Consider the following 230,686-nt stretch of genomic DNA (forward strand, 5'->3'; position numbering starts at 1 on the left):
GTCGCGCTGTCCGTCGCCGTCGGGGAGGGCGCCGAGGCGGTGGTGTGCGCCTCGACCGGCAACACCTCCGCGTCCATGGCGGCGTACGCCGCACGGGCCGGCATCAAGCCGCTCGTGCTGGTGCCGCAGGGCAAGATCTCGGCCGGCAAGCTCGCGCAGGCCATCGTGCACGGCGCCCAGGTGATCATGGTCCGCGGCAACTTCGACGACTGCCTGCGGCTCTCCCGCGGGCTGGCCGACCACTACCCGGTCGCGCTGGTCAACTCGGTCAACCCGATGCGGCTGCAGGGGCAGAAGACGGCCTCCTTCGAGGTCGTCGACGTCCTCGGGGACGCCCCCGACGTGCACGTGCTCCCGACGGGCAACGCGGGCAACGTCTCGGCGTACTGGCTGGGCTACACCGAGGCCCACCGGGCCGGCGAGACCCTCAAGCTGCCGGTGATGCGGGGCTGGCAGGCGGCGGGTGCCGCCCCGCTCGTCCACGGCGCGCCGGTGGCCGACCCCGAGACGGTGGCCTCGGCCATCCGCATCGGCAACCCCGCCTCCTGGGACCTGGCCGTCGACGCGGCCCGCTCCTCGGGTGGCCGCTTCCGCGACGTCACCGACGAGCAGATCCTCCACGCCCAGCGCGAGCTGGCCCGGCGCGAGGGCGTCTTCGTCGAGCCGGCCTCGGCCGCCGGCGTGGCGGGACTGCTCCTCGAGGCCTCCGAGGGCGTGCGCTACGACGACCAGCGGGTCGTGGTCACGGTGACCGGCCACGGGCTGAAGGACATCGACACCGCGCTGTCGACCTTCACCGACCTCGTCGACACCGTGTGCGACGCCGACGTCGAGTCGGCCGCCGGTGCGGCGGGCCTCGCCTGAGGTGGCGACCGCCGACCAGCTCGTGAGCGGCTGGGTGACGGGTCCCGTCACCGTCGAGGTGCCCGCCACCAGCGCCAACCTGGGTCCCGGCTACGACTGCCTCGGCCTGGCCCTGGAGCTGGTCGACACCCTGGAGGCCGAGGTGCGGCCCGCGGGCCTCGCGATCGAGGTCGCGGGCGAGGGGGCCGAGGAGGTCCCGCGCGACGAGCGGCACCTCGTGGTGCGCTCGATGCAGGTCGCGTTCAGCGCGCTCGACGGCCCGCCGCCGGGGCTGTGGCTGCGCTGCACCAACCGGATCCCGCACAGCCGCGGCATGGGGTCGTCCTCGGCCGCCATCGTCGGGGGCCTCGTGCTCGCTCGGGCGCTCGTCGCCGACGGCGCGGCCCGGCTCGACGACGCCGCCCTGCTGGCGCTGGCCAACCGCATCGAGGGCCACCCCGACAACGTCGCCCCCGCCCTGCTCGGCGGCTTCGTGGTCTCCGGCCAGGCCGGCGAGGTCGTCTGGGCGCAGCGTGTCGACCTCGACCCGCGGGTGCGGGCGGTGGTCGCCGTCCCGCCGTACGCTGTCGCGACCGCGGTCGCCCGGGGCCTCCTGCCCGAGGTGGTGCCGCACGCCGACGCCGCGGCCAACGCCGGGCGGGCGGCGCTGCTCGTCGCGGCCCTGGCGGGGGAGCCGTCGCTGCTGCTCCGCGCCACCGAGGACTTCCTGCACCAGCAGCAGCGGACCCCGGCGATGCCGGAGACGCTCGCGGTCGTCGGCGCGCTGCGCGGCGCCGGGGTCCCGGCGGTCGTCTCGGGCGCCGGCCCCACGGTGCTGGCCTTCGTGGTCGACCAGGACGGGGTGCCTGACGCCGTCGCCGCGCACCTGCCCACGGGCTGGCGGGTGCTCCCGCAGGCCGTCGGTGGCCCCGGAGCCCGCGTGCTAGCGTGACGCCGCGTCACGGCCGGCCCCCGTGGTGAGCCCTCCGGCCACCGCGAGCCGACGCACCGCGACGTCTCACCGTCCCCCCGATCGGCCTCGTCCCGAGGCCTCGGGCGCGTGCCCCGGCACACGCCGTGGTCGGTGACCCACCACACCAGCCGCACCACGCGGGCAGCGATGCTGCCGCGTCGCACAGGGGGAGGACCCCACCCATGACCGAGACCACCGACACCTCCGGGGCCTCCCAGCCGTCCGAGCCCGCGCCCTCCTCGGCGCGCGGTCGCAAGGACGGCATCGAGGGCATGCTGCTCCCGCAGCTCAAGCAGCTGGCCGGCGGGCTGGGCATCAAGACCACCGGGATGCGCAAGGGCGCCGTCATCGAGGCCATCAAGGCCCACCAGCAGCAGGGCGGGGGCGCCCGCGAGCCGCGGCGCGCGACCGCGTCGCAGCAGCCGGCCCAGCCGGCCCAGGCGACCCAGGCGACCCAGGCGACCCAGCTCACCCAGCCGGCCGCCGAGAAGCCGCAGGAGCGCGAGCGGGCCGCCGAGCCCACGCGCGACCAGGGCAACCAGGGCAACCAGGGCAACCAGGGCGACCGGCGCGACCGGCGCGACCAGGGCGACCGGGGCGACCAGCGCGACCGAGGCGACCGGGGCACGCAGGCCACGAAGGGCCAGGACGACGGCGCCGGCCAGGGCACGCAGGCGGACCAGGGCGAGGCCCGGGCCGAGGGGTCGCGGCGCAACCGCACCCAGGGCCGCAAGCAGGACCAGCCCGAGAAGCAGGACGACAAGCAGCAGGACAAGCAGCAGGGTCGCCAGAAGGACCAGCAGAAGGACCAGCCGGACGACAAGCAGCAGGACGGCCGCCAGCAGGACCGCCAGAACGACCGGCAGCAGGGTCGCCAGCAGAACGACCGGCAGCAGGACAAGCAGAACGACCGGAACGACCGCCAGCAGAACCGGCAGCAGAACGACCGCAACGACGGCCGGAACGACCGCAACGACGGCCGGAACGACGGCAGGGACGACCAGGACGACGACGAGGGCGGCAGCCGTCGCAACCGTCGCCGCCGGGGACGCGACCGGCAGCAGGGCCCGGCCGCCCCCGCGGCGACCGGCCGCGGCCACCGCAACGAGCCCGACCTGCAGATCCTCGAGGACGACGTGCTCACGTCGTGCGCGGGCATCCTGGACCTGATGGACAACTACGCGTTCGTCCGGACCAGCGGCTACCTCCCCGGCGTCGACGACGTCTACGTCTCGATGTCGATGGTGCGGCGCTTCGGTCTGCGCCGCGGGGACGCGGTCACCGGCCAGGTGCGTCAGCCCCGCGAGGGGGAGCGCAAGGAGAAGTTCAACCCGCTCGTGCGCCTCGACAGCGTCAACGGCGCCGACCCGGAGACCGCGCGCTCCCGGGTGGAGTTCGCCAAGCTGACCCCGCTGTACCCCTCGGAGCGGCTGCGCCTGGAGACCGGACCGACCGACCTGATCGGCCGCGTCATGGACATCGCCGCCCCCATCGGCAAGGGCCAGCGCGGGCTGGTCGTCTCGCCCGCCAAGGCCGGCAAGACCATGGTCCTGCAGGCCCTCGCGCACTCGATCACCACCAACAACCCCGAGTGCCACCTGATGGTGGTGCTGGTGGACGAGCGCCCCGAGGAGGTCACCGACTTCCAGCGGTCCGTCAAGGGCGAGGTCGTCGCCTCGACCTTCGACCGGCCGCCGGGCGACCACACGATCGTGGCGGAGCTCTCGATCGAGCGGGCCAAGCGCCTGGTGGAGCTCGGCCACGACGTCGTGGTGCTGCTCGACGGGATCACCCGGCTGGGCCGCGCGTACAACCTTGCGACCCCGGCCAGCGGCCGCACCCTGGCGGGCGGCGTCGACTCGGCGGCGCTCTACCCGCCCAAGCGGTTCTTCGGCGCGGCCCGCAACATCGAGAACGGCGGCTCGCTGACCATCATCGCCACCGCCCTCGTGGAGAGCGGCTCGACGGTCGACGAGGTGATCTTCGAGGAGTTCACGGGCACCGGCAACATGGAGGTGCGGCTGCGCCGCGACGTCGCCGACAAGCGGATCTTCCCCGCGATCGACGTCGTGCAGTCGGGCACGCGCCGTGAGGAGCAGCTGCTGGAGCCGGCGGAGCTGGCGACCGTGTGGCAGCTGCGCCGGGAGCTCGCGGGCCTGGAGGGCCAGGAGGCCGTCGAGCTGCTGCTCGGTCGGCTGCGGTCCTCGCAGTCCAACCTGGAGCTCCTCGGCGAGGTACGGCGGCGTACGCCCGCAGCGGGCTCCTCGCAGCACGACTGACCTGGCTCGGCGGGAGCCGTTCTGCCCGCATGTGTCCGAAGGTGTGGCTATGCTCACCGACGACAACGTTCGGACTTCGAGGGGATTCCATGGCTCGCATCGTGATTGCCGACGACGACGCGGACATCCGCGAGCTCGTGGTCTTCAAGCTGCGACACGGTGGTCACGACGTGGTGCCGGTGGGTGACGGCGCCGCTGCCGTCGAGGCGTGCAGCGCCGAGAAGCCCGACCTCGTCATCCTCGACGTCATGATGCCCGGCATGAGCGGGCTCGACGCCGCCCGCGCCCTGCGCCAGGACTCCACCATGGACGGCCTGCCGATCATCATGCTCACCGCCCGGGCCCAGGAGTCCGACATCGAGCAGGGCTTCGAGGCCGGCGCCGACGACTACATCGTCAAGCCGTTCAGCCCCCGCGAGCTCGCCTCGCGGGTCTCCGCGGTGCTCGCCCGCAGTCGCTGACATGACCTCGCGCACGATCGCGCGCCACTGATGGGCTCCCCTCTCGGGGACGTGGGCGGCTACCTGTGGTTCAGCTGGGTGCTGCTGGTCGGGTTCGCCGTCACCTCGGTCCTGCTCTTCGTCGTGCTCGTGGTGGTGCGGGCGCTCCGTGACCTCTTCGCCCGTCGGCGGGCGCGGGCGGCCGACGAGGTCCGGTCCCACATCTTCGAGGTCGTCATGGGCGAGGACGGCGACGCCGGGCGCGGTCGCACCGCGCTCGCCGCGGCCCGCGGACGCGCCGCCGACCGGGTCGAGCGCCAGGTCTTCGAGATGCTGCCCAAGCTCCGTGGCGAGTCGCGCGCCGAGCTGGTGCGCCTGCTCATCGACAGCGGGGCCGAGCAGCACGCCCTCGCCCTGGTCGGGTCGCGCTCGTCCGTACGCCGCTGCCGGGGCGCCTTCCAGCTCGGCATGCTCGGCCTCACCCGGCACGTCGACCGGCTCGTGGGGCTGCTCCACGACCCGCACTTCCTCGTGCGCCGCGTGGCGGTGCGGGCGCTGGGCACCATGGGCGACCCGCGCGCCGTACGACCGTTGCTGGAGCTGGGCGAGCACGACCCCCGGCTGACCCGCGACCTCGTCTTCGCCCTCGACCGCCTCGGCCCCGACTCCGCCCCCGAGCTGCGCTCGGTGCTGCGCGAGGAGATGGACCGTGGGGAGCACCTCCACCTCGACCCGGCTGCCGTGGTGCTCGGGCTGCTGGCCGACCGACCCAGCGTGGAGGTGCTGTCAGAGGGGATGCGCTCGCCGAACCCCTCCTTCGCCGGCGCCTGCGCCGAGGCCCTGGGCCGCATCGGTGCGCCCGAGGCCATCCCCGCCCTCGTCGAGGCGCTGCTCGACCTGCGGCCCAACGTCCGGGCGGGCGCCGCGCACGCGCTGGGCTCGATCGGCTCCTCGGTCGCGGCGGCCAGCCTGCTCGACGTCGTCGACGAGCAGGAGCCGCAGGTCTCGCGCCAGGCCGCCCAGGCGCTCGTCGAGCTCGGGCCCGGGGGCCGCCGGATGCTCGCGACCAGCTCCTCGCCGTACGCCGTGGAGGCGCTGGCGCTCGAGGCCATCCGCGGAGGCCGCTCGTGAACCTCCTGCTGACGGTGCTGGGCTGGTTCTTCGTCGCCTACTCGGTGGCGATCAACCTCAGCTTCGTGGTGCTGACGGTGCTGGCGATGCTCGACTTCGTGCGCTACCGCCGCCGCAGCCAGTTCGCGGCGTACGACGAGAGCTTCGCCGAGCCCCTCGCACGCGGCGTCTCGGTGCTGATGCCGGCCTACAACGAGGAGCTGACCATCGTGGCGTCGGTGGAGGCGATGTCCTCGCTGCGCTACCCCGACTTCGAGGTCGTCGTCATCGACGACGGGTCCAAGGACGCGACCGTCACGACCATGGTCGAGGCCTTCGACATGGTCGAGCTGCCGCTGGCCCAGGCCCCGATGGTCCCCACCAAGGGGGAGGTGCAGCGCTGCTTCGTCAGCACCCGCGGCGCGATGAACCTGCTGCTGGTGTGCAAGACCAACGGGGGCAAGGCCGACGCCCTCAACGTCGGCATCAACGTGGCCCGCAAGGAGCTCGTCTGCATGGTCGACGCGGACTCCCTGCTCGACCCCGACGCCCTGCTGCACGTCTCCCGACCGTTCGCCGACGACCCCGAGCGGGTGATCGCCTCGGGCGGGGTGGTGCGGGTGGCCAACGGGTCGACCATCGCGCGCGGCCGCGTGCTCGACGTGCAGATGCCCCGGAAGTGGCTGCCACGCGTCCAGGTCGTGGAGTACCTCCGCGCCTTCCTCATCGGCCGGGCCGGCTGGTCCGCCGCGGGCGGGCTGCTGATCATCTCCGGCGCGTTCGGGATGTTCCGCCGCGACATCCTCTTCGAGGTCGGGGGCGTGGCCACCGACTGCATCGGCGAGGACGCCGAGCTGGTGGTGCGCCTCTACCGCTGGATGGGCGACAACGACGTCGACGGCCGGATCGTCTTCGTCTCCGAGCCGGTCGCCTGGACCGAGGCCCCGGAGACCCTCAAGGTGCTGCGCAGCCAGCGGCGGCGCTGGCACCGCGGGCTGGCCGAGATCTTCTCGCGCCACCGCGGCATGGTGCTCCGGCCCCGCTACGGCTTCATCGGCATGATCACGATGCCCTGGTTCCTGCTCTTCGAGCTGGCCGCGCCCTTCATCGAGGTCTTCGGGCTGCTCTACTTCGCCGTCGCTATGGTGCTGCTGGGCCTCGGCGGGATGGGGATCGTGCCCTCGGACTGGGTCGACCTGCCCGTGGTGGTGCTGCTGCTGTCCACCTCGGTCGCCTTCGCGATCCTGGTCAGCCTGGTCGCGCTGCTGGCCGAGGAGATGTCCTACCGCCGCTACCGGGGCGTGCCCGGGCTGCTCGTCGCTGCCTGGTCGGCGGTCGAGGAGAACTTCGGCTACCGCCAGCTCACCGCCTGGTGGCGGATGTGGGGGGCGATCGACGCGTGGCGCGGGTCGCGCCACCAGTGGGGCGAGATGACGCGCAAGGGCTTCGGCACCGACGCCACGACCAAGGCCAAGGCGGGTGCCAAGCCCGGCGCCACGTCCGGCGCCGAGCCCGGACCCTGAGCCGGCACCCCGGCCGGGAACACCGGGCCGGGGTGCGCTGTTGAGCCGGTGTCGCCCGATTGGCCCCCCGGGGCCGCGGGTGGCAGAATCACCCGCTGGTCCGGTTCACGTCCCCCGTTGGGGGGCGACCCGGCGCCGTACACGCGAGAGGAACGCCCATGCAGAAGGACATCCACCCGAACTACGTGACCACCGAGGTGCGCTGCACCTGTGGCAACACGTTCACCACGCGCAGCACCAAGGCCGGCGGCTCGATCCGCTCCGAGGTCTGCTCCAACTGCCACCCCTTCTACACGGGCAAGCAGAAGATCCTCGACACCGGTGGCCGCGTGGCCCGCTTCGAGGCGCGCTACGCCAAGAAGACCGCCGACAAGAAGTAGCCTCCACGGCTCCTCACGGGTCTCCCGCCGCACGGCGGGGGACCCGTGCTCGTCGTCCACCCGGCCATCCCCAGGAGTCCCCCAGGAGTCATCGTGTTCGAGGCCGTCGAGTCGCTCGCGGACGAGCACGCCGAGCTGGAGACCCGGCTCGCCGACCCGGCCGTGCACGCCGAGCCGTCGCTCGCGCGCCGGCTCTCGCAGCGCTACGCCGAGCTGAGCGCCGTGCTCCGGGCCCACGCCGAGTGGCTCGCCCTGGGGGAGGACCTCCAGGCCGCGCGGGAGCTCTCCGGCGAGGACGAGTCGTTCGCCGCCGAGGCGCTCGAGCTCGAGCCCCGGCTGGCCCAGGCCGAGGAGCGGCTGCGCCACCTGCTGGTGCCGCGCGACGCCGCCGACGGCAAGGACGTGATCCTCGAGGTCAAGTCCGGCGAGGGCGGTGAGGAGTCGGCGTTGTTCGCCGGTGACCTGCTCCGCATGTACACCCGGTACGCCGAGCAGCGGGGCTGGTCGACCGAGGTGATCGACGCCACCGAGTCCGACCTGGGCGGCTACAAGTCGGTGACCGTGGCGGTCAAGGCCAAGGGCACCCCCGAGCCGGGGGAGGCGCCCCACGCGCTGCTGAAGTTCGAGGGCGGCGTCCACCGCGTCCAGCGGGTGCCCGTGACCGAGAGCCAGGGGCGGGTCCACACCAGCGCCGCCGGCGTCCTGGTGCTGCCCGAGGCCGAGCAGGTCGACGTCGAGATCCACGACGGCGACCTCCGCATCGACGTCTACCGCTCCAGCGGCCCCGGCGGCCAGAGCGTGAACACCACCGACTCGGCCGTCCGGATCACCCACCTGCCGACCGGCGTGGTGGCCAGCTGCCAGAACGAGAAGTCGCAGCTGCAGAACAAGGAGCAGGCGATGCGCATCCTGCGTGCCCGGCTGCTCGCCGCCGCCCAGGAGGCCGCGGACGCCGAGGCCAGCGACGTGCGCCGCTCGCAGATCCGCACCGTCGACCGCTCCGAGCGGATCCGGACCTACAACTACCCGGAGAACCGGATCTCCGACCACCGCACGGGCTACAAGTCCTACGACCTCGACCGGGTGCTGGACGGCGACCTGGGCGGGGTGATCGGCTCCTGCGTCGAGGCCGACATGGCGGCCCGGCTCGACGCCCTGGCCCCGTGAGCGCCGCCCCGTGACCACCCGGCCCCGCGACCTGGTGCGGGCGGCGGCCGGCGTCCTGGCCGACGCGGGCGTGGCCAGCCCGGAGCACGACGCGGCCGAGCTGCTGGCCCACGTCGCGGGCACCACCCGCTCGCGGCTGCCGCTGCTCGACGAGGTCACCCCCGAGGTGGCCGGACGGTTCGAGGCCCTCGTCGGTCGTCGCGCGGCCCGCGAGCCGTTGCAGCACCTCACCGGCACCGCGGCCTTCCGGCACGTCGAGCTGGCCGTCGGGCCCGGCGTGTTCGTGCCGCGTCCCGAGACCGAGCTGCTGGCCGGCTGGGCGCTCGACCGGGCCCGCGAGGTGACCGGGCGGGCCCCCGTCGTGGTCGACCTGTGCACCGGGTCGGGCGCCATCGCACGCAGCCTGGTCGACGAGCTGCCCGGGGCGCAGGTCCACGCCGTCGAGCTGGACGGGCCGGCGCACGCCTGGGCGTCACGCAACCTCGAGGGCACCGGGGTCGACCTGCGGCGCGGCGACATGGCCGAGGCGTTTGGCGACCTCGACGGCACCGTCGACGTGGTGGTCTGCAACCCGCCGTACATCCCGCTGGACGCCTGGGAGAGCGTCGCCCCCGAGGCGCGTGACCACGACCCCGCGCTGGCGCTGTGGTCGGGCGACGACGGCCTCGACGCGCTGCGCGTGCTGGCCCGGACCGCCGCCCGGCTGCTCGTCCCGGGCGGGTGGCTGGGCTCCGAGCACGCCGACGTGCAGGGGGAGTCGGCCGTCGAGGTACTGAGCGGCACGGGTCGCTTCGTCGAGGTGCGCGACCACGCTGACCTGGCAGGTCGTCCGCGCTTCGTGACGGCCCGGCTGGCACGATGAGCGCCGTGACCCAGCGCTACGACCTCTCCGACGACGAGGCCCGCGAGGAGGGCCTCGCCGCCGCCACCGGTGCCGTACGCCGCGGCCAGCTGGTCGTGCTGCCCACCGACACCGTCTACGGCCTCGGCGTCGACGCCTTCGACCCCGACGGCGTGCAGCGCCTGCTCGACGCCAAGGGCCGCGGTCGCGACATGCCGCCGCCCGTGCTGATCTCGACCGCCACCACCCTGGACGCGCTGGCCACCGACGTGCCCGGCTGGGCCCGCGGCCTGATGGAGCGCTACTGGCCCGGGCCGCTGACGCTCGTGTGCCGCCAGCAGTCCTCGCTGCGCTGGGACCTCGGCGAGACCCGCGGCACGGTCGCCGTCCGGATGCCCGACGACCGCGGCGCGCTCGACCTGCTGGGCCGCACCGGCCCGCTCGCGGTGTCCTCGGCGAACCTGTCCGGGCAGCCGGCCGCCACCACCGCCGACGAGGCGGTGACGATGCTGGGGGAGGAGGTAGAGGTGGTCCTCGACGGCGGCCCGAGCCGGAGCTCGCTGGCCTCGACCATCGTGGACTGCACCGGCACCGTCCCGCGCGTGCTGCGGGAGGGCGCGATCGCGCGCGAGGAGCTCGACGAGGCGCTGCGCGAGCTCGGCAGCGGCCTGGAGGACCCGGACCACGACGGCCCGGAGCCGCGCGAGGACGAGGGGGCCGGCTCGGGTGCGTGAGTACCTCGTGGTCTTCCTCGTGGCCGGGGTCGTGAGCTACCTGCTCTGCGTCTTCGCCCGCGAGGCGGCCATCAGGTCGGGCGCGGTGGCCCGGGTGCGTGACCGCGACGTCCACGCCACCCCGATCCCCTACTTCGGCGGCGTCGCCATGCTGGGCGGCCTCGGGGCGGGCCTGCTCATGGCCCACCGGCTGCCGTTCCTGTCCACCTCGCAGCCCTTCGTGTTCCACGACTCGGGCTACGTGCTGCTGGCCGGGGCGATGATCTGCGCGGTCGGGGTGCTCGACGACCTCATCGAGCTCGACGCCCTGACCAAGCTCGGCGGCCAGGTCGTGGCCGCCGGCTTCCTCGTCCTCAACGACGTCAAGCTCTGGTCGCTGCAGCTCCCCGGGGTGGGGCAGCTGGTGCTCGACCCGACCCAGGCCGGCCTGCTGACCGTGCTCCTGGTCGTCGGCACGATGAACGCCGTCAACTTCGTCGACGGCCTCGACGGCCTGGCCGGGGGAGTGGTGCTGATCGGGGCGGTGGCCTTCTTCCTGTTCTCCTACCAGCTCTCGGCCACCAACGGCGAGACCCTGGCCATCACCGCGGCGCTGCTCTGCGCGGCCCTGGGCGGGGCGTGCGCGGGCTTCCTGCCCCACAACTTCTTCCCCGCGCGCATCTTCATGGGCGACTCCGGGTCGATGCTGCTCGGCCTGGTGCTCTCCGGGTCCTCGCTCACGCTGACCGGCCAGTTCGCCACGGTCTCGGTCGAGCGCGACGGCGGGACGACCTCCTCGATCCTGGTCATGCTGCTGCCGATCCTGCTGCCGATCATCATCCTGATCGTGCCGATGGTCGACCTCGTCCTGGCCGTCGTGCGCCGCACCCGGCGCGGCCAGGCGTTCTACCAGCCCGACAAGGAGCACCTGCACCACCGGCTCCTCGAGATCGGCCACAGCCAGCGCCGGGCCGTGCTGATCATGTGGCTCTGGGCCGGGCTGGTCGCCTTCGGCGGTGTCCTCGTGGGGCTCTACTCCGGTCCGCTCACCTGGGTGCTGCTCGGCGTCGGGACGCTGCTGACCGCGACGCTGACCTTCGTGCTGCCACGCCTCCAGCGACCGGCCGTGGTGGGCGGCTGAGCAGGCGTGCGCCCGCCGGGTTCGACCGTCGACCCGACCTTGTGCTAATTTTCACAAGCACCGCCACCGCCCTGGTGACAGCCCCGTCGAGCACGTGGGAGAGTCGCCTGACGACGACGATGAGGCTGCCCATGACGACGACCGCCGGAACCACGCGTTCCCCGCACCCGGGGCCTCCCGGGGTGCGCCCGGTCGTGGTCCCCGTGCGCGTGGCCGTGCGGTCGCTCGTGTGGGGCCCGCCCGGCCTGGTCGTCGCCGGGCTGCTGACCTGGCTCGTGGTCGGCGCCCCCGCCGCGCTGGGCCTCGTGGCGGGTGGCGCGCTCGCCCTGCTGCTGCTGGTCAGCGGGACGCTCGTGGTGGCCGTGGCCGCCCGGGTCGACCCGCGCCTGTCCCTGCTCGTCGCGGTGACCACCTTCGCGCTGCACGCCGTGCTCGCCGGCGTGGTCTTCTACGCCGTGACCGGCGCCGACGGGGCCGACCGGACGTTCTCGGTCCGCGCCCTCGCCGTGGGCCTGCTGCTGGTCGCCGCCGCCTGGACCCTCGTGCAGGTGGTGGCGCTGACCCGCGCCCGCATCCCCGTCTACGACCTGCCCGCCGCCGCCGCCGACGTGCGGTCCGAGCGACAGGAGGCGGGTGCCCCGTGAGCCGCTCCGACTGTTACTCTCACGCCGCGATGTCCTCACCAGGTGCCGAACGAGACGAGGCACCCAGGGGCGACCCGTGGCACGCCTTCGGCTACATCGTCGCGGGAGTCCTGTTCTACGGACTGCTGGGATGGCTGGCCGACCAGTGGCTGGGTACGTCGTTCGTCGTGGCCCTGGGCATCCTCATCGGTGCCGGCCTCGGCATCTACATGACCATCGCCCGTTTCGATGCGCTGCCCCGGCAGCACGGAAAGAACTAGGGGAATCGCTTTGAACGTGACCGGACTTGTCCTCCGCGCCGCCGAGGGCGGCGAGGGTGGATTCGAGGCCCCCGGCCCGGCCAGCTTCGACCTGCCCCCCGTGTTCAGCGTCGCGGGCGTCGGCGTCACCAAGCCGATGCTGCAGCTGGTCCTCGGCGCGGTCCTCGTCTTCGGCTTCCTCTACCTCGCGGCCCGCAAGCGCGCGATGGTCCCCGGGCGGCTCCAGTTCGCCGGCGAGCAGGCCTACAGCGGCGTCCGCAACGGCGTGGGCCGCGACATCATCGGCTCGCGCGACTTCATGCCCTACGTGCCCTACCTGGTCGCGATGTTCTTCTTCATCCTGATCAACAACTGGTTCGCCGCGATCCCGTTCATCCAGTTCCCGACCTTCAGCCGGGCCTCCATGGCCTACGCCCTGGCCGGTCTGAGCTGGCTGGTCTACAACGCCGTCGGCATCCGCAAGCACGGCTTCCTGGGCTACCTCAAGCTCCAGTGCGTGCCCTCGGGCGTCGGGGTGGCGCTGCTGCCCCTGCTGATCCCGCTGGAGTTCTTCTCCAACCTCATCGTCCGACCGGTCACGCTGGCGCTGCGACTCTTCGCCAACATGTTCGCCGGCCACCTGCTGCTGATCCTGTTCGCGGTCGGTGGCGAGTACCTCGTGCTGCACTCGGACAACTGGTTCTACCCGGTCGCCGGCGTCGCCGCCTGGATCATGGCCATCGCGGTCAGCTTCCTGGAGCTGCTGGTGCAGTTCCTCCAGGCCTACGTCTTCGTGCTGCTCAACGCGACCTACATCGCCGGCGCCCTCGCCGACGAGCACTGATCTCCCCGGCCTCGGCCGGGACCCACAACTGAATACATCCGCACAACACGACAGCGCAGCAGTGCTGCCAACTCGAGAGGAGAGCCGTCATGGGTGGCTCGCTTAACATGGTCGGCTACGGTCTGGCCGCTATCGGCCCCGGCATCGGCATCGGCCTGATCTTCGCCGCCTACATCAACGGCGTCGCCCGTCAGCCCGAGGCCCAGGGCCGGCTGCAGAGCATCGCGATCCTGGGCTTCGCGCTCGCCGAGGCGCTCGCGATCATCGGTATCGCGCTCGCGTTCGTGATCCAGTAGTCCACTCTCCAACGACCGAGGAGAGCGACACATGTCGTACCCCATCCCAATGTCGGCGGAGCCGAGCCCGCTCGCGGTAGAGCCCGTCGAGGTCATCGTCGCGCTCGTCGTCTTCGCGATCCTGTTCTTCCTGATCCGCAAGTTCGTCGTGCCCACGTTCGAGAAGACGTTCGCGGAGCGGACGTCGGCGATCGAGGGCGGGCTCAAGGCGGCCGAGACCAAGCAGGCCGAGGCCGACGCCAAGCTCCACGAGCTCGAGCAGCAGCTCGCGGACGCCCGCCACGAGGCGGCGCGCATCCGTGAGGAGGCGCGCGAGCAGGGCGCCCAGATCGTGGCCGAGATGCGCGACCAGGCCCAGTCCGAGTCGACCCGCATCGTCGAGCACGGCAAGTCCCAGATCGAGGCGGAGCGCCAGCAGGCGCTGACGTCGCTGCGGGCCGAGGTGGGCGCGCTCGCCACCTCGCTCGCCGGTCGCATCGTGGGCGAGAGCCTGGAGGACGACGACCGCTCCTCGCGGGTCGTCGACCGCTTCCTGGCCGACCTCGAGCTGCACGAGGGCGCCCGCTCCGCGGGTGACACCACGGGCGGCAGCACCACCTCCGGAGGTTCCGTCTGATGGCACGTTCCGATCTGCGCGGGCCGTCGGCGGACGCCCTGGCCGACCTGACCCAGAAGCTGGGCCAGGGCGGCACGGACGCGGCCGGCCTCTCGCAGGTGGGCGACGACCTCTTCGCGGTGGCCGGCGTGCTGCGGCGCGAGGCCTCGGTGCGCCGCATGGTCACCGACGTCTCCACCGAGTCCCGGGCCAAGTCCGGCCTGGTGCGTCAACTGCTCGACGGCAAGGTCGGCGCCCCGGCGCTCGACCTGGTCGCCGACGCGGTGGAGCGTCGCTGGACGCGCCCCCGCGACCTGGCGGACGCGCTGGAGCACCTCGGGGTGGTCGCGGTCGTGGACTCGGCCGGGGACGACGCCGAGCGTCTCTCCGACGAGCTCTTCACCGTCGGCCGGCTGCTGGAGCAGGAGCCGGACCTCCGGTCGGCGCTGTCCGACCCGGCCCGTTCGACGCAGGACAAGGCCGCGCTGCTGCGGTCCCTGCTCGAGGGCCGGACCCTCCCGGCGACCCTGCGCCTGACCGAGCAGGCCCTCGCGGGCACCGAGCGCACCGTCTCGATCGCCATCGAGGAGTACCAGAAGATCGCGGCCGACGCCCACGGGGCGCGGGTCGCGACCGTCCGCGTCGCCAAGGAGCTCACCGCCGGCGACGAGGAGCGGCTCGCGGCCGCTCTCGGCCGTCAGTACGACCGTCCGGTGCACCTCAACGTCATCGTCGAGCCCGGCCTGATCGGCGGGATGCGCGTGGAGATCGGTGACGACGTCATCGACGGCACCGTGGCCAGCCGCCTCGACGACGCCCGTCGTCGGCTCGCCGGCTGAGGCCTGCGACCGCTCCACCACTTCACACTTCGCTTCACGCACCAGAGAGTAGGGATGAGAAATGACGGACCTTTCGATCCGTCCGGAGGAGATCCGGGACGCACTGCAGCGCTTCGTCTCGGACTACCAGCCGGAGGCGGCCAGCAAGGAAGAGGTCGGCATCGTGGCGGAGGCCGGCGACGGCATCGCCCGTGTCTCGGGCCTGCCCTCGTGCATGGCCAACGAGCTGCTGGAGTTCGAGAACGGCACCCTGGGCCTCGCCCTCAACCTGGACACCCGGGAGATCGGCGTCGTCATCCTCGGTGAGTTCGACGGCATCGAGGAGGGCCAGAAGGTCAGCCGGACCGGCGAGATCCTCTCGGTCCCCGTCGGCGACAACTTCCTGGGCCGCGTGGTGGACCCGCTCGGCAAGCCCATCGACGGCCTCGGCGAGATCGAGACCACCGACCGGCGTGCGCTCGAGCTGCAGGCCCCCGGCGTGATGGCCCGCAAGTCGGTCCACGAGCCGCTGGCCACCGGCATCAAGGCGATCGACGCCCTGACCCCGATCGGCCGCGGTCAGCGCCAGCTCATCATCGGCGACCGCTCGACGGGCAAGACGACGATCGCGATCGACACGATCATCAACCAGAAGCAGAACTGGGACTCCGGTGACCCGGACAAGCAGGTCCGCTGCATCTACGTCGCGATCGGCCAGAAGGGCTCGACCATCGCCTCGGTGCGTGGCGCCCTCGAGGAGTCCGGCGCGCTGGAGTACACCACCATCGTGGCCGCTCCCGCCTCCGACTCCGCCGGCTTCAAGTACCTCGCCCCCTACACCGGCTCGGCCATCGGCCAGCACTGGATGTACGACGGCAAGCACGTCCTGATCATCTTCGACGACCTGAGCAAGCAGGCCGACGCCTACCGCGCCGTGTCGCTGCTGCTGCGCCGCCCGCCGGGCCGCGAGGCGTTCCCCGGCGACGTGTTCTACCTGCACAGCCGGCTGCTCGAGCGTTGCGCCAAGCTCTCCGACGACCTCGGCCACGGGTCCATGACCGGGCTGCCGATCGTGGAGACCAAGGCCAACGACGTCTCGGCGTTCATCCCGACCAACGTCATCTCGATCACCGACGGGCAGATCTTCCTGCAGTCCGACCTGTTCGCGTCCAACCAGCGCCCCGCCATCGACGTGGGCGTCTCGGTCTCGCGCGTGGGTGGTGCCGCCATGACGAAGGCGATGAAGGCCGTCACCGGCTCGCTCAAGGTCGACCTGGCGCAGTTCCGCGCGATGGAGGCGTTCGCGATGTTCGCCTCCGACCTCGACGCGGCCTCGCGCCAGCAGCTCGACCGTGGTCAGCGCCTGATGGCCCTGCTCAAGCAGCCCGCCTACTCGCCGTACCCGCTGGAGAACATGGTCGTCTCGCTGTGGCTCGGCACCTCGGGCAGCCTGGACCGGGTCCCCACCGAGGACGTGCTCCGCTTCGAGCAGGAGTTCCTCGACTACCTCCACCGCTCGCACGACGGCATCCTCTCGGGCATCCGCGAGAGCCAGAAGTTCGAGGACGAGGACGGCGTGAAGAGCGCCTACGACTCCTTCCTGGACCAGTTCGAGACCTCCGACGGAGGCTCGATCAAGCCCGGCAAGGAAGCCGAGGCCGAGGCCCTGGAGGACGAGGACGTCGAGCAGGAGCAGATCGTCAAGCAGAAGCGGAGCTGATCCACCATGGCTCTCTCGCTGCGTGAGTACCGCGCGCGGATCAAGTCGACCGAGTCGATGAAGAAGATCACGCGTGCCATGGAGCTCATTGCTGCGTCCCGCATCATCAAGGCGCAGCAGCGGGCGCAGGCGGCAGCGCCGTACGCCCGTGAGCTGACGCGGGCGGTCTCGGCCGTCGCGACGTTCTCCAACGTCGACCACCCGCTGACCACGGAGCCCGAGGACCCCAAGCGGGTCGCCGTGCTGATCGTGACCAGCGACCGTGGTCTGGCGGGGGCCTACTCCTCGAGCGTGCTCAAGGAGGCCGAGCGACTGTCCTCCAAGCTGCGCGAGGAGGGCAAGGAGGTCGAGCTCTACGTCTCCGGACGCAAGGGCGAGGGCTACCTGCGGTTCCGCAACCGCCCGGTCGTCAAGACCTGGACCGGTCACTCCGACCAGCCCAGCTACGAGGTGGCCCGCGAGATCGGCGAGGCGCTGATCGGCGCCTTCCTGCACGACCCGGAGAACCCCGAGGAGAGCAAGGCGCTCGAGGGCTCCGAGGGCGTCGACGAGGTGCACGTGGTCTACACGCGCTTCCGGTCGATGCTCGTGCAGGAGCCCACCGCGGTGCGGCTGCTGCCGCTCGAGGTGGTCGAGGGCGAGGAGAAGCCCGCGGAGGCCGACGTGCTGCCGCTCTACGAGTTCGAGCCGTCCCCGGCCGAGGTCCTCGACGGGCTGCTGCCGCGCTACGTCCAGAGCCGGATCTTCTTCGCCCTGCTGCAGGCGGCCGCCTCCGAGCTCGCCGCCCGCCAGAAGGCGATGAAGTCGGCCACGGACAACGCCGACGAGCTGATCAAGAAGTACACCCGAATCGCCAACCAGGCCCGCCAGGCCGGCATTACCCAGGAAATCAGCGAGATCGTCGGTGGCGTCAACGCGCTGGCCGACGCGAACGCCGGGAGTGAGTGAGAGAGCCATGACTGCCACTGTTGATGAGCACAAGACCCAGAAGGACCAGGGCGGGGTGGGCCGCATCGCCCGCGTCACCGGTCCGGTCGTCGACGTCGAGTTCGCCAGCGACGCGATGCCCGAGATGTACAACAAGCTCGAGGTCGAGCTCGACCTGAGCGGCGAGAAGCGGATCCTCTCCATGGAGGTCGCGCTCCACATCGGTGACGGCATGGTCCGCGCCGTCTCGCTGCAGCCCACCGACGGCCTCGTGCGCGGTGCCCAGGTGCGCGACACCGGCAACCCGATCTCGGTGCCGGTCGGCGACGTCACCAAGGGCCACGTCTTCAACGCCCTCGGCGAGTGCCTCAACCTCGAGGAGGGCGAGGAGCTCGACGTCACGGAGCGGTGGGGCATCCACCGCCAGGCCCCGGCGTTCGACCAGCTGGAGTCCAAGACCCAGATGTTCGAGACCGGCATCAAGGTCATCGACCTGCTCACGCCCTACGTCCAGGGCGGCAAGATCGGCCTGTTCGGTGGAGCCGGCGTCGGCAAGACCGTGCTGATCCAGGAGATGATCGCCCGCGTCGCCAAGGACCACGGTGGCGTCTCGGTGTTCGCCGGTGTCGGCGAGCGCACCCGTGAGGGCAACGACCTCATCGTCGAGATGGAGGAGGCCGGCGTCATCGGCCAGACCGCCCTCGTCTTCGGCCAGATGGACGAGCCGCCGGGCACCCGCCTGCGGGTCGCGCTGTCCGCGCTGACGATGGCGGAGTACTTCCGCGACGTGCAGAACCAGGACGTGCTGCTCTTCATCGACAACATCTTCCGGTTCACCCAGGCCGGTTCGGAGGTCTCGACCCTGCTGGGTCGGATGCCCTCCGCCGTGGGCTACCAGCCCAACCTGGCCGACGAGATGGGTCAGCTCCAGGAGCGCATCACCTCCACGCGCGGTCACTCGATCACCTCGATGCAGGCGATCTACGTCCCCGCCGACGACTACACCGACCCGGCGCCGGCCACGACGTTCGCGCACCTCGACGCCACGACCGAGCTGTCCCGCGAGATCGCGTCGCTGGGCATCTACCCGGCCGTGGACCCGCTGACCTCGACCTCGCGGATCCTCGACGCGCAGTACATCGGTCAGGCGCACTACGACTGCGCCATCCGGATCAAGCAGATCCTGCAGCGCAACAAGGAGCTCCAGGACATCATCGCGATCCTCGGCGTCGACGAGCTGTCGGAGGAGGACAAGGTCATCGTCTCGCGGGCCCGTCGCATCCAGCGGTTCCTCTCGCAGAACACCTACGTCGCCAAGCAGTTCACCGGCATCGAGGGCTCGACGGTCCCCGTGGCCGACACGATCGAGGCCTTCAACAAGATCGCCGACGGCGAGTACGACCACGTCGCCGAGCAGGCCTTCTTCATGTGTGGTGGCCTGGACGACGTCGAGAAGAAGTGGGCGGAGATCCAGGGCAAGACCGGGGAGTCCTCGTGACCGACGACGCGATCCGCGTCGAGCTCGTCGCGGCGGACCGCCTGGTGTGGTCCGGCGACGCGACGCGCGTCATCGCCCGCACCACCGAGGGCGACGTCGGCATCCTGCCGCACCACGCGCCGCTGCTCTCGCTGATGGTGGACGGTGTCGTCGACATCCAGACCACCGACGGCGAGACCTGGGTCGCGGCGGTGGACGCGGGCTTCCTCTCGGTCGCCCACAACCGCGTCTCGATCCTGTCCGAGCGCGCGGAGATGTCGCACGAGATCGACCTGGAGCAGGCCCGCAGCGACCTCGAGCGGGCGAAGCAGTCCGGCGAGAACGAGGACGACGCGCAGGCCGAGGTACGCCGCCTCGAGGCCCGGATCCGGGCCGTGGAGCAGGCGTCCTGACCAGGTAGCCAGCACGCACGCGACGAGGGGTCGCCCCGGGAGACCGGGGCGGCCCCTCGTCGTTTCCCGCCGTCTCCTACGCTGAGCGCCACAACCGACGGCGGCGGAACGAGGATCGGATGGCGTGGTGGCTCGTGCTGCTCGACGTCGTCGGCGCACTGCTGCTGCTCGTCCTCGTGCTGGGCGTCGTGCTCGTCGTACGCCGGCGGGTGCTGGCCCGCCACGGCGGCACCTTCGAGCTCAGCGTCCGTGACCCCCGCCAGCCGGCCGGCCGGGGCTGGGCGCTCGGCCTGGGCCGCTACCGCGACGACCACCTCGAGTGGTTCCGCATCTTCTCGCCGCTGCCGCGGCCGCGCCGCACGTGGGGCCGCAACGACCTGACGTTGGAGTCCCAGCGTGCGACCGACGAGGAGGAGGGCTACGCCCTCTACTCCGGCCACCTCGTCGTGCACTGCTCCACCCCGGCGGGGGAGGTGGAGCTCGCGATGAGCCCGCAGTCGCTCACCGGCCTGCAGTCCTGGCTCGAGGCCGGTCCGCCGGGCTCGCGCCCCTCGCGCTAGCCCTGGTCCGGCGCGGCGCTGCCGCGCTCGACCCCGCGCTCGCCTCCGGGCACCCACAGCACGTCGCCCAGGTCGCGGTTGGCGTGGCGGGCGAGGATGAACAGCAGGTCCGAGAGCCGGTTGAGGTAGCGGATCGCCAGGACGTTCATCGAGTCGGCGTGGTGCTCCCACGCCGCCCAGGCGGAGCGCTCCGCCCGGCGGCACACGGTCCGCGCGACGTGGAGGTGGGCCGCCCCCGGCGTACCCCCGTTGAGGATGAAGGACCGCAGCTTGGGCAGGTGCTCGTTGTACTCGTCGCACCACGCCTCGAGGCGGTCGACGTAGTCGGGCTCGATGCGCAGCGGGGGGTACTCCGGGTCCGGCACGACCGGCGTGCAGAAGTCGGCGCCGACGTCGAACAGGTCGTTCTGCACGTGGGTCAGGACGCGCACGACGTCCTCCTCGAGACCGCCCGCGCTCAGCGCGACACCGAGGTGGGCGTTGGCCTCGTCGACGTCGGCGTAGGCCTGCAGCCGGGCGTCGGTCTTGCTCGTCTCGCTCATGTCCCCCAGTCGCGTGCTGCCGTCGTCCCCGGTCCGGGTGTAGATGCGCGTGAGGTTCACCATGGGGCCCACCCTAGAGAGGGGCGGTGACCGCCCGCTCCGTTAGCCTCCCGGTATGGGGAGCTTCCGGGTCGTGTCCGAGGGTCCCTTCACCCGACCCCTGGCCGGTGCGGTCGAGGTCGGGGGCGCCAAGAACTCCGCGCTCAAGCTGCTCGCCGCGACCCTGCTCGCGCCCGGCCGCTCGGTGGTCCACAACGTCCCGCGCATCCTCGACGTCGCCGTGATGGGCGACCTGCTGGAGCGGCTGGGCTGCACCGTCGAGATCACCTACCCCGAGCCCTCCGACCCCGCCGCCTCGACCGCCGGTCGCGCCGTGGTCGACGTGCCGGAGAAGCTGCAGCCCGAGGCCCCCTACGAGCTCGTACGCCGGCTCCGGGCCTCGATCGCGGTCCTCGGTCCGCTGACCGCCCGGTGCCACCGCGCCAGCGTCGCCCTGCCCGGCGGTGACGCGATCGGCTCGCGCGGTCTCGACATGCACATCCAGGGCCTCGAGGCGCTCGGCGCGTCGGTCCGCATCGAGCACGGCCAGGTCGTCGCCGAGGTGGCCGGTCGCCGGCTCGTCGGCGCCGAGATCGCGCTGGACTTCCCCTCGGTCGGGGCCACCGAGAACCTGCTGATGGCCGCGGTGCTGGCGCAGGGCCGCACCGTGATCGACAACGTCGCCCGCGAGCCCGAGATCGTCGACCTGTGCCGGATGCTCCAGGCGATGGGGGCACGCATCGACGGGGTCGGCAGCCCGACGCTCGAGGTGGAGGGCGTGGACCGGCTCGCGCCGGTGGAGCACCGCACCGTCACCGACCGGATCGTCACCGGCACCTGGGTCTTCGCGACGGCGATCGCCGGCGGGGAGCTGCACGTCGGCGCCGGCGTGGCCGAGCACCTCGACCTCGTGCTCGACAAGCTGGTGGCCGCCGGGTTGGAGCTCGACGTCGACCCGGACGGGTTCACGGTCCGCTGCGAGCGCCGGCTGCGGGCCTTCGACGTGGTGACGCTGCCCTACCCGGGGTTCCCCACCGACCTGCAGCCGTTCGCGATGGCCCTGGCCGCGGTCTCCGAGGGCACCGCGATGATCACCGAGAACGTCTTCGAGGCGCGCTTCATGTTCGCCCAGGAGCTGGCCCGGCTCGGGGCGGACCTGCGCACCGACGGCCACCACGCCGTGGTCCGGGGCACGCCGCTGCTCTCGGGCGCCCCCGTGGAGGCGCACGACATCCGCGCCGGCGCGGCGCTGGTGCTCGCCGGCCTGGCCTCGCAGGGCACCACCCTGGTGGCCGAGGGCCACCACGTCGACCGCGGCTACCCGCGGTTCGCCGAGACGCTGGCCGCGGTCGGCGCCGACGTCAGCCGCGTCGACGACTGAGGTCGGGCGGATCCCCGCCAGCCGGGCCTCCCGGGCGCGTCACGGAACCCCCGAGGTGTGTCGGGCGTCGAGGATGGGCAGGGGTAGGCAGGGGGTGGTGCTCGTGGAGCACTCCACGAACGGGAGCACGATCGTGCTGGGCGGCACGCTCGACGTGCGCTGCACGGCCACGCTGCGCGCCCTGGTGTACGACGCCCTGGCGGAGGGCCACGGCACGGTGGTCGTCGACCTCGGCGGCGTCGACTCGGTCGACCTGACCACGCTCAAGCTGCTGGCGGTGGCCAGCCGGAGCGCGCAGCGCCAGGGGCGCCGGGTGGTGCTGCGGGGCTGCACGAGCGGCGTACGACGGCTGCTGCACCTCTCGCACCTGCGGGGGCTGCTGGCCGTGGAGCCGGCGCACCGCTCCGACACCTCGGTCCGAGGCGTGTGAGATGTCCCGCGTGTGACGCAGTGCACATCCCTTACCCGGCGGTAGCCATCGGGCCTAACCTCAGCCCCATGAGCCAGACGCCGCCTCCGCCGTCCCCCCGGCCCGAGAAGGACCGCCCCTGGGTGATGCGGACCTACGCCGGCCACAGCTCGGCCGCGGAGTCCAACAAGCTCTACCGCAACAACCTCTCCAAGGGGCAGACCGGCCTCTCGGTGGCCTTCGACCTCCCGACGCAGACCGGCTACGACCCCGACAGCCCGCTGGCCCGCGGCGAGGTCGGCAAGGTCGGCGTGCCGGTGCCGCACCTCGGTGAGATGCGACGGCTGTTCGAGGACATCCCGCTGACCGGGATGAACACCTCGATGACCATCAACGCCACCGCGATGTGGCTGCTCGCGCTCTACCAGGTGGTCGCCGAGGAGCAGAACCCCGATCTCGACCCGACCGAGGTCGCGGCGCAGCTCGCGGGCACCACCCAGAACGACATCATCAAGGAGTACCTCTCCCGCGGGACCTACGTGTTCCCGCCCGAGCACTCGCTGCGGCTGATCGCCGACGTCATCGCCTACACCGTCCACGAGATCCCGAAGTGGAACCCGATCAACATCTGCAGCTACCACCTGCAGGAGGCCGGGGCGACGCCGACGCAGGAGCTGGCCTACGCGTTGTGCACCGCCATCGCCGTCCTCGACGCCGTGCGCGACTCCGGGCAGGTCTCGGAGGAGGACTTCGGCAGGGTCGTGGGCCGCATCTCCTTCTTCGTCAACGCCGGCGTGCGGTTCGTCGAGGAGATGTGCAAGATGCGCGCCTTCGTGCAGCTGTGGGACGAGATCACCCGCGAGCGCTACGGCGTCACCGACGAGAAGATGCGTCGGTTCCGCTACGGCGTGCAGGTCAACTCGCTGGGGCTGACCGAGGCGCAGCCGGAGAACAACGTGCAGCGCATCGTGCTGGAGATGCTCGGCGTCACGCTGTCCAAGCAGGCCCGGGCCCGCGCGGTGCAGCTGCCCGCCTGGAACGAGGCGCTCGGACTGCCCCGCCCGTGGGACCAGCAGTGGTCGCTGCGGCTGCAGCAGGTGCTCGCCTTCGAGTCCGACCTGCTGGAGTACGACGACCTCTTCGAGGGCAGCCACGTCGTCGAGGCCAAGGTCGCCCAGCTGGTGGCCGACGCCCGCGCCGAGATGGACCGCGTGCAGGCCCTCGGCGGAGCCGTCGCCGCCGTCGAGTCCGGCTACATGAAGCAGGCGCTGGTCAGCAGCCACGCCGCCCGCCGGGGCCGCATCGAGAGCGGCGAGGAGGTCGTGGTCGGGGTCAACCGCTTCGAGACCACCGCCGAGTCGCCGCTGACGGCCGACCTCGACGGCGCGATCCAGGCCGCCGACCCCGAGGCCGAGCGCTCGGCCCTCGCCGGGCTCGAGCAGTGGCGGGCCGGGCGCGACCAGGGCGCCGTCGACCGGGCGTTGGCCGAGCTGGCCGCCGCCGCCAAGACCGACACGAACCTGATGGCCGCCACGCTCGTCGCGGCGCGCGCCGGGGCGACGACGGGGGAGTGGGCCGGCACGCTGCGCGAGGTGTTCGGCGAGTTCCGCGCCCCCACCGGGGTGTCCGGCGCGGTCGGCGTGGCCGACGCCGGCGCCGAGCTGACCGCGGTGCGCGAGCGGGTGCGGGCGACCTCGGAGGAGCTCGGCGGGCGGCTGCGGCTGCTGGTCGGGAAGCCCGGTCTCGACGGCCACTCCAACGGCGCGGAGCAGGTCGCGGTCCGGGCACGTGACGCCGGCTTCGAGGTCGTCTACCAGGGCATCCGGCTCACCCCGGCCCAGATCGTGGCCGCGGCCGTGGCCGAGGACGTCCACTGCGTCGGCCTGTCGATCCTGTCCGGGTCGCACATGGAGCTGGTGCCGGACGTGCTCGACCAGATGCGGGACGCCGGTCTGGACGACGTGCCGGTGATCGTGGGCGGGATCATCCCCGACCGTGACGCCCGTGCCCTCAAGGAGCTGGGGGTCGCCGCGGTGTTCACGCCCAAGGACTTCAGCCTGACCCAGGCGATGGGCGGCATCGTCGACGCGATCCGGGTGGCCCACCAACTGGTCTAGTTCGAGCGGCTCAAATTGTCGCCCGACGAGTCGTACCCCGTCACACGCGTCCCACGACGTCGTACTGTGCGAGGCGGACGGATGGAGCGACCAGGAGGCCGGTCGCCCACGCTTGAGACCGAGGCGGATCGCCCCCCATGCAGCAGCTGCACGAGCAGGAGCCCTGGCACTACGGCCTGCTCACCGACACCCTGCTCAAGGCCGACGAGGCCACCGTGCTCGTCGACGCCGGCGGGGTCGTCGTGGTGGCCAACGGGCACGCCGGCGACCTGCTGGCGCTGCCGGCCGAGGCCCTCGTGGGCCGTCGGGTGCAGGACTTCGGACGGGACTCGATGCACCTGTTCCAGGGGGCGGCGGTCCAGGCGGTCGTCGACAACGGCGTCGAGGTGACGGTCCGGTCCTGCCAGGTCGCCGACGCCATGGGCGGCACCCATCGCGTCGACCTCGCGCTGGCCCCCGTGCAGACCGACCGCGGGCCCTACGTCTCCATCGGGATGCGCGACTCCACCGACAAGTACCAGCAGACCAAGCTCTTCCGCGGTCTCCTCGAGGCGGCGCCGGACGGCATGGTCATCGTCAACCGCGACGGCATCATCACCCTCGTCAACGCCCAGGTGGAGCAGATGTTCGGCTACCACCGCGCCGAGCTGGTGGGCGAGCCCGTGGAGATCCTCGTCCCGGACCGCTACTCCGGGATGCACATGGCCTTCCGCAACGGCTACGTGAGCGAGCCGCGGACCCGTCCGATGGGCCTGGCCGGCGACCTGCACGCCCGCCGCAAGGACGGCACCGAGTTCCCCGTCGAGGTGACCCTCTCGCCGCTGGAGACCGAGGACGGGCTGCTGGTCTCGGCCGCGGTCCGCGACATCTCCGAGCGCCGTCGGCTCCAGGAGGAGAACGACCGGGTCAAGGACGAGTTCTTCGCGACCGTCTCGCACGAGCTGCGGACCCCGCTGACCTCGATGATCGGCTACGGCGAGCTGATGACCGACCTGGAGGACCTCAGCCCGCAGGGGCAACGGTTCCTGTCGGTGATCATGCGCAGCGCCGAGCGTGAGCTCCGGCTGGTGGACGACCTGCTGACCCTGGTCGCGATCGAGGAGTCGGGCCTGGCCATCCGCACGGCCGAGATCGACCTCGAGCGGGTCGTGCGCGAGGCCGTCGAGGCCGGGCGTCCGCGCGCCGAGGAGGCGCAGCTCCACCTGTCGCTGGAGACCCCCGGCGCGGCGGTGGCGATGTACGGCGACCGCGACCGCCTCGGGCAGGCGATGGACAACCTGCTCTCCAACGCCATCAAGTTCACCCCCGCCGGCGGCTCGGTCCGCGTCGTGCTGCGACCCGGGCGCGGTCAGGCCGAGATCGACGTCGTCGACACCGGCGTCGGCATCGGCGACGAGGACCCCGACCAGCTCTTCGAGCGCCTCTTCCGCGCCCCGACCGCGGTGGCCCAGCAGACCCCGGGCGCCGGCCTCGGCCTCACCATCGCGCTGGCGATCGTGGAGGCCCACGCCGGCACCATCGAGGTCGTGCGCAGCGGTGCCGGGGGCACGACGTTCCGGATGACGTTCCCGCTCCGGCGGGCGGAGGACTGACGGGTCCCGACGGGCTCGACCCGACCGGACCGGCGGGACGAGGCCCCGGCTAGAAGAGGCGCTCGCTCGGGTCGTCCATGCCGCGCAGGGCGTCGTAGTCGACGACCCGGCAGGCGATGCCGCGGTCGGTGGCGAGCACGCGGGCCTGGGGCTTGATCTCCTGGGCGGCGAAGATGCCGCGCACGGCCCCGAGGCGCGTCAGGGCCGGGTCGCGGTTGAGCAGCTCGAGGTAGCGCGTCAGCTGCTCGACCCCGTCGATCTCGCCGCGGCGCTTGATCTCGACGGCCACCGAGAGGCCGCCGGCGTCGCGGCACATCAGGTCGACCGGGCCGATGGCGGTGGGGAACTCGCGGCGGACGAGGGTCAGGCCCTCGTGCAGCGTGGCGGGGTGGTCGGCGAGCAGCTCCTGGAGGTGCTTCTCGACCCCGTCCTTCTGCAGGCCGGGGTCGACGCCGAGGTCGTGGGTGGAGTCCGCGACGATCTCCTCGACGAGGATCCGCAGCGAGTCGCCGCTCTTCGCCTCGACCAGCCACTCGACCTGGCCGTCCTCGGAGAGGCCCTCCCTGACGGTGCACGGCGGGCTCATCCAGTTCAGCGGCTTGTAGGAGCCGCCGTCGGAGTGCACCAGCACCGATCCGTCGGACTTGAGCATCAGCACCCGCGTCGCCATCGGCAGGTGGGCGGTGAGCCGTCCCGCGTAGTCGACCTGGCACCTCGCGACGACGATCCTCACGGCCGGTGAATCTACCTGCGATGCTGGGCCCATGGGGACACCGGTCGCACGGGTGGTGGTCGTGGGCACCGGCGTGGTCGGCCTGACCACCGCCGTCCGGCTCCTCGAGGCGGGCCACCGCGTCGACGTGCTGGCCCGTGACCTGCCCCGCGAGACCACCTCGGTGGTCGCGGCCGCGCTCTGGTACCCCTACCGCGCGCTGCCGCAGGAGCGCGTCACGGCCTGGGGCGCCACGACGTACGCCGCGCTGGCGGCGCTCGTCGACGAGCCGGGCAGCGGCGTGCGCGTGCTGCCGGGCACGGAGGTGCACGCCGCGGCCGTGGCCGACCCCTGGTGGGTGGACGCCGTGCCGCGGCTGGACCGCGTCGCCGCGCCGCAGGGGTACGCCGACGCGTGGTCCTTCGCCGCTCCGGTGGTCGACATGCCGGTGCACCTGGACTGGCTCCGCGCGCGGGTCGAGCGGCTGGGCGGCACCGTGACCCGGATGAGCCTGAGTGCGCTGCCGCCCCCGGCCGACGACGAGGTGGTCGTCAACTGCGCCGGGATGGGCGCCCGGCTGCTGGCCGCCGACCGCAGCGTCGGCCCGGTCCGCGGGCAGGTGGTGCACCTCGCGGGGGTGGAGCTGGACCGCTGGTGGCTCGACGCCGCCGGTCCGACGTACGTCGTGCCACGGGGTGAGGTGGTCGTCGTCGGCGGCACCGCCGACGAGGGCGAGTGGAGCCGTACGCCGGACCTCGGGACCGCGACCGCCGTGCTGCAGCGCGCGACCCGGCTGGTGCCCGGGCTGGCCGCCGGGCGCGTGGTCGCCCACCGGGTCGGGCTGCGCCCCGCACGCCCCTCGGTGCGCCTGGAGGCCGCGGGCCGCGTGGTGCACAACTACGGCCACGGCGGCGCCGGCGTCACCCTGTCGTGGGGCTGCGCGGACGAGGTCACCGGCCTGGTCGCCGGCCTCGTCGGGTGACCCACCGCGCGTGATCGGTCACACACCTGACCCGTCGGTAACCCGTGGCAGGATGCCCGGCATGAGCACCGGGACACGCGAGTTCAAGACCATCGGCGTCATCGGCCTGGGCACCATGGGGGCCGGCATCGCCGAGGTCTTCGCCCGGCACGGCTACGACGTCGTCGGGGTCGAGGTCGACGAGGACGGGATCACCAAGGGCCGCCAGCACCTGGAGGGCTCCACCGCCCGCGCGGTCAAGCGCGGCAAGCTCACCGAGGAGGAGCAGACCGAGCTGCTGGGCCGGGTCAGCTTCGCGACCTCGCTGTCCGGGCTCGCCGACGCCGACCTCGTGGTCGAGGCGGTCGTGGAGTCGCTGGCGGTGAAGAAGCAGATCTTCGCCGACCTCGAGGCGGTCGTGAAGCCCACCGCGGTGCTCGCCACCAACACCTCCTCGCTCTCGGTCACCGAGATCTCGACCGCCAACGCCAGCCCGGGCCGGGTCGTGGGCGTCCACTTCTTCAACCCCGCCCCGGTGCAGGGCTTCGTCGAGGTGGTCCGCACGGTCGTCACCGAGCCGTCGGTGGTCGAGGACGTCTCGGCGCTGGTGCGCACGCTGGGCAAGAACCCCGTGGTGTGCGGCGACAAGGCCGGCTTCATCGCCAACACCCTGCTCTTCGGCTACCTCAACCACGCGGTGTCGATGTACGAGAACCGCTACGCCTCCCGCGAGGACATCGACGCGGCGATGCGCTTCGGCTGCGGCTACCCGATGGGGCCGCTGGCCCTGCTCGACCTGATCGGCCTCGACACGGCCTACGAGATCCTGGAGACGATGTACCGCCAGGGCCGCGACCGCCTCCACGCCCCCGCCCCGATCCTCAAGCAGATGGTCACCGCGGGCCTGCTGGGCCGCAAGTCCGGTCGAGGCTTCTACTCCTACGAGGCCGCCGACAGCCCCGTGGTGGTCCCCGACGACCGCACCCCGTCGGCCGACGACGCCCCCGAGCTCAAGCACGACATCCAGCGCGTCGGCGTGGTCGGCACCGGCACGATGGCCACCGGCATCGTCGAGGTGATGGCCAAGGCGGGGTACGCCGTGACCTACGTCGGCCGCAGCCAGGACAAGGTCGCCGGCGTCTCGGCCACCATCGAGCGCTCGCTCGACAAGGCGATCCAGCGCGGCAAGCTCGAGGAGTCGGCCAAGGCCGAGGTGCTGGGTCGGCTGACCGGCTCGACCTCGCTCGACGACCTCGGTGACGTCGACATCGTGATCGAGGCGATCGCGGAGGACCTCAAGGTCAAGACGACGTTGTTCGAGAACCTCGACGAGATCTGCAAGCCCGGCGCGATCCTGGCCACCACGACCTCCTCGCTGCCGATCATCGAGTGCGCCTCGGCCACCGACCGGCCGCAGGACGTCATCGGCATGCACTTCTTCAACCCGGCGCCGATCATGAAGCTGGTCGAGGTGGTCTCCACCGTCGCCACCAGCGACGACGTCGCCGAGACCGTCAGCGCGCTGTGCGCCAAGGTCGGCAAGGTGGCCGTGTCCTGCGGCGACCGCGCGGGCTTTATCGTCAACGCGCTGCTCTTCCCCTACCTCAACGACGCGATCCGGATGCTCGAGGCGCACTACGCCACGGCCGACGACATCGACACGGCGATGAAGCAGGGCTGTGCGCTGCCGATGGGGCCCTTCGAGCTGCTCGACGTGGTCGGCAACGACGTGTCGCTGGCGATCCAGCGCGAGCTCTACCTGGAGTTCCGCGAGCCGGGCTTCGCCCCGGCTCCGCTCCTGGAGCACCTCGTCACGGCCGGCTACCTCGGTCGCAAGACCAAGCGCGGCTTCCGGGACTACAGCAACCGCTGACCCCGCTCAGCCCGCGTGCGGGCGTGGTGGAGGTCGCGCAGCAGGCAGACCTCGGCACCGTGGTGCACCACCTCGCGGTGGACGTGCAGCACCAGCGCGGCCATGGGGTCGTGCTCGAAACCCTCCTCCCCGCAGGGCTGCGCCAGCGCCTGGGCGTCGAGGGTGCGTACGCCGCGCACCCACCGGTCGTGGGCGTCGTCGAGCTGCTCCAGCGCCTCGGTGGCGGTGCCGGCGTACTCCCAGGAGGCGTAGTCGGCGGGCGCGCCGCCGAAGTGGGCGGCGTTGCGGACGGCCAGCGCGCCGACCACGACGTGGCCCAGGCGCCAGGCGATCGTGGTGACCGGGCTCGGTTCGGGCTCGGGGAAGGCGAAGTCGATGGTGAACGCCCCGGAGCCCGCCTGCACCGGGGCCGAGGAACGGCCGCGCGGGCGGACGCTCCAGCAGCCCGGCACCGGCTCCCAGGTGTACTCCTCGTCGGACAGCCCCTCCAGCCGTGGTCGCAGCTGGTGCGCCCAGTGCCACTCCAGCTGCTCGAGCAGGAGACGGGTCCAGTCGGTGGTCGGGGCGGTGGGGGTGCTCATGGGTCCACCCTGCCTCGCGGCGCACCCTGCCTCGCGCAGCGGACAGGTCCTGTCCGGCGGCGCTGCGAGAGTGGGGCCGTGAACACCACCGCGCGCGTGCTGACGCTGCTGGCGCTGCTGCAGTCGCGGCCGGTGTGGTCGGGCGGGGAGCTGGCCGACCGGCTCGGCGTCACCACCCGGAGCATCCGGCGCGACGTGGAGCGGCTGCGCGAGCTCGGCTACCCCGTGGGGTCCGCGCACGGGGCCGGCGGCGGCTACCAGCTCGGGGCGGGCCGGGCGCTGCCGCCGCTGCTGCTGGCCGACGAGGAGGCCGTGGCCGTCGCGGTCTCGCTCCGGCTGGCCGCCGGGGGCACCGTGGCGGGGGCCAGCGAGGCGGCCGTGCGCACGCTGGCCAAGCTCGACCAGGTGATGCCGCCGCGGCTGCGCAGCGAGGTGCGGGCCATCCACGACGCCACCGAGACGCTCACCGGCGGCGGGGTGCAGGTCGACGGCGAGCTGCTGCTGCGCACCGCCCGGGCCTGCCGCGACACGGTGCGGCTGCGGTTCGGCTACCGCTCCCACGACGGCACCGAGAGCCGGCGGCTGGTCGAGCCGGTCCGGCTCGTGGCCACCAGCCGTCGGTGGTACCTCATGGCGTTCGACCTCGACCGCGACGACTGGCGCACCTTCCGGCTCGACCGCGTCGAGGACCTCGAGGTGACCACCTGGCGGTTCACCCCGCGCGAGCACCCGGACCCCGCGGGGTTCGTGCAGCGTGCGGTCTCCGCCTCGCCCTACCGCTACGTCGCCCGGGTGCGGGTCCAGGCCCCGATCGAGGAGCTCGCCGAGCAGGTCAGCCCGTCGACGGGCCGCCTGGAGCAGGACGGGCCCGGCGCGTGCGTGCTGACCGCGGGCGGCGAGGACCTGCTGTGGTTCGTCGGCTTCCTGCTGAGCCTGGGCCACGAGCTCGAGGTGCTCGAGCCCGCCGAGCTGCGGGACTCCTTGCGCGAGACCGCCGCCCGGCTGCTGCGGGCCGCGGGCGAGGACCCGGCGGCGGGCTGAGCCGGGTCGGCGGCTCCGCGCCCGACGTACGCTGGCGGCATGCAGACCCTCGTGTTCCTCGTCGTGCTCGCGCTCGCCGCCGGTGCCCTGTGGTGGGTGCTGCAGCGCAACAAGCGGCGCGAGCTGGAGCGCAAGGAGGCCGAGCTGGCCCCCGTGCGCCAGCTCGCCTTCGAGGACGTGACGGCGCTGGGGGTGGAGCTGCAGGACCTCGACCTCGACCTGGCGGGGGCGCCGCTCGACCCCGGTGCCAGCTCCGACTACCAGCGGGCGCTGGACGCCTACGAGGCGGCCAAGAAGGCCGCGGACACGATCACCGCCCCCGAGCAGGTCAAGCACGTCACCGAGATCCTCGAGGACGGCCGCTACGCCATGGCGTGCGTCCGGGCCCGGGTCGCGGGGGAGCCGTTGCCCACCCGCCGTCCGCCGTGCTTCTTCGACCCCCGCCACGGCCTCTCGGTCGAGGACGTCCCCTACGCCCCGCCGGGCGGCGCGCTGCGCGACGTGCCGGCCTGCGCCCTGGACGCCGAGCGCGTCAAGGTCGGCGCCGAGCCCGACATCCGCAAGGTCATGGTCGGCTCGCAGCGGGTGCCCTACTGGCAGGGGGGTCGCGCCTACCAGCCCTACGCCGCGGGCTACTTCGGTGGCTTCAGCCCGATGAACTTCATGTTCATGGGGATGATGTTCGGCGGCGGCTTCGACGGTCTGGGCGACGGCATCGGGGCCATCGGCGAGGGCCTGGGGGAGGGCATCGGCTCGATCGGCGACGGGATCGGCGGGATGTTCGACGGCGTCGGCGACATGTTCGACGGCTTCGACTTCTGAGCGGCGTACATTTGCACGATCCAATCTGGTGACGCAGCCGTAACGGAGCGTCAACCTCCCGGTGACCTGCCTCGGTCACGCTGAGCCCATGACCATCGCCCTGAACCGTCCGCACCGCCACGACCTGGCTGTCCCGACGTCCGCCGGCACCACCCCCGAGCAGCGTCGCCGCGAGGGGGCCACCCGCGACCTCGCCGTGCGCCACCTGCAGGGCGTCAGCACCCTGCTCTCCCACCGCACCGACCTCCGGGGCGTGCACGCCTTCGCCGACGTGGTCGAGGAGTCCGTGCGCTGGTCGGCCTGACCCTGGGCTGCGGCAGGATGGGCCCATGGCCCTGCACACCACCACGGTCGGTGGCGACCACAGTGGCTCCCTGCTCGTCTTCTGCCACGGCCTGTTCGGCCAGGGGCGCAACTGGACCGGGGTCGCGAAGGCCCTGTCCGACGAGCACCGGTCGCTGCTCGTCGACCTGCCCCACCACGGCCGGTCGTCGTGGCCCGAGCGGGTGGACTACCTCGACCTGGCCGACCAGGTCGCCGCGGCGCTGCCGACCGACGAGCCGGTGACGTTGGTCGGCCACTCGATGGGCGGCAAGGTCGCGATGGTGCTCGCGGTGCGCCACCCCGAGCTGGTCGCGCGGCTGGTCGTCGTCGACGTCGCGCCGGTCGACTACGGCGGGAGCACCGAGTTCGCGGCGTACGTCGAGGCGATGCGGGGTCTCGACCTCGCCGCGGTGCATCGCCGCAGCGACGCCGAGGAGGCGCTGTCGGACGCCGTCCCGTCGCGGACCGTGCGCGACTTCCTGCTGCAGAACCTGCGCCGCGACGGCGAGTCGTGGCGCTGGCAGGTCGACCTCGAGGGCCTGGGCTCCAGCCTCGCCACCATCAGCGGGTGGCCCGGGGACCGTCTCGCCGGGCTGACCTACGACGGCCCGGTGCTGTGGGTCGCGGGTGCGGAGTCGCGCTACGTGCAGCCCGCGCACGTCGAGGCCATGGCGGCGCTGTTCCCGCACCACCGCCGGCTGACCGTCAAGGGCGCCGGCCATTGGGTGCACTCGGAGAAGCCCGAGGTGTTCGTCGAGGTGCTGCGACGGTTCACCGCCCCCTGAACGGACGCGACGAGGGCCCGCACACCGTGAGGTGTGCGGGCCCTCGTCGTGGGCGGGGCGCCTCAGTCGTCGGAGCCGAACCCGGCCACCACGTCGCGCAGCTGCGCGAGCTGGGAGGTGATCGAGTCGCGACGCCGGGCCAGGCGGTCGACCTCGGCCTGCAGCGCCTGCAGCTCCCGCTCGGAGTCGGCGTGGCCACTGTTGCGCAGCGCCTCGGCCTGCTTCTTGGCGGCGTTGACGATCTGCTCGGCCTCGCGGCGCGACCGGCTGACGTGCTGCTCGGCCTCGAGGGCGGCCTGCTCGCGCGCGGCCTCGGCGGCCTCGGTGGCCTCGCGGGCCCGCTTCTGCGCGGCGTCGGCGGCGTCCTGCGCGTCGGTGACCAGGCGCTGGGTCTCGGCCCGGGCGAGGTCGTGGTTGTCCGCGGCCTCGCGGGTCAGCCGCTCCTGCTCGACGGCCAGGGTGCGGCGCGCCTCCTGCACCTCGCGCTCGGCGGCGGCACGGGCGGCCTCCGCGTCGCGGGCGGCGCTGATGCGCAGCGCGTTGGTCTCCTGCTCGGCGGCGAGGCGGTGCTGCTCGGCCTCACGCTTGGCCCCGGAGAGGCGCTCGTCGGCCTCGGCGAGCGCGCGGGCGCGGTGGGCCTCGATGTCGGCGGTGGCGCGGTTGCGGGTCTCCTCGAGCTCGCGCGTCTGCACCAGGCGCATGTCCTCGGCGTCGGCCTCGGCCTCGGACTTCACCGCCGCGGCGTCGCGCTGGGCCTGCTGGCGGATCTGCTGGGCCTGCGCGTTGGCCTCGTCGAGCACCTCAGCGGCCTGCTCCTCGGCGAGGCGCAGCATCTCGTTGGCGCGGGCACCGAGACCGGCGTACGTCGGGTTCTCGTTCTCCTCGACCCGGGTGCGCAGCGAGTCGAGCTCGGAGGTCAGCGACTGCAGCCGGTCCTGGGCCTCGGACAGGCTGGCGGCGAGGCCGGCCTTCTCGGCGGTGGCGGTGCGCACGAAGCTGTCGACGGCCGCGGTGTCGTAGCCACCACGACGCACGGTCGGCAGCTGCGGGGCCTGGGTGCTCGTCTGCGGCCGGGCGGCCGCGGGACGTGCGGGGGCCGACGGGCGGTCCTCGGAGCGCGGCTGCTCGGTGCGCTCGGGACGCTGCTGGCCCTGGCCGCCCTGGGCCCGCGGGGCCTGCTCGCGCGGCTGCTGGCGCTGCGTCGGGGCCTGCGGTCGGGACTGGGTGCGGGTGGCCGACGTGCTGCCCGTGGCGCCGCTGCCGGAGCCCGTGGCGGGGGCCTCGGAGGGGGCCTCGTCGACGACCGGCACGACCTGGGTCGCCTCGTCGTCCCGCTCGCCGGGCTCGGGGTCGCGGTCGAAGATGGACAGGCCCTGGTTGCTCATGGAAGTTCCTCTATCCCCTGTGTGGTGACCGACGGCGACGGTGCGACCGGGGGGACCGGTGTCCGCCGTACGCCGCCCAGTGTCACCCACCACGTGCCGCGAAGCACGTGGGCCACGCGCCGACGCGCCGGAGAAACGCACATCGGGGACACGACTGGGGCTGGTGGGTCCCCTGGGGAACCCACCAGCCCCGGTCGGGGTCGCGGGGGCGCTGTGGTCAGACCCCGCGGAAGGCGTTGATCTGGGTGAGGTGCTTCGCGCGCAGCTCCTCGTCGCGGACGCCGAGGCCCTCCTCGGGCGCGAGGCACAGCACGCCGACCTTGCCCTGGTGCTTGTTGTGGTGCACGTCGAGCGCGGCCTGGCCGACGTCGTCGAGACCGTAGGTGCGCGAGAGCGTCGGGTGGATCATGCCCTTGGCGATGAGGCGGTTGGCCTCCCACGACTCGCGGTAGTTGGCGAAGTGGGAGCCGATGATGCGCTTGAGGTTCATCCACAGGTAGCGGTTGTCGTACTGGTGCATGTAGCCGCTGGTGGAGGCGCAGGTGACGATGGTGCCGCCCTTGCGAGCGGCGTACACGCTGGCACCGAAGGTCTCGCGACCCGGGTGCTCGAAGACGATGTCGACGTCCTCGCCGCCGGTCAGGGCCCGGATGTCGCCGCCGAAGCGGCGCCACTCCTTCTGGTCCTGGGTGTGCTCGTCCTTCCAGAAGGCATAGCCCGCCTCGGAGCGGTTGATGATCAGCTCCGCGCCCATCTTGCGGCAGATCTCGGCCTTCTCGTCGCTGGAGACCACGCAGACGGGGACGGCGCCGCCGTTGAGGGCGTACTGCGTCGCGAAGCCGCCCAGGCCGCCGCTGGCGCCCCAGATCAGCACGTTGTCGCCCTGCTTCATGCCGGCGCCGTTGCGGCTCACCAGCTGGCGGTACGCCGTGGAGTTGACCAGGCCGGGGGAGGCGGCCTCCTCCCAGGTGAGGTGGTCGGGCTTGGGCATCAGCTGGTTGGACTTCACCAGCGCGAGCTCGGCCAGGCCGCCGAAGTTGGTCTCGAAGCCCCAGATCCGCTGCTCGGGGTCCATCATCGTGTCGCCGTGGCCGTCGGGGCTCTCCAGCTCGACCGAGAGGCAGTGGGCCACGACCTCGTCACCGGGCTTCCAGGAGTGGACGCCGAGGCCGGTCTTGAGCACGACGCCGGCGAGGTCGGAGCCGACCACGTGGTAGGGCAGGTCGTGGCGCTTGGACAGCGGCGAGACGCGGCCGTAGCGCTCCAGGAAGCCGAAGGTCGAGACGGGCTCGAAGATCGAGGTCCAGACGGTGTTGTAGTTGATGGCGCTGGCCATCACCGCGACGATCGCCTCGCCCGGGCCGAGCTCGGGGAGGTCCACCTCGTCGATGTGCAGCGACTTGCGGGGGTCCTTGTCCCGGCTGGCCACGCCCTCGAACATCTCGACCTCGTCCTTGCGCACGGTGGCGCCGCGGTAGGAGGCAGGGAGTTCCAGGGCGGCGTAGTCCTCCGGGGAGGTGTCACCGGCCAGGATGGCGTCGAGGATCTGCTGCACGGTCGTCGGCTCCTAGGGGCTGGGCGATCGGGGCGTTGGGTCGATCAGGTGGCCCGACATTAACGACCGGTAACCTCGGTGTCCCCCGACTGTGGCACTCGTCTCAGTCCCCCCGGAACGGTGCCGCTCCGCGACGGACCGGCTAGGGGAAGCGCGCGAACCAGCGCAGCGACAGCCCCGCCGCCACCAGCCCGAGCAGCAGCCCCAGGACCGCCAGCCAGCGGGTCAGCTCGACGTCCTCGGCGCGGAAGCCGATCGAGGAGCGGATGTCGTCGTAGACCTCGGCCAGCTCGTCCCCGGAGCGTGCGGTGTACGCCGTCCCACCGGTGTCGGTGGCGAGCGTGGCGAGCGTGGCCTCGTCGACCGGCACCGGCACCAGCTGGCCCTCGGCCATGACCGTGCCCTCGGCGGTGCCGTAGGCGATGGTGGAGACGGGCACCCCGGCCGCGGTGGCGGCCTCGGCGGCCTGCGCGGGGGTGCGGCCGACGGTGTTGGTGCCGTCTGAGAGCAGCACGACGTGGGCCGGGACCTGCTCCTCGCCGTTGCGCTCGGCCATCCGCGCGACCTGGTCGAGGGAGGTGAACACGCCTTCGCCGATCGCGGTGCGGGTGTCCAGGTCGAGGTCCTCCAGGGCCTCGACGGCCGCCGCGCGGTCGGCGGTCGGCGGTGCCGCGACCGTGACGTTGCCGGAGAACGTCACGACGCCCACGTTGAAGCCCTCGGGCAGCCCCTCGACGAACTCCACCGCGGCGTCCTGGGCCGCCTCGAGCCGGTTGGGCTCGACGTCGGTGGCCTCCATGGACAGCGAGACGTCCACGGTCACGATCACGGTGGCGTTCTCCCGGGGCACCTGCAGCTCGGCCTGCGGGCGGCCCGCGGCGAGGCCCAGGGAGGCCAGCGCGAGCAGCAGCAGCGCGGCCGGCAGGTGGCGCCGCCAGCGGGGTCGGCGGGGGACCAGCCGCTCCAGCATCGGCAGCGAGGCGAACCGCACGGCGTACGACGACTGCCGCCGGCGCTGCAGCACGTAGACGACGGCGAGGGCGACGACCGGCAGCAGCGTGAGCAGCCACCACGGGCTCAGGAAGGTCATCGGGGGCTCCTCGCGGCGCGGCGCCCCGCGCGCTGCGGGGTGCGGCGGCCCACGACGTGGCGGGCGAGGTCGTCGACCCAGTCGCGGTCGGTGCGCAGCACCAGGTGGCCGGCCCCGGCGGCGCGGACGGCCGCGGCGACGCCCGCGCGGTGGGCGGCGGCCAGCTCGGCGTACTCGTGGCGCAGGCGGGCCGAGGAGGTCCACACCTCGCAGCGGTGCCCGGTCTCGGGATCGACGAGCACGACCGGCCCGACGTCGGGGAGCGTCAGCTCGCGGGGGTCGACGACCTCGACCACCAGGACCTCGTGGCGCTGCGCCAGCCGGCGCATCGGCCGCTCCCAGGGGTAGGGCCGCTCGGTGCGGCCGTCGGGCTCGACGAAGTCGGTGACCACCACGCGGACCCCGGGTCGGCGGTGCCGCGCGCCGAGCGCGTCCAGGGCGCCGGCCAGGTCGAGGGTCGAGGGGAGCGCCGCGTCGGTGGGGGTGCGTCCCGTCGAGGACCCGGCCTGCCCGGGCGAGGCGGGCAACCGGGACAGGGCCTGCATCGCGGCGGTGCGCGGGGGCAGCGGTGCCGTCCAGGCCATCCCCTCGGGACGCAGGTGGGCGACGCCGAGCCGGTTGCCCGGACCGGCGCTGAGCAGCCCCAGCGCGCCGGTGACCCAGGTGGCGAGGTCGCCCTTCTCCAGGTCGGTGGTGCCGAAGTCCATGCTCGCGGTCTCGTCGACGAGCACCCAGGTCTCGCGCTCGTGCTCGGCCACGGTGCGCCACACGTGGGGCTCGGAGCTGCGGGCGGTGACGTTCCAGTCGATCCGGCGCACGTCGTCCTCACCGGGGCGGTAGCGCGTCACCTCCTCGGGCTCGCTGCCCGGGCCCAGTCGCAGCCCGGCCTCGTCGCCGTGCAGCAGACCGCCGAGGCGACGCCGGACGCGCAGGTCCAGCGAGGCGAAGGCGCGGGCGGTCTCCGAGAGCGGCGCGGAGGCGCGACGGCTCCCGCCACCCGGGGGGGCGCCGGTCGGCGGCCTCACGCCACCCCGGTCGCGCTCGGGGCGTCGTGGGGCGCCACCTGGGGCGCCGGCACGACCGACAGGACGTGCTCGACGATGCGCCGCGGGTCGGCGCCGTCGGCGACGGCGTCGAAGGTCAGGACGAGGCGGTGGGCGAGCACGTCGGGCGCGACGTCGGCCACGTCGCGGGGCAGCACGTAGTCGCGGCCGCGCATCAGCGCCAGGGCGCGGGCCGCCGCGACCAGGCCGAGCGTCGCCCGGGGGCTGACGCCGAACTCCACGTGGGGCGCGATCGCGTGCAGCCCGTGGCGCTCGGGGTGCCGGGTCGAGACGACCAGGCGCACGACGTACTGCGCAACGGCGTGGTGCACGAACACCCGGTCGGCCGCGGCCTGCAGGCCGAGGACCTGCTCGGCGCTGAGCACCTGGCGCGAGCGCGGCGGGTCGACGCTCATCCGCTGCAGGATCGTCAGCTCCTCGGCCTCGTCGGGGTAGTCCACGACGACCTTCATCAGGAAGCGGTCGCGCTGCGCCTCGGGCAGCTGGTAGACGCCCTCGGACTCGATCGGGTTCTGGGTGGCCATCACCAGGAACGGCTGGGGGAGGGCGTACGTCGTGCGCCCGATGCTCACCTGGCCCTCGGCCATGGCCTCCAGCAGCGCCGACTGCACCTTGGCCGGTGCCCGGTTGATCTCGTCGGCCAGCACCAGGTTGGCGAACACCGGTCCGAGCTCGGTGTCGAAGGCCTCGCTCGAGGGCCGCCAGACGCGGGTGCCCACGATGTCGCCGGGCATCAGGTCGGGGGTGAACTGCAGCCGGTGGAAGGAGCCGCCGACCACGTCGGCCAGCGTGCGCACCGCCAGCGTCTTGGCCACGCCCGGCACGCCCTCCAGGAGCAGGTGGCCGCGGGCCAGCAGCCCGACCATCATCCGCTCGACCAGCGCGTCCTGCCCGACCATGACCCGCTTGACCTCGAACAGCGCCTGCTCGAGCAGGGCGGCGTCCTCGGCGGCCGAGCGGTGGTCGGTGGTCGGGTCCGGGCGTTGGTCGCTCACCGGCCCATCATGGCGCGGCGGCGGTGAGGGCGTCGCCGACCGGGCTAGTGCGTCCCGGCCGCGGGCTCGACCAGCTCGACCAGGACGCCGCCCGCGTCCTTGGGGTGGACGAAGTTGATGCGCGACCCGGCGGTGCCGCGACGGGGGGCGTCGTACAGCAGACGCAGGCCGCGCTCGCGCAGCACCGCGGAGACCTGCTCGACGTCGTCGACGCGGTAGGCGAGCTGCTGCAGGCCCGGCCCGGACCGGTCGAGGAACTTCGCGATCGTCGACTCCGGCGACAGCGGCGCCAGCAGCTGGATGCAGGAGCCGGAGTCGCCGACGCCGACCATCGCCTCGCGCACGCCCTGCTCCTCGTTGGTCTCCTCGTGCAGCACGACCATGCCGAACTTGTCGCGGTACTCCGCGATCGCGACGTCGAGGTCGGGCACCGCGATGCCCACGTGGTCGATCGCGGTGAACAGGTGGGTCGGCAGGGCGGGTGCGTCGGTCATGCCGGTCAGTGTGGGACGCCGCCGCGCGGGGCGTCGACCCGGTGTGACGTGTCCGACATCCGTGGTCCGCATCCACCCCTGCTGCTCGTCGGTGATCGCGGTTACGGTGGCCAGCAGTCGCAGTCCCGTTCCTCCAGGAGGCCCCGCCATGTCCGCATCCGTCATCGTCGCCGGTGCTCGCACCCCGATCGGACGCCTGCTCGGCGGGCTCAAGGGCCTCTCGGCGGCCGAGCTCGGCGGCGTCGCCATCAAGGGCGCGCTCGAGAAGGCCGGCGTCTCCGGCGACCAGGTCGACTACCTGATCATGGGCCAGGTCATCCAGGCCGGCGCGGGCCAGAACCCCGCCCGCACCGCGGGCATCGCGGCGGGCCTGCCGATGTCGCTGCCCTCCATCACCATCAACAAGGTCTGCCTCTCCGGCGTCAACGCCATCGCCACGGCCGACGCGCTGATCCGCTCCGGCCAGCACGAGATCGTCGTGGCCGGCGGCATGGAGTCGATGACCAACGCCCCGCACCTGCTGCCCAAGTCCCGCGAGGGCTTCAAGTACGGCGACGTCGCGCTGGTCGACTCGATGGCCTACGACGCGCTCTACGACCAGACCACCCAGCAGGCGATGGGACTGCTCACCGAGGAGTGCAACGGCGCCGACGCCAACCTGACCCGCGAGGAGCAGGACGAGTTCGCGGCCCAGAGCCACCAGAAGGCGGCCGCGGCCTGGAAGAACGGCCTCTTCGACGACGAGGTCGTCCCCGTGGAGATCCCCCAGCGCAAGGGCGACCCCGTCGTGGTCAGCCAGGACGAGGGCGTGCGCGGCGACACCACCGCGGAGTCGCTCGGCCGGCTGCGCCCCGCCTTCCGCAAGGACGGCACCATCACCGCCGGCTCGGCCTCGCAGATCTCCGACGGCGCCTGCGCCGTGGTCGTGATGAGCAAGGCCAAGGCCGAGGAGCTGGGCCTGTCGTGGATCGCGGAGATCGGCGCCCACGCCGAGGTCGCCGGCCCCGACTCCACGCTGCAGCTGCAGCCCGCCAACGCCACCGCCAAGGCGCTGGCCAAGGAGGGCCTCTCGGTCGAGGACGTCGACCTCGTGGAGTTCAACGAGGCCTTCGCGGCCGTCGGCATCGCCTCGGCCCGCGAGCTCGGGATCCCCGACGAGAAGGTCAACGTCAACGGCGGCGCCATCGCGCTCGGCCACCCGGTCGGCATGTCCGGCGCCCGGATCGTGCTCCACCTCGCCCACGAGCTGCGTCGTCGCGGCGGCGGCACCGGTGTCGCGGCGCTGTGCGGCGGCGGTGGCCAGGGCGACGCCCTGGTCGTGAAGGTCCCCGCGTCCTGACGTGGGCAGGCGATCGAGCGGCGACGTCCCGACCCTCGTCGAGAAGGCGAGGTCCGGCGACGCCCGCTCGGTCGCCCGGCTGATCTCGCTCGTCGAGGACGCCTCGCCGCTGCTGCGCGAGGTGATGGCCGGCCTGGCGCCGTACTCCGGGTCGGCCCGCGGTGACGACGAGCGGCGCTCCGGCGCCCAGGTGGTCGGCCTGACCGGCTCGCCCGGGGTCGGCAAGTCGACCTCCACCTCCGCCCTGGTCGGCGTGCTGCGCGAGCAGGGCAAGCGGGTGGGGGTGCTCGCGGTCGACCCCTCCTCGCCGTTCTCCGGTGGCGCCCTCCTGGGCGACCGGGTCCGGATGCAGGACCACGCCCTCGACGGCGGCGTCTACATCCGCTCGATGGCCTCGCGCGGCCACCTCGGCGGCCTGTCCTGGGCGACGCCGCAGGCGCTGCGGGTGCTCGACGCGGCCGGCTGCGACGTGATCCTCGTCGAGACCGTCGGCGTCGGGCAGAGCGAGGTCGAGGTCGCCGCGATGGCCGACACCACGCTGGTGCTGCTCTCCCCGGGCATGGGCGACGGCGTCCAGGCGGCCAAGGCCGGCATCCTCGAGGTGGGCGACGTCTTCGTGATCAACAAGGCCGACCGTGACGGGGCCGACCAGGTGCGTCGCGAGCTGCGCTCGATGATCGCGCTCGGCGACCGGCCCGAGGGCGCCTGGCGCCCCCCGATCGTCAAGACCGTGGCGAGCAAGGGCGTCGGCGTCGACGAGGTCGCCGAGGCGATCGAGCAGCACCGGGTCCACCTCGTGGAGTCCGGCGAGCTGGAGCGCCGCCGGCTGCGTCGGGCCCGCGACGAGATCGAGAGCATCGCGCTGACCGCGCTGCGCCAGCAGTGGCGCGGCGTCCACGAGAACGCCGCGCTCGACGACCTCGCCGAGGAGGTCGTGCACGGCCGCAGCGACCCCTACGCCGCCGCCGACCTGCTCCTGGAGAGCCTCGAGGCGGGCGGCTCGTAGGAGGGGGCTCCTCAGCCGGTGACGGCGGCCACGACGCGCTCGACGGCCCTCGGGTCGAACAGGATCGTGTAGTGGTTGACGTCCTCGACGGTCTCCACCGTCAGGTCGTCCAGCGCGGCGTCGTACAGCTCGACGGCGGCCGCCGGCAACAGGCCCGGGGCCTCGCCGAACATGCCGAGCGGGGCCACCAGCAGGGTGGTGGGCACCCGCAGCCGGCCCAGGGCGTCGTCGAGCTCCTCGCCCAGCACGAGCAGGTCGCGCCCGTCGGAGCGCACCGCGTCCTCGACGGCGCGCGAGCGCACGCCGTCGGCGGTCTCGAGGGCGTCGTAGCGGACGTAGGTCTCGATGTCGGGGCTCCAGTGCGGGCCCAGCGCCGGGTGCGCCCGGAAGAGGTCGACGTAGGCCTCGGCGTCCTCGTAGGTCTGGCTCAGCCGCGCCAGGGCCGGGCCGAGCGTGGCCGCGAGCAGCTCGTCGTGGTCGACGCCCTCGGGGACGGGCAGCGGGATGCCGCCGTCGACCAGCACGAGCCGGCGGAAGGGGGTGGGGTCGTCGTCGACGGTCAGCAGCGCGGCGTACGCCCCCATGGAGTGGCCGAGCAGCACGAGGTCGCCGGTCTCCTCCGGGTCGATCGCCGCGGCGACGTGGGTGAGGTCGTCGGCGTGACGGGTCAGCCCGGTCGGGCCGGGCAGGTCACGCGACGCGCCGCGGCCGCGCAGGTCGGGCGCGACCAGGGCCCAGTCGTCGGGCAGGGCGCGGGCCACGGCCGGCCAGGCCCGTGAGGAGGCGGTGATGCCGTGCAGCGCCACCACCGTGCGGTGCGGGGGCGCGTCGGGGTCGCCGTACCGGAACGTCGCCAGGGTGCCGCCCTCGACCTCGACGGGGAAGGGGACGGGGACGAGGGGGGCGGGGCTCATGCCCGCATCATGCCGTGCGCCGGGTGAGCGCGCCTGCGCCGGTCCGGCCGCCGACGTTGGTAGAAAGGTCGGGTCCCGCGTGCTCGCGCGGAGACCAGTCCAGCGAGGAGCGGCGAGATGACAGGCGTGCTGAAGAAGGGCGTGGGCATCGTCGTCGTCCTGTTCCTGCTGTGGTTCCTCTTCACCGACCCCAACGGCGCGGGCTCGATGGTGCGTGACATCGGCACCGCGATCTGGGACCTCCTGATGCGGCTCTTCGACGCCCTCAGCCGGTTCCTCACCACCGTCACGGGCTGACCTCGTGGGCGGGCTGTGACGTGGGCAGGGTCTGGCGCTGGCTGACCGACCCCGACATCGGTGAGCGACTGCTGCGCGACGGCGTCGACGACGAGGACATCGCCGACGTCGTGACCAAGCACTGGGTGGTCTACGTCGTCCCCGCGCTCGTGGGGGCCGCAGGGCTCGCCATCTGGGCGCTGTTCCTCTTCACCCGCCCGAGCGGCGCGTGGTTCCCCTTCCTCGCCGGGCTGCTGGTGATGGCGTGGGGCGGGGTGATGGCGCTGCAGCGCAACATCGACCGGTTCGTGGTCACCAGCGACAAGGTGTTCCGCGTCCACGGCCTGCTCAACCGGCGCGAGGCCTCGATGCCGCTGCAGCGCATCCTCGACATCACGGTCTACAAGCCGCTCCACGGCCGCATCCTCGGCTTCGGCCACTTCACCTTCGAGTCGGCCGCCCAGGAGCAGGGGCTGCGCGAGATCCGCTACGTGCCGCGGATCGACCAGCGCAACCTCAAGATCCAGGAGGTCCAGAAGCGCGTGGGCCTGCGCAGCAAGCGCGCCGCGCGACCCCAGGCGTGACCTCGGGGGCTCAGAGCCCCGCGGCCGCGGCCAGGTCGGCGCGGATCGCGTCCAGCCGTCCCGCCGCGGAGATCCGGGCCGCGTCGACCCCGCCGGCGTCCACGGGCACGACCACCTCGAGGTAGCACTTGAGCTTGGGCTCGGTGCCCGAGGGGCGTACGACGACCCGACCGCCCTCGGCCAGCCGCAGCCGCAGCCCGTTGGTGGGCGGGAGACCCGGTCCGGCCCCCTGCGCGAGGTCGTCGACCTGCTCGACGGCCAGGCCCCCCAGCGTCGCGGGCGGGGCCGAGCGCAGCCGGTCGACCGCCGCCGGGATGGCCGCCAGGTCGTCCATCCGCACCGAGAGCTGGTCGGTCGCGTGCAGGCCGTGCTCGCGGGCGAGGTCGTCGAGCCGGTCGAGCAGGGTGCGGCCCTCGGCCTTGAGCCGGGCGGCGAGGTCGCAGACCAGCAGCAGGGCCGAGACGCCGTCCTTGTCGCGCACGTGGGCAGGGTCGACGCAGTAGCCGAGCGCCTCCTCGTAGCCGAAGGCCAGGTCGGGCACCCGACCGATCCACTTGAAGCCGGTCAGCGTCTCGGCGTACGCCTGGTCGTGCGCGGCGGCGAGCTTGCCGAGCAGCGAGGACGACACGATCGAGGTGGCCCAGGTGCCGCGGGCACCACGGTCGAGGAGGTGGGAGGCCAGCAGCGCGCCCACCTCGTCGCCCCGCAGCAGCTGCCAGCCGTGCGGGCCCGGGACGGCGACGGCGCAGCGGTCGGCGTCGGGGTCGTTGGCCACCACGAGGTCGGCGCCGACCTCGGCGGCGCGGGCCAGCGCGAGGTCCATCGCCCCCGGCTCCTCGGGGTTGGGGAAGGCCACGGTCGGGAAGTCGGGGTCGGGCTCGGCCTGCTCGGCCACCACGTGGGGCGCCGGGAAGCCGGCCTGGCGCAGCACGGTGGCGACGGTGTCGCCGCCGACCCCGTGCAGCGGGGTGTAGACGGTGACCAGGTCGCGGGGACCGTCGCTGCCGACCAGCCCGACCACGTCGTCGAGGTAGCGGTCGAGCACGTCGTCGCCGAGCACCTCGATGCGCTCGTCGGGTCCGCGGGGCACCTCGGCCAGCGGGCCGACGGCCTCGATGCGGGCGGCGATCTGCTCGTCGGCGGGCGGCACGATCTGGCTGCCGTCGCCGAGGTAGACCTTGTAGCCGTTGTCCTGCGGTGGGTTGTGGCTGGCGGTCACCATCACGCCGGCCACGCAGCCCAGGTCGCGGATCGCGTGGGCGAGCAGCGGGGTCGGGAGCGGGCGGGGGAGCAGCAGGGCCCGCATCCCGGCCCCGGCGACGACCTCGGCGGTGTCACGGGCGAAGACGTCGGAGAGGTGGCGGGCGTCGTACCCGATGACGACGGAGTCGGCCTCGCCCGCGCCCTTCTCGCGGAGGTGGGCCGCGAGGCCGGCCGCGGCACGCAGCACCACGACCCGGTTCATCCGCCGCGGCCCCGCGCCGAGCGCGCCGCGCAGCCCGGCGGTGCCGAACTCCAGCACGCCGGCGAAGCGGTCGGCGAGCTCCTCGGCCGCACCGGCCTCGAGCAGCGCCTCGAGCTCGGTCCGGGTGCCGGGGTCGGGGTCCTCGGAGATCCAGGCCAGGACGCGCTGCCGCAGGTCCTCCGGGATCACCCCAGCTGCTCCAGCCGGGGCAGCACCTCGGTGCAGAGCCGCTCCACGCTGCCCACCGGGTCGTCGGACGAGGGTCCGACCCAGACCATGTCCAGGCCCAGCGAGGCCCAGACCTCGGCCTGGCGCAGGAAGCCGTCGACGTCGCCCAGCACGTCACCGCCGTAGATGTTGGTGCGCTGGACCTCGGACGGGTCGCGGCCCAGGTCGGCGCAGTGCCGGTCGAGCACCTCGAGCTTGTGGGCCAGCTCGTCGCGGTCGGTGGCGAAGAGGTTGCAGGCGTCGGCGTACTGCGCCACCATCCGCAGCGTCTTGCGCTCCCCGGACCCGCCCACGAGCACCCGCGGACCGCCCTCGCGCAGCGGCGCAGGACGGCAGACGGTCTCGGCGAGCTGGTAGTGGGTGCCCTCGTAGGCGCCCTCCTCGGGTCCCCACATCTGCGCGCAGACCTGGATCGCCTCCTCGAGCCGCTCGAAGCGCTCCTTCATCGGGGGGAACGGCACGCCGAGGCCGTGGTGCTCGCGGTCGTACCACGCCGCGCCGATCCCGAAGAGCGCCCGGCCGCCCGAGAGCACGTCGAGGGTCGCGACGGTCTTGGCCAGCAGGCCGGGGTGGCGGTAGGTCACGCCGGTGACCAGCAGGCCGAGCTCGACGCGCTCGGTCACCCCGGCCAGGAAGCCCAGCGAGGTGTAGCCCTCGAGCATGGGCTCGGCGGGGCCGCCCATCTGCTCCATCTGGAACCAGTGGTCCATCATCGTCAGGGTGGTCACACCGCCCTGGTCGGCGGCGCGGGCGACCCCGGCGAGGGTGGGGGCGAGCTCGCCGGCCCCACCGGGCCAGGTCAGGTTCGCGGCGTGGACGGCGAGCTTCATCGACCCGGACCCGTCAGGAGAGCGCCGCGACGGCGGCGTCGTAGTCGGGCTCCTGGCCGATCTGCGGCACCAGCTCGGAGTGCACCACGGTGCCGTCGGCGTCGACGACGACCACGGCGCGGGCGAGCAGGCCCTCGAACTTGGTGTCGAGCAGGCGCACGCCGTAGTCCTCGCCGAAGCTGGACCGGAAGGCCGAGCCCACCTTGACCGCGTCGAGGCCCTCGGCGGCGCAGAAGCCGGTGAGCGCGAACGGCAGGTCGACCGAGACGTTGAGGACGGTGGTGTCCTCCAGGCCCGCGGCCAGCTCGTTGAACTTCCGCACGCTGGCCTGGCAGACGCCGGTGCCGATGCTGGGGAAGATGCTGATCACCCGGCGGCCGGGCAGGTCGGAGAGGGAGAACTCCGCCAGGTCGGTGTCGACGAGGGTGAAGTCGGGGGCCTGCGAGCCGGGGGCGGGCAGGTCGCCGGAGGTCTGGGCGGGGTCGGGACCGAGTGCGGTGGTAGCCATGCCGGTCAATCTAGACCCGACTCCTCACCGCCGGGTGCGGGGACCGAACCGGGCGGGGGCCGACCCGAAGGCGGCCTCGCGGGCGGCCCGGGCGTTGGCCCCGAACAGGAGCAGCAGCTGTTCGGCGCGCTCGCGGGCGAAGGTACGCCGCACCGAGGCCGTCCAGGTGTCGTCGAAGAGCCGCTTGGCGCCCGCCAGCGCGTCGGGGGAGCGCTCGGCCAGCTCGCGGGCCAGGTCGTGGGCCGCGGCGACGGGGTCGGCGGCCAGCTCGGTCACCAGCCCGAGGTCGTGGGCCTCCTTGCCCGAGACCTTGCGCGCGGTCATCGTCAGCAGCTTGGCGGTGTCGGCGCCGACGAGCTGCTTGAGCGTCACCACCCCGCTCATGTCGGGGATGATCCCCCACCTGCCCTCGAGCACCGACCACTGCGAGTCGGGCGCCGCGACCCGGAAGTCGGCGGCCAGCGCGAGCTGCACGCCGCCGCCGTAGCAGTGGCCGTCGACCGCCGCGATCACCGGCACCGGCAGCCGGCGCCAGGCCCAGCAGGCCTCCTGGAAGACGTTGGTGCCGCGCCAGGGACGCGGCACGAACGCCGTCACGATCCCCGCCGGCTGCCGCAGCACCGCGCCGAAGTCGAGGCCGGCGCAGAACGAGGTGCCCTCGCCGGTCAGCACGACCGCGCGCAGCGACCGGTCGCGGCGCAGCCGGCGTGCGACGGCCACCAGCTCGTGGAGCGTCTGGAGCGTGAGCGCGTTGAGCTTCTCGGGCCGGTCGAGGCGCACCTCGGCGACGCCGTCGGCGACGGAGCAGGAGACCAGGGGGGCGGGGGAGCGCATGCGCCGAAGGCTAGTCCTCGGCGTCCTCGTCCTCGGCGGCGCTGCTCTCCGGGTCCTGCTCGTCGGCGTACGGCGCGGGGTCGCTCTCGTCGTAGTCGTCGCGGTCGGTGAACTTGCCCCGGTCGACGTCGAAGTCGCGCTGGGTGTTGTCGATCTCCGCGTTGTCGGGACGGTTCTCGGGGTCGAGGCGGCGCTCGCGCTCCTCCTCCATCTCCTGCTTGGTGTCCTCGTCGGGCTCGGACTCGGTGTCGATGCCCTGGCTGCGGCCGGCGCGCTCGTCGGTGTCGACGCCGCCGTCGTCGAGGATGGTGCCCTCCTCGGAGTGGCCGTCGCCGTCGAAGTCGGGCGACTCGCCCTGGTCGTGCGTGGCCTGCTGGTCCTGCTGGGCCTTGTCCTCGCTCATGCCTGCCCCTCCCGGTGGCTCGGCCGCCGCCCCCGGACGGGAGCGCGCGGCCGGGGTCCTGGTTATCGGTGCGGGGGCGACGCTGTCAACGGTGCGGGCGCGGGCGCGGACACCGCGGCGGCGTCCTCACAGGTGGGGTACGACGCCCCCGAGCAGCTCGCCCATCCGGCTGGCCGCGGCGCGACCCGCGGCGAGCACCTCCTGGTGGTCCAGCGGCTCACCGGTGATGCCGGCGGCGAGGTTGGTGACCAGGCTGATGCCGAGCACCTCCATCCCCGCCTCGCGGGCGGCGATGGCCTCGAGCGTGGTGCTCATCCCGACCAGGGTGCCGCCGATGGCGCGGATCATCCGGATCTCGGCGGGGGTCTCGTAGTGGGGACCGGGCAGCTGCACGTAGACGCCCTCGTCCAGCGTCGGGTCGGCGTCGCGGCACAGCGCGCGCAGCCGGGGGCTGTAGAGGTCGGTGAGGTCGACGAAGGTGGCGCCCTCGAGGGGGGAGGTGGCGGTCAGGTTGACGTGGTCGGAGATCAGCACGGGCGTGCCGGGCGCCCAGGACTCGTCGAGACCGCCGCAGCCGTTGGTCAGCACGACGGTGCGGCAGCCCGCCGCCGCGGCGGTGCGGACGCCGTGCACGACGGCGCGCGTGCCCAGGCCCTCGTAGAGGTGGGTGCGCCCGAGGAAGACCAGCAGGTTCGTGTCCCCGGCGCGGACCGAGCGGATCCGGCCGGCGTGACCCGCCACGGCCGGCGGGGCGAAGCCCGGGAGGTCGGTGGCGCTGATCTCGGCGGTGGCCTCGCCGAGGGCGTCGACGGCCGGGAGCCAGCCCGAGCCCATCACCAGGGCGACGTCGTGGCGCTCGACGCCGGTCCTCTCGGCCAGGACCGCGGCGGCCTCGGCGGCCTGCGCGGCGTACGACGGGGGCGTGGTCTGCTCGTTCACGGCCCCGACCCTATGTCGTCGCCTCAGCCGCCGAAGTTGGACCGGCAGGGCCGGGAGCGCAGCGCCGCGAGGTAGTCGTCGGGCGCGTCGGCGGCCTCCGCGGCGTCGGCGAGGGTGCCGAGGTAGGTCGCCGAGGGCAGCCCGCCCTCGAAGGCGTCGAGCACGTAGGCCCACGCGACCTCCTCCGAGGCCAGCAGCGAGACCCGGACCTTGACCTTGCGGAACAGCCCGGTGTCGGCCGACTCCCAGCCGTCGAGCGCGGCGACGTCCTCGTCGGTGACGTCGTAGATCGCCACGAACACCCGCTCGAAGGTGTCCTGCACGATCGTGGCGAGGGCGCCGTCGATGCCGTGCTCCTCGCCGCCGAAGGTGAGGCGCCAGCCCTCGAGCCAGCCGGTGCCCCGCAGCGGGGAGTGGGGACACCGCTCTCCCATGCGGGCGGGATCGAGGTTGGTCCCGTAGGCGGCGTACAGCGTCACGGCGTCACACTAAGCCGCGGCGGGCGCCGGCCCGGCATGCGACACAATGAGGGCGTGACGACACCAGACTTCGGGCAGGCCCAGCGCGTGGTGGTCATCGGCGGCGGCCCCGGCGGCTACGAGGCGGCGCTGGTCGCCGTGCAGATCGGCGCCGAGGTGACCGTGGTCGACAGCGACGGCCTCGGCGGCTCGGCCGTGGTGACCGACTGCGTGCCCAGCAAGACCCTGATCGCCACCGCCGAGCTGATGACGGAGTTCTCCGGCGCGCCCGAGCTCGGGGTGCAGTTCGAGGACCACGAGGGCGACCCCGCCCACCAGCTCACCGTCGACCTGGGCCGCGTCAACGCCCGGGTCAAGCGGCTCGCGCGCGACCAGTCCGACGACATCGGCGAGCGCCTCGAGACCGAGGGGGTCCGGGTCGTCACCGGCTTCGGTCGCCTCGACGGGCCGGGGGCCGTGGAGGTCACGCTGCCCGACGGCGGCACCGAGCGGCTCGAGGCCGACGCCGTGCTGCTCGCGACGGGTGCCGCCCCGCGCACGCTGCGCACCGCCGAGCCCGACGGCGAGCGCATCCTGACCTGGGAGCAGGTCTACGACCTCACCGAGACGCCCTCGCACATGATCGTCGTCGGCTCCGGCGTCACGGGTGCGGAGTTCGCCAACGCCTACCTCGCGCTCGGCGTCGAGGTCACCCTGGTCTCCTCGCGCGACCGCGTGCTGCCCGGCGAGGACGCCGACGCCGCCGAGGTGCTCGAGCAGGTGCTGACCCGGCGCGGCATGAACGTGCTCTCGCGCTCGCGGATGGAGTCGGTCACCCGCGACGGCGACGAGGTCACCGTGACCCTGACCGACGGCCGCACCGTGACCGGCTCGCACTGCCTGCTCGCGCTGGGCTCGGTGCCCAAGACCCAGGGCCTGGGCCTGGAGGAGGCCGGCGTCGCGCTGGACGACGGCGGCTTCGTCAAGGTCGACCGCGTCTCGCGCACCTCCGCCCGGGGCGTGTACGCCGCGGGCGACTGCACCGGTGTGCTGATGCTCGCCAGCGTCGCCGCCATGCAGGGCCGGATCGCGATGTGGCACTTCCTCGGCGACGCCGTCACCCCGCTCGACCTGGGCCAGGTGTCCTCCAACGTCTTCACCGCGCCCGAGATCGCCACCGTGGGCTGCTCGCAGCGCGCCGTGGACGCCGGCGAGATCCCGGCCGAGACGGTGCGCCTGGAGCTGGCCGGCAACGCCCGGGCCAAGATGCAGGGCGTGCGGGACGGGTTCGTGAAGCTCTTCGCCCGCCCCGGCACCGGCGCCGTGATCGGCGGGGTGGTGGTGGGGCCTCGGGCCAGCGAGCTGATCCACCCCATCTCGATCGCCGTGGCCGAGTCGCTCACCGTCGACCAGCTGGCCCACGTCTTCACCGTCTACCCCTCGATGAGCGGGTCGGTCGCCGAGGCGGCGCGCCGGCTGCACCACTCGCCGCAGCGCTGAATACCGGCGTCGAATGACGCTGTTGTAATTAGCGCTGCATTAGTGCTAATCCTCCGGAATGCCTTTCAGTGCATTCTGGAGGAGCGCATACTCAGGATCGGTTCACTCCCTCCCCACCGGTCACTGAGGTCACAGATGTCCCGCACCCCCGGCGTTCTCGGCGCCGTCCGCACCACCCTCGCGCTGCTCGTCGCCACCGCGGCGGTGACGACCGGCGCGGTGTCGCCGGCCGCCGCCGACGCGTCGTACGCCGTGCCCTCCGACGGGGTGCTCAAGCTGACCGGCCACGGCTACGGTCACGGCCACGGCATGTCGCAGTACGGCGCCCGCGGTGCCGCGCAGGCGGGGCTCAAGCAGGGCCAGATCATGTCGTTCTACTACCCCGGCACGGCCGCGGGCACGGTCCGCGGCAACATCTGGGTGCGGATCAGCGCCGACACCGACGGCATGCTCTCGGTCGCCCCCGCGTCGGGGCTCCAGGTGCGCCAGGTGGGTGGTCCGTCGTACGCCCTCCCGACGACGGTGGGCTCGCTGCGCCCCTCCTCGTGGCGGCTGCGCACCTCCGGTGACCGCAACGTGCTCGAGTTCTACGCCGGGGGAGCCTGGCGGGGCCACCGGCCGGGCTCGGTGCCGATGACCGGCGCCGCCGCGTTCTTCCGCGACACCGGGCCCACCACGCTGCGGATCGGGTCGGTCGACCGGCCCTACCGCGGCGCGCTGCGCTACGTGCAGCGCACGACCGTGAACATCGTCGGCATGGACGACTTCGTGCGCGGGGTCGTGGCCCGGGAGATGCCGGCGTCGTGGGAGCCGGCCGCCGTGCAGTCGCAGGCCGTCGCCGCGCGCACGTACGCCGCGTTCGAGCGCGCCGCCAACGCCGGTCGCGCCTGGCAGACCTGCGACACCACGTCCTGCCAGGTCTACGGCGGCGTGAACGCCGAGCACCCGTCCGCCGACGCCGCCGTGCGGGCCACCGCCCGGCAGGTCCGGACCTACGACGGCAAGCCGGCCTTCACCCAGTTCTCCTCCAGCAGCGGCGGCTGGACCAAGGCGGGCAGCCGGCCCTACCTCGTGGCCAAGGCCGACCGCTACGACGCGACCTCGAGCAACCCGAACCACACCTGGCGCACCACGCTGACCCGTGCCCGCGTGCAGTCGAGCTATCCGGCGCTCGGCACGCTGCGGGCGGTGCGCGTGACCAGGCGCGACGGCAACGGCGACCAGGGCGGGCGGGTGCTGTCGGTCGTGCTCGACGGCTCCAGGAGCGACGTCACGCTGACCGGCACGGCCTTCCGCAGCCGGTTCGGGCTGAAGTCGGACTGGTTCCGCTTCGGCGGCTGAGACGGACCTCCGGAGGAGCCGATATCGGAGGCTACCCTCGCGTACGCTGCCGCCATGAGCATGCAGACGGCTGACCCCGCGGAGTTCCTGCCGCGCCGCCGGCCCTCGCAGGAGCGCAGTCGTCGACGCTTCGACGACATCCTCCGCGCCGCCCGTGCGCTGCTGGTCGAGGTCGGCTTCGAGGCCTTCACCTCCGAGCAGGTGGCGCTGCGGGCGGGGGTGCCGATCGGGTCGCTCTACCAGTTCTTCGGCAACAAGTACGCCATCATCTGCGAGCTCGACCGGCTCGACACCGCCAACGTCGAGAAGGCGCTGGAGGACTTCGGCTCGGAGATCCCCACCCTCGACTGGGCGCAGCTGCTCGAGAAGCTGCTCGACCACCTCGCCACGCTGTGGCGCACCGACCCCTCACGCCGCGCCGTGTGGCTGGCGATGCAGGCCACCCCGCCGACCCGCGCCATCGCCGCCGGTCACGAGCGGCAGCTCGCCTCGCAGGTCACCCGCATCCTGGCGCCGCTGACGCCCGGCTCCGCGACCGGTCATCGCCAGACGCTCGCCGAGGTGATCGTGCACGTGACCTACTCGATGCTGAACTTCTCGATCCGGGACGGCCAGTCCCACCCCGACGCGGTGGTGCAGCTGAAGTCGATGCTGACCCACTACCTGCTCGCCGCCGAGGCCGAGGCGGCGCGCCGACGGATGTGACTCGCCCGTAACCCCGAAGTCGTGGGACGGTGGTTCCAATGCGAGACCAGCCTCGCATTTCCAGCGTCCAACCCGAGGGGTCCTTCGTGTCTTTCCGTCGCATCGCGATCGTCAACCGTGGCGAGTCCGCCATGCGGCTGCTGCACGCCGTGCGCGAGCTCAACGCCGCCCGCCACCCGGACGAGCACCTCCAGACCGTGGCGCTGCACACCACGGGGGAGGCCAACGCGATGTTCGTGCGCGAGGCCGACCTCGCCCACGACCTCGGGCCCGCGAGCCAGCGGCCCTACGTCGACCTGGCGGTCCTCGAGCGGGCGCTGCTCGAGACCGGGGCCGACGCCGTGTGGCCCGGCTGGGGCTTCGTGGCCGAGGACCCCTCCTTCGTCGACCTGTGCGACAAGCACGGCGTCACCTTCGTCGGGCCGAGCGCCGAGGCGATGCGTCGCCTGGGCGACAAGATCGGCTCCAAGCTGATCGCCGAGGAGGTCGGCGTCCCGGTCGCCCCGTGGAGCCGCGGCGCCGTCGACACCCTCGAGGACGCCCTCGCGTCCGCCGAGCAGGTCGGCTACCCGTTGATGCTCAAGGCCACCGCCGGCGGCGGCGGGCGCGGCATCCGGATGGTCGCCTCGGCCGCCGACCTCGAGGACGCCTACCAGCGCACCAGCGACGAGGCGCTGCGCGCCTTCGGCAACGGGACGGTGTTCCTGGAGCGCCTGGTCACCGGCGCCCGCCACGTCGAGGTCCAGCTGATCGCCGACAGCCACGGCACCGCCTGGGCGCTCGGCGTGCGCGACTGCTCCATCCAGCGCCGCAACCAGAAGGTCATCGAGGAGTCGGCCTCGCCGCTGCTGAGCCCCGCGCAGGTCGAGGAGCTGAAGTCCTCGGCCGAGCAGCTGGCGCTGGCCGTGGGCTACGTCGGCGCGGGCACCGTGGAGTTCCTCTACCACCCGCAGCTGCAGACCTTCGCCTTCCTGGAGGTCAACACCCGGCTCCAGGTCGAGCACTCGATCACCGAGGCCACCACCGGCGTCGACCTGGTGCGGGCCCAGCTCCACGTCGCGCAGGGCGGCCGCCTCGAGGGCGAGAAGCCCGCCGAGGTGGGGCACGCCGTCGAGGCCCGGCTCAACGCCGAGGACCCCGACCGCGACTTCGCCCCCGCCCCCGGCCGCATCGAGCACCTCGAGCTGCCCTCGGGGCCCGGCATCCGCGTCGACACCGGCGTCGCCGAGGGCGACACCATCCCGCCCGACTTCGACTCGATGATCGCCAAGATCATCGCCTACGGCCGCACCCGCGACGAGGCGCTCGCCCGGCTGCGCCGCGCGATGACCTCGACCACCGTGGTGATCGAGGGCGGCGCCTGCAACAAGAGCTTCGTGCTCGACCTGCTGGCCCAGCCCGAGGTCGTCAGCGGCGACCCCGACGGCGGCGTCCCGTGGGCCGACACCGGCTGGATCGACCGCGTCCGCGCCGAGGGTCGGCTGGCCTCCCACGCCCACGCGGGCATCGCAGTGGTCGCGGCCGGCATCGAGGCCTACCTCGAGCGCGTCCGGCTCGAGACGGCGCGGCTCATCGAGACCGCCCACGGCGGCCGTCCCTCGGCCGCCCACGAGGTGGGCCGGCCCGTCGAGCTGAAGCTCCGCGGCGTGCCCTACCAGGTCTCGACGATCAACACCGGGCCCGGACGGTTCCGCGTCGGGGTCGCCTCCGGCGCGACCTCGCAGACCGTGGACGTCCAGCTGGCGCACGTCGACGACGTACGCCGCCGGCTCACCGTCGGCGGCCGGCGCTACCACGTCGTCACCGCCACCCACGGCCCGACCACGCTGGTCGAGGTCGACGGCGTGGCCCACCGCGTCAGCCGCGACGAGGGTGGCGTGCTGCGCTCGCCCGCGCCGGCCCTGGTCGTGGCCACCCCGGTCGCCGTGGGCGACGAGGTCGAGGCGGGAGCGACGGTCGTCGTGCTCGAGTCGATGAAGATGGAGACGGCGCTGCACGCGCCCTTCCCGGCCCGCGTCAAGGAGCTGCACGTCATCACCGGCAGCCAGGTCGAGACCGGCGCGGCGCTGATCAAGCTCGAGCAGCTGGGGGAGGGGACCGAGGAGACCGTCGACGCCGGCGCGGTCGTCGACCTGCCCGCCGACGCCGGGGTCGACCCGGCCACCCAGCGGGAGCGGGCCCGTGCGGCTCTCAGCGCCGTCGTGCTCGGCTACGACGTGCCGCCGGAGGACCAGGACGCGGCGCTCTCGGAGTACCTCACCGTGCGCGACCTCGCCGAGCCCGACGACGGCTCCGTGCTCGCCGACGAGGTGACCCTGCTCGAGACCTTCGTCGACCTCGCCGAGCTGAGCCGCAACCGCCCGGCCGACGAGGACCGCCACACCGCGCTGCGCGTGCACAGCTCGCGCGAGCACTTCCACACCTACCTGCTCAGCCTCGACGTGGACCGCGGCGGGCTCCCGGAGCAGTTCCGCGAGCGGCTGGAGCGGGTGCTGCGCCACTACGGCCTGACCTCCCTCGACCGCACCCCCGAGCTGGAGGCGGCGGTCTTCCGCATCTTCCTGGCCCAGCAGCGCACCACCCCCGAGGTCGCGCTCGTCGCGGCGCTGCTCGGCGCGTGGAGCCGCGAGGCCCCGCCGGTCGGCGACCTCGCCGCCCGGTCGCGCGAGGTGCTGGAGCGGCTCGGCCGCGTCCCGCAGGCGCGCTACCCCGCGGTGGGCGACCTCGCCCGCAGCGTCCGGTTCCGCTGGTTCGACCAGCCGGCCGTGGACGCCGACCGCAGCGGCGTGCTGCTCGGGATGCGGGACGAGGTGGAGGCGCTCGCCGCGTCCGCCGACGCCCCCGACCGCGCCCGTCGCATCGAGGCGCTGGCCTCGATCCCCGAGCAGACCGTCGGGTTCCTGTGCGACCGACTCGAGCACGGACTGCCCGAGCGTGAGCCGATGCTCGAGGTGCTGGCCCGCCGGCACTACCGCGAGTACGACCTGCACGACGTGCGGTCGCTCGACGCCCCGCGCCCCGTCGTCGTCGCCGCCTACACCCTCGACGAGCGGCGGACCCGGCTGGTCTCCTCGATCGGCTCGGTGGCCGAGCTGGAGCCCGGGTCGGACCTCGTCGCCGCGCTGGAGCCCCACCTCGCCGACCGTGCACCCGGCGAGGACGCCGTCGTCGACCTCTACCTCTCCTGGGCCGACGCCCCCGCGTCCGCCGACGAGGCGAGCGAGGCGCTGCGCTCCCTGCTCGCCGAGCTGCCGCTCACCCGGGGCGTACGCCGCGTCTGCGTCGCCGTCTGCGCCGGCGGCGGCGACCGCCACGTCGGCTACTTCACCTTCCGTCCCGCCGACGAGGGCGCCGCTCCCGCGATCGAGGAGGACGACCTCACCCGGGGCGTGCACCCGATGGTCGGTCGGCGCCTGGACCTGTGGCGGCTGCGCAACTTCGACATCACCCGGATCGAGGCGCCCGAGGACGTGCTGCTCTACGAGTGCGTTGCCCGGGAGAACCCGTCCGACCGTCGGCTCGTGGCGCTGGCCCAGGTGCGCCAGATGTCCGTCGTACGCGACGAGGACGGCACCATCACGGCCCTGCCGCACGCCGAGCGTGCCGTCGAGAGCTGCCTGGAGTCGATCCGTCGCGAGCGGGTGGCCCGCGGCTCCGCCGGAGCCAAGCTCGACCTCAACCACGTCTGGGTGCACGTGTGGCCCGTGGTCGACCTGGACCTCGAGGCCCTCGGCGCGCTCGGGTCCAAGATCAGCCCGCTGACCGACGGTGCCGGCGTCGAGGAGGTCGTGGCCCAGGGCCGCCTCGCCGTCCCGGGGGCCGAGCCGGTCGCGATGGCGGTGCGCTTCAGCGCCCGCCCCGGTGCGGGCGTGACGACCACCGTCGAGGAGCCGCCGACCGAGCTGCTGCAGCCGCTCGACGACTACACCTCCAAGGTGGTGCGCTCGCGCCGCCGCGGCCTGGTCTACCCCTACGAGCTCAGCGGCGTCCTCGCCGGCGCCGGTGGCTCGCTCGTCGAGCACGACCTCGACGAGACCGGCCGGCTCGTCCCCGTGGACCGGCCCTACGGCCTCAACGAGTCCGGCATCCTCGCGGCCGTCGTCACCACCCCGACGGCGCTGCACCCGCAGGGCGTCACCCGCGTGGTGCTGTGCGGTGACCCGACCAAGTCGCTCGGCTCGGTCGCGGAGCAGGAGTGCCTGCGCGTGATCGCGGCGCTCGACCTGGCCGAGCAGATGCAGGTGCCGGTGGAGTGGTTCGCCCTCTCCGCGGGTGCGCGGATCTCGATGGACTCCGGCACCGAGAACATGGACTGGGTGGCCAAGGCGCTGCGCCGGATCGTGGAGTTCACCCAGGACGGCGGCGAGATCAACGTCGTGGTCGCGGGCATCAACGTCGGCGCCCAGCCCTACTGGAACGCCGAGGCCACGATGCTGATGCACACCAAGGGCATCCTGGTGATGACGCCGGAGAGCGCCATGGTGCTCACCGGCAAGCAGTCGCTCGACTTCTCCGGCGGCGTCTCGGCCGAGGACAACTACGGCATCGGCGGCTACGACCGCGTGATGGGCCCCAACGGTCAGGCGCAGTACTGGGCGCCCGACCTGGCCGGCGCGTTCGGTGTGCTGATGGCCCACTACGAGCACACCTACGTCGCGCCGGGCGAGTCCGCGCCGCGTCGTACGGAGTCCTCGGACCCGGTCGACCGTGACATCTCCTCCTTCCCCCACGCGATCGAGGGCAGCGACTTCGCGACCGTCGGCGAGATCTTCTCGGCCACGGCGAACCCCGACCGCAAGAAGGCCTTCGACATCCGCACCGTGATGCGAGCGGTCGCCGACCAGGACCACGACGTGCTCGAGCGCTGGGCCGGCATGGCCGACGCCGACACGGCCGTCGTGCAGGACGTGCACGTCGGCGGCTACCCGGTGTGCCTGATGGGCATCGAGAGCCAGTCCGTACGCCGCTCCGGCTTCCCGCCCACCGACGGCCCGAGCACCTACACCTCCGGCACGCTGTTCCCGAAGTCGTCGAAGAAGGCGGCCCGGGCGATCAACTCCGCCAGCGGCAACCGGCCGCTGGTCGTGCTCGCGAACCTGTCGGGCTTCGACGGCTCCCCGGAGTCGATGCGCAACCTCCAGCTGGAGTACGGCGCCGAGATCGGCCGCGCGATCGTCAACTTCCGCGGCCCGATCGTCTTCTGCGTCATCTCCCGCTACCACGGGGGTGCGTTCGTGGTGTTCTCCAAGGCGCTGAACCCGAGCATGACGGTGCTCGCCGTCGAGGGCTCGTTCGCCTCGGTCATCGGCGGCGCCCCCGCCGCGGCGGTGGTGTTCACCGGCGAGGTCGAGAAGCGCACCGCGGCCACGCCGGCCATCAGGGCGCTGGACGAGCGCATCGCCTCGGCGCGCGGCGCCGAGCGGATCGGGCTCCAGGTCGAGCGGGCGCAGCTGCGGACCGCCGTACGGGCCGAGAAGATCAGCGAGGTCGCCGCCGAGTTCGACGGCATCCACGACATCCACCGCGCCGTCGAGGTCGGGTCCGTGGACGCGGTCATCCCCGCGGCCCGGTTGCGGCCCGAGATCGTGGAGGCCATCGAGCGTCACGCCACGGGTGGCTGAGGCGGCGGGCGCGTAGCCTGCAGCGCATGTGCCGCGTCCTTGCCTACATCGGTCCCGAGCTCCCCCTCGAGGACCTCCTGCTCACCCCGCGCAACAGCCTGGTCAACCAGACCCTCGACCCCGAGCGGCACCCCCAGCTGCAGCTGGCCGGGTGGGGGTTCGGGATCTGGAGCGAGCACCTGCTCAAGCCGGACGTGCCCCTGATCTACCGGCGGCCCATGGCCGCCTTCTACGACGACAACGTCGAGGGGATCGTCCCGCACCTGCAGGTCAGCACGCTGCTCGCCCACGTGCGGGCCGCGGCGTACGACGCGGGGGCGGTGCTCGCCGACGAGAACTGCCACCCGTTCTGCTACTCCGGCACGCCCTGGATCGTCGCCCAGAACGGCGACCTGCCGCACTGGAAGGTGCTGCAGCGCGAGCTGCTGCAGCACTGCAAGGACGAGTTCCTCGAGCAGATGACCGGCACCACCGACACCGAGTTCCTCTACGTGCTGCTGCTCTCGGTGCTGGAGGGCGACAGCAACGACGACGTCCAGCGCGGGTTCGAGCGGGTGCTGGAGCTCATCGTCGCGGCGATGAAGGCCCTCGACCTCCCCGGGCTCGCCAAGCTCAAGATGGCCCTGGTCTCCCCGCGGCGCATCATCGGCGTCAACTGCGGCACGGGTCACCAGGGCGAGCCCCAGCCGGAGGGGGACTGGCGCGAGCTGCGAAAGTCCGGCCCGGGCACCGACGACTACGCGCTGTCGATGCTGCTCGAGCCGATGTACTACCTGATGGGTCGCGACTTCACGCACGACGACGCGACGTACGGCTTCGACGACTGCGGTGAGGAGGACGCCTCCGCGGTCATCTTCGCCTCCGAGCCGCTCACCGAGGAGGCCGACGACTGGCTGCCCCTGGAGTTCGGCGAGATCGTGTTCCTCGAGCGGACGGGTGACAACGTGACCCGCGAGGTCCGCACGCTCGCGACATGAGCCCCGGGGCGCCTCCCGAGCTGCCCCGGCCGGTCCGGGTCTTCACACCGGACGACCTGGTCGCCGCCGACCCGACCGCGGGCATGAGCCGTGCGCGGGCCTTCGAGCTGCCGCTGCTGTGGTCCGGACAGGTCGTGACCGAGCCCGGCGCGGTCTCGGGGTGGCACCACCACGAGCGCAACGAGTCGAGCCTGTACGTCGTACGCGGGGTGCTGCGGCTGGAGTTCGACGGCCACGACGGCTACCTCGACGCCGGCCCGGGCGACTTCGTGCACGTGCCCGCGTGGACCGTCCACCGGGAGTCGAACCCCTCGCGCGAGCCGTCGTTGGCCGTGATCGCCCGGGTGGGCGGTGGGGTCCCGACCGTCAACGTCGAGGGGCCGGGCAGCATCCAGAGTCTGCTGGGCTGAGGGTTCTCGGGTGGGATGCTCGGGTTGGGTCTGCGTCAGACGCGGCGCTGTGTCCCACCAGCCGAGCCGGCAGTCTCACGCCAGCATCGGGTTGACGTGTGGCAGGCAGTCCCGAGGTGAGCGGTAGCAGTGCTCGATGTCTCCGACGTCGGACTCGTGCGGTGGCAGCCACCACCCCGGTGGGTCGGGCGCGGTGGAGACGTGGGTGTGCCCGGTGGGGGTCGTGACGAGCACCTGGTGGCGGTCGCCGGGCAGGTGATGGGACTGCCAGCCGGGTGCCTGCTTGGCGTAGTTGCAGGACTCGCACAGTCCCTGGCCGTTGGCCAGGGAGGTCGGGCCGCCGTCGGCTGCGGGGGTGACGTGGTCGGCGTGGCGGACGGGGGCGTCGCACCAGGGGGTGCGGCAGACCTGGTCGCGGACGACGAGGAGCTCGCGGAGCTCGCCGGTGAAGGTGCGGCGGCGTGAGTCCGTGGCGACGAGGTCGCCGGCGCCGGGGCGGGTGAACAGGCGCCGCAGGTAGGCGCGGGGTGCGTCGCGGACGACCTGGCGGGCGAGGGCGGCGTGGAGGGGGCCGTGGCCGACGACGTGAGCAGGAGTGGGGTCGTCGGTGAGCAGGGTGCTGTCGGTCATCACGACGTGGACCTCGACGTCGACGTCGGCCGCGTGGGTCTGCCCGGTGAGGCGTTCGACGAGGGTGTCGGCCATGACCTGGCCGCGCGAGCGGGGCTGGCCCTGGACCCGGGCGGTGTCGGCCGCCTGTCGGAGGGCGGCGAGGCAGGCGACGCCCTGCTCGACGGGCAGGAAGGCCGTCAGGTAGCTCATCGTGTCGGGCGCGGGGCGGAGGCTGACGTGGCGGTCGGCGCGGGCCCCGCGGTTGCGTCGGATCGCGGACCCGGGGTCGAGGCGGTAGCCGATGGCGCGGGCCTTCGCCGCGGCCTCGCGGTCGCCGAGGGAGGCGAGCCGGTCGGCGATCTCGGTGTCGACCTGGCCGCGGTGCTCGGGAGTGAGGACGGCGGTCTCGCGGACCACGACCGTGGCGCGCCACTCGCTGATCTGTCCACGGGCCAGGAGGTCGAGGGTGCGCGGCATCTCGCGGACGAGCGCCCGGGCCATGCCGAGGTCGCGGGACCCTCGGTGGGGGCTGCTGCGTCGGGCCAGGGCGATCTCGGCGGCCAGGCCCTGGCCGCGCTTGGCGGCGGGGATCCCGCGCTCGGCCTCGTGGCGGGTGCGGGCCCGGGCCAGGGCGTCGGTGACGCGGGCCTGGGCGGCGGCGATCGCGCCCTTGAGCCGCTCGAGGGACGCGATCAGGGCGATCTGGTCGGCCTCGCCGCCGCCGGCTCCGTCGAGGGTGGCGAGGTGCTCGAGCGCGCGGTCGAGGTCGGCGGCGGTGGGGGCCGTCGGACTCGGGTGCGGCATGTCGAACACGTGTTCGATTTTACCTTCGACCACTGACACGATCCAGGGGTCAGCAGGACCTGTGGACGGAGGTCGCAGAGCGACCGCCTCGACCACCGGCCTCTGTCCGGGCGGCCCCCCGACTGCCCGGACAGAGGCGCAGCGACCCGAGGCTCAGGCCTCCTGCAGCACCACGAACGCGATCGCCACGTCGGCGTCGGGGTCGTGGGAGAGCGAGAGCAGGACCTCGTGGTCCTGCAGGGCATCGGCGATCGCGCCGTGCAGCCGGACGGCGGGGCGTCCCCAGGCATCGGTCACGACCTCGATCTGGCGGAGGTCGACGGCGGCCGGGTCGATCACCTCGGGGGCGCCGTACCGGGTGCTCGACCACGCCTTGAGCACCGCCTCCTTGGCCGCCCAGCGGGCGGCCAGGCTCTGGGCCTCGCGGGAGGCGGAGCGCCCCCCACCTCGTGCCGTACGCCGCTCGCCGGGTGTGAAGACCCGGGCGAACCGGGTCCCCGGCTCGCCGAGCTGGGCGGCGAAGGCGGTCACGCCGACGACGTCGACGCCCACCCCCGCCGCCCTCTCGAGCGGGACGGGACCCGGGTCAGCGAGCGGCTCGGGCATACACCCCGTCCTCGCCCAGACGCGCCTGCGGGTCGACGAGCATCGCGCTCTCGTCGGCCTTGGTCTCGGCGAGGTCGGAGGAGGCGAAGCGGCGCTTCTCGGCCTTCTCGAACAGCGGCGCCCCACCGTGCATCGCGTCGAGACGACGGGTCTCGCCGGCGACGAGCCGGGCGCTGGCCTTCTCGATCCACGCGGCGCGCTGCGACTCCGGGAGGGCCGCGACGAACGCACCGGGGTGCGCCACCACGATCATCGCCGAGACGTGGCCGAAGCCCAGGCTGGTGAGGACACCGGCCTTGAGCGGACCGGTCTCCAGCGCCTGCCGCAGCCAGACGAGGTGCGCGTTCTCGGCGAGCGCCTCGTCGACGCAGTCCAGGGCCCGGTTGGGGGCGACGGTGCCGGCGACCAGCGTCTGGCACAGACCGTTGAGCTGGAACGCCGCGGCACCGCCCTTGGAGTGACCGGTGAGCGACTTCTGGCTGACGACGTAGAGCGGCGCGCCGTCGGTGCGGCCCAGGGCGGCGGCCAGCTTCTCGTGCAGCTGCGACTCGTTGGGGTCGTTGGCGGCGGTCGAGGTGTCGTGCTTGTAGACCACGGCCAGGTCGTCCGCGCCGAGACCCACGGTGCGCAGGCCCTTCGCGAGCGGCGAGCTCGCCCCGCCGACGCCGGCGCCGAGGGCGCCGATGCCGGGAGCCGGGATCGAGGTGTGGATGCCGTCGGCGAAGGAGCCGGCGTACGCCACGACCCCGAGGACCGGGAGGCCCAGCTCGGCCGCGACGTCGCCCCGGGCCAGCACGGCGGTGCCACCGCCCTGGCCCTCCACGAAGCCGCCACGACGGCGGTCGTTGGGACGCGAGACGTAGCGCTCGTCGATGCCCTTGCCGAGCATCTGGGCGGTGTCGGCGGTCGCGCTCATGTTGCCGAAGCCGAGGATGCCCTCGATGCCGAGGTCGTCGAACCCGCCGGCCACGACCACGCTGGCCTTGCCCAGCTTGATCTTGTCCACGGCCTCCTCGACCGAGACGGCCGCGGTGGCGCAGGCGGCGACCGGGTGGACCATCGCGCCGTAGCCGCCGAGGTAGGACTGCACGGTGTGGGCGGCCACCACGTTGGGCAGCGCCTCCTGGAGGACGTCGTTGGGCGGCTGCTCACCGAGCAGCGCGTCGACGTACATCTTCCGGGTGGACTGCATGCCGCCGATGCCGGTGCCCTGGGTGTTGGCGAACTGCGTGGGGTGGACCCAGCGCAGCAGCTCGGCGGGCGTGACGCCGCTGGAGACGAAGGCGTCGACGGTGGCCACGAGGTTCCAGGCGGCCAGCCGGTCAGCGGACTCCACCATGGAGCCGAGGCCCCACACGGCGGGGTCGAACCCGTCGGGCACCTGGCCACCGACGAAGCGGGTCAGCTTGAAGCGGCGCGGGACGCGCATCTCGCTGCCGGCCAGCCGGGTGACCAGCCAGTCGCCGTCCTCGGTGGGGGTGAGACGGGTGCGGGCCGGGTCGGCCGCCACGAAGGCGTCGGCCTCGTCGCGGGTGCGGACCACGAAGGAGGTGTCCTGCTCGAGGAACACCGAGACCATCAGCGGCGCGGTGTTGTCGAGCATCTGGCCGTCGTCGCGGTAGCGGCGGATGCCGACCCCGGCCTCGATCTGCTCGCGGAAGCGCTCCACGACCTCGGCCTCGGTGAGCGGGTCGCCGGACGCGGCGTCGTGCCAGCCCGCCTTGGGCTGCGTCTCCCACACGATCTTGCCGGTGGTCCACGCCAGCTCCAGCACGCCGGCGGGGGACAGGGAGTCCTCCACCTCGAGCTCGAAGCGGGTGCGGTGCGAGCCGACCGGGCCGACCTCGCCGGTGCCCACGATGACCACGAGGTCCTCCGGGCGGGTGTCGATGCTCGTCCAGTCCATCGTCGGCTGCGCGGTGCCCCAGCCGGCGGGGTGGGTGAGCGCCGGCACGGTGTCGGTCTCGGCCCCGTCGACGTCGGCCGCGGCCGCGGCCTGCTCCCGGGCCTGGCGGGCCAGGGCGGCGAGGTCGAGGTCGGCCTCGCCCAGGCCGCCGGTGAGGTCGGTGACCACCGGGGTGGTCGCGGCCTCCTCGCGAGCGGAGTCGGTGCAGAGCGCGAGCAGCTCGGCGGCCATCTCCTCGGGCGCCCAGGTGCGTACGCCGGCGGCCTCGACGGCGCCGACCAGCGGGTCGTTGCCGCCCATCAGGCCGGTGCCGCGGACCCACCCGATGTGGGCGTGGGCGAAGGAGACGCGCGCGGCCCAGTCGGACTCGGCGTGCCAGCGCTGCACGAACGCGTCGAACGCCGCCTTGGCCTCGCCGTAGGCGCCGTCGCCGCCGAAGCGGCCGCGGTTGGGCGAGCCCGGGAGCACGACGTGAACTCGGCGACCGAGGCGGTGGTCGGCGCCCTGGGCGGCCAGGCCGGTGACCAGGCGCTCCACGCCCCACACGAGGACGCGGAACTCGACCTCGGCACGCGGGCCGGCGTCGGCGGCCGTGCCCTGCACCGACGGGGCGGCGAAGGGGAAGACCAGCGTCGGTGCGAGGCCCGGGCGCAGCTCGGTGCGCTGGCCGCCGGCCTCCTCCACCACGGGGGAGGAGATCCACTCGACCAGCGCGTCCACGTCGGCGTACGACGCGAGGTTGGCCGGCAGCACCCACAGCGCCGCGCCGGCGGAGGCGTGGTCGCGGTAGAGCTGCTTGAAGAAGGCGAGCCGCTCGGGCGAGAGCCGTGAGGTGGTGGCCACGACCGTGGCCCCGCCCCGCAGCAGGTCGCCGACGACCGCGCCGGCGATGGATCCGGGTGCGGCACCGGTGACGACGGCGACGTCGTCGGCCCAGTCGCCCTGCGAGCCGCTGGCGAGGGCGCCCTCGTAGAAGTCGACCAGGTCGGTGCGCTGCTCGCGACGGGCACGGTCCAGCCACCACTGCGCCTGTGCGAGGGCGGCCTGGTCGAGGCCGGCGAAGCTGCGCGTGCGCACGGCGTCGTCACCGGTCCAGATCCGGGCGAGGTCCTCGCGGACCGAGGCCCAGCGGTCGTCCAGGAGCACGGCGCGCTTGGCGTCGAAGCTCGGGGAGACCTTCTTGGCCCAGTCGGCACCGAGCTCGGCCTCGACGAGCCGCACGAGCTCGGCGTCGAGGTCCTCGGTCTGCTCGCCGACACCCTCGTCGGCCAGGCCCAGCTGGCCGAGCAGGTGGCGCGCCGTGGAGGCGAGCACCCCGTCGGGGCCGGTGATGGAGGCGGTGATCTCGCCGAGCGCGGCCGCGTCGACGGTCGCGCCCTCGCCGCCGCCGCCGGCGGCGGGCATGCCCACCGTGACGCCGTGGGCGGAGGCGACCTGCTGCACCGCGTGGTCGACGGCCGAGGCCAGGTCGGAGGTGTCGACGTCGAAGCCGAGCGAGCCGCCGCGGGTCGAGGACCCGTCGCGCAGGCCCAGGGCCAGCGCGGACTGCACGTGGCTGACCCAGCCGGGGCCGAGCTGCCAGGTCTCGGTGACGCGGTCGGTGATGGCGGCGGGCTTGGCGCCCACGGAGCCGGCGAACTTGCGCAGCTGCTCGCTGACGGCCTCGGTCAGGACCGGGCCGAAGGCGGAGTAGGAGCGCGCCAGCTTGGTGACGGTGCCGCCCAGGGCGGTCCAGGCCGCCTCGGCGGCGCCGTCGATGGCGCCCAGGCCCAGCTCGGCGCCGAGGTCGACGAGGAGCTGGTTGCGGCGCGAGGAGACGCCGTCGCACAGCGCCTCGATGGTGTCGGCGGAGCCGATCTGGTCGACGCGCACCTTGGTCCGCAGCGCGGCCAGGGTGGTGGTCGCGGCGGCGGCGTCGTAGGTCAGGTCGGCGGGACGCTCGGCCCCGGCGGCGGCCGTCGGGGCGGCGGCGGCCTGCGGCTTGGCCTCAGCGGCGGCGTCGGCGGCGGGGGCCGCCGTGGTCTCGACGGGCTCGACCTCCTCCTCGTCCTCCACCACCGGGGTGTCGGTGGCGAACACGACGGCGGCGTCACGCGAGGAGTTCACGATCCGCGGGGCGACGCCGGTGTAGGAGGGGAGCTTGGTGGTCTGCGCCGCCAGGTTGGCGATCGTCGGCGCGTTGCCGACGCCGACCTCGACGAACTGCTCGATGCCCAGGCCCGCCCCCATCGGGGTCTGCTCGGCCGGGTCGGCGAAGAGCAGGTCCTGGGTCTCGATCCAGCGCACCGGGCTGGCGAACTGCCAGGCGAGCAGCTCGATGAGCAGGGCGCGACCCAGCCGCGACGGGTCGGCCGACCAGGTCGCCCAGTCCTCGAGAGCGGGCGTGAGGAGCGGGGAGTCGACGTAGGCGGCGACCTCCTCGACGTAGGCCTTGTCCAGGCTGAACAGCCGCGGCACCAGGTTGGGGATGTAGCGGCCGATGAGCAGCGACGGGTCGATGGTCTCGGGCAGCAGGTCGTCAAGGCGGGCGCGGAAGTCGTCCACGCCGGCGTGCAGCTCCGAGGAGTGGAACGGCACGTCGATGCCCGGGACCAGGATGAACGCGGCCTTGCCGTTGAAGCGGGCGCGGCGCTCGGCCACGACCTCCTCGAGGGCCTCCAGACCGCGGACGGTGCCGGCGATGGCGTACTGCGAGCCCTTGAGGTTGTAGTTGACGATCTGGATGAACTCGCCGGACTCGGCGGCCACCTGCGCCACGAAGTCGGCGACGTCGTCGTCGGCCAGCCGGATCTGCGAGGGGCGGATCGCGGCCAGGCGGTAGTTGCTGCGGCCCTGCGCGTCGCGGGGGACGAGGTGGTGCATCGCCATGCCGCGGCGGAACACGATCTCCAGCAGCGCCTCGAGGGGCAGGATGCCGGTGACCGCGGCGAGGGCGTTGTACTCGCCCACGGAGTGGCCGCAGGTGATGGCGCCCTCGACGAAGACGCCGGCCTCGCGCATCTCGGCGACCTGGGCCACGGCCAGCGTCGCCATGGCGACCTGGGTGAACTGGGTCAGGAAGAGCACACCGTCGGGGTGGCGGTGCAGCTCGCCGTCGGCCCACAGGTCGGTCGGGTTGTCGCGGACGACGGCCAGGATCGAGAAGCCGAGGGCCTCACGGGTGTGGCGGTCGGCGCGGTCCCAGACCTCACGGGCGGCGGTGGAGCGGGAGCGGGCGTCCAGGCCCATGCCCTGGCTCTGGATGCCCTGGCCCGGGAAGGCGTACGCCGTCCGCGGGGCCGCCACGACGGCTTTGGCCACCATGGCCAGCTCGCCGTCGGCCTTGGCGCTGACCTCGACGACGAGGTCGCCGTCGACGACGCCGGTGCGCTCGACGGTGATCTCCACCGTCGCGCCCGGCTGGACCGGGGCGACCCAGCGGGCCAGCCACGAGCGGAGCCGGCGCGGGTGGTGCGTGGCACCGACCGAGGCGGCGGCGCGCTGGGCGACCGCGGAGGTCCACATGCCGTGGACGATCGGGCCGTCGAACCCGGCGAGGCGGGCGGCGGGGACGTCGGTGTGCAGCGGGTTGTGGTCGCCGCTGACGGCCGCGAAGGCACCCATGAAGTGGGGGGCGGTCACGGTGAAGCGGTCGAGGCGGGCGCGGGGCTTCTCCTCGGCGTGCTCCACCACCGACTCCGGGGCGGCCAGGGAGGCGGAGCCGGTGCGGCCCCGGACCATGAAGCGCTCGGTCAGGGTGGCGACCTCGGTCGCGCCGTCGCGGACGACGACGTCGACGGTGACCACGCGGCCGGCAGTGGCGTCGACGACGCCCGCGCGGGTGGCGGCCAGGGTCAGCCCGGTGCCGTCGGCGAGGGCGGCGAGGTCCCCGGTGACCACGAGGCGGTGGTCGAGGTGGACCAGGTCGAGCAGGCCCTCGACCGGGCCGATGCAGGCGAAGACCGCCGGCCAGGCGAGGCCCACGAGCGTGTCGGGGACGGCGCCCTGCTGGGGGTCGGCCACGGCGTCGCCGCGTCGGGTGCGGTCGGGGTCGGTGACGCCGACGTGGTCGGCGACGAGGTCGGCCGACCAGGTCGCGGTGACGGTCGCGGTGCCACCGTCCGGGTCGTCCACGACCTCGGGCAGCGTGCCCCCGGCGGTGACGGCCAGCAGGTCGGACATGGCGGTGGTGACGGCGTCCTCGGTGATCACCGGGAGGCCGCCGGCCGGCACAGCCGAGAGGTCGAGGGCGAGCGCGAGCTCGCCGTTCAGCAGCGGCACGCGCAGCACCGCGCTGCGGCTGGTGGCGACGTCGCCGACCGGCTCGAGCGTGGCGGCGGTGCCCTCGAGGCGGTGCAGCGGGTTGCCGACCACGCGGCTCGCCCAGACGACGTCGCGCGAGGTGCGCGCGGCGTCGAGGAGGGTCACGTCGGCGCCGACGGTGGTGCGGGCGACGGCGGGGGTCACCGGGGCGCCCTCGGCGGTCAGGTCGGCGACCACGGCCGCCTCGAAGCGGTCGAGCAGGTCGGCGACCGGCTCGTCCTTGACGGTGATGCCGGCGACGGCCACGGGGCCGGGGATGACGATGACCTGGTCCGCGTCGTACGCCGCGTCGTGGGCCTGCCACAGCGAGTCCGAGCGCCACCAGCGGCGCACGTCGGCGTCGATGACGGGCACGAAGGTGACCGGCTTGCCCGGACGGCGGCAGACCTCGACGAAGAAGTGCACGTCGGCGGGGTGCAGCACGCAGGAGACGCCCTGGGGGTACGCCGCGACCAGCGCGTCGAGGGCGGCGGCCGGGTCGCTGGCGGGGAGCTCGGCGGCGTACGGGCGCTCCACGGTGCCGGAGGTCTCCGGGTGGACGCGGCCCAGCGCGCGGTCGAGCAGCTCCTCGAAGCGGGTGCGCAGCGTGACGTCGAGCCACGCGCCGCTGCCCGAGGTGGTGCCGTCCGCGGCGGCGGCGCGCGGACCGGCGAGCTCGAGGTAGCGGCGCAGCACCTGCTCGTAGGTCATCTCCGCGACGTCGCCGAAGTAGGGCTTGCAGGTCGCGGCCATGGCGGCCACCAGCTCGTCCTTGCGGGCGAGCGCGGCGTCGGCGTCACCGGCGACCTGGTCGAGCAGGGCGCCGCAGCGCGAGGCGGCGTTGTCGATCTCGTGGATGTCGGCGCCGAGCTGGCTGCGACCCGAGGTCACGTCGCCGGCGGCCTGGTTGACGCCCACCCAGCCGCCGTTCTCGGCGGGGCTGAGGCCGGGGGTGCTGACGAGCAGCTCCTTGACGGCGTCGGAGGTGGTGGCCTCCTTGGCGGCCATGGCGGCGGTGCCGATCAGGACGCCGTCGACCGGCATCGCGGCCTCGCCGTGGGCGGTGGCCCAGGTGCCGCGCAGGTAGTCGACCGCGCGGTCCGGCGTACCGATGCCGCCGCCGACGCAGACGACGAGGTTCTCGGTGGCGCGCAGGTCGGGGTAGGTCGCGAGCAGCAGCTCGTCGAGGTCCTCCCACGAGTGGTGACCGCCGGCGACGCCGCCCTCGATGTGGGCGATGACGGGGGTGTCCACGGCCTTGGCGATGGCCAGGACCTGGCGGATCTGCTTGACCGTGCCGGGCTTGAAGACGACGTAGCCGATGCCGGCCGCGTGGAGGTCCTCGATGATGGCCGTGGCCTCGTCGGTCTCGGGGATCCCGGCGCTGATCACCAGGCCGTCGAGCGGGGCGCCGGCGAGGCGGGCCTTCTGGACGAGGCGCTGGCCGCCGACCTGCATCTTCCACAGGTAGGGGTCCAGGAAGAGGGTGTTGAACTGCGCCGTGGCGCCCTCGTCGAGCAGGTCGGTCAGCCGCGCGACGTTGGCCGCGAAGATCTCCTCGGTGACCTGGCCACCGCCGGCGAGCTCGGCCCAGTGGCCGCGGTTGGCGGCGGCGGCGACGATCTCGGGGTCGACCGTCGTCGGCGTCATGCCGGCGAGCAGCACGGGGGACTTGCCGGTGAGGCGGGTGAATGCGGTGTCGACGACGGGGACGCCGTCGCCGCGGTCGACCAGGCGGGGGGCGAAGGTCGACCAGTCGGCGGCGCGGGTGACGCGCGCGCCGGGGGTGAAGAGCAGGTCGCGTCCGGCGGTGGTGGCCGCGGGCACGACGGTGACGCCGCGACCGCGCAGGGCGCGACCGGTCATGTTGGCCGACAGCTGGGCCGGGCCGAGGTCGATGACGTAGTCGGTCGTGCTCGCGACGGCGTCGGCGAGCTCGCGCGGCCAGTCGACGGTCTCCACGCAGATCGCCTGCGCGAGGTGCTCGGCGAGGGCGGCGTCCAGGCCGCACTCCTGGGCCCACTCGCGCACCAGGGCGACGGCGGGGGACAGGGCGGGGTGGTGGAAGCCGAGCGCGACGGGCACCGGCTCGAGCACGGGCGCGAAGGCGCGGCCACCACGGGACTTGGCCTCGATCTCGGCCGCCTCGCGGGCCGAGCGCGCCTCGACGGCGGCGCGGAAGGCGCGCAGCGCGGCGGGCGACCCGCTCACGACCAGGCGGCGGGGGCCGTTGACGGCGGCGACGACGGCGACGTCGTCGGTCGCGCCGGTGTCGAGCAGCTCCTGGACCTCGGCGACCGAGGCGCCGGCGACCGAGAGCATCGGGGTGTCCTCGCCGTGGGCCACGAGGCCGGTACGGCGGCCCACGATGGCCGCCGCGGCGCCGATCAGGCGGGCGATGGCGAGCAGCTCGACGTCGCTGCGGACGTCGCCCTCGCGGCGGCCGGCGAAGGCCGCGACGCCGAGGATGCCCTGCGAGTGGCCGACCGAGGCGACCGGGGCGACCCGGGTGAGGTCGAGGCCCTCGGCGGCGAGCAGGTCGAGCGTGGCCAGCTGGGTCAGCAGCACGCCGGGCAGCGCCAGCCCGGTGGCGAGGGTCTCGGTGCGGGCCGGGTCGGCCTCGTCCTGCAGCCACTCCTGCGGGGCGAAGGGGCGGGGTAGCGCCGGGGCCAGGCGGGCCGCGATCGGGGCGACCATGCGGCCCGACTCCTCGACCAGCGCGGTCAGCCGCGCCAGGTCGGGGTCCTCCCCGAACAGCTCGCGCAGGGTGGCGAACCAGTCGGCGCCCTGCCCCCCGAAGGTCACCGCGAACTCGTCCCCGTCGTGGAGCCGGTCGGCCAGGCTGCTGCCGCTCGCGGGGGTGGCGTGGTCGTGGCTGAGGGTGCTCGGAGGAAGCTGAGTCATGTGAGGAGTGTGTCATGTTCGAGCGCAGAACACGAAATCCTCCTCACGTTTTTCCCGAGGGTGGCCTCGGCTCCGGGCGTACCCGCCGGTAGACCCCGCACCCGGCCGGCCCCGGCCTGCGTAGCCTGCCCGCATGAGCCTCCCCGCCCCCGCCGCAGCCCACGTCGCCCTCGTCACCGGGGCCTCCAGCGGCATCGGCGAGGAGATCGCCCGCGACCTCGCCGAGCGGGGTCACGAGCTCGTGCTGGTGGCGCGCTCGCGAGGGCGGCTCGAGGCGCTGGCCGCGTCGCTGCCCGGGACCGCGCACGTCGTGCCGGTCGACCTCTCCGAGGACGCCGAGCGGGCCCGGCTGGGCGACGAGCTGGCCGCGCGCGGCCTGGTCGTCGACGTGCTGGTCAACAACGCCGGCTTCTCCACGCTGGGCCCGGTCGCGCGCAGCGAGGCCGTCGCCGAGCTGCGGATGGTGGCCGTCGACGTGGGGGCGGTGGTCGACCTGTGCAGCCGGTTCGTGCCGGGCATGGTCGAGCGGGGTGCGGGCGCGGTGCTCAACGTGGCCTCGACGGCGGCCTTCCAGCCGCTGCCCGGCCAGGCGGCGTACGGCGGGTCGAAGGCCTTCGTGCTGTCCTACACCCGCAGCCTGGCCGCCGAGCTGCGCGGCACCGGCGTCACCGCGACGGTGCTGTGCCCGGGGCCGGTGGACACCGGGTTCGGGGAGGCGGCCGGCTTCGACCGCGAGGACTTCGAGAAGGCGCTGCCCCGGCCGATGTGGGTCGCGGCCCGCGACGTGGCGCGCGCCGGGGTCGCCGGGCTCGACGCCGGCCGGGCCGTCGTCATCCCGGGTGCGGTCAACCGCGTGGGAGCCGTGCTCGCCGCCCGGGCCCCGCAGGGGCTGCTCGCCCGGGTGCTGGCCAAGGCGCACCCCGGCCTGCGGTAGCGGTCCCGGCCCGGGTCAGCCGGCGTCCTTGATCTCGCAGATCACCGCGCCGTTGGTGACGGTGGCGCCGACCTCGGCCTGCAGCCCGGTCACCACGCCGGCGCGGTGGGCCTTGAGCGGCTGCTCCATCTTCATCGCCTCGAGCACCACGATGGCGTCGCCCTCGGCGACCTCGTCGCCCTCGGCGACCGAGACCTTGACGATCGTGCCCTGCATCGGGGAGGTGACCGCGTCGCCGGAGACCGCGGCGCCCGCCTTGGCCCCGGCCTTGCGCTTCGGCTTCTTGGCGCCGCCCGCGGCACCGCCGCCGACGGCGGCCAGGCCACCGGGGAGGACCACCTCGAGACGGCGGCCGCCGACCTCGACGGTCACCCGCTGGCGCTCCTCGGCCTCCGGCGCCTCGGCGCTCGGGCCGGCGTACGGCGTGAGCTGGTTGTCGTAGTCGGTCTCGATCCACTGCGTGTAGACCGTGAAGGTCGACCCGTCACCGACGTACGCCGGGTCGCGGACCACCGAGGCGTGGAAGGGGATGACCGTCGGCATGCCCTCGACCACGAACTCGTCGAGCGCGCGGCGCGAGCGCTCCAGCGCCTGGGTGCGGTCGCGCCCGCTGACGATCAGCTTGGCGACGAGGGAGTCGAAGGCGCCCGGGATGGTCTCGCCCTCCTCGTAGCCGCCGTCGAGGCGGACGCCGGGGCCGCTGGGGGGCGACCAGCGGGTGAGCGTGCCGGGGGCGGGCATGAAGTTGGCCCCGCCGTCCTCGGCGTTGATGCGGAACTCGATGGAGTGGCCGCGGATGTCCGGGTCGTCGTACCCCAGCTCCTCGCCGGCGGCGATCCGGAACATCTCGCGCACCAGGTCGATGCCGGTGACCTCCTCGGAGACGCAGTGCTCCACCTGGAGGCGGGTGTTGACCTCGAGGAAGGAGATGGTGCCGTCGGCGGCGACGAGGAACTCGCAGGTGCCGGCGCCGACGTAGCCCGCCTCGCGCAGGATCGCCTTGGAGGAGGTGTAGAGCTCCTCGACCTGGGCGTCGGTGAGGAACGGCGCGGGCGCCTCCTCGACGAGCTTCTGGTTGCGGCGCTGCAGCGAGCAGTCGCGGGTGGAGATCACCACGACGTTGCCGTGCTGGTCGGCCAGGCACTGGGTCTCCACGTGGCGGGGCTTGTCGAGGAACTTCTCCACCAGGCACTCGCCGCGGCCGAACGCGCCGACCGCCTCGCGGGTGGCGGCCTCGAAGGCGTCGGGGATCTCCTCGATGGTGCGGGCGACCTTGAGGCCGCGACCACCGCCGCCGTAGACGGCCTTGATGGCCACGGGCAGGCCGTGCTCCTCGGCGAAGGCGACGATCTCGTCGGCATCGGCGACGGGGTCCTTGGTGCCGGGGGCCAGCGGCGCGTTCGCGCGCTCGGCGATGTGCTTGGCCTTGGCCTTGTCGCCCAGCGCGTCGATGGCCGCGGGCGTGGGGCCGATCCAGACCAGGCCGGCGTCGATCACGGCCTGCGCGAAGTCGGCGTTCTCGGCCAGGAAGCCGTAGCCGGGGTGCACCGAGTCCGCGCCCGACTTCTCGGCCACCGCGATGATCTTGGCGATGTCGAGGTAGGACTCGGCCGGCGTGCTGCCGTCCAGGGAGTGGGCCTCGTCGGCGACGCGCACGAACAGCGCGTCGCGGTCCGGCTCGGCGTACACCGCCACGCTGCCGATGCCCGCGTCCTTGCAGGCGCGGATGACGCGGACGGCGATCTCGCCCCGGTTGGCGACCAGGACCTTCTGCAGCGGCTTGACCTCGGGCACGGTGCTCCTTCGTGGGGCTGAGACGAATCCTCGCCGGAGACTACTGCGGTGAGCGCTCGTTCACCCCCGCACCTACCATCGGGTCATGACCGACGTGACCGGGGACACAGCACGACAGCGCTGGCAGCAGCGGTACGACGCGGCGCTCACGGGCGGCAAGGTCCGCGACGCCGACTGGACGACGCTCTCGGGCGTCGAGGTCGAGCCGGCGTACGGCACCGAGGACTCGGAGTGGCCCGGGGAGTTCCCCTTCACCCGCGGCCTCTACGCCACCGGCTACCGCGGCCGGGCGTGGACGATCCGGCAGTTCGCCGGCTTCGGCAACGCCCAGCAGACCAACGAGCGCTACCGGATGATCCTGGGCCGGGGCGGTGGCGGCCTCAGCGTCGCCTTCGACATGCCGACCCTGATGGGCCGCGACTCCGACGACCCCAAGAGCCTCGGCGAGGTCGGCCACTGCGGCGTGGCGATCGACTCGGCCGCCGACATGGACGTGCTCTTCGACTCCATCCCGCTCGAGCAGGTCACCACGTCGATGACCATCAGCGGTCCGGCGGTGCCGGTGTTCTGCATGATGCTGGTCGCCGCCGAGCGGCAGGGCGCCGACCTGTCCAAGCTCAACGGCACGCTGCAGACCGACATCTTCAAGGAGTACATCGCCCAGAAGGAGTGGCTCTTCGGTCCCGAGCCGCACCTGAAGCTGATCGGCGACCTGATGGAGTACTGCGCCGAGGAGATCCCGGCCTACAAGCCGCTGAGCGTCTCGGGCTACCACATCCGCGAGGCCGGCTCCACGGCCGCGCAGGAGCTGGCGTTCACGCTCGCCGACGGCTTCGGCTACGTCGAGCTCGGGCTCTCCCGAGGCCTCGACGTGGACGTCTTCGCCCCCGGCCTGAGCTTCTTCTTCGACAGCCACCTCGACTTCTTCGAGGAGATCGCGAAGTTCCGTGCCGGTCGCCGGATCTGGGCCCGCTGGCTGCGCGACGTCTACGGCGCGAAGACCGACAAGGCCCAGTGGATGCGCTTCCACACCCAGACCGCCGGCGTCTCCCTCACCGCCCAGCAGCCCTACAACAACGTCGTCCGCACCGGCGTCGAGGCGCTCGCCGCGGTGCTCGGCGGCACCAACAGCCTGCACACCAACGCCCTCGACGAGACCCTGGCGCTGCCCAGCGAGCACGCCGCCGAGGTCGCGCTGCGCACCCAGCAGGTGATCATGGAGGAGACCGGCGTGCTCAACGTCGCGGACCCCCTGGGCGGCAGCTGGTACGTCGAGGCGCTGACCGACCGCATCGAGGCCGAGGCCAACGCGATCTTCGACAAGATCCTCGAGATGGGGGGCTCGGACCTGCGCCACGACCACGTCGAGGCGCTCGCGGAGTCCGCCCGCAACGGCGAGGACCCGATCACCCAGGGCCTGCTGCGCGGCATCGAGGACGGCTGGTTCATGTCCGAGATCGCCGAGGCCGCCTTCGTCTACCAGGTCGCGCTGGAGAAGAAGGAGAAGAAGGTCGTCGGGGTGAACTGCCACACCGAGTCGGTCAGCCGCGAGCTGGAGATCATGCGGGTCTCCCACGAGGTCGAGACCGAGCAGGTCCGTGAGCTCGCCGAGCGCCGCGCCGGACGCGACGACGACGCCGTGAAGCGGGCGCTCGAGGAGATGCTGGCCGCGGCCCGCGAGGACCGCAACATGGTGCCGCCGATGCTGGAGGCCTGCCGCGTCGAGGCGACGCTGGGCGAGATCTGCGACGCGCTGCGCGCCGAGTGGGGCGAGTACCGGGAGCCGGCCCGCTTCTAGGCGGTCGGCTCGGGCGACACGGCCACCTGCTGCCGCTCGACGGGCGGGAGACCCGGCAGCCGTGCGCCGGCGCGGGGGAGCGTGAACACGAAGGTGCTGCCGACCCCCTCGGCGCCCTCCTCGACCCGGATGTCGCCGCCGTGGCGGACCACCACGCGGCGGCAGATGTCCAGGCCGAGGCCGGTGCCGCCGTAGCCGTCGGTCTGCACCCGCACGAAGGTCTCGAAGACCCGCTGGCGCATCGACTCGGGGATGCCGATGCCGTTGTCGGTCAGCCGCAGCTCGACCATGTCGCCGGCGGGACGACAGGTCAGCGTGACGTGGGGCCGGGTGTGCGGAGCGACGTACTTGACCGCGTTGCCGACCAGGTTGTCCAGCAGCTGCCGCAGGAGCACCACGTCGGCGCGCACCCGGATGCCGGGCTCGATCTCGATGTGCGGGTGGGTGGCGCCGTCGCGCCGGAGCCGGGCGACCTCCTCGGCGACGGCGGAGAGGTCGAGGTCCTCCGGGGACAGCGGGCGGTCGCGGGCCACGGTGTAGCCGAGCAGGTCGTCGATGAAGCGGCGCATGTGGGTCGCGGCGCCCTGGATCCTGCCGATCATCGCCTGGCCGTCCTCGGCGCTGACGTCGCCCAGGGCGAAGAAGTCGGCCAGCGAGTCGGCCCACCCGCTGACCACGGTCAGCGGGTTGTTGAGGTCGTGGGCGACCACCCCGGCGAAGGCGGCGAGGTCGCCCTCGTGCTCGCGCACGGTCGTGACGTCGCGGAAGTTGACCACCGCGGCCCGGGGCGACTCCTCGGTCTCCGCCACGGGGCTGGCGCTGACCTCGATCACCCGGCCGTCGGGGGAGGAGTCGCTGCGCAGCACCAGGTCCTCGCGGAGCACCTCCTCGCCGGCCAGGGCGCGGCGGAAGGGGAGCTCGGCCTCGTCGAGCGCGGTGCCGTCGGGGTGGAACAGCCGACCCCGGGTGGCGTCGGGGAGGGTCGTGAGCATCACCGAGGAGCGCAGCAGGGCGTCGCCCGCGGCGTTGCGGACCAGCACCTCGCCGTCCTCGCGGGCCACGACGATGCCCTCGTTCATGTTGTGCAGCACCGCCCCCAGCAGGGCGGCCCGGCCCAGCGAGGCGGCCTCGGAGACCCGGGCGCGGCGGATGGCCGCGTCGCGCTCGCTCATCACGCACGAGATCACCAGCGTCTTGAGCACCAGCACCGCGAGCAGCGCCTGGGCCAGCGCGGCCCCGACCCGGGGGTCGTCCATGGAGGCGAAGACGCCGTTGCCGCTCAGCGTCATCACGATGGCGAAGGTGCCCGAGGCCACCGCGTGGACGGCGGCGCGCAGCGCGTCGAGCCGCATCGCCGCCCACAGGCTCGGCACCGTCAGCAGGAAGGTCAGCGGGAGCGGCTGCTCCCGGGTGAACACCGCGCCGTACACCGCCAGGGTCACCACGGCCAGGGCCAGCAGCTCCAGCGGGCCGCCGCGCCAGGTCCGGTCGGTCGGTGCGGCGCGCGGGCCCGGCTCGGGGCGGGTCCGCGCCGGGCGGGGTCCCCCCGGGGCGAGCCGCGGGCCGAGCTGCAGCGCGACCCCGCCCACGGCGATCATCCAGCTCAGGTTGCGGGCGAGCACGAGCGAGGCGTCCTGGAGGTCGGAGGTGGGGACCAGTCCCAGCCCCGCGGCGCGGACCCCCGAGGCCACGGCGGAGCCGACGGTCACGGCGAGGAGGAACACCCACAGGTCCGCCGTACGACGCAGCGGGCGGGTGCCGCCGCTGCCCCAGAGCGCGGGTGCCCAGCGCACCATGACGGCCTGGTAGACCGTGGCCTGGAGGACGACCTGCAGCGCGCCCATGGCGGCCTGGCCCGTCGTCGAGCCCGCGACCACGAGGGCGGCCGAGCTCACGGCGGTCAGCAGGACGGCGTCCAGCGGCCAGGTGCGCCGGTCGCCCGTGGCGGCCCACAGCAGCCCGACGCCGGACAGCGGCCAGATCAGGCTGACCCCGAACTCCGGCCGGTAGCTCGCGAACCCGATGTCGGTCGCGATCCAGGTGGCGCACACGAAGGCGACCAGCCGCAGCCCCTCGGGCACGAGGGCCCGCCCCGGCCCGGCTGCGGGCGTGCGCCAGCCCGCCGCCTGCACCTCCATGTCCGCAGTATCGGGGAACGGGGGGTCCTCCCGCAGCGTTTCGACACCCCTCAGGCCAAGGTGGTCCGGAGGTGCGAGGCGAGCAGGTCGAGCTCGGCGGCGACGTTGGTGGGGTCGAGGAAGTAGTGGTCGCGACCCTCCACCCGGTGCAGGCGGACCGCGACCCCGGACTCGTCGAGCCGGGCGGCGAACCGCTCGCCCTCCTCGCGCAGCAGGTCCAGGCCCGCGGTGACCACCAGTGTCGGCGGCAGCCGGGACAGCGACGGCGCCAGCAACGGCGACCCGTAGGGCTGGCGACGGGCGTCCGGGTCGCGGAAGTACGTCGCCCGCACCAGCTCGAGCACCGACGCCCCGAGCATCGGCTGCGCCCCGGCCGGCAGCGAGACCGCCTTCTGCGCCCACGTCGAGGCGACGTCGAGCGACGGGACGCCGAGGGTGAGGGCGCGCAGCCGCGGGCCGCCGGAGTCCCGCGCCAGCAGCGCTGCGGCCGCCGCGAGGTTGCCCCCGGAGCTGAAGCCGCCCACCGAGACCCGGGTCGGGTCCAGCCCCCAGTGCGGGCCCTGCTCGGAGAGCCGCAGCAGCACGTCGTGCACCTGCTCGTGCGCCACCGGGTAGCGGACCTGCGGCGCCACGGCGTAGTCGGGCAGTAGCACCGCGATGCCGAGCCGGTCCACGAGGTGCTGCGCCACGAACTCGTCCATCCGCGGACGACGCATCACGAACGCCCCGCCGTGCAGGTGCACGTGCACCGGCAGGTCGCAGCGCTGCTCCTCCGGGGCGTAGAGCAGCGCGTCGACCCGGCCGTGACGGGTCTGCAGCCGCACCTTGGTCGGGCGGACCGGACGGTCACCCGGTCGACGCAGCGCGGCGACCAGCTCCCGGTCGTAGCGGACCAGCAGCGGCGCGAGCCGCTGCTGCCACCAGGCGCGTCGGTCGGCGCGGGAGGAGAGCAGGCTCACGACGGCTGTTCGGAGCGGAGGGGCCGGCGGATGGGGGACCTGCACGTCCTTCGTGCCGTGTTCACCGGGTGTGCCCGTGGTGTTGGTGGTCACGCGGTGGGCTGGGAGCCGTGCCCGCGAGGCGGGCGACCACCCCTCGAAAAGGATCTCGATGAACCCCTCTCTCTCCCGACGCGGACTCCTCGGCGGCGCCACGGCCGGCGGCCTGGGCATCGCCCTCAGCGGCAGCGTCGAGGCCGTCGCCGGACCGCGCCGCCCGGCGGTCGGCTACGGCGAGCTCGTGGCGGACCCTCGTGGACTGCTCGCCCTGCCCCCGGGCTTCTCCTACGAGATCGTGGCCCAGGCCGGCGTCACCCAGCTCGCGAACGGCGAGGGCCCCACGCCGACGGACCAGGACGCCAACGGCGTCTTCGGGCGTGCGAGCGGAGGAGCCGCCATCGTGTGCAACCACGAGATCGGGGGGTCCGAGTCGCCCGGCGTGCCACCGCTGCCGGGTCTCACCTACGACCCCGGCGCCCGGGGCGGCACCACGACGATCGAGGTCGACCCCCGCGGACGGCGGCTGAGCGAGTACGTCTCCGTGGCCGGCACCCACAACAACTGCGCGGGCGGCGAGACGCCGTGGAACACCTGGCTCACCTGCGAGGAGACGGAGGCGCGCCGGAGCGCCACCCTCCAGAAGGACCACGGCTACGTCTTCGAGGTCGACCCGTCCAGCCAGCTGGCCAACGTCAACAAGGCGGCGGTGCCGCTGAGGTTCCTGGGCCGCTACGCCCACGAGGCCGTGGCCGTCGACCCGGCGACGTCGACGATCTGCGAGACCGAGGACGCCGGCAACCCCAACGGCCTCTACTACCGCTGGACCCCGCCGCAGGGCTTCCGGGGCGGGCTCGGCGCACTGCGCAAGCTGGCCGAGAGCCCCGGGGGAGACACCGCCGGGACGCTGGAGGCGATGAGCTGCTGGCAGGGCGACCGGCACGTCCCCGACCTGTCCCTCGCGACGCGGGCGGGCACCCGCTACCAGGTCCGGTGGGTCGAGGTCCCCGACCGCGACGCCCGGACGGTCTCGGTGCGCAAGCAGCTCACCGACCAGCAGGTCACCCGCAGCCGCAAGCTCGAGGGCGCCTGGTGGGGCGACGGCGGCGCCTACTTCGTGGCCAGCTTCGCCCGCCGCAGCGACGGCAGCGCCAACGAGCACGACGGCCAGGTCTGGTTCTACGACCCGCGGTCCCGGACGGTGACGTTGCGGACCATCTTCAGCGTCAACCCCGACCCCGAGGTCGACGCCGAGAACTACGACGGGCCCGACAACATGACGCTCTCGCCCCACGGCGGACTGATCCTCGCCGAGGACGGCAACGGGGTGCAGCACCTGGTCGGCGTCACCGACCAGGGCAAGACCTTCCCGATGGCGCGCAACGACCTCAACGGCAGCGAGTTCGCCGGGCCGGCCTTCAGCCCCGACGGCACCGTGCTGTTCGCCAACATCCAGTCGCCGGGCTACGTGCTCGCGATCACCGGTCCGTGGGGGCGGCCGAGCAACGCGGCGCGGTAGGCGTGCACCGGTGGGGGCGGACGCTGGTGTGACCGCGTCCGGGGTCTCGGGGACAATGGCGTCATGACGCAGCAACCCTTCTCGCGACCCGGTGCGGTGGACCTCTCCGGGCTCCAGCCCAGCACCGCCCCCGCCGGCACCCCTGCTGGCGCACCTGCCGGCACCCCTGCTGGCGCGCCCGCCGGCGGTGGCGCGGCGTACGCCCTGCAGGTGACCGAGCAGAACTTCCAGGACGTCCTGGAGGCGTCCCGCAACGCGCCGGTGCTGCTGGCCTTCGAGAGCCCGCAGCGCTCCCCGGAGAGCACCCGGCTCGCCGACGACGTGCAGACGCTGTCCTCCGAGCTCGAGGGCCGCGTGCTGCTCGGGCGGGTCGACATCGACCAGGTGCCGCAGATCGCGCAGGCGATGCAGATCCCGTCGGTGCCGCTCGTCGTGCTCGTGGCCCAGGGCCGCCCGATGCCGCTGTTCCAGGACGCCGCCCCGATCGAGGACCTGCGTGCGGCGCTGACGCAGGTGCTGCAGCAGCTGACCGCCAGCGGCGTCACGGGCCGCCACCAGCCCCGCACCGGTGGCGCCGAGGTGGACGAGGAGACCGGCGAGGAGCTCGTCGACCCGCGCTACGCCCCCGCCCAGGACGCGCTCGAGCGAGGGGACATCGATGCCGCGGTCGCGGAGTACCAGAAGCTGGTCGCCGCCAACCCCGCCGACACCGAGGCGGCCGCGGGCCTGGCGATGGCCCAGGTGCTGCAGCGCACCGACGGGGTCGACCTCCAGCAGGCGCGCAGCGCCGCGGCGGCGGCGCCCGACGACGTCGAGGCGCAGACCCTGGTGGCCGACCTCGACCTGCTCGGCGGTCACGTGGACGACGCCTTCCGTCGGCTGGTCGAGCTGGTGCGCCGGACGTCCGACGCCGACCGCGACCGGGCCCGGACGCACCTGATCGGCCTGTTCGGTGCCGTGGGCAACGACGACCCGCGGGTGCAGCGCGCCCGGCGGGACCTCGCCTCCGCGCTGTTCTGAGCCTGCGGGTCCCCCGACAGCGGGGCGCGAGCTCCTAGGCGTGCGTCGGGCCTGAGTGGATACTGCGCACCTGACGTCACCGTCGACGTCCGCTCCGGGGAGGCCCTCATGTCCGTCGCACCTGCCCGTCGTGGGACGCGGGGTCGCCGCCGCCGGCGACCGGTCGCGCTCCTGGCCACCGCCGCGCTGGCCGGCCTGGTCTCCCTGACTGCCTGCGCGGGCGGGGGACCGCAGCCGCAGCCGCCGAACAGCATCACGGTCTGGATCCAGGAGGACCTGCCGGAGCGGGTCGCGGCGACCCAGGCGATCGTCGACGACTTCACCGCCGAGACCGGGGTGGAGGTCGAGCTGGTCGCCGTGGCCGAGGACCAGTTCACCCAGCTGCTGGTCTCCTCGGCGGCGGCCGGCGACCTGCCCGACGTCATCGGCGCCCTGCCGCTGGCGGCCGTGCGGACGCTGTCGGGCAACGAGCTGATCGACACCGACGCCGTCGCCGCGGTGGTGGAGCGGCTCGACCGCTCGACCTTCGTCGACCGGGCCGTCGAGCTGACCCGCGAGGGCGACGCGCAGCTGGCGGTGCCCAGCGAGTCGTGGTCGCAGCTGCTCTTCTACCGTAAGGACCTCTTCGAGGAGGCCGGGCTCGAGCCCCCCACGACGTACGACGCGACGCTGACCGCGGCGAAGGAGCTCGACGGCGACGACCTGGCCGGCTTCGTCGGCGGCACCGCCCCGGGGGACGCCTTCACCGAGCAGACCTTCGAGCAGGTGGCGCTGGGCAACGACTGCCAGCTGGTCGAGGACGACGGCGCGATCGGGCTGGACAGCCAGCGGTGCGTCGACGCGCTCGACTTCTACGGCACCCTCGTGGAGGACTACTCGGTGCCGGGGGCGCAGGACGTCGACACCACGCGGGCCTCCTACTTCGCCGGGCAGGCCGCGATGTTCGTCTGGTCGACCTTCGTGCTCGACGAGATGGCCGGGCTGCGCCCCGACGCGAAGCCCACCTGTCCGCAGTGCGAGGACGACCCGGCCTTCCTGGCGCGCAACACCGGGGTGGTCACCACCCTCGCGGGCCCGGCGAACGCGGGACCGGCCTCGTTCGGCGAGGTGACGTCGTGGACGATCACGGCCGAGTCCTCGACCCGGGCCTCGACCGACTTCGTGGCCCACATGTTCGGCGACGGCTACGTGCCGTGGCTGCAGATCGCGCCCGAGGGCAAGGTGCCGGTCCGCACCGGCACCCCCGAGGCGCCGCAGCGGTTCTCCCGCACCTGGTCGACGCTGCCGGTCGGCGAGGGCGTCCCGCAGGAGGAGAAGCGGCCGCTCTCGGACTTCTACGACGACGACGTGCTGGCCGCGCTGGCCGCCGGCCCCGAGGAGTTCTCCCGCTGGGGCATCCCGCAGGGCCAGGGCGAGCTGCTGGGCGCCCTGCAGGGGGAGCAGCCGGTGGCCGCGGCCGTCGACGAGGTGGCCTCCGGCGAGGACGCCGAGGAGGTCGCCGACCAGGCGGCCGAGGACGTCCGCTCGATCCAGGAGTCGCTGTCGTGAGCACCTCGACCGAACCGGCCCGCCCCGCCCGCCCGAGCCGGCCGGCCCGACCGACCCGGCGGCGTACGCCCTCCACGCGGGCCCGGCAGGACGCCCGCACCGGCCTGGCGCTGATCTCGCCCACCTTCGTGGTGGTCGTGGTGGTGGTCGTGCTCCCGATCCTGTGGACGGTCTCGCTGGCCTTCCAGGAGGTGCGGCTGCTCGACCTGCGCACCACCGGCGTGATCGGCGACTACACGCTCGAGAACTTCCGTGACGTGCTCACCTCCGACGGGTTCCTCACCGCCCTGCTGACCACGCTCTTCTACGCCGTGGGCGGCACCGGCCTCGCGATCCTGGTCGGGCTGGTCGCCGCGCTCGCGCTGCGGCGGCCGTTCCGGGGCCGTGGGCTGGTCCGCGCCGCCCTGCTGCTGCCGTACGTCGCCCCGGTGGTCGCGGCGGCCTTCGTCTGGTCGACCGCGCTCAACCCGCAGTACGGCGTGGTCAACGCCTGGGGCACCGGCGCGCTGGGCTGGGAGGACCCGATCGCGTTCCTCAGCTCCCGCTCCGACGACGTGTCGGTGCTGGGCCTGCAGCTGGAGGTGCCGACCGCCCTGCTCACGGTGATCGCGTTCGAGGCCTGGCGCTCCTTCCCGTTCGCCTTCCTCTTCCTCACCGCCCGCCTGGAGGCGGTGCCGGACACCTACGAGGAGGCGGCGCGCATCGACGGGGCCACGCCGACGCAGCGGTTCCGCCACATCGTGCTGCCGCAGCTGGGGCCGACGATCGCGGTGCTGTGCGTGCTGCGGTTCATCTGGACCTTCAACAACTTCGACGACATCTACCTGCTGACCGGCGGGGGGGCCGGCACCGAGGTGGTCGCCGTCCGGGTCTTCAACTACCTCACCGCCCGCAGCGACATCGGCGCCGCGGCCGCCCAGGCGCTGGTGCTCGCCGCGATCCTGGCGGTGCTCGTCACGGCGTACCTCACGCTCTTCGGCCGGCGGGAGGAGCGGGCATGAGCACGACCAACCTGCGCAACACGATCGAGGAGCGTTCGCTGGCGGTGCTCCGCCCGGTGGTCATCGGGCTGCTGCTGCTGGTGGCGCTCGTGCCGTTCTACTACATGGTGGTGCTCTCGTTCCGGCCGCTCGACAGCCTGGTGCAGGACCCCGGTCGGATGTGGGTGGGGCTCTCGGAGGTCGACCCGGCGACCTACGCCGACGTGCTGCGCTCGGTCGACGCCGGCGGGCAGGGCTTCGCCTCGTTCATCCGCAACAGCCTGCTGGTGGCCGGCGGCACCGTGGTGCTCTCGCTGCTGGTTGCCGTGCCGGGGGCGTACGCCGTCAGCCGGCTCGACTTCTTCGGCCGGCGTCAGGTCTCGGCGCTGTTCCTGACCGTCTACTTCTTCCCCAGCATCCTGCTGGCCGTGCCGCTGTTCGTCTTCTACACCCGCATCGGGCTGCGCGGCTCCCTCGTCGGGCTGCTGATCGTCTACCTCGCCCAGGTGGCAGCGGTGACGATCTACATGCTGCGCAACTACTTCGACACGATCCCGGTCAGCCTGGAGGAGGCCGCGGCGATCGACGGCTGCTCGCGGCTGCAGGTGCTGCGCCGGATCAGCCTGCCGCTGGCGCTGCCCGCGGTGGCCTCCAACGCGCTCTTCGTGTTCATGATCGCCTGGAACGAGTTCCTCTTCGCGCTGCTGTTCCTCGTCGAGGACCGCGACTCGTGGACCGTCTCGCTGGGCCTGTCGCAGCTGGCGGGGAGCATCGAGGTGCCCACGACGACGCTGATGGCGGGCTCGGTGATCCTGACGCTGCCGATCGTGGTGCTGTTCTTCCTGGCCGAGCGGTTCCTCGTGGGCGGGTTGACGGCCGGGGCCGAGAAGGGCTGACCCTAGGGTGGGGCTCGGGCCGGAGCGTCCGGTCCCGTGGGGAGGTAGGCACATGAGCACGGTCAAGGTGGCCACCGAGGTCGACGCACGTGGCGGGATCCTGGTGGGCGACGACGGCTCGCCGGCCTCCCAGGAGGGGGTCCGCTGGGCGGCGGACCTGGCGGGACGGCTCGGGGAGACGCTGCACGTCGTACGCGCCTGGTCGATCTCCTCGGCCCCGCGGCCGGCGAGTGCGACCGGCGGCTACGTGCCGCCGCTGACCGACTTCGAGCAGGCCGTCCTGGACCGGCTCCGTGAGGACGTCGCCGCCGCCGGGGTGTCCGAGGGCGACGCCGTGCAGCTGCACGTCGTCCACGGCGCGGCCGGCCGCCGGCTGCTGGAGGCCGCGGCCCACGCCGACATGCTCGTGGTCGGCACCCGCGGTGCGGGCGGGTTCCTGGGCCTGCGGATGGGCTCGACGGCCGACCAGGTGATGCGCCACGCGCCGTGCCCGGTGGTGGTCGTCCCGGTGCACGGTGACGACGACCCGGACGACCTCGACACCCAGGTGCTCGCGGCCGACTGACCCACCCTCGGGGTCCATGCCCCACCATGGACCCATGGAGCAGACCGCCGCGGCCCCGGTGCGCCTCTCGCTGCGCGGGCAGACCTACGTCGCCGCCGTGGCGGTCGCTGCGACGGTGGCCTTCGTCGTGGACTCCCCGGTGGCCTGGGTGGTGCTGATGCTGCTCACGCTGCCGCTCAGCCTGCTGGCGATGTGGGTCGGCTTCTACGCCGCCCTGGCCGTCGGCGCGCTGGCGGGCCACGGCCCCGAGGCGGTGTCCTGGCCGGTCGGCGTGGCCTGGGTCGCGGTGTGGACCACGACGGCGTGGATCAACGCGCGGCTGGCCGAGAAGGTGCTCCGCCGGGGCTGGGACGCGCTGCGCACCGGCCCGCGCAACGAGGACGACGACGACTGGAGCGAGGACTGGTACGGCGACGCGGACGAGCGCCCGCGTCCCTGATCCTCAGCCCCGCCCGCTCTCGGTGTAGGCCGCCGGCCCGGGCTCGGCGGCCGGGGGAGCGGCCCGGAGCGCGGCCAGCGCCGCCTCGACGCGACGGGCGGTGAAGTCGGCGCAGCGCTCGCGCACCTCCGCGGGCGTGTGGAAGGCGACCGAGCGGATCTCGCGCTCCTGCCGCACCACCTCGTCGAGCACCGAGGCGTCCACGACGCCCCCGTCGAAGACCAGGCACAGCGCGTCGTCCCAGCCGCCCCACGGCGGCAGCCAGTCGGTGAGCAGCAGCCGGCCCGGCTCGAGGTCCAGCGCCAGCTCCTCGCGGACCTCGCGGGCCACGGCGAGCTGGGGCGACTCGCCGACCTCGACGACGCCGCCGGGCAGGTCGTGGTCGCGCTTGTAGGTCAGCTGGCACAGCAGCACCCGGTCGTCGCGGTCGCGGACCAGCAGCTGGCTGATGGCGCGCTTGCGCGGCAGGAACGAGTTGAGCAGCGTCCGGAACCCGTCGGGGTCCTCCAGCGGGGTGTCGTCGACCAGCCGGGCGTAGACGACCCGGTCGGTCGCGGGCCGGTCGACCTCGCCGTCGGCGTCCGCGACGCCGCGGGCGACACCCTCGCGCATCAGGCCCGAGAAGGTCGCCACGCGCTGGGCCTGGTCGTCGTCGGGGTCGACGTGGGTCTCGACCCGGGTGGCGCCGCCCTTGAAGGCCGACTCCACGACGCGTCGCACCTCCTCGGAGCAGACCTGCAGGCCCTGCTCCTGCAGCGCCGGGGGCCAGGACACCCGGACCACGCCGGGGGCGACGGAGGTCAGCTCGGCACGCACGACGCCCACCCTAGTGACCGGCGGGGGGAGGGGGTCAGAGCAGCCAGATCGCGAGCACGCCGGCGGCGACGGCGGCCGGGGCGACCAGCAGCCCCTCCAGGCCGAAGCGCAGCGCGCTGACGGGCAGCCCGCGCCGGCGGCAGCTGCGCAGCCACAGCAGGTTGGCCAGCGACCCCCAGGCGAGCACGACCGGGCCGACGTTGACGGCGACCAGCGCCGTCAGCAGCCGGTCGGTGCTGCCGGCGAACGGCTCCACCACGAGGTACGCCGGCAGGTTGTTGACCACGTTGGCCAGCACCGTGGTGACGCCCGCCAGCTGGGCCACCGACCCCGGCGAGGACCCCTGGCCCAGCGCCGCGGTGAGCACCGGCGCCCCGACGTCGACCACGACGTCGGTGACCGCGAACAGCACCACGGCCAGCACGATGACCGACCAGGGCAGCAGCGCGAGCAGCCGGCGCGGGGCGACGACCGCGGGACGGCGTACGGCGAAACCGGCGACGAGCACCACCGCGGCGACCAGGGCCGTGAGCCAGGGCGGTGTGCCGAGGACGACCGCCGGGGCCACCAGGGCCACCACCACCGCCGCCAGCACGACCAGCGTGCGGTCGGCGGGCGGGAGCCCCCGCGGCACGTCGTAGCGACCGACCAGGGCCCGTCGGTGGCGCAGCAGCAGCACCGCGACCACCACGACGAGCACGGCGAGCTGGGGCGCCCAGGTCTGCGCCAGGAACTCCAGCGGGTGCAGGTCGAGCCGCTCCTGGGCCAGCAGGTTGGTCAGGTTGGACACGGGCAGCAGCAGCGAGGCGGCGTTGGCCAGCCAGATCGCGGCGAAGGCGAACGGCAGCGGGCTCAGCCGGAGCTCCTGGGCCAGCGCCAGGCCGATCGGGGCGAGCAGCACGGCCGTGGTGTCGATGCTGAGCACCCAGGTGCACACCGTGGCCAGCACCACGAAGAGGCCGAACAGCAGCAGCCGGCTGCCGCCCGCGGCGCGGGCCGCGAGGTGCGCGCCGACGTCGAACAGGCCGGCCTCGTCGCACAGGTCGGCCACCACCTGGATCAGCGCCAGGAACAGCAGCACCGGCCAGACGCGGTCGGCGACCTCGAGCAGCGAGGAGGCGACCGCGCCGAGCCCGCCGGTCACCGCCGGGCGGAGAGCCAGACGGTGCCGAGCGGGGGCACGCGCAGCGACGCCGAGGCGGGCTGGCCGTGGTGCGGCTCGGCGTGGGCGGTGACGGTGCCGAGGTTGCCGACGCCGGAGCCGCCGTAGGCCTCGGCGTCGGTGTTGATGACCTCGCTCCACTCCCCGGCGAAGGGCAGCCCGAGTCGGTACGACTCGCGCGGCTGCCCCGAGAAGTTGGTGACCGAGACCAGCGCGCTGCCGTCGTTGCCCCAGCGCACGAAGGCGACGGTGTTGCCGCCGGAGTCGTCGGCCTCGAGCCAGGTGAAGCCCGCGGGGTCGGAGTCCTGCGACCACAGCGCCGGGCTGTCGAGGTAGACGCTGTTGAGGTCGCGCACCAGCCGGCGCACGCCCTCGTGGTCGGCGTCGCCCAGCAGCCACCAGTCGAGCTCGCGCTGCTCGGCCCACTCCTGGTCCTGGGCGAACTCGGTGCCCATGAACAGCAGCTGCTTGCCCGGGTGGGCCCACTGCCAGGACAGGAACGCGCGCACGTTGGCCAGCTGCTGCCAGCGGTCGCCGGGCATCTTGCGCAGCAGCGACCCCTTGCCGTGCACGACCTCGTCGTGGCTGATCGGCAGCACGAAGTGCTCGGAGTAGGCGTAGACCATCGAGAAGGTGACCTCGTGGTGGTGGTAGCCGCGGTGCACCGGCTCGCGGGCGACGTAGCTCAACGAGTCGTGCATCCAGCCCATGTTCCACTTCAGCCCGAAGCCGAGCCCGCCCTCGCTGGTGGGACGGGTGACGCCCGGCCAGGAGGTCGACTCCTCGGCGATGGTCACCGCGCCGGGGACGTTCTTGTAGACGGTGCCGTTGAGCTCCTGCAGGAAGTGCACCGCCTCGAGGTTCTCGCGCCCGCCGTGCACGTTGGGCTCCCACTCGCCGGGCTCGCGGGAGTAGTCGAGGTAGAGCATCGAGGCCACCGCGTCGACGCGGATCCCGTCGACGTGGAACTCCTGGAGCCAGTAGAGCGCGTTGGCGACGAGGAAGTTGCGGATCTCCCGGCGGCCGAAGTTGAAGACGTAGGTGCCCCAGTCGGGGTGCTCGCCGCGGCTGGGGTTGGGGTCCTCGTAGAGCGGCGTGCCGTCGAAGCGGGCCAGCGCGAACTCGTCCTTGGGGAAGTGGGCGGGGACCCAGTCGACGATGACGCCGATCCCGGCCTGGTGGAGCGCGTCGACGAGGCGCCGGAAGCCGTCGGGGTCGCCGAACCGGGAGGTGGGGGCGTAGTAGGAGGTCACCTGGTAGCCCCACGACCCACCGAAGGGGTGCTCCATCACCGGCAGCAGCTCGACGTGGGTGAAGCCCATCTCCACGACGTACGCCGTGAGGTGCTCGGCCAGGTCGTCGTAGGTGTAGGTCGACTCGCCCGGCCCGCGGGGGTGGTGCCGCCAGGAGCCCAGGTGGACCTCGTAGACCGACATCGGCTGCTGGTCGTGCCGGGTGTTCTCGGCGCGCTCGGCCATCCAGGCGTCGTCGGACCAGCTGTGGGTGCTCTCGAAGGTCACCGAGGCCGTGTGCGGCGGCACCTCGGTGTGGAAGGCCATCGGGTCGGCCTTGTCGCGCCAGTGCCCGTCGGCGCCGCGGACGTGGAACTTGTAGGCCTCGCCCGACCCGGCGCCGGCCACGAAGCACTCCCACACGCCCGAGTCGCCGCTCTGCACCAGGGGGCTGCGGCTGCCGTCCCAGTCGTTGAAGCCGCCGCGCACCTGCACCTCCTGGGCGTGCGGCGCCCAGACCCGGAAGGTGGTGCCCTCGGTGCCGACGTGGGCACCCAGCGCCTCCCACAGCCGCTCGTGGCGGCCCTCGTTGATCAGGTGCAGGTCGATCTCACCCAGGATGTGGTCGTCGGTCATGCGTGGTCTCCGATGCGTGAGATGGCGGCGAGCGGGATGTCGACCCAGGTCGGGCGGTTGCGGGCCTCGTAGCCCACCTCGTAGACGGCCTTGTCGGCCTCGTAGGCGTCGACGAGGGCGCGCTCGGCGTCGGTCATCGCCGACCCGCCCGCCTCGACCCGACGCTCGACGTAGCCGTGGAGGAACGCGGCGCGGTTGCGCTCGCGCCACTCCTGGGCGCGGTACTCCACCTGGGGGCCGGGGTCACCGACCTCGTGGAGGTCCTTGACCACCGACTCGACGGCGTAGTCGAAGGAGCGGAGCATGCCCGCGACGTCGCGCCAGGGCGAGTCGGGCAGCCGGCGCTCGGCCAGCGGCTTGGCCGGCTCGCCCTCGAAGTCGACCAGCTTCCAGCCGCGCGCGGTGCGCAGCGTCTGGCCGAGGTGCAGGTCGCCGTGGACGCGGTGCACCTCCTGGCGACCGAGGTCGCCCAGGTCGGCGAAGACCCGGCGCAGCGCGTCGGCGTGCGGCGCGAGCGGGGGTACGCCGGCCAGCTGGGCCTCCAGCCGCACCCGCATCTGCTCGGCCAGCGACGCGCCGTCGACGGTGTCGTGGCCGAAGTGCTCGCGCAGCACGACGTGGACGTCGGCGACCGCGGCGCCGAGCCGCTCGGACTCGCCGGCGAAGTCGCCGCCCACCTCGTCGGCGTGCAGGTCGGCCTCGCTGAACAGGTTGCGCACGCTCGACAGCGCGAGGTCCCAGCCGTCGGCGGCCGTGCGCAGGAACTGCTGCAGCATGGCGAGGTCGTCCTCGCCGGCCTGCACCCAGCCGTAGAGCGCGGCGACGTTGGGGTTCTCGGCCTCGGTGAGGACCTCGTGGATCTCGATGTCGGGGTTGCGGCCGCTGGTGACCTTGCGGAACACCTTGAGCAGGCTGTCGTCGCCGAAGGCCACCGAGGAGTTGCTCTGCTCGCCGCTGAAGAGCGTGGAGTGCACGTCGGTGGCCAGCTCGTGGTCGCCGACCCGGTGGAAGGTGGCGCCGCCGTACGCCTGCTCGCCGCCGCTCGGGGTGGAGCAGAAGGTCTGCAGGTAGACCGCCATCGCCTCGCGGTCGTGCACCGCGTCGTAGGTCCAGCGCTCGCCGGCGTCGGGGTCGAGCTCGTCGGTGCCGTGGCCGACCAGCGCGTGGCCGATGCGGTGCTGCTCCTCGACGTGGTGCACCAGCGGCATCTGGTAGCGCTCGGTGCTGCCGTCGGGGTAGGTGACGTCGACGACGTCGATGGTCACGGTCGGCGGGCCGGGCAGCGTGGCGACCCGGGTGACGTCGGTGACGACGTGGTCGCGGCCCTTGCCGGCGAACCAGCGTGCGTGGGCGAGGTAGGCGGTCATCTGCGGGTGGCTGCTCGTCGAGGTCATCGGGGCACTCCTGTCGAGTCGTCGGTGCCGACGTCGGGCAGCCGCATCCAGTAGAAGCCGTAGCCGCCGAGGGTCAGCAGGTAGGACATCTCCCCGATGCGCGGGAACCGGACCCCGCCGAGCAGCTCGACCGGGGTCAGGCCCTCCCAGCGTCGCAGGTCCAGCTCCACCGGCTGCGGGAAGCGCGAGAGGTTGTTGACGCACAGCACGGTGTCGGTGCGCCCGGTGACGGGGTCGGTGTGCTGTCGGACGTAGGAGAGCACCGAGGGGTTGGACCCGCCGAGGTCGGAGAAGTCGCCGAGGCCGAAGCACGGGTGCTGCTTGCGGGCCTGGATCATCCGGCGCGTCCAGTGCAGCAGCGAGGACTGGTCGTCCAGCTCGGTCTCGACATTGACGCGTTGGTACCCGAAAACGGGGTCCTGGATCGTCGGCAGGTGCAGCCGGCCGGGGTTGGCGCGGGAGAAGCCGGCGTTGCGGTCGGGCGTCCACTGCATCGGGGTGCGCACGCCGTCGCGGTCGCCCAGCCAGATGTTGTCGCCCATCCCGATCTCGTCGCCGTAGTAGAGCACCGGCGACCCAGGGAGCGAGAGCAGCAGCGCGGTGAACAGCTCCATCCGGTCGACGTCGTTGTCCAGGAGCGGGGCGAGCCGGCGGCGGATGCCGATGTTGGCCTTCATCCGGGGGTCGCCGGCGTACTCGGACCACATGTAGTCGCGGTCCTCGTCGGTGACCATCTCCAGGGTCAGCTCGTCGTGGTTGCGCAGGAAGATGCCCCACTGGCAGCCCGCGGGGATCGCCGGCGTCTCCTCGAGGATCTCCGAGATCGGGAACCGGTTCTCCCGGCGCACCGCCATGAAGATGCGCGGCATCACCGGGAAGTGGAAGGCCATGTGGCACTCGTCGCCGCCGACGGAGGCGTCCCCGAAGTACTCCACGACGTCGGTCGGCCACTGGTTGGCCTCGCAGAGCAGCACCCGGCCGGGGTAGTGCTCGTCGACGAAGCGGCGTACGGCCTTGAGGGTCTCGTGGGTCTCGGGCAGGTTCTCGCCGTTGGTGCCGGGCCGCTCGAACAGGTAGGGCACGGCGTCGAGCCGGAAGCCGTCCAGGCCCATGTCGAGCCAGAACGCCATCGCCTCGAGCATCGCCTCCAGCACGGCCGGGTTGTCGAAGTTGAGGTCGGGCTGGTGGGAGAAGAACCGGTGCCAGAAGTACTGCTGGCGCACCGGGTCCCAGGTCCAGTTCGACGGCTCGGTGTCGACGAAGATGACGCGAGCGTCGCCGTAGAGGTCGTCGTCGTCGGACCAGACGTAGAAGTCGCCGTAGGGGCCCTCGGGGTCGGCGCGGCTGGCCTGGAACCACGGGTGCTGGTCGCTGGTGTGGTTCATCACGAAGTCGATGATCACGCGGATCCCGCGCTGGTGGGCCTCGGCGACGAAGACCTGGAAGTCCTCGACCGTGCCGACCTCGGGCTGCACGCCGGTGTAGTCGGCGACGTCGTAGCCGCCGTCGCGCAGCGGCGAGGTGAAGAACGGCGGCACCCACAGGCAGTCGACGCCGAGCCACTCCAGGTAGTCGAGCTTGTCGGTCAGGCCGCGGAAGTCGCCGACGCCGTCGCCGTCGGAGTCGTTGAACGAGCGGACCAGGACCTCGTAGAAGACGGCCGTCTTGAACCAGTCGGGGGTCTCGCCCTCGACGACCTGGGGCGACTCGTCGGCGTGCGGGGCGTGCGGGGCGTGGGGGGCGTGGGTCACGCGGTCGCCGCCGGGGGGCGCCGCACGGCCAGCACGTGGGCGGGCTCCACCCACGGGTCGAGGTGGACGTAGTTGTGCGCGCCCCAGGTCCAGTCCTGGTGGGTGATCTCGTCGTGGACGACGTAGCTGTCGTGCCACTCCAGGCCCAGGGCGGGCAGGTCGAGGTGGACGGTGGTGGTGTGGGCGGCGTACGGGTCGAGGTTGAGCACCACGATCACGGTGTCGGTGCTGCCGTCCTCGAGCTGCTCGGACTTGGAGAAGACCAGCACGGCCTCGTCGTCGCTGCTGTGCAGGGTCAGGTCGCGCAGCTGCTGCAGCGCCGGGTGGGCGGCGCGGATCTCGTTGAGCCGGGTGAGGTACGGCGCGAGGGTCTCGCCGCGCTCGGCGGCACCCTCCCAGTCGCGGACCTTGAGCTGGAACTTCTCCGAGTCGAGGTAGTCCTCGGTGCCCGGGCGCAGCGCCACGTGCTCGTAGAGCTCGTAGCCGGCGTAGACGCCCCAGGCGGGCGAGCTGGTGGCGGCCAGGGCGGCGCGGATCCGGAAGGCCGGCGGGCCGCCGTACTGCAGGAACGCGGGGAGGATGTCGGGGGTGTTGACGAAGAAGTTGGGGCGCAGCACCGCCGAGGTCTCGTGGGCGACCTCCTGGAGGTACTCCGCGATCTCCCAGCGGGCGTTGCGCCAGGTGAAGTAGGTGTAGCTCTGGTGGTAGCCCACCGTGGCCAGCGCCTGCATCATCGGCGGCTTGGTGAACGCCTCGGAGAGGAACAGCACGTCGGGGTCGGTGGCGCGGACGCGGCCGAGCAGCCACTCCCAGAACGCCACCGGCTTGGTGTGCGGGTTGTCGACCCGGAAGATCCGCACGCCGCGGTCCATCCAGAAGCGCAGCACCCGCTCGCACTCGGCGTAGATGCCCTCGGGGTCGCGGTCGAAGTTGATCGGGTAGATGTCCTGGTACTTCTTGGGCGGGTTCTCGGCGTAGGCGATGGTGCCGTCGACGCGGACGGTGAACCACTCGGGGTGCTCGCGGGCCCAGGGGTGGTCCGGTGCCGCCTGGAGGGCGTAGTCGAGCGCGACCTCGAGCCCGACTCGCCGCGCCTCGGCGAGGAACGCGTCGAAGTCCTCGAGCGTGCCGAGGTCGGGGTGGACGGCGTCGTGGCCGCCGTGGCGGCTGCCGATGGCCCACGGCGAGCCGACGTCGTCGGCGCTCGGGGTGAGCGTGTTGTTGGCGCCCTTGCGGTTGACCTCGCCGATCGGGTGGATCGGGGGGAGGTAGAGCACGTGGAAGCCCATGTCGGCGATGGCCTGCAACCGGGCGGTGGCGGTGCGGAAGGTGCCGGAGACGAGCTTCCCGGTGGTCGCGTCGACGTGCGCGCCCTCGGAGCGGGGGAAGAACTCGTACCAGCTGGAGTAGAGCGCGCGCTCGCGGTCGGCGAAGAACGGGTAGGGGCCCTCGGTGCTGAGCAGCTCGCGCAGCGGGTGGGCGGCGAAGACCGCCGCCAGCTCCGTCGTGGTGGTGGCGGCCAGCCGGGCCTCGACCGGGCGCGTGGTGTCCTGGACCGCTCGCCTGGTGTCGGCCAGCACCTGCGCCTCGGCGCCGTCGACGTCGGGCTCGGCGCCGACGCGGTCCAGCAGCAGCACCAGCTCGGCGAACATCACCTCGACGTCGACGCCGGCCTCGATCTTGATCGGGCCGTCGTGGAGCCAGGTGCCGAGCGGGTCGCCCCAGGCCTGCACCTCGAAGCTCCACGGACCCTCGGTGTCGGGCCGCACCGTGGCGGTCATCCGGGACACCTCGTCGGGGACGGCCACCATCCGCTGCGGCGCGCGACGGGTGCCGGAGGGATCGGTGAGGACCACCTCGGCGCCGAGCTGGTCGTGGCCCTCGCGGAAGACCAGGGCGGTCACGTCGAAGCGCTCACCGACCGTCGCCTTCGCGGGGTTGCGTCCGAGGTTGACCACCGGGGTCACGTCCATGACGGGAATGCGTCCGACCATGGCACCACACTCGCGGAGCGCGGGGCCGCACGCAAACCTCGGGCCCGGCTCGCGGCCGACTCGCGCGAAGCCGTTGGATCGATCCAAGACTTCGGTTACGGTGCTGCCCGTGCGTGCCATCCGACGATTCACCGTCCGCCCCGTCCTGCCCGCCAAGCTCGCCGCGCTGAGCGACCTGGCGCTCAACCTGCGCTGGTCGTGGAGCCCCGAGACGCAGGACGTCTTCGCCGCCGTCGACCCCGAGGTGTGGCGCGCCAGCGGCCACGACCCGGTCAAGCTGCTCGGCAACGTCTCCCCGGACCGCCTCGAGGAGCTCGCCGGCGACCGCCGCTTCCTCAAGCGCCTCCAGCTCGCCCAGTCCGACCTCGACGACTACCTGGGCGCCGACCGGTGGTTCCAGAAGCAGGCCGCGGGACGTGGCCGCAAGGACGAGGGCGACCCGGACCTGCCGCGCGCCGTGGCCTACTTCAGCTCCGAGTACGGCATCACCTCGGTGCTGCCGCAGTACTCCGGTGGCCTCGGCATCCTCGCCGGCGACCACCTCAAGACCGCCAGCGACCTCGGCATCCCGCTGATCGGCGTCGGGCTGCTCTACCAGATGGGCTACTTCCGCCAGTCGCTCTCGCGTGAGGGCTGGCAGCAGGAGAGCTATCCCGTGCTCGACCCCGACGGCCTGCCGATCGTGCCGCTGCGCGAGGGCGACGGCGCCCAGGCGACCGTCGAGATCGCCGTGCCCGGCGAGCAGGTCATGGTCGCCCGGGTCTGGATCGCCCAGGTGGGCCGCGTGCCCCTGCTGCTGCTCGACACCGACGTGGAGGAGAACCCGCAGCACCTGCGCGAGGTCACCGACCGCCTCTACGGCGGCACCACCGAGCACCGGCTGCAGCAGGAGCTGCTGCTCGGCATCGGTGGCGTGCGCGCCGTCCGGGCCTACTGCCGCCTCACCGGCCACCCGGAGCCCGAGGTCTTCCACTGCAACGAGGGCCACGCGGGCTTCCTCGGCGTCGAGCGGATCCGCGAGCTCACCGTCGCCGAGGGCGGCCCGGCGCTGGACCTCGACACCGCGCTCGAGGTCACCCGCGCCGGCAGCGTCTTCACCACCCACACCCCGGTGCCCGCCGGCATCGACCGCTTCCCGCGCCAGCTGGTCGAGCAGTACTTCGGCGGCCACGGCGCCGCGCCCGGCGTACCCGTGGAGGCGATCCTGGCCCTGGGGGCCGAGGACTACCAGGGCGGCGACCCCGGCGTGTTCAACATGGCCGTGATGGGCTTCCGCCTCGCGCAGCGCGCCAACGGCGTCTCGCAGCTCCACGGCGAGGTCAGCCGCGGCATGTTCAACGGCCTGTGGCCCGCGTTCGACGAGGCCGAGGTGCCGATCACCTCCATCACCAACGGCGTCCACGCCCCGACCTGGGTCGGCCGCGAGGTGCTCGAGCTCGCCGACAAGCACGGCGACGACGTCTGGGCCGCGGTCGACAAGGTCTCCGGCAAGGACCTCTGGGCCACCAAGCGGGTGCTGCGCCAGAAGCTCATCGACGACGCCCGTGCCCGGATCCGCGGCTCGTGGCTGGAGCGGGGTGCGGCCCCGGCCGAGCTCGGCTGGACCGACTCCGCGCTCGACCCCGACGTGCTCACCATCGGCTTCGCCCGCCGGGTTCCCTCCTACAAGCGGCTCACGCTGATGCTGCGCGACCCCGCCCGCCTCAAGCGGCTGCTGCTCGACCCCGAGCGTCCCGTGCAGCTGGTCATCGCCGGCAAGTCCCACCCGGCCGACGACGGCGGCAAGCAGCTGATCCAGCAGATCGTGCGCTTCGCCGACGACCCCGAGGTCCGCCACCGGATCGCCTTCCTGCCCAACTACGACATCGCGATGGCGCAGCCGCTCTACCCCGGCTGCGACGTGTGGCTGAACAACCCGCTGCGCCCCTACGAGGCCTGCGGCACGTCGGGCATGAAGGCCGCCCTCAACGGCGGGCTCAACCTCTCCATCCTCGACGGCTGGTGGGACGAGTGGTACGACGGCAGCAACGGCTGGGCCATCCCCTCGGCCGACGACGGCAGCGGCGCGGGCGCCGAGCTCGACAACGGCCGGCGTGACGACCTCGAGGCCGCGGCGCTCTACGACCTGCTCGAGAACGAGGTCGCGCCCCGCTTCTACGACCTCGACGGCGACGGCGTGCCGCTGCGCTGGATCGAGATGGTGCGCCACACCCTGAAGTCGCTCGGCCCCAAGGTGCTCTCCACCCGCATGCTCAAGGAGTACGTCGAGAAGCTCTACTCGCCCTCCGCCGTGGCCTCCCGTGCCCTCAACGACTCCTACGACGGCGCCCGTGCGCTGGCGACCTGGAAGTCGCGGGTGCGCCAGGGCTGGAGCGAGGTCCGGGTCGACCACGTCGAGAGCGGCGGCCTGCCCGACGTGCCCGAGATCGGTGCCTCGCTCGAGGTGCACGCCTTCGTCTCGCTCGGTGCGCTCGCGCCCGAGGACGTCCGGGTCGAGGTGGTCCACGGTCGCGTCGGCGCCGACGACTCGCTGGCCGACACCTCCGCGGCCCCGCTGGCGCTGGGGGAGTCCTACGAGGGCGGCCGCCACCGCTTCGACGGCCACGTCCCGCTGTCCCGCGCCGGCTCCTTCGGCTACACCGTCCGCATCCTGCCCGGCAACCCCGACCTCGCCACCCCGGCCGAGCTCGGGCTGGTCGCGCTGGCCTAGGACCCGCGGTCTCCCGAGGTCGCTCGGGAGACCGTCGCTGCGCCGGCCGAGACCGGGGTGGACGCGGCCCGTCGGTCCGACCCGGCCCGCGGTGACCTCGCGGCGATGCCCGTCGCGCCGCGCACGGGCCGCACTCCGTAGGCTCGTCGGCATGATCGAGCTGCGCAGCCCCGCCGAGATCGAGCAGATGCGGCCCGCCGGGCGCTTCGTGGCCGAGGTGCTGACCGCGCTGGTCGAGAAGGCCGACGTGGGCGTCAACCTGCTCGAGCTCGACGCCCTGGCGCACCGGATGATCCGCGAGCGCGGGGCGGAGTCCTGCTACATCGACTACCACCCCTCGTTCGGGGCGATGCCGTTCGGCAAGGTGCTGTGCACGAGCGTCAACGACGCGGTGCTGCACGGCCTGCCGCACGACTACACCCTGGCCGACGGCGACCTGCTCTCCGTCGACTTCGCGGCCTCGGTCGACGGGTGGGTGGCCGACTCCGCGGTCAGTGTCGTGGTCGGTACGCCGGACCCCGCCGACCTCGCCCTCGTCGACACCACCCAGCGGGCGCTCGCCGCCGCCATCGAGGTGGCCCGGCCGGGCAAGCGGCTCGGCGACATCGGCGCGGCGATCGGTGACGTGGCCCGCGGCGAGGGCCTGAAGATCAACCTGCAGTTCGGCGGCCACGGGGTCGGCCGGACGATGCACGGCGACCCGCACGTCGCCAACGACGGCCGGCCCGGACGCGGCTTCAAGCTGCGGCCCGGTCTGGTGATCGCCATCGAGCCGTGGTTCCTGCAGACCACCGACGAGCTGCGCACCGACCCGGACGGCTGGACGCTGCGCAGCGCCGACGGCTCCCGGGGCGCCCACTCCGAGCACACCATCGCGATCACCCTGGACGAGCCGGTCGTGCTGACCGCCCGCGGCTGACGCCGCGTCGGCCACGCACCTGGGCTCCCCGGGCTCCCCCTACCCCTCCTGCAGCAGCACCAGCGCGCGCGGGGCGAGCGCGAGCGCGTCGCCCGCGGCGACCGTGGTCCCGACCGGGTGGGCGGGGTCGGTGGAGAGCACGACGCGCCCCGACTGCACCCAGTCGTTGACCGGCAGCGTGACCTCGCAGGCGGCGGGGGAGGCGTTGACCCAGAGCATGAAGCTGGTGTCGCGCTGCTGCTCCCCGCGCGGACCGGGGGCGCGCAGCGGGTCGCCGGAGACGAACATGCCGAGCGCGTGCAGGTGGGGGTCGAGCCAGTCGTCGCCGGTCATCTCGCGGCCCGAGGGGTGGATCCAGGCGAGGTCCTTGGGGCCGCCCCGGATGGTGGGCCGCCCCTCGAACCAGTGGCGCTGGCGCAGCGCGGGGTGCTCGCGCCGCAGCCGCAGCGCCGTACGCGTGATCTCGAACTGGCCCAGCCACGCGTCGTCCGCGCGCCAGTCGACCCACGAGACCGGGTTGTCCTGGCAGTAGGCGTTGTTGTTGCCGCCCTGGGTGCGGCCCCGCTCGTCACCGGCGGTGATCATCGGGACGCCGGCGGACAGGCACAGCGTCGCCATCAGGTTGGCCGCCTGCCGCTGCCGCAGCGCGAGCACCTCGGCGTCGTCGGTCTCGCCCTCGACGCCGCAGTTCCACGACCGGTTGTTGTCGCTGCCGTCGCGGTTGCCCTCGCCGTTGGCCTCGTTGTGCTTGTGGTCGTAGGAGACCAGGTCGCGCAGCGTGAAGCCGTCGTGGGCGGTGACGAGGTTGATCGAGGCGTACGGCGACCGCCCGTCGTCGAGGTAGAGGTCGCTCGACCCGGCCAGGCGGGTCGCCACGGTGCGCACGCCGTCGGTGCTCGCGCGCCAGAAGTCGCGCAGCGTGTCGCGGTACTGGTCGTTCCACTCGGTGAACGGAGGCGGGAACTCCCCGACGCGGTAGCCCTCGCCGGTGACGTCCCACGGCTCGGCGATCAGCTTCACGTGCCGCAGCACGGGGTCCTGGCCGATGCAGGTCAGCAGCGCGCCGGCCATGTCGACGTCGTGGCCGGTGCGGGTCAGCGCCGACATCAGGTCGAAGCGGAAGCCGTCGACGTGCATCTCGGTGACCCAGTAGCGCAGCGAGTCCAGGATCATCCGCAGCATCGCGGGGTTCTCGGCGTTGACGGTGTTGCCGCAGCCGGTGACGTCCCAGTAGGCGTCGGGCTGGCGGTGGTCCTGCGACCTGGCGTGCACCCGCTTGTAGGCACCGCGGTCGTCGAGGCCGCGGAAGCACAGCGTCGGCCCGTCGGGACCGGCCTCGGCGGTGTGGTTGTAGACGACGTCGAGCAGCACCTCGATGCCGGCGGCGTGGAAGCTCTTCACCATCTGCTGGAACTCCGCGACCTGCTCGCCGCGGTCGCCGGCGGCGGCGTAGGCCCCGTGCGGGGCGAAGAAGCCGATCGAGTTGTAGCCCCAGTAGTTGGCCAGGCCGTGCGGGGCGAGGTGGGCCTCGGAGGCGAACTGGTGGATGGGCAGCAGCTCGACCGCGGTGACGCCGAGGTCGTTGAGGTAGTCGGTGACGACGTGGTGGCCCAGCCCGGCGTAGGTCCCCCGGAGCTCCTCGGGCACCCGGTCGTGCAGCGCGGTGAAGCCCTTGACGTGCAGCTCGTAGATCGCGGTGTCGCGCCAGCGGGCGCGGATCGGGCGGTCCTCGCCCCAGTCGAAGTCGTCGCGGACGACGACGCTGCGCGCGACGTACGGCGCGGAGTCGCGCTCGTCGCGCCGCAGCGGCTGGACCGGACGACCGCTGCGGTCGGACTCGTGGCCGTGCACCGCCGGGTGGGTGAGGAACTCGCCCGCGACCGCGCGGGCGTAGGGGTCGAGCAGCAGCTTGTGGGGGTTGAAGCGCATCCCGCTGTCGGGCGCCCAGGGGCCGTCGGCGCGGAAGCCGTAGCGCTGGCCGTGCTGCACCCCGGGGACGGCGCCGTGCCAGATGCCGAGGCTGTGCTCGGTCAGGGTGTGGCGGGTCTCGACCTCGCCGCCGGCCCCGTCGTCGTCGAAGAGGCACAGCCACACCTCGGTGGCGTCGGGTGCGTGCACCGCGAAGTTGGTCGACTCCTCGCCCCACGTGGCTCCCAGGGGCCAGTTGCGGCCCGGCCACACCGCCACGCGCTCGTCGGCGGCCGACCACTGTCCTGGAGTCACAGGGGCGATTATGAGGCAGGGGTCGCGTTCGGCGCCGCCGGACGCCGAAACCGCCGCTCCTCTAGGGTCGGGGCGGACCGGCCGGCGGTCGACGACGAGGAGGTACTGGCATGGGTGAGTTCGTGCGGCTCGAGGTGGCCGACGGGGTGGCGACGCTGCGGCTGGACCGGCCGAAGATGAACGCCCTGAGCGTCCAGGTCCAGGAGGAGATCCGGGCCGCGGCGACCGAGGCGACCGAGCGCGACGACGTCAAGGCGGTCGTGGTCTACGGCGGCGAGCGGCTCTTCGCGGCCGGTGCCGACGTCAAGGAGATGGCCGACATGTCGCACACCGACATGGTCAAGCGCTCCGGTGCCCTGATCTCCTCGCTGTCCACGGTGGCCCGCATCCCCAAGCCCGTCGTCGCCGCGATCACCGGCTACGCGCTGGGCGGCGGCTGCGAGCTCGCGCTGTGCGCGGACGTGCGCTTCGCCGCCGACGACGCCGTGCTCGGCCAGCCCGAGGTGCTGCTCGGCATCATCCCGGGCGCCGGCGGCACCCAGCGGCTGAGCCGCCTGGTCGGCCCGAGCAAGGCCAAGGACATCATCTTCACCGGCCGCTTCGTGAAGGCCGACGAGGCGCTGGCGATCGGCCTGGTGGACCGGCTCCTCCCGAAGGAGAAGGTCTACGAGGAGGCCCACGCCTGGGCCGCGCAGTTCGCGAACGCCGCGTCGTACGCCCTGCGTGCGGCCAAGGAGGCGATCGACCGCGGTCTCGAGGTCGACCTCGAGACGGGGCTGGAGATCGAGCGCCAGCAGTTCGCCGCACTCTTCGCCACCGAGGACCGTGCCCTCGGCATGGGGTCGTTCGTTGAGAACGGGCCGGGCAAGGCCCGGTTCGTGGGACGCTGACCCGTCCGGCCCCCCGGGGCCGCGCCGACGCCGTTCCCGCCACCACGCCCACCACCGCAGGAGCCCCCGTGTCACCGAAGGCCAGGACCGACGAGTCCACCCCCCGCCGCACCTCCACGCTCAGCCAGCACGCCGTGAGGACCCAGGTCGCCCGGGTCGTGCGGATCGTGTTCATCGTGCTCGCGGTCGTGCTCGCGCTCGGCGCGCTGCTCGTGGTGCTGCGCGACAGCGTCAACGAGCAGAACACCATCGTGAAGCTGGTCACCGACGTGGCCGAGGCCGTGTCGGGCCCGTTCAGCCGTCAGGACGGCATCTTCGACTTCTCGGGCAAGAACGCCGAGGCCAAGAACGCCCTGGTCAACTGGGGCATCGCCGCGATCGTCTACCTGGTCCTGGGCCGGGTCCTCGCGGGCGTGATCGCGCCCAAGGGCAAGGCCTGAGCCACGTCGCCGGGGTCGTCGTCGCTGTGACTGACCACACCCGAGTGACCCCTCACCGCTCTCGCGACCGGTGGGTAACATCGAGTCACACGTCCACCTGAGGAGGGGCCCCCACGGGCCGTTGCCACCATGAACATCATCGTCTGTGTGAAGTACGTCCCCGACGCGACCGCCGACCGCCACTTCGAGTCCGACCACACGGTCGACCGCGCCGGCGTCCCGGGCCTGCTCTCCGAGCTCGACGAGTACGCCGTGGAGCAGGCGCTGCAGCTCAAGGAGAAGGCCGACGGCGAGGAGGTCACCGTGACCGCCCTGACCGTCGGTCCCGACGAGGCCGCCGACGCGATCAAGAAGGCGCTGCAGATGGGTGCCGACAAGGGCGTCCACGTCGTCGACGACGCGATCGCCGGGTCCGACTACGTCTCCACCTCGCTCGTCCTGGCCAAGGCCGTGGAGAAGCTGGGTGCGGAGACCCCCGTCGACCTGGTGATGTGCGGCATGGCCTCGACCGACGCCTCCGGCTCGGTCGTCCCGGCCATGCTCGCCGAGCATCTCGACCTGCCCCAGGTCACCCTCGGCTCGGTCATCGAGCGCCAGGGCGACCAGGTCCGGATCAAGCGCGACGGCGACACCTCCACCGAGGTCATCGGCGCCACCACCCCGCTCGTGCTCTCGGTCACCGACCAGTCGGGCGAGGCCCGCTACCCCTCCTTCAAGGGGATCATGGCCGCGAAGAAGAAGCCGCTCGAGAGCTGGTCGCTCGCCGACATCGGCGTCGACGCCAGCGAGGTCGGCATCGAGGCCTCCTGGACGCTCGTGGAGAGCACCGAGGAGCGCCCGCCGCGCACCGCCGGCGAGATCGTGGCCGACGAGGACGGGTCGGGCGCCAAGGCGCTCGTCGACTTCCTCGCGTCCAAGAAGTTCATCTGAGCAGGAGATAGGGACATGTCTGAAGTTCTGGTGCTCGTCGACCACGTCGACGGCAAGGTCCGCAAGCCCACCCTCGAGCTGCTCACCATCGCGCGTCGCCTCGGTGAGCCCTCCGCGGTCTTCATCGGTGACGCCGGTGCGGCCGACGGGGTCGCCGAGACCGTGAAGAAGTACGGCGCCGAGAAGGTCTACGTCGTCGACGACGCCGAGATCAAGGGCTACCTCGTGGCACCCAAGGCCGAGGTGCTGCAGCAGCTGGTCGAGAAGACCTCCGCCGCCGCGGTGCTGATCCCCTCCTCCGCCGAGGGCAAGGAGGTCGGCGCGCGCCTGGCCGTCAAGACGAAGTCGGGCCTGATCACCGACGCCGTCGACGTGCAGGAGGGTCCGGTCACCACGCAGTCGGTCTTCGCCGGCAACTACACCGTGCAGGCCAAGATCACCCAGGGCACGCCGATCATCACCGTGAAGCCCAACTCGGCCGCCCCCGAGGAGGCCGCGGGTGCCGGCACCGTCGAGCAGTTCTCGCCGTCGATCTCGGACTCGGCCAAGAAGGCCAAGATCGTCGCCTCCCAGGCCCGCAAGGCCTCGGGCCGTCCCGAGCTGACCGAGGCCGCCATCGTGGTCTCCGGCGGTCGCGGCACCGGCGGCAACTTCGAGGAGGTCGAGGGCTTCGCCGACTCGCTGGGTGCCGCCGTCGGCGCCTCGCGTGCCGCCGTCGACTCCGGCTGGAAGCCCCACGCCTTCCAGGTCGGCCAGACCGGCAAGGTCGTCAGCCCGCAGCTCTACGTCGCCAACGGCATCTCCGGGGCGATCCAGCACCGCGCCGGCATGCAGACCTCGAAGACGATCATCGCGGTCAACAAGGACGACGAGGCGCCGATCTTCGAGCTCGTCGACTTCGGCGTGGTGGGCGACCTCCACACCGTGCTCCCGGCCGCGACCGAGGAGATCACCAAGCGCAAGGGCTGAGCCCTCCCGCTCGACGTCACGGGACGTCGTACGACCTGCTCGTCTCGACGACCGGTCCGTACGGCGTCCCGTCGGCGTTCGCGCGGCAGGTGATCAGGACGGTCAGGACCAGGACGCCCGGGCGGCCAGGGCCACCGCCTCGCGCTGCGAGGACACGTCGAGCTTGCGCAGGATCGCTCGCACCTGGGAGCGCACCGTCGCCTCCGAGACGTGGCCGGCGACCGCGATCTCCCGGACCGAGCTGCCGGCGAGCAGGGACCGCAGCACGTGGGCCTCGCGCGTGGACAGGTCCTCGAGCGGGGCGAGTGTCGCCCGGCGCCGGCGCTCGGCCGTGCGGGCCAGCGCGATCAGCCGGTCGCGGTCCTGGGGCGTCATCAGCGACCCGCCCCGCGCGACGACGAGCACGCCCTCGACCAGCTCGTCCAGCGGACGCTCCTTGGCGATGAACCCGGAGGCTCCGCGTGCCAGGGCCGTGCCGATCTTCTCCTCCTCGCGCGTCGCCGAGACGACCACGACGGTGGCGCCGAGGGCCACCAGGGGCGGCACCAGGTCGGCCCAGTCGCCCAGGGCGCCGAGGTCGAGGTCGAGCAGCACCACGTCGGGACCGAGCGCCCGGACGTCGTCCAGCAGGCGAGCCGGGTCGCGCAGCGTGGGCACCGTGCAGGCCACTCCACGTGAGCGGAGGGCGAAGGCGAGGGCGTGGGTGAGCAGGGGGTGGTCGTCGATCATGACGACCTGGGTGGGCGCCCACCCTTCGCTCACCGGCCCGCCCGGGTGGCCGCGACGTGCTGCTGGCCCGAGGACGCCGTGCGCTGTCGCGGGATGCGGTGGGTGTCCGTGGTCGCACCGGGTGCGCGCAGGGCGGGCGGCGGCGGGCACATCGGGATGAGGAGGTGCACGACGCCGGCACCCTCGTCGTGCTCCAGCGAGCCGCTCTGGCGTTGCATCAGGCCGGCCGCCCGCAGGTGGGGCGCGACGGCGACGGCGCCCGTCGACCGCTCGTGGCGCGCGCGTGCGGACCCGCGCACGGTGACCGAGATGCGGGCCACCGCACGGTCGTGGGTCGCCGTCACCTCGACGCGTCCGCCGGCGGCCCGGCGATGGCTGGCCTGGAGCACGTCGCGCAGCGCCGACTCGAGGTCGACGAGCTGGCCCAGGACGACGAGCGGAGGGACGTCCACCACGACGTCCGCGCCGCGCGAGCGGGCGGCGCGGGCGGCGCGGCCGACGACGAGGTCGAGGGCGACCGGGCCGCCCCCCAGCGCGACGCGGTGCCGACGCAACGTGTCGTCCAGCGAGGAGATCTCGGCCAGTGCTGCCCGCCGGAGGTCGGCCGAGGGGTCCCGGTCCTCTGCCGCGTCCCGGGTGGGCACGCTGGCCCAGATGTGGACCGCCGCCCGCAACCCCGCGAGCGTCCCCCGGGCGTGGTGGGACAGGCTGCGCTCCTGCTGCTGCAGCAGGGCGAGGTCGTCCCGGGTCCGCAGCAGGTCGGTCTCGAGCTGGGCGGCCCGGTGCACCTCGGCCCGGACCGACGAACGCAGGTCGCCGTGCGCCATCAGCGCTGCGGTCGCGGCAAGGGCCGCGATCACCAGCAGGGCGGCGGTGGCCCCGGGACCGGGCACCCGCGGGTCCGCGACGACCAGCACCTCGGTCACCCCCATCAGGAGCAGCGAGGGCGTCAGCGCCCCGGCCCAGGGATGACTGCGGGATCGGCGGGCGGCGTACCACGCGCAGGCGGCCCAGACCGCGGCCATCAGGACACCGACGCCGCGCAGGAGGGCCGGCACGGCACCCGGCCACCAGGCGGCGGTGGAGGCGAGCACGACGGGGACCAGCAGCAGGACGGACGCAGCGCCGACCGTCGCCGGCGTGCCGTTCGGGCGCGCGAGCGCGCGCACGAGCAGGACGACGACGCTCAGCGCGACGCAGGCACGGCCGAGACCGACGGCGGTCAGCGCCACCGGTGAGGAGCTCGCGGTGTCCAGCGAGGTGTGGCTCCCGAGGTGGAGCGGCATCAGCACCAGGCCGAACAGGGCGGTGACGCGGGCCCGGGCCCGGACCTCCGGCAGTCGGGTGAGCAGGTGCTGGGCGTGACGCAGGCACGCGGCCACCAGGAGCAGGCCGGCGGCCGCGACGATGGCCACCGTGTTGTGGGAGCGGACCACCTCCACCGGCACGAGGGCGTGGATGGCGAGGGCCAGTCCCACGGCGAGGGCCGTGGCCGGGACCACGAGCAGGTCGCGGCGCCAGGAGTGCCCGCGGGCAGCAGCTCCGGGCGCCCGAGTCGTGTCCACCAGGGGAATATGTGTCACCCCGGAGCGCCGCGCAAGGAGGTCCGTCGAACGTGTCGCACCCTGGCGGAGGGCGTCTCGACAGGCGGTCAGCGGGATCGCGGAGAAGCCTGGGATGTCGGAAAGGTCCGCCGGAAATGCATGGTCCGGGGTGCTTTGTCCGGGCCCGTCGGCGGCGGGATCGCTCCAACGAACAGGCTGTCGTGCCGGCGAGCTGTCTAGTCCGGTCGCACCACCGACACGGGTCAGCCCCTCAGCGCACGGCGCACCAGCGCCAGCACCTCGTCGTCGCCCAGGCCCAGTCCACGGGCCTGGCCGACGTACGTCGTGGCGGCCTCCCGCGCCGCCCGCTCCACCCCGCCGCCGGTGACGACGCTCCCGGCGCGGCCGCGGGTCTCGATGACCCCGGCGGCCTCGAGCTCCTTGTAGGCCCGAGCCACGGTGCCCGCCGCCAGGCCCAGGGTCTCCGCCAGCCGCCGCACGGGCGGCAGCCGCGTGCCCGGCCGCAGCGTGCCGTCGTCGACCTGCGCCCGGATCGCCTCGCGGACCTGCTCGTACGGCGGCTCGGGCGCCCCGGGGTCGAGGTCGAGCACGAGGTCGGGGTCGGTCACGGGGCTGCTCCTCGGACGGGCGGACGGCCCACGGGGACGCCTGGACCGGCGCGTAGGCTTGACCGGCGATGACCGTATACCTCGACCACGCGGCGACGACGCCGATCCTCCCCGAAGCCGCAGCCGCGATGGTCGCGGAGCTGACGCGGGTCGGCAACGCCTCCTCGCTGCACGCCTCGGGCCGGGCCGCCCGCCGGGTCGTCGAGGAGTCGCGGGAGCGGGTCGCCCGCGCGCTGGGGTGCCGCCCCGGCGAGGTGGTCTTCACCTCCGGCGGCACCGAGTCGGACAACCTCGCCGTCAAGGGCCTCTACTGGGCCCGCCGGGCCGAGGACCCCCGCCGGGTGCGGATCCTCTCCACCCCCGTCGAGCACCACGCGGTGCTCGACCCGCTGCACTGGCTGGCCGGCGAGGGCGCGCAGGTCGAGCACGTCGCCGTCGACCGCCTCGGCCGGCTCGACCTCGACGCCTTCCGGGCGGCCGTCGAGTCCGACCCCGGCAGCGTCGCCCTGGTCAGCGTGATGTGGGCCAACAACGAGGTCGGCACCGTGCAGCCCGTGGCCGAGGTCGCCGAGATCGCCCACGCCCACGGCATCCCGGTCCACACCGACGCGGTCCAGGCCCTCGGCCAGCTCCCGGTCGACTTCGCCACCAGCGGGGTCGACGCGCTGACGGTCACCGGGCACAAGGCCGGCGGCCCCTACGGCGTCGGCGCCCTCGTCGTACGCCGTGAGCTGGAGCCGACCGCGCTGCTCCACGGCGGCGGCCAGGAGCGCGACATCCGCTCCGGCACCATCGACCCGCCCGCCGTCGCCGGTTTCGCGGTGGCCTGCGAGCTCGCCGTGCAGCGCCAGCCCGAGCTGGCCGTCCGGCTCAGCGCGCTGCGCGACCGGCTGGTGGCGGGCGTGCTGCACGAGGTGCCCGACGCCGTGCTCAACGGCGACCCGGAGGGCCGGCTGCCGGGCAACGTCCACCTCGCCTTCCCCGGCTGCGAGGGCGACTCGCTGCTGATGCTGCTCGACGCGCACGGCATCGAGTGCTCGACCGGCTCGGCCTGCGACGCCGGGGTGCCGCAGGCCTCCCACGTGCTGATCGCGATGGGCCACGACGCGCAGTTCGCGCGCTCCTCGCTCCGCTTCTCCCTCGGCCACACCACCACCGACGCGGACGTCGACGCGGTCGTGGCCGTGGTCGCCGCCGCCGTCGAGCGGGCCCGCGGCGCCGCGCTCGTCTCCCGCGCCCCGGCCGGGTCCGGCCGACGATGAAGGTCCTCGCGGCGATGTCCGGCGGGGTCGACTCCGCCGTCGCCGCCGCCCGGGCCCACGAGCAGGGCCACGAGGTGACCGGCGTCCACCTCGCGCTCTCGCGCAACCCGCAGAGCTACCGCTCCGGCGCCCGCGGCTGCTGCACCATCGAGGACGCCACCGACGCCCGGCGTGCCGCCGACGTGATCGGCATCCCGTTCTACGTCTGGGACCTCAGCGACCGCTTCCACGAGGACGTCGTGGAGGACTTCGTCGAGGAGTACGCCGAGGGCCGCACCCCCAACCCGTGCCTGCGGTGCAACGAGAGGATCAAGTTCGCCGCCGTGCTCGACCGCGGCCTGGCGCTCGGCTTCGACGCCGTCGCCACCGGCCACTACGCCCGTCTGGTCCCGGGCCCCGACGGCGAGGTCGAGCTGCACCGCGCCGTCGACGCCGCCAAGGACCAGAGCTACGTCCTCGGCGTGCTCACCCAGGACCAGCTCGCGCACGCGCTGCTCCCGCTCGGCGACACCCCCAAGGCGCAGGTGCGCGAGGAGGCCGCCCGCCGCGGGCTGCTCGTGGCCGACAAGCCCGACAGCCACGACGTGTGCTTCATCAGCGACGGCGACACCGGCGGCTGGCTGGCCGAGAAGCTCGCCGACCGCGGGGTCAACGCGGGCGGCGACATCGTCGGTCGCGACGGCGAGCTGCTGGGCCGCCACGAGGGGTCCTGGCGCTACACCGTCGGCCAGCGCAAGGGGCTGCGGCTGGGCACGCCCGCCGCCGACGGCCGGCCGCGCTACGTGCTCGACATCGAGCCGGTCTCCGGCACCGTCACGGTCGGCCCCCGCGAGTCGCTGGCCGTGGACGGCCTCGAGGGCACCCGCCCTCGCTGGTGCGGTGCCGCGCCCACGGGGCCGCTGGAGTGCACCGTGCAGCTGCGGGCCCACGGCGAGCCCCACCGTGCGGTGGTGCTGCCCGACGGGGACCGCGTCGAGGTCCGGCTGACCGACCCGGCCGACGGCATCGCGCCGGGCCAGGCGGTCGTGGTCTACGACGGCACCCGCGTCGTCGGCTCGGCCACGATCGAGGCCACCCGCAGCGTCGCCGGCCGGTCCGCGTGACCCGCGCCAGCGGCATCGGGTCGCTGCCGGGCGAGGACGCCCACGAGGCGGCGCGCGTCGTGCTCGGGGAGCTGCCCGACCTGCCGCACCTGCCCGAGCTGCCCGCGCGCGGAGCGCTCGCCGACCTGACCGGCCGTGCCGTCGCCGTCGTGTCCGACCTCGGGTTCGACCTGCAGCCCGCGGGCTGGCGGCTGACCGACGCCGCGGGGGTCGACCACCGCCGGGCCCGGTCGCTGCTGGCGCAGGACCTCGACGCGTTCGAGGAGGAGTCGCAAGGCTTCACCGGGACGCTCAAGGTGCAGGTCGCCGGGCCCTGGACGCTGGCCGCCACGGTCGAGAAGCCGCGCGGCGACAAGGTGCTGAGCGACCACGGCGCCCGTCGCGACCTCGCCCAGGCGCTCGCGGAGGGCGTGCGCACCCACCTCGCCGACGTCGCCCGTCGGGTGCCGGGCGCCGAGCTGGTGCTGCAGGTCGACGAGCCGGCGCTGCCCGCGGTGCTCGCGGCGCGGGTGCCCACCGCGTCGGGCTTCGGCCGCCACCGCTCCGTGACGCCCCCGGTCGCCTCCGAGGCGCTGGAGTGGGTGCTGGACGCCGCCGACGACCGGCTCACGGTCGTCCACTGCTGCGACGCCGAGGTGCCGGTCGGGCTGCTCCGCTCGGCCGGCGCCGGGGCGGTCTCGGTCGACGTCGCCACGCTGGCCGTCACGGCGTACGACGAGCTGGCGACCGTGCTCGACGAGGGCGGCACCGCGCTGCTCGGCGTCCTGCCCGCGACGGGGTCCGCCGCCCCGTCGGTCAAGGCCGCCGTCGAGCGCACGATGCGGCTGCTCGACATGCTCGGGCTGGACCCGGCCGAGGTGTCCGACCGGCTGGTGCTCACCCCGGCCTGCGGGCTGGCGGGCGCCACCCCGGCGTACGCCCGGGCGGTGCTGGCGGCGCTGCGCGGGGCCGCCGAGGCGCTGACCTGACGGGTCCTCGACGCCGGTGATCGTGGCCCTGGGGTGGGTACACGGTCGTCACCGACGAGAGGAGCACGACGTGCCTGACCTGAACGGCAAGAAGGTCGCCATCATCGCCACCTCGCACTTCGAGGAGGCCGAGCTGGTCACCCCGCGTGACGAGCTCGCCAAGATGGGGGCCGAGGTCAAGGTGTACAGCACCTCGACCGACCCCATCCAGGCGGTGGAGGGCGACACCGAGCCCACCCAGAAGGTGCCGGTCGACGGCGTCTTCACCGACCTCGACGTCGACTCGGTCGACGCGGTCGTGGTGCCGGGTGGCACCGTCAACGCCGACACCATCCGCACCGACGAGGACGCCCAGGAGATCGTGCGCCAGGCCCTCGAGCTCGACAAGGTGCTCGCGATCATCTGCCACGGACCGTGGTTGCTCGCCTCCGCCGACGTGGCGCGGGGCAAGCGGCTGACCAGCTTCCCGAGCCTGTCCGTGGACCTGCGCAACGCCGGGGCCGAGTGGGTCGACGAGGAGGTCGTCGTCGACGGCAGCCTCATCACCAGCCGCAACCCCGACGACCTGCCGGCCTTCGTCGAGGCGATCGCCGAGGCGCTCGAGGCCTGAGCCGGCACCACCGACGGGGCCGGGGGGAGATCCCCCCGGCCCCGTCGCTGTGCCCGGGCCCGGACGTCGTGGGCGCGGTCGGTCGGTGACGACCTGGCTCAGCCCGCGTGCACGCCCTCCGGCGCGTCGTCGGTGGCCAGATCCTCGTGCTTGACGCCGAGGAAGATCCACACGATCAGGCTGGCGCCCCAGATCATGAAGGCACCGGTGAGGAACGCGTTGGTCGCGCCCTGGGTGAACGCACCCTGGTAGGCGATGTCGGCGAAGGCCGACCGCATCGCCTCGGTGGGCTCGCTGCCCGCCGGGGTGGCCGCCTGGAGCGCGCCCGCGATCTGGGTGGCCCGCTCGGTCGAGAAGTGCACCGCCACGGTGGACAGGGCGGCCAGACCCAGCGCGCCGCCGACCTGCTGCATCGTGTTGAGCACGCCCGAGCCGATGCCGGAGTCGCGGTGGGAGACGCCGTGGACGGCGGCCAGCGTCATCGGCACGAAGGTCGCGCCCATGCCCAGCGACATCAGCGAGATGAAGGGGAAGATGTCGGTCCAGTAGCTGATGCCGGCGCCGAGGTGCACCTCGCCGCTGGTGACGGTCGAGATGATGGTGCGCGCGCTGTCGTCGACCGAGAGCCGCGAGAAGCCGAGCAGCGCGAAACCGGCCATGGCCGTGCCGATGCCGGCGATCCAGCGGGGGTCGACCCTGTCCATGAGCTTGGAGGACACGGTCGCGGCGATGACGATGCCGAGGCTGAAGGGCAGGAACGCGACGCCGGTGTGCAGCGGGGAGTAGCCCATGACGTTCTGCACGAACTGCGAGAGGAAGTAGAACATCGCGAACATCGCCGCCGGCACGATCATCATCGTCACGAACGCGGTCGCGCGGGTCCGGCTCAGCAGGATCCGGAACGGCAGCAGCGGGTGCGCCACGCGGCGTTCGATGGCCACGAACGCGGCCAGCAGCACCACGCCGAGGACGAGGGCGACGAGGGTCTGCGCGTCGTCCCAGCCGTGGCTGGGCTCGCCGGCGCGGGAGAGGCCGAAGACGATCGCGACGAGGCCGGCGGTGCCGGACAGGGCGCCGGGCACGTCGAGCTCGCCGGCGTGCGACTCGCTCTCGGCCAGCACGCGGGGTGCGGCGAAGGCGGCGGCCAGGCCGATCGGCACGTTGATCAGGAAGGTCAGGCGCCAGCCGTCGACGGTGGTGCCGAACAGGTCGGGGGTGAGGCCGGTGAGCCAGCCGCCGAGCAGCAGGCCGACCGCGGCACCGGCGCCGGACATCGCGGCGTAGATCGAGAACGCGCGGTTGCGCTGCGGGCCGGCCGGGAAGTTGGTGGTGATCAGCGCCAGGGCGGCGGGGGAGGCCAGGGCGGCGCCGAGGCCCTGCAGTCCCCGGGAGGCGAGCAGCATGGCCTCGTTGGCGGCGAGGCCCCCGACACCGGAGGCGACGGCGAAGATCGCGACGCCGATCATGAACACGCGGCGGCGGCCGTAGAGGTCGCCGAGGCGGCCGCCCAGCAGCAGCAGGCCGCCGAAGGCCAGCGCGTAGCCGGTGACGACCCACTGCAGGTTGGCCTGCGAGATGTCGAGGTCGCTCTGGATGAAGGGGAGCGCGATGTTGGCGATGGTCGCGTCGAGCACGACCATCAGCTGCGCGACGGAGATCAGCAGCAGGGCCCAGCCCAGGCGGGTGGTGCCGCCGGTGGTCTCGGCCGGCTCGGCCGGGATGGCCGCGGGCTCACGGGTGTCGGTCATGACGTTGCTTCCTGGGAGTGGGTGGTGGTGCGGGCGGTGACGGTGGTGCCAGGGGTGGGACCGGGAGTGCCAGGGGCGGGGGCCCCGAGGCCGACGGCGGGGAGGATCACGTGGTCGATGACGCGGCGCACCACGTCGTCGTCCACCGGCAGGCCGAGGACGAACGCGCGGTGCAGGACGATCCCGGCCAGTGACGGGGCGACCACGTCGAGGTCGAGGGCGGCGTCGATCTCGCCGCGCTCGGTCGCGCGGCGGTAGATGCGCAGCGAGGCCTCGACCTTGGGTGCGATGAACGCCGAGCGGAACCGCTCGGCGAAGTCGGGGTCGTTGCTGACGGCGGTCATCACGGCGCCGAGCAGGCCCGAGGCGTCGCCCGTGCCCAGGCCGTGGCGGCCGCAGAAGGTGGCGAGCAGGTCGCCACGCAGGGTCCCGGTGTCGTGCACCTCGACCTGGGGCGCCTGCTTGGCGCGCACCATCGCGTCGACGACGAGGCTGGCCTTGCCGTCCCAGCGGCGGTAGAGCGTGGCCTTGCTGGCGCGGGCCTCCTTGGCCACGGCGTCGAGCGTGAGCCGGTCGTAGCCGGCGCTGAGCAGCAGCCGGACGGTGGCGTCGAGGATCTCCTCCTCGCGCGCCCCCTCGACCCGGGGACGGAGCTGGGGCGGGGTCACCTGCTCGTCACCTCCTCGTCACGGAATGGAACGAAACCGTTTCGTTCCATCGAGGAGTCGCAAGGCGCCCAGCGCCCGAGGTGTTCCCTGGGCCGCTGCTGGTCTAGCCGCGAGTGGCCCAGTCAGGAGGAGTGGCGGCGGGCCCGCGTCAGGGAGCGGTGGAGGGCTCCGCTGCGGGGGCCGACGGGCTGGTGCCCGAGGTGGGGGTCGGGTCGGCAGTCGGGGTGGGGTCGGTCGGCTCCGAGGGCTCCGCCGTCGGGGTGGGGTCGGCCGTGGGGGTGGGGTCCGCGGTCGGGGTGGGGTCCGACGTGCTCTCGTCGGTCGTGGTGCCGTCCTGCGTGGGCTCCTCGGACGGCGCCGGCTGCTCGGTGTCCTGGCTCGAGGAGCCGCGGTCGACGACCGAGGTGACCGTCGTGCGGCCCGCGTCGTCGTCGCCCGCCAGCGAGGCCAGCGAGCGTCCGGTCAGGCCCTCGAAGGAGGTGATGACGACCAGCGCGACGAGCATCACGGCGGCACTGGCCAGCGCGACCTTGCCCCAGGGCAGGTCGACGCGGCGGGGGTCCAGCCGGGCGAGCAGCCCGCCCTGCGCCGCCTTCTCCTCGGCCGCGGCCCGCTCGACGTCGGACTCCACGGCGGCCAGCTGCTGGGTGCGCGAGGTGCTGCCCGTGCGGGAGACGGCCGCGGCGATCAGCGAGGCCTCGCGGACCTGGGCCGCGCGGCGGCGTACGGCCTCGGCGGAGCGCTTCAGCGAGTAGGAGTACGTCGCGGCGCCCACCGTGGCGACCACGCTGCCGACGGCGGCGCCGATCAGGGTGCCGGCGGTGCCGAGCCAGGAGGCGAAGAAGGCAGCGGAGACCGCGGCCAGGGCGCTCGCCATCACCTGGATGCCGGAGAGCTCGAGCTTGCGGGGGGCGTCGTCGTCGGTCATGGTCCTCGCGGATCGGGAGCGGGCGTACCGAGGTACGACGTCCCGGACCCCCCGGAACGTTCCCGGAACCGAGGGTGACCTCGCCCACGTGGCCCCACCGGGGCCGCCGCGGGCGAGGTGGCAGCGACGCCTCAGGAGGACCGCACGGTCTCCAGGCGCTCGCACGTGCCCTGCACGTCGGTCACGTCGTCCCCGGAACCGATGGCCTCGCGCACCTCGTCGTAGCCCTCGAACTCGTCGAGCGCCTTCAGGCTGCCCGCGAGGTCGCGACTCTGCGCGGCGAAGGCCTCGCTCACCGCCTTGACCTCCGCGGTGAAGGCGTCGGGGTCGTCGAGGGGGATGGCGCGGGCCCGGGCCTCCAGGGCGGTCATGTCCTCGACGAGCTGCTCCATCGTGCCGACCGCGGCCTCCTGGATCTGCTCGCCCTCGGCGACCTCGGGCTCGCCGGCGTCGGTGACGCGCTGCACGGCGCTCCTGGCCGACGTCGCGGCGTTGCCGGCGGTGCCGCTCAGCGAGGACCGCACGTTGCCGGGCGGGTTGTCGGGGATCTCGAGCTGCCCGCGCAGGGCGTCGTTGCCCGCGGAGAGGATCTGGCGCACGCTGCTGGCGCTGCCGCAGTAGGTGCCGGCCCACGTCTGGACCGCGCCGGAGCTGCCGCCGCAGGCGGCGAGGAGGGGGGAGGTGAGCAGGACCGTGGTCGCGACGAGGGAAGCACGGCGTCCGAGAGGAGAAGTCATGGCGCCCATGCTGGCAGCCGGAGTCGCCGGGTGCAGGAGTTCGTCCGAGCAGAAGGAAACCCGCCACGACCGCTCCGGCGACGCCCTCAGTCCGGTGGGACGGACGCGTCCTGTCGCCGCCTCGCGAGCAGGCGCGGCACGAGCAGCAGCAGCCCCAGGACGGGCAGCACCGTGAGCAGCAGCAGCGCCCCGTCGACGCCCAGCGGGTCGCCCAGGCCGCCCACGACGGCCGAGCCGATGCCGCCGCCGACCAGGAAGAACAGGGTGGCGATGCCCAGGGCCACACCGCGGACGTCGTCGGCGACCGCGTCGCCGACCGCCTCCATCAGCGCGGGCTGGCCGAGCCCGAAGGCGAACGTGACCACGACGACGGCCGTCACCAGCAGGGGCGCGGAGGTCTGCCGCGCACCCAGCGCCGAGACCAGCAGGGCGACGGTCGTGACGCCGGCGGCCAGCGCGAGCGCGGGGCCGGCACCGACGCGGGCCAGGATCGGGCCGGCGAGGCGCGGGGCGGCCAGCCCGGTCACCGCGCTGGGCAGCAGCGCCACGCCGACCTGCCAGGGCTCCCAGCCGTCGGCGACCAGCACGGCGGGCACGGCGATGAGCAGGGCGAACCAGGCCGCGGGGACGGCCCCGGCGGCCAGGGCGCTGCGCACCACCGTGGCGTTGCGGATGACGCTGGCCGGGAGGAATCCGTGGGGCCGGCGCCGCACCCACATCGCCACGGCCGGGGCGCCCAGCACGGCCAGCGCCGCGCCGACCGCCGCGACGACGGGACCGGTGGAGGGCGACTGCACGAGCAGCACCACGCCGGCCGCGGTCGCGGCCACCAGCACCGCGCCGACCAGGTCCAGGCGGGCGCCCGAGCCGTCGGTCGGCACCGAGCGCCAGAGCAGCGGCAGCAGCAGGGCGCCCAGCACGGGCAGCGCGATCACCGCGCGCCAGCCCAGCAGGCCCTCGACGACGCCGCCCGCGAGGGGCCCGAGGCAGCTGACGGCGGCGGCGATGCCGGCGACCCGGCCGAGCGCGAAGCCGCGGGCGGAGCCGGAGAAGCGGGCGCTGACCAGTGCCACGCCCAGGGTCGGCACGGCCGCCGCACCCGCCCCCTGGAGCACGCGTGCGGCCAGCAGGACGCCGAAGTCGGGCGACAGCGCGCCCGCGAGCGCCCCGGCCGTCATCAGGGTGACGCCGACGAGCAGCGGCAGTCGCACCCCGACCAGGTCGGAGACCCGGCCGTAGACCGCGGTGGCGACGGCGAGCATCAGCGCGTAGAGGCTGATCGCCCAGGCGCTGACCCCGGTCGAGACGTCGAGGTCGGCCGCCACCGTGGGCAGCGCGATCGCCGCGGAGGAGCTGCCGAGGCCGGCCAGCCCGAAGAGCAGCCCGACCAGGACGGGCACGCGGGCCGGACCGGGTGCCGCCGCGTCGGCGGTGGTGTCGCGCGGGGCGGTGGCGGAGGACATCGTGGGTCTGAACCGGCGCGACCCCCGGCTCATTCCTGCGAGGTGCGGTCGGGGCCCCGGTCCAGGCCCCGGTCGGGGTGGGGGACGCCGGCCCGCGCGAGGACCTCGAGCACCGCGTCGAGGGCGAACCGGTTCCAGGTGTCCTGCCGGGCGAGCATGTAGTGGCCGAGCCGGCCCAGGTCGGTGAACCCCGCCGAGGCGGCGACCGGGCGGGCCCGCTCGACGTAGGCCCGGGTCGCCCGCGCCGAGGTGATCTTGTCGCGGCTGCCGTGGCCCAGCAGCACGTGGCGCCCGGCGAGCGCGGCGACGGGGTCGCCCGGCTCGAGCCAGGGGGCGAGCCCGACGACGCCGACGACGGCGGGGTGGTCGGCCACGCGGACCGAGGTACGCCCGCCCATGGAGTGGCCGAGCAGCACCACGGGGACGCCGGGGTGCGCGCGGGCCAGCTCGGCCAGGGCCCAGCGGGCGTCGGGCACGGGGGAGGGCTCGGGGCCGGCGCCCTCGTTCCAACCGCGCACGGCGTAGCGCAGCAGCCACGTCGCGACACCGTGCCGGGCGAGCCGAGGCTCCAGCACGTCGCGCATCCGGCCGGTGCGCCACAGCGAGGCGCTGCGCGGGCCCACCTCCTGCAGGCCGTGCTGCGCGCCCCCGTGCAGCATCAGCACCACCGCCCCGGGCGAGCGTGGGCTCAGCGAGGCGTCGGGGGGCAGCAGGGAGGGTGCGGGCACGTGCTCATCCAATCGGGCGGCTGGTGGGGCAGCGGGTGGGGCGGTCGGTCGGACCGGGTGCGGTTCGGCGCGACCCGCACCTGTGGATGGGAGCGGACGGGACGCGGAGGGGTGTCGGTGGCGCACGGCAAGATGGGCCCGTGAGCAAGAGCAGCGACGTGACCGCTCCCGACAGCACCCCGGACCCCGCCCCGGACCCCACTCCGGACCCCACCCCGGACCCGGACCCGGCTCCGGCCCAGGACCCGCAGGCCGAGCTGCGCCAGGAGCACCGCCGCCTGGCCGAGGAGGTCGACCAGGCGCGCTGGCGCTACTACGTGCTGGACGACCCGACCCTGTCCGACGCCGACTTCGACTCGCGGATGCGGCGCCTGGAGGAGCTCGAGGGCCAGGTGCCCGACCTGCGCACGCCGGACTCGCCGACGCAGCAGGTCGGCGGCGCGGTCTCGACCGAGTTCACGGCCGTGGACCACCTGCAGCGCATGGAGAGCCTCGACAACGCGTTCTCGACCGACGAGCTCGCCTCCTGGGTCCAGCGCCTGGTCCGCGACGGGATCACCGACCCGGCCTACCTCTGCGAGCTCAAGGTCGACGGGCTGGCGATCAACCTGCTCTACGAGGACGGCCGGCTGGTGCGGGCGCTCACCCGTGGTGACGGCCGGACCGGCGAGGACGTCACGCCCAACGTCAAGACCATCGACTCGGTGCCGCACCGGCTGCGCGAGAGCGAGGAGTTCCCCACGCCGCGGCTGCTCGAGGTGCGCGGCGAGGTGTTCCTGCCCGTGCAGGCCTTCGAGCGGCTCAACGAGGCGATGACCGAGGCCGGCAAGCCGATGTTCGCCAACCCGCGCAACGCCGCCGCGGGGTCGCTGCGGCAGAAGGACCCTCGGGTCACCGCGACCCGTGCGCTCGGGATGGTCTGCCACGGCATCGGCGCCCGTGAGGGCTTCGAGCCGGCCGCGCAGTCGCAGGCCTACACCGCGCTGCAGGCCTGGGGCCTGCCCACCTCCGACCAGGTCGAGGTGGTCACCGGCCTCGAGGCGGTGGCGGCCTACGTCGAGCACGTCGGCGAGCACCGCCACACGATCGTGCCCTACGAGATCGACGGCGTCGTCGTGAAGGTCGACGACGTCACCCTGCAGCGCCGGCTGGGCTCGACGAGCCGGGCGCCGCGGTGGGCGATCGCGTTCAAGTACCCGCCCGAGGAGGTCAACGCCGAGCTGCTCGACATCTCGGTCAACGTCGGCCGCACCGGCCGGGTGACGCCCTTCGGGGTGATGGTGCCGACCAAGGTCGCCGGCTCCACGGTGGAGAACGCCACCCTGCACAACGCCCACGAGGTCCGGCGCAAGGACGTCCGCCCCGGTGACACCGTCATCCTGCGCAAGGCCGGTGACGTGATCCCGGAGATCCTCGGGCCGGTGCTCGCGCTGCGGCCCGAGGGGCTGCCGGAGTGGGAGATGCCGACCGAGTGCCCGGCCTGCGGCACGCCGCTCGCCCAGCAGAAGGAGGGCGACAAGGACCTCCGCTGCCCCAACCACGAGCACTGCCCCGCCCAGGTGCGCGAGCGCGTCTTCCACGTCGCCGGTCGCGGGGCCTTCGACATCGAGGGCCTCGGCTACGAGGCCGCCGTCGCCCTGCTCGAGGCCGGCGCGATCGCCAACGAGGGCGACGTGTTCGAACTCGACGAGGCCAGGGTGCTGACCGCGCCGCTGTTCACCCGCGCGCCCAGGAAGGGCGAGGAGGGGCCACAGCTCAGCGCCAACGGGCAGCGCCTGCTCGACAACCTGCGGCGACGGCTCGACGTGCCGCTCTGGCGGGTGCTGGTCGCGCTCTCCATCCGCCACGTCGGCCCCACGGCGGCACGGGCTCTGGCCCAGGAGTTCGGCTCGATGGCGGCGATCCGGGGTGCGTCCGAGGCCGAGCTCGCCGCTGCCGAGGGCGTCGGGCCGACCATCGCCGCGGCGGTGATCGAGTGGTTCGCCGAGCCGTGGCACGTGCGGATCGTGGACACCTGGGAGGCCTCGGGCGTCTCGATGGCCGACGAGCGCGACGAGTCGGTGCCGCGCACCCTCGAGGGCCTGACCATCGTGGCGACCGGCTCGCTGCAGGACTTCAGCCGCGACTCCGTCAAGGAGGCGATCATCAGCCACGGCGGCAAGGCCTCGGGGTCGGTGTCGAAGAAGACCGACTACGTCGTGGTCGGCGAGAACGCCGGCTCCAAGGCGGAGAAGGCCGAGCAGCTCGGCGTCCCGGTGCTCGACGAGGCGGGGTTCAAGCGGCTGCTCGCCGAGGGCCCGCCGGATCCCGAGCCCGAGGACGCCTCCTAGCGCTCCACGGCGGCCACGACCGCCTCGGCGACGGCCCGCTGCTCGGCCGCGAAGGGGTGGAAGGCCAGCGCCCGCTGCTGGTCGGTGGTGGCGCCGTTGATCCAGGGGTCCTCGGCGCAGATGTCGTGGCCCTCGGTGGCCGCGGCCACGTCGACGTAGGTCGCCCCGGCCCGGCGGGCGGCGGTGCGCACCGCGTCGTTGAGCCCGGTGTTGAGCCGCGCCGCGGCCGCCTGGCTCGCCGCGGACAGCGGCAGCGCCTCGCAGCCCTCGCCCGCTGCCACGATCGTGGGGTAGCCCACGGCCAGCACCCGGGCGTCGGGCGCCCGACGGGCCGCGAGCCGGAGCACCCGGGCCAGGTCGGTGGCGGTGCGCCCCAGACGCTGCCGCAGCCGCGCCTCGGTCGCGGCCGAGATGGGCCGCGAGCAGTCGGTGGCCGCGACCCCGGGCCGGCCGCACTGGCCGACCAGGGTGGAGAACACGCCGCCGTCGTTGCCGCCCATCGAGACCGTGACGAGGTCGGCGTCGGGTCCGAGCGCGTCGGCCTGCGGGGGCACGCCGTCGAGCTGTGGCCGGCGTACGTCGCCGGTGTCGGCGCCCGCGCAGCTGACGTCGGTCAGGTCGGCGCCCAGCGCGTCGGCGACCTGGGCGGGGTAGTTGTCGTCGGAGCGGAAGCAGCCGCCGGCCACGTCGGTCTGCGGCACGAAGGGGGCGGAGGTGTAGGAGTCGCCCAGGGCGACGTACGACGTGCCGCCGGGCGCCTCGGAAGGGGCGGCCGCCGACGGCGCGGCCGAGGGGGCCGGCTCCGGCGTGCCCGTCCCCGCCCCGCAGCCGGAGAGCAGCAGGGCCGCCGCGAGACCGCCGGCGAGCGCGGTCGCGCGGGGACGAGGGGGCAGCAGGGGAAGGAGACGCACGCACCTAGGATGACGGGCATGCCTGACATCAGCCGGGAGCAGGTGCGCCATCTGGCCGACCTCGCCCGCATCGAGCTCGACGACGCCGAGCTGGACCACCTCGCGCCGCAGCTCTCCGTGATCCTCGAGTCCGTCGCCTCCATCAGCGAGGTGGCCACCGACGACGTCCCGCCGACCAGCCACCCGCTGCCGGTCACCAACGTGTTCCGCGACGACGTCGTGCGGCCCTCCCTCACGCCGGAGCAGGCGCTCTCGGGTGCCCCGGCGGTGGAGGAGCAGCGCTTCGCGGTGCCGCGGATCCTGGGGGACGAGCAGTGACCACGCCCCTGATCGAGCGCTCCGCCGCCGCCCTGGCGCAGGCCCTGGCCTCGGGCGAGACGACCAGCGTCGAGCTGACCGAGGCCTTCCTGAGGCGGATCGCCGAGGTCGACGGCGCCGTCCACGCCTTCCTCCACGTCGACGCCGAGGGCGCGCTGGCCGCCGCCCGGGCCTCCGACGAGCGCCGCGCCGCCGGCACCCCCGCCTCCGCGCTCGACGGCGTGCCCGTCGCCGTCAAGGACGTGCTGGCCACCGAGGGGCTGCCGACCACGTGCGGCTCGAAGATCCTCGAGGGCTGGCGTCCGCCGTACGACGCGACGGTGGTCGCCCGCCTGAAGGCCGCCGGCCTGCCGATCCTGGGCAAGACCAACATGGACGAGTTCGCGATGGGCTCCTCGACCGAGCACTCGGCGTACGGCCCCACGCACAACCCGTGGGACCTCGACCGGATCCCCGGCGGCTCCGGGGGCGGCTCGGCCGCCGCGGTGGCCGCCTTCGAGGCGCCGCTCGCGATCGGCACCGACACCGGCGGCTCGATCCGCCAGCCCGGTGCCGTCACCGGCACCGTGGGCGTCAAGCCGACCTACGGCGGGGTCTCGCGCTACGGCCTGGTCGCCATGGCCAACAGCCTGGACCAGGCCGGTCCCGTCACCCGCACCGTGCTCGACGCGGCGCTGCTGCACGAGATCATCGGCGGCCACGACCCGCTGGACTCCACGAGCATCGACCAGCCGCTGCCCGCGGTGGTGGACGCGGCCCACGCCGGCGCAGGCGTCGACCTGGCCGGGCTGCGGGTCGGCATCGTCTCCGAGCTCGGCGGCGAGGGCTACCAGCCCGGGGTCCAGCAGCGCTTCGACGAGGCCGTCGAGCTGCTCGTGAAGGCCGGCGCCGAGGTCGTGCAGGTCAGCTGCCCGAGCTTCGTCCACGCGCTGGCGGCCTACTACCTGGTGATGCCGAGCGAGGCGTCGTCCAACCTGGCCCGCTTCGACGCGATGCGCTACGGCCTGCGGGTGCTGCCCGAGGGCGTGGACTCCCCGAGCGCCGAGGACGTCATGCGCGCCACCCGCGACGCGGGCTTCGGCGACGAGGTGAAGCGCCGCATCATCCTGGGCACCTACGCGCTCTCCAGCGGCTACTACGACGCCTACTACGGCTCCGCCCAGCAGGTCCGCACCCTGATCAGCCGCGACTTCGAGGCCGCCTTCGAGCAGGCCGACGTGCTGGTCTCCCCGACCTCGCCCACCACGGCGTTCCGGCTGGGGGAGAAGCTCGACGACCCGCTGGCGATGTACCTCAACGACGTCGCCACCATCCCGGCCAACCTCGCCGGCGTGCCCGGCATCTCGGTCCCGGCCGGTCTGGCCGAGGAGGACGACCTGCCGGTCGGCTTCCAGGTCCTCGCCCCGGCGACGGCCGACGACCGCCTCTACCGCGTCGGCGCGGCCCTCGAGGCCCTGCTCGAGCAGCAGTGGGGCGGCCCGCTGCTGAGCGCGGACAAGCTCGCACTCGAGACCGAGGAGCACGCATGAGCACCCCGACCGAGCTGGTCGACTTCGACGAGGCGCTGGCGTCGTACGACCCCGCGATGGGCCTGGAGGTCCACGTCGAGCTCAACACCGCCACCAAGATGTTCTGCGGCTGCCCGGCCGTCTTCGGCGGCGAGCCCAACACCCAGACCTGCCCGACCTGCCTCGGCCTGCCCGGCTCGATGCCGGCGGTCAACGCCCGGGCCGTCGAGTCCGCGATCCGGATCGGCCTCGCGCTGAACTGCGAGATCGCCGAGTGGTGCCGGTTCGCCCGGAAGAACTACTTCTACCCGGACATGCCCAAGAACTTCCAGACCAGCCAGTACGACGAGCCCATCGCCTTCGACGGCTGGACCGACGTCGAGGTGGTGACCGAGAACGGCACCGAGACCTTCCGCGTCGAGATCGAGCGCGCCCACATGGAGGAGGACACCGGCAAGTCGCTGCACGTCGGCGGCGCGACCGGTCGCATCCACGGCGCCGACTACTCCCTGGTCGACTACAACCGCGCCGGCATCCCCCTGATCGAGATCGTCACCCGCCCGATCACGGGCGCGCGCGAGCACGCCCCCGCGGTGGCCCGGGCCTACGTCGCCCACCTGCGCGAGCTGATCGTGGCGCTCGGGGTCTCCGAGGCGCGGATGGACCAGGGCAACCTGCGTGCCGACGTCAACCTGTCGCTCGCGCCGGTGGGCTCGGGCGGGCTCGGCACCCGGACCGAGACCAAGAACGTCAACTCCTTCCGCTCGGTGGAGCGGGCCGCCCGCTACGAGGTCTCGCGCCAGGCCGCGATCCTGCGGGCCGGCGGCTCCATCACCCAGGAGACCCGTCACTGGCACGAGGACACCGGCGTGACCACCTCGGGCCGCGAGAAGTCCGACGCCGAGGACTACCGCTACTTCCCCGAGCCCGACCTCGTGCCGGTCGCACCGTCGCGGGAGTGGGTCGAGGAGCTGCGGGCGACGCTGCCCGAGCCCCCGCGCGCACGCCGCTCGCGGCTGCAGCAGGAGTGGGGCTTCTCCGACCTGGAGATGCGCGACACCGTCGGTGCCGGCGCGCTCGGCCTGGTCGAGGAGACGATCTCCTGCGGCGCCAGTCCCCAGTCGGCCCGCAAGTGGTGGCTCTCGGAGCTGGCCCGCCGCGCCAACGAGACGGGCACCGACCTCGCTGCGCTGCCGATCACCCCGGCCGACGTCGCCCGCATCCAGGCGCTCGTCGACGAGGGCAAGATCAACGACAAGCTCGCCCGCCAGGTCTTCGACGGCGTCCTCGCCGGCGAGGGGACCCCCGACGAGGTCGTCGCCTCCCGCGGGCTCGCGGTCGTCTCCGACGACGGGGCGCTCGGCGAGGCCGTCGACCGCGCCATCGAGGCCAACCCCGACGTCGCCGCCAAGATCCGCGACGGCAAGGTGGCCGCCGCCGGCGCGCTGATCGGCGCGGTGATGAAGGAGATGCGTGGCCAGGCCGACGCCGGCCGGGTGCGCGAGCTCATCGTCGAGCGGTTGTCCTCCTGACGAGGTCGCCCAGCACCTCCTCGCCGTGAGGCGCCTCACCCCGAGGGGTGTGACGTCCGGTGCTAGCGTAGGACCGGCCCGCGTAAGGGCCCGCAACACCAGTTGGTCCCCGCGGGGGAAGCCGGTCCGAAGCCGGCGCTGACCCGCAACCGTGGGCCGCCCCTCGGGCGGCGAGCCGGAACACCCGTCGGGGACGACGCCCCCTCGATGCTGCCGTGGAACGCAGCGGGTGCGGCTCCCTCCCGGGCCCCCCGCCAGCGCCGCCGGGAAGGAACCATGCACACCAGTGCCGCACGTCGTCCCGCGAGGACCTCGTCCTCGCTCCTGCTGCTCGTCGTCGTCGGGCTGCTGGTGCTCCTCGGCGCCGGCCCGGCCTCGTCCGCGACCGGGGTGCGGACCGCGGACGCCGAGGGCTCGCTGTGCACCGACGGCCAGGGCGTCAGCGTCGTGGTCGACCCCGGCTCCCTCGGCGGGGCCGTCCAGCAGGACTGCGTCGAGGACGGCGGCGGCCGGCTCGCCACCGACGTCTTCGCCTCCGCCGGCCACGAGCTGACCCCGGTCGGGGAGTTCCCCGGCGCCGCCTGCAAGGTCGACGGCGAGCCCGCCGACGCCGCCTGCCAGTCGATGCCGCCGGCCGACGCCTACTGGGGCCTCTACCTCGCCACCGGCGACGCCTGGGACTACGCCCCCAAGGGCGCCGACGAGCTGGAGCTCGAGGACGGCGCCTTCGTGGCCTTCGCCTGGCAGGACAGCTCGGAGTCCACCCCGCCGTCGGTCGAGCCGGTCGCGGCCACCGCGTCGGCCTCGCCGTCGCCCTCCACGGGGGCCGAGGTGGACAGCCCCGACTCCGGCGACGGCACCGGTGAGAGCTCGGTGGAGAGCAACGACGCCGGCGACCTGGCGATCTACATCCCCCTCGCCGTCCTCGCCCTGCTGGCGGGCTCGGTCGGCTTCCTGCTGCTGCGCCGGCGCAAGCACGCCGGGGAGTGACCCCGCGGTGGCGGGAGCGGTGAGCAGGGCGCGCCCCGCACGCGACCTGCATCCCGCGGCGTGGTGGTCGTGGGCCCTCGGGCTCGCGGCCGCCGCCACCGCCACCACCAACCCGGTGCTGCTGCTCGGGCTGGTGGGGGTGGCGTCGCTGACCGTCGTGCTGCGTCGCTCCGACCACCCCTGGTCGGCCTCCTTCACCCTGTACCTCTGGCTCGGCGTCGCCGTGGTCGTCGTCCGCGTGGTGCTCCGCCTGCTGCTGGGCGGCGGCGGGGGCGGCACGGTCTGGCTGGACCTGCCGGAGGTGCCGCTGCCCGACTGGGTCGCCGGCATCCGGCTGCTGGGTCCGGTCACCCAGGAGTCGTTCCTCGCGGGGCTCTACGACGGCCTCCGGCTGGCCACCCTGCTGATCTGCGTGGGCGCCGCCAACGCGTTGGCCAACCCCAAGCGGTTGCTCCGCTCGCTGCCCCCGGCGCTCTACGAGGTCGGGACGGCCGTCGTGGTCGCGGTGGCGCTGCTGCCCCAGCTGGCCGACAGCCTGCGCCGCGTCCGCGCCGCCCGGCAGCTGCGCGGGGTGTCCGGCGGCCGGCTGCGACGGCTGCGCGGCGTGGTCGTGCCCGTGCTCGAGGACGCCCTGGAGCGCTCGATGGCGCTGGCAGCCGGCATGGACGCCCGGGGGTACGGCCGCGTCGGCGCGCTCAGCCGCGGCCGGCGTACGACGACCGGGGGACTGCTGCTGCTCGGGCTGTGCGGCATCTGCGTCGGCAGCTACGCCCTGCTCGACCAGACCGCCCCGCGCTGGCTGGTCGGCGGGGGACTGGGCCTGGGGGTGCTGCTGGCGGGCGTGGGGCTGTGGTCGGCCGGTCGCCGCGTGCGCCGTACCCGCTACCGCCCCGACCGCTGGCGTGCTGAGGAGGTCGTGGTCGCGCTCACCGGGATCGTCGTGGCCTGGGCGCTGCGCGACGCCGTCCCGCTGGCCGTCCTGACCCCCGCCCTGGACGCCGCGCCCCCGGTGACCGCGACCGCGCTGCTCGTGGTCGCCGCCGGGCTGCTGGCCGCCGTGGTCGCACCGCCGCCGGCGCTGTCGGACCCGGACGACCGCGGCGCCGCGCTGGCCCGCCGCCACGCCCACCGGGCCCGGAACGACCGCGGGCAGGAGGTCACCCGTGCTGGAGCTGCGTGAGGTCACCTTTCGCTACGACCCGGCGGCGCCACCGGTGCTGGCCGGGGTCGACCTGACCCTGGAGGAGGGCGAGCTGGTGCTGGTCGCCGGGCGCACCGGCGTCGGCAAGTCGACGCTGCTCGGGGTGCTCGACGGGCTGGTCCCGGCGTTCACGGGTGGACTGCTCTCGGGCGACGTGCTCCTCGACGGGGCGAGCGTGCTCCACCTGCCGCCGCGCGACCGCGCCCACGTCGTGGGGTACGTCGGCCAGGACCCGACCGCCGGCTTCGTGACCGACACCGTCGAGGAGGAGCTGGCCTACGGCATGGAGCAGCTCGGCCTCGACCCGGCCACCATGCGCCGCCGCGTCGAGGAGACCCTCGACCTGCTCGGGATCGCCGAGCTCCGCGGTCGCGACCTGCGCGCCCTGTCGGGGGGCCAGCAGCAGCGGGTGGCGATCGGCTCGGTGCTGACGATGCACCCCCGGCTGCTGGTGCTCGACGAGCCGACCTCGGCGCTGGACCCGACGGCCGCCGAGGACGTGCTCGCCACCCTGACCCGTCTCGTGCACGACCTGGGCGTCACGGTGGTGGTGGCCGAGCACAGGCTCGAGCGCGTGGTGCCCTTCGTCGACCGGGTGGTCCTGGTCGAGGGCGACGGCCGGGTGCGCGCGGGCGACCCCGCGGAGATGCTCGAGCACTCCCCGGTGGCCCCGCCCATCGTCGAGCTCGGCCGGTGGGCGGGCTGGTCGCCGCTGCCGCTCAGCGTCCGCGACGCCCGGCGCCGCGCGTCCCGGCTCGCGCTCGTGCCCCGGGCGGCCGAGGCGCTCCCCCCGACCCGTCCGGCGCTGGTGGCGCGCGGAGTCTCGGTGCTCCACGGTCGGCGTACGACGCTCCTCGGGGTCGACCTCACCGTCGGGCACGGTCAGGTGACCGCGCTGATGGGCCGCAACGGCTCGGGGAAGTCGACGCTGCTGTGGACGCTCCAGGGCTCCCGCGCCCGAGCCGCCGGCAGCGTGCTGGTCGGCGACACCGATCCCGCCACCCTGCCCGCCGCCGGGCGACGGCGGCTGGTCGGGCTGGTGCCGCAGACCGCCGCCGACCTGCTCTACCTCGAGACCGTGGAGGAGGAGTGCGCCGCCGCGGACGCCGAGGCCGAGCAGCCGCCCGGGACCGCCTCGCAGCTGCTCGAGCGGCTGGTGCCCGGCGTCGACCGGCGCGCCCACCCCCGGGACCTGTCCGAGGGCCAGCGCCTCGCCGTGGTGCTCGCGGTGGTGCTGACGGCCCGCCCCGAGGTGCTGCTGCTCGACGAGCCCACCCGTGGCCTGGACTACCCCGGGAAGCAGGCGCTCGCCGAGGTGCTGACCGGCCTCGCCGCCGCCGACCGGGCGGTGCTGGTGGCCACCCACGACGTCGAGTTCGTGGCCCAGGTCGCCGACCAGGTGGTCGTGCTCGCCCAGGGCGAGGTGGTCTCGGCCGGGCCCACCGCCCGGGTCGTGGCCGAGTCGCCGGCCTTCGCGCCGCAGGTGCACAAGATCCTCGGCGGTGCCTTTCTCACGGTGGCCCAGGTCGTGGCGGCCTCGTCGGGGGAGGGCCGGTGAGCGCGCCGGTGCGCGACCCCGCGGCCGTCGGCCGTCCCGACCCGCCCGGGCTGCGGCTGCGGCCGCGCTCGGCGCTGGTGCTCGGCCTGGCGTCGGTGGCGGGTCTGGTGATGTTCTGCTGGCCGCTGCTGCTGCAGGTGCGTGCCGACGCCGACACCGTGCAGCCGCCGTTCGTCTTCATGCTGCTGCTGCCGGTGGTGATCGTGGTCTGCCTCGCGGAGTTCAGCGAGGGCGGCATGGACTCCAAGGTCCTGGCCGTGCTGGCGGTGCTGACCGCGGTCAACGCCGTGATGCGCGGGCTGTCGGCCGGGGTCGGCGGCATCGAGCTGGTGTTCTTCCTGCTGATCCTCGGCGGTCGCGTCTTCGGCGCCGGGTTCGGCTTCGTGCTCGGCTGCACCTCGCTGTTCGCCTCGGCCCTGCTCACCGGGGGCGTGGGGTCGTGGCTGCCGTTCCAGATGATGGCCTCGGCGTGGGTCGGGGCGGGGGCGGGGCTGCTGCCGCGCCGCGTCCGGGGACGCGGCGAGGTGGCGATGCTGGTGCTCTACGGCGTCGTCGCGGCGTACGCCTTCGGGCTGGCCATGAACCTCACGAGCTGGCCCTTCGCGCTCGGGATCTCGGTGCCGGGCCACGACGGCGGGCTCGCGTTCGTGCCCGGCGACCCCCTGCTCGAGAACCTCCGGCGCTTCGGCGTCTACACGCTGCTGACCTCCACGGGGAGCTGGGACACCGGCCGGGCGGTGACGACCGGGGTCGCGCTGGTGGTACTGGGACCCGCGGTGCTGGCCACGCTGCGGCGCGCCGTGCGCCGCGCCACGGTGGTCCGCGTCGGGCCCGTGGACACGGCCGCCCCGGCTGGGCCCGGCCGCTAGCCTCGCCGCATGAAGAGGCTCGTCGCCCTGCTCGTCGCCCCCGTCGTCGTGCTCGCCGGGTGTGGTGGTGGGGGCGAGGCCACCGAGCCCGAGGTGAGCGAGACGCCGTCCCCCGGCACCGCGGACACCGGCTCGGCCGCCGCCTCCCCGAGCCCGTCGGAGACCGTCGAGGCCGCCTCGGCGCGGCCGAAGGTCGTCGGCACCGTCGCCAGCGGGCTGCAGGCCCCGTGGGGCATCGACTTCCTGCCCGACGGCTCCGCGCTGGTGACCGAGCGCGACACCGAGCGCGTCTTCCAGGTCGGCGACGGCGAGGTGACCCGGGTCGGCCAGCTCGACCAGACCGAGCCCGACGGCGAGGGCGGGCTGTTGGGCGTCGCGGTGTCACCGTCGTACGCCGAGGACGCGACCGTCTTCTTCTACCTCACCACCGGCGACGACAACCGCGTGGTCAGGGCGACCTTCCGCAACGGTCGGCTCGGTGACGCGACGCCGGTGCTGACCGACATCCCGCGCAACGACTACCACGACGGGGGCCGGCTGCTGTTCGGTCCCGACGACATGCTCTACGTCTCCACCGGCGACGCCGGGGACACCGAGAACGCCCAGGACCTGGAGTCGCTCGGCGGCAAGATCCTGCGGATCACTCCCGAGGGCGAGCCGGCGCCGGGCAACCCCGACCCGGACTCACCGGTCTGGTCCTACGGCCACCGCAACGTCCAGGGCCTCGCCTTCGACGACCAGGACCGCCTCTGGGCCTCCGAGTTCGGCGACCAGACCTGGGACGAGCTCAACCGGATCGAGAAGGGCGGCAACTACGGGTGGCCGGAGGTCGAGGGCCGCGACGGCGAGCTCGCGGGCGCGATCGAGCCGCAGGTGCAGTGGGCCACCGACGACAGCTCCCCGTCGGGCCTCGCCTTCGTCGACGGCCGGCTGTGGCTCGGCGCGCTCCAGGGTCAGCGGCTGTGGCGCGTCGACGTCGACGGGTCGCGGGCGCGTGACCAGAAGGGCTTCTTCGTCGGCGACTACGGCCGGATCCGCACCGTCGTCACCGCGCCCGACGGGCGGCTGTGGGTGACCACGTCCAACCGCGACGGCCGGGGAGAGCCCAGCCGCGAGGACGACCGGATCCTGCTGGTCGAGCCCTAGGAGACCGTGCCGTCCTGGGTGCGGGGCGAGTCGGGGATCCGCGCGAGCAGCGCCAGCAGCTCGGCGTGGACCTCCGAGGGACGCTCCATCGGCAGGAAGTGGGTGGCCCGCAGCAGGCGGTAGGTCGCCCCGGGGATCCGCTCGGCGGCGGTGCGCATGTCGTGGGCCGAGGCGAGCACGTCGGTGCGACCGGCGAGGAAGCTGGTCGGCACCGAGATCCTCCGCAGCGAGACCCGCGCGTGCTGCGAGGAGTGGTAGGCGAGGTGCATGTACCACTCCACCGGCGTGGTCAGGAACTCCCGCACGGCCCGGCGCGACAGCCCCTCGTCGGCGACCGGCGCCATGAAGCCGCTGTGGGTGAGCAGGTGCAGCGCACGCGGGCCGATCGCGAGCTGCGAGGACCACGGCGTGACGGCCCGGCCGACGGTCATGGCGACCCGCGTGAGGTTGACCGTCAGCGGCTTGCGCAGCGGCCGGGGGATGCGCAGCGGGGCGCCCATCGAGGCGAAGGTGTCGCCGGGCACCCCGCCCACGGCGTACAGGCCCGTGACGCGCTCGGGATGGCGCACGGCCACCTCGAACATCGTGTTGACCCCCATCGACCAGCCCATCAGCACGCACGCGTCGATGCCGGCGTCGTCCATCACCGCCAGGGCGTCCTCGGCGAAGGCGTCGATCCCGACGCGGTCGCGGTCGGTCGGGCGCTCCGATCCGCCGGTGCCGCGGTGGTTCCACGACACCACCCGCACCCCGCAGCCGGGGTCGAGCAGCGACGGCCAGGCGTAGGGGTTGGTGCCGAGCCCGTTGCACAGCAGCACCGTCGGGCCCTCGACGTCGTTGGTCCACGCCTGCAGCACGGTCCCGTCGGCGCTCTTGACGGGGTAGTAGCGCAGCGCCAGCCCCTCGTCGGCCGAGGGGGCGATCGTGAGCGGGCGGGGACGGTGGCGGGCCATGGGCGCAGTGTGCCGGACCGCGGACCCGTGCGCCCGGCAATCCCCCTGCCGTCCCGCGGGACGGGCGGCCGGGGTGGTGCCTCAGCCCAGCGCGGCCGTCCGCGGCGCCGGGCGGACGGCACCGACGGCGGTGCCGGTGCGGTGGGCGACCACCGTCTCGACGTACGCCGCCACCTCGTCGCGCTCGCGACGCTGCGCGGCGAGGGCGGTGGACGCGGCCATCGCGTTGCGGCAGGCGGCCTGCTGGCTGCGCTCGGCCCACCCGGCCAGGGGGCTGCGCGGGGCTCGGAGCGGTGCGACGAGGTGGAACATGGTGGTCTCCCCTGGTGGTGCTCTCCCGGAAGGTCCAACCTAGGCAGCGGGCGGGTCCGCGACGTCTCTGTCGTGTGACGAGTGCGTGAACTCCACCGATGAGTCCGCGCGCTCACGCGGGTCGGTCCCTGCGACGACACGAGAGGAGCAGGCGATGGCGAGCACGACGGTGCTGCTGGTGGGCACGCGCAAGGGGCTGTGGGTGGGGCGCTCGGACGCCGAGCGGCGCGACTGGAGCTGGAGCGGACCGCACTTCGACATGGAGGAGGTCTACTCCTGCGCCGTCGACACCCGCGGCGGGGAGACCCGGTTGCTGGCCGGGGCCTCGTCGATGTGGCTGGGTCCGCGCGTACGCCGCTCGGCCGACCTCGGCGCGACCTGGGAGGAGGGCGACGGCGGCGGGGTGCGCTTCCCCGACGACGTCGAGCGCAGCGTGGAGCGGGTGTGGCAGCTCGTGCCCGGGGCCGAGGACGGGGTGGTCTGGGCCGGCACCGAGCCCGGCGCGGTCTGGCGCTCGGGCGACGGCGGGGCGACGTTCGAGCTGGAGCGGGGACTGTGGGAGCACCCGCACCGCGAGCAGTGGGGCGCGGGCTTCGGCGGGCAGGCCTTCCACACGATCCTGCCGCACCCCACCGACGCCGACTCCGTCACGGTGGCGATCTCGACGGGGGGCGTCTACCGCACCCAGGACGGCGGTCACTCCTGGGAGCCGCGCAACGCCGGGATCCGGGCGGAGTTCCTGCCCGAGGGCGAGCAGTACCCCGAGTTCGGCCAGTGCGTGCACAAGGTCGCGCGCCACCCCGCGCGTCCCGAGCGGCTCTACCTCCAGAACCACGGCGGCGTCTACCGCTCCGACGACGAGGGCGGCTCCTGGACCTACATCGCCGACGGCCTGCCCGCCGACTTCGGGTTCCCCGTCGTGGTGCACCCGCACGAGCCGGACACGCTGTTCGTCTTCCCGATCGGCGGGAGCGGGGGGCGCTACCCGCCGGGTGCGAGGGCCCGGGTCTGGCGCTCCCGCGACGCGGGCGGGACCTGGCAGGAGCTGGCCGAGGGGCTGCCGGACTCCTTCTACGTCGCGGTCATGCGCGACGCGATGTGCGTCGACGACCACGAGCAGCCCGGCCTCTACTTCGGTGCCCGCAACGGCGCGGTCTGGGGCAGCGCCGACGCGGGGGAGACGTGGGAGGAGCTGGTCCGCGACCTGCCCGACGTGATGGTGGTGCGGGCGGCGTCGGTCGCCGACTAGCGGGGCGGCGGGCTGGTGGGCGGGACCAGCTCGTCGGCGTCGACCACCCGGTCGGCGGCGGCACGACCGGCGGTGACCAGGGCCGCGTTGGCGTCGTCGACCCGCGCGACCCAGGCCTCGGCCTCCTGCGGGGTCTTGCCGAACCGGACGTGGCGGGCGACCAGCCGGGCGCGGCGTACGACCTCGTCGACCTCGACCCACCAGCACTCGTCGACCTGCGCCCGCACGGCGCGCCACTCCGGGGTGTCCAGCAGCAGGTAGTTGCCCTCGGTCACCACGACCTCGGCGTCCGCCGGCACCCCGATGGCACCGGCGAGCGGCTGCTCGAGGTCGCGCTCGAAGGCGGGCGCCCACACGGTGTGCCCGGTCTCCGTGCGCAGCCGGGCCAGCAGCGCGGCGTACCCGAAGGCGTCGAAGGTCTCCGGCGCCCCCTTGCGGTCCCGCAGGTCCAGGGAGTCCAGGGCCACGTCGGCGAGGTGGAAGCCGTCCATGGGCACGTGGACCCCGCCGAGCCGGGCGGCCAGCGCCACGGCGTAGGTCGTCTTGCCCGCCCCGGGGGCGCCGGCGATGCCGATGATGCGTCTCACGGACGCCACCCTGCCAGGATTAGGCTCAGCCCCATGACCGGCACCCCCGACATCAAGCCCCGTTCGCGCGCCGTCACCGACGGCCTGGAGGCCACCGCCGCGCGCGGCATGCTCCGGGCCGTGGGCATGGGCGACGACGACTGGGTCAAGCCCCAGATCGGCGTCGCGTCGAGCTGGAACGAGATCACCCCGTGCAACCTGTCGCTGCAGCGCCTCGCGCAGGCGGTCAAGAGCGGCGTGCACGCGGCGGGTGGGTTCCCGCTGGAGTTCGGGACCATCTCGGTCTCCGACGGCATCTCGATGGGCCACGAGGGGATGCACTTCTCGCTGGTCTCCCGCGAGGTCATCGCCGACTCGGTCGAGACCGTGATGATGGCCGAGCGGCTCGACGGCTCGGTGCTGCTGGCCGGCTGCGACAAGTCGCTGCCCGGCATGCTGATGGCCGCGGCCCGGCTCGACCTGTCCTCGGTGTTCCTGTACGCCGGCACGATCCTCCCCGGCAAGGTCGACGGCGAGGACGTCACCATCATCGACGCCTTCGAGGCCGTCGGCGCCTGCCTGGCCGGCAAGATCAGCCGCGAGCAGGTCGACAAGGTCGAGCGCGCGATCTGTCCGGGCGAGGGCGCCTGCGGCGGTGCCTACACCGCCAACACGATGGCCGCCGTCGCCGAGGCGCTGGGCATGTCGCTGCCGGGCTCCTCGGCCCCGCCCGCGGTCGACCGTCGCCGCGACGGGTACGCCCACAAGTCCGGCGAGGCCGTCGTCGAGCTGCTGCGCCGCGGCATCACCGCGCGGCAGATCCTGACCAAGGAGGCCTTCGAGAACGCCATCGCCGTCGCGATGGCGCTGGGCGGCTCCACCAACGCCGTGCTCCACCTGCTCGCCATCGCCCGCGAGGCCGAGGTCGACCTCACCCTGGCCGACTTCACCCGCATCGGCAGCCGGGTGCCGCACCTCGCCGACGTGAAGCCGTTCGGCAAGTACGTCTGGGTCGACCTCGACCGCGTGGGGGGCATCCCGATGGTGATGAAGGCGCTGCTCGAGGCCGGGCTGATGCACGGCGACTGCCTGACCGTGACCGGCAAGACCCTGGCCGAGAACCTCGCCGACATCGACCCGCCCGCCGTCGACGGCGGCGTCATCCGTGAGCTGACCTCGCCCATCCACGCCACCGGCGGCCTGACCATCCTGCACGGCTCGCTCGCCCCCGAGGGCGCGGTCGTGAAGTCGGCCGGCTTCGACGGCACCGTCATCCAGGGCACCGCCCGCGTCTTCGACGGCGAGCGCGCCGCGATGGACGCCCTCGCCGAGGGCGGCATCAGCGCCGGCGACGCCGTGGTGATCCGCTACGAGGGCCCCAAGGGCGGGCCCGGCATGCGCGAGATGCTCGCCATCACCGGTGCGATCAAGGGCGCCGGCCTGGGCAAGGACGTGCTGCTGCTCACCGACGGCCGGTTCTCCGGCGGCACCACCGGCCTGTGCGTCGGCCACGTCGCCCCCGAGGCCTCCGACGGCGGCCCGATCGCGTTCCTGCGCGACGGCGACCAGATCACCCTCGACGTCACGAACATGACCCTCGACGTCGACGTCTCGCCCGAGGAGCTCGAGTCGCGCCGCGAGGGCTGGGTGCCGCGGGAGCCGAAGTTCACCCGTGGGGTGCTGGGCAAGTACGCCAAGGTCGTCCAGTCCGCCGCCCACGGCGCGGTCTGCGGCTGACCCGGCCCCTCGACGCCCGGCCCCTCGACGCCCGGGCGCTGCGGTGGCAGGGTCGGCAGGCATGGACCAACGGATCAGCTTCGTCACCCTGGCCGTCGAGGACGTCGAGCGCAGCCGGGCGTTCTACGTCGACGGCCTCGGCTGGGAGCCCGAGCTGCTCGTGCCCGGCGAGGTGCTGATGCTGCGCGCGGGGGAGCGGCTGGTGCTCTCGCTGTGGTCGTTGGCGGAGTTCGAGGACGAGATCGGTCCCGTACGCCGCGGCGAGGGCGTCTCGCCGATCACGCTGGCCCACAACGTGGCCACCGAGCCCGAGGTCGACGAGGTGCTGGCGCTCGCCCGCTCCCTCGGCGCCACCGTGGCCGGTCCGCAGCACCGGGCCTGGGGCGGCTACACCGGCTACTTCGCCGACCCGGACGGCTTCCGGTGGGAGATCGCCACCAACCCCGGCGAGATCGGGCAGCTGGTCCTGCCCTAGCCGGTGACCGGGGTGATCGGGCCGGTCGCCTCGCCCGGGTCGTCGTCCGCCGCACGGTCGTCGTCGGCGGCGTCCCGGTCGACGCGCGGGCCCCGGCCCGGAGGGAGCGCGGCCGGACCGCCGGGGCGGCGTACGAGCACGAAGACGGTCCAGGCCACCATCAGCCCGGCCAGCACGCCCAGCCCGAGGCGGGGGATGAGCGGCAGCCCGATGCCGATGAAGCCGCCGACCACCCAGGAGAGCTGCAGCATCGTCTCCGAGCGCGCGAAGGCCGACGTGCGGTGCCGCTCGGGCACCGAGGTCTGGATGGTCGAGTCGAGCGAGACCTTGCCCATGGCCTGGGCCACGCCCGCGGTGAGGCCGAGCGCGACCGCCGCCAGCAGCCCGTAGAACAGCGCGGCCACGACCGACATCGCGGCGTCCGCGAGCAGCGCCACCACCACCGTCAGGGCAGGGGTCACCCGTCGGAGCATGGACCCGAGCCCGATGCCGACGGTGTTGCCGAGCCCGGCGGCGCCGATCACCAGGCCGAGCAGCAGGGTGGCCTTGTCCTCCCAGCCGGGGAACGGCTGGTCGCGCAGCAGGAAGGCCATGTACATCGTCAGGAAGCCCGAGAGCATCCGCAGCCCGGCGTTGCACCGCAGCGCGAAGCCGACGTCGGCGGGGATCTTGAACTTGCGGCTCTCCCCGCCGAGGCTCACCGGCAGCTCGTCGCCCGTGGCGTCCGCCCTGGCCGGGAGCAGGATCGAGAGGATCGTCGCGCCGGCGAAGACGACGAACGCGTAGCGCAGCGACCACTGCGCCCCGAAGTACGACGCCCCGCCCGCGAGCGGCGCCGAGATCGCGGCGCCCACGACCCCGGCCAGCGAGATCCGGCTGTTGGCCTTGACCAGGGTCAGCGAGGCCGGCTGCAGCCGCGGCACCGTCGCGGCCCGGGCGACGCCGTAGGCCTTGGAGGAGACCAGGACGCCGAGCGCGGTGGGATACATCAGCAGCGACTGGGAGGCGACCGCGTCGGCCATCAGCCAGCAGAAGAAGGCGCGCAGCGCCATGGTGGCGCCGATCGCCCACCGGCGGCCGTGGCTGAACCGGTCGAGGAACGGGCCGAGCAGCGGCGCGACCACCGCGAAGGGGAGCATCGTGAGGCCGAGGAACAGCGCGATCGGCCCGCGGGCCTCACCGGGCTGGGCGAAGAACAGCGTCCCGGCCAGCGAGATCGCGACCGCGGCGTCACCCGCGGCGTTGAAGGCGTGCAGCTCGATCAGTCGGTAGAGGCCGGAGTCGCCCGCGCCCTCGGCGTGCGAGGCGCGACGCGCCTGGCGCACGGTGTACGACGCTCCCCGGCCCGTCGCCGACCCGGCACGCCTCAGGCCGCGCCCGGTCGCCCCGACGAGTCGTCGGCTGCGTCCCTCCTCGCCGTCCATGCGCCCATCCTGCCAACAACGGGCGGGCACCCGGAGGGCCGGGGAGACACGACCCGGCCCGATGGGGGATGATCGCCGACGTGATGTCCGCAGCCGACCAGGTCCCGTCCGAGGTGTCCTCCGGGGCCTCCGCCGAGGCCGTCGACACCGCCCGCGCCGTGCTCGTCGAGCAGGTCGGCGGCGAGCTCGTCGGCGAGCACCTCGGCGCCGAGCCCGAGGGCGACGGCGTCGTCAGCCACCGCTTCGCCTGCCGCCAGCCCGGCTACCGCGGCTGGGTGTGGGCCGTGGTCACCGTCCTCCCCGGGGACGGCCTGCCCGTCACCGTCGACGAGGTGGTGATGCTGCCGGGCGACGACGCGATCGTGGCGCCGGAGTGGGTGCCCTACCGCGAGCGGATCAAGCCGGGCGACCTCTCTCCCGGCGACCTGCTCCCCGCCGACGAGGACGACCACCGGCTGGTCCCGACCTGGCTCGAGGGCGACCGCCCCGACCCGGTCGCGCGCGCCGTGGTGGAGGAGATCGGCCTCGGCCGGCCCCGCGTCCTCTCGCTGGAGGGGCGCGACGCCGCCGCCGAGCGGTGGTACGCCGGTGACCAGGGCCCGGACACCCCGCTGGCCCAGTCGGCACCCGGCCGCTGCGGGGGCTGTGGCTTCCTGGTGCGCCTGACCGGGCCGCTCGCGACGATGTTCGGCGTCTGCGCCAACGAGTACGCCAACGACGACGCCCGCGTGGTCTCGCTCGACCACGGCTGCGGCGCCCACTCCGAGGCCCAGCTGCGGCGCAAGCAGCTGCCGCCGCCGCTGCCCGACCACGTGCTCGACACGATCGTGCGCGACGACCTCGAGCAGTTCTGAGACCAGGGCCGCCGCGTCAGTCGGTGCGCGTGCCCTTCACGGCGTAGCGCGCGACCAGGAGGTCGCCGTTGCGCTCGTGGGCGAGCAGCTCCAGGTCGAGCCGGCGCGGCAGCAGCGGCCGCCCGGCGCCGAGCACGACCGAGGCGACCGAGACCAGCACCTCGTCGAGCCGGCCCAAGTCGGCGAACTGGCCCGCCAGGTCACCTCCGCCGATGACCCAGACGTCCCTGTCCCCGGCCGAGGCCAGGATCGCGTCGAGGTGGTCGGCGAGCGGGCCGGACACGAGCCGCACGCCGTCGCGGCGTACGGGCAGGTCGCGGTGGGTGAAGACCCACACCGGCTGGCCCGGGCCGGGGTCCCAGTCGGGCTCGTGCTCCTGGAGCCACTCGTAGGTCGTCGCGCCCATCACCTGGGCGCCGATGCCCGCCACGAAGGCGTCGAAGTCGCCGAGGCCGCCGGGCTCGTGCTGCTGCTCGAAGAGCCAGGCCAGCGAGTCGTGCTCGTCGGCCAGGAAGCCGTCGAGGGTGGTGGCGGTGTAGTAGCGGCAGCGGGTCACGGCGCGGGGTCCTCCTCGGGGAGCAGGCCCTCCTTGCGCAGCCGGCGCCGCCGGCGGCAGTGGTCCCAGCCCACCAGGCCCAGGCCGAAGCCCGCGACGCAGGTCCACAGCCACCACAGGTGGCCGTCCTCGCGGAGCCGGGCGTGGAAGGGCAGCAGCACCAGCAGGCCGAGCAGCCACAGCGCCGTGCCGACCTGCATGGTGCGGACGCCGTCGAGGTCGAGGGGCGCGACGTCGGCGACGATGTAGGTGCGGTTGCCGATCTCGTGGACCACCGGCTGCTCGTCGTCGGGCACGGAGGTCAATCTAGCCGTCCCACGTGGGGGGCTGGGAAACACAGCGGTGACCCACGGGTGGTTCGATACCGCCCGTGGACACCTTCTTCAAGATCACCGAGCGCGGCTCGACCGTCGCGCGCGAGGTGCGCGGCGGCATCGTCACCTTCTTCACGATGGCCTACATCATCGTGCTCAACCCCCTGATCCTGGGCTTCGCGCCCGACGCCAGCGGCGGCTTCCTCGGTGGTGTGGAGCCCCCGGGCAACCTGCCGATGATCGCCGCGGGCACCGCGCTGGTGGCCGGGGTGATGACGATCGCCATGGGCGTGGTGGCCAACTTCCCGCTGGCCCTGGCGACCGGCCTCGGGCTCAACGCCTTCGTCGCCTTCGCGATCGCCTCCCAGATGACCTGGGCCGACGCGATGGGCCTGGTGGTCCTCGAGGGCATCGTCATCCTGGTCCTGGTGCTGACCGGGTTCCGGGAGGCGGTCTTCCACGCGGTGCCGGCCCAGCTCAAGATCGCCATCTCGGTCGGCATCGGCCTGTTCATCGCCCTGATCGGCTTCGTCGACGCGGGCTTCGTGCGCCGCATCCCTGACGCCGCCAACACCACCGTGCCGGTCCAGCTCGGCCCCAGCGGCCAGCTGCAGGGCTGGCCCGTCCTGGTGTTCTGCCTCGGCCTGGTGCTGGTCGTCGCGCTGTGGGTGCTGCGCGTCAAGGGCGCCATCCTGATCTCGATCCTGGTCACCACCGTGGTGGCGGTCGTGGCCGAGGCGGTCGGCGACTTCGGCTCCGGCGGTGCGGACAACCCCACCGGTTGGGCGCTGACCAAGCCCTCGCTGCCCGGCAACGTCGTCGACGTCCCCGACTTCGGCACGCTCGGCCAGTTCAACCTGCTCGGCTCCTTCGCCGAGGTCGGTGTCGTCGCCGCGATCCTGCTGGTCTTCACCCTGATGCTCGCCGACTTCTTCGACACCATGGGCACGATGACCGCGATCGGCGCGGAGGCCGGCCTGCTCGACGAGCAGGGCGCTCCGCCGCGCACCCGTCGGATCCTCGTCGTCGACTCCGTGGCCGCGGTCGCGGGTGGTGCCGCGGGCGTGTCGTCCAACACCTCCTACATCGAGTCGGCCTCCGGCGTGGGGGAGGGTGCCCGCACCGGCCTCGCCTCGGTCGTGACCGGCGTCTGCTTCCTGCTCTCGATCTTCCTGGCGCCCCTCGTGGCGGTGATCCCCAGCGAGGCGGCCGTCCCGGCCCTGGTGCTCGTCGGCTTCCTGATGATGCAGCAGGTCAAGGGCATCGACTGGGACGACGTCGAGATCGCCCTGCCGGCGTTCCTGACGATCGTGCTGATGCCGTTCACCTACTCCATCACCGTCGGCATCGGTGCCGGCTTCCTGGCCTACGTGCTGATCAAGGTGGTCAAGGGCAAGGTCGCCCAGGTGCACCCGCTGCTGTGGATCATCGCGGTCCTGTTCGTGGCGTACTTCGCGATCAACCCGCTCACCGCGCTGCTGACCTAGGTCGTCCGGGGCCGGCCGCGTCCGGTTTCCCAGGTGATGAACCCGAGCTGCCTCTTCACACACGTCGCGTCGTGTGTGGAGAGGCAGTTTCACTTCATCACCTGGGAAACCGTCGCCCCGTCGGAGGTCCACCACGTTCGCGGAAATACTTAGCACGGGTAATGAGTTACGCTAAGCAACATGACCCCCACCGTGCAGTCCGCCTCGCGCACCGACTCCGGGCTCGCCAGCGAGCTCCGGCTGTCGGTGATGCGCCTGTCCCGGCGGCTGCGCGGGGAGCGCGAGCCGGGCAACACCCTCAGCGTCGCGGCGCTGAGCGCGCTCGGCATCCTGTTCCGCGAGGGGGAGTGCACCGTCGGCGCGCTGGCCGCCCACGAGCGGGTGCAGCCGCCGTCGATGACGCGCACGGTCAACCATCTGGTCGAGGAGGGGTACGCCGCCCGGCGACCGTCCCAGACCGACGGGCGCGCCACCCTGGTCGACCTGACCGAGCACGGCCGCGAGGTGCTGCTGGCCGACCGTCGGCGCCGGGACGCCTGGCTGGCCCAGCGGCTGCGCGACCTGACCCCGGACGAACGCGCCCTGCTCCGGCAGGTCGCCCCGCTGCTGCAGAGATTGGCCACCAGTTGAGCCCCACCTTCCGTGCCCTCCACAACCCCAACTACCGGCTCTACGCAGCCGGTGGGGTCGTCTCCAACACCGGGACGTGGATGCAGCGGGTGGCGCAGGACTGGCTCGTGGTGCTGCTGGCGACCAACGACGGCGTCGCGCTCGGCATCACCACCGGGCTGCAGTTCCTGCCCGCGCTGCTGCTCTCGCCGTACGCCGGCCTGATCGCCGACCGGATGCCCAAGTTGCGGCTGCTCAAGATCACCCAGAGCGTGATGGCGCTGACCGCGCTGGTGCTGGGCGTCCTGGCCGTCACCGGCACCGTCGAGGTCTGGCACGTGTTCGTGCTGGCCTTCGTCTTCGGCACCGGCTCGGCCTTCGACGCTCCCGCGCGGCAGAGCTTCGTCAGCGAGATGGTCGGCCCCGACGACCTGAGCAACGCGGTCGGCCTCAACTCCGCCTCGTTCAACGCGGCGCGGATGATGGGCCCGGCGCTCGCCGGGGTGCTGATCGCGGCCTTCGGCGGCGGCGTCACCGCCACCGGCTGGGTGATCGTCATCAACGGCCTCAGCTACGGCGCGGTGCTGCTGGCGCTGGGACGGATGCGCTCCTCGCAGCTGCTCACCACGGTGCCCGAGGAGCGCCACAAGGGCATGATCCGCGACGCCGTGCGCTACCTGCGCGGCCGTCCCGACCTGCTGCTGGTGCTCAGCGTGGTCGGCTTCGCCGGCACGTTCGGCCTCAACTTCCAGATGACCTCGGCGCTGATGGCCACCCAGGTCTTCGACAAGGGCGCCACGGAGTACGGCCTGCTCGGCTCCATCATGGCCATCGGCTCGCTCAGCGGTGCCCTGCTGGCCGCGCGGCGGGTCCGGGTGCGGCTGCGGCTGGTGGTGGGCGCGGCGGTGATGTTCGGGGTCGTCGAGATCGCGGCCGGGCTGATGCCGACCTACGCGACGTACGCCGTGACGGTGCCGCTGCTGGGCCTCGCCGCGCTGACGATGATCACCGCGGCCAACACCACGATGCAGCTGGCCACGGCGCCGCACCTGCGCGGCCGGGTGATGGCGCTCTACCTGATGGTCTTCATGGGTGGCACCCCGATCGGCTCGCCCTTCATCGGCTGGCTCGGCGAGGCCTTCGGCGCCCGCTGGACGCTGATCGGCGGCGGGGGCCTGACCCTGCTGGGCGTGCTGCTCTCGGTGGCGCTGTTCGCCCGCAGCCGGCACCGGCTGGGCGAGAAGGTCCTCACCACCGACCCGGTCCGCGCGGTCGCCGTCGCCTCCTGAGGGGGCCCGGCCCGGCCGGTCGCGGTTACCCTCGACCGGTGGGAGGAGCGCGAGGACTGCTGCGTCGCGTCGAGCGGCGGTGGGACTCGCTGCGCGGCGCCCGACGGGTGCCGACCGAGCTGCGCATCGTCACCTACGTCGCCCACGGCGCCGGTGGGCACGTGGTGGTCCGTGGCCGCGTGGTCGACGACCCGGAGCCCGCCGAGACGCTGGCCGGTGAGAGCCCGTGGGCGGCCGTGCGGCGCACGGCCCGCGGCTTCCTGACGACCGAGCTGCCCGGCGTACGGCTGCGGGTGGAGGTGGGCGGTGCGAGCACCGAGGTGGTCACCGACACCGACGGCTACCTCCGCGCCGAGCTGGACGGCGCCGACCTGGTCTCGCCGTGGACGACGGGGCGGGTCTCGCTGGCGGCGGCGTACCGCGGGGTGGGGCACGCCGAGGCCGAGGTGCGCGTGCGCGTGAGCGACGGCCGGGCCGCGCTCGGCGTCCTCTCCGACGTCGACGACACCGTCCTGCAGACCGGGGTGCAGCGCACCTGGACGATGGTGCGCCAGACGCTCACCGGCTCGGCGCTGACCCGGACGTCGTTCCCCGGGGCGGCCGAGCTCTACCGCGGCCTCAGCGGTCCGGACGAGGCCGACCCGGTCTTCTACGTCAGCTCCAGCCCGTGGAACCTGCACGAGTTCCTGCTGGAGTTCCTGGCCCACCGAGGCTTCCCCGCGGGGCCGGTGCTGCTGCGCGACCTCGTCACCGGTGGCCACAAGCGCGAGCGCATCGACGAGCTGTTCGGGGTGCACGCCGACCTGCGCTGGGTGCTGCTGGGCGACTCCGGCGAGCACGACCCGGAGATCTACGCCGCGACCGTGCGTCGCCACCCCGGCCGGGTGCTGGCCGTGTGCATCCGGGAGGTGCGGCTGGACCCCCGCGACGGCGTCGTCGAGCGCGCGGTGGCGGGGTGGGACGAGAGCGTGCCGCTGGTGCTGGCACCCGACTCGCTCACCATGGCGCGGCGGCTGGCCGAGCTCGGCCTCGTCGACGAGACGTGCGTCGCGGCGGTCGCCGCCGCGTCGGACTGAGGCGCGCTCAGCGCAGCGACATCGACCCCGACAGCGTCGGCTCCACGCTCAGCGCCTGGTGCTCGGCGACGCGGGCGTCGATCTGGGAGGCGACCTCCTCGGGCCACGGCGAGGTCGTCCGGGTGCTCATGTCCATGTGGAGGCAGATCTCCTCCACGATGCAGCTGATCTGCTCGTGGGTGTCGTCGAGCAGGTAGACCACGAGGTGCAGGGCCCGCTCGGAGCGGCCGACCAGCAGCACGCGCACCGAGACCGTGTCGCCGGTCAGCAGCTCGGCGACGTAGGTCAGGTGGTGCTCGGCGGAGAAGATCGCGAAGCCCTTGTCGGCCCAGTTGGTGGGGATGCCGACCTCGGTCAGCGCCTCGTCGAGGCCCTCGCTGGCGATGCCGAGGTAGTAGCGGACGTTCATGTGGCCGTTGATGTCCTCGAAGGCGACCGGCACGGGGCGCTCGCTGTAGGACGGGAGGGCGGCGATCTCGGCGTACGACGGCAGTGTGCTCACCCGCGCGACCGTACCCCACCGCCGCCGGCCGCCCCGGCTCCGCGACCTAGACTCCACGACCATGAACCCGCGCTACCGCCGACTCGTCATCCCGGTCGCGCTGGGCGGGCTCATCCTCATCGTCGTCATCGCCGCGCTCACCCGCTAGCCGCGCCCACGATGGCCGAGCTGCTCCCCACGCTGTCCCGCCTCCGGGCCGAGATCCTCGACGACGAGCACCTCGTCCGGGCCCTGGCCACCGGGCGTCGCCGCGGGCAGGAGCCGCCGCGGTTCAAGCGCGTCGAGCTGCGCTACGTCGACCTCAAGGGCGGGCGCCACCTCCAGGTCGTGGCGTACGACGAGACGCAGGCCCACACCAGCAACCACGCCGGCACGGCGGCCGAGGAGGCCCTCGACGACCTGCTGGGCCAGGCCTGGGGCAACTGGCACGTCGACACCGACCAGCGCACCCACCAGCTGCGCGTGACCAAGAAGGGCGAGGCGCTGCTGCACACCACCGAGCGCGCCGAGCCCGTGGCGCCCGAGCGCGGCCACGACCACGCCAAGCAGCGGCTGCTGCCCGAGGACCACCCGGTGCTGCGCGCGCTCGGCATCTCCGACGCGCACGGGCGGGTCAAGCCGTCGCGGCAGGCGAAGTACCGCCAGGTCGAGGAGCTGGTCCGCGCCCTCGACGCCGCCGTGGCCGAGGGCCACCGGGCCGGCACGCTGCGCACGCCCACGCCCGAGGACCCGCTGCGCGTGGTCGACCTCGGCTGCGGCAACGCCTACCTCACCTTCGCCGCCCACGCCTGGCTCGCCCGGTCGATGCCGGTGCGGCTGACCGGTGTCGACGTCAAGGAGCAGTCGCGTCGCCACAACGCCGAGGTGGCGGCCTCGCTCGGCGTCGCCGACCAGGTCGACTTCGTGCAGGCCGGCATCGACGACGTCGAGCTGCCGCAGCCGCCGGACGTCGTGCTCGCGCTGCACGCCTGCGACACCGCCACCGACGACGCGCTCGCCCGGGCGGTGCGCTGGGAGGCCGACCTCGTCCTCGCCGCGCCCTGCTGCCACCACGACGTCTCCGCCCAGCTGCGGCAGCAGCCCACGCCGCCCGGCTACGACATGCTCACCCGCGACGGCATCCTCCGCGAGCGGCTGGCCGACACCCTCACCGACGCGCTGCGCGCCTCGCTGCTGCGGCTCGAGGGCTACCGCGTCGAGGTCGCGGAGTTCGTCGACAGCGCCCACACGCCGCGCAACACGCTGCTGCGGGCGGTCCGGGTGCGTGGCGGCGCCCGGCCGGCCTCCTCGGAGTACGACGACCTCGTCGCCACCTGGCACCTCCGCCCCGCGCTCGCCGAGCGGCTGGGTCGTGGGTCGGGCTGAGGTGTGTCGGGCTGAGGTCGTGGGTGGGCGGCGCGCGGCTTCCCGAGGTCGCTCGGAAACCCGTCACTGGGCCGGAGCTGCATCCCCGGCTCAGTGGCAGTTTCCCAGGCGAACCGGGGAGACCGCCGGCACGGCGACCGTCGCAGCGGTCGTCCTCCTCGCCGTCCTCGCCGCCGTCGCCGCGCCGGGCGCCGCCGCCGACACCGGGCCGCGGGAGGTCTTCCGGGTGCAGGACGAGCGGATCGACGAGGTGAGCGGGATGGTCGACCTCGGGTCGCGCACGGTGCTCACCAACGACTCCGGCGACGCCGCGCGGCTGTTCGTCCTCGACGGGTCGGGACGCACCGTCGCGGTGAGGGAGTACGCCGCTCCCGCCGTCGACGTCGAGGCGCTCGCCCCCGCGGGCGACCGGTCGGAGGGCGCGGTGTGGGTCGGGGACGTCGGCGACAACCGCGGCGTGCGGGAGTCGGTCACCGTGACCCGGGTGCCGCTCGACGGCGGGGCGGTGGCGTCGTACGAGCTGACCTACCCCGACGGTCCGGTCGACGCGGAGTCGCTGCTCGTCGACCCCGACGGCCGGCTGGTGGTGGTCACCAAGGCCTTCGCGGGTGGGGCCGTGATGCGGGCCCCGGCCCGGCTCGACGCGACCGGGCCCAACCGGCTCGAGCAGGTCGCGACCGTCGGTGAGGCGCTGGCCACCGACGCGGCGCTGCTGTCACCCACGCGGGTGCTGGTGCGGGGGTACGCCGAGGCCGGCCTCTACGCCTGGCCCTCCTGGGAGCCCGTACGCCGCGTCCCGCTGCCCGAGCAGCCGCAGGGCGAGGCGCTGTCCGTCGGCCCGGGCGGCAGGGTGCGGGTCGCGAGCGAGGGCGCAGGCGAGCCGGTCCGGCAGCTGCCGGCCTCGGCGACGGCCGACCCGGCCGCGGTCCCGCAGCCGAGCGTGAGCCCGAGCCCGAGCGCGAGCCCGAATCCGGTCCCGAACCCCACGAGCGCGACCCGGGACGACGGCGTCGACCGGCTCGCCCTCGGAACCGGGCTGCTGCTGGGCGGTGTCGGGCTGGCGGCCGTCACCTGGCTGGTGCAGCGCCGCCGCGCGCGGCCCGGAGGACGCTAGAGCCGCTCGACCACGTGGTCGACGCAGCGCGTGAGGGCCGCGACGTCGGCGGGGTCGACTGCGGGGAACATCGCGATCCGCAGTTGGTTGCGCCCGAGCTTGCGGTAGGGCTCGGTGTCGACGACGCCGTGGGCGCGCAGCACCGCCGAGACCACGGCGGCGTCGACGGAGTCGTCGAGGTCGACGGTGCCGACGACCAGGCTGCGGTGGGCCGGGTCGGCGACGAACGGGGCGGCGTACGACGAGGCCTCGGCCCAGCCGTAGAGCGCCTCCGACGACGCCGTCGTGCGCGCCACCATCGCCTCCAGCCCGCCCTGGGCGAGCATCCACTCCAGCTGCTCGGCGACCAGGAACAGCGTGGCGATGGCGGGGGTGTTGTAGGTCTGGTCCTTGCGGGAGTTCTCGATCGCGGTCGGCAGGTCGAGCGAGGCCGGGACCCAGCGCTCCCCGGCGAGCTCGGCGGCCCGGTCGATCGCGGCGGGGGAGAAGGTGGCCAGCCACAGGCCGCCGTCGGCGGCGAGGCCCTTCTGCGGGGCGAGGTAGTAGACGTCGGTCTCGGCGAGGTCGACGGGCAGCCCACCGGCGCCGGAGGTGGCGTCGACCAGGACGAGCGAGCCGTCGTCGGCGACGCGGCGCACGGGCGCCATCACGCCGGTGGAGGTCTCGTTGTGGGGCCAGGCGTAGGCGTCGACGTCGGCCTCGTGGGGGGTCGCGAGCGAGCCCGGGTCGGCCCGGACGACGTCGGGCTGGTCGAGGAACGGGGCGGCCGCGGTGGCGTCGGCGAACTTCTGGCTGAACTCGCCGAAGACGAGGTGCTGGCTGCGGCGGCGTACGAGCCCGAAGGTCGCGACGTCCCAGAACACCGTCGACCCGCCGTTGCCGAGGACCACCTCGTAGCCGTCGGGCAGCCCCAGCAACGCCCCGAGCCCCTCGCGGACCCGGCCGACCAGGGCGCGCACCGGCGCCTGGCGGTGGGAGGTGCCCATCAGGGTGCGGCCGGAGGCGGCGAGCCGGTCCAGCGCGCCGTCGGGGACCTTGGAGGGGCCCGAGCCGAACCGTCCGTCGGCGGGCAGCAGGTCCTGGGGGATGACGAGGTCGACCACGGTCCTAGTGTGTCAGCGGTGTGCCCCGTGCCCGGCTTCGAGGTCGTCCGTCGCAGCTTCACCCACCCCGACTCGCAGCGGCTGGTCGAGGAGGTGCAGCAGGAGTACGTCGTCCGCTACGGCGGTCCCGACCTGACCCCGCTGGACGCGTCGTACTTCGAGCCGCCGCTCGGCTCGTTCTTCGTCGGCTACCTCGACGGCGAGCCCGTCGCGACCGGCGCGTGGCGGCGCCGCACCGACGTGGCGTACGCCGGGACCACCGCCACGGCCGAGATCAAGCGGATGTACGTCGTCGAGGGCGCCCGCGGCCGCGGCCTGGCCAGGGCGGTGCTCGCCCACCTCGAGCGCACCGCGCACGAGGCCGGCGCCGAGGTGATGGTGCTGGAGACCGGCGAGAAGCAGCCGGAGGCGATCGCGCTCTACGAGTCCAGCGGCTACCGCGAGATCCCCGGCTTCGGCTTCTACGCCGACGCGCCGCTGTCGCGCTGCTACGCCCGGCCGCTGGGGGAGCGGGCCGCCTGGGACGCCGCGGCCCCGACCTTCGACGACGAGCCCGACCACGGGCTGCGCGACCCGGCCGTGCGGGAGGCCTGGCGCACGCTGCTGCTGGGGGCGCTCCCGCCGGCGCCGGCGCGGGTGGCCGACCTCGGCTGCGGCACCGGCACGCTGAGCGCGCTGCTGGCCGCCGAGGGGTACGCCGTCACCGGCGTCGACTTCGCTCCGGCGATGGTCGAGCGGGCGCTCGCGGCCGGGGTGGACGCCCGCACCGGCGACGCCGCGGACCCGCCGCTCGACGCCGCGTCGTACGACGTGGTGCTGTGCCGGCACGTCCTCTGGGCCCTCCCCGACCCCGCGACCGCACTGCGTCGCTGGGTCTCGCTGCTCGTGCCGGGCGGCCGGCTGGTGCTCGTCGAGGGGCGCTGGCACACCGGCTCCGGGCTGGCGATGGCCGAGTGCGTCGAGCTGGTCCGCGCGGTCGCCCCGTCGCTCGGCGCACGGCTGCTCGACGACCCGGCGCTGTGGGGCGGGCCGACGACCGACGAGCGCTACCTCGTCGTCGGTCGGGTGGGCTGAGGCCCGGCGTACGACGAACGCCCGCTCCGTCCCCGGAGGGACGAAGCGGGCGCTGGGTAGGGCGATACTGCCCGCGAGACCGGACATGCCGGACATCGGCGGGCAGTTTCACCGGCTAGCCGGTGAAACTGCCCCCACGGCTCAGGCCGCCCCGGCCCCGAACGTCGAGGTGTCGATGACGAACCGGTAGCGCACGTCGGAGTCGACGACGCGGTCCCAGGCCTTGTCGACGTCGTCGACACCGATGACCTCGACCTCGGCGCCCAGGCCGTGCTTGGCGCAGAAGTCGAGCATCTCCTGGGTCTCGCGGATGCCGCCGATCTTGGAGCCGGCCATGCTGCGGCGCATGCCGGCGAGCGAGAACGCCTGGTAGGAGCTGTCGCCCTCGGGGATGCCGACGTGCACCAGGGTGCCGTTGAGGCCGAGCAGGCCGAGGTACTTGTCGATCGGCAGGTCGGCGGAGACCGTGTTGACGATCAGGTCGAAGTGACCCGCGAGCTTCTCGAAGGTCTCCTCCTCCTTGGTGGCGTAGTAGTGGTGCGCGCCGAACCGCTTGCCGTCCTCCTCCTTGGAGGTGGTCTGCGAGAGGACGGTGACCTCGGCGCCGAGCGCCGCGGCGATCTTGACGCCCATGTGGCCCAGGCCGCCCATGCCGATGATGGCGACCTTCTTGCCGGGGCCGGCCTCCCAGTGGTGCAGCGGGGAGTAGAGCGTGATGCCGGCGCACAGCAGGGGGGCGGCGACGTCGAGCTCGACGCCCTCGGGGATGCCGAGCACGTAGTTCTCGTCGACGACGATCGAGGTGCTGTAGCCACCGAAGGTGGGCTCGCCGTCGTACTCCTTGCCGTTGTACGTCGGGACCTCGCCCTTGAGGCAGTACTGCTCGTCGCCCGCCTTGCAGTTCTCGCACTCGCGGCAGGAGTCGACGAAGCAGCCGACGCCGACGCGGTCGCCGACGGAGTACTTGCTGACCTCGGAGCCGACCTCGGCGACGATGCCGGCGATCTCGTGGCCGGGGACCATCGGGAACAGGGCCGGGCCCCACTCCTCGCGACCCTGGTGGATGTCGGAGTGGCAGATGCCGGCGAACTTGATGTCGATGACGACGTCGTGGGCGCGGGGGGCGCGGCGCTCGATGGTGCTGCGCTCGAAGGACTGGGAGGCGCCCTGGGTGACCAGGGCGTGGGCGGTGTGACCGCCGGTGGAAGTAGTAGACGTTTCACTCATGACGTACACGTGCCCCGTTCGGCGACGAGTATGCGTGAACAACAGACAAAACGGACATCATGTTCTTACCGTGGTGGGACCCCCTGGAGGTCACCATGCGCCGTACCGTCGCTCCCGTGCTCGCCGCCCTGTCGGCCGCACTGCTGCTCGTCCTGGCCGCGCCCGGCGCCCAGGCCGCCGACCCGGCACCCCCGCCGACCACGACGACGCCGCCGCCGGTCGAGTCCTACGCCCGCTACGAGCCGCAGACGACCTGCTCGCCCAAGGCCAAGCCCGGCACGATCGCCGCGCAGAGGTGGGCGGTCGCGGCCTACGGCGGTCGCGCCGGCGGCATCTCGCGCGCCTGCGGCGGGTCGCTCTCGGAGCACAAGGAGGGGCGGGCCTTCGACTGGACCCTCGACGCCCGCAAGGCCGGCGACCGCGCCAGGGCGCAGCGCTACCTGACGGCGCTGTTCGCCACCGGCCCCAGCGGCGAGCGCGCCGAGCTGGCCCGCCGGATGGGCGTCATGTACGTCATCTGGAACGACAGGATGTATGCCTCCTACCGCCAGTTCGCGGCGACGGCCTACGTCAGCAGCTCGTGCCGGGGCAAGCCGCTCTCGCGGTGCTCGGCGACGCTGCGGCACCGTGACCACGTGCACGTCTCGCTGTCCAAGGCGGGCGGGGCGGGTCGCACGAGCTGGTACGTCGGGCGCGTCGCCCGAGCCCGCTAGGGAGCACCGCCGCCCGTCTCCCGGACAGGGGGACGGGCGGCGAGCACCGACCTCGGGCGGTCCGGCCGTGGGGCGGGCCGGACCGTGGGTCAGACGACGAGCTCCTCGTCGGCCGAGGTGTCGCCCCAGGCCTCGTTCCAGCCCTCGATCGAGCTGGCGGCACGCTCGCCCGGACCGGCGTAGATCGCCGAGGGGCGGATGAGTCGGCCGGTCGTCTTCTGCTCCAGGATGTGCGCCGACCAGCCACCGGTGCGCGCACAGGTGAACATCGAGGTGAACATCGGTGCCGGCACCTCGGCGAAGTCCAGGACGATGGCCGCCCAGAACTCCACGTTGGTCTCCAGCACGCGGTCGGGACGCCGCTCGCGCAGCTCGGCCAGGGCGGCCTGCTCCAGCTGCTCGGCGACCTCGTAGCGCGGCGCGTTGAGCTCCTTGGCCGTGCGTCGCAGCACGCGGGCGCGCGGGTCCTCGGCGCGGTAGACGCGGTGGCCGAAGCCCATCAGCCGCTCACCGTCGTCGAGCAGCTTCTTGACGTACGCCGTCGCGTCGCCGCTCTTCTCGACGTCCTCGATCATCGTCAGCACGCGGGCCGGGGCACCGCCGTGCAGCGGACCGCTCATGGCGCCGATGGCGCCGGAGAACGCGGCCGCGACGTCGGCACCGGTGGAGGTGATGACGCGCGCGGTGAAGGTGGAGGCGTTCATGCCGTGCTCGGCCGCGGAGCTCCAGTAGGCGTCGATCGCCTTGACGTGCTTGGGGTCGGCCTCGCCCTTCCAGCGGATCAGGAACTTCTCCGCCAGCGTGGTGCCGGTGTCGACCTCGCTCTGCGGGACGATGGGCTGGCCGATGCCGCGCGCGGACTGGGCGGCGTAGGACAGCACCATCACCGCGATCCGCGACAGGTCGGTGCGCGCCTGCTCGTCGCTGATGTCGTAGGTCTGCTTCATCCCCAGCATCGGCGCGAGCATCGCGACGCCGGCCTGCACGTCGGCGCGCACGTCACCGGTGTGGATGGGCAGGTTGTAGGGCTCGGCCGGCGGCAGCCCGGGGTCGTAGGCGCCGTCGATGAGCAGCCCCCAGACCTTCTCGAACGGGATCCTCCCGACGATCTCCTCGATGTCGACGCCGCGGTAGCGCAGCGCCGAGCCTTCCTTGTCGGGTTCCGCGATCTGGGTCTCGAAGGCGACGACGCCCTCGAGCCCGTGGTGCACCTCAGTCATGCGACGCATTGTGCACCTACTGGCCGGTTCGGTCAGCAGGACCGTCCACCGCGGTGCTCGCGACCCGGCCTAGGGTCGGGTCATGACGACCCCGCAGGACCCTGCAGCGGACCGGCTCGCCGCGCTGCGCCAGGAGTACGGCGACACCGGCATCGAGCCCGAGGACCTGCCCGCCGACCCGGTCGCCGCCGTGCGCCGCTGGCTCGACGAGGCGGTCGAGGCCGGGCTCCACGAGCCCAACGCCGTCGTCGTGGCCACCGTCGGCGCCGACGGCCTCCCGGCCGCGCGCACCGTCCTGCTGAAGGGGCTCGACGACACGGGCTTCGTGTTCTACACCAACTACGACTCCCGCAAGGGTCGCGAGCTCGAGTCCTCGGGCCGGGCGGCGCTGCTGTTCCCCTGGCACGACCTGCAGCGCCAGGTCCGTGTCGAGGGCGCCGTCGAGCGGGTCCCGCCGGCCGAGAGCGCGGCGTACTTCGCCCAGCGGCCCCGCGGCTCCCAGCTCGGCGCCTGGGCCTCGCCGCAGAGCGACCCCGTCGCCTCGCGGGCCGAGCTCGACGAGCGGTACGCCGCGGCCGAGGCCCGCTTCGAGGGCCAGGACGTGCCCGTGCCGCCGCACTGGGGCGGCTACCGCGTCGCCCCGGAGGTGGTCGAGCTGTGGCAGGGCCGGTCGGGCCGGATGCACGACCGGCTGGTCTACCGCCGGTCGCCGGGGGAGGGCTGGACGCTCGAGCGCCTCGCCCCCTGACGGCTGGGACGCCACCGAGCCTTGTGAGTGAGCACTCACTCACCTAGTCTCGACGGGTGACTCCCCGCGCGACGCCGATGGCCCCCGACGAGCGACGGGCGGCCATCGTGACCGCCGTGGCGCCCCTGGTGCTCGAGCACGGCCGGATGCCCAGCACCCGCGAGATCGCGCAGGCGGCCGGTGTCGCCGAGGGCACCATCTACCGCGTCTTCGAGGACAAGGACGCGCTGCTGCACGCCGTGCTCGAGGAGGTGCTGCGCCCGCCCGACTCGGCCGACCACCTCGTCGAGCAGATGGCGGCGCTGCCGGGCCTGGCCACCCGGCTGCTGGCGCTGGCCGAGCGCTCGCAGGCCCGGATGCGCGAGGTGCACGCCACCTTGATGGTGATGCGCCCGCTGATGGAGCAGGCCTCCCACCGCGGTCCCGGGCTCAGCCCGCCCCGCTTCCTGGTCGAGGCCAACGAGGCGCTGATGGACCGGCTCACCCGCGTCTTCGAGCTCTCCGCCGACGAGCTGGCGGTGTCCCCGCTCGTCGCCGCGACGGCGTTCCGGGCCCTCATGCTCGGCGCCCACAGCCCGGGGATGCCCACCCCGTCCCCGCTGACCCCCGAGGTGGTCACGCAGCTGCTGCTGGACGGGCTCGCCCGGCGCGAGGCCCGGGTCGACGTGGGCGGGGCCTGATGCTGCTGCGGCTCGTGCGCACCCGGCTGCGCCCCTACGCCACGTGGCTGGGCGCCGTCGTGCTGCTGCAGCTGGTGGGCACCATGGCGGCGCTCTACCTGCCCAGCCTCAACGCCGACGTCATCGACCGGGGCGTGGCGGTCGGCGACACGGCGTACGTCGTGCGCACGGGTGGGGTGATGCTCGGGGTGGCGCTGCTCCAGGTGGTCTGCTCGGTCGCCGCTGTGTGGTTCTCGGCGCGGACCGCGATGAGCTTCGGGCGCGACGTGCGCCGCGAGATCTTCCACCGCGTGGGCAGCTTCTCGCAACGGGAGGTGACCCGCTTCGGCGCGCCGTCGCTGATCACCCGCGAGACCAACGACGTGCAGCAGGTGCAGATGCTGGTGCTGATGAGCTGCACGCTCATGGTGACCGCGCCGATCATGATGGTCGGCGGCGTGGTGATGGCGATGCGCGAGGACCTCGGGCTGTCCTGGCTGCTCGCCGTCGCGGTGCCCGTGCTGGTGCTGGTGATCGGCCTGGTCATCCGGCAGATGGTGCCGAGCTTCCGTGCGATGCAGGAGCGCATCGACGAGGTCAACCGGCTGCTGCGCGAGCAGATCACCGGCGTGCGCGTGGTGCGGGCGTTCGTCCGCGAGCCCTACGAGACGCAGCGCTTCGCCACCGCCAACCGCGACCTCACCGACGTCTCGGTCCGGGCGGGCCGCTGGCTGGCCGCGATGTTCCCCGCGGTGATGCTCGTCGCCAACGTCTCCTCGGTCGCGGTGCTGTGGTTCGGCGGCCACCGGGTCGAGGACGGCCAGATGCAGGTGGGGGCGCTGACGGCCTACCTCGCCTACCTGATGCAGATCCTGATGTCGGTGATGATGGGCACCTTCATGCTGATGATGGTGCCGCGCTCGGCCGTGTGCGCCGACCGGATCATGGAGGTGCTCGACACCGAGTCGTCCGTGGTGCCCCCGGCCGACCCCGTGCGCGAGCTCACCGAGCCCGGCACGCTGCGGTTCGAGCACGTCGGCTTCCGCTATCCCGGAGCAGCGGAGCCGGTGGTCCGCGACGTCTCGTTCGAGGCCCACCCGGGCCAGGTGGTGGCGATGATCGGCTCGACCGGGGCCGGCAAGACCACGATGGTCGGGCTGGTGCCGCGGCTGGTCGACGCCACCGAGGGTCGGGTGCTGGTCGGCGGGGTCGACGTACGCCGCCTCGACCCCGACCTGCTGCACGCCGAGATCGGGCTGGTGCCCCAGCAGGCGTGGCTGTTCTCCGGCACCGTGCGCTCCAACCTCGCCTACGGCCGACCCGACGCCACCGAGGCCGAGCTGTGGGAGGCGCTGGACACCGCCCAGGCCCGCGACTTCGTGGAGGCGCTGCCGGAGGGCCTGGACGCCCCGGTCTCGCAGGGCGGCACCAACCTCAGCGGCGGCCAGCGCCAGCGGCTCTCGATCGCCCGCGCCCTGGTGCGACGGCCGCGCATCTACCTCTTCGACGACTCCTTCAGCGCCCTCGACCTCGCCACCGACGCCCGGCTGCGGGCCGCGCTGCGACCGGTGACGCGCGAGGCCACGATGCTCGTGGTGGCCCAGCGGGTCTCCAGCATCCGTGACGCCGACGTCGTCCTCGTGGTCGAGGACGGCGCCGTGGTCGGCCGCGGCACCCACGACGAGCTGCTCCGGGACTGCCCGACCTACCAGGAGATCGTCTCCTCCCAGCTCGGTGCGGAGGCAGTGGCATGAGCGACCACGAGGCGGCCGACGTCGACGGCCCCGCCGGGCGGCTGCAGGAGACCGAGCGCATCCAGCCCAGCGGGGGCGGCCCGGGCCGCGGGCCCTTCGGCGGCGGCATGGTCGGGCAGAAGGCGTCCAGCTTCGGACCCTCGGCCCGCCGGCTGGTCGGCCGGATGGCGCCCGAGCGCACCAGGGCGATCCTCGTCGTCGTCCTCGCGGTCCTCAGCGTCGGCCTGACCGCGCTCGGCCCCTGGCTGCTGGGCCGGGCCACCGACCTGATCTTCTCCGGCCTGCTCGGCGGGCGGCTCCCGGAGGGCCTGACCCGGGCCCAGGCCGTGGCCGAGCTGCGGTCGCGCGGCGAGGACCAGCTCGCCTCGATGGTGGGCTCGATGGACCTCGTGCCCGGACGGGGCGTCGACTTCGACGCGGTCGGGCGGGTGCTGCTGCTCGTGCTCGCGGTCTACCTCGTGGCCGCGCTGCTGGCCTTCGTCCAGGGCTACCTGCTCAACGACGTGGTGCAGGGGACCGTGCTGCGGCTGCGCGCCGAGGTCGAGGACAAGGTCAACGCGCTGCCGCTGGCCTTCGTCGACACGCAGGCCCGCGGCGAGCTGCTCAGCCGGGTCACCAATGACATCGACAACGTCAGCCAGACCCTGCAGCAGACCATGAGCCAGCTGCTCACGTCGCTGCTGACGGTGCTGGCCGTGATCTCGCTGATGTTCTGGATCTCGCCGCTGCTGGCCATGGTCGCGCTGGTCTCGGTGCCGGTCTCGATGCTGGTCGCCAAGGTCGTGATGGGCCGCTCGCAGGGGCTCTTCGTGACCCAGTGGCGGCGTACGGGACGGCTCAACGCCCACATCGAGGAGTCGTTCTCCGGGCACGCCCTGGTCACGGTCTTCGGGCGCCGTCGCGAGGCCGAGGAGGTCTTCGCCGAGGAGAACGACGAGCTCTACCGCGCCAGCTTCGGGGCGCAGTTCGTCAGCGGCCTGATCATGCCGATCATGATGTTCGTCGGCAACCTCAACTACGTCGTCATCGCCGTGGTCGGCGGGCTGCGCGTGGCGAGCGGGTCGCTGTCGCTGGGCGACGTGCAGGCGTTCATCCAGTACTCCCGGCAGTTCACCCAGCCCCTCACCCAGGTCGCCTCGATGGCCAACCTGCTGCAGTCCGGCGTCGCCTCCGCCGAGCGCGTCTTCGAGCTGCTCGACGCGCCGGAGCAGACACCCGACCCCGAGCCGTCGGCGGCCGGCACCGGCCCGGTCCCCTCCGACGTACGCCGCGGCGAGGTGCGGTTCGAGCACGTCGACTTCTCCTACGACCCGGCCCGACCGCTGGTGCAGGACCTGTCGCTGGTCGCCCGGCCGGGGGAGACGGTCGCGATCGTGGGCCCGACGGGAGCCGGCAAGACGACGCTGGTCAACCTGGTGATGCGGTTCTACGAGGTCGACGCCGGGCGGATCACGCTCGACGGCGTCGACGTCTCCGCCGTGCCCCGGGCGGTGCTGCGACGGCAGACCGGGATGGTGCTGCAGGACACCTGGCTCTTCGCCGGCACCATCCGCGACAACATCGCCTACGGCAACCCCGACGCCACGCCGGCGCAGGTGCTGGAGGCGGCCCGGGCCACCTTCGTCGACCGGTTCGTGCACTCGCTGCCCGACGGCTACGACACCCTGGTCGACGAGGACGGGTCCAACCTGTCGGCGGGGGAGCGTCAGCTGGTGACGATCGCCCGCGCGTTCCTCTCCGACCCGGCGCTGCTGATCCTCGACGAGGCGACCTCGTCGGTCGACACCCGCACCGAGCTGCTGCTGCAGCAGGCGATGCGGGCGCTGCGCAGCGACCGCACGTCCTTCGTGATCGCGCACCGGCTCTCCACGATCCGCGACGCCGACCTCATCCTGGTGATGGAGGCCGGCGCCATCGTGGAGCAGGGCACCCACGAGGAGCTGCTCGCCGCCGGCGGGGCCTACGCCCGCCTGCACGCCGCGCAGTTCAGCGGGGCCGGGGTCTAGCCGGGTCTAGCCCGCGCCGCCGCCACCGTTGTCGAGGGTGTCGGAGCCGTCGTCCTCCTCGGAGCCGACGCGGCCGTCGCCGGTGCCGTCGCCGCCCGAGCTCGCCCCGCCGTCGGTGCCGTTGCCGGAGCCGCTGCCGCCGGCGCCGGAGCCGTAGTCGGCCTGGTCGGCAGTGAGGGGGGCCGTCTCGGGGGCCTCCTCGCGGTCGGCGCCGATCTGGTCGTCCTCGTTGCCGGTCTGGTCGGGGTGCGTGGCCAAGGGGTTGTCCTCTCCGGGCTGCAGGTCCTCGGGCAGCTGGGAGTCGGTCACCTCGCCGGGCTCACCGCCCTGGTCCGCGGTCTGGTCGGTGGTCTGGTCGGTGCTCTGGTCCTCGTCCGGCTGCTCGCTCATGCGAGCGACGTACCCCACCGCCCGGGGCGCAGACACAACTCCGTTGAAGGGACGGGCCTCGCGTCCTACGCTGGTGAGACACGGGAAAGGAGGTGGTCCGAGGAATGAGTTCTTCGAGGACGCGTGAGGTGGCTGCCCACTAGCAGCGCACCGCCCAGCCGCGTGAGCGCGCTGGTGAATTCCAAGCAGTCACCCGACCCGCAGACGATCCGGGAACACGTCCCCCGGAGCGGCCGAACCCTCGGCCACGTCTGCGGGTCGCCTGCTTTTGTAGGGTGCGCCCATGGCCGACGACGAGACCATCCTGGCGCTGGAGCACGAGATGAGCGTGCTGATCCGTCGGCTGCGCCGGAGGATCGCCGAACGGGCACGCCTGGTGCACCCCGAGCTGGCGCCCGTGGCGTACTCCATGCTCATGGCCCTGCACGACGGCGGCGCCCAGCGTGCGAGCGCCCTGGTGGAGCTGTTCGCCATCGACAAGGGCGCCGTCAGCCGCCAGGTGCAGACACTGCTCGAGCTGGGCCTGATCGAGCGCACCCCCGACCCCGACGACCGCCGGGCCGCGATCCTCGAGATCACGGCACTGGGACGCGAGCGGCTCGAGGCCGTCGCCGCCCAGCGACGGCTCGAGGTCCTCGAGAAGCTGCACGACTGGTCGGATGCCGACCTGCGGGGGTTCGTCGCGGTCATGTCGCGCTACAACGCCGCCCTCGAACGGGGCTGACCGGCTGCTGACCCGCTGCTGACCGGCTGCTCAGCCGCCGGCGGCGACGTCCGCTGCGCCGATGGGAGAGGATGGGCACGTGAGCGACCTGATCGACACCACGGAGATGTACCTCCGCACCATCTACGAGCTCGACGAGGAGGGCATCGTCCCGCTGCGCGCCCGGATCGCCGAGCGGCTGCACCAGAGCGGGCCGACCGTCAGCCAGACCGTGGCCCGGATGGAGCGCGACGGGCTGCTGACCGTCGAGGGCGACCGCCACCTCCAGCTCACCGAGGAGGGACGCAGCCTGGCGACCCGGGTGATGCGCAAGCACCGTCTCGCCGAGCGGCTGCTGACCGACGTGATCGGGCTCGACTGGGAGCTGGTCCACGAGGAGGCGTGCCGCTGGGAGCACGTGATGAGCGAGACCGTCGAGCGTCGGCTCCTCGAGCTGCTCGACCACCCGACCGAGTCGCCCTACGGCAACCCCATCCCCGGCCTGGCCGAGCTGGGGGAGACCCCGGCCGGTGAGCAGTTCCGCGACGGCGTCGAGTCGCTGACCGACGTCGCCGGCACCGAGTCGCTGCGGGTGCGGGTGCGCCGGATCAGCGAGGAGATGCAGAAGGACGAGTCGCTGATGACCGCCCTGCGCCGCGTCGGTGCGCTGCCCGGGGCCGTCGTGGCCGCGGTCGCGACCGCCGAGGGCGTCCTGCTCGGCTCCTCGGGCGAGACCGCCGAGATCCTCCCGGAGGCCGCCGACCACATCTTCGTGACCGTCGCCGGCGAGGTCACGCGGGTCTGAGCGCCCCGCGCGCCTGCTCGGCCGCGTCGGCCAGGTCGGCCAGGCCGGTGAGCCAGTCGCTGCAGCCGGTCTCGAGCTTGAGGGTGGCCAGGTCGTCCCCGCGGGTGGCGCCCCGGTTGACCAGCACGACCGGCGTGCCCGCCTTCGCGGCGTGGCGCACGAAGCGCAGCCCGGACATCACCGTCAACGAGGACCCGACGACCAGCAGCGAGCTCGCCTCGTCGACGGCGGCGTAGCAGCGGGCCACCCGGTCCTTGGGCACGTTCTCGCCGAAGAACACCACGTGGGGCTTGAGCCGGCCGCCGCACGCCTCGCAGTCGGGCACCACGAAGTCGCGGGTCTCCTCCAGGGCGACGTCGCCGTCGGGTCGGGCGGCCACGTCGGCGTGGGCCTCGGCCCACCCGGGGTTGAGTGCCGCGAGGCGGCGCTGGAGCGGCGTACGTCCGGAGGTGCGGCGGCAGTCGAGGCAGACCACCTCGCTGACCCGCCCGTGCAGCGCGACCAGCTGCTGCTGGCCGGCGCGCTCGTGGAGGCCGTCGACGTTCTGGGTGATCAGCAGCGGCACCCGGCCGGCGGCCTCGAGCCGCACCAGCGCACGGTGGCCGGCGTTGGGCTCGGCCGAGCCCATCCGCGACCACCCGACGTGGGCGCGGGCCCAGTAGCGCTGCTGGCTGGCGGGCGTGGCCACGAACTCCTGGTAGGTCATCGGGCGTCGCACCGGCGCCCCCGGACCGCGGTAGTCGGGGATGCCGGAGTCGGTGGAGAGCCCCGCACCGGTGAGCACGACCGCGCGCGGGCCGAGCAGGTCGAGCAGCTCCGCGGAGGCGGGCGCGCGGTCAGCCACGGGCGTAGCGCACCTCGGCCCGGGCGCGCGCCTTGGTGGCCTCCTCCTCGCGGTTCTTCGGGGGCGCCGGCGTGCTCAGCCCGTCGAGCAGGCGACGCGTCGCGGCCTCGACCTCGGCGATCGCCGCGTCGAACGCGGCCTGGTTGGCCTGTGAGGGGCGGGTCGACCCACTGATCTTGCGGACGTACTGCACGGCTGCAGCGTGCACCTCGTCGTGGGTGGCCGGGGGCTCGAAGTTGTGCAGGGTGCGGATGTTGCGGCACATGCCACCGAGGGTACGTCGCACCCGGCCGTCGCGCATGGGACAGGATGGCGGCCCGACCCACCCGCACCCCCAGCCCAGGAGACCCCCGGTGCCCGAGAACACCCCCGAACGCGAGCACGACCTGGTCCTGCTCGGCGCGACCGGATTCACCGGCGAGCTGACCGCGGCCTACCTCGCCGAGCACGCCCCGGCGGGCCTGCGCTGGGCCCTGGCCGGGCGCAACCGGGCCAGGCTCGAGGCGGTGCGCGGCCGGCTCGCGGAGATCGACCCCGCGCTGGCCGACCTCCCGCTGCTGCAGGCCGACAGCAGCGACGAGGCCTCGCTGCGCACCCTGGCGGAGTCCACCCGCGCCGTCGTCACGACGGTCGGCCCCTACCTGGCCCACGGGATGCCGCTGGTCGCCGCGTGCGCCGCCGCCGGCACCGACTACCTCGACCTCACCGGCGAGCCGGAGTTCGTCGACCGGGCCTACCTCGCGCACCACGAGACCGCCGTCGCCTCCGGTGCCCGGCTGGTCCACGCCTGCGGCTTCGACTCGATCCCGCACGACCTGGGTGCGTGGTTCACCGTGCAGCAGCTCGGCGACACCGACCCGATCACGGTCCGCGGCGTCGTCCGTGCCGCCGGCACCTTCTCGGGCGGCACCTTCCACTCCGCGCTCGGCGCCATGAGCAACGCCGGCGGGATGCGCAGCGCGATGAAGGAGCGGCGTGCCCGCGAGCAGCGCCCGGAGGGACGTCGCTCCCGCGCGGTGTCCGGCAAGCCCCACCGCGACCGGGTGCTGGGTCGCTGGCTGCTGCCGCTGCCGACGATCGACCCGTTCGTGGTCGCGCGGTCCGGTGCCGCGCTGGCGTCGTACGGCCCGGACTTCCGCTACAGCCACTACGCCGGCCTGAAGACGCTGCGCTACACGGCCGGTGCGGTCGTCGGTGTCGGCGCGCTGGCCGCCGCCGCCCAGGTGGGGCCGCTGCGAGCCCAGCTGCTCAAGCGGGTGCCGCAGGGCCAGGGCCCCTCGGAGCAGCGCCGGTCGACGTCGTGGTTCACCGTCGACTTCGTCGGCGAGAGCGCCGGGCGCACCGTGCACACGCGGGTCTCCGGGGGCGACCCGGGCTACACCGAGACCGCCAAGATGCTCGCCGAGTCGGCGCTGTGCCTGCTGCTGGACGACAACCCGACCACCGCCGGCCAGGTCACCACCGCCCAAGCCATGGCGGCCCACCTGGTGCCGCGGCTGCAGGCGGCGGGGATGCGGTTCGAGGTCGTCTGAGGGTCCGCAGGTGGACCGCCCGGCTCCGGTGGCTCAGGCGAAGAGCGTGTCGCCGACGAACCCCGTCCTGCGGCGTACGCCGGGAGGCACCGCCCACAGGCCCGAGCCGGTGTGCTGGAGGTACTCCATCAGGCCGTCCTGCGCCGAGAGCCGGGTCTGCATCGGGATGTAGTGCACGTCCGGGTCGCGGACGAAGGCCACGAAGAACAGGCCGGCGTCGAGGCGGCCCAGCGCGTTGCTGCCGTCGGTGAAGTTGTAGCCGCGGCGCAGCATCTTCACGCCCTTGTTCTGGCTCGGGTGCGCCAGTCGGACGTGGGAGTTCAGGCCGACGAGCGGGCCCTCGCGGCCCTGCAGGTCGAAGTCGGGCTCGGTGAACTCGGTGCCGCCCGAGAGCGGAGCGCCCTCCTCGCGGTCGCGCCCCACCAGTGCCTCCTGCTCGCGCAGGCTGCTGCGGTCCCAGGTCTCGATCTGCATGTTGATGCGGCGGGCCACCAGGTAGGTGCCGCCGGCCAGCCAGTCGGCACGCGGGTCGTCGCCCTCGCCCACCCACACGAACTCCTCGACGCCCTCGCGGTCCTGCGACTTCAGGTTGGCGGTGCCGTCCTTGAAGCCGAACAGGTTGCGCGGCGTGGCCTGCGCCGTCGAGGTGGAGGAGGTGCGGCCGAAGCCGAGCTGGGCCCAGCGCATCGCGGCGGTGCCGAAGGCGATCCGCGAGAGGTTGCGGATGGCGTGCACGGCCACCTGCGGGTCGTGGGCGCAGGCCTGGACGCACAGGTCGCCGTTGCTGCGGGCCGGGTCGAGCTTGTCGGCCGGGAAGTGCGGCAGCTCGCGCAGCGCCGCCGGCTGCTTGCCCCCGAGCCCGAAGCGGGGCTTGCCGTCCCGCTCGAACAGCGTCGGGCCGAAGCCGAAGGTGAGCGTCAGACCGGAGGCGTCGAGGTCGAGGGCCTCGCCGGTGTCGTCCGGCGGCGCGTCGTACGACGTGGGGACGCCCTCGCCCACCGGGCGGCCCGAGGTCATCGCCCGGGCGGCCGCCGTCCACGCCCGCAGCAGCAGGATCAGGTCGTCGCGCGACTCCGAGGTGACGTCGAAGGCGGCGAAGTGGAGCCGGTCCTGGGCGGGGGTGACGATCCCGGCCTGGTGCCGGCCGCCGAAGGCGTAGCTCGACTGGCCGGGCTCGCCCGGGTCCTCGGCCGCGTGCCCCACGGCGTACCCGCCGACCCCGGCCGCGCCCACGGCGAGCGCACCGGCACCGGCGGCGCCGAGGAGGCGTCGCCGGCTGACGCCGGAGGGGGCGGTCGGGGACGCGGCGTCGGGCGCGGAGGCGGGCTCGGTCACAGCGTGATGGCTCCGGTGAGCTTGGAGAGCGGCTCGGCGAGGGCGTTGACCCGGTCGGAGAGCTCCTTGCGCTGCGCCTCGGTGACGGTGTCGTAGGAGACGAAGTCGTCCTTGCCCTGGCGGTACTGGTCGAGCGAGGTCTGCAGGTCGCGGAAGGCCGACTGGATCTTCTGCGACAGGGCCGGGTCCTTGACGTCGAGGAGGGGCTTGAGGCCCTCGTAGGCCACACGGGCGCCGTCGACGTTGGCCTGGAAGTCGTAGAGGTCGGTGTGCGACCAGATGTCCTCCTCGCCGGTGATCTTGCCGCTCGCGACCTCGTCGAGCAGGCCCTTGGAGCCGTTGCCGATCTGGTCGACGGTGTAGTCGAGGTCCTGGACGCGGCTGTCGAGGGTCTTGGTGTTCTCCAGCAGGTCCTGGCCGTACTTCTCGCGGTCGGCCGTGCTGAGCGCGGTGTAGCCCGACGCCGGCGGCCAGAGGTCCTTCTCGATGCGGTGCCAGCCGGTCCACTCCTGGCCGGGGGAGAGGTCGGCCTCGCGGAGGTCCATCTTGGGGTCGAGGTCGCCGAAGGACTCGGCCACGGTCTCGATCCGCTCCCAGTAGGTGCGGGCCTCGGGGTAGAGCTCGCGGGCCCGCTCGTCCTGCCCCGCGGCGTACGCCGTGACGAAGGCGGTGGTCTCGTCGACCAGCTGCGAGGACTGGTCCTTGACGTAGGCGGCGTACTGCGTCGTGGCCGCGTCGATGTCGGCCTGCTCGACGCCGGTGATCTTGGTGTCCTCGCCGGAGTCGGTGACGGTGAAGTCCGAGCGGATGCCCTTGCCGCTCATGCCGGGACGGCACGAGGCGACGTACGTGCCCGGAGCGGCGCGCACCACGAGGTCGCGCGACAGGCCGGGGCCGACGTTCTCGATCTCGCCGACGATGCGCAGGCCGTCCTCGGCGTAGAAGTAGAACTCGGTGACCTGGTCGCCGGAGTTCTTGACGTCGAAGACCAGGTTGCCCGAGGGCGCCTCGGTGGTGGTCAGGTCGCAGGCGTCGGCGCTGGAGTCCACGGTGATCGTGCCCGAGCCCTGCGACCCCGAGGCCTCGGGGTCGTTGGACTCGGTCAGGGAGCAGCCGGTGGTGCCGATCAGGAGCGCGGCGCAGGCGGCAGCGGCGGGGACGAGCTTCACGGGAAGGAGGGTCTCTCTGCTCAGGCGGCCCGCGCCGGGGCCGGCGTGGGCGCGGTGGTGGCGGTGCCGGTGCTGCGGGGGCGACGCGCCCGCAGCAGGAACACCGTCATGGTCGGGACGACGTAGGCCACCCACACGACGGCCTCGAGCCAGGTGGTGGCGGGGGAGAAGTTCAGCGTGCCCTTGAGGACGGTGCCGAGCACCGAGGCGGGCTCGATGGTGTCGCTGACGTCGAAGGCCAGGCTGTTCAGGCCGGGGAGGATGCGAGCCTCCTGCAGGTCGTGGACGCCGTAGGCCAGGACGCCGGCCGCGACGACGATGAGGATCGCCCCGGTCCAGGTGAAGAAGCGCGACAGGTCGATCTTGAGCACGCCCTTGTAGAAGGCGTAGCCCATCGCGACGGCGGTGAGGATGCCGAGCAGGGCGCCCAGCAGCGGCACCAGCTGCGACCCGCCGGAGCCGGTCGCCTGCGTGGCCGACCAGAGGAACAGCGCGGTCTCCAGGCCCTCGCGACCGACGGCGAGGAAGGCGACGAGCGCCAGGCTGGCGCGCCCGGCCTCGGCGGCGGCGTCGATGCGCCCGCGCAGCTCGCCGCTCAGCGCCCGCGCGTGGCGGGCCATCCAGAAGACCATCCAGGTCACGAAGCCGACGGCGACGATCGACAGGATGCCGCCGAGCGCCTCCTGGGCCTCGAAGGTGAGCCGGCGGGGGCCGAAGGTGAGCAGCGCGCCGAAGGCGGCCGAGAGCGCGACGGCGAGGGCGACGCCGACCCAGATGCGGGGCAGCAGGTGACGCCGGCCCGACTTGACCAGGTAGGCGACGAGGATGACGACGACCAGGCTGGCCTCGAGGCCTTCGCGGAGGCCGATGAGGTAGTTGCCGAGGGGGAAGGACGACATCACGGCTCCTGACAGGTAAGGCTTGCCTAATCACGATAGACCCGCCGTCCGGCACCGACAACCGTGGGCCCCGTCACGTGGGACGTAGGGTCGGGGGGTGAAGGTGGCACTGCAGGTGACCTGTCTGGGGGACGCGCTGTTCCCCGACGTCGGCAAGGCGACCGTGAGGCTGCTCCGGCGGCTCGGGGTGGAGGTCGACTTCCCGGAGGCGCAGACCTGCTGCGGCCAGCCGATGATCAACTCCGGCTACCTCGACGAGGCGGTGCCGGCGGTGCGCTCCTTCGTCCGTGCCTTCGAGGGGTACGACGCGATCGTCACCCCGAGCGGGTCGTGCGCCGGGGCGGCACGCCACCAGCACGCGATGGTGGCCCGGCGGGCCGGCGACGAGGGCCTCGCCGACGCGGTCGCCGTCACCGGTCCCCGCACCCACGAGCTCAGCGAGTTCCTCGTCGACGTGCTCGGGGTGACCGACGTGGGGGCGTCGTTCCCGCACGCCGTCACCTACCACCCGACCTGCCACTCGCTGCGGATGCTCGGCGTCGGCGACCGCCCGCTGCAGCTGCTGCGGGAGGTGCGCGACATCGACCTGCGCGAGCTCCCGGGCGCGACCGAGTGCTGCGGCTTCGGCGGCACCTTCGCGGTCAAGAACTCCGACACCTCGATCGCGATGGGTGCCGACAAGGCCCGCCACGTCCGTGACACCGGCGCCCAGGTGCTGGTCGCGGGCGACGCGAGCTGCTTGATGCACGTCGGCGGCATGCTGGGTCGCCAGCGGGCCGGCGTACGCACGATGCACCTGGCGGAGGTCCTCGCCAGCACCGAGGGGCTGGCGGTCGAGGGATCGGGCGCCGGCTCCGCCCCGAAGCACACGGAGGAGCCGGTATGACGCTCGCCCCCGACCCCATGACCAGCGCCGCGACGTTCGTCGGGATGCCGGCCTTCCCGGTCGCCGCCCGTGCCGCGCTCGCCGACAGCCAGCTGCGGCACAACCTGGAGCACGCCACCCACACCATCCGCGACAAGCGGGCCCGCGTGGTCGCCGAGGTCGACGACTGGGAGGAGCTGCGCACCCGGGGCGCGGCGCTCAAGGACGCCACCCTCGCCGACCTCGAGACCCACCTGGTCACCCTGGAGGAGCGGCTCACCGCCGCCGGTGCCACCGTGCACTGGGCCCGCGACGCCGAGGAGGCGTGCCGCGTGGTCGCCGACGTCGCCCGCAGCCACGGGCTCGACGAGGTGGTCAAGGTCAAGTCGATGGCCACGGCGGAGATCGGGCTCAACGAGGCCCTGGCCGCCGAGGGCATCGCCGCCTGGGAGACCGACCTCGCCGAGCTGATCGTGCAGCTCGGCGACGACCTGCCCTCCCACATCCTGGTGCCCGCGATCCACCGCAACCGCTCCGAGATCCGCCAGATCTTCCTCGACAAGATGGCCGGCGCCGGGCGTCCTGCCCCCGACGACCTGAGCCAGGAGCCGGCCGAGCTCGCCGGAGCCGCGCGGCTGCACCTGCGCGAGAAGTTCCTCCGGGCGAAGATGGCCGTCTCCGGCGCCAACTTCGCGGTGGCCGAGACCGGCACGCTCGTCGTGGTCGAGTCCGAGGGCAACGGCCGGATGTGCCTGACGCTGCCCGACGTGCTCGTCTCGGTCGTCGGCATCGAGAAGGTGGTCCCGACCTTCGAGGACCTCGACGTCTTCCTGCGGCTGCTGCCCCGGTCGAGCACGGGGGAGCGGATGAACCCCTACACCTCGACCTGGACCGGCGTCAGTCCCGGCGACGGCCCGCAGGAGCTGCACGTCGTGCTGCTCGACAACGGCCGCACCCGCGCGCTCGCCGACGAGGTGGGCCGTCAGGCGCTGCGCTGCATCCGCTGCTCGGCGTGCCTCAACGTCTGCCCGGTCTACGAGCGCACCGGTGGCCACGCCTACGGCTCGGTCTACCCGGGCCCGATCGGCGCCATCCTCAACCCGCTGATGAAGGGCGTCGGCGTCGACGAGCAGACCGACTCGCTGCCGTACGCCTCCTCGCTCTGCGGCGCCTGCTACGAGGTGTGCCCGGTCAAGATCGACATCCCCTCGGTCCTGGTCGACCTGCGGGCCCAGGTCGTCGACGCCCACCGCGGCGGGCGTCCCTCCGTGGAGGCGGTCGCGATGAAGGGGGCCGGCGCGACCTTCGGTTCCTCGCGGCGGTTGCGCCTGGCCGAGCGCTTCACCGGCATCGGCACCCGCGTCGCCGGCCGGCTGGGCCTCGCCTCGGCCTGGTCCGGCGCCCGCGACCTCCCGACCGCGCCGGCCGAGTCCTTCCGGGCCTGGTGGAAGCGCACGGGCGGCACCGGCACCGGCACAAGCAGCGGGACCGGTCCCACGGACGAGGCGCGTCGATGAGCGCCCGCGACGACATCCTGGCCCGGGTCCGCGAGGCCACCGCGACCGCGGTCGCGCCCGTGCTCGAGCGGCCCGCGTCGCAGAGCCGCCCGGGCGACGTCGACCTGTTCGTCGAGCGAGTCGCGGACTACCGCGCGGTGGTCGAGCGCTGCACGGCCGCCGAGCTCCCGGCCCGGCTGGCCGACGTCGTGGGCGAGCGGCGGGTCGTGGTTCCCGACGGCCTGCTCGAGCTCCTCGACCTCGCCGATCTCACGCTGCCCGGCGCCGTCGTCGACGACGGCCTCGCCGCCACCGACCTGGACCGGCTCGACGGCGTGGTCACGACGGCGACGGTCGGCATCGCCGAGACCGGCACGATCGTCCTCGACCACGGCCCCGGGCAGGGGCGCCGCGCGGTCACGCTCGTGCCCGACCTGCACGTGTGCGTGGTGCGCGCGGACCAGGTCGTCGCCGACGTCCAGGACGCGGTCGCCCGGCTCGACCCGACGCGGCCCCACACGTGGATCAGTGGTCCCTCGGCCACCAGCGACATCGAGCTCGACCGCGTCGAGGGCGTCCACGGCCCCCGGCAGCTGCACGTGGTCGTGGTGGGCTGAGGCACACCTGACCCCCAGGGTGCCGAGCGTTGCTGGAGCGTTCCAGCAACGCGGACGTCTCCTCGGAGCGGACCCGAGGGGGCCGGTCCGGGCGCTGCGGTCGGTCGGGTGCCCCAGGCCAGAGTCGAACTGGCGACCTTTCGCTTAGGAGGCGGCTGCTCTATCCACTGAGCTACTGGGGCGGGACGTGTGCAGTCTCGTGTTGAAAACTCGCGGCACGTCGGGCCGTATCTTGTCACGGCGGTTTGACGGGGTGTATCTGACCTTCCGCGCCTGGTGACGGCGGCGGCGCGGCTTGTGGCGGTAGTCGGGTGGGTTGTGTTTGGGCAGCACTCTTGCCCCGCTGGCTGAGGCCAGCGGGGTGTGAGGGTGGTGCTGTTCTGTTGGGGTGCCGGTTGTGTTCTAGGCGGCGACCTGCTTCGGGGGTTCGGGGTCGGGGAGCAGGTCGTGGTGGGCGAGGCGTCCGTTGTGGATGTGCCATGCCTCGGCGTTGATCTGGGCTGCGTGCAGGAGCATGCGGAGGGACTGGTTGTGGTGTCCGTACGCGGGCATGCGCTTGAGGTACCAGGCTTGTTCGATGCCGTTGTTGCCTGATTCGGCGTCGGGGCGGAAGCCGCAGGACGTGGCGAAGTTGGTGTCGGTGATAGCCATTTGGCGCAGGTACTCGGAGCGGAGGAAGCCGTCGTCGGCCTGGGCGACGAGGGGCACGGAGTGGCCCTTGACGCCGCCACAGCGGCGGCAGTCGATGTCGATGAGGCGGTACCAGTTGAACTCGTTCTTTGCGCCGGGGCGGCGGATGGTGCGCTGGTTGAGCAGGGTGTGGGTCTGGTTGCCCTGGTCGTCGGCGGTGAGTTGGTAGACGGCTCCGCCGATGCCGTAGAGGCGGTGGCGGCAGGTGCCGTGCCTGCCGGTCTTCTCGTAGGTTCCGACGTGGTGGGACTTCTCGTAGCGGTCGCCGACCTTGACGCTTGAGCGCCCGTTACGGGCTCCCTGGGTGGGCTTGTTGACGACCATGAGGCCGCGCCGCATCAGGGGGTCGATGTGCTTGTGGTGGAGGATGCCGTCGACGACGACTGTCTGCAGGCCAGGGAGCAGGTCAGCGAGGGAGTTGACGATGTCGACGATGGCGCGGCCTTCGTCGTGCTCGTCGGGGGTCATGGTTTCTACGTCGAGGCAGATGCGGGTGCCGGACTGGATGAGGCGGGCCCAGGCGTAGGTGCCCTTGACGCCCCATTCGTAGCGGTGTGTCTTGTCGCCCCGGTACTTGGCGATCTGTTCGGCGGTGGAGCCTTCGGGGATGGCCGGGCTTCCGGCTTCGGGCCAGAGGTCGGTGTTGGGGTCGGCGCGGCGAATCTTGATCTCGCCGGTGACCTTGTTGACGTACTCGGTACCGGGCTTGTACTTCGAGGGCGAGGTGGAGACCTTGCCGTCGAGGGTGACGACGACCTCGCGGGTGGGCTTGGCAACCTGGAAGGCGTTGCCGGGCTCGTACATGCCCATGGCGACGGCCTGCTCGGCGGCGGCCCGCCGGTGTGCGTTGCGGAGTTTGTCCACCCAGCCGTACTGCTTGCTCTTTTTCTGGAAGTGGTTCCAGTGGTTGACCGATGGGCCGATGGCGGGCAGGGCGTCAGCGATGTGGTCGCCGTGGACGTCGCGGACGGCGGCGGTGACGAGTGCCCAGATGTTGGGGTCGCCAAGGTTGATGTCTGTGTAGAGCGCGGAGCCGTAGATGTCGATGGCTTGCCCGAACAGCAGGAGCGCCCAGTTGGGGTAGGCGGTGGGCCGTCCGGGGGTGCGGACCTTCTTGGTGTCGAGGGCGGCGGCGCGCTTGAGGAGCCAGGGGTCGGTGGCTGCGGCGAGCAGTTTGCCGAGGTCGCCGAGTCGGCGGGCGCGCTGCTCAGCGACGGTCTCGTCGAGGATGGCGACGAGAGCCTTCCGGGACTGGGTCTGCTTGTAGCGACGCACGAGCCGGTCGATGCGGGCAGCGTCCTCGCGGATGCGTCGTGCCTTGCCCATCAGAGCACCCCGTCCGGGGCCGTGCTCACGATGTTGTAGCGGTCGGTGCGGGTGGCAGCAACCGGTGCAGTGACTTCGTGGTTGGTGCGCCAGTTCGTGGTGAGGAGCCGGGCGGCGGCGTCGAGGGACCGCAGCCCGCAGGTGACGGCGACGGCCTCGACTGAGCCGGTCTCGATGTAGACGCGGTTGGCGACGTACTCATGGATGGAGGTGGGACGGACGCCGTCGTCGGGGGTGAGTCCGGCCTTGTTCAGGGCGCGCCACAACATGCCGTTGGTCGCCATGGCGACCTTTGTGGGGTCCTGGTCGGCCACCCGGTCACGACGTGCGAGGGAGAGCCCTGACAGGTCGCTCCCGTGGCTGCGGGTCAGGTAGGTGATGCGGGCGGTGAGCGCGTCGGTCTGCCACGCGTCGAGGGCAACCCAGCGGGGCAGGTTGCGGCGACCCAGCCCGGGGAGCCAGACCACGCCTTCGGTGAGGTGGACGTCGTTGACTTCGACCTGGGGGATTTCGGTGACGGTGGCCCCGGCCATGGCAAGAGCGACGACGGCGGGCAGTTTCGACTCGCGTGCCCGGTAGGCGGCGCGGTCCATGACGCGTTGCGCTTCGGCGGGGCTGAGGGGGCGAACGCGGTTCACGGAGCGTCCGTGAGTGGTGACCTTCTCGCCGGGGTTCTCATCCCACAAGCCGAGGTGGTGGCAGGTCGCAAAGAAGTTGATGAGGGAGGTGCGCCGGTTGGCCTGGGTGCCGTAGGCGGGCAGCCCGGTGGTGTTCGACGGCCACATCTTGCCGCTGGGGCGAGCGTGGACCCAGTCGGCGCAGATGGTCGGGTCGATGTCGCCGAGGGTCTGGTAGCCCATGGCGGTCGTGTAGGCGACGAACCTGGTCAGGTTGTGCTCGTAGCGCCGCAGGGTGGGTGCGGTGAAGCCGACGGGGACCGACTCCTTGACCCAGGCCGTCATGACGAGGGTGAGGGCTTCAGCGAGCGGGACGTCACCGGGGGCGGTGAGACCGGGGGCGAGCGTGAACGCGTCGTAGGGGCCGGGGAGCCCGACACGGCGACGGTTCGAGGAGCGGCGGACGTACTGCTGGGGGTTGGACGTGGGCATGACGGTTTTCGCTTTCGGGGTAGGCGAGCAGACCCGGCGGCGGTGACGGCCACAAGCGGGCGGTCGGCGACGCGGGTGTGCGGAGAAGAGGGGCTGAGGGGGTGAGCGGTGGCTGCTAAGGCAGCGGCGGCGGGCGCGTGCGTCCGCTCACGAAGGCTTCTCGCGCGGCGGGGTCTGCTCGGACCCGGCGACCTGGTCCGGCGGCGGCACAGCCGAAGCCGGGTAGGTGCGCACTAGTACGGGGCGGCTCAGCGGCCCCGGGGTGCGGTAGCGGGGGACGGCTAGCGCGAACGGGTCGGTGGCGACCGGTTCGTCGGGGTCGACGAGCCGCAGCGACGCGCGGCCCGTCTGGGTGTGCTCGGGCATGTGGTGCTCCTGGGTGACATCGACCCAGTGCTGCCTCGTGTTAGGGCACAGGCGTTCCGGGGTCGTGGGCGTCAGGAGTGCCGGGTTCTCCGGCGCTCCCTCTGAGCCGCGACCGCATGAAACGCATACGGACGTCCTACCACCCGGGACCCGGACGTGTCGAACACTTGTGCGAACAGCGTTGAGGTGGACGAGCCCGGCCTGTGCCGTCCCGTTCAGTCGGCGACCGGAGTCCGTCGTCGTTGTTGTAGCGGCGGGTGCCGACAGGAGTCCGAGAACGCGGCTCGTGAAGCAGGCGGCGGCTTCGGCGAGCCGGTTGAAGGAGGTGTTCATGACGCCCAATCTGGGGTCTACGAACCGTCCAAATAAGCGCGGAAAAAGCCCCCTTGGATCCGACCGAGGACGATTTCACCCCCGTGGATTTTGCGGGGCTGACTCCCGCCGTACGCAGTCCTCGCCCTAGGTTAAGACGGGTTGACCTGCGCGAACGCCGCCGGAATGGGCAGGGCCGCCAGGCCGAGGTGGGGACGGTTACGTCCGCGTGGCCGGTGCGCTCGTGTCCGGGAAATCCCAGAACTTCGGTCGCGCCTTGGTGCCCTCAGCGACCTCGATGAAGAACCGAATGGACTCCTCGGTCGGCATCGCGCCCGGCAGCACCATCATCAGCGTCACGATGTCCTGCGCCGTCAGATTCGCGCGCCCGCACAGACGTGCGTTCCACATGTTCGTCGAGTCCGAGCGAAGGTCCCTACGCGCCAACCCTTCTTGCGGGAGACCTTGCAGGGTCTTGTGCTCCCGCACCGCCAGAACAATCGCGTTCTGCATCACCGCAGCGCGGAACTTCGACACCGCCAACGGCTCCCCGTTCGGGTCCGGCGGCAACCACACGCGCTCGTTGACGTCGCGTCGACCGAACGATGTTTTGGGGCTGCACCAGTCACGAGGTTGGGAGGCCACGGGCGAATCCTATGAGTTGACGCGCCGTATACGTTGCCGTTCCAGGAGCACTCGGACCCCCAGGCTCCACGCATTTGGCTACCCCTCGGGAGGAACCGTGCCAGAGACGCCCGATGACGTCATCGAGTCCCACAGTGCGCGGCTGCATCGCATCGGCGTCACCTTCGACGACGTAGAAGCCCTCGAATGCATCTGGAATGGGAGCGAAGCGTTCCGCCTCATCGCCGACGACCGAAGCGGCTCCCTTGCCGATTACGGTTACAGCGTCGTCGACAGCCTCGACGCCATCTGGCATGAACTCGATGCATCGGTTGCCCACCTCTACATGCAGCACGGCTTCACGCCCCACCAGGCGTTCGTGCTCAATGAGGACCGCCGCGCCAAGACCAACCTGTGGGGACCGGATTTTGATAGTGACCGGCTGCACGAACTCCTTGACGCTAAGATGCCGCGCCCTCTCCTCATCCAGACCCTGCTCGTAGCCGAGTCGCCCCTTGAAACCGAGACGCTCATCGGCGCGATGACCCTCGACGGGATGCATCCCGAGACCTACAACCCCGAACCTGCCACCGCCCAGGTCGAGGCCCGTGCTGCGTCACTCAAGGTTCAGATCCACGATTGTGACTGCGAATTCTGACCAACACGTGTCCGCCAGCACCTTGGGAGCGCCACGGCGTTCCATCAGGCCGCTGCGGGTGCAGCAGTAGCCGACGCCTGCCGATACGAGTAACAAGTCATTCGAGCAAAGGGAGACACCAGTAGTGAGCAACCTCGGCAACTTCGTGTGGGGCATCGCCGATCAGTTGCGGGGTGTGTACCGGCCCAGCCAGTACGGCAACGTCGTGCTCCCGATGACGATCCTGAGGCGTCTGGACTGCATCCTCGAACCCACCCGCGAGCAAGTCCGTGCCCTAGCCGAAACCGAGCCCCGGCCCGAGATCCTGGACGTGAAGGTGCGCCGTCAATTCGGGCTCCACTTCCACAACACGTCCGCCTACGACCTGACCCGGCTCAAGAAAGACCCCGACGGGCTCCGCAACAATCTCATCGACTACATCTCGAAGTTCTCCGCCAACGTCGACGTGTTCGAACGGTTCAAGTTCGAGAACGAGATCGCCACCCTCGACGAAAACAACCGACTCCTCATCGTCGTCCAGCAGTTCGCCGACATCGACCTCCACCCCGACGTGGTCTCCAACGCCGAAATGGGCGACCTCTTCGAAGAACTCATCCGCAAGTTCGCCGAAGCCTCCAACGAGACCGCCGGTGAACACTTCACCCCACGTGACGCCATCCGCCTAGCCGTCGACCTCGTATTCGCCGAAGACTCCGACGCCCTCACTGAGAAGGGCGTCGTCCGGTCCGTCTACGACCCCACCGCAGGCACCGGCGGCATGCTCTCCGTCGCCGACGAACACCTCAAGTCACGCAACCCCGACGCCCGCCTCAACCTCTACGGGCAAGAAATCAACGACCAGTCCTACGCCATCTGCAAGAGCGACATGATCGCCAAGGGCCAAGACGCCGGGAACATCAAGCGAGGCGACACCCTCGCCGACGACCTGTTCGCCGGGCGCACCTTTGACTACTGCCTCTCCAACCCGCCCTACGGCGTCGACTGGAAGTCATCCCAGGAAGCCGTCCTCGCCGAGTACAACCACGGCGGCTCCTACTCCCGCTTCCCCGGCGGACTGCCACCCATCAGCGACGGCCAGATGCTCTTCCTGCAACATCTCGCCACCAAGATGCGCCCCGTCGAAGACGGCGGAGGCAGAGCAGCCATCGTCCTCAACGGCTCCCCGCTCTTCTCCGGCGGAGCCGGATCCGGGCCCAGTGAGATCCGTCGCTACCTGCTCGAAAACGACCTCGTCGAAGCCATCGTCGCCCTACCGACCAACATGTTCTACAACACCGGCATCGCCACCTACATCTGGCTCCTCGACAACACCAAGCAGCCCGAACGCGTCGGCAAGGTGCAACTCATCGACGGCACCAGCATGTACGCAAAGATGCGCAAGAGCCTCGGCTCCAAAAACCGCGAACTGACCGACGAAGGCCGCGAAACCATCCTCTGGCTCTACGACGAACTAGCCGAGGACAAGCGGTCCAACACCCTCACCAACGATCAGTTCGGCTACTGGACCATTACCGTCGAGCGACCCCTCCGCCTCAACTTCGCCTGCACCACTGAACGGATTGAAGCAGCCCTCGCTGTCAAGGCGCTCAAGGCCGTGGACCACGCACGTCTTCGCGAGACCCTCGAATCGTTCGGCGCTGAGACCTACACGAACCGTGAGGAGTTCCTGAGGGATCTGAACCCGCTTCTTCGTCAGCATGGTGTCGTCCTGACTACCCCGCAGCGGAAGACGCTGTGGCTTGCTCTCGGTGTGCACGACGACAACGCCGATGTTTGCTGCGACAAGAACGGCAACCCCGAGCCCGACCCCGCACTCCGCGACACCGAGAACGTCCCATTCACTTATGACGGTAATGCCGACGGAGTGCACGGTCGCGACACCACTATCGCGTCTTACTTGGAAGCGGAGTTGTTGCCGCATGTCCCAGACGCATGGGTAGACGCCTCGAAGAGCAAAGTCGGTTACGAGATTCCTTTCACGCGGATCTTCTACAAATTTCAGCCGCCGCGAACGCTGGAAGAGATTGATGCCGATCTTGAGGACCGGGTCGCGCGGGTCCTCGACATGCTGCGCGAGGTTGAGGCATGACGCTCCGGACGTACGACAGATACCGGATGAGCGACGTGCCTTGGGTGAATCGGATCCCAGCAGCGTGGGGGACGGTCCCATTCTTCACCGTGATGCGGGAGTGCAAGCGCTCTAATGCAGGGATGGTCGAGGCCAATCTCCTTTCGTTGAGTTTCGGTCGCATTGTTCGCAAAGACATCGACTCGCTTGGGGGGCTTCTCCCCGAGTCTTTTGGGACCTATCAGATCGTCGAGCCTGGAGATTTGGTCTTCCGGTTTACAGACCTACAAAATGATCAGCGCAGTCTCCGAACCGCGATATCAAATGAGCGGGGCATCATCACCTCCGCGTACGGCGTCGCGACCCCCACGGGCATTGAGCCTCGATACGCGAACTACCTCATGAGGGCTTACGATGCTTCGAAAGTCTTCTACGCCTTCGGTGGTGGGGTTCGCCAGTCCATCAAACTTTCCGACGTGGCTCGAATGCCGGTGCTGCTTCCGTCGGAGGATGAGCAGCGTTCCATTTCCGCATATCTTGACCGAGAGACTTCGAAGATCGACGCGCTTATTGCGGAGCAGGAGGGTTTGCTTACGGTCTCGCGCGAACGGCGGAGGGCGCTCATCTCTCATGCCGTGGTGTCCGGCCTGGACCGCGCCGCGCCGGTGAAGAAGGTGGCAGTAGGAGAAACGGCGTGGGAGGTCCCATCTCACTGGCCCGTGTTGCCCCTGCGCTACACGCTGAGGTACCAGGAGGGGCCGGGGATCTTGGCAGCAGACTTCCGGGACGCAGGTGTGCCACTACTGCGCATCAGCGGGGTAAGGACCGCCGTGGCAACGCTGGAGGGTTGCAACCATCTCGACCCCGACATGGTCGCCCAAAAGTGGTCCCATTTCCGTGTTGACCGTGGCGATCTGTTGATTAGTGCGAGCGCGAGCATGGGCACTGTCTCAAAGGTGGACAGCGACGACGTGGTGGGAGCAGTCCCATACACCGGAATCATCAAGTTCACTCCGGGCGCAATGTCGGAAGACTTCATTCGCTGGTTTGTGGTTTCAAGCGAATTTCTTGAACAGGTCGAGGCGCTAAAGACGGGTTCGACAATTCAGCACTTCGGCCCCTCGCACCTGTCCCAAATGCGCGTTGCCTTGCCGCCTCGTGACGAGCAGGTCGGGATCGCCTCGTACCTCGATGAGCAGACAGCGAAGATTGATGGCCTGATCAGTGAGGCCGAGGGGATGGTTGCTGTGGCGAAGGAGCGTCGATCGGCGCTCATCGCGGCTGCGGTGACGGGTCAGATCGATGTCTCTGGGGAGGTGGCCTGATCATGGCGCAGGAGCACGAAAGCGTGTTCGAGCAAGAGTTGTGCGAGTACCTCGCGACCCACGGGTGGTTGTACTCGAAGAACGGTGAGGGGTACGACAAGGTCCGTGCGCTGTTCCCCGAGGACGTGTTCGGTTGGCTGGAGGACACGCAGCCGGAAGAGTTGGCGAAGGTCGTCAAGCCGGGTGCGTCTAGCGCTGACACGAGGAAGTCGAAGGACCTGTTCCTCGACAGGCTGGTGAAGGCGCTCGACGCACCTCTTGAGTCTGGTGGTGGCACGTTGAACGTGCTGCGTAAGGGGTTCAAGAAGACGCCTGCCAAGTTCCGGATGTGCGAGTTCAAGCCCGCCACCTCGTTGAACAAGGCGACGCTGGAGCGGTACGGCAAGGTGCGTCTGCGAGTGATGCGTCAGGTGCATTACTCGAAGCAGCGCCCTGCCGAGTCCATCGACTTGGTCTTCTTCGTCAACGGTCTTCCCGTGGGGACGATCGAGTTGAAGACCGACACCATGCAGACGGTCGAGGACGCGAAGAAGCAGTATCGAGACGACCGCCCAGTCAAGGGCGAACCTCTGCTGCAGTTTGGCTCGCGGGCGCTGGTGCACTTCGCGATGTCGAACGACGAGGTCTACATGACCACCAAATTGGCGGGCCAGGAGACGCACTTCTTGCCGTTCAACATGGGTCGCGATGGGGGAGCCGGTAACCCGGTCGTCCCCGGTACGTCGTCTACCTCCTACATGTGGGAGCGGGTACTCGATCGCGACGCCTGGCTCAACATCATCGGGAAGTTCCTGCACGTCGAAATCAAGGACGACATCGACCCGATCACCGGGGCGAAGTCAAAGAAGACGACGCTGCTGTTCCCGCGCTTCCATCAGTGGGAGTTGGTCACCAACCTGCTCGACACCGTCCAGGCCGAAGGACCAGGTCACCACTACCTCGGCGCACACTCAGCAGGATCCGGCAAGACCAACAGCATCTCCTGGACCGCGCACGGTCTCTCAACCTTGCACGACGAGAACAACGAGAAGGTCTTCGACTCCGTCATCGTCGTCACCGACCGCACCGTGCTCGACGACCAGTTACAGGCCGCCATCAAGCAGATCGAAGGCACTGCAGGCACGGTCGCGAAGATCAACATCGACGAGGCGCGCAAGTCGGGGCAGACGTCAAAGTCCGGGCTGCTCGCCCAGCAGTTGGTGAACGGCAAGTTGATCATCATCGTAACGATGCAGACGTTCCCGTTCGCGATGGCAGAGATCGCCGCCAACAAGGGGCTGGCGCACAAGAAGTTCGCCATCATCGCCGACGAAGCGCACTCCTCACAGACCGGACGCACCAGTCAGCAGTTGCGCAAGGTGCTCACTGATGAGGAAGAGGCCGAACTCAAAGACGGTGGGGAGATCGACACCGAGGCTCTGCTCGCCGCCGAGATGGAGGATCGGGCCGACTCGCCGAACCTGTCGTTCTTCGCGTTCACCGCCACACCCAAGCCGAAGACGATGGAACTGTTCGGACGCAGGGACCCCAACGGCATCCCGCGCGCCTTCCACGAATACACGATGCGCCAGGCCATCGAGGAAGGGTTCATCCTCGACGTCCTCCAGAACTACACCACCTACGACACCGCATTCCGGATCGCCGAAAAGGCCAAGGCCACCGCCGCCACCGGGAAAACAAAGTTGTCCGAGGTCAAGGTCGTGGATGAGGTCGAAGCGACCAAGGGCCTCATGAAGTGGGTGTCCTTACACCCCACAAACGTCGCCCAGAAGGTCCAAATCATCGTCGAGCACTACCGCACCAACGTGCGTCACCTCATCGACGGGCACGCCAAAGCCATGGTCGTCACCTCGTCGCGTGAGGCAGCCGTCCGCTACAAGGAAGCCATCGACGCCTACATCAAGAAGCGCGGCTACACCGACATCGCCACCCTCATCGCGTTCTCTGGCTCCATCGAGGTCGACGGTGTCACGTTCCCCGGCGTCGAGCCCCCGTACACCGAGGGCAACCTCAACACGCAACTCAAGGGCCGGTCGCTCCCGAAGGCGTTCGCCACAGATGAGTTCCAGATCATGCTGGTCGCAAACAAGTTCCAGACCGGGTTCGACCAGCCCCTGCTCTGCGCCATGTACGTCGACAAGCGCCTCTCTGGCGTCACCACCGTCCAGACGCTCTCTCGGCTCAACCGCACCTACGCGGCGGGCGGGAAGGACACCACCTACGTCCTTGACTTCGTCAACGACCCCGACGAGATCCTTGCCGACTTCAAGGTCTACTACGAGACCGCCACCCTCGAAGGCGAAACCGACCCCGACCTCGTGCACGACCTCCAAGCGAAGTTAGACAACGCTGGCATCTACACGACCGCTGAGGTCGACGCGTTCGCTGAGGCGTACGTGGGAGGCAAGGGGAACTCCGCCATCCAAGCGCCGTTGAAGGCCGCCAAGGACCGCTTCAACGACCGCTACAACGTCGCCGTCGCGGCCGACGACAAGGCCACGGTCGACGACCTGGACGTGTTCCGAAAAGACGTCGGTTCCTTCATCCGGCTTTACGACTTCCTTTCCCAGATCGTCAACTACCAGGACACCGACCTAGAGAAGCGATCCCTCTACCTGCGGTTCCTCGCCCGCCAGATCACCGCCAAGAACCGCAACCAAGAAGTCGACTTCTCCACCGTCGAACTGACCCACATCAAGCAGACCCGCACCGCCGACCGCAGCCTCGACCTCGGCACCGGGGAAGCCAAGGGCCTCAAGCCCATTACGGCCACCGGCTCCGGGCAGTCGCGCGACCCCAACATGGTTCGTCTCGAAGCAATCCTCGCCAAGGTCAACGACCTGTTCGCCGGGGAAGACTTCACCGTCGCTGAGCAACGCTCCTGGGTCGAAGGGGTCGTCACCGTCCTCATGGACGACGACACCATCCAGACCCAAGCAACCAACAACTCCAAGAAGCAGTTCATGGAGTCACCTGACCTCAACGACGCCGTCGTCGAAGCCGTCCTGGGGAACCAGACCAGCCACAACAAGATGGCCGACATCTTCTTCACCGAGGACAAGATCAAGGTCGCACTCGTGCATCTCCTCGGAGAACTCGTCCACGAAAACATCAAGGCCGAGGAGCAACCCGCATGAGCGCCGACGGCAAGAACCTGAGTTGGGCTTTGATGAACGCAACCCGAGGCGTGGGGGTCGAGCGGGGCGTCGACCTCGTGCTGCACGCACTGTTCGTTCGCTGGCTCACGACGCAGGCCGACGGGGAAAGTCGCTGGCGAGAACTAGGCGCATCTAGCAACGACGACGACCTGGCTCACCGGTTCGCGCGGCTGGACATCTTTCGAGAGACGTCCAGCGACTCGCGGCTTGACGATGCTGACGCCTACCGGCAGACCCTGCGCTCCATCCTGCACACCATTGACGACTCGATCCCGTGGTCCCTCGACATTGCAGAGCAACGGGAACAGATTGCCGACGCGTTCGACGAGACACTCGAACACCTCTCGCGGTTGGGAAAACAATCGGGAGAGTCAGACACACCACGGTCCCTTGCGGACCTAATGGCAGCGCTAACCGTGCGTCCGGGTGACTCCGTCCTCGATCCAGTGTGCGGTAACGGGACCGGGTTGCTGACGGCTGCCCGAGTCCAACCGAACGTCAGCGTGTCCGGGTTCGACATCAACCAGCGGGTCGCCCGACGCGCGTCGATGCGCCTCATGATTCATGGCGTCGAAACCGGCAGTGGATTCGGCGTGTGGTGTGCCGACGCCTTCAACGAACCGCAAACCGGACTTGCAGATGTAGTGCTCGCTCAGCCCCCGTGGGGGCTCACGTTCACCGACCCGCAACGTGACACCATCCGAACCTTGGCAGGTGGGGCGCTGTCAGGTAAGGCTTCAGCACCTAAGGGCGACATGCCATGGGTCCTGCTGGCGCTTGACGCCCTCAAGCCGGACGGTCGTGCGGCGCTTGTCCTCTCAGGCAGCAGCCTTGTCCCCCGCAACCGCGAGAACTACGAGTACCTGCTCCGCAGAGGAGCCATCGAAGCAATCATTTCGTTACCGACCGGCGTCTTCCGTCACACCAGCATTGCCACGGCCTTGTGGCTGTTCCGCGAACCTACGACCCGCAACACAGCAAGTTCGTTGGCCCTGATCGACGCTCAGACGTTGATGCAGACGACTGACGATGGCCGAGTCGAGATCACTCCCAACACCATTGGCGCACTCGTTGACATCGTCACCGAGTTCCGTAGGACCGGCACCGTGGCCGCTCCCTCGCACGTTGCACGTAGCGTCGGGACGAACGAACTCCGGCTCGACCGAGGGCTGAACCCCGGCCTGTACTTGGATGAGCCGCCAGAGGAGCAAGTCACCCACCCTGCCCCTGACCGCACGCTTCTCACGCAGATTGAACTCAGCAACTTCAAGGCTTTCGGGGCACCGACTCAGGTGCCACTCGCCCCACTCACGCTGGTGTACGGCGCAAACTCGGCCGGTAAGTCAACTCTTGTGCAGTCACTCCTGTTGTTGAAGCAATCCCTTGCCTCCGACGCTCTTGTCACGCAAGGCTCGCTGCTCAACGTAGGCGGATTCCGAGGCCTTGTTCACCGACATGGTGATGACCCGGTGACGGTGGCTTTCACCTACGGCACGCTCCCGACGTGGATCCCAGAACGAGGCACTCCGGATCCCAGCCTCACACGACAGGTGGGATGGACCTTCGAGAGCAACGGCACAGGTCAGGGCGCGGTCACTCAGGTAGCCATTCAGTTCGGTGAATACCGCCTGGTCTTCCGAAAAGACCCCGGGGCTACCGACTTCGCCCTAAGCCGCGCGGAACTGGACGAGGTAGTCAAGGGCGTTGCAAGCGGCACCCTGCTCTATCCATTCGATGCTCGCCACTATCAAGACGGTGATGACGCAGAGCAAGCCCGACGGCACAAGGGACGCCAGCAGAACGCCAAGCGCACTCTGCGAATCCTTGAACGCGACGGCATCGAGACCATCGACGTCCGCGCCAACGGCATCCTGCCCACCAGTGAAGTATTACTTCGCCCCTCACGGTCAGGCATCTCGAACCACGAGCAGGGCATCGTTGACTCCTACGTCAACCGGACAGCCAAACTCGCCGGAGGCGTCTCCGCTGAGGTGGCCCAACTCCTCGACAGCCTCGTCTGGCTTGGGCCGCTGCGTTCAGCGCCGCAGCGCGTCTACGACCGCGCCGACACCAGTTCCACACCCGGCGACGGTCGCCACGTAGCCATCTACCTGTTTGACCACACCACCGTCGTCACACAAGTCAACGAGTGGCTCAAACGGCTAGAAGTGCCCTACACGCTCGACGTGGTCCCGGTGAACGCAGGCAACTCCTCCCACCTGATCGGCGACCTCGTTGCCATCTCGCTGTTCGACAGCCGGAGTGGCGTCAACGTCACGCCCGCCGACGTTGGGTTCGGGATCAGCCAAGTCCTTCCCATCGTCGTGGAAGTCCTCTCCCGCCGCGACAGCGTGGTCGCTATCGAGCAACCCGAAACCCACCTGCACCCGCGCCTACAGGCACGGCTGGCAGACCTCTTCATCGACACCACCCAAGAAGGCGGCCAGGGCAACCAACTCATCGTCGAAACCCACAGTGAGCACCTCATGTTGAGGGTGCAGCGACGCATCCGAGAGGGCAGCCTCGACCCACGCAACGTGTCCGTCGTCTACGTAGACCAAGGACCCCAAGGGGACACCACGGTGAAACCCCTCCGCCTGAGCGATGAGGGCGAGTTCCTCGACGAGTGGCCTGACGGGTTCTTCGACGAGCGTCTTGACGAACTGTTCGGTGAGTTCTGATGTACGCCCGTGTTGCCGTTGCGTCCAACTCGCTCGACCTCGGCACACTGCCGCCGCCGGTTGCCAACGCGTTGCACGGCACGCTCATCGAGATGCTCCTCGCACATGGACGGCTCGTGTTCACAAGCCAAGGTGAAGCACTGGAATTCGTGCGGGCCATCAAGACCACCGAAGGCATGCCACCTGGAGCCCGGACACGCTGGACGGCAGCCTTAATGCAACTCAGACAATCGGGCCGGGTGGTTTTCACTGACCCTCCCGGGCCAGCCACGCTCGCCAGCGTCACCACCTTGGACGGCGTACGTGCACAGTGGGGAGGACAAACCGACGTCGCAGTCATCGCCGACAGCGCATGCCTCTCATTAGGCGTGCCCGCCAACACCGGCATCCTCAGCGACCCGACGTTGAACCCCGACCTTGCCGTTCCAGCCGCCGCGCCAGACGCCCCCGCTCTGGCCCGCCTACAACTTCTTCAACAGCACCCCGTCGCAGCGCACGGCAGCAGCCGCAAGAAGTTCTGGAAGTCGGTCCTAGAGCCCGTAGCCACCGACGCTCACACGGCCACGCTCCTCGACGGGTACCTCTTCAAGCGACTCAGCGAAATCCACCACGGGTCCGTCACAGAGCCCCTAGGCGGTGAAGGGTCTGCTGCACGAACGGGTGACAGTTTTGGTTAGGCCGCCTGGGTGGCGGTTGGAGTCATGATCAGCTCGTATTCGACCGGGGTCAATCGCCCGAGAGCAGCCTGTCTCCGGCGCCGGTGGTAGGTCCTCTCGATCCACCTGACGATCGCGATCCTCAGCTCTTCACGGGTGGCCCAGGGGTGGCGGTCGAGGACGTTCTTCTGCAGCAGCGAGAAGAAGCTCTCCATGGCTGCGTTGTCGCCGGCTGCGCCGACGCGGCCCATCGAGCCGACCATGTCGTGGCGGTTGAGCGCGTGGACGAACTTGCGGCTTCGAAATTGCGATCCTCGGTCGGTGTGCAGGACACAACCGGCCACCTTGCCGCGGCGAGCGACTGCGTCGTTCAGCGCAGCGACCGCGAGCCGGGACTTCATCCGTGAGTCGATCGAGTAGCCGACGATGCGGTTGGAGCAGACGTCCTTGATCGCGCAGACGTAGAGCTTGCCCTCCCCGGTCCAGTGCTCGGTGATGTCGGCCAGCCACAGCTCGTTCGGGCCGGTGGCGGTGAACTCGTGGCGGATCCTGCCTTGGTCGTCGACCACGGCGCAGCGGTCGTCGTGCACCGGCGGGCCCGGCTTCTTCCCGTTCCTGCCGCGCTTCTTCCCGAACGCCGACCACCAACCGAGGTCGGAGCAGATCCGCCACGCGGTCCGCTCGGCCATCGGCTCACCTGCGCCGCGGGCTTCGTCGAGGAGGAACCGGTAGCCGAACTCGGGGTCGTCGCGGTGGGCGTCGAACAACGCGTTCGCCCGGTAGGCCGCGGTCAGCTCGGCATCGGTGACCGGATTGACCAGCCAGCGGTAGTAGGGCTGGCGAGCGATCTTCAGCACCCGGCACGTCACCGCGACGGGGACCCCATCGGCGGCCAGCTCGCGGACGAGCGGGTACATCATTTTCCCGGCAGGTTGGCCTGAGAGAGATACGCAGCGGCGCGGCGCAGAACCTCGTTCTCTTGCTCGAGGAGCCTGATTCGCTTGTTCGCTTCGCGCAGCGCGTCGGACTCCACGGGCGCTCGGCCGGCTGAGGATGGGCGGGCAGACTTCTTGTCATCGATCGTGACCCAGCGCTTCAGGCACGACGGCGAGATGCCGAAGTCCTTGGCGACCTGGGCCAGCGACGCATCCGAGTCCCGGTAGACCCGGATCACGTCCTCGCGGAACTCTCTGGGGAACGCCTTCGGCATAGTGCACATCCTTCCAGCGCCGACACACATCGACGCAGATCAGATGTCACCTATCCGTGCAGCAGACCCGTGGTCCTACCACTGGCAGTCGGGAGCACTCGGCGACCTGCGCACCGAAGAACGCACTACAGAAAACATGCCCGGACAAGACGCTGCCGTTTCAATAATCCGACTATGAACACAGCCAAGGCCGAACTCCCGGTACCGCACTTCTACCCGCGAGCAGCGCGGAACCGGTCGTATGTTCGCGGCTCACGCGGACTCCGGTTCGCTCTGACGCTAGGTATGGGCCTCGAACTCGCCATCACGGCTCGCAAGGCGGACGCCCGGCCAACCGACAGTGCCACCGCTGACCCCGGCCAGACACCGGCCATCTGATGAGCGAACCGCTCACGCTTCGGGGTCGCTGGCGGCTGCCCGAGCACGGCGAACATCGAGTGTCGGGACCCTCACGTGGGACCCAGAAGAGGGCGGCCACTCAGGCAACCTGCCGACATGGGCGACCACGGGATCTACAAGATTCGCCCAATCAGAAGCACCACACCGGCTACGACCATCACTCCGACAACCGCGATAGCCGCCCAGACCCTCTTCGACTTCCAAATGCTGGTCAGCACGGGCGGGTCACCGACAACTCCGGCTACGGCCAGGGCCTCGTCGCGAGTGCGGTCGTCCTTGCGGTCTAGAAGTGTCAGGGACAGGTCTCCGGCGGTAATCCGGTCTGTCCAGTAGGTACCTGAGAGGGTGCCGGGAGATGTGCCGGTCACGTCGAGGCGGCAGGTTCCGGAGTGCGGATGGCTGCGGTGCCTATGTTCCTGTCGCGCGTTGTTGGTGTAGGTAAACAGGAGCGACTTCGCTTGTTTGCTGTCGGTCTTGTTGACGATGGCGGCTGAGATCGAGGACGACCCTGACTCTCGGGTGTAGAACTGCACGGCGGTGGTCCAGAAGGTCTGCTCGATGACCATGACGCAGGGGATGGGTCCCCGGTTGCCGCCTTCCGGGATGAGGGCCTGCGTGCTGGGTTGAAGTTCGACCTTCCACGTGCCCCAGAGGTGGGGACGTCCCGTGATGCGGCTAACGCCGGGGATCTTCCATAGCCATAGGTCGAAGGCCACAACGAGCAGACCCGCTGCGGAGGGTAGGTAGGACAGCCCGCGACGGGTGTTGTCATCGAGATCGAGGCCGGTGAAAAAGAGAACGGCGGCCCAGACGGCGGAGACGCCGATGGCGGTCCAGCGAGCAACCTTGGCAGTTGAGTTCATTCATACCCCAGCAGTTCCCAGGTGGCGTCGACCAACTTGAAGCCGTCCTCGCGTGACCACTTGTCGCCGTAGAAGAGGTACTTGAGGTCGTTTGGCTCCACCCAATCGTCGTAGTCGTAGGCGGCGGGGAGGAGGTTGTTGAAGAGGTAAGCAAGGGTGTTGCGGAAGCCCTGGTCGAGGGTGCCCCCGAGGGCGATGTGCGAGTTCGGGACGTTCCAGACGAGGCACTCCATGAAGTACGAGGGGAGTTCCTTGTTGATGCCCTGGGCAGCGAGGAAGTTCTCAGCGTTTTTGAGCGCTCGGACGTACTTTTTGTACCGACCCCCGGTGTTCTGATCCTTTGCGATGCCGTTGGCCTTCTGCTGGTCGGGGTAGTTGGCGACGGTCCCGCCGCTTCGCTTGAAGACGCGGCTGCCGACGTGGGCGACTCTCCTGTCCGGGCTGTCGTATCGGCGGTAGTCAAACGATGGCACCACGTCGGCGCTCGGGCGACTTCCCGTGACCTCGGCGATCGTGATGGCGACCTCGCCGCTGCTGTCCACGTCGCCGCCGCCGAACTTTCTCACCATCGCGAGCCGGACCTCCTCACGCCAGTCGTCGGGGTCGTCCCAGCGGCCTGTGTACGGGTTCGCGTTGGGGTCGGGCGAGGGCGCGCTGCTGCGCGGGAAGTAGTCGAAGTAGGTGACGTGCTGGTTCTCCACCACGACGTCCACGTCGCTATCGGCCCGAACGTTGGTCCTGTTGGCGTACGAACCCTTGGCGTAGACCTTGATGCTCGACCGGTAGCCGTCGAAGGCCGGGTGGGCGTCGATTGCGGCTTTCACCATGCGTTCTGCGCGCTCCATGCGGTCTTTCTCAGATGGGCTCGACACGTCCATCCAACGAGTCAACAGCGCTGCGCGCTCAACTGGTCCCACGATTTTCTCCCATGCGGTTGGTGCCAGGGCTGACTCTGAGCGTGGCGGACGGCACTGACAGCCCAGTTTCAACTGCAACGCAGCAGGGCCAGGTGGCGTCACGGCGCAGCAAAAGGTCCAACTTTGAAACGTGATGAGTCAGCCCGTGCCTTGGGAGGTCGGCCACACGAAACCCGGCCCTCGCGGGCCTTCACGAGACACTCTTGTCGAGGTGCACACCCGCTGAAGCGGGCTGTCTACAGGCAAGTTGTTCCAAACAGGGCCACAACTTGTTCAACGGCATCATCTGAGGGGACGATCTCAGGCGGGCCCAAGTGTTTTCAACACGGTCTACTGGGGCGCGTCAGGTGGGCACCGCCCACCTGGCAGGGCTCATCCTGTCAGGGGCGACCCGCCGGGGTCGAAACCGCCTCTGCCCGGCTCCCGGCCCAGCGCCGACCCCGCCGACCCCACCGACCCCACCTGAGGCTTTCCTCAGCCCTGGCACAGGGACCCGTGGCAAGATGGGCCGGCTGGTGCTCGCGGGTCGACCGACGGCACAGGCGCCTGACCAGCACCGACGCCCCGGCCCCGGGCGACACCCGACAGACGGAGACCGACACGGTGAGCGACGCAGAGCCCCGCCACGCCGGCGTCTCCCGTCGGCGGCGCATCGTGCGGCGGGTCGTCGTCGGCCTGTGCGTGCTGGCCGTCATCGCGACCGTGGGTGTCGTGGTGGCCTACCGCCAGCTCGAGGGCAACATCAACGCGGTGCAGATCGACCTCGGCACCGACCGGCCCGAGCAGGTCGAGGTCGAGGGACCCAAGGAGCCGCTGAACGTCCTGGTGATGGGGTCCGACGAGCGGTCGGGCAGCGGCATCGGTGGCGAGACCCCCGGGCTCTCGGACACCACGATGCTGCTCCACCTCTCGGCCGACCGGAAGCGGGCGTACGGCGTGAGCCTGCCGCGCGACCTCATGGTCGACCGCCCCGACTGCACCGGCAAGAAGGGCCGCACCGTCCCCGGGGCGAAGACGCAGTTCAACGCGGCGTACAACGTGGGTGGGCCCGGCTGCACGGTCCGCACCGTCGAGGCGATCACCAACGTCCGGATCGACCACTTCGTGGTCATCAACTTCGCCGGCTTCAAGGACATGGTCGACGCGGTCAACGGCGTGAAGGTGTGCGTGCCCAACGAGGTCAACGACGACATCGGCAAGATCTACCTGCCCGCCGGCACCTACAAGGTCAACGGCCAGCAGGCGCTCGACTACGTGCGGGTGCGGCACGGGCTGGGTCTGGAGAACGGCGACATCGGCCGGATGAAGCGCCAGCAGGCCTTCATCGCCTCGATGATCGAGAAGGTCGTCTCCCGCGGCACCCTGGCCAACCCGGTGCGGCTCTACAACTTCCTCGACGCGGCCACCAGCTCGCTGACCACCGACCGAGGGTTCGCGCAGCTGCGCCAGCTCGCGAGCCTGGGGTCGTCGCTCCAGGACATCGGCCTGGACAACATCCAGTTCATCACCGTGCCCAACGAGCCCTACACCGCCGACACCAACCGGCTGCAGTTCGCCCCCGAGGCCGACGCGCTGTGGCGCCGGATCCGCTTCGACCGGCCGCTGGGCCCCCTCGCCGCCGACGCCGTCGTGCCGGGCCGCAAGCCCGGCGAGCTGCCCTCCGACGACGCCACGAAGAACCCGTCCGGCAGCCCCTCCAGCGCCTCACCCTCGACCTCGCCGTCGCCCACCACGACGCCCGACCAGGCCGCCGCCCGCGCCGCCGCGGAGGCCGAGCGCAAGCGCATCGCAGAAGAGGCCGGGCTCTGCGCCTGACGGCTCACCCGGACCTCGCGAACCGGGTGCGAGTACCCACACTTCGTCGACCTCACACGGCGCGCCCGATTTGCCGTCACCGGATCGTTATCGCAGGATGGCCGGGATGAGGACTGTCCTGACCGGAGGCACCGGCGTCATCGGACGCGCCGCCGTCGTCTCCCTGCGCCGAGCCGGGCACGACGTCGCCGTGGTCACGCGCTCCCCGCGGGCCGACCGCGTCGCCGCCGCGCTGGACGTCCCCGCCCTCCGGGGCGACGTGCTCGACCGCGCCTCGTTGCGTGCGGCCTTCGACGGCGCCGACGTCGTGGTCAACCTCGCCGGCCGCACGCCCGTCGGCCACAGTGCGCTGACGCCCGGGCCGTGGCGCCGCCAGGACGTGCTGCGCACCCAGGGCGTGGCCAACGTCGTGCACGCCGCCCGTGCCGCCGGGGTGCGGCGCCTGGTGCAGGAGGGCGTGAGCTACCTGTACGCCGACCAGGGCGACGAGTGGATCGACGAGCGCAGCCCCCTCGAGATCACCACGACCACCGAGCCCGCCGCGGTCGGCGAGTCGCACGTCCAGGACTTCGGCAGCTGCTCGCGCACCGGCGTGGTGCTTCGCTTCGGCGGCATCGTCGGTGACGACCAGCAGACCCGCTACTGGCTGCGCGCCGCCGAGGCCGGCCGCCGCATCGGCCTCGGGCACCCCTCGGACTGGGCGCACGTCGTGCACACCGACGACCTGGGCGACGCCGTGCTGGCGGCGCTCCACGCGCCCACCGGCGTCTACAACGTGGGCGCCGAGCCGGTGCAGCGCCACGAGCTGGTGCAGGGGTACGCCGACGCGATGGGCGTCGAGTCGACGTCGTTCATGGGTCCGGTGGGCCGCTGGTGGATCGGGCCGCGCTACGAGCCGCTCGCCCGGTCGCTGCGGGTGTGCTCGGACCACTTCGCCTCGCAGACCGGCTGGCAGCCGCACCGGCCGAAGTTCGACGCCGGCTGGCTGGACGCGGCGCTGCGGCGATGCCCGAGCGCGAGCCACTGAAACCCCCGGACGGCCCGGAGACCGCTGCCGAGCGCGCCCGCCGTCGGCGGCGGCTGGCCGAGGTCTTCGGCGAGGTGCTCCCCGAGCAGACCGGGGACGACCGGGGCGGCCAGGACCGCCCGGGTGAGGACGACCGCGCGGCCGACGAGCGGCTGCGGCGCGACGTGCCGCCGCACCACGGCCCGGTCGGCTGACCGAGCCGCGGCAGCGGCAGCGGAGGGTCAGCGGTCGGCCGGCGAGGACGTGCCGGGCGGCGTCGCGGCACCACCGGCGAGCAGGTCGCGGATCTGGCGGAGCAGCTCGATGTCCTCGGGCGTGCCCGGCGCCGGCGACGGGAAGTAGCGCTCCTTCGCCTTCGTGTAGGGCGTCACGATGAAGAAGTAGACGACCGCGGCCAGGATCACGAACGAGATCACGGCGTTGAGGAACGCGCCGAAGGTGTTGGGCTCGTTGGTGAAGTACTGCTTGGTGCTCTCCGGCAGCAGCGCGGTCAGCCAGTTGGTGAAGGTCGTCACGACCGCGCCGAACGCCGTACCGATGATGACCGCGACGGCCAGGTCGATCAGGTTGCCGCGGAGGAGGAAGTTCTTGAAGCCGCTCATGCGGGTTCTCCTGTCCGAGAGGTGGGCTGGCGCCGGGTCGGCCGACCCGGCGCGGATCAACCTAGTCCTTCCAGACGGGGATGAGAACTGCCGTGGCGGCGCGCGCCGCGACCCTGGTCGCGGCCAGGTCGGGCACGGCCACGACCACCAGCCGCCCCGGAGGAGCCCCCTCGGAGGCGCTCGCGCCACCCGCCGGCAGCGCGACCACCGGCACGTCGTCGACCAGCAGCTCGGGGGCCGCCCGGCCGTCGGGGTCGGCGAGCACGAAGCTGACCCGGTCGCCCACCCGGAGCAGCGACACCGCGGTGCCGTCCGCGACCCGCAGCGGCACCGCGGTCCGGCCGGGGTAGCCCCGCAGCAGCCGTCCCTGCACCACCCGGAGCCGGGTGAGCGTCTCTCCGCGGGTCACGGGTGCGGCCAGCACCCGGCCCACCACCTGGCGCGGGTCGGTCACGGCGTCGTCGGGCAGCGCGTCGGGCGGGACCTCGCGCGCCACGACCGAGCCGGGTCGCAGCACGCTGCCGCCGGGGAGGTCGCTGGCGGCGGTCCACGCCTGCACCGTGGGCGCGGCCGACGGTGACGCGGCCCCCAGGGCGACGAGCACGGCCAGTCCCGCGCACAGGGCGGAGAGGCCGCGGCGGTGCAGCAGCACCCGTCGTCGTGCCCTGCGGACCAGCGTGCGCGGGGCCGACCAGGGGGAGCGGGCAGGTCGGGAGGGAATCACCGGGGCCATGCCCGGACGCTAGGCGCGGACGCCGGTGCGCGTCGTACGTCGTCCACAGGGCCCCGTCGGGAGGCTCCCCGAAGGCGTGGGTCAGGCGGACTTGGACTGGCTCGAGGAGGAGCTGTCGCCCTTCGAGGGCGCGGGGGAGGACTCCTTCTTCGCCGGCGCCGACTCCTTCGGCGTCGACGTGGAGGCGCCGTCACCGGACGAGCCGGATCCACCCGATCCACCCGAGCCGCCGGACGCGCCGCCCTCGGCCGCGCGACTGTCGTTGCGGTAGAAGCCGGACCCCTTGAAGACCACGCCGACCGCGTTGAAGACCTTGCGGAGCCGGCCCTCGCAGACCGGGCAGACGGTCAGCGAGTCGTCGGAGAAGCTCTGCACGGCCTCGAAGAAGTGGCCGCACTCGGTGCAGGAGTACTGGTAGGTGGGCACGGGTGGGGGTCCTCCGGGGAAGTCACACGGACGGGGGAGCGGCGCTCGTCGTCGCCGCCGAATGCTACGGCACAATGCCTCGCGTGACGTCGTCCCGCCTGCTCGGCCGCCTCGACACCTTCCGCGGCTGGCCGGGGTGGGCCCGTGCGACGACGTACGCCGTCGCGGCGCTCGCGCTGCTCCTGGTGGTGGTGACGGTGGGCGCGGTCGTCATGGTCAGGCGGCCGCTGCCGGAGACCGAGGGCACCCTGACCGTGCCCGGTCTCGGCGCCGACGTCGAGGTGCTCCGTGACGCCCGGGGCGTGCCGCAGATCTACGCCGACGACGCCACCGACCTGTTCTACGCCCAGGGCTACGTCCAGGCCCAGGACCGCTTCTACGACATGGACGTGCGCCGTCACGTGACCGCCGGGCGGCTGGCCGAGCTGGTCGGTCCGGCGGCGGTCGAGTCCGACCTGACGGTGCGGACGCTGGGGTGGCGCCGCGTCGCCGAGCGCGAGTTCGACCTGCTCGACCCAGCCACCCGCAGCTACCTGGAGTCCTACAGCGACGGCGTCAACGCGTGGCTGCGCGGCCGCTCGGTGACGGCGATGTCGGTGGAGTACACCCTGCTGGCCCTCGGCGGGCTGGACTACAAGCCCGAGCAGTGGACTCCGGTCGACTCCCTGGCCTGGCTCAAGGCGATGGCGTGGGACCTGCGCGGCAACATGGCCGACGAGGTGGCCCGCACCCGCCTGGCGGTCGACCGCTCGCCGGAGCAGGTCGACGAGCTCTACCCCCGCTACCCCTACGGCCGCCACGCGACGGTGCTGCCCGACGCGACGGCGGCGGCCCCCGCGCCGCGCGCGACGCCGGCGTGGGCGACGCGGTCGTCCGGGGAGCAGCAGGACCGCGAGGGCGCCGACGCCGTGGCGGCGGTCCGCGACCACCTGGCCTCGGTGCCGGCGCTGCTGGGCACGGGCGACGGGCTGGGCTCCAACGCCTGGGCGGTCTCGGGCGAGCACACCGTCTCCGGCGAGCCGCTGCTCGCCAACGACCCGCACCTCGGCGTCTCCCAGCCCGCGGTCTGGTACCAGACCGGCCTGCACTGCCGCTCGCTCGGCGAGGACTGCCCCTTCGACGTCTCGGGCTTCACCTTCGCCGGCTTCCCGGGCGTGATCGTCGGCCACAACCGCGATATCGCCTGGGGGATGACCAACCTCGACCCCGACGTCACCGACCTGTTCCTGGAGAAGGTCGAGGGCAAGACCTACGAGTACGACGGCCAGCAGCTCCCGCTCGTCGAGCGGGACGAGGAGATCCGGGTCGAGGGGGAGGGGACCCGCCTGATCACGGTGCGGTCCACCCGCCACGGACCACTGCTCTCCGACGTCTCCCGCGAGCTGTCGAGCGTGGGCGCCAACGCCGAGGTGGGCCCCGACGCGCCCGAGCGCGGCAACGGCTACGGCGTCGCGCTGGCGTGGACCGCGCTGACGCCGCGTCCCACGGCCGACGCGGTCTTCGCCCTGGGCCGGGCGCGTGACTGGGACGACTTCCGCGAGGCGGCACGCGACTTCGCCGTCCCCAGCCAGAACCTCGTGTACGCCGATCGCGAGGGCAACATCGGCTACCAGGCGCCCGGCGACGTGCCGATCCGCCGGTCGGGCCGCGACGGCCGCTACCCGGCGGCCGGCTGGGACTCCCGCAACGACTGGACCGGCCGGCTGGTGCCGTTCGAGCAGCTGCCCAGCCGCCTCAACCCGGCCGAGGGCTTCGTGGTCTCGGCCAACCAGGCCGCCACCGGGCCCGGCTACCCCTTCCTGCTCACCACCGACTGGGACCACGGCTACCGCAGCCAGCGGATCCGCCGGCTGCTGGAGGCCCGGATCGACGCCGGCGCCCAGCTCGACGTGCGGGCGGTGCAGGACATCCAGACCGACACCCGCAACCCGATGGGTCCGGTGCTGGTGCCCTACCTGTTGCGGCCGCTGATGACCTCGGAGTACTACGCCGACGGCCAGCGGCTGCTGCTCGACTGGGACTTCGACCAGGCACCCGACTCTGCGGCGGCGGCGTACTTCGAGGCGGTGTGGCGCAGCCTGCTGCGGCTGACCTTCCACGACGAGCTGCCCGCGTCGCTGTGGCCCGACGGCGGCCAGCGGTGGGTGGCCGTGGTGTCCAACCTGCTGCGCCAGCCGGACTCCCAGTGGTGGGACGACAGCACCACGACCGGCGTCATCGAGGACCGCGACCAGATCCTCGCCGAGGCGCTGGAGCAGGCGCGCGACGAGCTCACCCGTCGGCTCTCGGTCAGCCCGCGGCAGTGGAGCTGGGGCCGGCTGCACCGGCTCGAGCTGGAGCACCAGACCCTGGGCCGCGGCTCGGCGGTGGCGCGGGCGCTGCTCGACCGGGGACCCGAGCCGGTCGGCGGGGGCGGGACGAGCGTGGACGCGACGGCGTGGACCGCGCCGGCGGGGTACGACGTGACGACGGCGCCCTCGATGCGGATGGTCGTCGACCTGGCCGACCTCGACGCCTCCCGCTGGGTGCTGCTCGGGGGCGCGTCGGGACACCCGGCCTCGCCGCACTACACCGACCAGCTCGGCACCTGGCTCGCCGGGCGCACCCTGGCCTGGCCGTTCTCCCGGGAGGCCGTCGAGCAGGCGGCCGAGGACCGGCTGGTGCTACGACCCGGCGGCTAGCCGGACCACGCCGTCGGGCGTGACGGCGGCGCGGACCGGCCGGTCGTGCGCCTCGGCCGGCACCGCGTCGAGCAGCTCGCCGCGGTGCAGCACCACGCAGGTGAAGGTGCCGTGGGGCACCCGCTCCAGGGCCCGGTCGTAGCAGCCCGCGCCGCGGCCGAGCCGGGTGCCGTCGGCCCCGACGGCCAGTCCGGGGACCAGGACGACGTCGGCGCCGGCGACCGCGTCGACGCCCAGCCGGGCCCCGGCCGGCTCGAGCAGCCCGCGGGCCGCGCGGAGGTCCTCCGGCCCGGCGTACGCCGCCCAGTCGAGGTCCATGCCGGGCAGCACGACCGGCAGCAGCACGCGCGTGCCGGCCGCCGCCAGCGCCTCGAGGAGGGGACCGGTGCCGGGCTCGTGCGAGACCGAGACGTACGCCGCCACGGTCGCCGCGCGGCGTACCTCCTCGGTGGCCAGCAGGTGCGCGGCGGTGGCCCGGGCCCCCTCGCCGAGCTCCAGCACGGGGATGCGGCGGCGGGCGGCCAGCAGCTGGTCCCGCAGGGCGAGCTTGGCGGTCCGTGTGAGGTCGGGCACGGATGGAGCCTACGATCGGAGGCATGAAGTCGAAGGGACTCAAGCAGGCCCGCGAGAAGATGGCCGCCGAGGGCGTCGACCAGGTCGCCATCGAGGTCTTCTCGCACTACTACCGGCAGATCGAGCACGGCGAGACCGGCATGATCGCCGAGGACTCGATCGACCCGGTCGACATGGAGTCCCTGGCCGACGTCGAGGTGCCCGACGACGTCGCCGCCGAGGCGGTGGGCGCGACCGTGGTGATCAAGCTCAACGGCGGCCTCGGCACCTCGATGGGCATGGCGCGCGCCAAGTCGCTGCTGTGCGTGCGGCGCGGGCTCTCCTTCCTCGACGTGATCGCCCGCCAGGTGCTGCACCTGCGCCGCGAGTACGGCACCACGCTGCCGCTCATCTTCATGAACAGCTTCCGCACCTCCGAGGACACGCTGGCCGCGCTGGCGCGCTACCAGGACCTCGAGGTCGACGGCCTGCCGCTGGAGTTCCTGCAGAACAAGGAGCCCAAGCTGCGCAAGGACGACCTCACGCCGGTGACCTGGACCAAGGACCCGGCGCTGGAGTGGTGTCCTCCCGGCCACGGCGACCTCTACACCGCGCTCGTCGGCACCGGCCTGCTCGACCGTCTCATCGACGCGGGCTACCGCTACGCCTTCGTCTCCAACTCCGACAACCTCGGCGCCGTCGCGGACGCGCGGGTGGCCGGCTGGTTCGCCCAGTCGGGTGCGCCGTTCGCGATCGAGGCGGTGCGGCGTACGCCCTCGGACCGCAAGGGCGGCCACTTCGCCCGCCGCAAGGCCGACGGCCGGATCGTGCTGCGCGAGACCGCGCAGACGCCGAAGGCCGACCAGGAGGCGCTGCAGGACCTCTCGCGCCACCAGTACTGCTCGACCAACAACCTGTGGTTCGACCTGGTCCGGATGCGCGACGAGATGGCGCGGCGCGACGGCATCCTCGGCCTGCCGATGATCCGCAACGAGAAGAACGTCGACCCGGCCGACAAGCGCAGCCCCGAGGTGATCCAGGTCGAGACCGCGATGGGCGCGGCGATCGAGGTCTTCGAGGACTCGCGGCTGATCGAGGTCGGCCGGGACCGCTTCGTGCCGGTCAAGACGACCAACGACCTGCTCGTGCTGCGCTCGGACGCCTACGACATCGGCAGCGACTTCGTGCTCGACCAGCAGGTCGAGAGCATCCCGTTCGTCGACCTCGACGACGAGCACTACAAGCTCGTCGCCGACTTCGACCAGCGCTTCGCCTCCGGCGTGCCCTCGATGCGCCGGGCCGAGTCGCTCGTGGTCAACGGTGACTGGAGCTTCGGCGAGAAGGTCGTGGTGCGCGGCAAGGCCGAGCTCGACGGCGACCACGGCCGCGTCGAGGCCGGCAGCGTCCTCGGCGACGCGCCCGCCGAGTAGGACCCTGCACCCGGCCGTCTAGGTTCGTCCCATGTCCTCGCCGCCCCGTGAGACCCGCCCGATCCCGCCCGAGGACTACCTCCGCCGGGTCCTCGAGGTCGTCACCCCGCTCGAGGCCGCCGAGCGGCCGCTGCTCGACGCCCTCGGCCTGCCCGTCGCCGAGGACGTCCATGCCGACGTCCCGCTGCCGGTCTTCGACAACTCCTCCATGGACGGCTACGCCGTGGCGTTCCGCGACGTCGCCGAGGCCACCGCCGAGCGCCCGGTGCACCTGCCGGTCGTGGGCGAGATCGCCGCCGGGCAGACCACGATCCACACCCTGACCCCCGGCACCGCCGTACGCATCATGACCGGGGCGCCGGTGCCGACCGGCGCGACCGCGGTGGTGCCCTTCGAGTGGACCACGGAGGAGGGGCGCCAGGTCGTCGTCTCCCAGGCTCCCGAGGAGGGCCAGCACGTACGCCGCTCCGGCGAGGAGGTCGCGCGCGGCGACCTGCTGATGCGCCGGGGCGAGGTCGTCGGCACCCGCCAGGTCGGGCTGCTCGCCGCGCTGGGCCGCGGCCGGGTCGCGACCGCCCCCCGGCCCCGCGTCGTGGTCATGTCCACCGGCCTCGAGCTCGTCGAGCCCGGCAAGCCCCTGCAGGGTGCCCAGATCTACGACTCCAACAGCTACCTCCTCGCCGCGGCCGTCCGCGCCCACGGCGGCATCGCCTACCGGGCCACCGCCACCACCGACGACCCCGACCAGTTCGCCGACGCGCTGGCCGACCAGCTGCTGCGCGCCGACATGGTCGTCACCAGCGGCGGCGTGTCCAAGGGCACCCACGACGTGGTCAAGGAGGTGCTGCGCGAGCTCGGCACGGTGGAGTTCCTGGAGGTCGCGATGCAGCCCGGCAAGCCGCAGGGTTTCGGGGTGGTGGGGGAGGACCGGACGCCGATCTTCACGTTGCCGGGCAACCCGGTCTCGGCGTACGTCTCCTTCGAGTCGTTCGTCGCGCCCGCGCTGCGCCGGATGACCGGCCACGCCCGGGTCGAGCCGGTGCTGCGTGCCGGCGTCCTCACCGAGGCGGTGCGCTCGATGCGCGGCAAGACCCAGCTGCTGCGTGCCCGGGTGGAGCACTCGGGCGGGCGGCTGCTGCTGACTCCCGTCGGCGGCCCCGGCTCCCACCTGATCGCCGGGCTCGCGCAGGCCGACGCGCTGGTCGTGCTCGACGCCGACGTCACGGCCGTCTCGCAGGGCGACGTCGTGCCCGCGCTGCTGCTGGACCGGGTGGCGGGCTCGTGAGCGCGCCGCCGGAGGAGACCGGGGGGACCCGCCTCACCCACGTCGACGAGCAGGGCGCCGCGCGCATGGTCGACGTCGGCGACAAGGACGTCACCTCGCGCAGCGCGACCGCGTCGGGGCGCGTGCTCGTCTCCGCGCAGGTCGTGGCGCTGCTGCGCGGCGAGGGCGTGCCCAAGGGCGACGCGCTCGGCGTGGCCCGCGTCGCCGGCATCATGGCCGCCAAGCGCACCCCCGACCTCGTGCCGCTGTGCCACCCGCTCGCGATCTCCGGCGTCACCGTCGACCTCGAGGTGGAGGACGACGCCGTGGCGGTCCGTGCCACCGTGCGCACCACCGACCGCACGGGGGTGGAGATGGAGGCGCTGACGGCCGTCTCGGTCGCGGCGCTCACGGTGGTCGACATGGTCAAGGCCGTGGACAAGGGCGCGGTCATCACCGACGTCCGCGTCGAGGAGAAGCTCGGCGGCAAGAGCGGGACGTGGCGCCGTGGCTGAGCAGCCCGCCCCGCAGCCCGCCTCGCAGCCCGCCTCGCAGCCCGCCCCGCTGCCCGCCGCCGTCGTCGTCGCGTCCAACCGCGCCGCGGCCGGGGTGTACGACGACACCACCGGCCCGCTCATCGTCGAGGCCCTGCGGGCCGACGGCTGGACGGTCGGCGACCCGGTCGTCGTGCGCGACGGGGAGCCGGTCGCCGAGGCCATCCGGGCCGCCCTCGACGCCGGCGCCCGCGCCGTCCTGACCACCGGCGGCACCGGCCTGACCCCGACCGACCTGACCCCCGAGGTCACCCGGCCGCTGCTGAGGCGCGAGGTCCCGGGCATCGCCGAGGCGATCCGCGCGCACGGGACGGCCAAGGGCGTCCCGACGGCGGCGCTCTCGCGCGGCCTCGCCGGGGTCGCCGGCCAGGCGCTGGTCGTCAACCTCCCGGGGTCGCGGGGCGGGGTCAGGGACGGTCTCGCGGTCGTCGTGCCCCTGCTGCGGCACGCCGTGGAGCAGATCGTCGGGAGCGACCACTGAGCGCCGGGTGGCCGGTGGTGCTGGAGTCGGCCGGCGTCCGGCTGCGTCCGATCACCCAGGCCGACCGGCACACCTGGCGCCGCGTGCGGCAGGCCAACTCGGCGTGGCTCGGCCCCTGGGACGCCACCGCGCCGTCGCGCTCGCAGGCCCAGCCGCGCTCGTTCGCCGCGATGGTGCGCACCATGCGCCGCGAGGCGCGCGCGGGCCGGCAGCTGCCGTTCGTGGTCGAGCTGGACGGCCGCTTCGTCGGCCAGCTCACGGTCAGCAACGTGCTGCGCGGCTCGGCGCAGCTCGCCTCGGTCGGCTACTGGGTCGACGAGGCGTACGCCGGCCGCGGCGTCGTCACCCGCGCCGTCGCCCTGGTCGTCGACCACTGCTTCGGCCCGGTCGGCCTGCACCGCATCGAGGTCGCCATCCGTCCCGAGAACGCCTCCTCGCTGCGCGTCGTGGAGAAGCTGGGCTTCGCCGAGGTCGGCTACGCCCGGCGCTACCTGCACATCGACGGGGAGTGGCGCGACCACCGGCTCTTCGCCCTGACCCAGGAGGACGTGCCCGAAGGGCTGCTGGTCCGCCTCGAGCAGGGCGTGCGTGAGGGCCCCGGCGCACGGGATCCACAGCAGTCACAGGAGTGAACTGACGACACACCGCCACGGGTCCGGGGCGCGGTGACCGCCCGCTCGTAGGGTCCGGGTTGTGGACCTGTCAGCTGTGATCTTCGTGGTGCTCGCCCTCGCCTGGGCCGTCTACCTCATCCCCAAGGCCCTCGCCCACCACGACGAGGTGGCGGGGGAGCGTCTGGAGGAGGGTCACTCCGAGAAGGTGCGCGTGCTGACCCGTCGTCGCCACCCGGTCGACGAGGCGGCCCCGGACGCCGTCGAGGAGGTCGAGACCGAGGTCGAGGTCGAGCGCACCGACACCGTCACCCGCCGTACCGCCCCGGTCCTGAGCCCCACCGCCCGTGCCGCGCGCAACCGCCGCCGGGTGCTCGGTGGCCTGGTCACCGTGCTGCTCGCCGTCGTCGCCCTCGCCGGCTTCGCCGTCGCCCCGTGGTGGACCGTCGCGGTCCCCGCCACCGCGATCGTCGCCTTCCTGGTCGTCGCCCGCATCTCGGTCCGCCGCACCCAGGCGGCCCGCCGCTCCGCCCCTCGCCCCGCCGCCGACCCGGTCGAGCCGTCCGCGACGGTCGAGCGCCCCGCGTCGGTCGAGCCCGTCGAGACCACCGCCCCCGTCGAGACCCGGGCCCCCGTCGCCCCGGCCGCCCTCTCCTACGAGGCGCTCGAGCTGCTGACCGACCCCACGACCGGCCGCGAGCAGCAGGCCGAGCTCGAGGCCGCGCTCGCCGACGAGGGCTCGCTGTGGGACCCGCTGCCCCTCACCCTCCCGACGTACGTCGGCAAGGCCACCGCCCGCCGCACCGTGCGCACCATCGAGCTGACCGGCATGACCAGCTCGGGCCACGACGACGCCGACACCGCGATCGCCCGGCAGGCCGACGAGGACGCCGACCGTGCGTCCGCGGAGACGACCGACCGCAAGGTCGCCGGCGCCTGACCCGATTCGGGACCACGCCGGTCCCGGTGGTAACTTTTCCCTCGCGCTCGTGCAGACGGGCGCTCCGGGGCTGTGGCGCAGTTGGTAGCGCGTCTCGTTCGCAATGAGAAGGTCAGGGGTTCGAATCCCCTCAGCTCCACCGACAAGCCGCAGACCTCAGGTCTGCGGCTTCGGTGCTTCCCGGGGCCTGGGGCGCGGCTCGGTGCCGACGCAAAAGTACCGCCCCGTGCAGACGCTGCGTGAGGTCTGCTCGGGGCGGTCGTTGCGCACGCTGTACCCGGCCCCGACGACCTCATGCGCTCGTGGTGTGACCTGGGTCATGGCCACGGGTCGCGCCCGGGTGGGTGCGTCCTCGTGACCGGGTGGTGCCCGCCCCGGCAACGTGCGGGCGCTCGTGAGCGCACTCGACACGCCCGGTCGGGCACGCGGCCCGCGTCGGCGTGTCGTGCGTCACCGGTCGGGTACGGCGCCGCCACGCCGGTCCGCTCGGGCCGTCGGCGTCGAGCCCAGGGGGCGTCATGACCCAGACCGAGGACCGCAGCGAGGCGCAGGAAGGTGCGCTCAACGGGCTGATGCTCGTGGTGGCCGTCGTCTCGGCCGTGAGCGGGCTGCTCTACGGCTACGACACCGGCATCATCTCCGGCGCGCTGCTGCAGATCTCCGAGGAGTTCTCGCTCGGCAACGGGCTGGAGCAGGCCATCGCCGCCGGCATCCTGCTGGGCGCGGTGATCGGCGCCCTCGGTGGCAGCCTGCTCTCCGAGCGCTGGGGCCGGCACCGCACCATCCTGCTGATCTGCTCGATCTTCGTCTCCGGCAGCCTGCTCTGCGCGATCTCACCGAGCCCGGTGCTGCTGGCGCTGGCCCGGGTGCTGCTGGGCGTCGCCGTGGGCGGGGCCACCCAGACGGTCCCGATGTACGTCGCGGAGATGGCGCCGGCGCGGCTGCGCGGGCGGCTGGTGCTGTGCTTCCAGCTCGCGATCGGCGTCGGCATCGTGATCTCGACCCTCGTCGGTGCCACGGAGCTGGTCGACTGGCGGGTGTCGATCGGCGCGGCCGCCGTACCCGCCCTGATCATGCTGCTGCTCCAGCTGCGGCTGCCCGAGAGCCCGCGGTGGCTGGTCAAGCAGGGGCGGCGCGACGAGGCCGAGGCCGTGCTGCGCCGGGTGCGCCCCGACGGCTACCCGGTCGAGCAGGAGCTCGAGGAGATCGTCGAGGTCGAGGAGCGCAAGGCCGAGACGAAGGTGCGCGACCGCGGGTGGAGCGGGCTGAGGCGCCCCTGGGTGCGCCCCGCGCTCGTCATCGGCTGCGGCATCGCGGCGCTGACCCAGCTGTCCGGGATCGAGATGATCATCTACTACGCGCCCACGATCCTGACCGACAACGGCTTCAGCACGACGGCCGCGCTGCGGGTCAGCGTCGCGCTGGGCGTGACCTACCTGCTGGCGCAGGTGGTCGGCCTCATGATCGTCGACCGCGTCGGTCGCCGCCGGCTGACCATGGTGATGGTGCCGGGAGCGGCGCTGAGCCTGTTCGTGCTGGGGACGTTCTTCGTCACCGGCAACGCCGGGCAGGACAACGTCCCCTTCATCGTCACCTGCCTCATCGTCTTCATGCTGTTCAACGCCGGTGGCCTGCAGCTGATGGGCTGGCTGACGGGGTCGGAGATCTACCCCCTGGCGGTCCGTGGCGCGGGCACGGCGGTGCAGTCGGCGACCCTGTGGGGCACCAACCTGCTGATCACGCTGACGCTGCTGACCATGATCGAGGTCCTCGGCGTGGGCCAGGTGTTCTGGCTCTACGGGCTGTTCAACGTCGCGGCGTGGATCTTCGTGTGGCGGCTGATGCCCGAGCTGACCGGCCACAGCCTGGAGGACATCGAGTCCCACCTGGCCGAGGGCCGCTTCACGCCGGCCGACTTCACGGAGCGTCGTACGGCCTGAGCGCTGGCCCCGGCCCCGTAGGTTCGGGGCCGTGGCGACGACGACGCGGGACGCAGGGACGACGACGGACGCACGGTGGGCGGGACCGGTGACGGCCGGGGTGCTCAGCGCCCTGCCCGGCCTGGTGCTGATGGCCGCGGGCTACTTCCACCCCGAGAGCCTCAACGAGATGACGGCCCACCGGTGGTGGACCCTGCACGTGCCCGGGATGCTGGTCTTCCCGCTGGTCGGCCTGGCCCTGATGTGGCTGTTCAAGGGGCGGCGCGACCCCGTAGCCGTGGTCGCGGTGCTCGCGTCCTTCGTCTACGCGATCTTCTACAACGCCCTGGACATCCTCAGCGGCATCGGCGCCGGGTGGGTGACCTCGCGGCTGCCGTCCGGGGCCCCGCGACCCGACGAGGTGCGCTCGATCTTCGCGCTCGGCACCCCGCTCGGCGAGATCGGCTCCTGGGCGCTGCTGCTCGCGGCCGTGGTCGTGGCCGGCGACTTCCTGCTCCGGCACCGGCTGGCGGCGCTGCCCGGCGTGCTGCTGCTGCCCGGCGCCTGGCTGGTGCACCACGACCACATCTACTGGCCCGGGGGAGCGCTGGGGATGGGGCTCGTCGGGGTCGCCACGGGTTACCTGGCCTGGCTCGGACGACGCTCCTGAGGCGAGAACCAGCTGGCGCGGGATGTCAACTCCTCAAGCACAGCGGTGCCCCCTGATCTAGTCCAGAAGAACTATGTCCGAATTCCCCGATCTCGTTTACGGTGTCCCTACAGACGTTCACCGAGGTACCTGGGAGGGGCACCATGGGAGAGGTCGCACCGCTGTCGGTCCTGCTGGTCGGGTTGTTCGGCATGGTCATCATCGCCGTCGCCGTGGTCCGCATCGCCCTGCTCGAGCGCAAGGTCCTGGTCTCGCGGCCGACCCCGCTCAGCCCCGTCACCACCGACGCCGACCCCTGGGCCCTGCCCGGCGCCGCCGCCGCCTGAGGCCCGAGGTCCCGAGCCCCGTCCTGGAGTCCACTCCTCGAGTCCCGGGGCTCGCTGCCGGTCGCCCGGCAGCCCCGCGCTAGATCCAGCGGCGGAACCACATCCGCTGCAGCCACTGCGCGTTGGTGAGCAGCTCGTCGGTCCAGACGGGCCAGAAGAACACGAACGCCACCACCGTCAGTGCGAGCACGACGCCGGCGACCGAGCCGGCGAGCAGACGGCGTACCCGTGAGGACCCCGGGCCGCCGGCGATCCCGCCCACGAGCAGCACGAGGGCGAGGACCAGGAACGGCAGGCTGGCCGAGGAGTAGTAGCTGAAGATCGGCCGGTCGTCGTAGCGGAACCACGGCAGCCAGGTCGCGGCCAGCCCGACCAGGACCAGCCCGTGACGCCAGTCGCGGCGCAGCAGGCCCGCGACCACGGACCACAGCGCCGCCGCGGTGCCCGCCCACCACACCACCGGGTTGCCCAGCAGCAGCACCTGCCGCAGGCACGTCGAGCCGGCGGCGGCGGTGCAGCCCTGCTCGCCGGGGGCGATGTCGAGCTCGGTGGAGATGCCGACGGGGCGGTTCAGCACGAACCAGCCCCACGGGCTCGACTGGTAGGCGTGGGTGCTGTCGTCGAGGAAGCGGGTGTGGAAGGAGAAGACGTCCTGGTGGTAGTGCCACAGCGACTGCAGCGACTGCCACAGCTCGGGGAAGAACCCGGTGGCGTCCGTCTCCAGGTAGCTGCCCCAGTAGGGGCCGTACTGCGTGTCCGACAGCGCCCGCTCGTAGACGTCGGCGTGGAGCAGCCACCCGGTCCAGCTGAGCACGTAGAGCACGAACGGCAGCAGCACGACGTACGCCAGGGCGGGGGTGGCGTCGATGAGCGCGGACTTGGCCACGGCCCAGCGGACCCCGAAGGAGCGGCGGGCGCCGGCGTCCCAGAGCCACATCGTCAGCCCGAAGGCCGCCAGCACGAACAGCGCGGTCCACTTCGTCGAGACCGCCGCGCCCCAGCACAGGCCGGCCGCCAGCCGCCAGGGGCGCCACAGTAGCCGCGGTCCCCAGGCGTCGGCCGCCAGCCGGGTGCCCTCGACCAGGTCGGCCAGCCGGGAGCGCGTCCAGTCGCGGTCGGCGACGGTGCACGCGACGGCGCACAGGATGAAGAAGGCGAGGTAGACGTCGAGCAGCGCCAGCCGGGAGAGCACGAAGTGCTGGCCGTCCAGGCACAGCAGCAGGCCGGCGAGGACGCCCAGGGCGGTGGAGCGGGTCAGTCGGCGGGCCAGGCGCACCATCACGAGGACCATCAGGGCGCCGACCACGGCCGAGGAGACCCGCCAGCCGAACGGCGTCATGCCGAAGGCCGACTCCCCGAGCGCGATCAGCCACTTGCCCAGCTCCGGGTGCACCACCATCGAGGGGTCGCCGGTCCACAGGCCGGTCGTCTGGCCGCCGAGGATGGCCTTGTCGGCGTCCTCGACGTAGGTCTGCACGTAGCCGAAGTGGCGCAGCGACCAGGCGTCCTTGGCGTAGTAGGTCTCGTCGAAGGCGAACGCCCGGGGGTTGCCGAGGTCGTGCAGCCGCAGCACCAGCGCGAGCAGGGCCACGCCGGCGGCCGCGACCCAGCCCCGGACGCGGTCCGAGCCGGGCAGCCCGGCTCGGGAGGCGGCCGGCGGGAGCCGCTCGCCCCGCGGCGTCGCGGACAGCGTCGTACGGCGCTCGAGGAGGCTCACGCTGCCCGAGGATACGGCTGCGATGATCAGGCACATGAGCGATCCGCGCGAGTCCTCCCACCTGTCCGGGGGCGGCGTGCTGGTCCTGGCCGGCACCCCGATCGGCCGCCCCGAGGACGCCTCGCCACGGCTGGCGACCGAGCTGCGCGGCGCCGACGTGGTCGCGGCCGAGGACACCCGGCGGCTGCGGCGGTTGGCCGGCGACCTGGGCGTGGAGATCCCCGGTCGGGTCGTGTCCTACTTCGAGGGCAACGAGCACCTGCGCACCGACGCCCTGGTCGAGGCCCTGGTGGCCGGCGAGCGGGTGGTGCTGGTGACCGACGCGGGCATGCCGAGCGTCTCGGACCCCGGCTACCGCCTCGTCGCCGCCGCGATCGAGCGCGACGTGACCGTCACCAGCCTGCCCGGCCCCTCGGCGGTGCTGACCGCGCTCGCCGTCTCGGGGCTGCCGGTCGACCGGTTCTGCTTCGAGGGCTTCCTGCCGCGCAAGGCGGGCGAGCGGCTGCGGCGGCTGCAGGCGATGGCCGACGAGGAGCGCACCCTGGTCTTCTTCGAGGCCCCGCACCGCACCGCCGCCGCGCTGGCTGCGCTGGCCGAGGCCTTCGGTGACGACCGTCGTGCGGTGGTGTGCCGCGAGCTGACCAAGACCCACGAGGAGGTACGCCGCGGCACGCTGGCCGAGCTGGTCGCCTGGGCCGAGGACGGCGTCCGCGGCGAGGTCACCCTCGTCGTCGAGGGTGCCGAGCCGCCCGCGGCGGTCACCGACCCGGTCGCCCTGGCCGCCCTGGTGGCGGCCGAGGAGGCGGTCGGGGTGCCGCGCAAGCAGGCGATCGGCGACGTCGCGCGCCGCTCCGGGGTGCCCAAGCGCCTCGTGTACGACGCGGTGCACCGCCCGTGAGCGCCGTGCTCGACGGGCGGCCGGGCCTGCCCGAGCCGCTGCCGCACCCCGTGGTCGACAACCACTGCCACCTCGACGTCGCCCGGGGCGACGAGGCGCCGCTGGCGGTCGCCGACGCGCTCGCCGCCGCCGCCGAGGTCGGGGTGACGCGGATCGTCCAGGTCGGCTGCGACCTGCCCGGCGCCCGCTGGGCCGCGGCGACCGCCGAGACGCACGACCAGGTCGTCGCGGCCGTCGCGCTGCACCCCAACGAGGCGCCGCTGCTCAGCCGTCAGGGCCGGCTGGCCGAGGCCCTGGCGGAGGTACGCCGCCTGGCCGCGGGCAGCGACCGGGTGCGGGCGGTGGGGGAGACCGGGCTCGACCACTTCCGGACCGGGCCCGAGGGACGGGCCGTGCAGGAGGAGTCCTTCCGCGCCCACGTGGCGATGAGCAAGGAGCTCGACCGCACCCTGGTGATCCACGACCGTGACGCCCACGACGACGTGCTGCGGGTGCTCGACGACGTCGGCGCCCCCGAGCGCTGGGTGATGCACTGCTTCTCCGGCGACGCGGCGTTCGCGCGGGCGTGCCTGGACCGCGGGGCGCACCTCTCCTTCGCCGGGACGGTCACCTTCAAGAACGCTGACCCGCTCCGCGAGGCGCTCCGCGTGACCCCGCTGGACCGGGTGCTGGTGGAGACCGACGCGCCGTACCTCACCCCCGTCCCGCACCGCGGCCGCACCAACGCCTCCTACCTCGTGCCGCTCACGGTGCGGGCGATGGCGGAGATCACGGGGGTGCCGCTGCGGGAGCTCTGCGAGGCCGTCGAGAGCAACACCTTCGCCGCCTTCGGTGGCGCCTGGGGAGCGTGAGAGGCGCCACACGGACCCGCCTGGGACGCACCGGCGTGGCGGGTCGCGGTTTGCGCCTGCCCCGTGCCCGCACCTAGGGTCGAGCGCTGTTGGCCGGAAGCGGGAGCACCACTTCGTCCGGTTGGCGCCATCTGGGGGGCCCGCGCAGCGTCGAGGACGACGCGGCGCGTGAGGCCGGCGCCACCGCCCGCGGACCGGGAAATGCGATCACTGGAGCATCGTGCGCGCACGCCTTGAGCACCTGACCAAGAACAAGACCCTTCTCGTGGGACTCGCTGTCGCAGTCCTCCTCGGGATCGTCGGCAGCGCCTCGGCGTACGCCGGGATGAGCAAGACCGTCACCCTCTCGGTGGACGGGGAGCGCCAGCAGGTCCGCACCTTCGCCGGCTCCGTGAGCGACGTGCTCGCCGCCGAGGGCATCGAGACCGGGAAGCACGACTCCGTCGTCCCCGGCCCCGAGGCCGACGTGCGGGACGGCTCCGAGATCGCCGTCCGCCTCGGCCGCCCGCTGACGCTCGCCGTCGACGGCGAGGAGAAGACGCTGTGGACCACCGCGACCAAGGTCTCCTCCGCGCTGAGCCAGCTGGGGCTGCGCTTCGGCGGCGCCGCGCTGTCGGTCAGCCGCGGCACCGAGATCGACCGCAGCGGCCTGGCCCTCGAGGTCACCACGCCCAAGAAGGTGGTGCTGAAGTACGGCCCGGAGAAGGCCAAGCGCCACGACCTGCCCGTCAGCACCGTCGGTGAGCTGCTCGCCGAGACCGGCGTCGAGGTGGACCGCAACGACGTCGTGCGCCCCTCGCGGGGCACCGAGCTCGAGGACGGCGACCGCGTGGTCGTGGTCAAGCGCGGCGAGAAGACCAAGCGCGTCGCCGACGAGACCATCCAGTCCGGCACCGTCCGGCGCGAGGACGACTCCCTGGCCAAGGGCAGGACCGAGACGGTCCGCGAGGGCCGCGACGGCGTCCGCGACGTCACCTACAAGACGAGCTTCCGCAACGGCAAGGCCGTGCGCACCGTCGTCGTCAGCTCGCGCGTCGTGCGCGAGCCGGTCGACGCGATCGTCAAGGTCGGCACCAAGGTCGAGCCCGTGGCCCCTGCTGCCCCCGCCGCTCCGTCCACCCCGGCGGCGTCCGTCGGCGGCGGCAGCGTGTGGGACTCCATCGCCGCGTGCGAGTCCGGCGGCAACTGGGCCGCCAACACCGGCAACGGCTACTACGGCGGCCTGCAGTTCAGCCTCGGCACCTGGCAGGCTTACGGCGGGTCGGGCATGCCCCACCAGAACAGCCGTGAGCAGCAGATCGCCGTCGCCGAGCGGGTCGCTGCGGCCGAGGGTGGCTACGGCGCCTGGCCGCACTGCGGGGCCGGTCACTGACGGCCTCTACGCTCGTCCCCGTGACGACTCCTTCTGCCGGACCGAGCCTGCTCGGTCCGGCAGAAGTGCGTCTGCTGGCCGACCGGCTCGACCTGCGGCCGACCAAGCAGAAGGGCCAGAACTTCGTCATCGACCCCAACACGGTGCGCCGCATCGTGCGTGACTCCGGCATCGGGGCCGACGACGTGGTGCTCGAGGTCGGTCCCGGCCTGGGGTCGCTGACCCTGGCGCTGCTGGCGGTGGCGCGCCGCGTGGTCGCCGTCGAGGTCGACCCGCTGCTCGCCGCCGAGCTGCCGGCCACCGTCGCCGAGCGGGCGCCCGGCCAGGTCGACGCCTTCGAGGTGGTCCTGGCCGACGCGCTGCGCATCGCCGAGGTGCCCGGCCCGGCGCCGACCGCCCTGGTGGCCAACCTGCCCTACAACGTCTCGGTGCCGGTGCTGCTGCACCTGCTCGGCCTGCTGCCCTCGCTCGAGCGCGGGCTGGTGATGGTGCAGTCCGAGGTCGCCGACCGGCTCGCCGCCCGGCCCGGCTCCAAGGTCTACGGCGTGCCGTCGGTCAAGGCGTCGTGGTACGCCGACGTCCGTCGCGCCGGCGCCGTGGGCCGCAACGTCTTCTGGCCGGCCCCCAACGTCGACTCCGGGCTGGTCGCCTGGAGCCGGCGCGAGCCCCCGGCCACCGCGGTGTCCCGCGGCGAGGTCTTCACCGTCGTCGACGCCGGGTTCGCCCACCGCCGCAAGGCGCTGCGCGCGTCGCTGCGCGAGCTGGCGGGCTCCGCCGAGGCCTCGAGCGCGGCGCTGGCCGCGGCCGGCATCGACCCGCTGACCCGCGGCGAGCAGCTGGTGCTGGCCGACTTCGTGCGCCTGACCGAGGCGCTGGTCTCCGTCACCGGTCGCCCGGTCGTCCCGGGGGCGGGCCGGTGAGGCCGACCCCGGTGACCGTCCGCGCAGCGGCCAAGGTCAACCTCGTGCTCTCGGTCGGCGGGCCCCACCCCGACGGGATGCACCCGCTCGACACCGTCTACCAGGCGATCAGCCTCTACGACGACGTCCGCGCCTCGCCCGCCGAGGAGTGGGAGGTCGGTGTCACCCCGGTCGGCGGGGTCGACTGCTCCGGCGTACCCCTCGACGAGGGCAACCTCGCCGTCCGCGCCGGGCAGCTGCTCGCCGCCCACCACGGCCTGGACCGCGCCGCCCGGCTCGACATCGACAAGGGCATCCCGGTGGCCGGCGGCCTGGCCGGCGGCAGCGCCGACGCCGCCGCGGCCCTGGTGGCGCTGGACCGGCTGTGGCACCTGCGCACCCCCGACGACGACCTGCTCGGACTCGCCGCCCGGCTGGGCAGCGACGTGCCGTTCGCGCTGCTCGGCGGCACCGCCCACGGCGGCGGCAACGGCGAGCAGGTCACCCCGCTCGCCGACGCCGGTGACCACTGGTGGGTGGTCGTGCCCGACGAGGGCGGGCTGTCCACGCCGGCGGTCTACCGCGAGTACGACCGGCTCCACCCCGACGCCCCCACGACCCCGCCCGCGAGCCACGCGCTGCTGGCGGCGCTGGCCGACGGCGACCACGCGGCCCTCGCCGCGGCCCTGCACAACGACCTGGAAGGACCCGCGGTGAGCCTGCGACCCGAGCTCGGCGAGCGACTGGCGCTCGTCCGTGCCCACCACGAGGGCGCGGTGCTGCTCTCCGGCTCCGGCCCGACCGTGCTGGCGCTCTCGAGCACCCACGAGGGGGCGACGCAGACCCGGCGCGCCCTGCTGGAGGCCGGGGTGCCGGTCGTGCACGTCGCCACCGGCCCGGTGGCCGGCGCCCACGTCGTCGAGCTCGTCGGATGAGCCAGCGCGCCAACCTCGTCAACCTCGAGCGCGTCACCAAGTCCTACGGCGTCCGGATCCTGCTCGACGAGGTCAGCCTCGGCGTCGGCGAGGGCGACCACGTCGGCATCGTGGGTCGCAACGGTGACGGCAAGACCACGCTGCTGGACCTGATGGCCGGCCACACCGAGGCCGACGGGGGCCGCGTCTCGCGCACCCGCGGGCTCGAGGTCGGCTACCTCGCCCAGCGCGACGACCTCGAGGAGACCGCCACCGTCCGCGAGGTCGTCCTCGGCGGCCGCGCCGACCACGAGTGGGCCGCCGACCCCACCTCGCGCGAGGTGGTCGAGGAGCTGCTCGTCGGCCTGGACCTGGAGCGCACCGTCGCCGGCCTGTCCGGCGGCGAGCGGCGCCGCAGCTCGCTCGCCCGGCTGCTGCTGACCGACCACGACCTGCTGCTGCTCGACGAGCCGACCAACCACCTCGACGTCGAGGCGGTCGCCTGGCTGGCGGGCTTCCTGCGCGCACGGGCCGCGGCCCGGCGTACGGCTGCGATGGTGGTCGTGACCCACGACCGCTGGTTCCTCGACGAGGTCTGCACCACGACCTGGGAGGTCCACCCGGGCAGCAACGGGGCCGGCGTGGTCGACTCCTACGACGGCGGGTACGCCGCGTTCGTGCTCGCCCGCGCCGAGCGCAGCCGCCAGGCCGCGGCCTCGGAGTCGCGCCGGCAGAACCTGATGCGCAAGGAGCTGGCCTGGCTGCGTCGCGGCGCCCCCGCCCGCACCTCGAAGCCGAAGTTCCGGATGGACGCCGCCAGCGCGCTCATCGACGACGAGCCGCCGCCGCGCGACCGGCTCGAGCTGCAGAAGTTCGCCACCCAGCGGCTCGGCAAGGACGTCGTCGACCTCGAGGACGTCGACCTCGTCCGCGGCGAGCGCTCGCTGCTCTCGCAGGCCACCTGGCGGCTCGGGGCCGGCGACCGCGTCGGCGTGGTCGGCGTCAACGGCGCCGGCAAGAGCTCGGTGCTCGGCCTCGTCGCCGGCGAGGTGGCGCCGGACCGCGGCAAGGCCAAGCTGGGCCGCACCGTCTCGCTGGCCCACCTCTCCCAGCAGGTGCCGGTGGAGGACCCCGACGCCCGGGTGCTGCCGACCGTCGAGGGCATCCGGCGGGTGACCAAGACCGCCGACGGCCAGGAGCTCACCGCGACCTCGCTGCTGGAGCGGTTCGGCTTCACCGGCGACAAGCTCACCGCGCGGCTCGGCGACCTCTCCGGTGGCGAGCGGCGACGCTTCCAGCTGCTCAAGCTGCTGCTGGCCGAACCCAACGTGCTGCTGCTCGACGAGCCCACCAACGACCTCGACATCGAGACCCTCAACGTGCTCGAGGACTTCCTCGACGCCTGGCCCGGCACGCTCGTCGTGGTCAGCCACGACCGCTACTTCCTCGAGCGCGTCACCGACTCGGTGTGGGCGCTGCTCGGCGACGGGCAGCTCTCGATGCTCCCCGGCGGGATCGACCAGTACCTCGAGCACCGTCGCGCCGGCCGTGCCTCCGGCGGTCCGTCGCCACGCTCGTCGACCTCGCAGGGCACCTCGCCGGCCGCGGGCAGCGCGGACTCCCGCGCGGCCCGCAAGACGATGGCCCGCCTGGAGAAGCAGCTGGAGAAGCTCGCCGACCGCGAGATGACCCTCCACGACGCCATGCTCACCCACGCCCAGGACCACTCCCGCCTCACCGACCTCACGGCCGAGCTCACGTCGGTCAAGGACGAGAAGGAGACGCTCGAGATGGAGTGGTTGGAGGCTGCGGAGCAGCTCGGGTGAGGGGTGGGCAGTTTCACCGGCCAGCCGGTGAAACTGCCCGCTGAACCGGGATGAAACGGGCAGCGATGGGCAGTTTCGCCTGCGACGACGCCCGACTTGTCCGGCCGGGGCGTCCGGCGGCGTGAGCGTCGTACGAGGTGGTCGCTCGGACGACCCGTCCGTATGACGTCCGCTCCGCGACGACGAGCACGTGTGACGGACCACTCCGTCGCGCAGGCTCGCGCCCACGGGACGTCATCAGGATCGTGGCCTGGAGACCCCGTTCTCGATGACGTCCGGAGCGGATGACGGCGTCCCGCGCCCGGAGCGTCATACGAGGTGGTCGCCCGGGCCGCCTGTTCGTATGACGCGTCGCCCCGGCGGCTGGAGCGTCATGCGGAGTGGTCGCTCGGACGACGAGCACGTATGACGTCCCGCCCGCGACGACGAGGACGTATGACGGACCCGCCACGACGCCCCGCCTGCCACACGTCCACCCGCGGCGCCACCCCGCCCGCCCGCCGCAACGCCCCGCCCACCCGCGAGACGCCGCCCTCACACCAGCGGCACCATCAGCTGCTTGAGGAGCCGGGCGAGCGACTGACGATCCGCCGGGGGGAGAGCGGCGAGCAGCGAGCGCTCGCGGTCGAGCAGGGACTCGAAGGCGTCGTCGACGGTGCGGCCGCCGGCGGCGGTGAGGCGGACCAGGACGCCGCGGCGGTCGCGGGGGTCGGGGAGGCGGTCGACGAGGCCGCGGGCGACGAGGCGGTCGACGCGGTTGGTCATGGTGCCGCTGGTGACCAGCGTCTGGCGCAGCAGCGCCCCGGGGCTGAGCTGGTAGGGCCTCCCGGCCCGACGGAGCGCGGCGAGCACGTCGAACTCCCACGGCTCGACGTCGACCGCGGCGAAGGCGGCGCGGCGCTCGCGGTCGAGCAGGCGGGCGAGGCGGGTGAGGCGGCTGAACACCTCGACGGGCGCCAGGTCGAGGTCGGAGCGCTCGCGGCCCCACGCCTCCACCAGCTCGTCGACCTCGTCGCGCTCCACCCCGCGAGGGTAGCCCGAACTGGAGGCTGCCGAGATTCTCGATGTCGAGATAACGTCGGCGGATGGCCTTCAGCTGGGACCCCGCCCGCTACCTCGGGCACGCCGACCACCGTGCCCGTCCCTTCCACGACCTGCTCGCCCGGGTCGACGCCGACGACCCGGACCTCGTGGTCGACCTCGGCTGCGGCGCCGGCAACCTGACCGCCCTGCTGCCCCAGCGTTGGCCCGACGCCCGGGTCGTCGGCATCGACAGCAGCGAGGCCATGGTCGACAGGGCCCGCGAGGTGGCCGACGTCGAGCTCGAGGTCGGTGACGTCCGCGACTGGCCCGCCCGCGGGCTGCGGCCCGAGGTGCTGATCAGCAACGCGGTGCTGCACTGGCTGCCCGACCACCTCGAGCTGCTGCCCGCCCTCGCCGCGACGGTCGCCCCCGGCGGCTGGCTGGCGCTGCAGGTGCCCGGCAACTGGCACGCGCCGAGCCACAGCCTGGTCGCCGACCTGGCCGCGCGGGCGCCGTACGACGAGCACACCCGCGACGTGGCCCGCATGGTCAGCCACGCGCCGGAGGACTACCTGTGGGTGCTCCGAGGCCTGGGGTGGGAGGTCGACGCGTGGGAGACGACGTACGCCCACGTGCTCACCGGCGCGGACGCCGTCTTCGACTGGATCAGCGGCACCGGCCTCCGCCCGACCGTCCAGGCGCTGCCCGAGGGGCTGCGCGGCGAGTTCGAGGAGGAGCTCAAGCAGCAGCTGCGCGCGGCGTACCCCGAGCGGGACGGCGTCGTGGTGATGCCGTTCCGGCGGGTGTTCGCCGTCGCCCGTCGCCCCTGAGCCGTACGCCGACCGGCAGGATGCCCCCGTGCCCCTCTCCTTCTTCGTCCCCGCCGAGACCGGCGACGCGGACGCCTGGTCGCCGACCGACGCCGCCTGCAGCCTGTGGAGCGACGACCACCTCCACGGTGTCGCCGTCAGCGGCTTCCTGGCCCGCGCCGCCGAGGCCGAGGTCGCGGGCCGGGGCCGCGACGACCTGCGGGCGGCTCGCTGGACGGTCGACCTGTTCCGACCCGCCCGACGCCGGGTGACCCGCGCGCGGGTGCACGTGGTGCGGGAGTCGGCGCGGCTGTGCCTGGTCGACGTCGAGCTGGTGCAGGACACCGACGACGGCGAGGAGGTCGCCGCGCGGGCCAGCGGCCTCTTCCTCAAGCAGGGCGAGCCCGCGACCGGCGTGGTCTGGGAGCCCGGCGGTGCGCCGGAGCCGCCGCCGCTCGACCTGGCCCCGCCGACCGACCGCCCCCGGCTGCCGCTGTTCCGCAGCGAGGGGGTGGGCTGGCACGACTCGTTCGCGGAGCACCAGAACTCCGGCCGCAAGACCACCTGGCAGGTCGGGGTGCCCGTGGTGCCGGGCGAGCGCCCGTCGGGGTTCGTCGCCGCCGCCTCGGTCGCCGACGTCGCGAGCATGGTCACCAACTGGGGCGACCGCGGCATCGAGCAGATCAACACCGACATCACGCTCACCCTGGCCCGCGCCCCCGAGGGCGTCGAGATCGGCCTCGAGGCGGCCGACCGGGTCTCGGCCGACGGCATCGCGGTCGGTACCGCAACGGTCTTCGACCGCGCCGGCCGCCTCGGCAGCGCGGTCGTGACCTCCGTGGCCAACGCCGAGCGGGCCGTCGACCTGACCGGCGGCGACCCGGCCGACGACCCGCGGATGCAGCGGGGGGTCTAGCGGCGCCTCAGGCCGCCGGACGCGAGCCCGACCGCACCCAGGCGTCGCGGGTGGCGACGCCGATGTCGGGGTTGTCGGTGAACAGCCCGTCGACGCCGGCGTCGAGGAAGGCGCGGATCTCGGCCGCGAGGTCGCCCGGCGCGTTCGGGTCGGTGCCGCGGCGGAAGTTCACGGCCATGAACTGGTTCTCCCGGCGCAGCGTGAAGGGGTGCACGACGAGCTTGTTGCGGTGGGCGTCGCGGACCAGCGGGCTGGGCGCGCCGGTGCGGCCGGAGGCGTCGCGGGGGAGGACCAGCTCCTTGTTGGGGCCGATGCCCGCGGCGTACGACGAGATGGCGCGCAGCTCGCGCGGCGTGGTCAGGTCGCGGTAGGTGCGGGGGTCGCCCTGCGCCACGAGGTCGTACGGCGCCCCGGCACCGTCGAGGAGCTGGATGATCGGCAGCTTGGTCATCCGGTCGAGCTGGCGCAGGTTGGTGGTCTCGAAGCTCTGCAGGAACACCTTGTCGTTGGGGGAGTCGAAGCCGCGGGCGCGCAGCGTCTCCACCAGCGTGCGCTCCATCGGCAGCCCGATCGACTGGAAGTACGTCGGGTGCTTGGTCTCGGTGTAGACGCCGACGTCGCGTGCGCTGCCCGGCCGGGCGTCGTTCGTACGACGGACCAGGTCGAGCACCTCGGTCAGCGTCGGCACCTCGAACTGCCCGTCGTACGCCGTGTTGGCCGGTCGGACCAGCGGCAGCCGCTCCTCGGCCCGCAGCGTCTTGAGCTCGGCGAGCGTGAAGTCCTCGGTGAACCAGCCGGTGATCGCGCGACCGTCGATGGTCTTGGTGGTGCGGCGCGCGGCGAACTCGGGGTGCTCCGCGACGTCGGTGGTGCCGCCGATCTCGTTCTCGTGGCGGGCGACGAGGACGCCGTCCTTGGTGGGCACCAGGTCGGGCTCGACGTAGTCGGCGCCCTGCTCGATCGCGAGCTGGTAGGCCGCGAGCGTGTGCTCGGGCCGGTAGCCCGAGGCGCCGCGGTGGCCGATCACGAGCGGCTGCGAGGTGCGCACGCCGCGGTCGCCGGGGTCCTTCGGCGGCGCGGCCTGGGCGGCGCCGGCGAGGCCGGGCAGCGTGAGGAGGAGGGCCAGCACGAGGCCGGCCAGGAGCGTGGGCGCGACCAGGAGGCCGCGCTTCCCGAGAGTGGTCATGGTCCACAACCAACCCCGCCCGGGTGACCGGACACAAGGCCCCAGGTGTCCAGCAGGTGACGCTTCGGGCGTCGGGATCGGTACCGTGTGACCGACTTTCCCCGGTTGGTCTGCCGGCAGGGCCCGCCTGACTTTGAATCAGGACAAGCGACGTAGGTTCGACTCCTACCCGGGGAGCGTGAGCACCGATCGCACCGCCCCGACCCCTCCCGCCACCGACCTGACGGTCGTCGTGCTGGCCGCGGGGGGCGGCACCCGGATGAAGTCCAAGACCGCCAAGGTGCTGCACCCGCTGGCCGGTCGCAGCATGCTCGGCCACGTGCTGGCGGCCGTGCGCGAGCTCGAGCCGCGACGCGTCGTCACCGTCGTGGGCCACCAGCGCGAGCAGGTCGCGCCCCACGTCGAGGAGCAGCTGCCCGAGGCGCGGATCGCGGTGCAGGAGACCCAGGACGGCACCGGCCACGCCGTCCGGATCGCGTGGGACGTCCTCGACGACGCGGACCGGCAGGGCACCGTCCTCGTGGCGTACGGCGACACCCCGCTCCTCGAGGGCGCCAGCCTGCGGGCGCTGGTCGCCGACCACGTCGGCGCGGGCCGCGCGGTCAGCATCCTGTCGGGGATCGTGGGCGACCCCCACGGCTACGGCCGGGTGGTGCGCGACGAGGCCGGCGAGGTGACCGGGATCGTGGAGCAGAAGGACGCCACCGAGGAGCAGCGCGCCGTCCGCGAGATCAACAGCGGCATCCTCGCCTTCGACGCCGCCTTCCTCGCCGCGGCGCTGCCCCGGCTGTCCTCGCAGAACGCCGCGGGGGAGTACTACCTCACCGACACCGTCGCCCTGGCCCGCGAGGACGGCCTGCCCGTCGGCGCGATGCCGCTCGACGACGTGCTGCAGACCGAGGGCGCCAACGACCGGGTGCAGCTGGCCGAGCTGGGCCGGGAGAAGAACCGCCGCATCCTGGCCCGCTGGATGCGTGAGGGCGTCACCGTGATGGACCCTGCCACGACCTGGGTCGACGCCGACGTGGTGCTCGCCCGCGACGTCACGCTGCTCCCCGGCGTACAGCTGCTCGGCGCGACCGTCGTCGAGGAGGACGCCGTGATCGGGCCCGACTGCACGCTGGAGGACGTCGAGGTGGGTGCGGGGGCACGCGTCGTACGCACGCACGGGCAGCTGGCCGTCATCGGCGCCGGCGCGAGCGTCGGACCGTTCTCCTACCTGCGCCCCGGCACCCGCCTGGGGGCCGGCGGCAAGGTCGGCGCCTTCGTCGAGGTCAAGAACTCCTCCATCGGCGACGGCGCCAAGGTCCCGCACCTGTCCTACGTCGGCGACGCCGACATCGGCGAGGGCACCAACATCGGCGCCGGGACGATCGTGGCCAACTACGACGGCGTCGCCAAGCACCGCACCACGATCGGCCGGCACGCCCGCACGGCCAGTAACAACACCTTCGTGGCGCCGGTGACCGTGGGCGACGGCGCCGCCACCGGGGCCGGCTCGACCATCCGCGAGGACGTCCCGCCGGGCGCCCTGGCCGTCTCGGCCGGCCCGCAGCGCACCATCGCCGGGTGGGTGCTGAAGCGCCGCGACGGCACCGCGCAGGCGCAGGCGGCGCGTGATGCCGGGGCGACCGAGGAGTGACCCCGGGGTGAACGGGGCAGTGGTCGGTGGGTGACCCACTTGTCCTGCCACCCCGTCCGTGGGCCACAATCGACCCGCACGTCCTTCCAGCACGAGGAGCGCCGCACGTGAGCGGAATGAAGCGCACCACCGAGAAGAACCTGATGGTCTTCAGCGGACGGGCGCACCCGGCGCTCGCCGACGAGGTGGCCGACCTGATGGGCACCGAGCTGGTGCCGACGTCGGCCTACGAGTTCGCCAACTCCGAGATCTACGTGCGCTACGAGGAGTCCGTGCGCGGCTCCGACGCCTTCGTGATCCAGAGCCACACGGCTCCGGTCAACGAGTGGATCATGGAGCACCTGATCATGGTCGACGCGCTCAAGCGCGCCTCGGCGAAGCGGATCACCGTGGTGCTGCCGTTCTACGGCTACGCCCGCCAGGACAAGAAGCACCGCGGCCGCGAGCCGATCTCGGCGCGGCTGATGGCCGACCTGTTCAAGACCGCGGGAGCCGATCGGCTGATCGCCGTCGACCTGCACGCCGACCAGATCCAGGGCTTCTTCGACGGCCCCGTCGACCACCTGATGGCGATGCCGATCCTGGCCGACTACGTCAAGGAGAAGTACGGCGACCAGCGGCTCGCCGTCGTCTCCCCGGACGCCGGCCGGATCAAGGTCGCCGAGCGCTGGTCGGCCCGCCTGGGCGGCGTACCGCTGGCGTTCATCCACAAGACCCGCCGCGAGGACCGCCCCAACGAGACCGTCGCCAACCGCGTCGTCGGCAAGGTCGAGGGCCGCATCTGCATCCTCACCGACGACATGATCGACACCGGCGGCACCATCGTGAAGGCCGCCGACGCGCTCATGGCCGACGGCGCGGCCGGCGTGATCATCGCCGCCACCCACGCGATCCTCTCCGACCCCGCGGTCGACCGGCTGAAGAACTCCCCGGCCACCGAGGTCGTGGTCACCAACACCCTCCCGATCGCGCCGGAGTGCCACTTCGACAAGCTGACGGTGCTCTCGATCGCGCCCCTGATCTCGCGTGCGATCAAGGAGGTCTTCGAGGACGGCTCGGTGACCTCGATGTTCGACGGCCACGCCTGAGGTTCGCGCTGGTTCGCTGGGGCCCGGTGCGGCATGTAAATCGGGGTTATGGACGCTTCACACGGGATCTGCCGGCCCGAAAGCGTCCACAGTCCCGCGCCAGACGGGCAGCTGGCCCGTCACGCCCGCGCCGTCTGATGCACCCGTCGCCCGTCGAGCTCGTCCGGGCCGCGCTCGCTGAACATGCGAATGTGGCGCGTCGTACGGGTGGGTACCACGTCAGCCCCGTGAGCGACATTGGCATGTCAGGGACCGCGTCTGCTCCGGTGGGCGGCGGGGGTCTTGCCGTGCGCTGTGACGAGCGTCGGCCGTCGCCACGAGCCGCCACGCACCGGCAACGGCGTCACAGCCGGCCGGTCGTACGGCGCCCCGCGGCCCGCGTCTCGTCGGTCACGCCTGACGAGACCACCACGACGTCGCCCCGATTTCATGTGGCCGCCCGCCAGCGGCTAGTCTTGTGCAGTTGCCTCGGCGAGGGAGCGGGCCCGTGAGGGCCGCGTTCCGTGATCGACGCGGTCGGTTCGTGACCCCATGCACCGCGCCCGTCGGCCTGCGGTGCATGTGCTGTCCCCGGCCCGTGGCAACCCCCTGACGCAGTCCCCGCACGCCCACCTGAGGAGCCGCACCGATGTCCGAAGACAAGATCAAGGCCGAGACCCGCACCGAGTTCGGCAAGGGTGCCGCGCGCCGCATCCGCCGCGCCGACAAGGTGCCGGCGGTCATCTACGGCCACGGCAACGCCCCCATCCACGTGACCCTGCCCGGCCACGACACGTTCCTCGCGCTCAAGCGCGGCGGCGCCAACGCGCTGCTCGACATCGACGTCGACGGCAAGAAGTACCTCGCGCTGACCAAGCAGATCCAGGCCGACCCGATCAAGGGCTTCCTCGAGCACGTCGACTTCGTCGAGGTCAAGAAGGGCGAGATGGTCACCGTCGACATCCCCGTCCACGTGACCGGCGAGTCCAAGTCCGACGCCCTCACGGTGACCGAGCTCAACACGGTCTCCATCGAGGCCGACGCCACCGCGATTCCCGAGGCCTTCGAGATCTCGGTGGAGGACGCCGAGATCGGCTTCCAGGTCTTCGCCAAGGACCTCGCGCTGCCCAACGGCGCGACGCTGCTCACCGACGAGGACCTGCTGGTCGTCAACGTGATCCACGCGCCCACCGCCGAGGAGGTCGAGGCCGAGCTGGAGGAGGCCGAGGCCGAGGTCGGCATCGAGCGCGACGAGACCGACGAGGAGGCCGCCGAGGCTGCCGAGACCGAGGGCAGCGAGTCCGAGGCCGCCGGCGAGGGCGACACCGTCCCCGAGACCGACGCGAACTCCGGCCAGCGCTGATCTCCTCCGGTGGTCGATGACGCGGTCTGGCTGGTCGTCGGGCTGGGAAACCCCGGCCCGACGTACGCCGGCACGCGGCACAACATCGGCTACCTCGTCACCGACGAGCTGGTCCGTCGTACGGGCGGCTCGTGGCGCAAGCACAAGACCGGGCGCGCCGACGTCGTCGAAGGACGACTCGGCGCGCCCGGCTCTGCGTCACCGCGGGTCGTGCTGGCACGACCGCGCTGCTACATGAACGAGTCCGGGGGACCGGTCAAGGCGCTGGCCACCTTCTACAAGGTCGCCCCCGACCACGTGGTCGCGATCCACGACGAGCTCGACATCGCCTTCGGGACGCTGCGCACCAAGCTCGGTGGCGGCGACAACGGCCACAACGGGCTGAAGTCGATGCGCTCCTCCCTGGGCACCGGCGACTTCTACCGGGTGCGGGCCGGCATCGGCCGCCCCCCGGGTCGCCAGGAGCCGGCCGACTTCGTGCTCTCGGCGTACTCCCGGGTCGAGCAGAAGGAGCTCCCCTTCCAGGTCGACACCGCGGCCGACGCGGTCGAGTCGCTCATCCGCGAGGGTCTCGAGTCCACCCAGCAGCGCTACAACAGCTGACACGTCGGTCGAGCCCGTCGAGACCACGGGCTGACTCGTCGGCCGAGCTCGTCGAGACCCTCACTAGGCTGACGCGGTGACCGACTTCGACTCCGACCACGAGCTCGCCGCCTGGGCCGCCACCTCCGCCGGGGAGCTGCTCCTCGACGTACGCCGCCAGGGCCTGGAGGGCCGCGAGCTCAAGGACGCCGGCGACATGGCGGCGCACGAGCACCTGATGAAGGTGCTCGCCGAGCACCGGCCCGACGACGCGATCCTCTCCGAAGAGTCGTGGCGCGGCACCGAGTCGACCCACGACCGCTCGATCACCGACCGGGTCTGGATCATCGACCCCCTCGACGGCACCCGCGAGTTCTCCGAGCCGCCCCGCGACGACTGGGCCGTCCACGTCGCGCTGTGGGAGCGCGGCGCGGGTGACGGCGACGGCGGCCTCGGCGAGCTGATCGCCGGCGCGGTCGCCCAGCCCGGCATCGGCCAGACCTTCAGCACGGGGGACCGGATCGTCGTACCTCCCCGCACCTCGGACCGCCCCCGCATCGTGGTCAGCCGCACCCGCCCCCCGGCCTTCGTGGAGGCGTTCGCCGCCGAGATCGACGCCGAGCTGGCCCCGATGGGCTCCGCCGGCGCCAAGGTGATGGCGGTCGTGCGCGACGTCGCCGACGCCTACATCCACGCGGGGGGACAGTACGAGTGGGACTCCGCCGCCCCCGTCGCCGTCGCCCGCGCCGCCGGCCTGTTCACCAGCCGCGTGGACGGGCAGCCGCTGCGCTACAACCAGGACGACGTCTCGCTTCCCGACCTGATCGTGTGCCGGCCGGAGCTGTCGGAGACGATCCTGGAGTTCGTACGGCGGCACGGGACGGACTGAGGCGTCATCCCGGGCTGCTGTCGGGGCGAGCTCGCCCGAGCCCGTGTCGCGCCTGGATTCCGGACCGCTACCTTGGCGGAGTCGCGGTCCCGCGGCGAGGAACGTGAGGACAGCCGTGCCGGCTCAGCAGCCCCTGTGGGCAGACTCCTACGCGCCGGGAGTGCCCCTGCACCTCGACTACGGCGACACCACGGTGCTGGACCTGTGGGAGGGCGCGGCGCAGGCCTACCCGGACCGACCAGCGCTGGACTTCCTCGGGCGCAGCTCGACGTATGCCGAGGTCGCCGAGGAGGTGGGCCGGGTGGCGGGCGGGCTGCACGCGCTCGGCGTGCGTCCCGGCGACAACGTCGCCCTCGTGATGCCGAACTGCCCGCAGGGCATCATCGCGCTGTTCGCCGTGCTGCGGCTCGGTGCCGCCGTGGTCGAGCACAACCCCCTCTACACCTCGGCCGAGCTCCGTCACCCGTTCGTCGACCACGGTGCTCGGGTGGCGATCGTGTGGGACAAGATCGTGCCCGTCATCGAGGAGCTTCGCGTCGTCTCGGCCCTCGAGCACGTCGTCGCGGTCGACCTGACCACCCGGCTGCCGTGGACCAAGCGACTCGCGCTGCGCCTGCCGGTCGCGAAGGCGCGTGCGGCCCGGGCCCAGCTGACCTCTCCCGCGCCCCGGGCGATGCAGTGGGTCGAGCTGGCGGGAGCGGCGCCGCTGGACGAGTCCCATCCCCGCCCGGACCGGAACGACGTCGCCCTCCTGCTCTACACCTCCGGCACCACCGGCGTGCCGAAGGGCGTGCCGTTGCTGCACCGCAACCTCGTGGCCAACGTGATGCAGGGGCGGGCCTGGGTGCCGGGGCTGGAGGTCGGGAAGGAGAGCTTCCTGGTCGCGCTGCCGCTGTTCCACGCCTACGGCGTGACGGTCAGCGTGCTGCTCGGTGTGGCACTCGCCGCCAAGCTGGTGCTGCTCCCCAAGCCGGACATCGGCCTCATCATGGAGGCGATGGCGCGGGAGGTGCCGAGCTTCGTGCCCGCCGTACCGCCCCTCTACCAGCGGATCGTCGACGAGGCGGAGCGCCGCAAGGTCTCGATCGAGGGCATCCGGTATGCGCTGTCGGGGGCGATGCCGCTGCCGGCCGCGCTCGTGGCGCAGTGGGAGGCTGCCACGGGCGGGCTCCTCGTCGAGGGATACGGGCTGACCGAGACGTCCCCGGTGATCGTCGGCAACCCGATGACCCGTGCTCGCCGCCCCGGCGCGATCGGGGTGCCCTTCCCCGACGTGGAGATCCGCATCGCCGACCCCGAGGACCTGGACCGCGACATGCCGCAAGGGGAACGCGGTGAGCTGCTGGTGCGCGGTCCCCAGGTCTTCTCTGGCTACCGCGGCCTGCCCGAGGAGACGGCCGCGGCCTTCCACGACGGGTGGTTCCGCACGGGGGACGTCGTGACCATGTCGCCCGACGGTTTCCTGACGATCGTCGATCGGATCAAGGAGATCATCATCACCGGCGGCTTCAACGTCTATCCCTCGGAGGTCGAAGGCATCCTCCGCACCCATGCCGGGGTCGTGGACGTCGCGGTCGTCGGCCTGCCGCAGGCGGACGGGGGTGAGGAGGTGGTCGCCGCCGTGGTGCTCGTCGAAGGTGTCCCGGTGGGGGCGGACGAGCTGCGGACGCACACCCGTCAGGCGCTGACCCCCTACAAGGTGCCGCGCCGGGTGGTGTTCGTGGACGAACTGCCGACGAACCCGATGGGCAAGGTCCTGCGCCGCGAGGTCGTTGCTCGACTCCGGGAGTCTTGAGCGTCATCCCTGAGGCCGGCGCCTCCGGGCGCCGAGTCTCGCCGGACCGGCTCGTCGTGCCTACCTACACTCGGACCGCCCCCGCATCGTGGTCAGCCGCACCCGGCCTCCGGCCTTCGTCGAGGCGTTCGCCGCCGAGATCGACGCCGAGCTGGTCCCGATGGGCTCCGCCGGCGCCAAGGTGATGGCCGTCGTCCGCGACGTCGCCGACGCCTACATCCACGCCGGGGGACAGTACGAGTGGGACTCCGCCGCCCCCGTCGCCGTCGCCCGCGCCGCCGGCCTCTTCACCAGCCGCGTGGACGGTACACCGCTGCGCTACAACCAGGACGACGTCTCGCTGCCCGACCTGATCGTGTGCCGGCCGGAGCTGTCGGAAACGATCCTTGAGTTCGTACGCCGCCACGGGACGGAGTGAGCGAGCCACACACCGCCGCCAATGAGCCCGCCTGCTGTCCGGTGCCACCTTCCCTTTACAGGACGGGCCGCAGTCACTCCCTGGCTGCTCCCGGGGTCACGTCGTCGTGCTCGCCTAGGGTTCGCGCATGGCAAGTAACAAGGTGCTCGAGCAACACATCGCCGTCTTCGGGGAGAGCGGGAGCGGCAAGACCGTCATGTTGTCCTCCTTCTACGGTTCCGAGCAGGAACCCCAGAACATCAAGGAGGGCGCGTTCAACGTAGTGGCCGAAGACGCCGGCCAGGGCACGCGCTTGCATCAGAACTACCTAGGCATGAAGAATTCAGCGACGCTCCCCGACGCGACGAAGTTCACCGCGACCTCATACCGTTTCTTGCTCAAGCTTAAGGGCGAGTCGGAGTCAAAGCCGTTAAAGGCGAAGCCGTTCGATGCCCTTCGGTTGGTTTGGCACGACTACCCGGGCGAGTGGTTCGAGCAGGACGTCAGCGGACCGGAAGAGGCCAGCCGCCGGGTCGAGGCGTTCCGCGCTCTACTTGCCTCTCACGTCGCCCTGCTGCTCGTAGACGGCCAGAAGCTCCTCGACAACGCTGGACAGGAGGAGCGCTACCTCAAATCCCTCTTGAGCAACGTTCGCAACAGCCTGGTGCTGCTCAGGGACGACCTCCTCAGTGAAGGCAAGCCGCTGGTGACCTTCCCGCGCATCTGGGTGGTGGCGCTGTCGAAATCCGACCTGCTGCCCGATCTCGACGTCAACGGGTTCAAGGAGCTCATCATTGAGAAGGTCGGTGATGAGATCGCCGGGCTGGGTGGTGTGCTCAGCGGACTGGTTGAGTCTGATGGTGCGCTATCTGTGGGCGAGGACTTCGTTCTCATCTCTTCAGCGAAGTTCAGCCCCGGCGCGATCGAGGTTGCGCAGCGCGTCGGTATCGATCTCGTACTTCCTATGGCGGCCGTGCTGCCGCTCGAGCGGCACCTTCGGTGGGCCCGGGCAGACAAGTTGACGACGGGGGTGGCAAAGAAGCTCGTCGGCAATGCTGAGGTAGTCGCCGCGGCAATCGGTGTCGCCAGTGGAGTCGTCGCCAAGCTGATTAGCAAGAAGAGCAAGATCGCCGGAGCAGTCGGTCTCGTGCTGAGTGGCTTGACGCCCAAGCTGGAGGATGTCATCAAGTCCGCTGGCGCCAAACTCGAGGCGGTTGATGCAGCCGCGGCCACGAAGCGGCAGAACCTCGCCGCGACGCTCGACGGCTTCCGCATTGATCTTGATGTCGGTGAGGAGAAGGCAGTTCTTCTCAGGAGCCCTGGATGAGCGTCATTTGGGCGACCAGAGGGCGTACCTGGGGCTTCCGGTTTCTCCGCGACGGTGGGTTCGCAGACCCCTTGCCTGTCTACGAGGCCGCTTTCGCCGGGATCGGGGCGGGCCCTAGCGCAATTCAGCGGGTTGGGGCGACCGTCGCGGTGCGGCTTCCGGATCCGTACGGGCGTAGGGATGCAGCAGGCCGCAGCATTCCACACGAGTTTGTCGTCTCTGCGCCCCTCGCTGAGCAGGTGGAGACAGTCGAGGACGCCTTGCGAATCCTGTGGCCGCAGGTCGCGGATGATTACGACAAGGTGTGGGACTCGGAGCCCGTCTGAGGCCAGCGGGCCCGCATCCATTGGATCGCCGAGGGGAGATTGTCGGAACCCAAGCGCCCTCTGCCACCGCGAAACCACGGGTGGCCGCGGAGGCGCCGTACTGCGAGGCGCGTGGCTCATTGAACGAGGCCTGCCCACTAGGTTGGCTGCATGCCCTCCAAAGCCACGGAGATCGAGGTCGACGACAAGGTCGTGCGGGTGTCCAACCCCGACCGGGTCTACTTCCCGGCGCGGGGCGAGACCAAGATGGACTTGGTCGACTACTACCTCTCCGTGGGCGACGGCATCGTCAACGCCCTGCGGGAGCGGCCGTGCATGCTGCACCGGTTCCCGACCGGGGTGTCGGGGGAGAAGGTGCACCAGAAGCGGCTGCCCAAGGGGGCGCCGCCGTGGATGGAGACGGTGCGGGTGCACTTCCCACGCTGGAACCGCACCGCCGACGAGCTGTGCGTGACCGAGCTGGCGCAGGTGATCTGGGCGGTGCAGATGAGCACCGTGGAGTTCCACCCCTGGAACAGTCGTCGCGCCGACGTCGAGAAGCCCGACGAGTGGCGCATCGACCTCGACCCCGGGCCCGACTGCCCGTGGGAGACGGTGCAGCGGGTCGCCCACGTCGCCCACGAGGTGCTCGACGACCTCGGCGCGACCGGGTTCCCCAAGACCAGCGGGGGAAGGGGGATGCACGTCTACGTCCGGATCGCGCCCGACCACGGCTTCCAGGACGTACGACGCGCCGCACTCGCCTTCGCCCGCGAGGTCGAGCGCCGTTCGCCCGAGGTCACCACCGCCTGGTGGCGCAAGGACCGCGACCCGGCCCACCTGTTCGTCGACTACAACCAGAACGCCCGCGACCACACCATCGCCGCGGCGTACTCCGTGCGCGGCAACCCCATCGGCACCGTCTCCGCCCCCATCGGATGGGAGGAGGTGGATGAGGTCCACCCCGACGACTTCACCATCGCCACGATGCCGGCGCGGTACGCCGAGCTCGGCGACCTGCACGCCGACATCGACGACCACGTCTTCGACATCGCGCCGCTGCTGGAGTGGGCCGAGCGCGACGAGGAGCGGGGGGCGGCACCGCCGCCGGAGCCCGACCAGGACGAGTGACGGGCGCCACGTCTCAGTTGACAACCGAGCCCGTTGTGTCAAGTTACTGGCGAGTCTAGGCTGCCGAGCATGTCTGCCTCCTCCCAGCCCGCTGGCGCCGGTGGCGCGTCGTTCGGCGACAACGACCTCGCCGATCCCGAGCACGACGTCACGGCGTCCTACGCCCTCGACCCGGCCTCGGTGCGCGCGCTGACCAGGCGCGTGGTGTCGACGACCGGGCGGGAGATCCCGGCGTACACCCCGATCACCGGGCAGCCGCTCGCGATGGTCCCGCAGTCGGGGGAGGACGACGTCGAGGAGGCGTTCGCCCGGGCCCGTCGCGCCCAGAAGGCGTGGGCACAGACCCCGATCCGCGAGCGCGCCGCGATGCTGCTGCGGCTGCACGACCTGGTGCTCGACCGGCAGGACGAGATCATCGACCTGATCTGCTGGGAGTCGGGCAAGGCCCGCAAGCACGCCTTCGACGAGCCGCTCCACATCGCGCTGACCGCGCGCTACTACGGCCGCACGGGAGTCCAGCACCTCGCGCCGAAGCGGGTCCGCGGCGTCGTGCCCGGGCTGACGCAGGCCGAGGTGACCCGCGTGCCCAAGGGCGTCGTCGGGATCATCGCGCCCTGGAACTACCCCTTCACGATGGCCCTGTGCGACGGCATCCCCGCCCTGCTCGCCGGCAACGCCGTGGTCATCAAGCCCGACGCCCAGACGATGCTCTCCGCGCTGCTCGGCGCCCAGCTGCTCGAGGAGGCGGGGCTGCCCGAGGGCCTGTGGAACGTCGTCGCCGGTCCGGGCCGTGAGCTCGGCACGCCGATCATCGACCGCTCCGACTACGTCTGCTTCACCGGCTCCACGCCGACGGGCCGCATCATCGCCCGCCAGTGCGCCGAGCGGCTGATCGGCTGCTCGCTCGAGCTCGGCGGCAAGAACCCCATGCTGGTGCTGCGCGACGCCGACCTCGACCGCGCGGCCGAGGGCGCCGTACGCGCCGTGTTCTCCAACGCCGGCCAGCTGTGCGTCGCGATCGAGCGGTTGTACGTCGCCGACCAGGTTTACGACCGGTTCCGCGACAAGCTCGTCGAGCGCACCAAGGCGATGACGCTGCGGGCCGGGCTGCAGTGGGGCAGCGACATGGGCTCGCTGATCTCCCAGGACCAGCTCGACACCGTGGTCGCCCACGTCGACGACGCCGTCGCCAAGGGCGCCAAGGTGCTCGTCGGCGGCAAGGCGCGGCCGGACCTGGGGCCCTACTACTACGAGCCCACCGTGCTCGAGGGCGTCAGCCCCGACATGACCTGCTTCGGCACCGAGACCTTCGGGCCCGTCGTCGCGCTGCACCGCTTCCACGACGAGGCCGACGCGATCGCGCGGGCCAACGAGGGGGAGTACGGCCTCAACGCCTCGATCTACAGCCGCGACACCCGCCGCGCCCGCGAGATCGGCCGGCAGGTCAAGTGCGGCACGGTCAACGTCAACGAGGCGTTCGCCGCGACGTTCGCCAGTATCGAGGCGCCGATGGGCGGGATGCGGCAGTCTGGGATGGGCCGCCGCCAGGGGGCCGAGGGGCTGCTGCGCTACACCGAGACGCAGTCGCTCGCCGTGCAGCGGGTGCTGCGCTTCGCACCCCAGTTCGGCATGAACGACAAGACCTACGCCCAGGTGATGACGGCCAACCTGCGGCTGCTGCGAAAGGCGGGACGGGCGTGAAGGACACCGGCAACGGCGGCTCCGGCGGCGGCGGGGGCTCGAACCCCGGCGGTGAGAGCGACTTCGACTACGACGTGCTCGTCATCGGCTCCGGCTTCGGCGGCTCGGTCACCGCGCTGCGGCTGACCGAGAAGGGCTACAAGGTCGGCGTCATCGAGGCCGGCGCCCGCTTCGAGGACAAGGACTTCGCCAAGACCTCCTTCGACCTCAAGAAGTTCCTCTACCGCCCCGAGATCGGCTGCTACGGCATCCAGCGCATCGACGCGGTCCGCGACTCGCTGATCCTCGCCGGCGCGGGCGTCGGCGGCGGCTCGCTCGTCTACGCCAACACGCTCTACGAACCTCTCGGCGCGTTCTACCGCGACCGGCAGTGGGCCCACATCACCGACTGGAAGAAGGAGCTCGCCCCCTTCTACGACCAGGCCAAGCGGATGCTCGGCGTCGTGGAGAACCCGCTCCGCACGCCCGCCGACGACGTGATGGAGCAGGTCGCGACCGAGATGGGCGTGGCCGACACCTTCCACCCCACCCCGGTCGGCGTCTTCTTCGGCCAGCCCGACCAGAAGATGGGCGAGACGGTGGCCGACCCCTACTTCGGCGGCGCCGGGCCGGAGCGGCGTACGTGCGTGGCGTGCGGTGACTGCATGACCGGCTGCAACTACAACGCCAAGAACACGCTGGTGAAGAACTACCTCTACCTCGCCGAGCAGGCCGGCGCCCGCGTGATGCCGCTGTCGACGGTGACGCGCGTCAGCGAGCGCGACGGTGGCGGGTACGACGTGAGGATCCGCTTCACCAAGGCCAAGCGGGCGACCGCCAAGTCGACCCGCACGCTCTCCGCCGAGCACGTCGTCTTCGCCGCGGCCGCGATCGGCACCCAGAAGCTGCTGCACAAGATGAAGGCCGAGGGGCACCTGCCGCGGCTCTCGGACCGCCTCGGCGAGCTGTCGCGCACCAACTCCGAGTCGATCCTCGGCGCGATCGCGCCGGACACCACGATCGACTACAGCTACGGCGTCGCGATCACCTCCTCCTTCCACCCCGACGAGGACACCCACGTCGAGCCGTGCCGCTACGGCAAGGGCAGCAACGCGATGTCGCTGATGCAGACGGTGCTCACCGACGGCGACGTCCCCGGCCGCCGCTGGCAGCAGTGGCTCAAGGAGCTGTGGACGCAGCGCAAGAACGTGCACTCGCTGTACGACGTGCGGCACTGGTCCGAGCGCACCGTCGTCGCCCTGGTGATGCAGACGCTCGACAACTCGATCACCGTCTACCCCAAGAAGGTGCCGGGGACCAACAAGTACCGCCTGACCTCGCGACAGGGCCACGGCGAGCCCAACCCGACGTGGATCCCGGTCGCCAACACCGTGGTGCGCAAGATGGCCAAGATCATGGGCGGCACCGCCGGTGGCTCGATCGGCGAGCCGTTCAACATGCCGATGACCGCCCACTTCATCGGCGGCTGCACCATCGGCGACTCGATCGAGACCGGCGTCGTCGACCCCTACCAGCGGGTCTACGGCTACGACAACATGCACATCGCCGACGGCTCGGCCATCACCGCCAACCTGGGCGTCAACCCGTCGCTGACGATCACCGCCCAGGCCGAGCGCGCGATGGCGTTCTGGCCCAACAAGGGCGAGGCCGACCCCCGGCCGGCGCTCGACGCGGCGTACGAGCAGCTCTCGCCGGTCGCCCCCCACAGCCCCGTCGTCCCCGCCTCGGCCCCCGGTGCGCTGCACCTGCCGATCGTGGGGGTCAGCTAGGCGCGTGCCTTCTCGCCCGTCGGACCTGTGGTCCGGCGGGCTCGGGTGCTGTGCGGGTGTGACGTCGCTCGGTGGGACGTCTGGGTCGTGTGACGGGGGTCGGGGCGACGCTGGCGTCCCAGTGACGGGCGGTTTCACCGGCTAGCAGGTGAAACTGCCGCGAGTGCCACAGCAGAACTCCCGGGCGGCCGGTGCGACGACGCAGGTGTGGCACTCGACTGCCACGCCCGCCGAGGACCCACGCCGACGACAAGACCCCGGACACCAGAGGTGTCCGGGGTCTTCGCCGTCACGACAGCCGACGAGCCAGGGCCCGACCGGGGAGGGAGGGAGGTCGGGCCCTGGCTCGTCCGCTGTTGCATCGTGCACGGACCCGACGGGGAGGGAGGGAGGTTGTCGGATCCACCCACCACAACGAGGGGTCCCGGGCCCGGTTACGGGGCATCCGGAGAAATCTTCAACCATCTCGTCTGACAGACTCAGGGGTCCGTTGAACCCCCACCGGAAGGGTCGATCGTGACCGATCACGACCTCGTCCTCGTCGTCGACTTCGGGGCCCAGTACGCCCAGCTGATCGCCCGCCGCGTCCGGGAGGCCCGGGTCTACTCCGAGATCGTCCCGCACACGATGCCGGTCGCGGAGATGCTCGCCAGGAACCCCGCCGCGATCATCCTCTCGGGCGGTCCGTCGTCGGTGTACTCGCCCGGCGCCCCGGCCGTCGACGACGACCTGTTCAGCGCGGGACTGCCCGTCTTCGGCATGTGCTACGGCTTCCAGGCGATGGCCCAGGCGCTCGGCGGGGAGGTCGCGCGCACCGGCTCCTCGGAGTACGGCCGCACGCCCGTCACCGTCACCGCCCCCGGCACGCTGCTCGCCGGCCTGCCCGCGGCGCACCGCGTCTGGATGTCGCACGGCGACTCGGTGCAGTCGGCGCCCGCGGGGTTCGACGTGCTGGCCTCGACGACCAAGACTCCCGTCGCTGCGTTCGAGGACACCGAGCGCCGGATGGCCGGCGTGCAGTGGCACCCCGAGGTGCTGCACAGCGAGCACGGCCAGGAGGTGCTCTCGCACTTCCTGCTCGACATCGCCGGCTGCCGGCCCACCTGGACGATGGTCAACATCGTCGAGGAGCAGGTCGAGCGGATCCAGCAGCAGATCGGCCCCGAGGGGTTGGCGATCTGCGCGCTGTCCGGCGGCGTCGACAGCGCGGTCGCCGCGGCCGTCGTACAACGTGCGATCGGGGACCGCCTGACCTGCGTGTACGTCGACCACGGGCTCATGCGAAAGGGCGAGTCGGAGCAGATCGAGCGCGACTTCGTGGCCGCGACCGGGGCCGACCTGGTCGTCGTCGACGCCGAGGAGCAGTTCCTCGACGCGCTCGCCGGCGTCTCCGACCCCGAGACCAAGCGCAAGATCATCGGCCGGGAGTTCATCCGGGTCTTCGAGGCCGCCGAGGCCGACATCCTCGCGCCCAAGATCGCCGCCGGCTCGCACGCCGAGGGCGTGAAGATGGCCTTCCTGGTGCAGGGCACGCTCTACCCCGACGTCGTCGAGTCGGGCGGGGGAGCGGGCACGTCCAACATCAAGTCGCACCACAACGTGGGCGGACTGCCCGACGACCTCGAGTTCGAGCTCGTCGAGCCGCTGCGGACGCTGTTCAAGGACGAGGTGCGCCTCGTCGGCGAGCAGCTCGGCCTGCCCGGCGAGATCGTCTGGCGCCACCCCTTCCCCGGCCCCGGCCTGGGGATCCGGATCATCGGCGAGGTCACCCGCGAGCGGCTCGACATCCTGCGCGAGGCCGACGCGATCGCCCGCGAGGAGCTCTCCCGCGCGGGCCTGGACCGCGACATCTGGCAGTTCCCGGTGGTGCTGCTGGCCGACGTACGCTCCGTCGGCGTGCAGGGAGACGGCCGCACCTACGGCCACCCCGTCGTGCTGCGCCCGGTCACCTCCGAGGACGCCATGACCGCCGACTGGGCGCGGGTGCCCTACGAGGTGCTCGAGACCGTCAGCACGCGGATCACCAACGAGGTGCCCGAGGTCAACCGGGTCACCCTCGACATCACCAGCAAGCCGCCGGGGACGATCGAGTGGGAGTGAGCTCGGGGTACTGAGCCGGTTGCTGATTCCCCGGACGTCCGGTGAATCTGGCACTTGTCAGGTGTTGCGATGCCTGCCAGGTGTCTGAAAACGGTGCCAGGTGGCGCGGTTCGTCCCGGTTGCCGGCCAGCTCATCGGCGTACGTCGGACGATCGACCACTCCGCCGGAGAGCCTGTCGCTCGCCCGGGGTCGCAGCTCCGGCGCCCGGGCTGTTTCCCAAGCGACCTCGGGAAACCGACGCCCCCGCACGCACGCACCGCAGCCCGGCCACCTCGAGAGGTGACCGGGCCCGTGCCGTACGGCGCGCTTCGCGCTCAGCGTGTGGCGGGACCGACCGGCACGTCTCCGGCGAGGGTGATCCGGCGCATGATGCGGGTCTCGTCGTAGTCGCGGTTGGCGTAGTGCAGCGTGCTGCGGTTGTCCCACATGCCGACGTCGCCGAGCTGCCAGCGGTGGCGCACGGTGTGCTCGGGCTTGAGCAGGTGGGCGTAGAGCATGTCGAGGATGGCGCGGCTCTCGGCGTCGGAGACGCCCACGACGTGCTCGGTGAAGCCGGGGTTGACGAACAGGCCCCTGCGGCCGGTCTCGGGGTGGACGCGCACCACCGGGTGCTCCACGGGGGTCAGCTCGGTGACCTCCTGGCCCTCCCACGAGTTGCCGCGGCCGCCGTGGCGTCGCAGGTAGGCGCCCCACTCGCGGGTGCCGTCGTGGATCGCGGTGAGCTGGTCGACCATGCCGCGCACGGGGGCCGACAGGGACTCGTAGGCCTGCTCGGCGTCGACCCAGCTGGTGTCGCCGCCGTACGACGGGAGCTGGTGCGCCCGCAGGATCGAGCCCATCGGGGGGCGCTCGACGAAGGTGACGTCGGTGTGCCAGACGTCGGAGAAGCTGAACTCCGGGTCGGCGCTGTCGAGGTCGAAGATCTCGGGCAGCTCGACCTGGGCGCTCTGGCCGACGACGGGGTGGCCGACGGTGACCTCGCCGAGGCGTCGGCCGAGGTCCACCTGGTCGGCGTCGGTGAGGTCCTGGCCGCGGAAGAAGAGCACCTTCTGCTCGACCAGGGCGGACCGGATGTCGGCGACCTGGTCGTCGGTGAGGGTGCGCAGGTCGGTGCCGATGACCTCGGCGCCGAAGCGGGGGCCGAGCTTGTCGAGCACCAGCGAGGCGCCGCGGGGCGGGCTGACGTGGTGGTTCCGTGCGGGTGCCTGCGTCATGGTGGCGTCCTCCTCGGGCTCGTCCGTGCCATAAACCTACTGACTTACTCAACATACACGAGATGCGGTGGTCGGGGGTGTCGGGGACGGGTCCGGGGTGTCCCCGACGACGGGGGAGGCCAGGGTTCCCTAGAATTCGCGGGGTCCGACGACGAGGAGTGCGCAGTGGGACGACTGGTCACGACGCTCACCCGCGCGGTGCGGCAGCGGGTGCTGGCGCGCGCCGGGGG

At 72.6% G+C, this 230,686-nt stretch carries 204 protein-coding genes, 3 tRNA genes and 1 pseudogene (2 of these 208 only partly in view); 135 read left to right on the forward strand and 73 right to left on the reverse strand.

From position 1 onward, the window contains the following. The 22 genes from thrC to EDD33_RS03465 all read left to right on the forward strand — a co-directional run. Positions 1–864: the 3' portion of a threonine synthase gene (gene thrC, locus EDD33_RS03360; protein ID WP_123392967.1), read on the forward strand. The gene continues 222 nt to the left of window position 1, outside the view; the window shows 864 of its 1,086 coding nt (coding positions 223–1,086); the start codon falls outside the window, past its left edge; it ends in the stop codon at positions 862–864. Between the two features lies 1 nt (position 865). Beyond that, positions 866–1,795: a homoserine kinase gene (thrB, locus tag EDD33_RS03365; protein WP_246003344.1), complete on the forward strand. Its 930-nt coding sequence runs from the start codon at positions 866–868 to the stop codon at positions 1,793–1,795. Between the two features lie 203 nt (positions 1,796–1,998). Next, positions 1,999–4,095: a transcription termination factor Rho gene (rho, locus tag EDD33_RS03370; protein ID WP_123389101.1), complete on the forward strand. Its 2,097-nt coding sequence runs from the start codon at positions 1,999–2,001 to the stop codon at positions 4,093–4,095. An 89-nt stretch (positions 4,096–4,184) separates the two neighbouring features. Then, entirely contained in the window at positions 4,185–4,556 is a 372-nt protein-coding gene (locus tag EDD33_RS03375) for a response regulator transcription factor (RefSeq protein ID WP_123389102.1), read from the forward strand. A gap of 30 nt (positions 4,557–4,586) precedes the next feature. Then, positions 4,587–5,666, forward strand: a complete 1,080-nt coding sequence (locus tag EDD33_RS03380) for a HEAT repeat domain-containing protein (protein WP_148076918.1) — start codon at positions 4,587–4,589, stop codon at positions 5,664–5,666. Beyond that, positions 5,663–7,168 carry a glycosyltransferase family 2 protein gene (locus EDD33_RS03385; RefSeq protein WP_211332395.1) on the forward strand — a complete coding sequence of 502 codons (1,506 nt, stop codon included), beginning with the start codon at positions 5,663–5,665 and terminating at the stop codon, positions 7,166–7,168. The genes EDD33_RS03380 and EDD33_RS03385 overlap by 4 nt, the downstream gene beginning before the upstream one ends. Before the next feature lie 158 nt (positions 7,169–7,326). After that, positions 7,327–7,548, forward strand: coding sequence for a 50S ribosomal protein L31 (gene rpmE, locus EDD33_RS03390; protein ID WP_056536831.1), 222 nt, complete (start codon positions 7,327–7,329; stop codon positions 7,546–7,548). 93 nt (positions 7,549–7,641) lie between these two features. Beyond that, positions 7,642–8,715 carry a peptide chain release factor 1 gene (prfA, locus tag EDD33_RS03395; protein WP_123389104.1) on the forward strand — a complete coding sequence of 358 codons (1,074 nt, stop codon included), beginning with the start codon at positions 7,642–7,644 and terminating at the stop codon, positions 8,713–8,715. A gap of 10 nt (positions 8,716–8,725) precedes the next feature. Beyond that, positions 8,726–9,577 carry a peptide chain release factor N(5)-glutamine methyltransferase gene (gene prmC / locus EDD33_RS03400; protein WP_123389105.1) on the forward strand — a complete coding sequence of 284 codons (852 nt, stop codon included), beginning with the start codon at positions 8,726–8,728 and terminating at the stop codon, positions 9,575–9,577. Continuing rightward, positions 9,574–10,290 (forward strand): L-threonylcarbamoyladenylate synthase, encoded by a 717-nt coding sequence (locus EDD33_RS03405; RefSeq protein ID WP_246003345.1) that lies wholly within the window; start codon positions 9,574–9,576, stop codon positions 10,288–10,290. Before prmC ends, EDD33_RS03405 begins: the two co-directional genes overlap by 4 nt. Beyond that, positions 10,283–11,410 (forward strand): MraY family glycosyltransferase, encoded by a 1,128-nt coding sequence (locus EDD33_RS03410; protein ID WP_123389106.1) that lies wholly within the window; start codon positions 10,283–10,285, stop codon positions 11,408–11,410. Before EDD33_RS03405 ends, EDD33_RS03410 begins: the two co-directional genes overlap by 8 nt. Positions 11,411–11,541: 131 nt before the next feature. Further along, positions 11,542–12,054 (forward strand): hypothetical protein, encoded by a 513-nt coding sequence (locus EDD33_RS03415; RefSeq protein WP_148076919.1) that lies wholly within the window; start codon positions 11,542–11,544, stop codon positions 12,052–12,054. Next, complete coding sequence (locus tag EDD33_RS03420; RefSeq protein WP_123389108.1) at positions 12,051–12,314, forward strand: AtpZ/AtpI family protein; 264 nt, start codon at positions 12,051–12,053, stop codon at positions 12,312–12,314. The genes EDD33_RS03415 and EDD33_RS03420 overlap by 4 nt, the downstream gene beginning before the upstream one ends. A 16-nt stretch (positions 12,315–12,330) precedes the next feature. Further along, positions 12,331–13,137, forward strand: coding sequence for a F0F1 ATP synthase subunit A (atpB, locus tag EDD33_RS03425; protein WP_056536848.1), 807 nt, complete (start codon positions 12,331–12,333; stop codon positions 13,135–13,137). Between the two features lie 89 nt (positions 13,138–13,226). Beyond that, complete coding sequence (gene atpE / locus EDD33_RS03430; protein ID WP_056536851.1) at positions 13,227–13,433, forward strand: ATP synthase F0 subunit C; 207 nt, start codon at positions 13,227–13,229, stop codon at positions 13,431–13,433. A gap of 31 nt (positions 13,434–13,464) precedes the next feature. Next, positions 13,465–14,049, forward strand: coding sequence for a F0F1 ATP synthase subunit B (locus EDD33_RS03435; protein WP_246003346.1), 585 nt, complete (start codon positions 13,465–13,467; stop codon positions 14,047–14,049). Then, entirely contained in the window at positions 14,049–14,867 is an 819-nt protein-coding gene (locus EDD33_RS03440; RefSeq protein ID WP_123389110.1) for a F0F1 ATP synthase subunit delta, read from the forward strand. The genes EDD33_RS03435 and EDD33_RS03440 overlap by 1 nt, the downstream gene beginning before the upstream one ends. Before the next feature lie 61 nt (positions 14,868–14,928). Continuing rightward, positions 14,929–16,566 carry a F0F1 ATP synthase subunit alpha gene (gene atpA, locus EDD33_RS03445; RefSeq protein ID WP_123389111.1) on the forward strand — a complete coding sequence of 546 codons (1,638 nt, stop codon included), beginning with the start codon at positions 14,929–14,931 and terminating at the stop codon, positions 16,564–16,566. Positions 16,567–16,572: 6 nt separating this feature from the next. Further along, positions 16,573–17,514 (forward strand): F0F1 ATP synthase subunit gamma, encoded by a 942-nt coding sequence (locus EDD33_RS03450; protein WP_123389112.1) that lies wholly within the window; start codon positions 16,573–16,575, stop codon positions 17,512–17,514. 7 nt (positions 17,515–17,521) lie between these two features. Then, positions 17,522–18,991 carry a F0F1 ATP synthase subunit beta gene (gene atpD / locus EDD33_RS03455; protein WP_056536866.1) on the forward strand — a complete coding sequence of 490 codons (1,470 nt, stop codon included), beginning with the start codon at positions 17,522–17,524 and terminating at the stop codon, positions 18,989–18,991. Further along, positions 18,988–19,383 carry a F0F1 ATP synthase subunit epsilon gene (locus tag EDD33_RS03460; protein ID WP_123389113.1) on the forward strand — a complete coding sequence of 132 codons (396 nt, stop codon included), beginning with the start codon at positions 18,988–18,990 and terminating at the stop codon, positions 19,381–19,383. Before atpD ends, EDD33_RS03460 begins: the two co-directional genes overlap by 4 nt. Positions 19,384–19,502: 119 nt before the next feature. Continuing rightward, positions 19,503–19,943 (forward strand): DUF2550 domain-containing protein, encoded by a 441-nt coding sequence (locus EDD33_RS03465; protein ID WP_123389114.1) that lies wholly within the window; start codon positions 19,503–19,505, stop codon positions 19,941–19,943. On the opposite strand, the gene EDD33_RS03470 is transcribed toward EDD33_RS03465, so the two are convergent. Beyond that, positions 19,940–20,548, reverse strand: coding sequence for a cob(I)yrinic acid a,c-diamide adenosyltransferase (locus EDD33_RS03470; protein ID WP_123389115.1), 609 nt, complete (start codon positions 20,546–20,548; stop codon positions 19,940–19,942). The two genes, EDD33_RS03465 and EDD33_RS03470, sit on opposite strands and share 4 nt — an antisense overlap. A 52-nt stretch (positions 20,549–20,600) precedes the next feature. Here EDD33_RS03470 and murA point away from each other — a divergent pair, with 52 nt between their 5' ends. The 4 genes from murA to EDD33_RS03490 all read left to right on the forward strand — a co-directional run bounded on the left by murA (position 20,601) and on the right by EDD33_RS03490 (position 26,023). Continuing rightward, on the forward strand, positions 20,601–21,905 hold the full coding sequence (gene murA, locus EDD33_RS03475; RefSeq protein WP_123389116.1) for a UDP-N-acetylglucosamine 1-carboxyvinyltransferase: 1,305 nt from the start codon (positions 20,601–20,603) through the stop codon (positions 21,903–21,905). A 103-nt stretch (positions 21,906–22,008) separates the two neighbouring features. Further along, positions 22,009–22,335, forward strand: coding sequence for an STAS domain-containing protein (locus EDD33_RS03480; RefSeq protein WP_246003348.1), 327 nt, complete (start codon positions 22,009–22,011; stop codon positions 22,333–22,335). 68 nt (positions 22,336–22,403) lie between these two features. Next, the gene (locus EDD33_RS03485) at positions 22,404–24,431 is read left to right on the forward strand and encodes a protein meaA (protein ID WP_123389118.1); all 2,028 of its coding nucleotides are present in this window, start codon (positions 22,404–22,406) and stop codon (positions 24,429–24,431) included. 137 nt (positions 24,432–24,568) lie between these two features. After that, complete coding sequence (locus tag EDD33_RS03490; RefSeq protein ID WP_123389119.1) at positions 24,569–26,023, forward strand: PAS domain S-box protein; 1,455 nt, start codon at positions 24,569–24,571, stop codon at positions 26,021–26,023. 49 nt (positions 26,024–26,072) lie between these two features. On the opposite strand, the gene nucS is transcribed toward EDD33_RS03490, so the two are convergent. Next, on the reverse strand, positions 26,073–26,789 hold the full coding sequence (nucS, locus tag EDD33_RS03495) for an endonuclease NucS (RefSeq protein ID WP_123389120.1): 717 nt from the start codon (positions 26,787–26,789) through the stop codon (positions 26,073–26,075). On the opposite strand from nucS, the gene EDD33_RS03500 reads away from it, so the two are divergent. Continuing rightward, on the forward strand, positions 26,788–27,717 hold the full coding sequence (locus EDD33_RS03500) for an FAD-dependent oxidoreductase (protein ID WP_123389121.1): 930 nt from the start codon (positions 26,788–26,790) through the stop codon (positions 27,715–27,717). The two genes, nucS and EDD33_RS03500, sit on opposite strands and share 2 nt — an antisense overlap. 61 nt (positions 27,718–27,778) lie before the next feature. Further along, the gene (locus tag EDD33_RS03505) at positions 27,779–29,569 is read left to right on the forward strand and encodes a 3-hydroxyacyl-CoA dehydrogenase family protein (RefSeq protein WP_123389122.1); all 1,791 of its coding nucleotides are present in this window, start codon (positions 27,779–27,781) and stop codon (positions 29,567–29,569) included. Here EDD33_RS03505 and EDD33_RS03510 read toward each other — a convergent pair. Further along, a complete protein-coding gene (locus tag EDD33_RS03510) occupies positions 29,554–30,150 on the reverse strand; it encodes a DinB family protein (RefSeq protein ID WP_123389123.1) in 597 nt (198 codons plus the stop codon). The two genes, EDD33_RS03505 and EDD33_RS03510, sit on opposite strands and share 16 nt — an antisense overlap. A gap of 78 nt (positions 30,151–30,228) precedes the next feature. Between EDD33_RS03510 and EDD33_RS03515 the strand changes: the two genes are divergently transcribed. From EDD33_RS03515 to EDD33_RS03530, 4 genes are all read left to right on the forward strand, one after another. Continuing rightward, positions 30,229–31,191 carry a helix-turn-helix transcriptional regulator gene (locus EDD33_RS03515; RefSeq protein ID WP_123389124.1) on the forward strand — a complete coding sequence of 321 codons (963 nt, stop codon included), beginning with the start codon at positions 30,229–30,231 and terminating at the stop codon, positions 31,189–31,191. 39 nt (positions 31,192–31,230) lie between these two features. Continuing rightward, a complete protein-coding gene (locus EDD33_RS03520; RefSeq protein ID WP_123389125.1) occupies positions 31,231–32,013 on the forward strand; it encodes a hypothetical protein in 783 nt (260 codons plus the stop codon). Between the two features lie 88 nt (positions 32,014–32,101). Continuing rightward, the gene (locus tag EDD33_RS03525; protein ID WP_246003349.1) at positions 32,102–32,317 is read left to right on the forward strand and encodes a hypothetical protein; all 216 of its coding nucleotides are present in this window, start codon (positions 32,102–32,104) and stop codon (positions 32,315–32,317) included. Between the two features lie 25 nt (positions 32,318–32,342). Continuing rightward, on the forward strand, positions 32,343–33,122 hold the full coding sequence (locus EDD33_RS03530; RefSeq protein ID WP_123389126.1) for an alpha/beta fold hydrolase: 780 nt from the start codon (positions 32,343–32,345) through the stop codon (positions 33,120–33,122). A 62-nt stretch (positions 33,123–33,184) separates the two neighbouring features. Here the strand turns inward: EDD33_RS03530 and EDD33_RS03535 are convergent, their stop codons facing one another. The 6 genes from EDD33_RS03535 to mce form a co-directional block, all read right to left on the reverse strand. Continuing rightward, the gene (locus EDD33_RS03535) at positions 33,185–34,507 is read right to left on the reverse strand and encodes a coiled-coil domain-containing protein (protein WP_123389127.1); all 1,323 of its coding nucleotides are present in this window, start codon (positions 34,505–34,507) and stop codon (positions 33,185–33,187) included. Positions 34,508–34,724: 217 nt separating this feature from the next. Beyond that, positions 34,725–36,062 (reverse strand): crotonyl-CoA carboxylase/reductase, encoded by a 1,338-nt coding sequence (ccrA, locus tag EDD33_RS03540; protein ID WP_123389128.1) that lies wholly within the window; start codon positions 36,060–36,062, stop codon positions 34,725–34,727. Positions 36,063–36,204: 142 nt separating this feature from the next. Next, positions 36,205–37,152 (reverse strand): VWA domain-containing protein, encoded by a 948-nt coding sequence (locus EDD33_RS03545; RefSeq protein ID WP_123389129.1) that lies wholly within the window; start codon positions 37,150–37,152, stop codon positions 36,205–36,207. Then, a complete protein-coding gene (locus EDD33_RS03550) occupies positions 37,149–38,177 on the reverse strand; it encodes a DUF58 domain-containing protein (protein ID WP_211332397.1) in 1,029 nt (342 codons plus the stop codon). The genes EDD33_RS03545 and EDD33_RS03550 overlap by 4 nt, the downstream gene beginning before the upstream one ends. After that, the gene (locus EDD33_RS03555; protein WP_123392975.1) at positions 38,174–39,115 is read right to left on the reverse strand and encodes an AAA family ATPase; all 942 of its coding nucleotides are present in this window, start codon (positions 39,113–39,115) and stop codon (positions 38,174–38,176) included. Before EDD33_RS03555 ends, EDD33_RS03550 begins: the two co-directional genes overlap by 4 nt. A 140-nt stretch (positions 39,116–39,255) precedes the next feature. Next, positions 39,256–39,705, reverse strand: a complete 450-nt coding sequence (gene mce, locus EDD33_RS03560) for a methylmalonyl-CoA epimerase (protein WP_123389130.1) — start codon at positions 39,703–39,705, stop codon at positions 39,256–39,258. A gap of 148 nt (positions 39,706–39,853) precedes the next feature. Between mce and EDD33_RS03565 the strand changes: the two genes are divergently transcribed. Beyond that, positions 39,854–41,044 carry an acetyl-CoA C-acetyltransferase gene (locus EDD33_RS03565; RefSeq protein ID WP_123389131.1) on the forward strand — a complete coding sequence of 397 codons (1,191 nt, stop codon included), beginning with the start codon at positions 39,854–39,856 and terminating at the stop codon, positions 41,042–41,044. A 1-nt stretch (position 41,045) separates the two neighbouring features. Continuing rightward, on the forward strand, positions 41,046–42,050 hold the full coding sequence (gene meaB, locus EDD33_RS03570) for a methylmalonyl Co-A mutase-associated GTPase MeaB (RefSeq protein ID WP_123389132.1): 1,005 nt from the start codon (positions 41,046–41,048) through the stop codon (positions 42,048–42,050). Between the two features lie 11 nt (positions 42,051–42,061). On the opposite strand, the gene EDD33_RS03575 is transcribed toward meaB, so the two are convergent. Next, positions 42,062–42,964 carry an alpha/beta fold hydrolase gene (locus tag EDD33_RS03575; protein ID WP_123389133.1) on the reverse strand — a complete coding sequence of 301 codons (903 nt, stop codon included), beginning with the start codon at positions 42,962–42,964 and terminating at the stop codon, positions 42,062–42,064. Between the two features lie 117 nt (positions 42,965–43,081). Here EDD33_RS03575 and EDD33_RS03580 point away from each other — a divergent pair, with 117 nt between their 5' ends. Then, entirely contained in the window at positions 43,082–43,261 is a 180-nt protein-coding gene (locus EDD33_RS03580) for a hypothetical protein (RefSeq protein ID WP_056536930.1), read from the forward strand. 20 nt (positions 43,262–43,281) lie between these two features. Continuing rightward, the gene (locus EDD33_RS03585) at positions 43,282–43,824 is read left to right on the forward strand and encodes a PH domain-containing protein (protein WP_123389134.1); all 543 of its coding nucleotides are present in this window, start codon (positions 43,282–43,284) and stop codon (positions 43,822–43,824) included. A 10-nt stretch (positions 43,825–43,834) separates the two neighbouring features. Here EDD33_RS03585 and EDD33_RS03590 read toward each other — a convergent pair whose 3' ends face one another. The 7 genes from EDD33_RS03590 to EDD33_RS03620 form a co-directional block, all read right to left on the reverse strand. Then, positions 43,835–45,478, reverse strand: a complete 1,644-nt coding sequence (locus EDD33_RS03590) for a phospho-sugar mutase (RefSeq protein WP_425463832.1) — start codon at positions 45,476–45,478, stop codon at positions 43,835–43,837. After that, the gene (locus EDD33_RS03595; protein ID WP_123389135.1) at positions 45,475–46,347 is read right to left on the reverse strand and encodes an LLM class F420-dependent oxidoreductase; all 873 of its coding nucleotides are present in this window, start codon (positions 46,345–46,347) and stop codon (positions 45,475–45,477) included. Before EDD33_RS03595 ends, EDD33_RS03590 begins: the two co-directional genes overlap by 4 nt. Positions 46,348–46,360: 13 nt before the next feature. Continuing rightward, on the reverse strand, positions 46,361–46,855 hold the full coding sequence (tpx, locus tag EDD33_RS03600; protein ID WP_123389136.1) for a thiol peroxidase: 495 nt from the start codon (positions 46,853–46,855) through the stop codon (positions 46,361–46,363). Positions 46,856–46,879: 24 nt separating this feature from the next. Beyond that, positions 46,880–47,689: a crotonase/enoyl-CoA hydratase family protein gene (locus tag EDD33_RS03605; RefSeq protein WP_123389137.1), complete on the reverse strand. Its 810-nt coding sequence runs from the start codon at positions 47,687–47,689 to the stop codon at positions 46,880–46,882. Between the two features lie 10 nt (positions 47,690–47,699). Continuing rightward, entirely contained in the window at positions 47,700–48,092 is a 393-nt protein-coding gene (locus tag EDD33_RS03610; RefSeq protein WP_123389138.1) for a hypothetical protein, read from the reverse strand. 126 nt (positions 48,093–48,218) lie between these two features. After that, positions 48,219–49,031 carry a purine-nucleoside phosphorylase gene (locus tag EDD33_RS03615; RefSeq protein ID WP_123389139.1) on the reverse strand — a complete coding sequence of 271 codons (813 nt, stop codon included), beginning with the start codon at positions 49,029–49,031 and terminating at the stop codon, positions 48,219–48,221. A gap of 23 nt (positions 49,032–49,054) precedes the next feature. Next, the gene (locus EDD33_RS03620; RefSeq protein WP_123389140.1) at positions 49,055–49,510 is read right to left on the reverse strand and encodes a gamma-glutamylcyclotransferase family protein; all 456 of its coding nucleotides are present in this window, start codon (positions 49,508–49,510) and stop codon (positions 49,055–49,057) included. A gap of 54 nt (positions 49,511–49,564) precedes the next feature. On the opposite strand from EDD33_RS03620, the gene EDD33_RS03625 reads away from it, so the two are divergent. From EDD33_RS03625 to EDD33_RS03650, 6 genes are all read left to right on the forward strand, one after another. Further along, entirely contained in the window at positions 49,565–50,989 is a 1,425-nt protein-coding gene (locus EDD33_RS03625) for an NAD(P)H-quinone dehydrogenase (protein ID WP_246003350.1), read from the forward strand. Between the two features lie 135 nt (positions 50,990–51,124). Continuing rightward, entirely contained in the window at positions 51,125–52,330 is a 1,206-nt protein-coding gene (locus EDD33_RS03630; RefSeq protein ID WP_123389142.1) for a SpoIID/LytB domain-containing protein, read from the forward strand. A gap of 54 nt (positions 52,331–52,384) precedes the next feature. Next, positions 52,385–53,035 carry a TetR/AcrR family transcriptional regulator gene (locus tag EDD33_RS03635; protein WP_123389143.1) on the forward strand — a complete coding sequence of 217 codons (651 nt, stop codon included), beginning with the start codon at positions 52,385–52,387 and terminating at the stop codon, positions 53,033–53,035. 86 nt (positions 53,036–53,121) lie between these two features. After that, positions 53,122–58,656 (forward strand): ATP-binding protein, encoded by a 5,535-nt coding sequence (locus EDD33_RS03640; RefSeq protein WP_246003351.1) that lies wholly within the window; start codon positions 53,122–53,124, stop codon positions 58,654–58,656. A 26-nt stretch (positions 58,657–58,682) separates the two neighbouring features. Continuing rightward, positions 58,683–59,633: a class II glutamine amidotransferase gene (locus tag EDD33_RS03645; RefSeq protein ID WP_123389145.1), complete on the forward strand. Its 951-nt coding sequence runs from the start codon at positions 58,683–58,685 to the stop codon at positions 59,631–59,633. Then, on the forward strand, positions 59,630–60,043 hold the full coding sequence (locus tag EDD33_RS03650) for a cupin domain-containing protein (protein WP_123389146.1): 414 nt from the start codon (positions 59,630–59,632) through the stop codon (positions 60,041–60,043). The genes EDD33_RS03645 and EDD33_RS03650 overlap by 4 nt, the downstream gene beginning before the upstream one ends. Positions 60,044–60,118: 75 nt before the next feature. Here EDD33_RS03650 and EDD33_RS03655 read toward each other — a convergent pair whose 3' ends face one another. From EDD33_RS03655 to EDD33_RS20645, 3 genes are all read right to left on the reverse strand, one after another. Then, positions 60,119–61,459, reverse strand: coding sequence for an HNH endonuclease (locus EDD33_RS03655; protein WP_123392977.1), 1,341 nt, complete (start codon positions 61,457–61,459; stop codon positions 60,119–60,121). Positions 61,460–61,612: 153 nt separating this feature from the next. Continuing rightward, on the reverse strand, positions 61,613–62,065 hold the full coding sequence (gene acpS, locus EDD33_RS03660; protein ID WP_123389147.1) for a holo-ACP synthase AcpS: 453 nt from the start codon (positions 62,063–62,065) through the stop codon (positions 61,613–61,615). After that, entirely contained in the window at positions 62,046–71,156 is a 9,111-nt protein-coding gene (locus tag EDD33_RS20645) for a type I polyketide synthase (RefSeq protein ID WP_123389148.1), read from the reverse strand. Before EDD33_RS20645 ends, acpS begins: the two co-directional genes overlap by 20 nt. A gap of 133 nt (positions 71,157–71,289) precedes the next feature. Between EDD33_RS20645 and EDD33_RS03670 the strand changes: the two genes are divergently transcribed. Beyond that, positions 71,290–72,090, forward strand: coding sequence for an SDR family NAD(P)-dependent oxidoreductase (locus EDD33_RS03670; RefSeq protein WP_123389149.1), 801 nt, complete (start codon positions 71,290–71,292; stop codon positions 72,088–72,090). 15 nt (positions 72,091–72,105) lie between these two features. Here the strand turns inward: EDD33_RS03670 and EDD33_RS03675 are convergent, their stop codons facing one another. Next, positions 72,106–73,884 carry an acetyl/propionyl/methylcrotonyl-CoA carboxylase subunit alpha gene (locus tag EDD33_RS03675; protein WP_123389150.1) on the reverse strand — a complete coding sequence of 593 codons (1,779 nt, stop codon included), beginning with the start codon at positions 73,882–73,884 and terminating at the stop codon, positions 72,106–72,108. Positions 73,885–73,969: 85 nt separating this feature from the next. Here EDD33_RS03675 and icmA point away from each other — a divergent pair, with 85 nt between their 5' ends. Beyond that, positions 73,970–75,682 carry a coenzyme B12-dependent isobutyryl-CoA mutase large subunit gene (gene icmA / locus EDD33_RS03680; RefSeq protein WP_123389151.1) on the forward strand — a complete coding sequence of 571 codons (1,713 nt, stop codon included), beginning with the start codon at positions 73,970–73,972 and terminating at the stop codon, positions 75,680–75,682. Here icmA and EDD33_RS03685 read toward each other — a convergent pair. Next, positions 75,679–77,820 (reverse strand): ATP-binding protein, encoded by a 2,142-nt coding sequence (locus tag EDD33_RS03685; RefSeq protein ID WP_123389152.1) that lies wholly within the window; start codon positions 77,818–77,820, stop codon positions 75,679–75,681. The two genes, icmA and EDD33_RS03685, sit on opposite strands and share 4 nt — an antisense overlap. A gap of 50 nt (positions 77,821–77,870) precedes the next feature. Then, on the reverse strand, positions 77,871–78,779 hold the full coding sequence (locus tag EDD33_RS03690) for an alpha/beta hydrolase (protein ID WP_170169686.1): 909 nt from the start codon (positions 78,777–78,779) through the stop codon (positions 77,871–77,873). Positions 78,780–78,930: 151 nt separating this feature from the next. Between EDD33_RS03690 and EDD33_RS03695 the strand changes: the two genes are divergently transcribed. The 7 genes from EDD33_RS03695 to EDD33_RS03725 all read left to right on the forward strand — a co-directional run bounded on the left by EDD33_RS03695 (position 78,931) and on the right by EDD33_RS03725 (position 85,782). Then, positions 78,931–80,334 carry an alkaline phosphatase PhoX gene (locus EDD33_RS03695; RefSeq protein ID WP_211332399.1) on the forward strand — a complete coding sequence of 468 codons (1,404 nt, stop codon included), beginning with the start codon at positions 78,931–78,933 and terminating at the stop codon, positions 80,332–80,334. A gap of 63 nt (positions 80,335–80,397) precedes the next feature. Then, on the forward strand, positions 80,398–81,354 hold the full coding sequence (locus tag EDD33_RS03700; protein ID WP_123389154.1) for a co-chaperone YbbN: 957 nt from the start codon (positions 80,398–80,400) through the stop codon (positions 81,352–81,354). A 108-nt stretch (positions 81,355–81,462) separates the two neighbouring features. Continuing rightward, positions 81,463–82,902, forward strand: coding sequence for an ABC transporter substrate-binding protein (locus EDD33_RS03705; protein ID WP_123389155.1), 1,440 nt, complete (start codon positions 81,463–81,465; stop codon positions 82,900–82,902). Continuing rightward, the gene (locus EDD33_RS03710; RefSeq protein ID WP_123389156.1) at positions 82,899–83,903 is read left to right on the forward strand and encodes a carbohydrate ABC transporter permease; all 1,005 of its coding nucleotides are present in this window, start codon (positions 82,899–82,901) and stop codon (positions 83,901–83,903) included. The genes EDD33_RS03705 and EDD33_RS03710 overlap by 4 nt, the downstream gene beginning before the upstream one ends. After that, positions 83,900–84,778: a carbohydrate ABC transporter permease gene (locus tag EDD33_RS03715; protein ID WP_123389157.1), complete on the forward strand. Its 879-nt coding sequence runs from the start codon at positions 83,900–83,902 to the stop codon at positions 84,776–84,778. The genes EDD33_RS03710 and EDD33_RS03715 overlap by 4 nt, the downstream gene beginning before the upstream one ends. Positions 84,779–84,830: 52 nt before the next feature. Further along, complete coding sequence (locus tag EDD33_RS03720; protein WP_123389158.1) at positions 84,831–85,343, forward strand: universal stress protein; 513 nt, start codon at positions 84,831–84,833, stop codon at positions 85,341–85,343. Positions 85,344–85,377: 34 nt separating this feature from the next. Beyond that, positions 85,378–85,782 (forward strand): hypothetical protein, encoded by a 405-nt coding sequence (locus tag EDD33_RS03725; protein WP_123389159.1) that lies wholly within the window; start codon positions 85,378–85,380, stop codon positions 85,780–85,782. Positions 85,783–85,785: 3 nt separating this feature from the next. On the opposite strand, the gene EDD33_RS03730 is transcribed toward EDD33_RS03725, so the two are convergent. From EDD33_RS03730 to EDD33_RS03755, 6 genes are read right to left on the reverse strand one after another with little or no spacing between them, the layout of a single operon-like run. After that, positions 85,786–86,598, reverse strand: a complete 813-nt coding sequence (locus EDD33_RS03730; RefSeq protein WP_246003352.1) for an NUDIX domain-containing protein — start codon at positions 86,596–86,598, stop codon at positions 85,786–85,788. Between the two features lie 34 nt (positions 86,599–86,632). Further along, positions 86,633–87,742 (reverse strand): SLC13 family permease, encoded by a 1,110-nt coding sequence (locus EDD33_RS03735; protein ID WP_170169687.1) that lies wholly within the window; start codon positions 87,740–87,742, stop codon positions 86,633–86,635. Further along, on the reverse strand, positions 87,739–89,628 hold the full coding sequence (gene glgB / locus EDD33_RS03740) for a 1,4-alpha-glucan branching protein GlgB (protein ID WP_123389162.1): 1,890 nt from the start codon (positions 89,626–89,628) through the stop codon (positions 87,739–87,741). Before glgB ends, EDD33_RS03735 begins: the two co-directional genes overlap by 4 nt. Next, on the reverse strand, positions 89,625–91,022 hold the full coding sequence (locus EDD33_RS03745; protein WP_123389163.1) for a maltokinase N-terminal cap-like domain-containing protein: 1,398 nt from the start codon (positions 91,020–91,022) through the stop codon (positions 89,625–89,627). Before EDD33_RS03745 ends, glgB begins: the two co-directional genes overlap by 4 nt. Continuing rightward, positions 91,019–92,773 (reverse strand): maltose alpha-D-glucosyltransferase, encoded by a 1,755-nt coding sequence (gene treS / locus EDD33_RS03750; RefSeq protein WP_211332400.1) that lies wholly within the window; start codon positions 92,771–92,773, stop codon positions 91,019–91,021. Before treS ends, EDD33_RS03745 begins: the two co-directional genes overlap by 4 nt. Next, the gene (locus tag EDD33_RS03755; RefSeq protein WP_123389165.1) at positions 92,770–94,767 is read right to left on the reverse strand and encodes an alpha-1,4-glucan--maltose-1-phosphate maltosyltransferase; all 1,998 of its coding nucleotides are present in this window, start codon (positions 94,765–94,767) and stop codon (positions 92,770–92,772) included. Before EDD33_RS03755 ends, treS begins: the two co-directional genes overlap by 4 nt. Before the next feature lie 109 nt (positions 94,768–94,876). Here EDD33_RS03755 and glgP point away from each other — a divergent pair, with 109 nt between their 5' ends. Then, entirely contained in the window at positions 94,877–97,477 is a 2,601-nt protein-coding gene (gene glgP / locus EDD33_RS03760; RefSeq protein WP_123392979.1) for an alpha-glucan family phosphorylase, read from the forward strand. A gap of 151 nt (positions 97,478–97,628) precedes the next feature. Next, entirely contained in the window at positions 97,629–98,396 is a 768-nt protein-coding gene (gene map / locus EDD33_RS03765) for a type I methionyl aminopeptidase (RefSeq protein WP_123389166.1), read from the forward strand. 39 nt (positions 98,397–98,435) lie between these two features. Here the strand turns inward: map and glgX are convergent, their stop codons facing one another. Further along, entirely contained in the window at positions 98,436–100,619 is a 2,184-nt protein-coding gene (gene glgX, locus EDD33_RS03770; protein ID WP_123389167.1) for a glycogen debranching protein GlgX, read from the reverse strand. A gap of 110 nt (positions 100,620–100,729) precedes the next feature. On the opposite strand from glgX, the gene EDD33_RS03775 reads away from it, so the two are divergent. From EDD33_RS03775 to EDD33_RS03790, 4 genes are all read left to right on the forward strand, one after another. Then, positions 100,730–101,509, forward strand: coding sequence for an enoyl-CoA hydratase/isomerase family protein (locus EDD33_RS03775; RefSeq protein ID WP_123389168.1), 780 nt, complete (start codon positions 100,730–100,732; stop codon positions 101,507–101,509). A 68-nt stretch (positions 101,510–101,577) separates the two neighbouring features. Further along, entirely contained in the window at positions 101,578–101,949 is a 372-nt protein-coding gene (locus EDD33_RS03780) for a hypothetical protein (protein ID WP_123389169.1), read from the forward strand. 147 nt (positions 101,950–102,096) lie between these two features. Further along, the gene (locus EDD33_RS03785) at positions 102,097–102,879 is read left to right on the forward strand and encodes an electron transfer flavoprotein subunit beta/FixA family protein (RefSeq protein ID WP_235561883.1); all 783 of its coding nucleotides are present in this window, start codon (positions 102,097–102,099) and stop codon (positions 102,877–102,879) included. A gap of 15 nt (positions 102,880–102,894) precedes the next feature. After that, on the forward strand, positions 102,895–103,848 hold the full coding sequence (locus EDD33_RS03790) for an electron transfer flavoprotein subunit alpha/FixB family protein (protein ID WP_123389170.1): 954 nt from the start codon (positions 102,895–102,897) through the stop codon (positions 103,846–103,848). Between the two features lie 102 nt (positions 103,849–103,950). On the opposite strand, the gene EDD33_RS03795 is transcribed toward EDD33_RS03790, so the two are convergent. The 3 genes from EDD33_RS03795 to EDD33_RS03805 all read right to left on the reverse strand — a co-directional run bounded on the left by EDD33_RS03795 (position 103,951) and on the right by EDD33_RS03805 (position 106,750). Beyond that, a complete protein-coding gene (locus EDD33_RS03795) occupies positions 103,951–104,577 on the reverse strand; it encodes a response regulator transcription factor (RefSeq protein WP_148076920.1) in 627 nt (208 codons plus the stop codon). 29 nt (positions 104,578–104,606) lie between these two features. Then, positions 104,607–106,142, reverse strand: coding sequence for a hypothetical protein (locus EDD33_RS03800; protein ID WP_148076921.1), 1,536 nt, complete (start codon positions 106,140–106,142; stop codon positions 104,607–104,609). A gap of 242 nt (positions 106,143–106,384) precedes the next feature. After that, complete coding sequence (locus EDD33_RS03805; protein WP_123389173.1) at positions 106,385–106,750, reverse strand: GntR family transcriptional regulator; 366 nt, start codon at positions 106,748–106,750, stop codon at positions 106,385–106,387. Between the two features lie 68 nt (positions 106,751–106,818). Between EDD33_RS03805 and EDD33_RS03810 the strand changes: the two genes are divergently transcribed. The 4 genes from EDD33_RS03810 to EDD33_RS03825 all read left to right on the forward strand — a co-directional run bounded on the left by EDD33_RS03810 (position 106,819) and on the right by EDD33_RS03825 (position 110,693). Continuing rightward, complete coding sequence (locus EDD33_RS03810) at positions 106,819–108,012, forward strand: cysteine desulfurase family protein (RefSeq protein WP_123389174.1); 1,194 nt, start codon at positions 106,819–106,821, stop codon at positions 108,010–108,012. Further along, positions 108,009–109,115, forward strand: a complete 1,107-nt coding sequence (gene mnmA, locus EDD33_RS03815; RefSeq protein ID WP_123389175.1) for a tRNA 2-thiouridine(34) synthase MnmA — start codon at positions 108,009–108,011, stop codon at positions 109,113–109,115. Before EDD33_RS03810 ends, mnmA begins: the two co-directional genes overlap by 4 nt. After that, positions 109,112–110,083: a uroporphyrinogen decarboxylase/cobalamine-independent methonine synthase family protein gene (locus tag EDD33_RS03820; protein ID WP_123389176.1), complete on the forward strand. Its 972-nt coding sequence runs from the start codon at positions 109,112–109,114 to the stop codon at positions 110,081–110,083. The genes mnmA and EDD33_RS03820 overlap by 4 nt, the downstream gene beginning before the upstream one ends. Before the next feature lie 70 nt (positions 110,084–110,153). Further along, the gene (locus EDD33_RS03825) at positions 110,154–110,693 is read left to right on the forward strand and encodes a type 1 glutamine amidotransferase domain-containing protein (RefSeq protein ID WP_056537064.1); all 540 of its coding nucleotides are present in this window, start codon (positions 110,154–110,156) and stop codon (positions 110,691–110,693) included. Between the two features lie 98 nt (positions 110,694–110,791). Here EDD33_RS03825 and EDD33_RS03830 read toward each other — a convergent pair whose 3' ends face one another. The 6 genes from EDD33_RS03830 to EDD33_RS03855 form a co-directional block, all read right to left on the reverse strand. Then, positions 110,792–112,441 (reverse strand): MFS transporter, encoded by a 1,650-nt coding sequence (locus tag EDD33_RS03830; RefSeq protein ID WP_123389177.1) that lies wholly within the window; start codon positions 112,439–112,441, stop codon positions 110,792–110,794. Beyond that, a complete protein-coding gene (locus EDD33_RS03835; RefSeq protein WP_123389178.1) occupies positions 112,438–113,109 on the reverse strand; it encodes a TetR/AcrR family transcriptional regulator in 672 nt (223 codons plus the stop codon). The genes EDD33_RS03830 and EDD33_RS03835 overlap by 4 nt, the downstream gene beginning before the upstream one ends. Positions 113,110–113,257: 148 nt before the next feature. After that, positions 113,258–114,037 (reverse strand): hypothetical protein, encoded by a 780-nt coding sequence (locus EDD33_RS03840; RefSeq protein WP_123389179.1) that lies wholly within the window; start codon positions 114,035–114,037, stop codon positions 113,258–113,260. 131 nt (positions 114,038–114,168) lie between these two features. Beyond that, on the reverse strand, positions 114,169–114,774 hold the full coding sequence (locus tag EDD33_RS03845) for a hypothetical protein (RefSeq protein WP_148076922.1): 606 nt from the start codon (positions 114,772–114,774) through the stop codon (positions 114,169–114,171). Positions 114,775–114,860: 86 nt separating this feature from the next. Next, positions 114,861–116,237, reverse strand: a complete 1,377-nt coding sequence (locus EDD33_RS03850) for an MFS transporter (protein ID WP_170169688.1) — start codon at positions 116,235–116,237, stop codon at positions 114,861–114,863. A gap of 29 nt (positions 116,238–116,266) precedes the next feature. Continuing rightward, positions 116,267–116,965, reverse strand: coding sequence for an alpha/beta hydrolase (locus tag EDD33_RS03855; protein ID WP_246003353.1), 699 nt, complete (start codon positions 116,963–116,965; stop codon positions 116,267–116,269). 257 nt (positions 116,966–117,222) lie between these two features. On the opposite strand from EDD33_RS03855, the gene ligA reads away from it, so the two are divergent. Beyond that, on the forward strand, positions 117,223–119,295 hold the full coding sequence (ligA, locus tag EDD33_RS03860; protein WP_281274211.1) for an NAD-dependent DNA ligase LigA: 2,073 nt from the start codon (positions 117,223–117,225) through the stop codon (positions 119,293–119,295). Here ligA and EDD33_RS03865 read toward each other — a convergent pair. After that, on the reverse strand, positions 119,292–120,206 hold the full coding sequence (locus EDD33_RS03865; RefSeq protein ID WP_170169689.1) for an SGNH/GDSL hydrolase family protein: 915 nt from the start codon (positions 120,204–120,206) through the stop codon (positions 119,292–119,294). The two genes, ligA and EDD33_RS03865, sit on opposite strands and share 4 nt — an antisense overlap. An 18-nt stretch (positions 120,207–120,224) precedes the next feature. Here EDD33_RS03865 and gatC point away from each other — a divergent pair, with 18 nt between their 5' ends. The 8 genes from gatC (at position 120,225) to EDD33_RS03900 (ending at position 129,328) form a co-directional block, all read left to right on the forward strand. Then, complete coding sequence (gatC, locus tag EDD33_RS03870; protein WP_123392983.1) at positions 120,225–120,524, forward strand: Asp-tRNA(Asn)/Glu-tRNA(Gln) amidotransferase subunit GatC; 300 nt, start codon at positions 120,225–120,227, stop codon at positions 120,522–120,524. Further along, positions 120,521–122,053: an Asp-tRNA(Asn)/Glu-tRNA(Gln) amidotransferase subunit GatA gene (gene gatA / locus EDD33_RS03875; protein WP_123389183.1), complete on the forward strand. Its 1,533-nt coding sequence runs from the start codon at positions 120,521–120,523 to the stop codon at positions 122,051–122,053. The genes gatC and gatA overlap by 4 nt, the downstream gene beginning before the upstream one ends. Continuing rightward, a complete protein-coding gene (gatB, locus tag EDD33_RS03880; RefSeq protein ID WP_123389184.1) occupies positions 122,050–123,564 on the forward strand; it encodes an Asp-tRNA(Asn)/Glu-tRNA(Gln) amidotransferase subunit GatB in 1,515 nt (504 codons plus the stop codon). The genes gatA and gatB overlap by 4 nt, the downstream gene beginning before the upstream one ends. 276 nt (positions 123,565–123,840) lie before the next feature. Further along, complete coding sequence (locus EDD33_RS20240; RefSeq protein ID WP_211332401.1) at positions 123,841–124,554, forward strand: hypothetical protein; 714 nt, start codon at positions 123,841–123,843, stop codon at positions 124,552–124,554. A 19-nt stretch (positions 124,555–124,573) separates the two neighbouring features. Next, positions 124,574–125,734, forward strand: a complete 1,161-nt coding sequence (locus tag EDD33_RS03885) for an energy-coupling factor transporter transmembrane component T (protein ID WP_211332402.1) — start codon at positions 124,574–124,576, stop codon at positions 125,732–125,734. Further along, a complete protein-coding gene (locus EDD33_RS03890; RefSeq protein ID WP_123389186.1) occupies positions 125,718–127,313 on the forward strand; it encodes an ABC transporter ATP-binding protein in 1,596 nt (531 codons plus the stop codon). Before EDD33_RS03885 ends, EDD33_RS03890 begins: the two co-directional genes overlap by 17 nt. Continuing rightward, on the forward strand, positions 127,310–128,182 hold the full coding sequence (locus EDD33_RS03895) for an ECF transporter S component (protein ID WP_246003354.1): 873 nt from the start codon (positions 127,310–127,312) through the stop codon (positions 128,180–128,182). Before EDD33_RS03890 ends, EDD33_RS03895 begins: the two co-directional genes overlap by 4 nt. Before the next feature lie 9 nt (positions 128,183–128,191). Continuing rightward, on the forward strand, positions 128,192–129,328 hold the full coding sequence (locus EDD33_RS03900) for a PQQ-dependent sugar dehydrogenase (RefSeq protein WP_123389187.1): 1,137 nt from the start codon (positions 128,192–128,194) through the stop codon (positions 129,326–129,328). Here the strand turns inward: EDD33_RS03900 and EDD33_RS03905 are convergent. Both EDD33_RS03905 and EDD33_RS03910 read right to left on the reverse strand, forming a co-directional pair. Continuing rightward, complete coding sequence (locus tag EDD33_RS03905) at positions 129,325–130,281, reverse strand: alpha/beta fold hydrolase (protein WP_123389188.1); 957 nt, start codon at positions 130,279–130,281, stop codon at positions 129,325–129,327. The genes EDD33_RS03900 and EDD33_RS03905 overlap by 4 nt on opposite strands. 81 nt (positions 130,282–130,362) lie before the next feature. Next, a complete protein-coding gene (locus EDD33_RS03910) occupies positions 130,363–130,593 on the reverse strand; it encodes a hypothetical protein (protein ID WP_123389189.1) in 231 nt (76 codons plus the stop codon). A 154-nt stretch (positions 130,594–130,747) separates the two neighbouring features. On the opposite strand from EDD33_RS03910, the gene EDD33_RS03915 reads away from it, so the two are divergent. After that, entirely contained in the window at positions 130,748–131,842 is a 1,095-nt protein-coding gene (locus EDD33_RS03915) for a WD40/YVTN/BNR-like repeat-containing protein (protein WP_123389190.1), read from the forward strand. Here the strand turns inward: EDD33_RS03915 and EDD33_RS03920 are convergent. After that, positions 131,839–132,429, reverse strand: a complete 591-nt coding sequence (locus EDD33_RS03920) for a nucleoside/nucleotide kinase family protein (protein WP_246003355.1) — start codon at positions 132,427–132,429, stop codon at positions 131,839–131,841. The genes EDD33_RS03915 and EDD33_RS03920 overlap by 4 nt on opposite strands. 33 nt (positions 132,430–132,462) lie before the next feature. Here EDD33_RS03920 and ilvD point away from each other — a divergent pair, with 33 nt between their 5' ends. Together ilvD and EDD33_RS03930 are read left to right on the forward strand one after the other, a co-directional pair. Continuing rightward, positions 132,463–134,145, forward strand: a complete 1,683-nt coding sequence (gene ilvD / locus EDD33_RS03925) for a dihydroxy-acid dehydratase (RefSeq protein ID WP_123389192.1) — start codon at positions 132,463–132,465, stop codon at positions 134,143–134,145. Positions 134,146–134,206: 61 nt separating this feature from the next. After that, the gene (locus tag EDD33_RS03930; protein ID WP_123389193.1) at positions 134,207–134,620 is read left to right on the forward strand and encodes a VOC family protein; all 414 of its coding nucleotides are present in this window, start codon (positions 134,207–134,209) and stop codon (positions 134,618–134,620) included. Here the strand turns inward: EDD33_RS03930 and EDD33_RS03935 are convergent. Further along, positions 134,617–136,044, reverse strand: a complete 1,428-nt coding sequence (locus tag EDD33_RS03935; RefSeq protein ID WP_123389194.1) for an MFS transporter — start codon at positions 136,042–136,044, stop codon at positions 134,617–134,619. The genes EDD33_RS03930 and EDD33_RS03935 overlap by 4 nt on opposite strands. Before the next feature lie 83 nt (positions 136,045–136,127). Here EDD33_RS03935 and EDD33_RS03940 point away from each other — a divergent pair, with 83 nt between their 5' ends. Further along, positions 136,128–136,898, forward strand: coding sequence for a DUF3027 domain-containing protein (locus EDD33_RS03940; protein WP_123392985.1), 771 nt, complete (start codon positions 136,128–136,130; stop codon positions 136,896–136,898). Positions 136,899–136,914: 16 nt separating this feature from the next. Here EDD33_RS03940 and EDD33_RS03945 read toward each other — a convergent pair whose 3' ends face one another. After that, entirely contained in the window at positions 136,915–137,454 is a 540-nt protein-coding gene (locus EDD33_RS03945; RefSeq protein WP_123389195.1) for a dihydrofolate reductase family protein, read from the reverse strand. Next, positions 137,451–137,750: a DUF2530 domain-containing protein gene (locus tag EDD33_RS03950; protein WP_246003356.1), complete on the reverse strand. Its 300-nt coding sequence runs from the start codon at positions 137,748–137,750 to the stop codon at positions 137,451–137,453. The genes EDD33_RS03945 and EDD33_RS03950 overlap by 4 nt, the downstream gene beginning before the upstream one ends. Positions 137,751–137,824: 74 nt before the next feature. On the opposite strand from EDD33_RS03950, the gene EDD33_RS03955 reads away from it, so the two are divergent. The 4 genes from EDD33_RS03955 (at position 137,825) to EDD33_RS03970 (ending at position 142,229) form a co-directional block, all read left to right on the forward strand. Beyond that, positions 137,825–139,255, forward strand: coding sequence for an NCS2 family permease (locus EDD33_RS03955; RefSeq protein WP_342773585.1), 1,431 nt, complete (start codon positions 137,825–137,827; stop codon positions 139,253–139,255). A gap of 180 nt (positions 139,256–139,435) precedes the next feature. After that, on the forward strand, positions 139,436–139,885 hold the full coding sequence (locus tag EDD33_RS03960; protein WP_211332403.1) for a MarR family winged helix-turn-helix transcriptional regulator: 450 nt from the start codon (positions 139,436–139,438) through the stop codon (positions 139,883–139,885). Further along, entirely contained in the window at positions 139,882–141,153 is a 1,272-nt protein-coding gene (locus EDD33_RS03965; RefSeq protein ID WP_123389197.1) for an MFS transporter, read from the forward strand. The genes EDD33_RS03960 and EDD33_RS03965 overlap by 4 nt, the downstream gene beginning before the upstream one ends. A gap of 38 nt (positions 141,154–141,191) precedes the next feature. Then, on the forward strand, positions 141,192–142,229 hold the full coding sequence (locus EDD33_RS03970) for a phosphatase domain-containing protein (RefSeq protein ID WP_148076924.1): 1,038 nt from the start codon (positions 141,192–141,194) through the stop codon (positions 142,227–142,229). A gap of 7 nt (positions 142,230–142,236) precedes the next feature. Here EDD33_RS03970 and EDD33_RS03975 read toward each other — a convergent pair whose 3' ends face one another. Next, the gene (locus EDD33_RS03975; RefSeq protein WP_170169690.1) at positions 142,237–142,731 is read right to left on the reverse strand and encodes a thioesterase family protein; all 495 of its coding nucleotides are present in this window, start codon (positions 142,729–142,731) and stop codon (positions 142,237–142,239) included. On the opposite strand from EDD33_RS03975, the gene EDD33_RS19875 reads away from it, so the two are divergent. The 3 genes from EDD33_RS19875 (at position 142,724) to EDD33_RS03985 (ending at position 145,210) form a co-directional block, all read left to right on the forward strand. Further along, complete coding sequence (locus EDD33_RS19875; protein ID WP_170169691.1) at positions 142,724–142,879, forward strand: hypothetical protein; 156 nt, start codon at positions 142,724–142,726, stop codon at positions 142,877–142,879. The two genes, EDD33_RS03975 and EDD33_RS19875, sit on opposite strands and share 8 nt — an antisense overlap. 11 nt (positions 142,880–142,890) lie before the next feature. Then, complete coding sequence (locus tag EDD33_RS03980) at positions 142,891–144,096, forward strand: SAM-dependent methyltransferase (protein WP_123389200.1); 1,206 nt, start codon at positions 142,891–142,893, stop codon at positions 144,094–144,096. Between the two features lie 226 nt (positions 144,097–144,322). Continuing rightward, a complete protein-coding gene (locus EDD33_RS03985; protein WP_123389201.1) occupies positions 144,323–145,210 on the forward strand; it encodes a hypothetical protein in 888 nt (295 codons plus the stop codon). On the opposite strand, the gene serC is transcribed toward EDD33_RS03985, so the two are convergent. Further along, on the reverse strand, positions 145,207–146,313 hold the full coding sequence (gene serC / locus EDD33_RS03990; RefSeq protein WP_123389202.1) for a phosphoserine transaminase: 1,107 nt from the start codon (positions 146,311–146,313) through the stop codon (positions 145,207–145,209). The genes EDD33_RS03985 and serC overlap by 4 nt on opposite strands. Before the next feature lie 18 nt (positions 146,314–146,331). Between serC and EDD33_RS20245 the strand changes: the two genes are divergently transcribed. Further along, entirely contained in the window at positions 146,332–147,387 is a 1,056-nt protein-coding gene (locus EDD33_RS20245; protein WP_211332404.1) for a GNAT family N-acetyltransferase, read from the forward strand. A 141-nt stretch (positions 147,388–147,528) separates the two neighbouring features. On the opposite strand, the gene EDD33_RS04000 is transcribed toward EDD33_RS20245, so the two are convergent. After that, a complete protein-coding gene (locus EDD33_RS04000) occupies positions 147,529–148,614 on the reverse strand; it encodes an NAD(P)-dependent alcohol dehydrogenase (protein WP_123392992.1) in 1,086 nt (361 codons plus the stop codon). A gap of 116 nt (positions 148,615–148,730) precedes the next feature. On the opposite strand from EDD33_RS04000, the gene EDD33_RS04005 reads away from it, so the two are divergent. Beyond that, positions 148,731–149,327, forward strand: coding sequence for a VldE C-terminal domain-containing protein (locus EDD33_RS04005; protein WP_123389203.1), 597 nt, complete (start codon positions 148,731–148,733; stop codon positions 149,325–149,327). Positions 149,328–149,416: 89 nt separating this feature from the next. Here EDD33_RS04005 and EDD33_RS04010 read toward each other — a convergent pair whose 3' ends face one another. Further along, positions 149,417–150,547 (reverse strand): citrate synthase 2, encoded by a 1,131-nt coding sequence (locus EDD33_RS04010; RefSeq protein ID WP_123392994.1) that lies wholly within the window; start codon positions 150,545–150,547, stop codon positions 149,417–149,419. Between the two features lie 82 nt (positions 150,548–150,629). Between EDD33_RS04010 and pdxH the strand changes: the two genes are divergently transcribed. From pdxH to EDD33_RS04030, 4 genes are read left to right on the forward strand one after another with little or no spacing between them, the layout of a single operon-like run. Beyond that, on the forward strand, positions 150,630–151,295 hold the full coding sequence (pdxH, locus tag EDD33_RS04015; protein WP_123389204.1) for a pyridoxamine 5'-phosphate oxidase: 666 nt from the start codon (positions 150,630–150,632) through the stop codon (positions 151,293–151,295). 56 nt (positions 151,296–151,351) lie between these two features. Beyond that, complete coding sequence (locus EDD33_RS04020) at positions 151,352–151,975, forward strand: TetR/AcrR family transcriptional regulator (RefSeq protein WP_148076925.1); 624 nt, start codon at positions 151,352–151,354, stop codon at positions 151,973–151,975. Continuing rightward, on the forward strand, positions 151,975–153,708 hold the full coding sequence (locus EDD33_RS04025; protein WP_123389206.1) for an ABC transporter ATP-binding protein: 1,734 nt from the start codon (positions 151,975–151,977) through the stop codon (positions 153,706–153,708). Before EDD33_RS04020 ends, EDD33_RS04025 begins: the two co-directional genes overlap by 1 nt. Then, positions 153,705–155,714, forward strand: coding sequence for an ABC transporter ATP-binding protein (locus EDD33_RS04030; RefSeq protein WP_123389207.1), 2,010 nt, complete (start codon positions 153,705–153,707; stop codon positions 155,712–155,714). The genes EDD33_RS04025 and EDD33_RS04030 overlap by 4 nt, the downstream gene beginning before the upstream one ends. A 6-nt stretch (positions 155,715–155,720) precedes the next feature. On the opposite strand, the gene EDD33_RS04035 is transcribed toward EDD33_RS04030, so the two are convergent. Further along, entirely contained in the window at positions 155,721–156,104 is a 384-nt protein-coding gene (locus EDD33_RS04035) for a hypothetical protein (protein WP_123389208.1), read from the reverse strand. A 283-nt stretch (positions 156,105–156,387) separates the two neighbouring features. Here EDD33_RS04035 and EDD33_RS04040 point away from each other — a divergent pair, with 283 nt between their 5' ends. Further along, the gene (locus EDD33_RS04040; RefSeq protein ID WP_123389209.1) at positions 156,388–156,828 is read left to right on the forward strand and encodes a MarR family winged helix-turn-helix transcriptional regulator; all 441 of its coding nucleotides are present in this window, start codon (positions 156,388–156,390) and stop codon (positions 156,826–156,828) included. 79 nt (positions 156,829–156,907) lie between these two features. Further along, entirely contained in the window at positions 156,908–157,612 is a 705-nt protein-coding gene (locus EDD33_RS04045; RefSeq protein WP_123389210.1) for an iron-dependent transcriptional repressor DtxR, read from the forward strand. Here the strand turns inward: EDD33_RS04045 and EDD33_RS04050 are convergent. Next, the gene (locus tag EDD33_RS04050; RefSeq protein WP_123389211.1) at positions 157,599–158,456 is read right to left on the reverse strand and encodes an NAD-dependent protein deacetylase; all 858 of its coding nucleotides are present in this window, start codon (positions 158,454–158,456) and stop codon (positions 157,599–157,601) included. The two genes, EDD33_RS04045 and EDD33_RS04050, sit on opposite strands and share 14 nt — an antisense overlap. Beyond that, positions 158,449–158,721 (reverse strand): DUF2277 domain-containing protein, encoded by a 273-nt coding sequence (locus tag EDD33_RS04055; protein ID WP_123392996.1) that lies wholly within the window; start codon positions 158,719–158,721, stop codon positions 158,449–158,451. Before EDD33_RS04055 ends, EDD33_RS04050 begins: the two co-directional genes overlap by 8 nt. A gap of 88 nt (positions 158,722–158,809) precedes the next feature. On the opposite strand from EDD33_RS04055, the gene EDD33_RS04060 reads away from it, so the two are divergent. Beyond that, positions 158,810–159,988: a saccharopine dehydrogenase family protein gene (locus EDD33_RS04060; RefSeq protein ID WP_246003357.1), complete on the forward strand. Its 1,179-nt coding sequence runs from the start codon at positions 158,810–158,812 to the stop codon at positions 159,986–159,988. Positions 159,989–160,021: 33 nt separating this feature from the next. On the opposite strand, the gene efeB is transcribed toward EDD33_RS04060, so the two are convergent. From efeB to efeU, 3 genes are read right to left on the reverse strand one after another with little or no spacing between them, the layout of a single operon-like run. Then, entirely contained in the window at positions 160,022–161,323 is a 1,302-nt protein-coding gene (gene efeB / locus EDD33_RS04065; protein ID WP_123389213.1) for an iron uptake transporter deferrochelatase/peroxidase subunit, read from the reverse strand. Next, positions 161,320–162,492: an iron uptake system protein EfeO gene (gene efeO, locus EDD33_RS04070; RefSeq protein WP_123389214.1), complete on the reverse strand. Its 1,173-nt coding sequence runs from the start codon at positions 162,490–162,492 to the stop codon at positions 161,320–161,322. Before efeO ends, efeB begins: the two co-directional genes overlap by 4 nt. Positions 162,493–162,512: 20 nt before the next feature. Further along, positions 162,513–163,391, reverse strand: a complete 879-nt coding sequence (gene efeU / locus EDD33_RS04075; RefSeq protein ID WP_123389215.1) for an iron uptake transporter permease EfeU — start codon at positions 163,389–163,391, stop codon at positions 162,513–162,515. Between the two features lie 97 nt (positions 163,392–163,488). Here efeU and EDD33_RS04080 point away from each other — a divergent pair, with 97 nt between their 5' ends. The 3 genes from EDD33_RS04080 to EDD33_RS04090 are packed head-to-tail and all read left to right on the forward strand — an operon-like array spanning position 163,489 to position 166,369. Beyond that, the gene (locus EDD33_RS04080) at positions 163,489–164,277 is read left to right on the forward strand and encodes a (Fe-S)-binding protein (protein ID WP_123389216.1); all 789 of its coding nucleotides are present in this window, start codon (positions 163,489–163,491) and stop codon (positions 164,275–164,277) included. Next, entirely contained in the window at positions 164,274–165,773 is a 1,500-nt protein-coding gene (locus EDD33_RS04085) for a lactate utilization protein B (protein WP_211332405.1), read from the forward strand. Before EDD33_RS04080 ends, EDD33_RS04085 begins: the two co-directional genes overlap by 4 nt. Beyond that, on the forward strand, positions 165,770–166,369 hold the full coding sequence (locus EDD33_RS04090; protein ID WP_123389217.1) for a LutC/YkgG family protein: 600 nt from the start codon (positions 165,770–165,772) through the stop codon (positions 166,367–166,369). Before EDD33_RS04085 ends, EDD33_RS04090 begins: the two co-directional genes overlap by 4 nt. Positions 166,370–166,478: 109 nt before the next feature. Here EDD33_RS04090 and EDD33_RS04095 read toward each other — a convergent pair. The 5 genes from EDD33_RS04095 to EDD33_RS04115 form a co-directional block, all read right to left on the reverse strand. Then, positions 166,479–166,551: transfer RNA gene (locus tag EDD33_RS04095), tRNA-Arg, on the reverse strand. A 220-nt stretch (positions 166,552–166,771) separates the two neighbouring features. Then, positions 166,772–168,385 (reverse strand): hypothetical protein, encoded by a 1,614-nt coding sequence (locus EDD33_RS04100; protein ID WP_123389218.1) that lies wholly within the window; start codon positions 168,383–168,385, stop codon positions 166,772–166,774. Next, complete coding sequence (locus EDD33_RS04105; protein WP_123389219.1) at positions 168,385–169,494, reverse strand: hypothetical protein; 1,110 nt, start codon at positions 169,492–169,494, stop codon at positions 168,385–168,387. The genes EDD33_RS04100 and EDD33_RS04105 overlap by 1 nt, the downstream gene beginning before the upstream one ends. 147 nt (positions 169,495–169,641) lie before the next feature. Further along, on the reverse strand, positions 169,642–169,860 hold the full coding sequence (locus tag EDD33_RS04110) for a hypothetical protein (RefSeq protein WP_123389220.1): 219 nt from the start codon (positions 169,858–169,860) through the stop codon (positions 169,642–169,644). Positions 169,861–170,391: 531 nt separating this feature from the next. After that, complete coding sequence (locus EDD33_RS04115) at positions 170,392–170,817, reverse strand: hypothetical protein (protein ID WP_148076926.1); 426 nt, start codon at positions 170,815–170,817, stop codon at positions 170,392–170,394. Positions 170,818–170,914: 97 nt separating this feature from the next. On the opposite strand from EDD33_RS04115, the gene EDD33_RS04120 reads away from it, so the two are divergent. The 6 genes from EDD33_RS04120 (at position 170,915) to EDD33_RS19625 (ending at position 181,363) form a co-directional block, all read left to right on the forward strand. Further along, the gene (locus EDD33_RS04120; protein ID WP_123389222.1) at positions 170,915–171,454 is read left to right on the forward strand and encodes a hypothetical protein; all 540 of its coding nucleotides are present in this window, start codon (positions 170,915–170,917) and stop codon (positions 171,452–171,454) included. 124 nt (positions 171,455–171,578) lie between these two features. Further along, positions 171,579–173,543, forward strand: coding sequence for a type I restriction-modification system subunit M (locus EDD33_RS04125; protein WP_123389223.1), 1,965 nt, complete (start codon positions 171,579–171,581; stop codon positions 173,541–173,543). After that, positions 173,540–174,847 (forward strand): restriction endonuclease subunit S, encoded by a 1,308-nt coding sequence (locus tag EDD33_RS04130; protein ID WP_211332406.1) that lies wholly within the window; start codon positions 173,540–173,542, stop codon positions 174,845–174,847. Before EDD33_RS04125 ends, EDD33_RS04130 begins: the two co-directional genes overlap by 4 nt. A 2-nt stretch (positions 174,848–174,849) precedes the next feature. Then, positions 174,850–177,984: a type I restriction endonuclease subunit R gene (locus EDD33_RS04135; protein WP_123389224.1), complete on the forward strand. Its 3,135-nt coding sequence runs from the start codon at positions 174,850–174,852 to the stop codon at positions 177,982–177,984. Then, a complete protein-coding gene (locus EDD33_RS04140; RefSeq protein ID WP_123389225.1) occupies positions 177,981–180,686 on the forward strand; it encodes a DUF3696 domain-containing protein in 2,706 nt (901 codons plus the stop codon). Before EDD33_RS04135 ends, EDD33_RS04140 begins: the two co-directional genes overlap by 4 nt. Beyond that, complete coding sequence (locus tag EDD33_RS19625) at positions 180,686–181,363, forward strand: hypothetical protein (protein ID WP_148076927.1); 678 nt, start codon at positions 180,686–180,688, stop codon at positions 181,361–181,363. The genes EDD33_RS04140 and EDD33_RS19625 overlap by 1 nt, the downstream gene beginning before the upstream one ends. Here EDD33_RS19625 and EDD33_RS04145 read toward each other — a convergent pair. The 3 genes from EDD33_RS04145 to EDD33_RS04155 form a co-directional block, all read right to left on the reverse strand. Beyond that, positions 181,360–182,552, reverse strand: a protein-coding gene (locus EDD33_RS04145; protein WP_123389226.1) for an IS3 family transposase whose coding sequence is annotated in 2 segments (ribosomal slippage) — positions 181,360–182,265 and positions 182,268–182,552 — 1,191 coding nt in all. Because the reading frame shifts where the segments join, the coding sequence is not laid out codon by codon here. The genes EDD33_RS19625 and EDD33_RS04145 overlap by 4 nt on opposite strands. A 512-nt stretch (positions 182,553–183,064) precedes the next feature. Beyond that, on the reverse strand, positions 183,065–183,814 hold the full coding sequence (locus EDD33_RS04150; RefSeq protein ID WP_123389227.1) for a Cap15 family cyclic dinucleotide receptor domain-containing protein: 750 nt from the start codon (positions 183,812–183,814) through the stop codon (positions 183,065–183,067). Next, the gene (locus EDD33_RS04155; RefSeq protein ID WP_148076928.1) at positions 183,811–184,692 is read right to left on the reverse strand and encodes a nucleotidyltransferase domain-containing protein; all 882 of its coding nucleotides are present in this window, start codon (positions 184,690–184,692) and stop codon (positions 183,811–183,813) included. Before EDD33_RS04155 ends, EDD33_RS04150 begins: the two co-directional genes overlap by 4 nt. A 642-nt stretch (positions 184,693–185,334) precedes the next feature. On the opposite strand from EDD33_RS04155, the gene EDD33_RS04160 reads away from it, so the two are divergent. From EDD33_RS04160 to EDD33_RS04170, 3 genes are all read left to right on the forward strand, one after another. Next, the gene (locus tag EDD33_RS04160; RefSeq protein WP_123389229.1) at positions 185,335–186,546 is read left to right on the forward strand and encodes an LCP family protein; all 1,212 of its coding nucleotides are present in this window, start codon (positions 185,335–185,337) and stop codon (positions 186,544–186,546) included. A 106-nt stretch (positions 186,547–186,652) separates the two neighbouring features. Beyond that, the gene (locus tag EDD33_RS04165) at positions 186,653–187,573 is read left to right on the forward strand and encodes an NAD-dependent epimerase/dehydratase family protein (RefSeq protein WP_170169692.1); all 921 of its coding nucleotides are present in this window, start codon (positions 186,653–186,655) and stop codon (positions 187,571–187,573) included. Further along, complete coding sequence (locus tag EDD33_RS04170; RefSeq protein ID WP_123389231.1) at positions 187,552–187,767, forward strand: hypothetical protein; 216 nt, start codon at positions 187,552–187,554, stop codon at positions 187,765–187,767. The genes EDD33_RS04165 and EDD33_RS04170 overlap by 22 nt, the downstream gene beginning before the upstream one ends. A gap of 27 nt (positions 187,768–187,794) precedes the next feature. Here the strand turns inward: EDD33_RS04170 and EDD33_RS04175 are convergent, their stop codons facing one another. From EDD33_RS04175 to EDD33_RS04185, 3 genes are all read right to left on the reverse strand, one after another. Beyond that, complete coding sequence (locus tag EDD33_RS04175) at positions 187,795–188,175, reverse strand: MscL family protein (RefSeq protein ID WP_123389232.1); 381 nt, start codon at positions 188,173–188,175, stop codon at positions 187,795–187,797. Between the two features lie 61 nt (positions 188,176–188,236). Continuing rightward, on the reverse strand, positions 188,237–188,908 hold the full coding sequence (locus EDD33_RS04180) for an SAF domain-containing protein (RefSeq protein WP_123389233.1): 672 nt from the start codon (positions 188,906–188,908) through the stop codon (positions 188,237–188,239). 81 nt (positions 188,909–188,989) lie between these two features. Further along, positions 188,990–189,334, reverse strand: a complete 345-nt coding sequence (locus tag EDD33_RS04185; RefSeq protein ID WP_123389234.1) for an FmdB family zinc ribbon protein — start codon at positions 189,332–189,334, stop codon at positions 188,990–188,992. A gap of 83 nt (positions 189,335–189,417) precedes the next feature. Here EDD33_RS04185 and EDD33_RS04190 point away from each other — a divergent pair, with 83 nt between their 5' ends. Next, positions 189,418–192,015: a penicillin acylase family protein gene (locus EDD33_RS04190; RefSeq protein WP_246003358.1), complete on the forward strand. Its 2,598-nt coding sequence runs from the start codon at positions 189,418–189,420 to the stop codon at positions 192,013–192,015. On the opposite strand, the gene EDD33_RS04195 is transcribed toward EDD33_RS04190, so the two are convergent. Continuing rightward, a complete protein-coding gene (locus EDD33_RS04195) occupies positions 191,998–192,588 on the reverse strand; it encodes a 5-formyltetrahydrofolate cyclo-ligase (RefSeq protein ID WP_123389236.1) in 591 nt (196 codons plus the stop codon). The genes EDD33_RS04190 and EDD33_RS04195 overlap by 18 nt on opposite strands. 23 nt (positions 192,589–192,611) lie before the next feature. Here EDD33_RS04195 and EDD33_RS04200 point away from each other — a divergent pair, with 23 nt between their 5' ends. The 10 genes from EDD33_RS04200 to EDD33_RS04245 all read left to right on the forward strand — a co-directional run bounded on the left by EDD33_RS04200 (position 192,612) and on the right by EDD33_RS04245 (position 200,762). Beyond that, a complete protein-coding gene (locus EDD33_RS04200; RefSeq protein WP_123389237.1) occupies positions 192,612–193,997 on the forward strand; it encodes a UTP--glucose-1-phosphate uridylyltransferase in 1,386 nt (461 codons plus the stop codon). 31 nt (positions 193,998–194,028) lie between these two features. Then, the gene (gene glp, locus EDD33_RS04205) at positions 194,029–195,282 is read left to right on the forward strand and encodes a molybdotransferase-like divisome protein Glp (RefSeq protein WP_123389238.1); all 1,254 of its coding nucleotides are present in this window, start codon (positions 194,029–194,031) and stop codon (positions 195,280–195,282) included. Next, the gene (gene moaC / locus EDD33_RS04210; protein WP_170169693.1) at positions 195,279–195,776 is read left to right on the forward strand and encodes a cyclic pyranopterin monophosphate synthase MoaC; all 498 of its coding nucleotides are present in this window, start codon (positions 195,279–195,281) and stop codon (positions 195,774–195,776) included. Before glp ends, moaC begins: the two co-directional genes overlap by 4 nt. A gap of 49 nt (positions 195,777–195,825) precedes the next feature. Beyond that, positions 195,826–196,296 carry a MogA/MoaB family molybdenum cofactor biosynthesis protein gene (locus tag EDD33_RS04215; RefSeq protein WP_123393002.1) on the forward strand — a complete coding sequence of 157 codons (471 nt, stop codon included), beginning with the start codon at positions 195,826–195,828 and terminating at the stop codon, positions 196,294–196,296. Positions 196,297–196,310: 14 nt separating this feature from the next. Beyond that, a complete protein-coding gene (locus EDD33_RS04220; RefSeq protein WP_246003359.1) occupies positions 196,311–196,928 on the forward strand; it encodes a GNAT family N-acetyltransferase in 618 nt (205 codons plus the stop codon). Positions 196,929–196,989: 61 nt separating this feature from the next. Further along, entirely contained in the window at positions 196,990–197,847 is an 858-nt protein-coding gene (sepX, locus tag EDD33_RS04225; RefSeq protein ID WP_148076929.1) for a divisome protein SepX/GlpR, read from the forward strand. Positions 197,848–197,913: 66 nt separating this feature from the next. After that, a tRNA-Ala gene (locus EDD33_RS04230) sits at positions 197,914–197,986 on the forward strand. A 379-nt stretch (positions 197,987–198,365) separates the two neighbouring features. Next, positions 198,366–199,787 (forward strand): sugar porter family MFS transporter, encoded by a 1,422-nt coding sequence (locus tag EDD33_RS04235; protein ID WP_123389241.1) that lies wholly within the window; start codon positions 198,366–198,368, stop codon positions 199,785–199,787. A gap of 88 nt (positions 199,788–199,875) precedes the next feature. Further along, positions 199,876–200,436 (forward strand): hypothetical protein, encoded by a 561-nt coding sequence (locus EDD33_RS04240; protein WP_123389242.1) that lies wholly within the window; start codon positions 199,876–199,878, stop codon positions 200,434–200,436. A 143-nt stretch (positions 200,437–200,579) separates the two neighbouring features. Further along, on the forward strand, positions 200,580–200,762 hold the full coding sequence (locus EDD33_RS04245; RefSeq protein WP_123389243.1) for a hypothetical protein: 183 nt from the start codon (positions 200,580–200,582) through the stop codon (positions 200,760–200,762). Between the two features lie 79 nt (positions 200,763–200,841). On the opposite strand, the gene EDD33_RS20780 is transcribed toward EDD33_RS04245, so the two are convergent. Both EDD33_RS20780 and EDD33_RS20785 read right to left on the reverse strand, forming a co-directional pair. After that, on the reverse strand, positions 200,842–201,600 hold the full coding sequence (locus EDD33_RS20780) for a dolichyl-phosphate-mannose--protein mannosyltransferase (protein WP_425463859.1): 759 nt from the start codon (positions 201,598–201,600) through the stop codon (positions 200,842–200,844). Next, positions 201,583–202,515 (reverse strand): annotated as a pseudogene (locus EDD33_RS20785) (phospholipid carrier-dependent glycosyltransferase); the annotation flags it as partial. The gene EDD33_RS20780 and the pseudogene EDD33_RS20785, both read right to left, overlap by 18 nt. Here EDD33_RS20785 and rsmI point away from each other — a divergent pair. The 6 genes from rsmI to EDD33_RS04280 all read left to right on the forward strand — a co-directional run bounded on the left by rsmI (position 202,514) and on the right by EDD33_RS04280 (position 209,239). Beyond that, the gene (rsmI, locus tag EDD33_RS04255; protein ID WP_211332407.1) at positions 202,514–203,377 is read left to right on the forward strand and encodes a 16S rRNA (cytidine(1402)-2'-O)-methyltransferase; all 864 of its coding nucleotides are present in this window, start codon (positions 202,514–202,516) and stop codon (positions 203,375–203,377) included. The pseudogene EDD33_RS20785 and the gene rsmI sit on opposite strands and share 2 nt — an antisense overlap. Continuing rightward, complete coding sequence (locus EDD33_RS04260) at positions 203,374–204,228, forward strand: TatD family hydrolase (protein WP_246003361.1); 855 nt, start codon at positions 203,374–203,376, stop codon at positions 204,226–204,228. Before rsmI ends, EDD33_RS04260 begins: the two co-directional genes overlap by 4 nt. Before the next feature lie 220 nt (positions 204,229–204,448). After that, positions 204,449–205,600, forward strand: coding sequence for a resuscitation-promoting factor (locus EDD33_RS20650; RefSeq protein WP_148076930.1), 1,152 nt, complete (start codon positions 204,449–204,451; stop codon positions 205,598–205,600). Between the two features lie 20 nt (positions 205,601–205,620). Further along, positions 205,621–206,520 carry a 16S rRNA (adenine(1518)-N(6)/adenine(1519)-N(6))-dimethyltransferase RsmA gene (rsmA, locus tag EDD33_RS04270; RefSeq protein WP_123389245.1) on the forward strand — a complete coding sequence of 300 codons (900 nt, stop codon included), beginning with the start codon at positions 205,621–205,623 and terminating at the stop codon, positions 206,518–206,520. 11 nt (positions 206,521–206,531) lie between these two features. Beyond that, positions 206,532–207,434: a 4-(cytidine 5'-diphospho)-2-C-methyl-D-erythritol kinase gene (locus EDD33_RS04275; protein WP_123389246.1), complete on the forward strand. Its 903-nt coding sequence runs from the start codon at positions 206,532–206,534 to the stop codon at positions 207,432–207,434. Next, positions 207,431–209,239: an ABC-F family ATP-binding cassette domain-containing protein gene (locus EDD33_RS04280; RefSeq protein ID WP_123389247.1), complete on the forward strand. Its 1,809-nt coding sequence runs from the start codon at positions 207,431–207,433 to the stop codon at positions 209,237–209,239. The genes EDD33_RS04275 and EDD33_RS04280 overlap by 4 nt, the downstream gene beginning before the upstream one ends. Positions 209,240–209,773: 534 nt before the next feature. On the opposite strand, the gene EDD33_RS04285 is transcribed toward EDD33_RS04280, so the two are convergent. Next, on the reverse strand, positions 209,774–210,262 hold the full coding sequence (locus EDD33_RS04285) for a MarR family winged helix-turn-helix transcriptional regulator (protein WP_123389248.1): 489 nt from the start codon (positions 210,260–210,262) through the stop codon (positions 209,774–209,776). A gap of 62 nt (positions 210,263–210,324) precedes the next feature. On the opposite strand from EDD33_RS04285, the gene EDD33_RS04290 reads away from it, so the two are divergent. Together EDD33_RS04290 and EDD33_RS04295 are read left to right on the forward strand one after the other, a co-directional pair. Further along, positions 210,325–211,092 (forward strand): methyltransferase domain-containing protein, encoded by a 768-nt coding sequence (locus tag EDD33_RS04290; protein ID WP_123389249.1) that lies wholly within the window; start codon positions 210,325–210,327, stop codon positions 211,090–211,092. Positions 211,093–211,120: 28 nt separating this feature from the next. Continuing rightward, positions 211,121–211,987 (forward strand): acyl-CoA thioesterase domain-containing protein, encoded by an 867-nt coding sequence (locus EDD33_RS04295; RefSeq protein ID WP_123389250.1) that lies wholly within the window; start codon positions 211,121–211,123, stop codon positions 211,985–211,987. A 7-nt stretch (positions 211,988–211,994) separates the two neighbouring features. Here the strand turns inward: EDD33_RS04295 and EDD33_RS04300 are convergent, their stop codons facing one another. Further along, entirely contained in the window at positions 211,995–213,173 is a 1,179-nt protein-coding gene (locus EDD33_RS04300) for a glycerophosphodiester phosphodiesterase (protein WP_123389251.1), read from the reverse strand. 98 nt (positions 213,174–213,271) lie between these two features. Here EDD33_RS04300 and EDD33_RS04305 point away from each other — a divergent pair. From EDD33_RS04305 to guaA, 13 genes are all read left to right on the forward strand, one after another. Beyond that, positions 213,272–213,350: transfer RNA gene (locus EDD33_RS04305), tRNA-Gln, on the forward strand. A 1-nt stretch (position 213,351) separates the two neighbouring features. Further along, positions 213,352–214,815: a bifunctional UDP-N-acetylglucosamine diphosphorylase/glucosamine-1-phosphate N-acetyltransferase GlmU gene (glmU, locus tag EDD33_RS04310; protein WP_281274112.1), complete on the forward strand. Its 1,464-nt coding sequence runs from the start codon at positions 213,352–213,354 to the stop codon at positions 214,813–214,815. A 116-nt stretch (positions 214,816–214,931) separates the two neighbouring features. Beyond that, positions 214,932–215,903, forward strand: a complete 972-nt coding sequence (locus EDD33_RS04315) for a ribose-phosphate diphosphokinase (protein WP_123389252.1) — start codon at positions 214,932–214,934, stop codon at positions 215,901–215,903. 628 nt (positions 215,904–216,531) lie between these two features. Continuing rightward, positions 216,532–217,245 carry a 50S ribosomal protein L25/general stress protein Ctc gene (locus EDD33_RS04320; RefSeq protein ID WP_123389253.1) on the forward strand — a complete coding sequence of 238 codons (714 nt, stop codon included), beginning with the start codon at positions 216,532–216,534 and terminating at the stop codon, positions 217,243–217,245. A gap of 9 nt (positions 217,246–217,254) precedes the next feature. After that, entirely contained in the window at positions 217,255–217,848 is a 594-nt protein-coding gene (pth, locus tag EDD33_RS04325) for an aminoacyl-tRNA hydrolase (RefSeq protein ID WP_123389254.1), read from the forward strand. 76 nt (positions 217,849–217,924) lie between these two features. Then, positions 217,925–218,716, forward strand: a complete 792-nt coding sequence (locus EDD33_RS04330) for a 3'(2'),5'-bisphosphate nucleotidase CysQ (RefSeq protein ID WP_123389255.1) — start codon at positions 217,925–217,927, stop codon at positions 218,714–218,716. A 115-nt stretch (positions 218,717–218,831) separates the two neighbouring features. Next, on the forward strand, positions 218,832–220,511 hold the full coding sequence (locus EDD33_RS04335; RefSeq protein WP_211332408.1) for a long-chain-fatty-acid--CoA ligase: 1,680 nt from the start codon (positions 218,832–218,834) through the stop codon (positions 220,509–220,511). A gap of 88 nt (positions 220,512–220,599) precedes the next feature. Next, on the forward strand, positions 220,600–220,929 hold the full coding sequence (locus EDD33_RS04340; RefSeq protein ID WP_246003363.1) for an inositol monophosphatase family protein: 330 nt from the start codon (positions 220,600–220,602) through the stop codon (positions 220,927–220,929). A 127-nt stretch (positions 220,930–221,056) separates the two neighbouring features. Further along, complete coding sequence (locus tag EDD33_RS04345) at positions 221,057–222,235, forward strand: TRAFAC clade GTPase domain-containing protein (RefSeq protein WP_123389257.1); 1,179 nt, start codon at positions 221,057–221,059, stop codon at positions 222,233–222,235. Between the two features lie 476 nt (positions 222,236–222,711). Next, on the forward strand, positions 222,712–223,671 hold the full coding sequence (ligD, locus tag EDD33_RS04355) for a non-homologous end-joining DNA ligase (RefSeq protein WP_123389259.1): 960 nt from the start codon (positions 222,712–222,714) through the stop codon (positions 223,669–223,671). Between the two features lie 69 nt (positions 223,672–223,740). Then, positions 223,741–225,372 (forward strand): succinic semialdehyde dehydrogenase, encoded by a 1,632-nt coding sequence (locus EDD33_RS04360; RefSeq protein WP_123389260.1) that lies wholly within the window; start codon positions 223,741–223,743, stop codon positions 225,370–225,372. Between the two features lie 74 nt (positions 225,373–225,446). Continuing rightward, a complete protein-coding gene (locus EDD33_RS04365) occupies positions 225,447–227,141 on the forward strand; it encodes a GMC oxidoreductase (protein WP_246003641.1) in 1,695 nt (564 codons plus the stop codon). A gap of 516 nt (positions 227,142–227,657) precedes the next feature. Continuing rightward, positions 227,658–229,241, forward strand: coding sequence for a glutamine-hydrolyzing GMP synthase (guaA, locus tag EDD33_RS04370; RefSeq protein WP_425463833.1), 1,584 nt, complete (start codon positions 227,658–227,660; stop codon positions 229,239–229,241). Positions 229,242–229,556: 315 nt separating this feature from the next. Here the strand turns inward: guaA and EDD33_RS04375 are convergent, their stop codons facing one another. Beyond that, positions 229,557–230,456, reverse strand: a complete 900-nt coding sequence (locus tag EDD33_RS04375) for a TauD/TfdA dioxygenase family protein (RefSeq protein ID WP_123389263.1) — start codon at positions 230,454–230,456, stop codon at positions 229,557–229,559. Positions 230,457–230,621: 165 nt separating this feature from the next. Here EDD33_RS04375 and EDD33_RS04380 point away from each other — a divergent pair, with 165 nt between their 5' ends. Beyond that, on the forward strand, positions 230,622–230,686 hold the beginning of the coding sequence (locus EDD33_RS04380) for a cytochrome P450 (RefSeq protein WP_123389264.1). Its footprint extends 1,219 nt past the window's final position; 65 of the gene's 1,284 nt are visible here — the first part of the coding sequence; it begins with the start codon at positions 230,622–230,624; its stop codon lies off the right edge, out of view.

The sequence above is a fragment of the Nocardioides aurantiacus genome (genome assembly GCF_003752505.1).
In the GTDB taxonomy this organism is placed as follows: Bacteria; Actinomycetota; Actinomycetes; order Propionibacteriales; family Nocardioidaceae; genus Marmoricola; species Marmoricola aurantiacus.

Coding starts and splice junctions, on each gene's coding strand:
- EDD33_RS04040 (WP_123389209.1), top strand. CDS start 156,388: ATGGCCGACGACGAGACCATCCTGGCGCTGGAGCACGAGATGAGCGTG.
- EDD33_RS03915 (WP_123389190.1), top strand. CDS start 130,748: ATGGCGAGCACGACGGTGCTGCTGGTGGGCACGCGCAAGGGGCTGTGG.
- tpx (WP_123389136.1), bottom strand. CDS start 46,855: ATGGCTACCACCGCACTCGGTCCCGACCCCGCCCAGACCTCCGGCGAC.
- mce (WP_123389130.1), bottom strand. CDS start 39,705: ATGACCGACGCACCCGCCCTGCCGACCCACCTGTTCACCGCGATCGAC.
- EDD33_RS03745 (WP_123389163.1), bottom strand. CDS start 91,022: ATGACCTCGACGAGCAGCCACCCGCAGATGACCGCCTACCTCGCCCAC.
- EDD33_RS04135 (WP_123389224.1), top strand. CDS start 174,850: ATGGCGCAGGAGCACGAAAGCGTGTTCGAGCAAGAGTTGTGCGAGTAC.
- EDD33_RS03810 (WP_123389174.1), top strand. CDS start 106,819: ATGACCGTATACCTCGACCACGCGGCGACGACGCCGATCCTCCCCGAA.
- EDD33_RS03905 (WP_123389188.1), bottom strand. CDS start 130,281: ATGGCCCGCCACCGTCCCCGCCCGCTCACGATCGCCCCCTCGGCCGAC.
- EDD33_RS03450 (WP_123389112.1), top strand. CDS start 16,573: ATGGCTCTCTCGCTGCGTGAGTACCGCGCGCGGATCAAGTCGACCGAG.
- EDD33_RS03545 (WP_123389129.1), bottom strand. CDS start 37,152: ATGACCTTCCTGAGCCCGTGGTGGCTGCTCACGCTGCTGCCGGTCGTC.
- EDD33_RS03510 (WP_123389123.1), bottom strand. CDS start 30,150: ATGAGCACCCCCACCGCCCCGACCACCGACTGGACCCGTCTCCTGCTC.
- EDD33_RS03490 (WP_123389119.1), top strand. CDS start 24,569: ATGCAGCAGCTGCACGAGCAGGAGCCCTGGCACTACGGCCTGCTCACC.
- map (WP_123389166.1), top strand. CDS start 97,629: ATGATCGAGCTGCGCAGCCCCGCCGAGATCGAGCAGATGCGGCCCGCC.
- EDD33_RS03705 (WP_123389155.1), top strand. CDS start 81,463: ATGTCCGTCGCACCTGCCCGTCGTGGGACGCGGGGTCGCCGCCGCCGG.
- EDD33_RS03595 (WP_123389135.1), bottom strand. CDS start 46,347: ATGAAGCTCGCCGTCCACGCCGCGAACCTGACCTGGCCCGGTGGGGCC.
- EDD33_RS04360 (WP_123389260.1), top strand. CDS start 223,741: ATGTCTGCCTCCTCCCAGCCCGCTGGCGCCGGTGGCGCGTCGTTCGGC.
- EDD33_RS03715 (WP_123389157.1), top strand. CDS start 83,900: ATGAGCACGACCAACCTGCGCAACACGATCGAGGAGCGTTCGCTGGCG.
- EDD33_RS03940 (WP_123392985.1), top strand. CDS start 136,128: ATGTCCGCAGCCGACCAGGTCCCGTCCGAGGTGTCCTCCGGGGCCTCC.
- EDD33_RS04000 (WP_123392992.1), bottom strand. CDS start 148,614: ATGAGTGAAACGTCTACTACTTCCACCGGCGGTCACACCGCCCACGCC.
- EDD33_RS03655 (WP_123392977.1), bottom strand. CDS start 61,459: ATGCCGCACCCGAGTCCGACGGCCCCCACCGCCGCCGACCTCGACCGC.
- EDD33_RS03380 (WP_148076918.1), top strand. CDS start 4,587: ATGGGCTCCCCTCTCGGGGACGTGGGCGGCTACCTGTGGTTCAGCTGG.
- EDD33_RS03535 (WP_123389127.1), bottom strand. CDS start 34,507: ATGAGCAACCAGGGCCTGTCCATCTTCGACCGCGACCCCGAGCCCGGC.
- EDD33_RS04165 (WP_170169692.1), top strand. CDS start 186,653: ATGAGGACTGTCCTGACCGGAGGCACCGGCGTCATCGGACGCGCCGCC.
- EDD33_RS04175 (WP_123389232.1), bottom strand. CDS start 188,175: ATGAGCGGCTTCAAGAACTTCCTCCTCCGCGGCAACCTGATCGACCTG.
- ligD (WP_123389259.1), top strand. CDS start 222,712: ATGCCCTCCAAAGCCACGGAGATCGAGGTCGACGACAAGGTCGTGCGG.
- EDD33_RS03610 (WP_123389138.1), bottom strand. CDS start 48,092: ATGAGCGAGGACAAGGCCCAGCAGGACCAGCAGGCCACGCACGACCAG.
- EDD33_RS04130 (WP_211332406.1), top strand. CDS start 173,540: ATGACGCTCCGGACGTACGACAGATACCGGATGAGCGACGTGCCTTGG.
- EDD33_RS03485 (WP_123389118.1), top strand. CDS start 22,404: ATGAGCCAGACGCCGCCTCCGCCGTCCCCCCGGCCCGAGAAGGACCGC.
- EDD33_RS03830 (WP_123389177.1), bottom strand. CDS start 112,441: ATGACCGACACCCGTGAGCCCGCGGCCATCCCGGCCGAGCCGGCCGAG.
- EDD33_RS04245 (WP_123389243.1), top strand. CDS start 200,580: ATGGGAGAGGTCGCACCGCTGTCGGTCCTGCTGGTCGGGTTGTTCGGC.
- EDD33_RS04100 (WP_123389218.1), bottom strand. CDS start 168,385: ATGGGCAAGGCACGACGCATCCGCGAGGACGCTGCCCGCATCGACCGG.
- EDD33_RS04025 (WP_123389206.1), top strand. CDS start 151,975: ATGCTGCTGCGGCTCGTGCGCACCCGGCTGCGCCCCTACGCCACGTGG.
- EDD33_RS04180 (WP_123389233.1), bottom strand. CDS start 188,908: ATGGCCCCGGTGATTCCCTCCCGACCTGCCCGCTCCCCCTGGTCGGCC.
- rpmE (WP_056536831.1), top strand. CDS start 7,327: ATGCAGAAGGACATCCACCCGAACTACGTGACCACCGAGGTGCGCTGC.
- EDD33_RS03525 (WP_246003349.1), top strand. CDS start 32,102: ATGACCATCGCCCTGAACCGTCCGCACCGCCACGACCTGGCTGTCCCG.
- EDD33_RS03405 (WP_246003345.1), top strand. CDS start 9,574: ATGAGCGCCGTGACCCAGCGCTACGACCTCTCCGACGACGAGGCCCGC.
- EDD33_RS04345 (WP_123389257.1), top strand. CDS start 221,057: ATGGCAAGTAACAAGGTGCTCGAGCAACACATCGCCGTCTTCGGGGAG.
- EDD33_RS04320 (WP_123389253.1), top strand. CDS start 216,532: ATGTCCGAAGACAAGATCAAGGCCGAGACCCGCACCGAGTTCGGCAAG.
- ilvD (WP_123389192.1), top strand. CDS start 132,463: ATGACCGGCACCCCCGACATCAAGCCCCGTTCGCGCGCCGTCACCGAC.
- atpD (WP_056536866.1), top strand. CDS start 17,522: ATGACTGCCACTGTTGATGAGCACAAGACCCAGAAGGACCAGGGCGGG.
- atpA (WP_123389111.1), top strand. CDS start 14,929: ATGACGGACCTTTCGATCCGTCCGGAGGAGATCCGGGACGCACTGCAG.
- EDD33_RS03845 (WP_148076922.1), bottom strand. CDS start 114,774: ATGACTTCTCCTCTCGGACGCCGTGCTTCCCTCGTCGCGACCACGGTC.
- EDD33_RS03700 (WP_123389154.1), top strand. CDS start 80,398: ATGACGCAGCAACCCTTCTCGCGACCCGGTGCGGTGGACCTCTCCGGG.
- EDD33_RS03650 (WP_123389146.1), top strand. CDS start 59,630: ATGAGCCCCGGGGCGCCTCCCGAGCTGCCCCGGCCGGTCCGGGTCTTC.
- EDD33_RS04110 (WP_123389220.1), bottom strand. CDS start 169,860: ATGCCCGAGCACACCCAGACGGGCCGCGCGTCGCTGCGGCTCGTCGAC.
- EDD33_RS03935 (WP_123389194.1), bottom strand. CDS start 136,044: ATGGACGGCGAGGAGGGACGCAGCCGACGACTCGTCGGGGCGACCGGG.
- icmA (WP_123389151.1), top strand. CDS start 73,970: ATGACCGACGTGACCGGGGACACAGCACGACAGCGCTGGCAGCAGCGG.
- EDD33_RS03375 (WP_123389102.1), top strand. CDS start 4,185: ATGGCTCGCATCGTGATTGCCGACGACGACGCGGACATCCGCGAGCTC.
- EDD33_RS04155 (WP_148076928.1), bottom strand. CDS start 184,692: ATGGACGTGTCGAGCCCATCTGAGAAAGACCGCATGGAGCGCGCAGAA.
- EDD33_RS03635 (WP_123389143.1), top strand. CDS start 52,385: ATGAGCATGCAGACGGCTGACCCCGCGGAGTTCCTGCCGCGCCGCCGG.
- EDD33_RS03790 (WP_123389170.1), top strand. CDS start 102,895: ATGTCTGAAGTTCTGGTGCTCGTCGACCACGTCGACGGCAAGGTCCGC.
- EDD33_RS04105 (WP_123389219.1), bottom strand. CDS start 169,494: ATGCCCACGTCCAACCCCCAGCAGTACGTCCGCCGCTCCTCGAACCGT.
- EDD33_RS03930 (WP_123389193.1), top strand. CDS start 134,207: ATGGACCAACGGATCAGCTTCGTCACCCTGGCCGTCGAGGACGTCGAG.
- EDD33_RS03435 (WP_246003346.1), top strand. CDS start 13,465: ATGTCGTACCCCATCCCAATGTCGGCGGAGCCGAGCCCGCTCGCGGTA.
- murA (WP_123389116.1), top strand. CDS start 20,601: ATGGGGAGCTTCCGGGTCGTGTCCGAGGGTCCCTTCACCCGACCCCTG.
- EDD33_RS04235 (WP_123389241.1), top strand. CDS start 198,366: ATGACCCAGACCGAGGACCGCAGCGAGGCGCAGGAAGGTGCGCTCAAC.
- EDD33_RS03575 (WP_123389133.1), bottom strand. CDS start 42,964: ATGAGCCCCGCCCCCCTCGTCCCCGTCCCCTTCCCCGTCGAGGTCGAG.
- gatC (WP_123392983.1), top strand. CDS start 120,225: ATGCCTGACATCAGCCGGGAGCAGGTGCGCCATCTGGCCGACCTCGCC.
- EDD33_RS03900 (WP_123389187.1), top strand. CDS start 128,192: ATGAAGAGGCTCGTCGCCCTGCTCGTCGCCCCCGTCGTCGTGCTCGCC.
- gatB (WP_123389184.1), top strand. CDS start 122,050: ATGAGCACCCCGACCGAGCTGGTCGACTTCGACGAGGCGCTGGCGTCG.
- EDD33_RS03980 (WP_123389200.1), top strand. CDS start 142,891: ATGGCCGAGCTGCTCCCCACGCTGTCCCGCCTCCGGGCCGAGATCCTC.
- EDD33_RS03530 (WP_123389126.1), top strand. CDS start 32,343: ATGGCCCTGCACACCACCACGGTCGGTGGCGACCACAGTGGCTCCCTG.
- EDD33_RS20240 (WP_211332401.1), top strand. CDS start 123,841: ATGCACACCAGTGCCGCACGTCGTCCCGCGAGGACCTCGTCCTCGCTC.
- EDD33_RS03725 (WP_123389159.1), top strand. CDS start 85,378: ATGGAGCAGACCGCCGCGGCCCCGGTGCGCCTCTCGCTGCGCGGGCAG.
- EDD33_RS03695 (WP_211332399.1), top strand. CDS start 78,931: ATGAACCCCTCTCTCTCCCGACGCGGACTCCTCGGCGGCGCCACGGCC.
- EDD33_RS03605 (WP_123389137.1), bottom strand. CDS start 47,689: ATGCGCTCCCCCGCCCCCCTGGTCTCCTGCTCCGTCGCCGACGGCGTC.
- EDD33_RS04035 (WP_123389208.1), bottom strand. CDS start 156,104: ATGAGCGAGCAGCCGGACGAGGACCAGAGCACCGACCAGACCACCGAC.
- EDD33_RS04010 (WP_123392994.1), bottom strand. CDS start 150,547: ATGACTGAGGTGCACCACGGGCTCGAGGGCGTCGTCGCCTTCGAGACC.
- efeU (WP_123389215.1), bottom strand. CDS start 163,391: ATGTCGTCCTTCCCCCTCGGCAACTACCTCATCGGCCTCCGCGAAGGC.
- EDD33_RS03840 (WP_123389179.1), bottom strand. CDS start 114,037: ATGACCGACGACGACGCCCCCCGCAAGCTCGAGCTCTCCGGCATCCAG.
- EDD33_RS04375 (WP_123389263.1), bottom strand. CDS start 230,456: ATGACGCAGGCACCCGCACGGAACCACCACGTCAGCCCGCCCCGCGGC.
- glp (WP_123389238.1), top strand. CDS start 194,029: ATGTCCTCGCCGCCCCGTGAGACCCGCCCGATCCCGCCCGAGGACTAC.
- EDD33_RS03440 (WP_123389110.1), top strand. CDS start 14,049: ATGGCACGTTCCGATCTGCGCGGGCCGTCGGCGGACGCCCTGGCCGAC.
- EDD33_RS03500 (WP_123389121.1), top strand. CDS start 26,788: ATGGGGACACCGGTCGCACGGGTGGTGGTCGTGGGCACCGGCGTGGTC.
- EDD33_RS03520 (WP_123389125.1), top strand. CDS start 31,231: ATGCAGACCCTCGTGTTCCTCGTCGTGCTCGCGCTCGCCGCCGGTGCC.
- EDD33_RS03910 (WP_123389189.1), bottom strand. CDS start 130,593: ATGTTCCACCTCGTCGCACCGCTCCGAGCCCCGCGCAGCCCCCTGGCC.
- atpE (WP_056536851.1), top strand. CDS start 13,227: ATGGGTGGCTCGCTTAACATGGTCGGCTACGGTCTGGCCGCTATCGGC.
- glgB (WP_123389162.1), bottom strand. CDS start 89,628: ATGACCGACGACCACATCCTGGGTGAGATCGACCTGCACCTGATCAAC.
- EDD33_RS03795 (WP_148076920.1), bottom strand. CDS start 104,577: ATGATCGACGACCACCCCCTGCTCACCCACGCCCTCGCCTTCGCCCTC.
- EDD33_RS03685 (WP_123389152.1), bottom strand. CDS start 77,820: ATGGAGGTGCAGGCGGCGGGCTGGCGCACGCCCGCAGCCGGGCCGGGG.
- rsmI (WP_211332407.1), top strand. CDS start 202,514: ATGAGCGATCCGCGCGAGTCCTCCCACCTGTCCGGGGGCGGCGTGCTG.
- EDD33_RS04315 (WP_123389252.1), top strand. CDS start 214,932: ATGAAGCGCACCACCGAGAAGAACCTGATGGTCTTCAGCGGACGGGCG.
- EDD33_RS03630 (WP_123389142.1), top strand. CDS start 51,125: ATGTCCCGCACCCCCGGCGTTCTCGGCGCCGTCCGCACCACCCTCGCG.
- EDD33_RS04300 (WP_123389251.1), bottom strand. CDS start 213,173: ATGACCACTCTCGGGAAGCGCGGCCTCCTGGTCGCGCCCACGCTCCTG.
- EDD33_RS03565 (WP_123389131.1), top strand. CDS start 39,854: ATGTCCGCATCCGTCATCGTCGCCGGTGCTCGCACCCCGATCGGACGC.
- mnmA (WP_123389175.1), top strand. CDS start 108,009: ATGAAGGTCCTCGCGGCGATGTCCGGCGGGGTCGACTCCGCCGTCGCC.
- EDD33_RS19625 (WP_148076927.1), top strand. CDS start 180,686: ATGTACGCCCGTGTTGCCGTTGCGTCCAACTCGCTCGACCTCGGCACA.
- EDD33_RS04030 (WP_123389207.1), top strand. CDS start 153,705: ATGAGCGACCACGAGGCGGCCGACGTCGACGGCCCCGCCGGGCGGCTG.
- pdxH (WP_123389204.1), top strand. CDS start 150,630: ATGACGACCCCGCAGGACCCTGCAGCGGACCGGCTCGCCGCGCTGCGC.
- EDD33_RS03670 (WP_123389149.1), top strand. CDS start 71,290: ATGAGCCTCCCCGCCCCCGCCGCAGCCCACGTCGCCCTCGTCACCGGG.
- EDD33_RS03415 (WP_148076919.1), top strand. CDS start 11,542: ATGACGACGACCGCCGGAACCACGCGTTCCCCGCACCCGGGGCCTCCC.
- EDD33_RS03775 (WP_123389168.1), top strand. CDS start 100,730: ATGGGTGAGTTCGTGCGGCTCGAGGTGGCCGACGGGGTGGCGACGCTG.
- EDD33_RS03645 (WP_123389145.1), top strand. CDS start 58,683: ATGTGCCGCGTCCTTGCCTACATCGGTCCCGAGCTCCCCCTCGAGGAC.
- EDD33_RS03720 (WP_123389158.1), top strand. CDS start 84,831: ATGAGCACGGTCAAGGTGGCCACCGAGGTCGACGCACGTGGCGGGATC.
- acpS (WP_123389147.1), bottom strand. CDS start 62,065: ATGCCCGAGCCGCTCGCTGACCCGGGTCCCGTCCCGCTCGAGAGGGCG.
- EDD33_RS03580 (WP_056536930.1), top strand. CDS start 43,082: ATGACAGGCGTGCTGAAGAAGGGCGTGGGCATCGTCGTCGTCCTGTTC.
- EDD33_RS04170 (WP_123389231.1), top strand. CDS start 187,552: ATGCCCGAGCGCGAGCCACTGAAACCCCCGGACGGCCCGGAGACCGCT.
- EDD33_RS03755 (WP_123389165.1), bottom strand. CDS start 94,767: ATGGTCGGACGCATTCCCGTCATGGACGTGACCCCGGTGGTCAACCTC.
- EDD33_RS04150 (WP_123389227.1), bottom strand. CDS start 183,814: ATGAACTCAACTGCCAAGGTTGCTCGCTGGACCGCCATCGGCGTCTCC.
- EDD33_RS03555 (WP_123392975.1), bottom strand. CDS start 39,115: ATGGTCGGGCAGGACGCGCTGGTCGAGCGGATGATGGTCGGGCTGCTG.
- rho (WP_123389101.1), top strand. CDS start 1,999: ATGACCGAGACCACCGACACCTCCGGGGCCTCCCAGCCGTCCGAGCCC.
- EDD33_RS03960 (WP_211332403.1), top strand. CDS start 139,436: ATGACCCCCACCGTGCAGTCCGCCTCGCGCACCGACTCCGGGCTCGCC.
- EDD33_RS04290 (WP_123389249.1), top strand. CDS start 210,325: ATGGCCTTCAGCTGGGACCCCGCCCGCTACCTCGGGCACGCCGACCAC.
- EDD33_RS04055 (WP_123392996.1), bottom strand. CDS start 158,721: ATGTGCCGCAACATCCGCACCCTGCACAACTTCGAGCCCCCGGCCACC.
- EDD33_RS04140 (WP_123389225.1), top strand. CDS start 177,981: ATGAGCGCCGACGGCAAGAACCTGAGTTGGGCTTTGATGAACGCAACC.
- EDD33_RS03470 (WP_123389115.1), bottom strand. CDS start 20,548: ATGGTGAACCTCACGCGCATCTACACCCGGACCGGGGACGACGGCAGC.
- EDD33_RS04085 (WP_211332405.1), top strand. CDS start 164,274: ATGACGCTCGCCCCCGACCCCATGACCAGCGCCGCGACGTTCGTCGGG.
- EDD33_RS03505 (WP_123389122.1), top strand. CDS start 27,779: ATGAGCACCGGGACACGCGAGTTCAAGACCATCGGCGTCATCGGCCTG.
- EDD33_RS03850 (WP_170169688.1), bottom strand. CDS start 116,237: ATGTCCTCCGCCACCGCCCCGCGCGACACCACCGCCGACGCGGCGGCA.
- EDD33_RS20645 (WP_123389148.1), bottom strand. CDS start 71,156: ATGACTCAGCTTCCTCCGAGCACCCTCAGCCACGACCACGCCACCCCC.
- nucS (WP_123389120.1), bottom strand. CDS start 26,789: ATGGGCCCAGCATCGCAGGTAGATTCACCGGCCGTGAGGATCGTCGTC.
- EDD33_RS03465 (WP_123389114.1), top strand. CDS start 19,503: ATGGCGTGGTGGCTCGTGCTGCTCGACGTCGTCGGCGCACTGCTGCTG.
- EDD33_RS04280 (WP_123389247.1), top strand. CDS start 207,431: ATGAGCCAGCGCGCCAACCTCGTCAACCTCGAGCGCGTCACCAAGTCC.
- EDD33_RS04090 (WP_123389217.1), top strand. CDS start 165,770: ATGAGCGCCCGCGACGACATCCTGGCCCGGGTCCGCGAGGCCACCGCG.
- EDD33_RS04200 (WP_123389237.1), top strand. CDS start 192,612: ATGAAGTCGAAGGGACTCAAGCAGGCCCGCGAGAAGATGGCCGCCGAG.